This window comes from Paenarthrobacter nicotinovorans, from assembly GCF_007670255.1.
GTDB classification, from domain to species: Bacteria; Actinomycetota; Actinomycetes; order Actinomycetales; family Micrococcaceae; genus Arthrobacter; species Arthrobacter nicotinovorans_B.
In genome coordinates this window covers 169,747-400,432 of sequence record NZ_SZVS01000002.1, presented here as the reverse complement: position 1 = coordinate 400,432, position 230,686 = coordinate 169,747, and the positions used below count along the sequence as shown (strand labels likewise).

Genomic DNA, 230,686 nt, shown 5'->3' with positions numbered 1-230,686 from the left:
CTCAGCGAGGATCTGGTCAAGGTAGTCAACCTGCGCAGTGGTGCGCGGGTAACCGTCCAAGAGGAAGCCATTTTCGACATCGCTCTGGCTCAGGCGGTCGCGAACCATGTTGTTCGTGACGCTGTCCGGAACAAAGTCGCCGGCATCCATGTACTTCTTTGCTTCAATGCCCAAAGGGGTTTCGCCCTTTACGTTGGCACGGAAGATGTCGCCCGTGGAGATGGCGACTACGCCGAGGCGCTCGGAAATCCGCTCAGCCTGTGTACCCTTACCCGAACCGGGAGGTCCAATGATCAGCATTCTCGTCATCGCAAAAGCCCTTCGTAGTGACGTTGTTGTAGCTGCGCATCAATCTGCTTGACGGTCTCCAGGCCAACACCCACCATGATCAGGATTGACGTGCCACCGAACGGGAAGTTCTGGTTGGCATTGATCAGGACGAGTGCAACCAGCGGAATCAACGCCACGAAGCCCAGGTAGAGGGCTCCAGGCAAAGTAATCCTGGAGAGCACGTACTGCAGGTAGTCCGCGGTCGGTTTACCCGCCCGGATGCCCGGAATGAACCCGCCGTACTTCTTCATGTTGTCCGACACTTCTTCAGGGTTGAAGGTGATGGCCACATAGAAGTAGGTGAAGAACACAATCATGGCGAAGTAAAGCGCCATGTAAATGGGATGGTCGCCACGGGTGAGGTTGTTGTTGATCCACTCAACCCATGGAGCCATCTGCTCTCCTGGCTTCGGCTGGTTGAACTGCGAAATCAAGCCGGGCAGGTAGAGCATGGAGGAAGCGAAGATGACAGGCACGACGCCGGCCATGTTCACCTTGATGGGGATGTAGGTACTGGTACCGCCAACAGTGCGGCGGCCGATCATGCGCTTGGCGTACTGCACCGGAACACGGCGCTGCGACTGCTCAACGAAGACCACGAGGGCCACGGTGAGAAGGCCGATCGCCAAAACGATGAAGAAGGTGCCCGGGCCCTTGGTCTCCCAGATGGAGCCCAGCGAGCGGGGGAAGCCGGCGGCGATGGAGGTGAAGATCAGCAGGGACATGCCGTTGCCGACACCGCGCTCGGTGACGAGCTCACCCATCCACATGATCAGGCCGGTGCCGGCCGTCAGCGTAATGATGATCAGGAGGGTGGTGATGATGCTCTCATCGGGGATGATCGGCAGGTTACAGCCGGGAAGCAGCTGCCCGGACCGCGCCAGGGACACCAAAGTGGTGGCGTTCAGCAGGCCAAGGGCGATGGTGAGGTACCGGGTGTACTGCGTCAGCTTGGACTGTCCCGAGGAACCCTCTTCGTAGAGCTGCTGGAACCGGGGAATAACCACCCGGAGCAACTGCACGATGATGCTCGCCGTGATGTAGGGCATGATGCCCAGGGCAAAGATCGAGACCTGCAGCAACGCGCCGCCGCTGAACAAGTTCACCAACTGGTAAATGCCCTGCGAGGTGTCACCGTTGTTCAAGCATTGCTGGACATTCTGGTAGTTCACACCAGGCGAGGGGATGAAAGCTCCCAAGCGGAAGATTGTGATGATTCCCAGCGTGAACAACAACTTGCGTCGCAAATCAGGCGTCCGAAACGCCCGGCCGAATGCGCTTAGCAAGCGTCCTCCTGAGTAGAAAGTACAAGGATGTGGTCGGGCTCAATGAAACCCAACAACCGAGTCTAACTGCTTGTGACGCCGTCGTAATAATCGAGAGTCCACAACCACGAAAAAAAACCCGGTATCCGGGGCCTAAGCCCCGCATACCGGGATTCTTTATGACAGCGGGCTGATGCCCCACACGCCCTTAGAGGGTGGTGGTGGATCCGCCTGCTGCAGCGATCTTTTCCGAAGCGCTGGAAGAGAAGGCGTGCGCCGTGACATCGACCTTGACGGTGATGTCGCCGGTGCCGAGCACCTTCACGGGCTGGTTCTTGCGAACGGCGCCCTTTTCAACCAGGGATTCAACGGTGACAGTGCCACCTTCCGGGAAGAGCTCGTTGAGCTTCTCCAGGTTGACAACCTGGAACTCAACCCGGAACGGGTTCTTGAAGCCGCGCAGCTTCGGCAGGCGCATGTGCAGCGGCAGCTGGCCGCCGGCAAAGCCAGCCTTTACCTGGTAGCGGGCCTTCGTACCCTTGGTACCGCGACCAGCGGTCTTACCCTTGGAGCCTTCACCACGACCAACACGGGTCTTGGCGGTCTTGGCACCCGGGGCGGGACGCAGGTGGTGGACCTTCAGAGCGTTCTGCTTCTCAGCAGTCTCTGCGGCGGTCTGGTTCTCTGCCATTACTTCGCCTCCTCTACATTCACGAGGTGCGGAACCGTGTTCAGGTAACCGACGGTCACGGCGTCAGCGGTACGGACAACGGTGTGTCCGATGCGCTTCAGGCCGAGGGACCGAAGGGTAGCGATCTGGTTCTGCTTGGCGCCGATGACGCCCTTGATCTGGGTGATCTCCAACTTGGCGTCGGAGGGAGTCAGGTTCTTAGCCATGACTAAACACCTGCCTTCTGGTTCTGGAGCGCGCGCACCAGAGCAGCAGGAGCAACCTCGTCCAGCGGCAGGCCACGACGGGCAGCCACGGAAGCGGGCTCTTCGAGCTGCTTCAGAGCGTCAACGGTCGCGTGAACGATGTTGATCGCGTTGGAAGAACCGAGCGACTTGGAGAGGATGTCGTGGATACCCACGCACTCCAATACCGCGCGGACCGGACCACCGGCGATAACACCGGTACCGGCGGAAGCCGGACGCAGCAGGACAACGCCTGCAGCAGCCTCACCCTGCACGCGGTGCGGGATGGTGTTGCCAACGCGGGGAACGCGGAAGAAGGACTTCTTGGCCTCTTCTACGCCCTTTGCGATAGCCGCGGGAACTTCCTTGGCCTTGCCGTAGCCAACGCCGACCAGACCGTTGCCGTCACCGACGACGACCAGAGCGGTGAAGCTGAAGCGACGACCACCCTTGACCACCTTGGCAACGCGGTTGATGGTGACAACGCGCTCTACGAACTGGCTCTTCTCGGCTTCACGACCGCCGTCGCGGCCACCACGGCCACCACGGTCGCCGCGGCCCTGGCCACGGTCGCCACGCTCGCCACGACGTCCGCCGCGGCGGTCATCGGTAGCGGGTGCGGTCTCAGTTGCTTCAGCAGCTACAGCTTCAGTCACCTGAATGTCCTTTTCGTTATTTTCAACGGTCACAGTGCCAGCCCACCTTCGCGAGCACCGTCAGCGACGGCGGCGATGCGGCCGTGGTACTTGTTACCGCCACGGTCGAAGACAACAGCCTCGACGCCTGCAGCCTTTGCGCGCTCTGCGACGAGCTCGCCAACGCGCTTGGCCTTGGCCGTCTTGTCTGCGTCAAGTGCGCGAAGGTCAGCTTCCAACGTGGAAGCGTAAGCCACGGTTACACCCTTGCTGTCATCGACAACCTGGACGAAGATGTGGCGTGCCGAACGGTTGACGACCAGACGGGGACGTACAGCCGTGCCGCTGATGCGCTTGCGGATACGAAGCTGGCGACGGTTGCGTGCAGCCGACTTGCTCTTGTTCGTACGCTTCTTGTTAATTGCGATGGCCATGGTTTACTTACCAGCCTTTCCGACCTTGCGGCGGATGACTTCGCCGGCGTAACGGACACCCTTGCCCTTGTAGGGGTCGGGCTTGCGCAGCTTGCGAATGTTGGCAGCAACCTCGCCGACCTGCTGCTTGTTGATACCCGCAACAGAGAGCTTGGTCGGACCCTCTACTACGAAGGTGATGCCTTCGGGTGCAGAGACGTTGACCGGGTGGCTGAAGCCCAGAGCGAACTCCAGGTCAGAACCCTTGGCCTGAACGCGGTAACCGGTACCAACGATTTCAAGCTTCTTCTCGTAGCCCTCGGTAACGCCCTGGATCATGTTGGCGATCAGGGTGCGGGTCAGGCCGTGCAGCGAACGCGAGTTGCGCTCGTCGTTCGGGCGGGTGACCGTGAGAGTGTTCTCTTCCAGGGAGACCTCGATCGGGCTGGCAACAGTGTGGCTCAGCTCGCCCTTGGAACCCTTGACGCTGATGACGGAGCCATCGAGCTTGACCTCAACTCCGGCAGGAACGGTGATGGGGAGACGTCCAATACGTGACATTATTCTCTTCCTTTCCCGTTACCAGACGTACGCGAGGACTTCGCCGCCCACGCCCTTCTTACCGGCCTGCTTGTCAGTCAGGAGGCCGGAAGAGGTGGACAGGATTGCGATACCCAGGCCACCCAGCACGTGAGGCAGGTTGGTGGACTTCGCGTAAACGCGGAGACCCGGCTTGGAGATGCGGCGGACGCCAGCGATGGAACGCTCGCGGTTCGGACCGAACTTCAGGTCGATGGTCAGCTTCTTGCCAACCTCTGCGTCCTCTTCCTTCCAGCCGGCAATGAAGCCTTCAGCCTTGAGGATGTCGGCAACGCGTGCCTTCAGTTTGCTGTACGGCATGGACACGGAGTCGTGGTATGCCGAGTTTGCATTGCGCAGACGCGTGAGCATGTCTGCGACAGGATCTGTCATAGTCATTTGGGCTATAGCCCTTCCTCGTACCGGTTTCCGCTGCGCGTGTTCTTACGAACCTGCGCGGACGGACCTGTCACGTAGTTAGTTTTCGGTCTTGAACGGGAAACCAAGCGCCTTGAGCAGCGCGCGGCCTTCGTCGTCGGTCTTGGCGGTGGTTACAACCGTGATGTCCATACCGCGAACGCGGTCGATGGAGTCCTGGTCGATTTCGTGGAACATAACCTGCTCGGTCAGACCGAAGGTGTAGTTGCCATTACCGTCGAACTGCTTGCCGTTGAGGCCGCGGAAGTCACGGATACGCGGCAGGGCCAGCGAAACCAGACGATCCACGAATTCCCACATGCGGTCGCCACGCAGAGTTGCGTGTGCACCGATCGGCATGCCTTCGCGCAGCTTGAACTGTGCGATCGACTTGCGGGCCTTGGTTACCTGCGGCTTCTGGCCGGTGATCAGGGTGAGGTCGCGGACAGCGCCGTCGATCAGCTTGGAGTCCTTGGCGGCATCTCCAACACCCATGTTCACTACAACCTTCACCAGGCGGGGAACCTGGTTCACGTTCGCGTAGTTGAATTCGTCCTGCAGCGACTTCTTGATGGTCTCTGCGTACTTCGTCTTCAGACGCGGAACGATCTTCACTGGAGTCTCGAGAGTCTCAGTCATTAGATGTCCTTCCCGGTGGCCTTGGACACGCGGATGCGAACGGTCTTGGTACGGCCGTCCTTCTCAACGGTGTCGAGACGGAAACCAACGCGGGTCGGCTTCTTGGTCGACGGGTCTACCAGAGCAACGTTGGAGACGTGGATCGGGGCTTCAACAACCTCGATGCCGCCGGTCTTGGTGCCGCGCTGCGACTGTCCAACCTTGGTGTGCTTGGTGACGCGGTTGATTCCCTCTACCAGCACGCGGTTGGTGTCGGGGAATACGCGCAGGACCTTGCCCTGCTTGCCGCGGTCGCCGCCGCGTTCCTGCTTGGCGCCGGTGATGACCTGAACGAGGTCACCCTTCTTGATCTTAGCCATGGACTAGAGCACCTCCGGGGCCAGCGAAACGATCTTCATGAACTTCTTGTCGCGAAGTTCACGACCAACCGGGCCGAAGATACGGGTACCGCGGGGGTCACCGTCGTTCTTCAGGATCACAGCTGCGTTCTCGTCAAACTTGATGTAGGAACCATCCGCACGGCGGCGTTCCTTCTTGGTACGAACGATGACGGCCTTGACGACGTCACCCTTCTTTACGTTTCCGCCAGGGATAGCGTCCTTGACGGTGGCGACGATGACGTCACCGATGCCTGCGTAGCGACGGCCGGATCCACCGAGAACGCGAATGGTAAGGATTTCCTTAGCACCCGTGTTGTCGGCGACCTTCAGTCGCGACTCCTGCTGAATCAATTTCTACTCCTTGCGTCGCGCCGGTTCTCAGACCGAAATCATGCATACGGAATGAGCCTTGCGGAACGGTTGATCGGGGTGTCTCTTGACCTGCCTGGATTTTGCCAGAACAGGCCTAAACGCCCGTGCCACGAGCATCAGCTTCCCTTGCAGAAAACTCTGCGCGGGGCAGTATGCAGCGGCACGATTGTTTACGAGGTGGTTGACGACGCACTAATGGCGCCATACAAACTCAATATCCTAGCACGTTTTGAGCCCTCGACCGAAACGGGCAGGAACGCGGAAAGGTCCGCATTCCGTAGGGAATGCGGACCTTTCCAGTGAATCCAAGCCGGGCGGGCCCGGCGTCGGATTTACTTGGCCTTTTCGAGGATCTCCACCAGGCGGAACCGCTTGGTAGCGGACAGCGGGCGGGTCTCGGCGATCAGAACGAGGTCGCCGATGCCGGCGGTGTTCTGCTCGTCGTGAGCCTTGATCTTCGAGGTGCGGCGAATAACCTTGCCGTACAGAGCGTGCTTCACGCGGTCTTCAACCTCGACAACGATGGTCTTTTCCATCTTGTCGGAGACAACGTAGCCGCGACGCGTCTTACGGTAACCGCGCTGTTCAGCGCTGGCTGCTGCTTCCGTCACGTTTTCCTTCTCGCTCACTTGGCGTCCTCTCCAGCTTCAACCTCGGCCTTTTCAGCCTTGGCAGCCTTCTTGGACTTCTTTTCTTCCTTGGCTTCCACAACCGGTGCGGCAACCTCGGCACGAATGCCCAGCTCGCGCTCACGGAGAACGGTGTAGATGCGTGCGATGTCCTTCTTTACCGCGCGCAGGCGACCGTGGTTCTCCAGCTGTCCGGTGGCGGACTGGAAACGCAGGTTGAACAGCTCTTCCTTGGACTTGCGGAGTTCTTCAACGAGACGCTCGTTGTCGAAACCGTCCAGCTGTGCGGGTGCGAGATCCTTCGACCCTACTGCCATTTCTATTCACCACCTTCGCGACGCACAATGCGTGCCTTCAACGGCAGCTTGTGGATTGCCAGGCGCAGGGCCTCGCGAGCTACCTCTTCATTGACACCGGAGAGTTCGAAGAGAACCCGGCCCGGCTTGACGTTTGCGACCCACCATTCCGGAGAACCCTTACCGGAACCCATACGGGTTTCAGCAGGCTTCTTCGTCAGCGGACGGTCCGGGTAGATGTTGATCCAGACCTTACCGCCACGCTTGATGTGGCGGGTCATCGCGATACGAGCGGACTCGATCTGACGGTTCGTAACGTATGCCGGGCTCAGGGCCTGGATACCGAACTCACCGAAGCTGACCTTGGTGCCGCCCGTAGCAGCGCCGGAACGACCCGGGTGGTGCTGCTTACGGTGCTTGACTCGACGTGGGATAAGCATTTAAGCCTGTCCTCCTTCTGCTGCCGGAGCAGCAGCTTCAGCGGCCGGTGCTTCAACGGCAGCAGGTGCTGCCTCAGCTGCCGGACGGTCGTTACGACGACGGCGGTCGCCACCCGGGCGGCCCGGACGGTCTCCTGCACGGCCACGGGACGGAGCAGCAGCTGCCTGCTGGGCCAGTTCCTTGGCGGTTACGTCACCCTTGTAGATCCAGACCTTCACACCGATGCGGCCGAAGGTGGTCTTGGCTTCGTAGAAGCCGTAGTCGATGTTCGCGCGGAGGGTGTGCAGGGGCACACGGCCTTCGCGGTAGAACTCCGAGCGGGACATTTCTGCGCCACCCAGACGGCCCGAGCAAGCAACACGGATGCCCTTGGCACCTGCGCGCTGTGCGGACTGCATTGCCTTCTTCATCGCACGGCGGAAAGCCACGCGGGAAGTCAGCTGCTCAGCGATGCCCTGGGCAACAAGCTGTGCTTCCATCTCGGGGTTCTTGACCTCGAGGATGTTCAGCTGGACCTGCTTGCCGGTGAGCTTTTCGAGCTCGCCGCGGATGCGGTCTGCTTCGGCGCCGCGGCGGCCGATAACGATACCCGGGCGTGCCGTGTGGATGTCCACGCGGACACGGTCACGGGTGCGCTCGATCTCGACCTTGGCGATGCCGGCGCGCTCCATGCCCGTGGACATGAGCTGGCGGATCTTGATGTCCTCGCGGACGAAGTCCTTGTAGCGCTGTCCGGGCTTGGTGCTGTCAGCGAACCAGTGCGAAACGTGGTCGGTGGTGATGCCGAGTCGGAACCCGTGCGGGTTTACTTTCTGTCCCACTTAGCGAGCCTCCTCTTTCTCCGGGGTTGCCACGACCAAAGTGATGTGGCTGGTCCGCTTCCTGATGCGGTAGGCGCGGCCCTGGGCACGCGGCTGGAACCGCTTCATGGTCGGGCCTTCGTCAACGAATGCTTCGCTGATGAACAGGTCGCTGTCGTCGAATGCAACGCCGTCACGGTCCGCGAGGACACGTGCGTTGGCCATTGCCGACTGAAGTACCTTGAATACCGGCTCCGAAGCTGCCTGCGGGGCAAACTTCAGAATTGCCAGAGCCTCATTCGCTTGCTTGCCACGAACAAGGTTGACGACGCGCCGGGCCTTCATAGGCGTTACGCGGATGTGACGCGCAATAGCCTTGGCTTCCATTGCTTTCCTTCTCTCGTCTAAGACGTAAAGTCAGGCGCCTTAGCGGCGCTTGCCCTTACGGTCGTCCTTAACATGGCCGCGGAATGTCCGCGTGGGAGCGAATTCGCCGAGCTTGTGCCCGACCATCGACTCAGTGACAAACACCGGGATGTGCTTGCGTCCGTCGTGTACGGCGATCGTGTGCCCGAGCATGTCGGGGATGATCATCGAACGACGGGACCAGGTCTTGATGACGTTCTTGGTGCCCTTATCGTTTTCCCGTGCGACCTTCACAAAGAGGTGCTGGTCAACGAAAGGACCTTTTTTCAGGCTGCGTGGCATGTCTCCAGGCTCCTATCGCTTGTTCTTGCCAGTACGGCGGCGACGAACAATAAGCTTGTCGCTCTCTTTGTTCGGACGGCGGGTACGGCCCTCGGGCTTGCCGTTCGGGTTAACCGGGTGACGTCCACCGGAAGTCTTACCTTCACCACCACCGTGCGGGTGGTCAACCGGGTTCATGGCTACACCACGGACGGTCGGGCGAACGCCCTTCCAGCGCATACGGCCGGCCTTGCCCCAGTTGATGTTCGACTGCTCGGCGTTGCCGACCTCGCCGACGGTTGCGCGGCAGCGCACGTCAACGTTGCGGATTTCACCGGAGGGCAGACGCAGCTGGGCGAAACGGCCTTCCTTTGCGACGAGCTGTACCGAGGCACCTGCGGAACGGGCCATCTTGGCGCCGCCACCCGGACGCAGTTCAACTGCGTGGATTACGGTACCAACCGGGATGTTGCGCAGCGGCAGGTTGTTGCCCGGCTTGATGTCAGCGTCGGGGCCAGCCTCGACGAAGTCACCCTGGGACAGCTTGTTGGGGGCGATGATGTAACGCTTGGTGCCATCAACGTAGTGCAGGAGAGCGATACGTGCCGTACGGTTCGGATCGTACTCAATTTCGGCTACGCGGGCGTTGATGCCGTCCTTGTCGTGACGACGGAAGTCGATCAGACGGTACTGGCGCTTGTGCCCACCACCCTTGTGACGGGTGGTGATCTTACCGGTGTTGTTACGGCCGCCGGTCTTGTGCAGCGGACGCAGCAACGACTTTTCCGGAGTCGATCGCGTGATTTCAGCAAAGTCGGCTACGCTCGAGCCGCGGCGGCCCGGGGTAGTCGGCTTGTATTTACGGATTCCCATAATTTATTTCCTCGTTAAAGTGGTCTCCGCTACGCGAGCGGACCGCCGAAGATGTCGATTGTGCCTTCTTTGAGGGTGACAATCGCACGCTTGGTGCTCTTGCGCTGTCCCCAGCCGAATTTGGTGCGCTTGCGCTTACCGGCACGGTTGATGGTGTTGATCGAGTCAACTTTGACCGAGAAGATCTTCTCAACGGCCAGCTTGATCTCGGTCTTGTTCGAGCGAGGGTCCACCAGGAAGGTGTACTTGCCTTCGTCGATCAGACCGTAGCTCTTTTCCGAAACGACGGGTGCAAGCACGACGTCGCGCGGATCCTTGATGGTGGTTACGCTCACTTGGAGGCCTCCTCGTTCTTTGCCTTGTCAGCGACGAACGCCTCGAAAGCAGCCTTGGTGAAGACCACGTCGTCGGAGATGAGCACGTCGTAGGTGTTCAGCTGGTCTGCGTACAGAACGTGAACATCCTGGAGGTTGCGCACGGACAGTGCAGCAACATCGTTGGCGCGCTCGATAACGACGAGCAGGTTCTTGCGCTCGGTGACGGAGCGCAGCGAAGCCAGTGCGTCCTTGGCGGACGGCTTGGTGCCGGCGACCAGTTCAGCGATGACGTGGATGCGGCCGTTGCGGGCGCGGTCAGAGAGGGCACCGCGGAGAGCAGCAGCCTTCATCTTCTTGGGGGTGCGCTGGGTGTAGTCGCGCGGGGTGGGACCGTGGACGATGCCACCGCCGGTCATGTGAGGAGCACGGATGGAACCCTGACGGGCGCGGCCGGTGCCCTTCTGCTTGAACGGCTTGCGACCTGCACCGGAAACCTCAGCGCGGGTCTTCGTCTTGTGGGTACCCTGGCGTGCAGCAGCGAGCTGTGCGACGACGACCTGGTGCAGCAGCGGCACGTTGGTCTGGACGTCGAAGATCTCTGCAGGCAGGTCTACCTTGACAGTGCTAGTCATTGAACTAGGCTCCCTTCACGGCGGAACGTACGAGTACGACCTGGCCGCGGGCGCCGGGGACGGCACCCTTGATAAGGAGCAGCGACTTCTCAACGTCAACAGCGTGAACCGTGAGGTTCAGCGTGGTGTGACGCTCGGCGCCCATGCGGCCGGCCATTTTCAGGCCCTTGAAGACGCGGCTCGGGGTGGATGCGCCACCGATGGAGCCAGGCTTACGGTGGTTCTTGTGGGCACCGTGGGAGGCGCCAACACCGGAGAAGCCGTGACGCTTCATAACACCGGCGAAGCCCTTACCCTTGGAGGTGCCGACGACGTCGATCTTCTGGCCGGCTTCGAAGATCTCAACAGAGAGCTCCTGGCCCAGCTCGTAGGATGCGGCGTCTGCGGTACGCAGTTCGACGACGTGGCGGCGAGGGGTAACGCCAGCCTTTTCAAAGTGACCAGCCAGCGGCTTGGTGACCTTGCGGGGGTCGATCTGGCCGTAGCCGATCTGGACGGCGACATAGCCATCGACGTCTGCGTTGCGCAGCTGCGTGATGACGTTGGAGTCAGCCTGGACGACAGTTACCGGGATGAGCTTGTTGTTCTCGTCCCAGACCTGGGTCATGCCGAGCTTCGTGCCCAGCAGGCCCTTTACGTTACGGGTTGCGGTCATAGTCTCTCAGCACCTCCCTAGAGCTTGATTTCGATGTTCACGTCTGCAGGCAGGTCGAGACGCATAAGCGAGTCAACGGCCTTCGGCGTGGGGTCGATGATGTCGATCAGACGCTTGTGAGTACGCATTTCGAAGTGCTCACGGCTGTCCTTGTACTTGTGAGGAGAGCGAATAACGCAGTAAACGTTCTTCTCCGTGGGCAGCGGCACCGGGCCGACTACCGTTGCGCCTGCGCGCGTGACCGTCTCAACGATCTTCCGCGCTGAAACATCAATGACCTCGTGGTCATATGACTTCAGCCGGATGCGGATTTTTTGTCCCGCCATGTCGCCTGACTCTCTTTCAGCTAGTGCTGCTCTAGTTAGGGCTGCTCTGTTTACTTACCTGTTGATGTGGCCGCCGAGGCGTTTGAGGTATTACCACCACACGCCGCACAAGCTGAATCCGGAAATTCCGGGTTCCTCAACCTGCCGGCGCACCGACCCCCGCGGTCGGGCGTGTCGCGATTTCCACGCAGACTCGACCGCATTCCATGGGGTTCAGGGTTATGTTTGGGCTTCAACCTGGACCCTGACACCCGGCATTATCCGGATCGGGACACGAAGAAGCACTTGAACAACTCATCCAGTATGGCGGAAATCCGGAGCAAAGGCCAATCGGGCCCGGAATGTCCATTGCCCGGCCCCCGCCAAGTGGGGATGATGGTGGCATGTCCGTCCGGGATTCAGGCTCAGTGGAAGATCTCGCTGCACGCTTGCGGCCGGGTTTCACGCTGGGCGTCGCAGCGGCCGCCTTCCAGATCGAAGGTTCCCTCACGGCCGACGGCCGCGGCCCCTCCGGTTGGGATGCGTTCGCGGAAAAGCCAGGAGCAATAGTCGACGGCGGCTCCCCCGCGGTCGCGTGCGACCACTACAACCGCGCCGACGAGGACATCGCCCTGATGCAGGAGCTGGGCGTGGACTCCTACCGCCTCTCGCTTTCCTGGCCACGCATCCAGCCGGATGGCCAAGGTGCCGTCAACCAGCGGGGCCTGGACTTCTACGACCGCCTGCTGGACAAGCTCCTGGCGGCGGGCATCTCCCCCATGGTCACTCTTTACCACTGGGATACCCCGCTCCCCCTTGAGCATGCGGGCGGCTGGATGAACCGGGACACCTCCCAGCGGCTCGCAGACTATGCCGCGATTGCCGCCCGTCACTTCGGGGACCGCGTCGAGCACTGGGTCACGGTGAACGAACCCGTTTCAGTGACCCTGCAAGGCTACGCACTTGGGGCCCACGCCCCTGGCCGCCAACTCCTGTTTGACTGCCTCCCTGCCGCACATCACCAGTTGTTGGGCCATGGGCTGGCCGTCAAGGCCCTCAGGGCAGAAGGTGTCAAAGGACAGATCGGGCTGTCCAACATGCACTCCCCGGTGCGGCCAGCGAGCAGCCGCCTGTCGGACCGACTGATGGCCGAGGCACTGGACATGATACTGAACCGCATCTACGCCGATGCAGTCCTCTTGGGCCAATACCCCAAGCCGTCACTTCCTCTGTGGCCCTGGTTCCGCTCCCTGGGTCCGGTACTCGACGGCGATCTTGAGACCATCAGCCAGCCCCTGGATTTCTATGGACTGAATTACTACTACCCCATCAAAGTGGCTTCCGGACGCGGGCCTGCCGAGATACCCACAGGGCAGGCAGAAGAGATGGGCAACGTTCCGTTCCACCTGGCTGCCTACCAGGAATACGAAACCACAGGCTTCGGCTGGCCCGAGGCACCTGAGCAGCTCGCCACGGTGCTCCAGGAAATGAACGAGCGGTATGGCTCTGCCCTGCCCCCTGTGTACATCACGGAGGGCGGCGCCAGCTTTCCGGAGCCGGCCCACGTGGACGGGGCCATCCAGGACACCAACCGCATCACCTATCTGGCTGAGCACTTGGGACACGCCGTCACGGCAGCCGGCCCGGGCGGCGTGGCGGAAGGGGTGGATCTGCGCGGCTACTACGTCTGGACCCTGCTGGACAACTTTGAGTGGGCCGCGGGCTACTCGCAGCGGTTCGGCCTGGTCCATGTGGACTTCGAGACGTTGGAGCGGACCCCGAAGGAGTCGTTCTACTGGTTCCGCGCTTTGGCCCATGCACGACGACACGGGATGTAGCGCAGGCAGGTTAAATTGCTGCTCTGGTTGGCCGGATCGTCTGGCTGACACAGGAAGCTACTGGTTCTTGTTCGCCCGGCGGATGCGCTTGGCCCTGTCGATCTCTTGCCGGAAGTTCTTGCGTCCCCACAGCACCGCACCACCAACACCAGCTATGACTGCCAGGAAAATCAGGAATTCCATGCCGCGCTCCTCTCCTTGAACTGCCAGCCTATCGGATGCCGCCGTGGCCCTGCGAGGCCGCAGGCTGGTCCGCGCCCCCACTACCGGACGGATCTGCGGGACCGGGCGGCTTGCGGTTCAAGCGCCAGACCGCGAGGACGATAAGTGCCACCGCAACCAGCGCCAGCATCGCGAAGGCGTAGCTGCGGAGGGCCCACATGATGCTCAGCACCACGCCGCCGGCACCCCAAACCACCGGCAGGCGATCAGCTACGACAAGACCCGCCGCAAGCAGCAGCACGTGGGCCACCAGAACATACAGTTGCTGCGCCGTTGTACCGCCAAAGATGGTCGCGAGCGATGTAAACGACAGTATCCCTGCTCCCAGGCATAGCCGCCACAGGCCGTCCCTGCGCTGAACCTTGATGTAGCGCAGCCCTGCCATAACAGCAGCTGCTGCCACGTACCACTGCATTGTCCAGAACCAGTCCGGCCTGGCCCCGTCCACGAACAGGACCGCCCGTTGCAGTGCGGCAACGGAGGCCAACGCCGCCACTTCGCCGGCAAGCCATTTGCCCTGTGGAACCTCAGCCACCACCAGCACGCCCAGCGCGGACACGAGCCCGAAAGCGGCCAAGGATGTTTCATCACGCCCCATTCCGACAACGGCCGACAACGCGAGAGCCACAGCCGCCGTGGCAGCCAGGGCCCACTGCCGCCAGAGTTCGCCTCGGATGGCCGGGCCACCAAACACCTTCACGGCGTAAAGGAGCACAGCGGAGCCCGCGGCACCCACAAGCCAAGGGGCATAGGCCGTCCAGACGCCGGGCGGCAGGCCCTCCAGCAAGCCCCCGACGGCGGGTACCGCACCAAGCAGCAGGGACGGAGCCGCCGATGCGTACAGGGCAGGCACGCGTTCCAGGTGCGAGGCCGCAAACAGGACGAGGGCAAGAACAAGGGCGGACAAACCGCTGAGTCCAGGGGAAACAGCCAGGGCCAACAGTCCTCCGGTGACCACCATGGCCAGCGAGGAAACCAACCAGAACCAGCGCGCAAGGATGTCCACTCCTGCAGTCCCGACCGGTCGGGCTGCGATCATGGCCCGGCCGACAACAAGCGCCAGAGCCAGTCCCAGCAAAACCACGGGAACCTGGGACTTGTCCAATAGGGGCTGATAGAGCCAGGTGGCCGGCGGGAAGCGCAGCGCCGGACCTGCTGCCAGCACTCCCCCGATGACCGCAACGACCCCAAGGTATGCGCAGAGAATCCCGGGCAAACCCCTCGCACCCAACAAACGCGAAGCCAAAGCAGCACACGCCGGGACGATGACCAAGCCGAGCAGGACCACCCAACGGCCACCGCCGTCGTAATCCCCGACGGCCAAGTAGGCCAGCGGCAGGAGGAGTTGGGCACCCAACGTTGCCACGAAGGTGCCACCCTGGAAAGCGATGTCCACGCTGAACGAGCGCAGGAGCAACGTCACTCCGTGCTGCACCAACAGGACCACAGCCAAGGCGATGGTCGCGGCGGTCGTTGAATCCGAGGAGTCGAAGACCACCAATCCCGTGAAAGCCGTGAGCAGTACGCGGACCCCGATCAGGTACCCGCCGCGAAGAACCCGGTCCCGAACCGTCCATGCCATGAAAGCGCCATAAGCGGCGAAGATGCCCAACAGAACTTCGACGTCCCGGACATTACCGATCCGAAGGAGAAGAAGAAGCGTGCACGCTATTGGGGCGAAGAGCCACGCGCCAGGGTGGCGGCGCAGGACCACACCGCACAGAATCGCGGCAAGGGCGGTCGCCGCTGCGGCAAGGCCGGGTTGCCAGCTGTTGTGCAGGAAAGGGTGAACCGCCCAGCCGCCCGTTGTGAGGACAATCGTGGCAGCGGCCATCACTCCCAGCACCGCGGCGGCGTCGATCATCGACTCCGCCGGGAACCGGCGCCGGCTGGATCCGCGCAAGGGCAGCGCCAATTGCAGGGCAGCTGCAAACACGAGCACCAAGGGGACCGTCGGCAGCTCGCCCGCCAGGAGGACACGCCAACCATGCTCTGTTGCATCGGCGTAGGCTGATGCCGCCAGGAGGGTGCCTGCCGCGCGAGCCACCCACCAATACAGCTGCCGACGGAAGGAATGGGCAAGCCTCAGGGCAGTTGCGCAGAAGTAGGCGACGGCGACCACAAGAACCAGGTTTCCCAAGCCCACCGAAACGGTCGCCACCGCCAGGGTTCCCGTCAGCAAGGCAGTCGACGGAGCCAGGATTTCACCCACGGACAGGTTCCATGGAGTCGGTCCGTGTTGCACAGTGCGGGCACCGCGGAACAACAACATCCCCGATGCCACCCCCGCACCCAGGACCCACAGCAGCGCCATGGCGACGAGCGTGCGGCCTGGGGTGTCATCAAATACCGGCAGCATGAGGAGTCCCGCCATTGCAGCTGCGCCGAACCCCGCAACGGAAGACTGCGGCGCCAGAACCCGGGTTCCGCTGCGTGCCAGCACCGCATTCACCAACTGCTGCACCGCTGCCGCGGCCACGAACGCCACCACTGAGAAGGCCACCCTGTCCGGGCTGCCTTCGAACAAGGCAGCCACGGCGGCCGGAGCAGCGATCGTCAGGGCGATCCGTCCGACAAGGACAAGCTGCCGGCGATAGTCCGTCCTGACCATCGCCAGCAAGAACCAGAACACCGCAGCAGAGCCCACGAGCACCGTGACAGGCCAGGCACCCAGCAATCCACTGAGCGCCAAGGCCGCTCCAAGGACAGCCGCAGGGGCAAACTCCGCACCGCGGCGCAGCTTCCAGCCCAACACCATCGCAGTCAGCATGGTCACTGCCAACGGAAGGTGGACAGGCACGTCAAATGTGCCCAACCCCAGCACAACCGTCAGGACGGCTGAGGAAAGCAACTGCAGAGCCAAGCATGACAAAGCATCGTTCCACCAGAGGCGGGGAGCAAACCTCGCACCGGCGAAGGCCATCCCCATGGCTTGGACACCCAGGCAGATAACCACGGCAAAGAGCACTGTGCTGATATCGGAAGAGATATCCCAGACCAGGCCCGTGAGAGCCAGCGTTAAGGCAAGCCGCGCAGCATAGACATGCTGGACCCTATAGCGCGCCCGCGGGATGGCACCCATGACGGCGAAGTAGCTGCCGCACATCAGCATGACCAGCGCGTACTCCCCCTTTGCCAGAAGGTGCGGAGTCAGCGTTACGGCCAACCCAACCAGTGGAACCACATACGGGTGCAGCATCATCAACGGGCGGACGTACAAAGGTGGCATCCAGCGTGGCCGCAGCAATGCTGCCAGCGTGAGGAGTATGGCAACTCCGATCAGCGCCGTGAAATACCAGACCAACGCCCCGCCAAGGACGGAGACACCAGACCACGCGGTGGAAACTACGAAGCTGAGCGACAGGAAGGCCAGGACCTTGTTGTCCAGCTTTACCGCCGTGTAGGCATACACAGCGGTTCCCAATAGTGACGTGACCAGCCACGCGGCGGGCCCGCTGTGGAGCGCAAAGTTGTACATTGCCAGCCCGGTGACCGGAATGAGAGCGAGTCCTGTTCCCACGAATGCCGTGGCAGCGGCCCGCAAGCGCGGGACCTTGGCATGAATGATCAGTCCGGACACATAGAACAGGGCCGTGATGAACCAGATCCCCACGAAACGCAACAGCTCCGGGAGGCTGGTCCCTACGAACAATGCCCCCGCGGCAACCAGCAGGAGGCTGGCGACGTAGAGGGTGATATTGATGTTCTGCTGGTCCCGCTTGGCCTTGCGTGCTGCCACCTCCGCCGGTGACTCCCGTGTGACGGGTGGACCCTGCACGGGAATACCGACTGTGGCGGGCGGAAGCGGGGCGGACGGGAGCGGAGCGGATGGGAGCGGAGCCGGCGGTAGTGGGGCTGGCCGTGCAGGTGTTGGCTGAACGGGAGCCGGGCGCATGGGAGCCGGGCGGGCCCACTGCGTCGGGTGTGGCTGCGTCGGCGGTGGGACACTCCCCTGGCGCTTGGCCTCCGCGTCCCGCCACCCGGCCATATGCCCCGCCAGGAAACCCGCATGGTAGGACTGCGGATCCAGGGTTCCAGAGCCTTCTGCGTTCCTGAGCGGAGTTTTGCGGCCCTGCCTGCGGCCCAGGGCGTTACTGACAACTGCAGTTATGGCAAGCAGCATCACAATCAGCAGGGCGTTCACGGCAACTCCTCGGGGCTACTGGCAGTCGGGCATCAGCCAGCTAGAAAGCAAAACAACGCGGGGTCACTTATGGCCCATAAAGGGTCTCCCAAAGGGCCATAAGTGACCCCGCGTTGCGTTTTTATCCATTCGATAGATAAATGATAGCAAAGAAGAACCCCACCGCAGAAGCGATGGGGTTCTTCCGAGCAATCTACCGGCTATGCCGGGAAATCACCGATCTACAAGCAATGACTACTTGATGATCTTGGTGACACGTCCCGAACCAACGGTGCGGCCGCCTTCACGGATAGCGAAGCCGAGGCCCTCTTCCATAGCGATCGGCTGGATGAGCGCAACGGTCATCTCAGTGTTGTCGCCAGGCATAACCATTTCCGTGCCTTCCGGCAGGGTGATAACGCCGGTTACGTCCGTGGTACGGAAGTAGAACTGCGGGCGGTAGTTGGAGTAGAACGGGTTGTGACGTCCGCCTTCGTCCTTGGACAGGATGTAGACGTTTGCCTCGAAGTCGGTGTGCGGGGTGATGGAACCCGGCTTGACGACAACCTGGCCACGCTCGACATCGTCGCGCTTCAGACCACGGAGCAGGAGGCCACAGTTCTCGCCGGCCCATGCTTCGTCGAGCTGCTTGTGGAACATCTCGATACCGGTAACCGTGGTCTTCTGGACCGGGCGGATGCCGACGATCTCGACCTCGGAGTTGATGGCGAGGGTTCCACGCTCGGCGCGGCCCGTAACAACGGTGCCACGACCGGTGATCGTGAAGACGTCTTCGATCGGCATCAGGAACGGCTTGTCGCGGTCACGTACGGGGTCCGGAACGGACTCGTCGACAGCTGCCATCAGGTCCTGAACGGACTTGACCCAAACCGGGTCGCCTTCCAGAGCCTTGAGGCCGGAAACGCGAACAACCGGAGCCTCATCGCCATCGAAGCCCTGCGAGCTCAGGAGCTCACGAACTTCCATTTCGACGAGGTCGAGGAGTTCTTCGTCATCAACCATGTCGGACTTGTTCAGTGCGACCAGCAGGTAGGGAACACCAACCTGGCGGGCGAGCAGAACGTGCTCACGGGTCTGAGCCATCGGACCATCGGTTGCGGCAACCACGAGGATTGCGCCGTCCATCTGGGCAGCACCGGTGATCATGTTCTTGATGTAGTCAGCGTGACCCGGGGCGTCTACGTGTGCGTAGTGGCGCTTCTCGGTCTGGTACTCCACGTGGGAGATGTTGATGGTAATACCGCGCTGGCGCTCTTCCGGAGCGGAGTCGATCGACGCGAAGTCGCGCTGCTCGTTGAGATCCGGGTACTGGTCGTACAGCACCTTGGAAATGGCGGCAGTCAGCGTCGTCTTACCGTGGTCAACGTGACCAATGGTGCCGATGTTGACGTGCGGCTTAGTCCGCTCGAACTTTGCCTTTGCCACAGGTTCCTCCTAGAACGATTTCAAGTGAAGTGCTCCTCGGCCGCGCTTTTCGCGGCAGAAACTTTAGCAAGTCTACTTGGGGGCTTGGTTTTGATGAAATTGCAGATTCAGGAACCAATGATAGTTCCTCGAGTCTGTTTGCGCAGGGGCCGGGCTGCAGCTCTCGCCACAGCCCCGCCTCATGCGCTTAGATGCCTTCCCGATACCGGAATTGCATCCGTTACCGGGAGATTACTCGCCGCGGGTTTTCTGGATGATCTCGTCGGCTACTGCCTTCGGGACCTCCGCGTAGCTGTTGAACGTCATGGAGTACACAGCGCGACCCTGGGTCTTGGACCGCAGGTCACCGATGTAGCCGAACATGCCGGACAGCGGAACGTGTGCACGGATAACCTTCACACCTGCTGCGTCTTCCATGGACTGCATCTGGCCACGGCGGGCGTTCAGGTCACCAATAACATCACCCATGTATTCCTCAGGTGTGCGGACCTCAACATCCATCAGCGGTTCAAGCAGAACAGGGTTCGCCTTGCGTGCAGCTTCCTTGAAAGCCATACGGCCGGCGATCTTGAACGCCATTTCCGAGGAGTCAACATCGTGGGACGCGCCGTCGATCAGCGTGGCCTTGATGCCGACAACCGGGTAACCGGCCAGGACGCCGTCGTTCAGTGCATCCTGGATACCGGCGTCGACAGACGGGATGTATTCGCGCGGAACGCGGCCACCAGTGACCTTGTTCTCGAACTCGTACAGCTCGCCCGAAGCGGTGTCCATCGGTTCGATCGCAATCTGGATCTTTGCGAACTGACCCGAACCACCGGTCTGCTTCTTGTGCGTGTAGTCATGACGCTCGACTGCGCGCTTGATGGTTTCGCGGTAAGCAACCTGCGGCTTGCCGACGTTTGCCTCGACCTTGAATTCGCGGCGCATGCGGTCCACCAGGATGTCCAGGTGGAGCTCGCCCATGCCGGCGATGATGGTCTGGCCCGTGTCTTCGTTGAGGGAGACCTGGAAGGTCGGGTCCTCAGCGGAGAGCTTCTGGATGGCCGTGGAGAGCTTCTCCTGGTCACCCTTGGTGTTGGGCTCGATGGCAACCGAGATCACGGGCTCCGGGAAGCTCATGGACTCGAGGACGATCTGGTTGTTGGCATCGCACAGGGTGTCGCCCGTGGTGGTGTCCTTCAGACCGATGGCTGCGTAGATGTGGCCGGCGGTAGCGCCCTCAACGGGCATTTCCTTGTTGGCGTGCATCTGGAACAGCTTGCCGATACGTTCCTTCTTGCCCTTGGTGGAGTTGACCACCTGGGCGCCGGCCTCAACGTGACCGGAGTACACGCGGACGAACGTCAGCTGACCGAAGAACGGGTGCGCAGCAATCTTGAAGGCGAGGGCCGAGAACGGCTCGTCAGCAGAAGGCTTACGGGTGAGTTCCTTCTCTTCGTCGCGGGGATCGTGACCGATCATCGGCGGGACGTCGAGCGGGTTCGGCAGGAAGTCGACAACAGCGTCAAGCATCGGCTGGACACCGCGGTTCTTGAAGGCAGAGCCACAGAACACGGGGTACAGCTCGGAGTTGATGGTCATCTTGCGGATGCCGGCCTTGAGTTCCTCAAGGGTGAGTTCTTCACCTTCGAGGTACTTCTCCATGAGTTCTTCGGAAGCCTCGGCCACAGTCTCAACGAGCTGTGCACGGTACTCCTCGGCCTTGGCCTGGAGGTCCGCCGGGATTTCCTGCACTTCGTAGGAAGCGCCCATGGTGACGTCACCCTTTGCGTCGCCAGGCCAAACCAGGGCGCGCATTTCGAGGAGGTCAACCACACCGATGAAGTCGTTCTCGGCACCGATCGGCAGCTGCATGACCAGCGGCTTGGCACCAAGGCGGGAAATGATGGTGTCTACGGTGAAGTAGAAGTCGGCACCCAGCTTGTCCATCTTGTTGACGAAGCAGATACGCGGAACGTTGTACTTGTCAGCCTGGCGCCAAACAGTCTCGGACTGCGGCTCCACGCCTTCCTTGCCGTCGAACACTGCGACTGCGCCGTCGAGGACGCGCAGGGAGCGCTCAACCTCGACCGTGAAGTCCACGTGGCCCGGGGTGTCGATGATGTTGATCTGGTTCTGGTTCCAGAAGCAAGTCACGGCGGCAGACGTGATAGTGATGCCGCGTTCCTTTTCCTGTTCCATCCAGTCGGTCGTCGAGGCGCCGTCGTGCGTCTCGCCGATCTTGTGGTTCACACCCGTGTAGAACAGGATGCGCTCGGTAGTGGTGGTCTTGCCGGCATCGATGTGGGCCATGATGCCGATATTGCGGACCTTGTTAAGGTCGGTAAGCACGTCCTGTGCCACGGGGTCTCCCTTTCGGATGGACTACACGTCCGCCGCCGGCTCGGTGGAGCCGGCGGCGTTCGGGAAGTTTTACCAGCGGTAGTGTGCGAAGGCCTTGTTCGACTCGGCCATCTTGTGGGTGTCTTCGCGACGCTTGACAGCGGCACCGAGACCGTTCGAGGCATCCAGGATTTCGTTCTGGAGGCGCTCGGTCATGGTCTTCTCCCGGCGGGCCTTGGAGTAGCCCACGAGCCAACGCAGAGCGAGGGCGGTGGAGCGGCCCGGCTTGACCTCAACCGGAACCTGGTAGGTGGCGCCACCAACGCGGCGTGAACGCACCTCGAGGGAAGGCTTGACGTTGTCCATGGCCTTCTTGAGGGCGGCAACGGGGTCGCCGCCGGACTTGGCACGTGCACCTTCGAGGGCGCCGTAAACGATGCGCTCTGCGGTGGACTTCTTGCCGTCAACCAGAACCTTGTTGATCAGCTGCGTGACCAACGGGGAGCCGTAAACGGGATCGGAAACTAGCGGCCGCTTCGGGGCCGGACCCTTGCGAGGCATATTACTTCTTCTCCATCTTTGCGCCGTAACGGCTGCGGGCCTGCTTGCGGTTCTTGACACCCTGGGTGTCGAGTGCGCCACGGACAATCTTGTAGCGGACACCCGGGAGGTCCTTCACACGACCACCACGAACGAGCACGATGGAGTGCTCCTGGAGGTTGTGGCCAACACCGGGGATGTAAGCGGTAACTTCCACGCCACCGTTGAGGCGCACACGTGCCACCTTACGAAGGGCCGAGTTCGGCTTCTTGGGGGTGGTGGTGTAAACGCGGGTGCAAACACCGCGACGCATCGGGCTGCCCTTCAGCGCGGGAGCCTTGGTCTTGGAGACCTTCGGCGTGCGGCCCTTGCGGACCAGCTGGTTAATCGTAGGCACTTTCGTGTTCTCCGTTGTTTGATCTCTGCCCCCACACACGGGCGCCAGCCTGTGTAAACGTGGGAACTTTGGCGTTGCTCGTGCAGCCGGCCGAAAACTCCGGTAGGCGTGCAAAAGTGCGGCATTCGTTGCGCATGTTGCCCGCAACCCGGAAACAGGCTCCACCCAGCACCATGAGAACAAAACCAAAATGATGCTGCGGCGGCCTTCATCCACTGCCACACAGAACAATTACCAAAAGTCTAGCACGGCTTGATCTGGAGCCTTAATCGGGTGTATGGAGGACGACGGCGGAAGGCAGCTGCCGCCGTCGTCCTCCTCCCCCGGCGACCCGGGACGCATCCTGCCGTTAACGAACCGGGCCCCGCACCCACAAAGGAGTACGGGACCCGGTTGTCACTGACGTGACTACTGCCGAACGGATCAGCGGAAGTCGTTGCCGAGATCGTAGTCATCCAGCGGGATGGCGTGGAACTCGGGAGCGCCGTCGCCACCCAGGGCGTCATAGGAGAAGTCGGTGAAAGCGCTGGGGCCCGTGAACAGGCTTGCCTTTGCTTCTTCCGTCGGCTCCACAGTGACTTCCGTGTAGCGGGGCAAGCCCGTACCAGCCGGGATGAGCTTACCGATGATGACGTTTTCCTTCAGGCCGAGCAGAGGATCGCTCTTGCCTTCCATGGCCGCCTGCGTCAGGACGCGGGTGGTCTCCTGGAAGGAAGCGGCCGACAGCCAGGACTCGGTAGCCAAGGAAGCCTTGGTGATACCCATGAGTTCCGGACGGCCGGAAGCCGGTGCCTTGCCCTCGGATACGACGCGACGGTTCTCGTCCTCAAAGCGGGCGCGCTCTGCCAGCTCACCGGGGAGCAGGTCGGAGTCGCCGGACTCGATGACGGTCACGCGGCGCAGCATCTGGCGGACGATAACCTCGACGTGCTTGTCATGGATACCAATACCCTGGCTGCGGTACACACCCTGCACTTCGTCCACGAGGAACTTCTGTGCCGCACGCGGCCCCATGATGCGCAGAACCTGCTTCGGGTCCACCGGACCGTTGATCAGCTTCTGGCCGACGCTGACGTGCTCGCCATCTTCGATGAGAAGGCGTGAACGGCGCAGTACCGGGTAGGCGATCTCTTCGGAACCATCGTCCGGAGTGATCACCAGGCGCATCTGGCGCTCGGACTCTTCGATGGTGATGCGGCCGGCTGCTTCAGCAATCGGTGCGACACCCTTCGGAGTACGGGCTTCGAAGAGCTCCTGGATACGGGGCAGACCCTGGGTGATGTCGTCGCCACCACCGGCAGAAACAGCACCACCGGTGTGGAACGTACGCATGGTCAGCTGGGTACCGGGCTCACCGATGGACTGTGCGGCGATGATGCCCACGGCCTCGCCGATGTCCACGGTCTTGCCGGTGGCCAGCGAACGGCCGTAGCACAGTGCACAGGTGCCGACCTTGGACTCACAGGTGAGTACGGAGCGGACCTTGACCTCGGTAATGCCTGCAGCCAGCAGCTGGTCGATGACGACGTCGCCGCAGTCGGTACCGGCCGGAGCCAGGACGTTGCCCTGGGCATCGACGACGTCGACAGCCAGCGTACGTGCGTAGGCGCTGTTCTCGACGTTCTCGTCCAGGACGAGCTCACCGTTGGAATCCGGCACGGCGATCGGGGTGACCAGACCGCGCTCGGTGCCACAGTCCTCTTCACGGACGATGACGTCCTGCGAAACGTCCACCAGACGACGGGTCAGGTAACCCGAGTTGGCGGTACGCAGGGCGGTGTCGGCCAGACCCTTACGGGCACCGTGCGTGGCGATGAAGTATTCCAGCACCGACAGGCCCTCACGGTAGGAGGACTTGATCGGACGCGGGATGATCTCACCCTTCGGGTTGGCCACAAGACCACGGATACCCGCGATCTGGCGGACCTGCATCCAGTTACCACGTGCACCGGAGGACACCATGCGGTTGATGGTGTTCATCGGGGACAGGCTGTCGCGCATCGCCTGGGCGATCTCGTTGGTTGCCTTGTTCCAGATCTCGATCAGTTCCTGGCGACGCTCGTCGTCGTCGATCAGGCCCTTGTCGTACTGGCCCTGGATCTTGGCGGCCATGCCCTCGTAACCGGCAAGGATGCCCGGCTTGGAGGACGGAACCTCGATGTCCGAGATGGCAACCGTGACACCCGAACGGGTGGCCCAGTAGAAGCCGGCGTCCTTCAAGTTGTCCAGCGTTGCCGCCGTAACAACCTTCGGGTAGCGCTCTGCGAGGTCGTTGACGATCCGGGACAGTTCGCCCTTGTCCGCAACAGCCTCAACCCAGGGGTAGTCCTCAGGCAGGGTCTGGTTGAAGATGACCTGGCCGAGGGAGGTTTCGACGAGAGCCGGCTGACCGGGCTCCCAACCTTCCGGGGCTTCCCAACCCGCGAACGGCACGAAGTCGTCCAGGCGGATCTTGACCTGGGAGTTCAGGTGCAGCTCACGGGCGTCGTACGCCATGATCGCTTCCGAAACCGAGGAGAAGATGCGGCCTTCGCCGGCGGAACCGACGCGCTTGGTGGTCAGGTGGTACAGACCGATGATCATATCCTGCGAAGGCAGGGTCACCGGACGGCCATCGGACGGCTTCAGGATGTTGTTCGAGGACAGCATCAGGATGCGTGCTTCGGCCTGGGCTTCCGGGCTCAGCGGCAGGTGGACTGCCATCTGGTCGCCATCGAAGTCAGCGTTGAAGGCGCCACAAACCAGCGGGTGAAGCTGGATTGCCTTGCCTTCCACAAGCTGCGGTTCGAAGGCCTGGATGCCGAGGCGGTGCAGGGTAGGTGCACGGTTGAGCAGCACCGGGTGTTCGGTGATGATCTCTTCCAGCACGTCCCAGACCTGCGGACGGTAGCGCTCGACCATGCGCTTTGCCGACTTGATGTTCTGGGCGTGGTTGAGGTCAACCAGGCGCTTCATCACGAACGGCTTGAAGAGCTCCAGGGCCATCTGCTTGGGCAGACCACACTGGTGCAGCTTCAGCTGCGGGCCGACAACGATGACCGAACGGCCGGAGTAGTCAACGCGCTTGCCGAGCAGGTTCTGGCGGAAACGACCCTGCTTGCCCTTGAGCATGTCGCTCAGGGACTTCAGCGGACGGTTGCCCGGACCGGTGACGGGGCGGCCACGACGACCGTTGTCGAAGAGGCTGTCAACAGCTTCCTGAAGCATGCGCTTCTCGTTGTTGACGATGATCTCCGGAGCACCGAGGTCAAGCAGGCGCTTGAGGCGGTTGTTGCGGTTGATCACACGACGGTAGAGGTCGTTGAGGTCGGAGGTCGCGAAGCGGCCACCATCGAGCTGGACCATCGGGCGCAGTTCCGGCGGGATCACCGGGACGGCGTCGAGGACCATGCCCAGCGGGCTGTTGTTGGTGGTCAGGAATGCGTTGACAACCTTCAGGCGCTTCAGGGCACGCGTCTTGCGCTGGCCCTTGCCGTTCTGGATGGTGTCGCGCAGGGCCTCGGCCTCAGCCTGCATGTCGAAGGTTTCGAGGCGCTTCTTGATGGCCTCGGCACCCATGGAGCCCTCGAAGTACAGACCGTAGCGGTCGCGCAGTTCGCGGTAAAGGCCTTCGTCACCTTCAAGGTCAGCGACCTTGAGGTTCTTGAAGCGGTCCCAGACCTGCTCGAGGCGCTCGATGTCGGCGTCGGCACGCTTGCGGACGTTCGCCATCTGGCGGTCTGCGGAGTCGCGGGCCTTCTTCTTGTCGGCAGCCTTGGCACCTTCGCCTTCAAGACGGGCAAGCTCGTCTTCAAGGTCGCGGGCGATCGTGGCGATGTCGCTGTCGCGGTTGTCGATCATCTGCTTCTTCTCGAGGTCGTGCTCAACCTGGAGGTTCGGCAGTTCGGCGTGACGGCTTTCGGTGTCAACGCTGGTGATCATGTAGGCAGCGAAGTAGATGACCTTCTCAAGGTCCTTCGGTGCCAGGTCCAAAAGGTAGCCCAAGCGCGAAGGAACGCCCTTGAAGTACCAGATGTGGGTTACAGGCGCAGCCAGCTCGATGTGGCCCATGCGCTCACGGCGCACCTTGGCGCGGGTGACTTCAACGCCACAACGCTCGCAAATGATGCCCTTGAAGCGCACGCGCTTGTACTTGCCGCAGTAGCATTCCCAGTCGCGGGACGGGCCGAAGATCTTCTCGCAGAAGAGGCCGTCCTTCTCGGGCTTGAGCGTGCGGTAGTTGATGGTTTCCGGCTTCTTGACCTCACCGTAAGACCAGCCACGGATGTCTTCCGCGGTGGCGAGGCCGATCTGCATGAGGCCGAAGGAGGATTCGCTGGACATATGGTCCCTGTTCTCTCTTGTTCTCTAAATTCTGAAGTCTTGGTTACGGGAAGAGGGAGCTGATCCGGCGGACAGTGGTTGAGCACCGCCCGCCGGAACCGCTGCTAGACCTCTTCTACGGAACTGGGCTCTGCGCGGGACAGATCGATACCCAGTTCTTCCGCAGCCGTGAAGACTGCGTCATCAGAGTCACGCATCTCGATGGTGGTTCCGTCCGTGGAAAGAACTTCCACGTTCAGGCACAACGACTGCATTTCCTTGATCAAGACCTTGAAGGACTCGGGAACGCCAGGCTCAGGGATGTTTTCGCCCTTGACGATGGCTTCGTAGACCTTCACACGACCATGGATGTCATCGGACTTGATCGTGAGGAGTTCCTGAAGCGTGTAGGCGGCACCGTAGGCTTCGAGCGCCCACACTTCCATTTCACCGAAGCGCTGGCCACCGAACTGTGCCTTACCACCCAGCGGCTGCTGCGTGATCATGGAGTACGGGCCGGTGGAGCGGGCGTGGATCTTGTCGTCCACCAGGTGGTGGAGCTTCAGGATGTACATGTAACCGACGGAGATAGGGTCCGGGAACGGCTCGCCGGAGCGGCCGTCGAACAGACGGGTCTTGCCGGAGGAGTCGATCAGGCGGTCGCCATCGCGGGTCACGTTGGTGGAGTCAAGCAGGCCGGTGATTTCTTCTTCACGGGCGCCATCGAACACCGGGGTGGCAACGGTGGTCTGGCCGGTTTCACGGGGCAGGTTCGGGAGGTTCTTGACCCACTCCGGCTCGCCTTCGATCTTCCAACCGGTCTTGGCAACCCAACCGAGGTGGGTTTCCAGAACCTGGCCAACGTTCATTCGACCCGGAACACCAAGCGGGTTCAGGACGATGTCCACCGGGGTACCGTCTGCAAGGAAGGGCATGTCCTCGACCGGAAGGATCTTGGAGATAACACCCTTGTTGCCGTGACGGCCGGCGAGCTTGTCGCCGTCGGTGATCTTGCGCTTGGCTGCAACGTAGACGCGGACCAGCTGGTTCACGCCCGGGGGCAGTTCGTCGTCGTTGTCGCGGTCGAAGACGCGCACGCCGATGACCGTACCGGACTCGCCGTGGGGCACCTTCAGGGAGGTGTCGCGGACTTCGCGGGACTTCTCACCGAAGATGGCGCGCAGAAGGCGTTCTTCCGGGGTCAGTTCGGTTTCACCCTTGGGGGTGACCTTGCCTACCAGGATGTCGCCTGCTTCAACCTCGGCACCGATGTGGATGATGCCGCGCTCGTCCAGGCCTGCCAGGACTTCCTCGGACACGTTGGGGATGTCACGGGTGATTTCCTCGGCACCAAGCTTGGTGTCGCGGGCATCGATTTCGTGCTCCTCGATGTGGATGGAGGAAAGAACGTCCTCGGCAACAATGCGCTGCGAAAGGATGATGGCGTCCTCGAAGTTGTGGCCTTCCCATGACATGAATGCCACGAGCAGGTTCTTTCCGAGGGCGAGCTCACCCTGGTCCGTTGCGGGACCGTCAGCGATGATGCCGCCAACCTCCAGGCGCTGGCCTTCGTTGACCAGGACACGGTGGTTGTAGCAGTTGCCCTGGTTGGAACGGGCGAACTTGTTGATGCGGTAGTTGGTCTCGGTACCGTCGTCGTTGATCATGACAACGAGCTCGGCGGAAACCTCGGTGACCACACCTGCCTTCTTCGCGATGACAACGTCACCGGCGTCGACGGCTGCTGCGCGCTCCATGCCGGTGCCCACGAAAGGAGCCTCGGAACGGACCAGCGGCACGGCCTGGCGCTGCATGTTGGCACCCATGAGTGCACGGTTGGCATCGTCATGCTCGAGGAACGGGATCAGTGCCGTTGCAACGGACACCATCTGGCGCGGGGAAACGTCCATGAACTGGACATCTGCAGCGGGCACCAGAACGGGCTCGCCTCCACCACCACGGGCACGGACAAGGACGGTCTCCTCGGAGAACTTCTTGTCAGCATCCAGCGGAGCGTTGGCCTGTGCGATAAGGACCTCGGCTTCGTCATCTGCCGTCAGGTATTCGACGTCGTCGGAGACAACACCGTTGGACACCTTGCGGTACGGGGTCTCGATGAAGCCGAACGGGTTGATGCGGCCGTAGGAAGCCAGCGAACCGATCAGACCGATGTTCGGACCTTCAGGGGTTTCGATGGGGCACATACGTCCGTAGTGGGACGGGTGAACGTCTCGAACTTCCATGCCTGCGCGGTCACGGGACAGACCACCCGGGCCAAGTGCCGACAGGCGGCGCTTGTGGGTCAGACCCGAGAGCGGGTTGTTCTGGTCCATGAACTGGGACAGCTGGGACGTTCCGAAGAACTCCTTGATCGCTGCCACAACGGGACGGATGTTGATCAGCGTCTGCGGCGTAATGGCCTCGACGTCCTGCGTGGTCATGCGTTCGCGGACGACGCGTTCCATGCGGGACAGACCGGTGCGGACCTGGTTCTCGATCAGTTCGCCCACGGCGCGGATGCGACGGTTGCCGAAGTGGTCGATGTCATCGATGTCGACGCGGAGCTCGTGGTCTTCGCCGTCGCGCTTGCCCATGATGGTCTTCTCGCCGGCGTGGAGCGCAACGAGGAACTTGATCATGGCAACGATGTCTTCAACGTGCAGGACCGATGCTTCCTTGTCACCAAGGGAGCGGTCGATGCCAAGCTTGCGGTTGATCTTGTAACGGCCAACCTTGGCCAGATCGTAGCGCTTGGGGTTGAAGTACAGGTTGTCCAGCAGGGACTGGGCAGCCTCGACTGTGGGCGGCTCGCCCGGACGCAGCTTGCGGTAGATGTCCAGAAGCGCGTCTTCGCGGGTCTCGGTGGCGTCCTTCTCCAGCGTCGCGCGCATGGAGTCGTACTGGCCGAACTCTTCCAGGATCTGGCCTTCGGTCCAGCCGAGGGCCTTCAGGAGAACCGTTACCGACTGCTTGCGCTTGCGGTCGAGGCGGACACCGACCTGGTCGCGCTTGTCGATTTCGAGCTCGAACCAAGCACCACGGGATGGGATGATCTTCGCGGTGAAGATGTCCTTGTCACTGGTCTTGTCAGCGGCGCGCTCGAAGTAGGCACCCGGGGAACGGACCAGCTGGGAGACAACAACACGCTCGGTGCCGTTGACGACGAACGTACCCTTCTCAGTCATGAGGGGGAAGTCGCCCATGAACACGGTCTGCTGCTTGATTTCGCCCGTGTTGTTGTTCATGAACTCGGCCTTGACGTACAGCGGGGCCGAGTAGGTGGCGTCACGGTCTTTGCATTCGGCCATGGTGTACTTCGGATCAGCGAACTCCGGCTCGGAGAAGCTCAGGGACATGGTGCCCTGGAAGTCCTCGATAGGGGAGATCTCTTCGAAGATGTCGGCAAGTCCGGAGGTGGTGGCGACGCTGAGGTCGCCCTCCTCGACAGCCTTCGCTACCCGCGCCTGCCAGCGTTCGTTTCCGACGAGCCAGTCAAAGCTGTCCGTCTGCAGGGCGAGAAGATTCGGAACATCAAGTGGTTCGTGAATCTTTGCGAATGAGAGGCGACGGGTGGCACCATCGGTGCTTGCCGTGTTAGCGGTTTCGTTATTAGAGGTGCTCGAGGCGACCAAGAGGGATCCTTCCACAGACCTTCAGGCGTTTTCAGATCTCCCCCGTTTGCATTCCGCAGAGTGCTCTGCAGGATACTTAATCCGGTTCCGCTATATGACCCGGACCCAGCCCGTCCATGGCTGTGCACGTTGAGTAACGGCACGTCAATGGCGCAGCTGAGAGGTAAAGCCCACCGCTATATGAAGGCTGAAGGTTAACAGGGAAGACGCAAATATCTACAATACGGCAAAGCAGCCTTCCTGTCTACCCCAGATTGTCCGTGATTGCAAGCACCGTTGCCGCAGGCACCCAAGCGAGGAAGCCCGCACCGGACGGAATGACCAAAGCTCCCCCGCCGTTTAATGGTTAGGCTGGCGCACACACCGCGATAGCCTTGCTACACCACTCCCGGACCGGAAGAGAGACCATGAGCAACTCCGCCGACGACAACGATGTCGTCATTCTTGCCGCTTCCCGCACTCCGCAGGGCCGCCTCAACGGACAATTGGCGGGCCTGACCGCCGTCGAACTCGGTGCTCACGCCATTGGCGCCGCGTTGTCGGCAAGCGGGGTGAAAGCCGAACAAGTCGATGCCGTCATCATGGGGCAGGTCCTCCAGGCCGGCGCCGGACAGAACCCGGCGCGCCAGAGTGCAATCGCTGCGGGCGTGGGCTGGAACATCCCCGCTGTGACCATCAACAAGGTCTGCCTCTCCGGCCTGACCGCAGTCATCGACGCTGCCCGTTTGATCCGCAGCGGAGATGCCACCGTGGTGGTGGCCGGCGGCCAGGAATCGATGACCCGCGCCCCGCACCTGTTGCCGGGATCCCGCCAAGGCTGGACCTACGGATCCATCCAGGCCCTGGACGTTGCCGCCCATGACGGCCTTACGGACGCTTTCGACGGGCAGTCCATGGGTTTGTCCACGGAAACCAAGAACGTCACCCTCGGCATCGACCGCAAGGCCCAGGACGAAGTAGCGGCGGCTTCGCACCAGCGCGCCGCTGCGGCGATCGCCGACGGAATTTTCGACGTCGAAATCGCCCCCGTGCAGGTCAAGCAGCGCAAGGGGGACCCGCTGGTCCTCAGCACCGACGAAGGCGTCCGCCCGAACACCACGGTGGAGACCCTCGCGCCGTTGAAGGCTGCTTTCGCAACGGACGGCACCATCACCGCGGGCAACTCTTCTCCCCTGTCCGACGGCGCCTCCGCACTTGTTCTGACGAGCCGCCGCTTCGCCCGCGACAACGGGTTGAGTTATCTGGCGGTGGTGGGAAAGCCGGGCCAAGTCGCCGGACCGGACAACTCGCTGCACTCCCAGCCTTCCAACGCGATCTCGCAGGCGTTGAAGCGCGCCGGATGGACTGTCGAGGATCTGGACTTCATCGAGATCAACGAAGCATTCGGCTCCGTTGCCGTGCAGTCGCTCAAGGACCTGAACTATCCGCTGGAGAAGTGCAACGTCCACGGCGGTGCCATCGCGTTGGGGCATCCCATCGGAGCTTCCGGCGCCCGGCTCGCGCTGCACGCCGCCCACGAACTCAACCGCCGGGGCACGGGCAAAGCCGCGGTTTCCCTATGCGGTGGCGGGGGCCAGGGCGAAGCTCTCCTGCTGTACCGCGACTGATGGCGGGCAATGTGGCCGACGGGGCCGAACGTTTCCTCGCTGATGCCGCCGCGCGCGGGCTGGACGTCGACGTAGTCGAGCGTCCGGCTGCGCGCAGCCTGGAAGAGGCGGCCGGCATCCTGGGCATTTCGCCTGCGGACATTGTGAAGTCCTTGGTGGTGAAGCACCGTGACGGGACGTTCTTGTTCGCACTGATTCCGGGTGACCGCCAAATCTCCTGGCCCAAATTGCGGGCGCTGGTGGGCGTGAACAAGTTGTCTCTCCCGCCCGCGGACGTGGCCTTGGATGCCACCGGATATGAACGCGGGACCATCACTCCGCTGGGCAGCACGACGGCGTGGCCGGTCTATGCCGACGCCAGCATTATGGGCCGACGCATCTCCATGGGCGCAGGGGCTCACGGGCGCAGTGCCTTCGTCGATGCAGACGCCTTGACCGCAGCCCTGGGCGCCGTGGTGGCGGACATCAGCGACCCGTCTTAAAGCAACGCGGGGTCACTTATGGCCCATAATCCCCTCCGGGATGGGCCATAAGTGACCCCGCGTTGCTGTTAAACGCAGGAAGCCCCGCCCGTTCCTTTGATTGGAACGAGCGGGGCTTCCACAAGCAAGACGAGTTACTTGAGGGTAACCGTTGCGCCAGCTTCTTCGAGCTGAGCCTTTGCCTTCTCGGCAGCTTCCTTGTTGGCGCCTTCGAGAACAGCCTTCGGTGCGCTGTCAACCAGGTCCTTGGCTTCCTTGAGGCCGAGGGAGGTGATGGCGCGAACTTCCTTGATCACTGCGATCTTCTTGTCGCCAGCAGATTCGAGGATGACGTCGAAGTCGGTCTTCTCTTCAGCAGCTTCAGCGGCACCGCCGGCAGCGGGGCCAGCAACTGCAACAGCAGCAGCCGTAACTTCGAAGGTCTCTTCGAAGAGCTTGACGAACTCGGAGAGCTCGATGATGGTCAGTTCCTTGAAAGCTTCAATGAGCTCTTCGTTGCTGAGCTTCGCCATGGTGGCGTCCTTCCATTAGGTGGCACACGTCCGGATCATGCCGCTCCGTGCACCGGAGTTTGTTTGGGGGGAGAACTTAGTTCTCTTCGGTTGCAGCTTCGGCAGCGGCCGGTGCTTCTTCAGCAGCCGGAGCTTCCTCGGTTGCAGCCTCTTCAGCCGGGGCTTCTTCAGCGGCCGGTGCAGGTGCGCCGCCCTCTTCTTCAAGCTTGAGGCGCAGAGCGTCGATGATGCGTGCAGCAGCAGATGCGGGAGCCTTGAGGACACCAGCAACGCGTGCGAGCTGCAGTTCGCGGGACTCGAGGGCTGCCAGTGCGGCAACTCCTGCTGCGTCCAATGCCTTGCCTTCGAAGACGCCGGTCTTGATAACCAGCTGCTTGTTGGCCTTGGCAAAGTCCGTCAGGCTCTTGGCAGCAGCAACAGCGTCACCCTTGATGAAGGCGATTGCAGTAGGGCCGGCGAGCTGATCGTTGAATGCTTCAACTCCAGCTTCCTTGGCTGCAATGGCGCTCAGGGTGTTCTTGACGACCGAGAACTTGGTGTCCTGGCCGAGCGCAACACGCAGTTCCTTGAGCTGTGCAACAGTGAGCCCGCGGTATTCGGTCAGGACAGCCGCGTTCGATTCCTTGAAATCGTTGGTGATCTCCGCAACGGCGGAGACCTTGCTAGGCGTTGTCATAACCCTCCTTCCGGGGAATAAAGCCGGTCTTCCGGGTCCCCGCTCACGAGAGCTAAAAACTAAAAACGCCCCGCGCAGATGCACGGGGCTTGGCTCAACACAGATGTACCGTGGAGACTTGCTTCGTTCACCTGCGCCGGCCGCCCTATGTTCAGGGTCCTTCGTCAAGGAATTCACTTGGTTCTCAGGGGCGTAGCTGCAGAATTGAGCTGTGCTCGAAAGAGTGGATTCCCATCAACCGACGGTCTTTGGTACTTCAAGGTTACGGGACAGCCTTCAGCAAACCAAATCGAGGCTGCCTACTCAGACACCGTTGGTCCCTTGTCCCGGCCCGGAAGCTCCTTTTGCCACAATCCGGTGACGCCCGCCGTCGTAAATCCCAGCTGCTTGTTCACTGTCAGCAGGTAGCGGTTTTCCGGTGCGTTCCAGGTGTAGATCACGCGGGCGTCAGGAAATTGCTCGCTGAGCCTTTCCATGTTGGCCACCTTGATAAGCAAGCCCAGCTTGTTTCCGCGGTGCTCCTGGAGGACCAGGGTGTCGTCCTGGAACACGACGTCCTGGCGGTGCGCCAGCACACTGATGGTGGTCAGGCCCACCAGCTTGCCGCTGTCCACATGCTCGACGGCGGTGACCACCGTGCGTCGTCCCTGCGCCAAGGCAGCGTCCTCGGTTTCCCGCAGAACCGCGGTGTCGAAAACCATTCCGCTTGCTTCAACCTCGGGAGCGTCATCCTCGGCATCGTCGCGGACAACCTCGCCGGCTGCATTCTCCAACGCGGCAACCGCTTCCAGCCAGGGCTCGGGGCAACGGTCGGTCCAGTGGTGGAGGACGTAGCGGCCGGCGTTGGCTTCCTCCGCCTCGAGCTGGAGGTCGGCCACGAGCTGGGAATCCAAGGGCAGGATGCAGGAACTGAACTGTTCAATGTGCTGGAGGGTGTAGCCGGCCTTCTTGGCGAAATCCGTCTCACGGCTGCTGACGGGGACGAAGCCTGCACCGCTGCCGGGAATCATCTGATCCTCGGGCACCTCCGTCAGCGACGTTGCCGGGTGGTTGGTGTCCACCAGGACCATGGTCCTGCCCTCGGCGCGGGCCAACTGTTCGGCTGCCTCCAGCAACTGCCTTCCGACTCCCTGTCCTTGGTACTCAGGAAGGATGTCCAGGGTGAATTCGGCCAGATCCATGTTGTCCGCCAGGGGCAGGGCGATGTCCACCACTCCCACGATGACGCCATCGACCTTGGCCACCAGGATGATCTGGCGTTCATAGGGATCCGAAAATTCCAGCAGCTTTTCCAAGGGGGTGTAGGCGAGGTCATCGCTCCCCCATGTTTCCATGCGCACCCGGCGCCCGACTTCCACGGCGTCCAGGAAATCGGCTGCCTCGGGGCTTTCCAGCGAGTCAGGCACCCACAGCTGCGCGACCTGAACGGTACCCGCCTCTTCTACAGTCATCCCAGCCGTTTCTGCCATTCGCCTTCAAAGCCGGACGGCTTGAATCCAAGGGCGATATTTATGGCCAGCATATGCTGGTTTTCGACGGCGTTCCATGTCATCACCGACGTGGCGTCCGGCCAGAGTTCTTTCGCGCGGCGCAGATTGTCCACTTTCACGAGCATCCCCAGACGGTGTCCGCGGTGCCCCGGCGCCACCAAGGTGTCTTCCTGGTAGATCACCGACGGCGCCTCTTCCCGGTGGGTCAGGACCGTATAGGCAGCCAACTCTCCTGTGTCATCCCGGCGGGCAACGCACACTGACGTGTCCACGCTGCCCGCACGCCACGTGGATTCCTCCTGGCGGACCCGTGCGGCGTCCCATTCCTCGCCTTCCCATCCCAAACCGGCAAGGGGAACCTCGGTGCTCATGAGGCTCTTGAGGCGGGCGAAGGACTCAACAAGGTGGTCTGGACAGCGCTCCCGCCAGCCGAGGACGCTGTAGCCGTCCGAACTCTTCAGCGTGTCCGCCTCAAGGTCCCGGAGCAGCGTCTCGGGAACGGGAAAGGCCAACGTGCTGTTCGTTTCCACCTGTTCAAGCGAATACCCGTGACGAAGCGCGAAACTTGTTGACGCTGCGGCCAACGGCACGCCGCCCGAACCGGATTTCGCCTGCAGCAACTCAACGCCGGCCTCCACAGGAGCTATCGGCTCGCCACAATAGGCGTCGAAGGAAACCCTCCCCCGCCTGACAGCCTGCTCCTCCACAATGGCCAGTATTCGCGAACCAAAGCCGCGCCGCCGGAAGCCGGCGTCAACCAGCACGTCCACACCCGCCGTCGTCGTATTTTCACTAAGGGGAAGCGTGAGCGTGCCGCTGCCAACTACGGCACCGTCCAGGCGGGCCAGGAACACCTGGCGTTCCTCGTAGTCATTGCCCTGCCAGAACTGGATGGCCTCGGCGAGCGTGGCACAGCGGTCGAGGTTGCCCCACAGTTCAAGTGCGTGGGCCCTCTGCAGCTGATGAAAGGCAAGGAAGTCGGCGGCATCCGCTGAGTCAGGACCCGCCGGGACACGGATCCGCTCCACGCTCAGCCCGGCAGTCACGGAAGTGTTCGACGACGTCACGAACCACAGCCTACGGCCCGCCCCTGCCTGCGAACAGGCCAGCACACGAAAAAGGACCGCCCGGCAAAGCCGGACGGTCCTTTTCAGGGCAGTGCTCTGCGAAGCTTACGCTTCGGTGAGAACCTTGGTGACGTTCGGGTCAACGGTGATGCCCGGGCCGAACGTGGTGGCAACGGTAGCCTTCTGGATGTAGCGGCCCTTGGAAGCGGACGGCTTCAAACGAAGCACCTCTTCCAGTGCAGCTGCGTAGTTCTCAGCCAGCTTGGTGGCGTCGAAGGACACCTTGCCGATGATGAAGTGAAGGTTGGAGTGCTTGTCGACGCGGAAGTCGATCTTGCCACCCTTGATGTCGTTGACAGCCTTGGTGACATCCGGGGTAACCGTGCCGGTCTTGGGGTTCGGCATGAGGTTACGCGGGCCGAGGACCTTACCGAGGCGGCCAACCTTGCCCATGAGGTCAGGGGTGGCAACGGCTGCGTCGAAGTCGGTCCAGCCGCCTGCGATCTTTTCGATCAGGTCATCGGAACCAACGAAGTCGGCGCCGGCTGCGATTGCTGCCTCGGCCTTGTCACCGGTTGCGAAAACCAGGACACGGGCAGTCTTGCCGGTGCCGTGGGGGAGGTTGACCGTGCCGCGGACCATCTGGTCAGCCTTGCGGGGGTCAACGCCGAGGCGGAAAGCGACCTCAACCGTTGCGTCGAACTTGGACGGGTTGATTTCCTTTGCCAGGCTGATGGCCTCGAACGGGGCGTAGACCTTGTCTGCCTCGATCTTGGCTACGGCTGCCTCATATGCTTTGCTGCGCTTTGCCATGCTGCTTGTTTCTCCTTGTGCAGTTGTGGTCTGCGGACCGCGCTGGGCCCTGCCACAGTCGTGGATCCGGCAAGGATCCTGCGACATTTCAATGTTTCAGGTGCCGGTTGCCCGGCGGGTGAAGGCCTCAATCGGCCCTCGGGCGGTATTAGCCCTCTACGGTGATACCCATGGAGCGGGCGGTACCGGCGATGATCTTGGCAGCAGCCGCGACATCGTTGGCGTTGAGGTCTTCCATCTTGGTGGTGGCGATTTCCTCAACCTGTGCCTGGGTCAGCTTCGCAACCTTGACGGTGTGCGGGGTGGCCGAACCCTTGGCAACGCCTGCAGCCTTCTTGATGAGCTCTGCGGCCGGCGGGGTCTTGGTGATGAAGGTGAAGGAACGGTCTTCGTAGACCGTGATTTCCACCGGGATAACGTTTCCGCGCTGGGATTCCGTTGCAGCGTTGTACGCCTTGCAGAATTCCATGATGTTGACACCGTGCTGGCCAAGCGCAGGACCGATCGGCGGAGCCGGGTTAGCGGCACCTGCCTGGATCTGCAGCTTGATGAGGCCGGTGACCTTCTTCTTGGGAGCCAATGTAGGGTCCTTCTCTCAATAGCTTCCTGGGGCACAGGAGCGCGTCCCAGGTTGGTGGCCGCCATGGCGAGGCGGCCGGCCGCTTCCGTACCGCTAAGCAGGCGGCAGGTAGCGAAATCTTGGAATCAGCTAGATCTTGGTGACCTGGTTGAATGCGAGCGTCACCGGGGTTTCGCGCTCGAAGATCGAGACCAGAACCACCAGGGTCTGGGACTCGGGCTTGATCTCGGAGATCGTTGCCGGCAAGGTCTCGAACGGACCTTCCTTGACGATGACCGACTCGCCGACCTCGAAGTCGACGGCCACGGGAGCCTGGTTCTGCTTGTTGACCGGCTTGCCCTGCTCTGCCTGCTCTTCTTCGAAGACCGGGGCGAGCATGGAGAAGACCTCGTCAAGGCGCAGCGGAACCGGGTTGTGGGCGTTGCCCACGAAGCCGGTGACACCGGGAGTGTGACGGACGGCGCCCCAGGAGGCGTCGGTCAAGTCCATGCGGACCAGCACGTAACCGGGAATGCGAACGCGGTTGATGACCTTGCGCTGCGCGTTCTTGATCTCGACGACCTCTTCCATCGGCACCTGGATCTCGAAGATGTAATCTTCCATGTCCAGGGTCTGGATGCGGGTCTCAAGGTTGGCCTTGACGCGGTTTTCGTAACCGGCGTAGGAGTGGATGACGTACCAGTCACCTTCCTGGCGGCGCAGCTTGGCCTTGAATTCCTCGGCAGGATCAGCCGGCGCTGCAGCAGCAGCGGCGGCGAGCTGATCGCCGTCGGACTCTTCATCAGACTCTTCGTCAACGTCCGCCTCGAAGTCCTCTTCGGAATCGTCGGCGTCGACGTCGGCAGATTCGGGCGCAGCGGAATCAACCTCGGACTCTTCTGCGGCCTCAGCCGCAGTGCCCTCGGATTCTTCCAGCTCAGTCTCGTTTACCTCGAGCTCCTGCTCAGACACTTGGTCTCCTGCTTCCTCATTGCCTAACATGCCTATTTAAATGGCTCAATTCCGCAAACCCCGCGAAATTCCCGGAGTATCAAGGAATTCCACACAGTTTGCGGACAGATCCGCTTAGCGGTCCGTGGCGCCTGACCCACCGAAGACCCAGCTGACTCCCGTGCCGAAGGCGAGGTCCAACAGGGTGACAATGACCATCATGATGACCACGAACACCAGCACCACGAGCGTGTAATTGATCAGTTCCTTGCGGGTGGGTGCAACGACCTTCTTCAGTTCGCCGATGATCTGGCGTACGAAGAGTGCAATACGGGCGAAGAAGCCGCGTTCGGCTTTCTTGGCGGGACGGCCCTTCGAGCTGCTGGCAGCTGTTTCGGTCACCTGGTCCTCACTCACCTTGCAAAGTCGTTGACCCGACTCTGATCAGAGCCATGGTTGCTGCGCGTGTTCCGGCGTTTCCGCCGGAACAGCTTGCGCAGGGCAGACAGGACTCGAACCTGCAACCTGCGGTTTTGGAGACCGCTGCGCTACCAATTGCGCCACTACCCTATGGATCGAATCCATGTTTCAGGCCGCACTTCAGCCTGCGATGCTTTTCAACACCGGTGAACCAGTCTACGCAAGAAATTCGCGATAGTCGAACCGGCTCGATTCCGGGGCTCCCACTCCCCTTTTACGCCTGTGACCAGCACCATCAGTCACAAAGCCGGGTGGGCGCGCGGGAGCTCCGCAGAACAGCATAAGGTAGTTTACGTCGAATCCCATCATCCAGCCCACGAGCTGCCTGCGAAGAACGGTACATAGATGTCTGCCGGAACAACTGCCGCCCGCATTTCACAGCGAATCTCCGCCATTGCCGAGTCCGCCACCCTTGCCGTTGACGCCAAGGCCAAGGCACTGAAGGCCGCGGGTCGTCCCGTGATTGGTTTCGGTGCCGGCGAACCCGACTTCCCCACCCCCGACTACATCGTCCAGGCCGCCATTGAGGCAGCCGGCCAGCCGAAGTACCACCGCTATTCCCCTGCGGGCGGTCTGCCGGAACTGAAGAAGGCCATCGCCGAGAAGACCCTGCGTGACTCGGGCTACAAAGTTGATCCTTCCCAGGTCCTGGTGACCAACGGCGGCAAGCAGGCCGTCTACAACACCTTCGCCACGCTGGTGGATCCGGGCGACGAGGTCATCATTCCCACCCCGTTCTGGACCACTTACCCGGAGGCCATCCGCCTCGCAGGTGGCGTTCCCGTCGAGGTTTTCGCCGGACCCGAGCAGGGCTACCTGGTTACTGTGGACCAGCTTGAAGCAGCAGTAACGGACAAGACCAAGATCCTGCTGTTCGTCTCCCCCTCCAACCCCACGGGCGCTGTGTACAGCCCGGAGCAGGTTGCCGAGATTGGCAAGTGGGCCGCGGCCAAGGGCCTGTGGGTAGTTACCGACGAGATCTACGAGCACCTGACCTACGACGGCGTCGAGTTCACCTCCATCGCCACGGCAGCCCCGGAGCTTGGGGACAAGGTTGTCATCCTCAACGGTGTCGCCAAGACCTACGCCATGACGGGCTGGCGCGTGGGATGGATGATCGGCCCGGCCGACGTCATCAAGGCGGCCACCAACCTGCAGTCGCACGCGACTTCGAACGTCTCCAACATCATGCAGGTTGCTGCCGCCGCTGCCCTCACCGGCCCGCTGACCGCCGTCGACGAAATGAAGGTTGCCTTCGACCGCCGCCGCAAGGCGATTGTCGCCGGACTCAACGCGATTGACGGTGTTGAATGCCCGACGCCGACCGGCGCCTTCTACGTGTACGCGGACGTCCGCGGACTGCTGGGCAAGGAATTCGAGACCTCCAATGGTCCCGTCCGACCGACCACTTCAGCTGAACTCGCGGCCCTGATCCTCGATGAGGTTGAGGTAGCTGTCGTTCCGGGCGAGGCGTTTGGACCCTCCGGCTATGTGCGGCTTTCCTACGCACTCGGCGACGACGACCTTGCCGAAGGCGTCCGCCGGCTGCAGGAATTCCTGGGCAAGGCCAAGTAGCGCCTTCACTTTTGGCGGCAAACAGCCCCCAGCCAACCGAGACAGGTTGGCTGGGGGCTGACTTGTTCTTCAAACCCGTGAGCAATCCTCACCCGGAAGCGACGCCGTCAGCCATGCGCCGCCGTCGGGCGTCCGCCCCAACCACGCGGGATGTGAGCGAGCGTCCGGCTCAAGCACGCGGGATGTGAGCGAGCGTCCGGCTCAAGCACGCGGGATGTGAGCGAGGGTCAGAGGAGGCGGCGCTCGGCCGCCCACTTGGTCAGTTCATGCCGGCTGGAGAGCTGGAGCTTCCGGAGGACGGCTGACACATGTGTTTCCACGGTCTTGATGGAGATGAAGAGCTCCTTGGCAACTTCCTTGTAGCTGTAGCCCCGTGCGATGAGCCGCATGACCTCGAGTTCCCGGGCGGACAGCTTGTCCAGTTCGTCGTCTGCGATGTCCGCAGGGGCGGTGCCAAAGGCGTCCAGGACGAACCCCGCGAGCCGGGGCGAGAAGACGGCATCGCCATCGGCCACGCGGATGACGGCATCGGAAATTTCCTTGCCCGAGATGGTCTTGGTGACGTAGCCGCGGGCACCGGCCCGGATCACCGAAACCACGTCCTCTGCGGCGTCGGAAACACTCAAGGCCAGGAAGCTGGTACTCCCCAGAAGGGCGGCGGACCCCGCGATGACCTCGCGGCCGCCGCCACCCAGCCCACCGGGAAGGTGGACGTCCAGGAGCACTACTTCCGGTCGGGTCCCGGCGATCACGGCAATGGCTTGCTCCACCGTCCCCGCCTCCCCGACCACATCCATGCGCTCATCAAGATCGGCTTTCAGGCCCGAGCGGAAGATGGTGTGGTCATCCACGATCACCACACGCACACGACGCCCCGTACCAGCATTGGGATTCATGGTCATTGTTTCGTCTCTCCGTTCCGGACTTCAGTGCCCCGGGCCTCGCCGTTCCGGCCTTCACCCATGTCTGGATTTGCTGATGGCAGGGCGAGCCGGACCTCTGTCCCATCGCTGCTGCTGTTGATCACCGCTGTGCCGCCGTGCCTCTTCATGCGTCCAATCATCGATTCCTTCACGCCCAGCCTGTCATCCGGGATGGCCTCTAGCGCGAAGCCAGGGCCCCGGTCCTTGATAAAGATCTCCGTGCCACTGTCGGTGCACTCTAGATAGACCGAAACGGCGCCCCCGCCGTGTCGTGCGGCGTTGAGCATTGCCTCCCGGGCCGCCTGGACAAGGGCCTCGTGACGCTCAGTCATCTCCGTGTCGCCGACGCTGACCACCTCGACGGCGTGGCCATGGGCGTCTTCCACGTCCGCGGCCACGGCCTTGACGCGTTCAGCCAGCAGGCCTGGTTCCTTGGCGGGATCGCTGAAGAGCCATGCCCGCAGTTCCCGTTCCTGGGCCCTTGCCAAGCGGATGACGTCCTGTTCGGAGCCGGCCCGGCGTTGGATAAGCGCCAACGTCTGGAGCACGGAGTCGTGCAGGTGTGCCGCGATCTCCGCACGCTCGGTTTCGCGGACGCGCCCGGCACGCTCCGTTTCCAGGTCCTTCCAAAACTTGAGTCCCCATGGCAGCAGCACCAAGGCAACACCACCAAGGACTGCAACGGAGGCCAACAGCGCCAGCCATGTCTGCTCCCACGAGCCGGAGCCGGACACCATGACCAGGACGCCGGCCACCACCAGGGCCAGGCCCGCCGCCAAGCGCACCCAGCCTCCGGCCTGATCGGCCTTGGTCTTGTCCACCAGCCCGGCCCTGCGCGTTTCATCGAGCTGCATCCAGGCGATCGCGGCACCCCCCAGGATCGCAGCTGCCGGAATCAGCGTGCCCAGCGGGACATCCACGCCAAACTGGCGGGCGATCAGGATTGCCGCCACCAAGAGCAGGGCCGCCCCGAGCAGGATTTCCTTGCCGTACTGGATTTTGCGGAAAGAGAACCAGGAAGCCAAGGAGCTGCCATCCCACGCTGCCCCGGACGCGCCCGGGTCATCCGTCGCGGATGCCCCTGGCTCCGGGTTGGTGCCGGCGGTGCCGCTGCCAGCTGCACTGCCGGCTGCCTGGCCGCTGGCCACCGGTGCACTTGGCACCGCCGGTGACGTTCCGGCGTCGTACATCTGTTGCTGGCGGACCGGCCCGACGCCGGCAGCCGGCACGGGCGGCAGGCTCACGGCAGGAGCAATAGGCGACGCCGGCCGTCGGGCATTGCGTTTGGCGGCCTCGTCCGCGGTGGGAACCATGGTCCACAGCCACGCGTAGAAAGCCAGGCCCGCTCCGCCCGCGAAACTGGCCAGAACCATCCCGAGCCGCACATATTTGACCGGCCACCCCAAGTGATCGGCCAATCCGCTGCAGACGCCCGCGATCATGCGGTCGCTGCTGCGGACCAGCGGGGGGCGTTCGATGGCGGTTGTCATGTACCAATCCAAGCACGGATCAGGGTTCCCCGAACCGGATTCCGGCAGGGTCAGGGGGCCTCTCAGGGATCATTCAGGGTATCCCCCAGTAGAGGGTCGACGGGGCGGCACGGCAGGATCGAAGTATGAACGCGAACAGCATGAACCCAGAGGAACCCGGAACGCCTGGCGCCGCTGGCGCCACCGGCTCCAGCGCCACGAACGGTGCATCCGCCGGAGCTCCCGGCACTTCTTCGGACCAGCCCTCCGCCGGAGGATCCGCCGGGGCTGGTCCGGCAGCCGGAAGCTACGCGCCAAGCGGCGAAGCGCCCCAAGGTTCCCAGCAGAACTTCTTCGACTGGACCCGTAACCTGGGCATCCGGCGTGGACCTGACCGCTGGATCGGCGGGGTGGCCAGTGGAATTGCCCACAGGTTCGGCATCGATCCGCTGATCGTCCGCGGCATCTTCATCGTGCTTGCACTTTTCGCCGGCATCGGGGTCCTGCTGTACGGCGTCGCATGGGCGCTCCTGCCTGAGCCTGATGGACGCATCCATGTTCAAGAGGCGGCCGCCGGCCGTTGGTCAGGCGGCATGACAGGTGCCTTAATCACGACCATCATCGGCTTCCCGAGCTTGGGCCGGGGATTCTGGGGATGGGGTGGGAACGGGCTTCCCGGAGTGTTCTGGACTCTGTTCTGGATAGCCGGCGTCAGCTACCTCGTCTATGTCCTGGTTCAGCGGAACAAGGGCGCGAAAGCATCCCAGTCCACAGGCCCACAGAACTACACGGCCACCTACTCAGCCACGCCCACGGCGGGCACCAACACCGGAGTTCCCGTGTACGGTGCTTCCGTGCCGACGGGCGCTTCGGGTGCCTCCGTGCCGGCGGGCGCTTCCGTGCCGACGGGCCAGCGCAGCGGGGCTACCGGCGCGGGCGGGTACGGTGCGAACGCTTACGGCGCTTCTGGCTACGGCGCAGGGCCCACCCCTCCTTCGGGGCCGCGTCCTCCCTACGGTTCCACTCCCCCGCAAGAGTGGGCCCCGAAACCGACCGCCCCCAAGCGCAAGGGACCTGGCGCAGCCATGATCGCGGTGTCCGCAGGTGCGGCGCTGCTGGCAGGCGGCACCCTGAAAGCGCTCGACGCCGGACACGTCATTGATCTGGGCACCTCGGCCAACGCTGTGGTGTGGGCAACGGGCGCTGCCGTCCTGGGCCTGGGAATCGTGGTCGCCGGACTTCGAGGACGGACCTCAGGTTTCCTCGGGTTCCTTGCCATAGTTGCCCTGATGATTGGCGGCATCTTCAACGTGGCTCCCCGCAACGGCGACCGCTTCACGTTCCATGACGTAAATTGGGCACCCACCAGCGTTGAACAGGCGCGACAAGGCATAGACGTGACCGGAGCCCAAGGCACCGTCGACCTCAGCGACATCACTACGACACCGCCCTTGATCACAGAGGTTCTGGTGCCCGTCGACGCCACCGCGAGCAACGTCACCGTCATCATCCCGGACAACGTCCCTGTGGAGGTCAAGGCGGATATGACCTTCGGCAACCTGAATGAACGCGGAAGCGACCGTGGGGGTCGGCTGAAGGACGACCGCACCCTCTACAACACCGGGAAACCCGGGGCCAACCTGGTGGTCCAGATCGACGGCACCTTCAGCAACGTGACCATCAAGGAAGGAAACTGACATGAGCATGAACGAGCCGGCTAAGGAATCCGGGTCCTCCCCCACCGAGCCATTGCCCAAAGGCACCCGTCCCACTGAAGCCCTGCCAAAGCCCGCGCTGCGCGAGATCCCGCTGACCCCAGTGCTGGAGCCAAGCTTCCGGGCAGAACGTACCGAAGAGGACGAACCCCGGCAGGCCCGCATCGGCACAGTGGTGTGGGGGCTGATCGTGGTCGCGTTGGCAGCGCTGATCATCATTTCCACCCTTGGCTGGGTGACCCTGAACGGGACGTATGTCCTCATAGGCCTGATGATCGGAGCCGGGGCCGCCCTGGTGGTAGGTGGGCTCCTTTCGACACGCAAGGGTTCCTCCAGGTCCAAGAACCCCGCTGCGTGAGCGCCGGATCCACGTGACAAAGCAACCGCGACAAGGAAGTGTGTAGGCATGGACAAGTTCTTCAGCATCGTCAGGGGCCTCGGCCTGAAGCGCGGACCACAACGCTGGCTGGGTGGCGTTTGCGGGGGCATCGCCGCCAAACTCAAGGTGGATGTGGCTTACGTCCGGGTGGCATTCCTGCTTTTCTGCCTGCTTCCCGGGCCCGCAGTGGTGGTGTACATCCTCGCTTGGCTCATCCTGCCGGACCAGAGCAACAAGATCGCCCTCGAATCCTTCCTCAGCCAACGGTCCCGGTAACTACCGGGCACAGAAGGCGCTCCGCCAAACGGCGGGGCGCTTTTTGCTGGTTTCGGCCATGTTTCCACTACCGCACACCTGGGCTAAAAAGTAACCATTTGTGTCCCACCCCACATGCACGTCTACAATCGTGGGGAGCTCAGCGTGGCGCTCTTGCACGTATTCCTCCAAGCCATGAGTGAGCAAACATGAAAATTGGCATTCTTACCAGCGGTGGCGACTGCCCCGGACTCAACGCAGTGATCCGGGGAGCAGTCCTCAAAGGCATTGCCATCCACGGCCAGGAATTCGTAGGCTTCCGTGACGGCTGGCGCGGCGTCGTCGAGGGCGACATCATCGACATCCCCCGCACCATGGTCCGCGGTATCGCCAAGCAGGGTGGAACCATCCTGGGAACCTCCCGGACCAACCCGTTCGAAAACGGTGGAGGCCCGGAGGTCATCAAGGCCCACATGGAACGCCTGGGGATTGACGCCATCATTGCCATCGGTGGTGAGGGAACCCTGGCTGCGGCCAAGCGCCTCACTGATGCCGGCTTGAAGATCGTTGGCGTGCCCAAGACCGTGGACAACGACCTCGACGCCACTGACTACACTTTCGGCTTCGACACCGCGGTCCAGATTGCCACTGAGGCCATCGACCGCCTGCGCACCACCGGTGAATCCCACCACCGCTGCATGATTGCCGAGGTCATGGGACGCCACGTGGGCTGGATCGCCCTCCACGCAGGCATGGCCGCCGGCGCCCACGCCATCTTGATCCCGGAGCAGAAAGCCAGCATCGAACAGATCGCCGAGTGGGTCCAGGAGGCCCACGACCGTGGCCGTGCACCGCTGGTGGTTGTTGCCGAAGGGTTCGTCCCGGACCACCTGGAATCCCCGCACTCAGAGCGCGGCCTGGATACCTTCGGCCGGCCCCGCCTGGGTGGAATCGCCGACCAGTTGGCACCCGAGATCGAGGCCCGCACGGGCATTGAAACCCGCGCCACCATCCTCGGACACATCCAGCGCGGCGGCGTTCCGACTGCCTACGACCGCGTTCTCGCGACCCGACTCGGCATGGCCGCCATCGACTCCGTGGTCGAAGGCCGCTGGGGAACCATGGTGGCCCTCAAGGGCACGGACATCTCCCACGTAGGCTTCGAGGAAGCCCTGGGCAAGCTCAAGACCGTGCCGCAGCACCGTTACGACGAAGCGTCCGTATTGTTCGGCTAGGCTGAATCCATGACTCTGGAGCCCACGTCCGCTGCCATCATCCAGCTGGCGTGGGCTCGCCATTTAGGTTTCGACGACGACGCTTTCGCCGGCGCTGCTGCCGCCCTCACCTCTGGCGGGACTGCTCCGGGCGCCCCCACCAGCAGGATGACCCGGGTTGATGACTCAGCGCGGGCACTGGTTTTCCTGCGCTTGTTTGGCGTCTCGGCCTTGGTGGGCCCGCAGTGGGCATTGGACGCCGCCAAAGACGTCCCTGATACCGAACTCGCCCAGCATGTCACGCTGCTGACCCTCACCCGCTCGCACGGCGGGCACGGACTCGGATCGTCGGCACTGTTCTTCGCCGATGACCTGCCCCTGCAGCAGCCCTCCGAGGACCTCACGGTCTCACACGGCAACCCCGAGGCCATCACCTTGGAGGGGCTATGCCCGCCGGATGACGTGAATGAAGTGGGCCTTCAAGGTCTCGAACACCGTTTCACCATCATGCATCCGGAAGAGGAACAGCCCACCCCGGTGGCCTGTGGAGCTTATGGGGAGTGGGAGGGCATCCTTGCCAACATGGGAGTGCTGGTGGCTCCCCCGTGGCGCAGGCGCGGAATCGGAACCCTGGCTGCCTCCATCGCCGCCCACGAAGCACTTGCCGCCGGGCTGACCCTTCAATGGAAGGCCGACGTCAGCAATACAGGAGCACTCGCGATGGCCCGCAGCCTTGGCTTCGCAACGGGCGGGCTCCACGCGAGCGTACTCCTGGGCTGACTCCCCCGCCTCTGGGCTAGTGCTGCGCTTGGGTGTTGGCTTCTTGCGGGGTGGTTCCTTCGACGGCGGCTGCCTCGGTTTGGGCGGCCGGTTTGGCGCCCCAGCCCGATACTGCCTTCGGCTTACCGAAGAACAGGGCGACGACGGCGGCCAGCAGGATCGCGAAGGCGGGCAACAGGATGGACTGGCTCATCGCCGTCGAGAATCCCGCGTGCAGGAACTCCGGCAGGGTGCCGCCCATCGAGACCTCGCCGACGGGCGCTCCGGCAGGTGCTGCCGGGAGCTCGGCTGCCAGGCGCGACTGGATCAACGCGGCGATTGCGGCTGAGCCGAGTACTGCACCGATCTGGCGGGTGGTGTTGAAGACGCCGGATCCAGCGCCGGCCTGGCGCGGTTCCAGGTTGCGGGTAGTCGCATTGGACACCGGTCCCCAAATGAAGGCGTTGGCAACACCCTGCAGTGCGCTGGGCAGCAGGAACATCCAGATGGGCGTGTCCGGGCCCAGCAAGGAAGCCGTCCAGAACAGTGCCCCGGAGAGGCAGACCAGGCCGAACGCGGCGAACCAGCGGGGGTTGGCGCGGTCGATCAGCTTGCCCACGAACGGGGCCAGCGCACCGGAGATGACTGCCATCGGGATCATGAGCAGTGCCGACTGCGTGGGCGTCAGGCCCCGGACTGTCTGGTAATAGAAGATGGTGGGCAACGGGAACGCCGTCACGGTGAAACCAACGGCCATGATGGTGGCGTTGCCAAGGGAGAAGTTCCGCTCTTTGAACAGGCCCAGCGGAAGCAGTGGCTCGCCGCCACGACGCTCCAGGATCCACTGCCACAGGACAAAGACCACAAGGACTGCCAGACCCGTGATGATCAGGCCCCAGACCGAGATGAACCCGTTGACGGTGCCCCACTTGTAGGTCTGGCCTTCCTGGATTCCGAAGACCAGCAGGAACATGCCCACGGCAGAAAGGACTACGCCCAGAATGTCGAAAGAGTGGCTGTGCGTGGTCAGCTTGGGAACGAACCGGGTCACCAGGATGAAGGCTACGAGTCCGATGGGAACGTTGACGAAGAAGATCCACTCCCAGCCGAGGCTGTCCACCAACACGCCGCCCAGGATCGGGCCGACCAGGACGGCCATGCCTGCCGTGGCGCCCCAAAGCCCCATGGCGGCGCCTCGGCGGTCCGGCGGGAAGATCCGGGTGATGACTGCCATGGTTTGCGGAGTCATCATGGCCGCGCCGAAGCCCTGCACGGCCCTGGCGGCGATCAACATGGTCACATCGCCGGAGAGTCCGCACCACAGGGATGCCAGGGTGAAGACGACCAGGCCGATGAGGTACAGGTTTTTGGGGCCGAAGCGGTCACCCAGCCTGCCGGTGATGAGAAGGGGCACTGCGTAGGCCAGCAAGTAGGCGCTGGTTACCCAGATGACGGCGTTGATGTCAGTGTTCAGGCCCTCCATGATCCGCGGGTTCGCGACCGACACGATGGTGGTGTCGATAAGGATCATGAAGAAGCCAACCACGAGTGACCACAGCGCGGGCCATGGCTTAGCTATGTTTTCCAAGGGGTTCCTTCGGCTTGTGTGAAAGTTCGGTCGGGGCAGGGCGGGGTTCGTCCCAAGGCAGCTGCCCGGTGCCCAACTCCTCCAGGAGTTCGCGGATCCACGCGATCTCGGTTCGAAGCATGGCTTGTTGGTAGGTGATGTCGATCCAGTACTTGCGCTCGAGGCCCTTGGCGGTGACGGCCTCCTGCGCGCGGAGCAGGAAGTCGAGATCGGCACTCAAGGCAACCACCCGCTCTTCCAGGAGGCCGGTCACCACACCCGCCGGAAGGTGGTGGGCTTCGGCTATGGCATGGGGAAAGACGGGGTACTCGTTGACGGGCGTGGCCAGCATGGCTTGCAGCCGCGAATCCAAGGCCGCATGTCCAGCCGGGGTGATCCGGTAGGTGGTCCGCTCGGGCCGCTTACCTTCCCGGCCGGTCCCGGTCGCTTCCACGAGTCCGCCCTCCTCGAGCCGGCCCACGGCGTGGTACAGCGTACCGGGACGCACTTTGACCAGCCGGTCCTCATGGCGGGCCATTAGTACTTGGTACATCTCGTAGGGATGCATCGGCTGTTCGGCGAGAAGAGCCAACGAGGCGACGCCCAGCGGCGTCAACCCGGCACTTTTGGCCATAGCCATCCCCTTCCACGTGATGTTATTCCACAACAACTATTCCACGTGGAATATCTGGGCGCAAGTAACCCCGGCTGTATCAACAGCCGGGGTTACGTGACGGGATGGCTCAAGCCGGACAAATCAGCCGAGCAGTGACAGGATTTCGGTCCGGGCGAACATCGTGGCGGCGTCCCGGGCGCTGGGCGTCCCGGCGTCGGGATCCGCTCCCGCGTCCAGCAACGCCCTGGCGACCCCCACGTATCCCTTGAAAACGGCACCGGCAAGCGGTGTCTGTCCCCGGTCATTGGCGGCGTTGACATCGGCGCCGTGGTGAATGATCAGCTGCACGGCATCCTCGTGCCCATGGTAGGCCGCGAGCATGAGCAGCGAGTCGCCCGCAGCGTTGGTGAGGGTGGCCGGGGCTCCGGCGTTCAAATAGCTTCGGAGCAGCCCGGCGTCGCCTTCGCGTGCGGCGTCGAACAGTGCGTGGGCCAAGGCCAAGGTCTCATCATCCGGGCCGGTCCCGGCGTTCGTGGCATCGGCACCATCAGTGTGGCTCATCGGTGGGGTCCCTTCAGGAATCCGGTCTGGCGCCCGACCACCTGGCCGGCGTCGGGGGCGACGATCACTTCCTGGGCTGCGACGTAGGGCTCATCGCCGTCCATCACGGTCAAGGTCTCCTCCGCCGAAACGGAGCGCTTGATCACGGCCAAGGCCACAGGTCCCATCTCGAAGTGCTGCGCCACCGATGTCAGAGTACCGACCTTGCGTTCCCCGGCAAAGACAACACTGCCCACCGCCGGCAAGGTGTGCTGGGAACCGTCGAGTTGCAGGAATACCAGCCGACGGGGCGGGTGCCCGAGGTTGTGCACGCGCGCTATGGTTTCCTGGCCCTTGTAGCAGCCCTTGTTGAGGTGGACCGAGGTCCGGATCAGGTCCAGTTCATGTGGGATGGTCTTGTCGTCGGTTTCCGCTCCGAGGCGAGGACGCCAGGCCGCGATCCGAAGGGCGTCCGCTGCCATCGCGCCGGCCAGCGGCAGGCCTTCGACGGCGGCCTCAAGTTCCGCTGCAGGGACCAGGTATTCGAACCAGGGACGTTCAAGGCCCGGATGCGACTCCTCCGGAACCAAGCTGTACGAGTACCCACCGGGCGACACCCGCGGCCACGGATCTTCCCATACGAGGCGGCCGGCAAAGCGATCCACTGGCTTGGTGGAACCAACCACGGCCCATTCCCCGCTGACATTGGCGATCTCCACGCGCAGCATGAACTTCATCTTGTTCAGCCATTCCGCGAGGGGTTCCGCTTCCGCCGCTTCGACGATAAGCCAGGTTGTACCGCCGTCGTCAATAACCCGCGCATCGAATTCGATGCGGCCCTGGACGCTGAGCAGCAGCAGCTCGCTGGCGACGTTCGGCTGCAGGTTTGTCAGCTGCTGCGAGGACAGGGTGTTGAGCCAGCTGAGACGGTCGGGTCCGGACACCGTGACCACGCCACGGTGCGAAAGATCCACGACGGCGGTGCCTGCCGCCAAGGCGCGCTGCTCGCGCAACGGTTCGCCGTAGTGGGCAGCGACGCCGGCATCCAGGCCGGTGTCTTCGACTGCGCCGGGGCGCGACAACAGAGGGCTCTTGTAAGTCATATCCAGTAGAAGTCCTAGCGGCTTTGAGGTATTCCAGACCGGGGTAATCCGGTTCAGCGGTATTCCGGGTTGTCGAAGTCGAACCGGGTGCCGGCTTTCCATTCCTCCGGCAGGTTGCCGTAGGCGGGAATGCCGCCCGCATCCCTCAGGAGCTTGGCCATGTGGAGCAGGTTCCAGGTCATGAAAGTGGTGTTCCTGTTAGTAAAATCACTCTCCGGTCCGCCCGATCCTTCATCCAAATAGCTGGGTCCGGGGCCTACGGGACCGATCCAGCCTGCGTCTGCCTGCGGCGGGATGGTGAACCCGATGTGCTGGAGGCTGTACAAGACGTTCATGGAACAGTGCTTGATGCCGTCCTCGTTGCCCGTGATCAGGCAGCCGCCTACCTTCGGATAGAACGCCCACTGGCCCTTGCTGTTGAGCTCGCCGGAGTGGGCGTACAGGCGCTCGATGAGTTTCTTCGTTTGGGACGAGTTGTCGCCCAACCAGATGGGGCCGGCAACCACCACGATGTCCGCGTCTTGGACCGCGGGATAGAGGTCCGGCCACTCGTCCGTCTTCCACCCATGCTCACGCATGTCCGGGTAGACACCGCTGGCGATGTCATGGTCCACCGTCCGTACAAGGCGGGTGGTGACACCTTGTTTCTCCATGATGTCCCGGCTGATCCGGATCAGGCCGTCGGTGTTGCTCAGCTGCGGGGATGGCTTCAGCGTGCCGTTGAAAAAGAGGGCCTTGAGACCCTCGTAGCCCGTCGGTTTATCGTTCACTTTCTGCTCCTTTTGCCGTTGCTTCATGGAACGTACGGTGAACCCCGAGGGTCAGGAAACCTGGGTTACGAGACCTTGTGCAGGAACGCCGATGCGTGGGCTTCGAGGGTCTTGCCGTTGGCTGCGACATCCCAGCGCCACAGGAGGTTGCCGTCCACCAAACCGAAGATCCGGGTGGCTGCAGTGTATTCCTTGGAGTGGCTCCCGCGCATCACCATGTCAGTGCTCAGTTGGATCTGGGGACCCTTGATCTGGCCGTAGTAGAGCTCGGTGATGCCACCGGGGTGGGCGATCGATACTGAGATGTCGAAGCCGCCGTCCTTGTTGCGGCGTTCTTCGACTTCGTCGGCCGTCTTGAGCACCGGAACGATGTCGGCAGGAATCAGCCCGGGGCCGCCGTCGCCTTCCTCAAGCTTGCGCTCCAGCGCCCAGAAGCCGGTCTCCACCGTCAACGGGCGCAACTTTGCGCCAGCGTCGTCGCTGATCCAGGTTTCGGCCCGGTACTGCAAGTACGGCAGACCGTTGTGGGTGAAGGAAACGTGCTGGACGAAGTGTTCGGAATCCTCGTCGCCGCTGCCGAGCCGACCACGGCCCTCCCACTCACCAATGAGCCAGGAAAGGGGGACGAGTTCGGGCGTCAGGTCTGTGGGGATTTCAATAGGCACAACAGTTACCTCGGTTGGGCTGCAGAGACAGAAGGTTTACTTCTGGCCCTTGAAAAGGCGGTAGACGACGAATCCTGCGAACCACGCCATGGCGACGCTGGCAAGGCCCAGGAGAACGAGGAAGAAGATTTCAAATGCGAGTACAGACATGATGCCATCCTAACCGTTAGTAGATGAGTAGTTTGTCTATGAAGTACACCAAGGCGCCTACGGCCCAGACCGGGGCGACTCCCATGCCCACCGCGGCGGGCAGATTGAGCCTGCCCCGCCGAAGAGTGGTCATGCGCCGGAAGCACACCAGCACCGAACCCACGACCACGCCTACCAGGGCGGCGGGCAGGACTGCGATGTCGGAGAAAACGAGTCCCGCCAGCGGACCCATGAGGCCCGCCATGACCACACCAAGCGGAGCCACGATGCGATCGGGCCAACGGATGATGCCCACCAGAAGGGCAACAGCCGCGCTCAAGCCCGCCACCAGGACCATTTCCCTGACACCGTTGAACCGGGCGCTGGCTATCCAGCCTGCACCGAGGCAGTTCAACAACACACCGGCACTGCAGCCCAGGGTCGATTCCAGGCGCTGGGCCTGGCCCGTACCCCTGACGAGTTGGACAACGAACACGGCCATCACGCCCAGGGCAACAAAAGCCGGCGTCCCCTCAAGGAAGCCGGGGGCCGGAAAGTAGGCGGCCGCTACTGCCGAGCCCGCACCGGAGAACGCGATGACAGCTGCCAGGGTCTTCTTGGCCGGGACTCCCAGGAAGTGAGGCCAGCCGATGCCCACCGCCGCCGAGGCCGCGATGCCCACCCCCACCATGACTTCCCGGGAAATGAAGGTGCCGGCCACGATGGCCGCGAGCGCCACGAGTCCAAATACCCCGATACTCCAAGACTTCACTGTGTGCTCGACCTCAATCCGATGCGCCCTCTACGGCCTCTCGACAATCCTGCCCTATACCTGCCCAATATGTCGTAATTGCCCTGCCTGCCCGTCACGAATCCCTGTGTCGCAGGGCACTGATGGGTATACTCAGACTTCAACAGCGCACTGTCCTGGCCTCCATCCCGTCACAACGGGCAAGGGCCGGAAGGCGCTGGGACCGGCCGGTGGAACTCCGGCTTCGACGCCCGATGATGCGCGTACAGCCCATTGGAGGAACTATGTCGCACATCCTGCTCCTGACGAACAGCACCGGGTCATCGGTGGACATTCTGCCTGCCTTGGAGTTGTTGAACCACCGTGTGCACATCCTCCCGGCAGAACCGACCGCCTTGCTCGAAACCGACCCCACGGACATCGTTTTCCTGGATGCCCGCAAGGACCTGGTGGGAGCCCGCTCGTTGACCCAACTGCTCAAGGCCACAGGGCTGAGCGCTCCCCTGATGCTGATCCTCACGGAAGGCGGCATGGCTGCCGTTTCTTCAGCCTGGGCCGTGGACGACATCGTGCTCGACTCCGCCGGACCGGCCGAGGTGGAAGCCCGCATCAGGCTTGCCATGGCGCGTGCCGTCCCCGGCGAAGAGGAGACCCAAACGGAGATCCGGGCTGCCGGCGTCGTTATCGACGAAGCCAGCTATACCGCACGGGTCAGCGGCCAGCCCCTGAACCTGACGTTCAAGGAGTTCGAACTCCTCAAGTACCTTGCTCAGCACCCTGGCCGCGTGTTTACCCGCCAACAGTTGCTGACCGAAGTGTGGGGTTATGACTACTACGGCGGCACGCGGACGGTGGATGTCCATATCCGTCGACTTCGCGCCAAGCTGGGCGTGGACCACGAAAACCTCATCAGCACGGTCCGCAACGTCGGATACAGGCTTACGCTGGTGCGGTTGCCCGACGACGAACTCTCCGAAGCCTGAGACACAGATTCAACAGCAAAGGCCGGGATCCCCACGGATCCCGGCCTTTACTTTGCTGCAATGGTGGAGGACATACGGGTCGAACGTATCGAGGCCACCCCACTGGTGGATCCCCCCTGTACCCGGCCGAAGCCGAATGAGATAACGACACTACAGCCGTTGGGCCGGGACTTCAAATCACCGGGACAGCCCGGGGCGTATAGCCTTGCATCATGAGTCAAGCGCATCCGGAAAACTGGCCCGTACTGATCATCAAAGGCGCTGTGGACGGCGAACTCCTCCACGACTTCAAGAGCCTCACCGCCGCGGCCGAGGAGTCGGACGGCAACCCGCCCCTGTCCGAGCAGACCATGGTCATGCTGCGGGGAGCCGACGCGGGAGACCACTCGGTGCTGTCCTTCGCGCTGTATGCCCCGGACGAGGACTCGGATCCGGCGACCGCCGAAGACCTGGCGGGAATCGCCGTCGTCGTTGAAGCTCAGGACGGAAGCGGCGTGCTGGAGCTGGCCGTCCACCCCAGCTACCGCAACCGGGGCGTGGCCGGGCGGCTTCTGGACGCCCTTCAGCAGCAACGCGGCCTTGACGGGCTGAGCGCATGGTCTCACGGCAACCACGAGGCCGCCGCCCAACTGGCCACCCGGTACGGTTACGGTCCGATGCGGGAGTTGCGGAAGATGAGGCTGATGTCCTCGACGTCCGCATTGCCCGACGCCGGCCTCCCGGACGGAGTTTCGATCCGCGCCTTCGTGCCGGGCGAGGACGAGCAGGCCTGGTTGGCCGCCAACCGCGCCGCCTTTGCCCACCACCCGGAGCAGGGAGCCCTGACCCTCGCAGACCTTGAGGCACGCAAGGCCGAAGACTGGTTTGACCCCGAAGGTTTCCTCCTGGCGGTCAATGACGCCGGTGAACTCCTGGGATTCCACTGGACGAAAGTGCACCCCCGGCAAGGAACGCACCCGGAAATCGGTGAAGTCTACGTGGTGGGCGTGACCCCGGCTGCGCAGGGTTTGGGGCTCGGCAAGGCACTCACCGTAGCCGGAATCAGGCATCTCCAGGACAAAGGTCTCCACGCGGTGATGCTGTACGTCGACGCCGACAATCAGGCTGCCGTGGCCCTATACCAGAAACTCGGCTTCGTCCGCTGGGACACCGATGTGATGTACGGTCCGTTGACGAAAAAATAACCAGCTGGGATCGTCGCGGGGAAAGGCGGCGGCTCTATGGATTCGCATACCGCGATTGCTTGTAATGTGGGAGACAAACCCAGTCCTGAGCTTAGGAGAGCCCCATGCAGCCGGACCCCGTCGGCATCGCCGGATCCACCTCTAAGGGGGCCACACTGCCCTCACGCTTCGGATCGTCGGAAGTACCGGCCTCGCGGGCCACCCAGGACCGCATCGACATCCCCGAATTTGCGCCAAGCCTGGAGCCGGAAGGCGACATCTCCCCGGACCGCTTCCTTGACCGCGAGCTCAGCTGGCTTGCCTTCAACTCCCGCGTGCTGGAACTGGCCGAGGATCCCGATCTGTTCCTGCTGGAACGGGTCAACTTCCTCTCGATCTTCGCTTCCAACCTGGACGAGTTCTTCATGGTTCGCGTGGCCGGGCTCAAGCGGCGTATCGCAACCGGGCTTGCGGTGCCCTCGCCCGCCGGTCTCAGCCCCATCGAGGTGCTCGAACAGATCAGTGAAGAGGCCCACAAGCTGCAGGAACGCCATGCCCGCGTCTTTGCCGAGCAGATCCGTCCGGCCTTGGCGTACGAACACATCCACCTCATGCACTGGGATGAGCTAGATGACGACGCCCGCCACCGGATCAGCGCCATGTTCCAGGAGAAGGTCTTCCCCATCCTGACTCCCCTGGCGGTGGACCCGGCCCACCCGTTCCCCTACATTTCAGGGCTTTCGCTGAACCTGGCAGTGATTGTCAGCAACCCAATCAGCGACAAGGAACTCTTCGCCCGCGTCAAGGTTCCGGACCAGCTGCCCCGCCTCATCTCCGTGGACGGACCCCGCGCAGGCGCCATTCCGGGCCGTGTTGCCAGGTTCATCGCGCTGGAAGAAGTCATCGCTGTCCACCTGGACAAGCTCTTCCCGGGCATGGAAGTCCTGGAGCACCACACTTTCCGCGTCACCCGCAACGAGGACCTCGAAGTCGAAGAGGACGACGCCGAGAACCTCCTGCAGGCCCTGGAGAAGGAATTGCTGCGCCGCCGTTTCGGTCCTCCCGTGCGCCTGGAAGTGACCACGGACATCAACCCGAACATCAAGGCCCTGCTCATCCGGGAACTCGGTGTCGAAGAGTCCGAGGTCTACTCCGTGCCCGCGCCGCTGGACCTTCGTGGCTTGTCCGCGATCAGCAGCATTGACCGCGCCGACCTCCACTACCCGAAGCACGTTCCGCACACCTCTCGTTACCTCAACGAGTCCGAGACCTCCAAGGCTGCCAACGTCTTCGCGGCGATGCGGCGCAGGGACATCCTGCTCCACCACCCCTATGACTCCTTCTCGACCTCCGTGCAGGCTTTCCTTGAGCAGGCCGCGGCCGATCCCAAGGTCCAGGCCATCAAGCAGACCCTGTACCGGACCTCGGGCGACTCCCCGATCGTGGATGCCTTGATTGACGCCGCGGAGGCCGGCAAGCAGGTCCTGGCCCTCGTGGAAATCAAGGCACGCTTTGACGAGCAAGCGAACATCTCATGGGCCCGGAAGCTGGAACAGGCAGGCGTCCACGTGGTGTACGGCATCGTTGGCCTCAAAACCCACTGCAAGCTGTCCCTGGTGGTGCGCCAGGAAGTTGATGGCCTGCGACGCTACTGCCACATTGGCACCGGTAACTACCACCCACGGACCGCCCGTTACTACGAAGACCTTGGCTTGCTAACCGCCAACGAACAGGTGGGCGAGGACCTTTCCAAGCTTTTCAACCAGTTGTCCGGCTATGCCCCGAAGTCCACCTTCAAGAGGCTCCTTGTGGCGCCGCGCTCGGTTCGTGCGGGCCTGGTGGACCGGATTGAAACCGAGATCCGCAACGCCCGTGCCGGCATTCCCGGCCTGGTGCAGATCAAGGTCAACTCCATGGTTGACGAGGCCATCATCGACGCCCTCTACCGTGCTTCGCAGGCAGGGGTAAAGGTGGACGTAGTGGTGCGCGGCATCTGCTCCCTCCGCCCGGGCGTTCCCGGCCTGAGCGAGAACATCACCGTCAGGTCGATCCTGGGCCGCTTCCTTGAACACTCACGCGTGTTTGCCTTCGGCAATGGCGGTGACCCTGTGGTGTACATCGGTTCGGCCGACATGATGCACCGCAACCTGGATCGCCGTGTGGAGGCCCTGGTGCAGCTCGCCAGCAAGGAGGACATCACGACGGTCATGGACCTGATGCGCCGCTATGTAGACGACGGAACGGCCAGCTGGCACCTGGACAACCAGGGACACTGGACCAGGCACCACCTGGATGAGAACGGCAAGCCGCTTCTGGACATGCAGTCGTGGTTGCTGGAGTCGCGTTCACGCCAGCGCGCATCGGCACGTAGGTAAGGACCGAGTTGAACAGCGATACTCCCGTGGAGGATCAAACAGACCACCCCGGCGAGCCGGTTGCCGTTGTGGCTGCCGGCGCCATTCCCTGGCGCGTCAACAAGGGCGCCTTGGAGGTTCTGTTGATCCACCGGCCCCGCTACGACGATTGGTCGTGGCCCAAAGGAAAGCTCGACGCCGGCGAAACAGTTCCTGAGTGCGCCGCGCGTGAGGTGTGGGAAGAGATAGGACTCCGCGCACCGTTGGGCATTCCCCTGCCCGCCATTCACTACCACGTATCCGCCGGCCTGAAAGTGGTCCAGTACTGGGCTGCCAAGGTCAACGGCGAACCTCTGCGTCCCGACGGCAAGGAAGTGGACAGCGTGATGTGGTGCAGCCCGGACCGGGCCGCATCCTTCCTCAGCAACCCCACGGATGTGAAGCCTTTGGAGTATCTGGAGAAGGCCCACGTCCGCGGCGAGTTGGACACGTGGCCCCTGATTTTGATCCGTCATGCGAAAGCCAAGCCGAGGTCCTCGTGGACGAAGGCGGAGGGTGACCGTCCTTTGGCGGCCACGGGCCAGCGGCAGGCCGTTGCCGTGCAGCGCCTGCTCAATGTCTGGAAGCCGCAGCGGTTGGTCTCCAGTCCCTGGGCACGCTGCGTCGCAACCATCGCACCCTATGCGAAAGCTTCCGGTGCCAAGGTCAAACTGGTGGAGGCCCTGACCGAACACCACCACCAGCGCTCCCCCAAAAAGACTGCCGCCGCCATCGAGGCGTTGTTCGACAAGCAGCTTCCCGTCGCGGTGTGTACGCACCGGCCGGCCCTGCCCACTGCCTTGAAGCAGCTGGGGCAGCATATGCCGCAGAACCTGCGCGCTGCCCTGCCGGCGGCGGACCCTTACCTTTCGCCCGGCGAGGTTGTTGTGTGCCAGGTGGCGCGGGGATCCGAGCGGAAGATCGTCTCCGTGGAGCAGGTCAAGCCTTTCGACGACTAGGGCCGCATGGTTGACCCCCGGGTCTTTGTATCAAATACTTGACACATTGATTCGAAGACTTGGGGGGTCTTACATTGTCTTTCTACTTGCCGCCGCTCCTGCTCCTTGGACCTCTGGTTGGCGCCGTGCTCGTCTACCTTTTCCTCAGGGTGCAGGTCTGGTCCAGGCCCGATGCCAAGTCCGTGGAATCGCATGGGCTCTGGGTCGGCATCATCGGCTGGATGGCCAGTTCCCTGCAAGGGGCCATGAGTACCGGCATTCTCAAGGCGAACCCCTCAGCATCGGCGTCGAACGCACCCACTGCTCCGGATCAGATATTCACGGCCCTCGCTTGGCCCGTCCTTGCGGCCTTGACCGTTCATGCCTTGGGCCAGTGGAGCTACCCAGGCCCCAAGGCAGCCCGCCGGTACGCTGAACTAACAGTCCGCAGGATCCGCGACTTCCTGCCTCGAAAACTCACCTTCTGGACGGCCGGCATATTCGTCTACGCGGCCGTAGGCATAGGCTCGATTGCAGCACTTCCCGCCTACGCTCCAGTAGCTCCCGACACGACTCCCAGGCAGCTCCCGGACTACAACACCGGCTACGTTGGGCAGGGCCAGGACGGCCGGATCGCGGGTTCGGAAGTGGCCGGCTGGCTCGGTGGGGCCCTGCTGGTACTCGCGGTGGGTACGTGGCTGGTCCTGGTGCTCATTGCACGGCGCCGCCAACTGGAAACCCTCAGCAGCGAGGACAACCTCATCCTCCGGGCCATCGCGGCCAACCGCCTCCTGCGAACCGTATCCACCATTGCTGCGGGTTTGGCGGCCATCGCCGGCAACTACGCCGCCCTTCCCGCGCCGGGCGCCACGTGGCAGTCGTCGTGGTTCAACGCCCTGGGAGCAGTAAACATGGCCGTTCTGCTGGTCATGTGGTGGTGGAAGGTGCCCGTTCTTCCGTCCCTCCACGCCGCCCGGAAATTCACCAGTGGCGCCGCTCTTCGCGCCGATCCCCGCACGCACGGCGCAGCGAAACTCAGTGTGTCCCTTGGTGCCGTCCTTGGAGTCGCCGGCGTCTTGCCTCTCCTGGCTTTGGTGTTCTGGTTCGGTTTCTTCCCCATACAAGGCCAAGACTCCCTTGGTCCAGTAATCGTCGTCTCCGTGACGGCCGCACTGGTCCTGCTCACCATTGCCGCGGGCGAGCTGCTGATCGCCCGCAATTACGGGGTTCCCGACGAACCCCCGGCTTGGCCGCGGCAGGCAGTATCGAAGGGGCTGCTCACCTTCGCCATCATTTCGGCTGCCGTATTTGTCGTGACCATCGTCATGACCGCCACTGCCCAGGCACTCCTGGTCGGGTCACCTACATGGCCGGCCTACCTCGCCCTCACGTTTGGGGTTGGGCTGGTGGGTGCCGCAGCGATCCTGGCCACGCGCCGTCGTCGTGGTCTTCCCGAACCCGGGGAAAACCGCGGACTTGATGCCGCGCTGCGTGCCATCACGATGTTCAGGATCGTCCGGACGCTGGCAGCCTTCTTCCTGGCCCAATCCGCGGTGATGCTGCTTGGCAGCGCCGAGGCCTGGGGAACGCTCTTCCCGGCGTTCAATCAACTGGGACCGAGTCCTGTGTACATGGCAGGAGTCGTCCTTGCGGTTGCGGCCATCGCCGTCGCGGTGACGCCGGTCCGGAGCCTTTTCCGTGCCATCCCCCGCAGCAAGCCCGCTCCGACTGCGGAACGCGCCCAGTGACCGCCGGGATCACCATCGACCTCGCGGACCCCGTCCCGCCCTACGAACAGATCCGTAGACAGCTCAGCTCCCTGATCGCCGTCGGGGTCCTGGCACCCGGAAGCCGCCTGCCCACGGTGCGGAGCCTTGCGGCGGACCTCGGGATCGCGGCGGGTACGGTAGCGCGGGCGTACAAAGAACTTGAGCAGTCCGGACTGATTGAATCACGACGCCGGAACGGGACTGTCGTCGTCGGGCCGCCTGCCGTGCCAAACGGCACCGCAGGGGCAGACGCGGAGGTGATTGCCGCCGTCGACGGCTTAATCCGGACGGCGCGGCGCGCGGGTGTGGGTGACGAAACGCTCGTGGATCTGCTTAGAGGCCAGCTTGCCCGAACAAGTAAGCTTGAGCCGTGAGCATCCCCACCCCGTATGAAGACCTCCTGCGCGACGTCATGGCCAACGGCACGCACAAATCCGACCGTACCGGCACGGGAACGCGCAGCGTGTTCGGACGCCAGTTGAGGTTCGATCTCGCCGAAAGCTTCCCGCTCATCACCACCAAGCGGGTCCATTTCAAGTCCGTCGCAGTGGAGCTGCTGTGGTTCCTGCGCGGGGACTCGAACGTGAAGTGGATGCAGGACCAGGGCGTGTCCATCTGGGACGAATGGGCAGATGCGGACGGCGAGCTCGGTCCCGTTTACGGTGTCCAGTGGCGCAGCTGGCCCACCCCGGATGGCGGCCACATCGACCAGATCTCCGAGGTCATGAAGAGCCTCGCCGCAAACCCCGATTCCCGGCGGCACATTGTCTCCGCGTGGAACGTCTCCGAACTCAAGGACATGGCCCTGCCGCCGTGCCACGCGTTCTTCCAGTTCTACGTGGCCGATGGCAAGCTGTCCTGCCAGCTGTACCAGCGCTCGGCCGATACCTTCCTGGGCGTCCCGTTCAACATTGCCTCCTACGCGCTCCTGACGCTCATGGTGGCGCAGCAGCTGGGTCTGGAACCCGGCGAATTCGTGTGGACCGGCGGCGATGTGCACGTTTACGACAACCACGTGGAGCAGGTGAGCGAGCAGCTCAGCCGCGAGCCGTACGAGTACCCGCAGTTGAAGCTCCTGCGCAAGCCCGACTCGATCTTTGACTACACGCTCGACGACTTCGAAGTGGTCAACTATCGCCACCACCCCACCATCAAGGCGCCGATCGCGGTATGAGCGACTCTTCCTCCGCCCCGGACCAGCTCCCCGGCGTCATCTTCACCCGGGAAACCGCTGCCAAGATGACCGGCATCGGCATGATCTGGGCCCAAACCACGTCCGGTGTCATCGGCAAGGACGGCACCATGCCGTGGCAGTTGCCCGAAGACATGAAGCACTTCAGCCAGATCACCACCGGACACCCGGTCATCATGGGCCGTCGGACCTGGGAATCCTTCCCCGCAAAGTACCGTCCCCTCCCGGGCCGGACCAACATCGTGGTGACCCGCAATGAAAAGTGGGCTGAGAGTCCGGAGGCGCAGGGCGCCGTCGTCGTTTCTTCACTGGAGGAGGCACTGCTGGAATCCCAGTTTGCGCCGGGCGGCCAGAAGGTCTGGATCGTCGGCGGCGGGGAGATATACCGCCAGTCCATGGGCATCGCCAACATTGCAGTCATCACCATCATCGACACCGACGTCGAAGGTGACACCTATGCACCCGAACTCGGCGATGACTGGACCTTCGACACCGTAGCGCCCGCCGAAGGCTGGCTCACCTCCAAGAACGGCACCAACTACCGGTTCACCACGTGGCGCCGGAACGAAAGCTAGGAAAGCCCACATGCTGAAAAAACCCGAAACCCTCTTCGTGCTGGGCTACATGCTGCTGCCGCTGTTCGCACTGCTCTCGGCCATTGTTGGGCTGACCATGATTCTTGGCGGCAACAAGATCGTGGGCATCATCGTCCTGGTTGTTGTCACGCAGGTGTTCACGTTTGGTGCATTCTTTGCCCTGCGCAAGCGGAAGGCCGCTTTGCTGCAGGAGCACGAGGCACTGCAAGGACCCGACGCCGGCCTCTAGGCTCGCGGCCGAGAGCCCACTTTCATGACCCCACCAGAGCGCCGTCGCAGACACCGACAGGGATACTACGCACGGCAGATCGAGGCCGAGGCCGAACGCCAAGGCCTGACAGTTGAAGAGTATGGGGTCTACAAAGGGGACGTCGGCAGTGCCGTCAAACCCATCAACTCAGCGGGTGGACTTCTCTTTCTCAGCATCCTCATCACGTTGATCATGGCGGTGGTAGGCGTGTTGATGGTGAAGCTTTTTGTCGATGGCACCGAAGAAATCAATTGGGTACAGATTGTCTTTACCATCGTCGTCGGCCTCTGGCTCGTCCCCACTGCCTGGTTCCTGTATTTCAAGGAACGCAAAGCCTCGCGCCTTCGGAAGCAGAACTGCAAAACCATCGAACTGCCAACCCGGCGTAACACTCCCCGCGACTGAGTCCGCTCAATCGCTGTGGCGAGTGCCGGCGTCGTGCTTTGGGTGCGTGACGTAACCAACAGCGGCAGTCTGCTCCAAAAGTTTAGACTTGGAGAATGACTACAGCAGCTAATCCGTCCGTAGGACTGGTCGGTTGGCGTGGCATGGTCGGCTCCGTCCTGATGCAGCGCATGCAGGAAGAGAACGACTTCGCCAACATCAACCCGGTATTTTTCTCCACCTCGAACGCAGGAGGTGCCGCCCCGTCCTTCGCTGATGGGGCCGGCAAGCTCGAGGATGCGTTCGATATTGAGACGCTTGCCAAGCTGCCGATTATTGTCACCGCCCAGGGCGGCGATTACACCAAGCAGGTCCACAGCGAACTCCGCAGCCGCGGCTGGGACGGCCTCTGGATCGACGCTGCCTCCACCCTGCGCATGAACGACGACTCGATCATCGTGCTGGACCCCATCAACCGCGACGTCATCGACGCCGGGCTGTCCGGCGGTGTGAAGGACTTCATCGGCGGAAACTGTACGGTTTCCTGCATGTTGATGGGCCTTGGCGGCCTCTTCAAGAACAACCTCGTCGAGTGGGGTACGTCCATGACGTACCAGGCCGCTTCCGGCGGCGGCGCGCGCCACATGCGCGAACTCCTGAACCAGTTCGGAACCCTGAACAACGAGGTCAGCAGCGAACTCGAGGATCCGGCATCGGCCATCCTGGAGATCGACCGCAAGGTCCTCGCCACGCAGCGCACCGGCGTTGACGCCACCCAGTTCGGAGTTCCGTTGGCCGGTTCCCTGATTCCTTGGATCGACGCCGACCTCGGCAACGGCCAGTCCAAGGAAGAATGGAAGGCCGGGGTCGAGACCAACAAGATCCTTGGCACGTCCAAGGGAACCCCGGGCAAGGAACACATCGCCATGGACGGGCTCTGTGTCCGCATCGGTGCCATGCGTTCGCACTCGCAGGCTCTGACGCTGAAGCTTCGCGAAGACCTGTCCGTCACGGAGATCGAGAACCTCCTGGCCAAGGACAACGAGTGGGCCAAGGTTGTGCCCAACACCAAGGAAGCCTCCATGGCGGACCTGACCCCGGTTGCAGCTTCCGGCACCCTGGACATCCCTGTTGGCCGTATCCGCAAGCTCGAGATGGGTCCGGAGTACATCAGTGCCTTTACCGTGGGCGACCAGCTCCTGTGGGGTGCGGCCGAACCGCTGCGCCGCATGCTCAACATTGTGACGGGCAAGCTCTAACCCAGGCATTATCACGTCCCTAACCCGCTGTTCCGTTGCTGCCCTGCAACGGAACAGCGGGTTTTCGACGTTCTGGCCTCGACAAGGCAGTCTTCACTTGCCGCTCCACTTCCCACGGCCTGCCGAGATCCTGCCACTCGATTCGGATAACGTCCCAGCCCAAGGCTTTGAGTGCTTTCTCACGTCTCCGTTCCTGAAAAACCACCTCGTCAGTGGGCGCATAGTCGAAGTACTTGGTGCGGCCGTCGAACTCGAGAATGACTTTGCTGTCGGGCCATCCGAAGTCTCCGCGGTAGCGACCGATGGGAGTATCGACTTCGAGCTGAAGCACGGCTTCCGGGATTCCCAGCCTCTCCAAAAGAGCACGCGTCCGGGTCTCGCCCACGGATTCGGAACGGCCATCCATTGCGTCCAGCACCCGCCGCAAGCGTCGAGCGCCTCTGGTGATCCGGCCCCCGTCCACATAAGCCTGAATCAACACCGGATCCGCCCCTCTACGAAGGGCTTGGTCTGCGACCACCAGTGCCCGTTCGAATTCCAGGGTCCGGGCACAATCGACGACAGTGCGCTCCAGGCTCGACACTCTGGCGCGTCGCCCCCAAGGCGTCAGGATCTCAACAATCTCGGCAGCTTCCAGCGCTCCACCATGTGCCTGTACATCCTCCCCGGAACTTGCCTGGGACGGCGAGAACGGCGTGGTGACGTGCACCAGGGGCCCACCATCCCACGGTGCGCATCCATGCAGGCGCGCGGCACTGGCATGGCTGTAGAGACTGGCCGAGCGCGAACTAAGCTGGTGTGCTTGGATTCTCAGCAGGTCCTGCTCCCAGGGAGGTCGGCGACGCCAGTCTGAGCTTCGGGCGTATGCGCCCCGTCTTACCCGAATAAGCTTGCCGGAGCGCACACCCGCTGTCAGCACGCGGTCGCCCAAGACTTTTCCTGCGAGTTCCGACGTAACAGCAATGGTGCTGTCAGGCCAATTGGCGGCTATCAGTGCATCCAGTTTTCGCGATTGCATGCATTCATCGTGAGTTGATCCAGGGATGTCAGGACATCCCTTTTCCGCCGTATGTGGACAAGTGCTGCATCAAACCACGCCGGTGCGGAGACGGCCCTTGGCGCGCAGCCCCCCTAATAACGTCGCGGACCCGCACCAACGTCGTTGGGCTACAACGTAAAAGCGGGCCGACAACGACTTTGACCCGCAGCGGCGGATCAGCCGGCCATGAACTTCAGATACGCACGGCCCTGGGCCTGGAAGGAACGCTCCGCCGCCGGACCCAACGTCCCCGCGAACGGCTCAGGCTCGACGCCGACGTTCTTGCCACTCACAGTCCTGCTCCACGTCCCGATAACCTCGCCCCCGGAGACGATGATCCGCTTGAATACCCCGTTCTTTCCAGGCACCACGAGCTCGGCGAATTCAGGATCCAGGACCAAGCTGCGGTCCTGGTAGCCCAGCAGGTACTCGTCGAACCCGGGCAGAGCCAGCAACGAGCGCGAGCCGGGAACGCCGTCGTCGAGTATTGCCGCTGACTCGGGCGAAAGCCAATAGCCGGCACCGCCAATCTGCAGCTCAACCAGGCGGTCCCGGACCGCATCGAGGGCGGCGCGGGCCTCCGTCAGGGGAATCTGGCTCCACCAGGAGAAATCCTTCACCGTCGCCGGCCCCCGGCTCCTGACGTACCGGAAGAGCAACTCGGCGATGCCTTCCTCACGGCCAAGGTCGCGGGACTCCGGGATCCATTCATCCAACGGTACGAAGAGTTGCTGCACCCCGACCTTCCCGTTGGAAACCGCCATCGGCCCTTGAACGAGCCACGCGCGTTGACAGAGGCTCCCAAGCAGATGGATGCCGCGCTGCGCCTTGGTGGGCTGGCCGGCTTCCTCGAAAGCCTGGAAAAGCTGCTCCCGGGTCGCACCCGGCGCGCCCTCCGCCCTGAGGACTTCGGTGGTCTTGAAAGCAATGTCCCGGCAGTGGGCGATGTCGTCGGGGGTGATGGAGAGCTCGCGGTGGCGCCCCGCCACGGCGTTCATCAGCCGTCCACTGGTGATACCCAAAATCCAGCGGAGGTCCTCAGGGGCCAGCAGATGCAAGGTGCCCCGCATCGGCCACGATCGGACCACCGTCCCGGCGTCGAGCGCGGCGCGCACATCCGAGGCCGCGATCCCGGGCACACGCTGGCCTACCGCCCATAATGCCGAGCCGAGATCCTGCGCCTGCATGGCCGTCATCCAGCGGACGGCCTCGGGAACAGTGGAAAAACCGCCACCCAACAAGCCTTGGCTGGCGAGCCGCAATCGGCCCAGGACGCGCGGAGTAAGGGGTGCAGGCATGCTTCATCCTAAAAGCAGCAACAAGCACAGGGAACCTTGCCGCGCCTCCCAGCCGTCACCCAGCAGCGGCTCCTAGGATGGTTCCATGCTTTTTGGTGATCTTGCTCCGCTCGTGCGGCCGCTGAGCCGGTGGTTGGCTACCGCCGGCTGGTTCTGCACGCTGGTCGGGCTTGGTGCCGGGCTGATAGTTGCGGTCGGAACCGGCGTCAGCCTCTCCCCCTCCATGCAAGCCATCCAGACCATCAGCTTGGTGTCGACTGCTGCCGCGGCGTTGCTGATAGGAACCGCAGCGGCCAGCCAGCCCCTCTCGGATCGCCACGATGATGCCCCCGAGCCCTGGTACTACCCTGCAGCCGCAGCGCAAGTGCGCAGCTTCCTGTTGGGGGCCATAGTGTTGCTCCTGGGGCTGGTTGGCTTCGCCACCGCAGGCTTGTTCATGCCCAGTGGGCCGTCGCCGCAGAGCATCGCCTTCAGCCAGATCTTTTTGTTGGGATCGGTCAGCTGCGGGCTCACCTTCCTGCTGCTGAACAAGGTGCTCCCCATCGCCGAACGCCGGACCCGCTAAGCGCAGGCGCTGTTGGCTACAGGCTGACGCCGATCAGCAGAGGCTCCGGGTGCAGCTCAATACCAAAACGTTCGACGACGCCGGCCCTCACCTCACGCGCGATGGCCACCATGTCCGCAGCCGACGCCGAGCCCCTGTTGGTAATGGCAAGGGTGTGCTTGGTGGACAGGGAAGCACGGCCGCCCGAAACGCTGGACTCCTCCAGGCCGAAGCCCTTCCCGAAGCCGGCTTGGTCGATCAACCATGCAGCAGAGAGTTTCACCAAGCCGTCCGATCCAGCAGGGTACTTCGGAGCATTCTCCGGGAGTTCCTCGGCGCGCCCGGCGGGGACGATGGGGTTGGTGAAGAAGGATCCCGTGGAGAACGTGTCGCGGTCGGCGGCATCGAGGACCATGCCCTTGGATGCCCGGAGCCGGAGAACTTCACGGCGGACATCGTTGGAGTAGGCACGCTTTCCAACCTCGACACCCAGGGCCCGCGCCAACTCGGCGTAGCGGATCGGGGCACTCATGCGGCCCAGCGGCAGCTGGAATTCCACTGTCAGCACCACGTACCGCGGGGATCCTTCAACAGTGGTTTGCTTCAGGATCGAATCCCGGTAGCCGAACTTCAACTCCGAATTGGTGAAGGTCTGGACGGCGTTGCGCTCCCTGTCCCAGGTCCGCACTGCGGCAATGGTTTGGGAAACGTCTGCTCCGTAGGCTCCCACGTTTTGCACCGGGGTTGCGCCCGTGGCGCCCGGAATGCCGGAGAGAGCTTCCAGGCCCGACCACGCATGCAGCACGGAGTACTCCACCAACGCATCCCAGTTGTGGCCCGCCTGGACCACCACGGAGACACCTCCGCAGCTGTCCTCGGAGTTCACGGTGAAACCCTCGGAAGCGATCTTCAGGACGGTACCCGGGTAGCCGTCATCGGAGATCAGCAGGTTGGACCCTCCACCGATGATCAGGAGTTTCTCCCCCGCAGCATCTGCCGAGCGGACGGCCTCGATGATTTCTGCTTCGGTGCGGGCTTCGACATAGTTCCCTGCGGGGCCGCCGACGGCAGCTGTGGTCAATTCTGAAAGAAGCATCTGGGTCACCAATCAAGCCTAACGGGATTCGCTGGACTCCACGGACGCTGCTTTCTGCTTGCCGGCCAGCGGCGCCAGGAAGAAGCTGACCACCAGCAGGAGCAGGGGCGCCAGCAGGGAGTGGAGGATGCCGAAATGCTCGGCCAGCAGTCCGAGGAGGGGCGGCCCGCACAGGAACGCGCCGTATCCAATGGTCGACACCACGGAGACGCGGGCGGCTGCATGGACGGGATCATCCGCCGCGGCGGACATGCCGACCGGGAAGCCCAGCGAAGCACCAAGGCCCCACACCGCCAACGCCACGAAGGCAAGCCAAGGAACCGGGGAAAATACGAAAAGTGCAAGACCCACGACGGCGGTGGCGGAGCACCAGCGCATCACCCGTACGCGCCCGAACCGGTCGAGCACGACAGTTCCGGTGAACCGGCCAACAGTCATGAACGTGACAAACACGCCATAACCCACAGCGCCCGCCGCGTCGCTTTGCCCGTGCCCATCGGCCAGCGCCAAAGCCACCCAGTCTCCCGCAGCGCCTTCTGCCAAGGCCAACCCAAGGACCAAGACCCCGATCAGAAGGGTACGGCGGTCGCGCCAGGCGAGGGCGACAAGCCGCTTGTTGTCCAGCGGTGGGGCGGTCTCTGCCTCGGCCCCGGAGCCGGAGGCCACGGAAGGCTGGACGCTGACAATGGGCAGAGGTCCCGTAGACGGGTCCTGGAAGGTGTCCGTCTCACGGGGCTTGTAAGGTGCGGCAGCGGGGGCAGACTTTTCCGCACGGAACCAGAAACTTGCTGTGACAACCGAGGACGCAACCACTACGCCCACCACCAGGAAGTGCCAGAAGACAGGCATGTCCACTGCGGCTGCCCATGCTCCGAAACCTGCTGCGGCTACGGTTCCAAGGCTGAAGGCCCCGTGCAAGTGCGGCATGATGTGCCGTTCCAGCCCGCGTTCGAGTGCCGCACCTTCCACGTTGGACGCCGTGTTCCAGCTCGCAGTACCCAGCCCCAGGACAACCAGGCCTGCGGCAACAATGAGCGGGCTGGCAGCGATCGAGGTGCCGATGCCCACGATGACCAGGCCCGTGCCGACCATGCAACTGCCGATCCTCGTGGTCAGTTTGGGGCCAAGCCGCAGCACGATGAGCCCCGAAGCCGAAATCGAGATAAAGGACGCAACAGTCATGCACATCAGCAACAGGCCGATGCCACCCGGGGTCAGGTCCAGGCCATCACGGATCGCCGGCAGCCGGGACACCCAGGTGGCAAAGGCGACCCCGCTGGCGGCGTAGGAAGCAAGAACAGCGACGCGCCACCGCAACATTTCCGTCGCAGTGGCACGCCGCTGTGCGTCGTTTGCTTGGCTCAAGAGACCTTCACAACCGCCTGCGACTTCATGAGTACTTTCTGTCCGGCAGCCACCACGGTGAGGTCGATCCGGGCGGTGCGGGCATCGGCGTCGAGCGCTCCCACCACGCCGGTGACATCGATAACAGCGCCTGCTTCATCGGTGCCGGTGGTGTCGGTGACTACTACGGGCTTGGTGAAGCGGGTCTGGTAGTCGACGACGGCGGCTGGGTCGCCTGCCCAGTCGCTCACCAGCTGCACGGCCGCACCCATGGTGAACATGCCGTGGGCGATGACGCCCGGGAGTTCCACGGACGTTGCGAAGGACTCGTTCCAGTGGATGGGGTTGAAGTCGCCGGAAGCTCCTGCGTACTTCACAAGGTCCTGGCGGGTGACGTCAATGCTGCGCGTGCCAATTTCCTGGCCCACGCTCAGTTCTTCGAATGAGTGGCTCATGGTTACTGTCCCTCTCCGCGGACCAGGATGGACGAGGTTGTGGTGGCGACTTTTTCGCCTGCCTCCGTGGAAATCTCGGAGCGCGTGGTGATCATGGCTCCCCCGCCCATGGCCCGGACGCCGTCGACGTGGAGTTCGGCCACCAGGCGGTCCCCGGCAACGATGGCGCGGTGGTGGGTGAACCGCTGATCGGCGTGGACCACGCGGGAAAAGTCGATGCCCGACTCAGGGTCTTCAACCAGTTGGGCATCAGCGCGCTGGGCAATGATGATGGCGAACGTCGGGGGTGCTACGAGGTCGCTGTGGCCGAGGGCTTTGGCTGCCTCAACATCGAAGTGCGCCGGGTTGCTGGCCTTCACGGCCTTGGCGAACTCGCGGATTTTTTCACGGCCGACGTCGTATACCTCTGCGGCAGGGTAGCTTCGGCCCTGCAGGTCCGGATTGATACTCATGCACCAACCCTATCGGGCACCGGCCTTGCAGGAAGAGCGGAACTCCCGGCTGCCTATTTCTTGTAGCTCTTGCGGATCTTCTGGCCCCGAACCACCAGTCCTGTGACGTGAAGGATCAGTCCGACGCCGATCACGGGCAAGGACGCCACTGCCAGCGCCTGGTTGCCGGTGGTGTTCCCAAGGATGGACAGGATGAGTCCGACGGCGATCAGCCCCATGGCGCTGAAGACCAGCACTTTATAGGCGGTTGAGGCGGTGGCCCAGAATTGTTCAAGCACCGTCCAAGTCTACCGGGGCGCTAGAACAACGAATCCTGCAGTGCCGGGATCTCCGTGGTGTGGGGCCCGAATTCGATGCGTCGCCCTTTCAGGGCGCTGAGGTCGGCCACGAAAGTACCTTCCACTTCATTGCCCCCGGCGTCGGGCAAGCCCGCCAAGGCGATGGCCCCCGACAGTGAGTGGACCCGCAAACCGTGCCCGCCGCCGTCGAACGCTGTCGGGTACGGATGGCGGATGGCGCCGGACGGCCGGGCGCTGCACAGCTGGTGGGCCAACTCAGGCCGCTCCCACTCCTCCTCCACAACGGTGAACCCCGTCATGGCCAGACCCGACAGCAATTCACGCACGTCGGCGGCATGCTTCCGGTTGATGGCCTGGAGTTCGACGCCGGCACGCGGCTCCACGAGCGATGCCGCCTTTGCTGCCGAACGGACCTGCTGGGCGAGGCCAAGGTCCCGGCTTACGAGGTCCTCGAGCACGCGGACCACACGGCCGTCTTCAGCGCGCGAAACATAAGAAGCGTGGACTGCGCCCTGCTCCGCCAGGCGATTCCATTTGCGCCGGGCCGAAGCAGTACCAACTTTGCTGGCACCGTTGGCGAAAGTGGCCACGTAGAGCCAGTGCGGCTGCATGAGATAGGACCGGAGCCCAGGTGGCACGGAGCCGCCGCGGTGGAAGTCGTGCATGAGCCGGGAGTCGTCCCGTGCGAAGCAGGCTCCGCACTGTTTGCCACGTTCGGCAGGAGAACCGCCAGGACAGGGAACATGTGTCCTCTCGCCCGGACCATGTACCTTGACGTGGCCAAGGCACCACAAACCGGGCATAACACGCAGGCCCAGGGATGAACCCTGGGCCAACGCAACATCACTGAATTCCCCATCCGGGGTGTGGAGCCGCAATGCCGGGGATGATGAGTCCCACGCGACTCCGTGGACCAGCACGGGGCCCCTTACAGGGAAGGCTGGACCCCGAAGGCCACGGCGAGCTTCATGATCTTCTCAGCACGGCCCAGTCGCGGCAGGTCGGAGCCGTCGCGGATGACGCGGCCGTTGGCTTCGAAGTCGTTCATGAAGTCGGTAGCCCAGGCGACGTCGGAAGGCGTGGGGCTGATGACCTCGTTGATAACCGTGGTCTGGTCGATGGCCAGGCACAGCTTGCCGGTCATGCCCATGGTCACGGTGATGCCCGTCTGCTCGCGCAGGATCGGGTGGTTGGTGCCGACGGTGGGTCCATCGATGGGTCCCGGGAGGTTGCCTACGCGGCTGGCGACAACCAGCTTGGCCCGCGGGTACGCCATGGCTTCAGGCGTTGCGGCCATGCCGGTGTCGCGGCGGAAGTCACCGGAACCGAAGGCCAGGCGGAAGGCACCCTGTGCGCGGGCGATGTGGTTCGCTTCCTCAATGCCGAGGGCTGATTCCACCAAAGCAACCACGGGAGTCTTGCCGTCCATGCGGTGGTACGACTCAGTGACCTGGTCAGCGGATTCGGTCTTGGCGAGCATGACGCCCAGGAGCCCCGGGGTACCGCGCAGGCCGGCGAGGTCATCGGCCCAGAAATCGCTGGTGGCGTCGTTGATACGGACCCAGGCTTGGCCGCCGCCGGCGAGCCAGTTCACGACGTTTTCGCGGGCAGCGTCCTTCTGGGACGGGTCAACGGCGTCTTCGATGTCCAGGATGATGGCGTCAGCACGCGAAGCCGCAGATTCGTCAAAAAGCTCCGTCTTCATGGCATTCACGAGAAGCCAGGAACGGGCGATATCGGCGGGAATATTGCGGGTGGGCCGAATGGATTCGGCGGCGATGCTAGACGTCATGTATCTACCGTATCCGCCCTGCCGCCCGCAAGGCCAAGAATTCGCGTTCCTTGTGAGGATCAATACGAACTAAACGCCATATGACTGTGGAGTCCCGCAGTATGAAGGCCCGACGGCGGTACACGCCAGTCATGAACGGCCCACCTGACGCTGTTGTTCACGCGGCTCAACACTGCGTCTTTGAGTCGCCCGGTTGCCGGGAATGGCTCAGGATTTCGTCCCGTTTCGGGCTGTTTCGCAGCGTTTCCGGGCGTTACCGCGCTACTTCCCAGCCGCCGTCGTCATGGGCTTTCATCGTTCCCAAGCCGTTGCACAGCTCGCCGAGTACTTGCCGCAGCGGATCACCCCAACCCACTCCAATCCATCGAAAGTAGCTCCCATGAAACTGCATCTGCCCCTCCTGAGCGTCGCGGCCGCCGTCGTACTAGCGCTGACGGTGAGCGGCTGCGGCGGTGCAGCCGAAGCCGGACAAAGCGGTCAGCCAGGCAACGAGGTCAAAGAACTTCGGTACCAAGGCTCAGCCAACAACGTGACCTTCCCCGAACTGGCAGCGGACCTCGGCTACCTGGGCGACCTGAAGCTGAACTGGGTGGGAAACACCACCAGCGGCCCGCAGGACATCCAGTCCGCAGCCACCAACCAGACGGACTTCGGCGGCGCCTTCTCCGGCGCGGTGGTGAAGCTGATCGAGGCCGGAGCCCCGGTGAAGGGCGTCGTGAACTATTACGGTTCGGACGAGTTGACCTTCAGCGGCTACTACGTCAAGGCAGAGAGCGACATCAAAGGTCCCAAGGACCTGATCGGCAAGAAGATCGCCGTCAACACCTTGGGCGCCCACCATGAGGCTGTCATCAACACCTGGCTGACCAAGAACGGCCTGAGCCAGGACGAGATCAAGCAGGTCCAGCTGGTTCCCTTGGCTCCCAACGACACCGAGGAAGCGATCCGCCGCGGCCAGGTGGATGCCGGAACGCTCGGCGGGGTCCTGCAGGACCGCGCCGTTGAAGCCGGCGGACTGCGCTCCCTGTTCAGCGACGTCCAGCTGTTCGGCAACTTCGCAGGCGGACAGATCGTGCTCCGCAACGACTTCATCGAGAAGAACCCGAACACCACCCGCACCTTCACTACCGGCGTTGCCAAGGCCATCAAGTGGGCAGCTGAAACACCGCGTGATGAGGTCATAGCCCGCTTCACCAAGATCATCGAAAGCCGTGGCCGCAACGAGAGCACGGCCAACCTGAAGTTCTGGAAGAGCCCTGGCGTACCGGACGCGGGCGTGATCCAGGACAAGGACTTCACGCGGTGGGAAGCCTGGCTGAACTCGGCCGGAATCGTCAAGGACAAGCTGACCGCGTCCAAGTACTACACCAACGACTTCAACGATCTCGCGAAGAAGGGATGACCATGACAGCGAAGATCAGCCTCAGGAATGTCACCAAAAAGTTCACGGTCCGGGCTACCAAGTCCACCCCCGCCACGACGCTGACTGCAATCGACTCCCTCAGCCTGGATGTCCGCGACGGCGAATTCCTCACCTTGGTGGGGCCCAGTGGTTCGGGGAAGACGACGCTCCTGGACCTGCTTGCCGGGCTTTCCACGCCCACCTCCGGCGAGGTATTGGTGGACGGCAAGCCGGTAACAGGACCTGGCAAAGACCGGGCCGTGGTTTTCCAGCAGTACGCCTTGTTCCCCTGGCGGACGGCTTCGGCCAACGTCTCCATCGGACTTGAGGGTGTGGGCGCGGACGGCAAAAAGCTGAACCGCCGCGAGCGCGCCGCGAAAGCCAAGGAGTACCTGGCGCTGGTAGGCCTCGCGGGCTTCGAGGACCGCTACCCGCACGAGCTCTCGGGCGGCATGAAGCAGCGCGTCGCCATCGCCCGCAGCCTGGCGTACGAGCCCGATGTGCTGCTGATGGACGAGCCGTTTGCGGCCTTGGATGCCCAGACCCGTGAGCAGTTGCAGGACGAGCTCCTCAGGATCTGGAAGGCCACCGGCAAGACCATCGTCTTCATCACGCACGGCATCGACGAAGCCGTGTACTTGGGCCAGCGCGTTGCGGTCTTGAGCGCACGTCCGGGCCGCCTCAAGGAAATCGTGGATATCGACATTCCGGACCGTGACGGCGAGGAGGACATCCGCTCCAATCCTGCCTTCGTGGAGCACCGCCACCAGGTGTGGACCCTGCTTCACGACGAAGTCCGCCGGGCACAGGACGCCGGACACCGCAAGATCCTCCCGGACGGCAGTGCCCCGGACGAACCAGCAACCATCCCTGAAAGGAGCGCGGCCTGATGACCACCACCCTCGCACAGGCAGAAACCGCCGCGTCCGCACCCCAGCGGACAACCGCCGTCGAGCCTTCCGTTTCACAAGTACCCACGGCGGAACGTACGACGCCGGCCCCTGGCCTGGTGCGCCGGGTCGCCTCGGCTGTGGGTTCGGGCGTGTGGAAGTCCGCCGCCATCCTTGCCTTCCTGCTGCTGTGGGAGCTCGGGCCGACGTACTTGGCCAGCCCCTCCACCCGGGTATTCCTTCCGCCGCTGCATGAAGTGCTTCTGGCATGGGGCAAGCTGTTCGAAGCCGGAACCATCCAAGGCCACATCGCGGCGAGCCTGACCCGTTCGGTGGCCGGTTTCGGGGCGGCCCTGGTGGCTGGTGTATCACTGGGCTTGCTGATTGCCTGGTACGGACGGCTGAACTCGGTCCTGAACCCGCTGCTGGAACTCTTCCGCAACACCGCCGCCCTTGCCCTGCTTCCGGTCTTCACGCTGCTGCTGGGTATCGGTGAGGAATCCAAGATCAGCATCGTGGCGTACGCTGCGTTCTTCCCGGTGCTGCTCAATACGATCGCCGGCGTGAAGACCGTGGATCCGTTGCTGATCCGGGCCGCGCGTTCGCTGGGCCTGAACAGCTTCCGACTGTTCCAGAAGGTCATCCTGCCCTCGGCGGTGCCGACCATTTTCACCGGCATCCGCATGGCGGGCACCGCGTCCATCCTGGTGTTGATCGCAGCCGAAATGGTCGGCGCCAAAGCCGGACTCGGTTATCTGATCGTGAACGCGCAGAGCAGCTTCCTTATCCCGGACATGTACGCGGGCATCCTCACGGTCTCCCTGCTCGGGCTTGGCGTGAACTTCCTGCTGGTCGGCCTTGAGCGGCACTTCTCCCGCTGGCGGACCGCCGTTGGTTCTGCCGCTTCCTAAGTTTTACCCGTGGCGATCCAGCCACACCCATCACTGAAAGAAAAGGAAAAACAATGACTGTCATTACCGAAACCAAGCTCCAATTCGCCAAGCTGGGCTCCCGCATCGGCGCCGAGATCCGCGGCCTGGACATCAGCGGCGACCTGAGCGAAGACACTGTTGCCCAGATCCGTGCAGCGCTCAACGAACACAAGGCACTGGTATTCCGTGAGGCCAACATCCTCACGGACGAAGCCCAAGTGAAGTTCGCTTCACACTTCGGCCCCTTGACCAAGGCGCACCCCACCGTGGCATCGGTGGAGGGCGAAGAGAATGTCCTGCCGGTGGACAGCGAGAACGGTTCGGCCAACAACTGGCACACGGACGTCACCTTCGTGGTGAACCCGCCCCAGGCTTCCACTCTGCGCAGCATCGACCTGCCTGCTTACGGTGGCGAGACCTTGATCGCTTCTTCGGCCGGCGCCTACCAGGACCTTCCGGAGGAGTTGCGGAACTTCGCGGACACCCTGTGGGCCATCCACACCAACGACTACGACTACTCCGTTCCCAAGAACCTGGAGCACGCCAACGCCGAGGAACGCCGCAAGGAGTTCACCCGCTTGAAGTTCGAGACCGCCCACCCGGTGGTCCGCGTCCACCCGCTGACCGGCGAGCGCGGGCTCTTCATCGGCGGCTTTGCGCAGCGGCTTCGGATTGTGGGGCTTTCCAACACCGAGTCGAAGGACATCATCCGCTTGCTGCAGGCCTACGTGACCCGTCCGGAGAACGTGGTCCGGGTGAACTGGGAACCCAACCAGGTGGTGCTGTTCGACAACCGCATTACCCAGCACTACGCTCCGGACAACTACGACAGCCAGCCGCGCAAGCTCAACCGCGTGACGATCGCCGGCGACATCCCCGTGGGCATCGACGGCAAGCAGAGCCAGGCCATCCAGGGTGATTCCAGCACCTACTCCGTGGTGGCTGAACTGTCCTAGGGGGTCTTATGTGTTGCTGTTGTAACCCAGCTGAGTCGCAGTAGATGTCGTTTTGAGCCTTGATGACGACAAGAACTGCGACTCAGTTGGGTTTAAGGGATGTTGCTTCCCCGGGCCGCCATCCACAGGCCGTACCACTCTGCCCGGGACATCTGCGCGGCCACGTCTGCAGCGTCGGCGCAGGCGCCGATGCGTGAAAGGTTGGTGGTGCCGACCACCGGCGATATCCGGGCAGGGTGCTTCATGAGCCAGCCCAGCAGGACGGCTTCCACCGTGGTGTGCTTCTCCGCAGCAAGTCGCTGGAGCATCGCGGCAGTCGCCGTCTCCGCGTCCGATTGCGCGCCCGCACCTGTGTACCGCCCTTGGGCCAAGGAGCCGTACGCCTGAAGCTCGATCCCCTTGTCCATGCAGTGCTCAAGTGTCCCGTGCGGGAAGCCGGATCCAGCGCTTTCCGGATGGTTGACCAGCACAGTGCTCTCGAGCCAATCCCGCTTGAGCAGGCTCATCTCCAGTTGGTTCGCCACGACCTGCGTTTCCAGGCGGTCCTGGAGGTAGGCAATCTGGGCGCCGGACATGTTGGACACACCCAGTTGCCGCACCTTGCCTTCGGCCATCAACTGCCCGACGGCGTCAGCCACCTCGCGCGCGTCCATCAGGGGATCGGGCCGGTGCAGGAGCAGCACGTCAACGTACTCCGTTTGGAGCCGCTTCAAGCTCTCGTTGACCCGTTCGAGGATGGCTTCGCGGCTAAGGTCGTAGTGCGTCTGCAGTCCCCGCTCCCCCAGCCTGATCCCGCATTTGGTCTGCAGCTGGATCTTCTCCCGCAGGCCGTGCGAACGGACGAGGACCTCACCAAAGACGGCCTCTGATTTACCGCTGCGGTAGATGTCGGCGTGGTCGAAAAGCCCGATGCCGATACCCCGCGCCGATTCAATCACTGCAGCGGCCTGGTCGATTTCCGCGGCCCCGTAGGAGGTGCCGTCCCAGGAACCGCCCAGTCCCATGCAGCCGTAGATGAGGCGTCCCCGCCCGTTCGCATTGTTCACTTGTTGTCTTTCCCGTGCGCTTAGGCTTCGCGGACAATCCAGGCGGTGGTATCGGCCGGAAGCTTGCCGTCCTCCAGGGGACCGCTGCTGACGACGACGGTCCCCGCCGGAAGCTGGAACGCTTCTGCGCCGAAGTTAGTCACCGTTTCCCAGCCGCCCGGGCGGCTGAAGTGCAGTACCTCGGGGTTGCCCGTTTCCACCCACTCGAGTTCTTCTTCGGTTTGAAGTTCACTGCGAAGACGCAGGGCCTGGCGGTAGAGCTCAAGGGTTGAGCCTTCAATGCCTTCCTGCGTGGACACGGCGTAGTCCTTGAACCAGGCAGGCTGGGGCAAGTGTGCGGTGCCGGCGCCGAAGCCGAAGGATGGGCCCTCCGGAGTCCACGGCAGCGGGACGCGGCAGCCATCACGGCCGATTTCCACACCCTTGTTGCGGAAGAACGACGGGTCCTGCCGTTCGGAGTCAGGAATCTCGGTGACTTCGCGCAGCCCGAGCTCTTCACCCTGGTACAGGTAGGCCGAACCGGGAAGTGCGAGCAGAAGCAAGGAAGCCGCCCGTGCCCGCTTGAGGCCAAGTTCGATGTCCAGCTCTTCAGCGGGAGCACCTGCGAGCAACCAGCCCTTGCCGTCCTGGCCCTTGGGCTCGGCACCGGTGATGTCCTGGGCTGCGTTGGTTCCCTGCGCGACGGAACCACCCTTCGGCAGCCCGTAGCGGGTGGCGTGCCGGACGACGTCGTGGTTGGAAAAGACCCACGTGGAGGAGGCTCCGGACTCCTTGGCGTGCACCAGGTTGTCCGTGATGATCTTCTTGAAGGATGCGGCGTCAAAGTCCGACTGCAGCAGGTCGAAGTTGAAGGCCTGGCCCAGGCCCTCGGGGCTGGCGTAACGCGCGCGGCGTGACTCGTGGACCCAGGCTTCGGCGACGGCCGTCCGGGGCGGGTTGTATTCGTTGAAGAGTTTGCGCCACTCCGCGTAGACCTCGTGGACTTCGTCCCGGTCCCAGAAGGGGTGGGAGCCGTCGATGAAACCGTCGGTTCCGTGGGCCTTCTTCAGGAGGTCTTCCTTCATGGGCATCGGCTCGGACAGGTCCTTCGCCATGCCGTGGGCAACGTCGATGCGGAAGCCGTCCACGCCTCGGTCGGACCAGAAGCGCAGGGTCTTCAGGAAGTCTTCGCGGATCTCCGGGTTCTCCCAGTTAAAGTCCGGCTGCTCCTTGGCGAAGATGTGCATGTACCACTGGCCGGGGGTGCCGTCCGGTTCCGTGATGCGCTCCCAGATGGGTCCGCCGAACACGGAGTCCCAGTCCGACGGCGGTACTTCGCCGTTTTCGCCCTTGCCGTCACGGAAGATGTAGCGATCCCGTGCGGCCGAGCCCTTCGGCGATGCGAGTGCTTCCTTGAACCACTCGTGGCGGTCGGAGGAGTGGTTGGGGACGATGTCCACTACGAGCTTGATGCCGGCGGCGTGCAGGGCTGCGGCCATCTCGTCAAAGTCTTCGAGCGTTCCGAGCTTGGGGTCCACGTTCCGGTAGTCATCGACGTCGTAGCCGCCGTCGGCGAGCGCGGAGGGGTAGAACGGGCTCAGCCACACGGCATCGACGCCGAGTTCCTGCAGGTAGGGAACCTTGGCCGTGATGCCTTTGATGTCACCGAGGCCATCACCGTTCGCGTCGTAGAAGCTGCGGGGGTAGATCTGGTACACGGCAGCTTGGCGCCACCAGTTGGGGTCGGCCATGCGGTCGGAGTGGGACAGGTTTGCCTTGGTGGCGGAGGTGCTCACGAAACTCCTTTGATTTAGATTCTAAATTTAGTTCCCGAACCAGTATGTGACGGCTGGCACGGGAGGTCAACAGCACTTCCGGGGTCAGCCCTTCACAGCGCCCTGGGTAACCCCCGCCATGACCCACCTCTGCGTGAACAGGTAGGCAACGATAGCCGGGGCCATGGCCATCAAGTAAGAGGCGAAGGAGACGTGGTAGTTGTTGCTGAACTGCGTCTGGAACAGGCTCTGCCGCACGGGAAGGGTCTGGAGCGCGGGATCGGAAATGATCAGCGAAGGCATCATGAAGTCGTTCCAGGCATAGAGGAAGGCGAAGATACCCACCGTTGCGCTCATGGGAGCCAGCAAGGGGAAGATCAGTTTCCAGAAGGTCTGCCAGGTGGTGGCTCCGTCGATCCTGGCGCTTTCTTCCAGCTCCATGGGGATGGAGCGCAGGAACGCGGTGAAGAGAAGCACGCTGAAGCTCAGTTGGAACATCGTGGCCAGCAGGATCACACCGAAGGGATTGTCCAGGCCCAGCCGCCCGGTCAGTTGGATCTGCGGCAAGGCCACTACCGGGAACGGGATGAACATCGCCGCGAGCAGGTAGAAGAACGAATACCGGAACAGGCGCCTGTCCCAGTTGCGGACAATCGCATACGAGGCGAAGGCTGCAAGGACGATCGTGGCAACCACGGTCCCGGCGGTAACCAGCAAGGACATCGCCGCCCCCACGGGGAAGTTGGTCAGCGTCCAGGCCTGGATGAAACCGTCGAGGCTGAAGGGAGCCGGCAAGGAGAAGGCATTGCCGTCCACGGCCTGCCCCTGCGTCTTGAACGCCATGGAGACGGTGACATACAAGGGCAACAGCACAGTCACTGCGCACAGGACAAGGACGGTGGTCGCGGACCAGTTGATCCGCTCCGGCTTTTCGGGTGAGCGCCGGGCACCCGCAGAGGTGGCCTTGGTGGCGTGTTCAGAGTCGAGGGTGGCTTGTGTGCTCATCAGAGGGCATTCCGTCCGCGGGTCAGGGATAGCTGTACAAGGGAAATGGCAATGGCTACCAGGAAGAAGATCGTGGCGTTGGCCATCTGGTAGGCATAGTCTCCGCCGTTGAAACCGGTAATGACCGTCATGGCGATGCTTCGCGTGGAGGTACCCGGTCCGCCGTTGGTCAGACCCACGATGATGTCGTAGGCGTTGAGGAAACCCTTGAACCCGAGGATGACGTTGATGACCACATAGCCGGCAACCAGCGGCAGCGTGATTTTGAGAAGCTGTTGTGCCTTGCTCGCACCGTCAAGGTCAGCTGCCTCATAGACGTCCCCCGGTACCGCGACGAGGCCCGCGATGTAGATGAGCAGGGATCCAGGAACTGCCTGCCATGCAGTGACCAGCACGATCGCGATCCACGCCAGGTCGGGGTTGGCCAGGAGGCTCCCCTCCAGCCAGGGGATTCCTGCGGAAGCGCCGAACGCCGGCAGGGAGTTCGAAAAGAGGAAGTTGAACACGTAGGCGATGATGATGCCGGAGACAACCATCGGGATCACGAAGATGGTCCGCAGCGCAGACTTCATCCGGATGCGGGAGGTCAAGCCGACGGCCAGCAGGAAAGCGATCACGTTCACCGCGATGACTGTGACAATCGAGAAGCCGAACGTGAACAAGTAGCTCTGCAGGATGGCGGGGTCACTGAAGAGGGCGATGTAGTTGGTCAGCCCGACGAACTCCCAGTCTCCGATGCCAATGGAGTCCGTAAAGCTGAAAAAGATTCCGATGACTCCCGGGACTGTGATGGCCAAGGTGAAAAGGACAAGGCTCGGCAGGAGGAAAAGGTAGAAGATGGGTTCAACCCGTTTCCCCTTGCGCTGCCGCGGGGCCGACGCCGGGCCCCGGCCGCTGCCAGGGATTCCCTGGTCTTCTGATGTTTGGGACGTTGCGATGATGGACATTTTTCTGGCTCCCTGTCTCTGCGCTACTGGCGGAAGGCCAGGCGTGCCCAGTCTGCGTCGAGTGTGCGGAGGGTGGATGTGGGGTCGGCACCAAACACGAGCGCCTGCGTGTAGTTCATGATGGGGATTGTTTTGGGAACCAGTACGGATGGCCCTTGGTACACCTGGGCGTTGTTGTAGTACTTGGCCATACCCTCCACCCGGGGGTCGGGCACTCCGCTTGCATCCTTGGTGGGAGTGAATCCCAGCTGCGAAGCGTTGTACGCCTCGATCACGTCCGGCCTGTAGAGGTACTCGAGGAATTCATGGGCCGCGTCCTTGTGTTTGGACGCCTCCGGAATCCAGGCGGCAAGGTCCACGTTCACCCGCACGCGCAGGTCTTCCGGATTTTCCGTCATCGGCAGCGGAAACGTTCCGAGCTGCAGGTTCGGAGCGGTCTTGGCAACCTCGCTGAAGGCCCAGGGGCCTTGAAGGTACATCGCTGCCTTGCCCTGCGAAAACGCGAGGTTTCCGTCTCCGTATGCGCGGCTGGCGGCGTCCTTGTTGACGTAGTTCTTTGCCAGCGTCAGCATCTTGTCCACGGGCTGGTCGAAGTCCTTTTGGAATGACGCTTGGGATTCGGGCCCCACGGCGGTCCCTTCGGATTCCAGCTTGTCGAAAAAGCCCAGAGTATCCAGCTGGCCACCCACGGAGTAGTCGAACCATCCCTGGGCGATGGTCCAATCATCTTTCCAGGTTGCATAGAACGGCGTCACTCCGGCTGCTTTGAGCTTGTCGCACGCAGCGATCAGTTCGCTCCAGGTACGTGGAACCTCGATGTTGTTGGCGGCGAAGATCTCCTTGTTGTAGATCACCGAGGAGGCCATGATCGAGTACGGCAAGGCGCTGGTCCGACCCGGATAGGAACCGTACTGGTCCATCAGCGGCTGGAGGTCTTCGCGGATGCGCGAAGCGGCCCCTGTTTCAGACAAGTCGCTCAGGACTCCTCGCTGGACAAACCGCGAGGTTTCCATGTTGTAGTTGGCCAGGGCGATGTCCGGCGGGTTGCCGCGGACGAAGCTCGCAGACACCACGTCCACGCCGGAGGTGTCCAACACGACTTCCGTATGGTCCTGCGATGCGTTGTAGTCGGCGACCAGCTTTGTCATGAAGCCGATCGCCTCCCGCTTGCTGAAGGTGAAGCGGATGGTCTCTTTCCCCTGATCCCCGGAGCATCCCGAGAGCAGTCCCGCAAGCAATGCCAATCCGAGACCCATTGCTGCCATGCGTTTCTTGCGTGTCACTTTCACAGACACGTAGTCCTTTCGTCGTGCGGCCCCTCTGCCGCATGCGTCGGATGATGGCGCGCTACATCACCCAGGAATTTAGATAGGAAATAAATTTATTATCTGCGACAAGTATTCTGTGAGCGCCGCCACACGGTCAAGTCGGCGGGCGTAACAGGGCGAAGTTTAAATTTATGTACTAAATTTAGAGCGGCCGATGAGTCCTTCCATCGCCTCGCCTTAAAGTTGGGAGCACTGCATGATGAGCGGAACCGCGCCGTCCACACAGTTGGTACGCAGGCTCAACGCCGGAGCCATGCTCAAAGCCATGCGCGGAGCAGGGGTCGTCACAGGCACGGAGTTGATGACCATGACGGGTTTGTCCCGGGCCACTGTCATCTCCATCTGTGATGAATTGGTCCGGCTCGGCTGGCTGCAGGAGCTCGAGAACCAGCGTGGCGCGGGCGACTACATCAAGGGCAGGCCCGCACGCAGGTTTGTTTTTGACGACGGCGCTGCGAGCGTTCTGGGAATCGATATCGGCGTCAACAAGATCACCACAATCGTCGCCGACATGGCCGGGACCCCGCTGTCCCAGGTCACCAGGCCCTTCCGGACCTATAACGTCTCAGCAGCCGAACGGGCCGACGTCCTGGACAAGATTGCCGCCGAGGCACTCGAGAAAGCGGGTGTTCCCGCCGACTCCGTGCTGGCGGTATCGGTCGGCGTCGCAGCACCCGTCAACCGGGAAGGCGAAGTCCTCACCGTCCAGGAGTTCTGGAAGTCCTTCGACGTCCGCCGGATTGTCTCGGAACGGCACGGCTGGCACGTGCTGCTGGAAAACGACGCCAACCTCGCGGCCCTTGCCGAACGCTGGCGGGGCACGGCCAAGGGCGTGGGCAACCTGGTGGTCATGCTGGCCGGCGACCGGCTGGGCTCGGGCATCCTCGAATCGGGGCGCCTGCTGCACGGTCATCTGGGCGGGTTCGGCGAACTGGGGTTCCTCAACAACGTCGAAGGCGTGGGGAGCACCTACGGCATTGCATACGAAGCCACAGCGGCAGGCCGGGAAGCCTTGAAGACGCAGACAGCCACAAAGCTGCGGGCACTCTGCGGCGGGAATCCCGATGCCCTGACCGCAGAGATGGTCTTCACCGCCGCCGCAGAAGGTGACGCTGCCTCAAAGAAGGCATTGGAGAGCGTCTCCCTCCGCATGGCGAAGGTAATTGGCGCCATCAGCACACTGGTCAATCCCGAACTCGTGGTGATCGCCGGAGGAGTCGCCGCTTCAGCCGAAGTGCTGCTGCCAGGCATCGCCAAACACCTTCCGGAGTTCACCTTCACTCCCCCGAGGCTGGCGACCTCCATTGTGGGCGACGGAATAGTTTCCCTCGGAGCCATCCGGCATGCCTTGGACTACGTCGAGGAACACGCGCTGGACCTCTCCCCCTCCTCGCGGCCCAACCGGGCGTCCTGAGCCTGCCCCAAGCGCCAACTACTCCGGCATGGACATGGTCCGCAGGTCCAGCTGGCGCAGGACCCGGTCCGCCACCTCGGGATCGGTCCCCGGCTCATTCCGGGCCTGGACCACTTCCATCCGGGCCGCATCCAGGGCGATGGTCTGGACAGTGATGGCCAGTTCCCGGCCCCGCTCGCGTTTCTCCTTGGCAGACTCGTTCTTCAGGGTGCCATCGAGCAGCTCGGCGTGCAGCCGGCGCATCTTCTCCTTCACCAGCGCCACCTTCTCCGGAGGAAGCTCCTTCATCAGGTCGTGGTCCTTCAGGGCAGCAACCGCCGCCGTCTGTGCCCGCTTGGCCAGCAGGCGCGCAGCATCCTTTTCATGCGAGCCGTCCTCGGTAGCGTCCAGTACCCGCATCAACCACGGCAGGGTCAGCCCCGGAAGAACCAGGGTGGCCAGCAGCACGGCGCAGGAAATGACCAGGATCTCGTGCCGCGCAGGGAAGTCGCTGCCATCCGGCAACGTCAACGGAAGCGCCAAGGCCAGCGCCAGCGTGGCAAGGCCCCTCATTCCGCACCATGTCAGGATGAGCACCTCTTTGGGTGAGGTGGGCTGCAGAAGGTTGCGCCGCCGTCGGGCCGTCAAGGCAAGCAGCCCAAGCCACAGGTACCGCACCACGAACACCAGGACACAGATCACCACGGCCATGCCGACCATGCCGAAAATGGCAGTGCCTTCGTCCCGGATCACCTGCCGGATCTCCAGCCCCACCAGGCCGAAGGCCAGGCCCGTGGCGAGCAACTCCACCACGTCCCAGAACGCCGTCCGCGTCACGCGCTCCGCTGCGTCCTGCGGTCGGGCGTGGCGCTGCAGTTCCAAGGCAGTAACGACGACGGCGACCACGCCGGAGGCGTGCAGCTCTTCGGCGAGGATGTAGGCAGCAAAAGGAACCACCAGGGTGACTGCGCTGCGTGCCACCATGGACGTGACCAGCTTGGTAATGAATTTGGTCAGCCAACCCATCGCGATGCCGATCACGACGGCCAGCGCCGCACCCAGCACGAACTGGGGGATGACCTCGGGGCCTACTTCCTTGCCGGACATGGTGGCTGCGACGGCAGCCTGGAAGATCACGATGGCAGCGGCGTCGTTGAAGAGGCCTTCACTTTGAAGAACGGTGATGAGCCGGCGTGGCATATGCACACGGCCTGCCACGGACTCCACGGCTACGGGATCCGGCGGCGCCACCATGGCCCCCAAGGCGATTGCAGCGGGGATACCAATGCTTGGAATCATCAACCAGGCGGCCCCGGCCACCGCGGCGGTGGTCACCACCACCAAGGCGACAGCCATCAGCAGCAACGTCCGCCAACGGACACGGAAAACCGCCCAGGAACTCTTCTGGGCCGTGGCGAAGAGCAACGGCGGAAGGAAGATCGGCAGGATCAGTTCCGGCGAAATCTCGAACTCGGGAAAGCCGGGAATGAACGTGAGGGCAACCGCCAGCAGCAGCATGAGCACCGGATACGGCAGGCGGAGCCGGTCCCCCAGACCGACGGCGAATACTGTTGCAAGCAGCAACCCGACTATGAGCGCCAGCTGATCCATGTTCCTGCTTCCCCAGATGTTGTACGGCCCCTTCCCCGGCCGGACCGGAAAAGTTCCCTACAAACATATCCCGGGGCACGGACACTTCCCCGCGAGCGCGTGGCTCAGCGGCGCCTTCACTCCTTGGTCAGGGCGTCCACCACGTCCTCGGTACCGTCCTTGAACGGGAGGGTCTTGCCGATGGTCTCCGGCAGCTCCAGGACGGCGGCAGCCACCAGGGCAACGTTGGCCCGGGACGTCTGCGTGCCGTCATCGGGGTTTTCCGGATGCAGTTCGATCAACCCCGTGGCCGGCTCATCGGTCAGGCTGCCGGGTCCCAGGACTGTCCAGTTAAGGTCCGTGCCGCGCAGATAGTCATCGGCCGCAGCCTTGGACTCCGCGTAAGCGAAGAAGGGGTGGTCTTCCGGGACACCGTGCTCCTTGGAAGCACCAATGTAGGACACCATGACGTATCTCTTCACACCCGACTCCGCCGCAGCCTCCATGGAACGGATGGCAGCGTCCCGGTCCACGGCATAGGTCCTTGCGGGGTTGCCCCCGCCGGCCCCTGCGGACCAGACCACGGCATCGTGGCCCTGCAGCGCCTGGGCGAGTTCCGCCGTCGTCGAATGTTCAACGTCCAGCACCTCAGCGGAGGCCCCCGTTCCCGTGACATCCGCCACATGGTCGGGATTTCGGATGAAGGACGTGACGTCGTGACCTTCACCACTAAGAATCCGGGACAGATGCAGGGCCACTTTCCCGTGGCCGCCAATAATCGCGATTCGGCTCATGGACCCATTCTGTCCCAGAAAACAAAAAACCCCGCAGACAATATCTGCGGGGTCTTGCTCTGTAGCGGTGGGGAGGCTCGATCTCCCGACCTCACGATTATGAGTCGTGCGCTCTAACCAACTGAGCTACACCGCCACGGATGAGAAAAGCCTGCGTCAGCCGGTCAAACCGCCTTGACGCAGGCCCTCATCCAGAGCCCCCCACCGGAATCGATCCGGTGACCTCGTTCTTACCAAGAACGCGCTCTACCACTGAGCTAGGGGGGCAACGAGTAAATACTCTACCGGACGTTTTCAGAAGCTACAAATCGGCGAATCCAAAGGGAAAAATGGCCTCGACACAATTTGCAAAACAGCTGTTTACCTGATCTACAAACGGAGAAAATCAGGGCAGCCGAAGCACCTGTCCGGGGTAGATCTGATCCGGGTTGGGCACGGTATCTGCGTTCGTGGCGATCAAGGCACCGAGGTCCACACCGAACTGCGCGGCAATGCCACTCATGGTGTCCCCTTGCTCCACGACTACTTCAGTGACACGCGGTGCCACGGGCCCGGGCTGGCCCGTTGCTGCAGCTGCCTCTACAGCCGCCTCCTGGGCCTGTGACTGGATTTCCGGGGCGTCAGGATCCAAGCCCTCCTGCGACGCTTCCTCGGCGGCTGCGGCGTCTGCTGCGGCCTGTTGCCGCGCCGCTTGTGCCGCGGCAGCTTCGGCCGCGGACGTGTCCGCCGCTGAAACCTCGACGGCGGCAGCATCCTCTGCGGCCTGGGTCACCGCGGTGTGGTCCTCCACCGGCTCCGTCGCACCGCTTGCCCGCGCACCGCCGTCGTCGTGCTGTGCGCCCTTGTCTCCAAAGCCAAGGTTCTTCTTCACGTTATCCAGCAAACCCATGGAGCACCCTCCCTTGTTCTGTGGCCAGTCGGCCGGCACCTTGATCGTACGGCGGGTCGACGGCACATGTAACCCCGTTAACGCCGCAAGGGGCCGGCTCGAAAGCCGGCCCCTTGACGGGAACTACTTAGTGTTTACCACCTGGCGCTGTTTACCACTTGCCCTTGCGGTTGAAGTCGCGGTTGCTGCCTTCGCCGCCCGTGCGGGGCTTGCGGGCACCATCACCGTGGCCGCCGTAGCGCGAGCCGCTGGCCTGGCCACGATCGCGGTCGCCGTAGCTGCCCGAGGTGCGCTCGGCGCGGTCGCTGTAGGAGCGGCCACCACGGTCAGCGGAAGAACGCTCGCCATCGGACTTGCGGAACTCCTTCTTGAATCCGCCGTTGCCCTTGAAGTTGCCGCCACCGCGGTTGTCGCGGTCGCCGTAGCCGCCGCGCTCCCGGTTGGGCCTGCGGCCGTTGTCCAGCTCAAGGTGGATCAGCTCGCCGCCGATGCGGGTACGGGACAGTGCACGCAACTGCTCGGGGCTCAGGTCCGCCGGGAGCTCCACCAGGGAGTGGTCCGAGCGGATATCGATGCCGCCGATCTGTGCGGAGGAGATACCGCCTTCGTTGGCAATGGCCCCCACGATGGAACCCGGCATGACGCGCTGGCGGCGTCCGACGGCGATCCGGTAGGTGGCGTTGCCCTCGGTGAGCGGACGGGTCGGGCCACGGGAACCGAAGCCGTCCTTGGAGCGCTCACGCTTCTGGTACTCGGGAGCTGCGGGCAGTTCCTTGACCAGCAGGGGCTGTCCGCCCTGGGCCATGACGGCAAGAGCGGCGGCGATCTCGGCAGCCGGAACCTTGTGCTCTTCCTCGTAGGAGGCAATGAGATCGCGGAACAAGGCCACGTCCTCGGACTCAAGGGTCTCCGTGATGCGCTCGGCGAACTTGCCAAGACGCAGCGAGTTGACGGTCTCGGCCGTGGGAAGGTGCATCTGCTCCACCGTCTGGCGGGTGGCCTTCTCGATGGCACGGAGCAAGTACTTCTCGCGCGGCGTCATGAACAGCACGGCGTCACCGTTGCGGCCTGCACGGCCGGTCCGGCCGATGCGGTGCACGTAGGACTCGGTGTCGTGCGGAATGTCGTAGTTGATCACGTGGCTGATGCGCTCAACGTCAAGACCGCGGGCGGCGACGTCGGTGGCCACGAGGATATCAATGCGGCCTTCCTTGAGTGCGTCCACGGTGCGTTCACGCTGCTGCTGCGGGATGTCACCGTTGATGGCTGCCGCCTGGAAGCCACGGGACTTCAGCTTGTCGGCGAGGTCCTCGGTAGCCATCTTGGTCCGCACGAAGGCGATAACGCCGTCGAACTCTTCAACCTCGAGGATGCGGGTCAGGGCATCCAGCTTGTGGGGGCCCATGACCTGGAGGTAACGCTGGCGGATGTTGGTGCCCGTGGAGGTCTTGGACTTCACGGAAATCTCGGCAGGGTTGTTCAGGTACTGCTTGGACATGCGGCGGATCTGGCCGGGCATGGTGGCAGAGAACAAAGCGACCTGGCGGTCTTCCGGCGTCTGCTGGAAGATCTGCTCAACGTCGTCGGCGAAGCCCATGCGGAGCATTTCGTCAGCTTCGTCAAGCACCAGGTACTGGAGCTCGGAAAGGTCCAGGGAACCCTTGGCGATGTGGTCGATGACACGACCAGGGGTGCCGACAACAACCTGGGCACCGCGGCGAAGGCCAGCGAGCTGGGGGCCGTAGGCGGAGCCACCGTAGACAGGCAGCACGGTGAAGTCGTCAATGTGCTTGGCGTAGGACGTGAAGGCCTCGGCAACCTGGAGCGCCAGTTCACGCGTCGGAGCCAGGACCAGAGCCTGGGTCTTGCGGGACGGGCCGTTGAGGTCGTGGAGTTCGGCCAGGCGGGACAGCGCGGGAACAGCGAATGCCGCGGTCTTGCCGGTACCGGTCTGGGCCAGGCCAACGACGTCGCGACCCTCAAGGAGCAGCGGAATGGTTGCGGCCTGGATGGGCGACGGCTTTTCGTAGCCGACATCCTGCAGTGCGGCCAGGACGCGGCCGTCAATGCCGAGTTCGGCGAAACGGACGCCTTCTTCTTCGCCGTCCTTGGAGGCGGCGTCAGTTGAGGCGGGGGCCGCAGTTTCAGCTGCGGCATTCTCGACGGCGGCAGCGGCGGCAGCCGGTGCTTCAGCTTCGACAGTTTCAGCGTTCCGGGCGTCGAAGTCTTCGTTGAGATTTTCGGTCATAGGGAGAAATTCCTCATCCATAGGGCAGTCGGCGCGACCCGGTTGGGCTGGCCGCAGTACTTGTCGCGAAAACAGGAAATGGTGCCCTGCTTCCGCAAGAAGTCCGGCGCTGTCGCAATCCCATGGCAGGACTTCCCGCTGCATCTCTTGGCTGCTATCCCAGCAGTCTGTACAGCGTTTTCTTTAGCCGGCTCTCCCTATGAAAATGCCCGCACACAATTGCGGGCCCCAACACTTACCAGTCCTGCCTCAAGAATTGGGCAGGATAAAGGGAATTCCGGAGTGGGGGATGTTTCAAGTGTAGGGCACGCGGCATCCTCACCGCGAGTTAAGACCCCGTGACCACCGGGTGAGCTTGTTCACATCCTTGCCCGGGGCTGCTAGAGTCCGCTCCTTCGAAGCACTTTGTCGAACTCACGGTGGTAATCCTCTTGCAGGCGGATCTCCCCGTCCGCTTCGGCATCAAGCAGGATCTGCACCAGCTCCGGGGTGGGCTCACTGAACCACTGGCCCACGGTAATGCCGTGCTTGGGCACGAAGGTGCGGTGGATGTGGTCGCCGGCCGAGATACTTCCCGTCTTGATCACGCGCAGGTAAGAACCAACCCGCCCGGCGTCGGTAAAGCGCTTGACCCATTTGGGCTCCCCGAGCACGCGTTGAAACGTGGCGCAAGGGGTCCGGGGAGAGGTCACCTCAAGTTCGACGTCGAGGCCGATCTTCCACCGCTCGCCGATCACGGCACCTGTGGGGTCAATGCCTGCCACACGCAGGTTCTCTCCGAAGGTGCCTGCCGGAATGTCCCTCTGCAGCTCGCCGGACCAGTAATCGGCGTCTTCCTGCGAATAAGCGTAGACGGCTTGGTCTTCCCCGCCGTGGTGCACCCTGCTGGCCTGCACATCCCCGTGGATTCCCAGCTTGTGGACCTTGACCGGTCCTTCGACGGGCCTTTTGTCAATGGCGGTAACGCCCACGCTTCCCACGGGGTCGGGAAGCAATTGGTGGACGCGGCACACGGCAAGGACGGAAGCGGTGTTCATGGGCACCAGTCTACGGACGGACCGGCCAGCGGCTAAGGATCAAAACGGTAGCCCATCCCCGCTTCCGTATGCAGATGGCGCGGCTCCGCTGGATCACGCTCCAACTTCCGCCGCAACTGGGCAATGTAAACCCGCAGGTACTGGGTTTCCTTGGCATAGGCCTGCCCCCAGACCTGCGTGAGGATCTGCTGTTGGCTGACCAGCTTGCCCTTGTTCCGGACCAGCAACTCCAGGATGTTCCATTCGGTGGGCGTCAGCCGGACCTCGGTCCCGTCCTTCACGATCTTTTTCCCGGCGAGATCAACAATGAAGTCGGCGGTTGCCAGCGTGGGTTCTTCCCCTCCGGCCACCACGCGGCGTGAGGCCACCCGCAGCCGCGCAAGCAGCTCATCCAAACCGAAAGGCTTGGTCACGTAGTCGTCCGCACCGGCGTCGAGCGCCTCCACCTTGTCCTCCGAAGCATGGCGGGCGGACAAGACAATGATGGGCATGCTGCTCCAGCCGCGGATGCGGCGGATGATCTCCACGCCGTCGATGTCCGGAAGGCCCAGGTCCAGCACCACGATGTTGACCGGGTGCTTCGCGGCCGCGTTCAGGGCGTCGGCACCGTTTCCCACGGTCAGGGCCTGGTACCCATGGGCCTGGAGGGTGACCTGCATGGCCCGGGCGATGCGGGCCTCGTCTTCAACGATCAGAACCAGCGTCACAGCGGGTCACCGGTCCACAACGGCAAGGTGACCACCATGGTCAAGCCTCCACCCGGCGTCGGCTCCGCTGCGAGGCGGCCACCCATGGCCTCGGTGAATCCCTTCGCCACGGCCAGTCCCAACCCGACTCCGCCACCTGCCCCTGTCCCACCGGCAGTTGAGGCAGTGGACGAATCACCAAACCGCTGGAACGGCTGGAACATGGTGAGGACCTCCTCATGGCCGACGCCCTTGCCGTGGTCCGTGATCCGCAGTTCGCTGGCCGGCTGCTCCCCCACGGTGATGCCTTCGCCCGCCCTGGCTGTCAGCACGACATCCGAATCCGGGGCGTACTTCATGGCATTTTCAACGATATTGGCCACGACCCTTTCGAGCATCCCCGCGTCCGCCTGTACGGGAGGCAGGTTGGGCGGCAATTCGTTGCGCAGGCGCTCGTGCGGAACGCCCCGTAAAGCATCCGGGAGGACGTCCGCCCACACGATCCCGCTCAACAACGGGTTTACGGCGTCGGCGGTGATCCGGGACATGTCCAGGAGGTTGTCCACCAAGTGGTCCAGGCGGTCCGCATAATCCTCGATGGTTTCCAACAGCTCCCGCTCAACGTCCGGGGGAAAGCTCACGTCCTCCTGCCGAAGACTGCTGACAGCCAGCTTGATTCCTGCCAAGGGTGTCCTCAAATCGTGGGAAACCGCCCGAAGAATCGACGTGCGCATTTTGTTCCCCTCCGACAACCTCAGATTGTCACGCCTGCTCTTTACCAGCTGTTGCCGCTCCCTGACAGCCACCACGAACGCGCCGAAAGCCACCAGCATCCGCTGGTGGTGGGGCGACAACGGACCGCCGCGGAGCAGCAGCGTGTAGTGCGGATCGACGACGGCGGCGTGGTCGGCGGCGGCATGCGTCACCGGCGGATTCAGGCCGGCGGTGGCGAGGACCCGCCATTCAGGGGGCTCACCGTGGGTGGTGGTCCCTGTGCCTGTGGAACCCAGGAGGGTCACTGCGTCCATGCCGAGGTTGCCACGGACCTTCTCAAGGAACGTCTCAAGGCTGCCATCCGAACTCAGGATGCGAAGGGCAAGTTCACTGAGCGCAGTGGCCTCCGCGCCGGACCTCGCCGCTTCCTGTGCCCTCCGGCTGGCCAGGCCCACCGCCAACGCCACTCCGCAAGCCACCGCGAGGAAAACCACCAGGGTAAACAAGGTGGTGGGATCGGCGATGGACAACGATCCCACCGGGTCTGCCGAGAAATAGTTCAGCAGGAAACTTCCCAGCACGGCCGCAACCACCGCAGGCCACAAACCACCAATGGCGGCCACCGCCACGGCCACGGCAAGCTGAAGAAGCATGATCATGGAAAAGTTGCGGAAATTGAGGACCGTAACGGTCAGTTCCACCGCCGGCGGGAGCAGAAGCGCCAAGACCAGCCCTGCCGTGACCCGGCCGCGGCCAATGCCGCGCACCGTCGGAAACTTCAGCAGGGCGCCTTCATCACCGTTGCCGTGAGCCTCAGTTGCCGCCATGGCTACATCCTTGCACGGTTCCCGCGATGGGCACTTCTCCCCATATGCCGCGGGGATAAGTGCCTGCAGAGGGTGCAAGGACTAGGCTTGCTCTGAGCATTCTGGTCCGGCGGGGCGCCGGGCACACCACGGTCTATCCAGGGGGATATACATGGACCCGAAAGACAGCCCTGACGCGGCCGGCAACAATGGCAGCGGTGGGGACAACAACGACGGCTTGAACGCGGCCAACAACGCGCCCAAACCACCTCCATGGCAGGTACCCAAACCTGAGCTCCATCCCGAGTTGTTCACCCCGGTCGAGGACGGCCCCACGGGAAGCGGCAAACGGTCCAAGAACAAGAAGACCACTGGCGCACCCGTGGGAGCTCCCGCGGCTGGTAACACGGCAGGACAGGCTGGGCCGGGACAGCCCCTGCCCGTCGTTGACCCGTTTGAGCGTGAACGCGAACGTGAAGCCGCTGCCGCAGCGAAGAAAAAGAAGCGTTCCCAGCGCCGCACCATCGTGGTGGGGCTGGGCGTGACGGCCCTCCTGGCCGGAACGATCACCGCCATCGTGGCCTCCAACGAACAAGAGGCCGACTACGCCCAGGTCTGTTTCAACGAGGAAACCGGCGAGCGCGTGGACGACGACCAGTGCAACAACAGCAGTTCGGCAGGGCGGAGCTCCGGCGTTTATGCCTGGTACTTCTACTCGCGCGGCGCCAGCGTGCCCGCCGTCGGCCAGAACCGCAGCTCGTATCCCAGCGCTACGAAGACCGTCCCCCAGGGAGCCAAGACTTCCACGGGATACAGCACCAAGGGCGGCACGGTCAGTCGCGGTGGCTTCGGCAGCAGTTCCAAAAGCGGCGGAAGCTCGGGAGGCTAGGCGTGCGGCGACTGTCCTCCGTGCCTCGGCCGGACTGGAAGCAGAAGATCGAAGAGCAGGGCCTGGTTTTTTCGACCACCACCATGCCCGACGGCCGGAAGATCGAATACTGGAACGAATCGGCCTACTACGAGTTCACCATGGACGAGGTGGAGAAACTCGAGGAGACCGCCGAAGGCATGCACCTCATGTGTCTGGAGGCGGCGAAGTATCTTGCCACCGGGGCCATGGGCGACATCGGGATTGGGCGCCAGGCACTAGAACTGGCTGCAGAGTCGCTGCAGGCCGGGGACATGGACATCTACGGCCGTTTCGACTTCATCTATGACGGCGCCGGCGGCCCGGCCAAAATGCTGGAGTACAACGCCGATACCCCTACTGGTCTGATCGAGGCCTCGGTGGCTCAATGGTTCTGGTTGCAGGATGTTTTTCCGGAAAAGGACCAGTGGAACGGCATCCATGAGGCGTTGATCCGGCAGTGGCAAAAACTGCAGTACCGGACCGGAATGAGCACCCTGCACGTCGCCCACTCCGAAGCCGAGGAATCCGGCGAGGACTGGATGACGGCCGCCTACATGCGGGACGTGGCCAGCCAGGGCGGCTGGACCACCATCGGCATCAACATGTCGGACATCGGCTGGGATCCCAACCTGAATCGGTTCGTGGACCTGGACAACTTCATGATCAGCACCATGTTCAAGCTGTACCCCTGGGAATTGATGATGAAGGAGCCTTTCGGCCACCGTCTTCTGCAGCGTGCACACAATCCCCGCTGGGTGGAACCGGCCTGGAAGATGCTGCTGTCCAACAAGGCCCTCCTGGCTGCACTCTGGCATCTCTACCCCAACCACGAGAACCTGCTGCCCGCCTACCTCGGCGATCCCGGACCGCTGAAGGAATGGGTGGCCAAGCCCCTGCACGGCCGCGAAGGCGACAACATCCGCATCCACGCCCCCGGCATCGATATCTCGCAGCCCGGAGGCTACGGCCGCGAAGGCTGGTGCTACCAGCAGTACCACCCGCTTCCCGACTTTGACGGAAACCACCCCGTCCTCGGGCTCTGGGTGGTGGACGGCGAATCAGTCGGCTGCGGCATCCGCGAATCGGATGGCCCCATCACGGACTACTTCTGCCGCTTCGTCCCCAACACCATCGACGCCCCCGCGCCCGTCGCGCCCCCTGCTACTTCCTATGGAGCTGCACTATGAGCACTGAAACCTCGACGCCGGGTGGCGGCCCAGCGGGCGGCGACCGTACCGCCGTCGTACCTCCCAAAGGGCTCCACGCCGGAATCCTGGACCTCGGCGACTCCGTCATGCTGGGGCTTGCATCCACTGCACCGGTCTATTCGCTGGCGGCGACCCTGGGGCTCATCGTTGCCGTCAACGGGAACTACACGCCGCTCATTCTTGTGCTGGGATTCATTCCTGTCCTGTTCATTGCCTACGCGTTCCGCGAGCTCAACAGCGCCATGCCGGACTGTGGAACCACGTTCTTCTGGGCACGCAAAGCGTTCGGGCCGTGGGCGGGCTGGCTGGGCGGCTGGGGCGTGGCCCTGGCTGGGATCGTGGTCCTGGCAAACCTTGCCCAGATCGCTGGAAAGTACCTTTGGCTGCTGATTGGCGATGGCTCCCTGGCGGAGAATAAATGGCTGGTGACCGCCACGGGCGTACTGTTCATCGTGTTCATGACCTACGTCAACCATCGAGGCATCAGGTTGGGTGAACACGTCCAGCGGACATTGACGTACATCCAGTACATTTCCCTGGGCATTTTTGCCGTGGCAATTATCTTCCGGATCGCAGGCGGTGCTCCCGAGGGGCAGGCCTTCGACTTTGAGTGGTTCAATCCTGCGGGCGCTTTTGCCGACCCGGGAGCAGTGGTCCACGGCGCCCTGCTGGCCCTGTTCATCTACTGGGGCTGGGACACCTGCCTGGCGCTGAATGAAGAAACCGAAAACCCGGCCAAAACCCCGGGCCGTGGTGCCGTTATCTCCGCCTCAGTGCTGGTGGCAATCTACGTGTCCGTGGCCCTGCTGGTGATGATGTACGCCACGATCGGAACCGATGGTATCGGCCTCGGTAATGAGGCCAACCAGGACGATGTCTTCCTGGCAATGAAGGATGTTGTTCTCGGTCCGTGGGGATGGCTGATTGTGGTGGCGGTGCTGGCCTCTGTCCTCTCCTCCACCCAGACCACCATCCTTCCGACGGCCCGCGGCACCCTGTCCATGGGTGTCCATGGCGCCCTTCCCCCGCGCTTCGGAAAGGTCCATGAGCGATTCATGACGCCGGGGTTCTCAACCCAGGTGATGGGGGCCGTGGCGGTGGTCTACTACGTGGCCATGAGCTTCCTCAGCGAGAACCTGCTCTCGGACTCCATCAGTGCCATCAGCCTGTTCATCGCGTTCTACTATGCGCTCACCGGGTTCTCTTGTGTCTGGTACTTCCGTGCGACCCTGCGGGATTCCGCCCGCAACCTCTGGTTCCGCGGCATCCTGCCGTTCCTGGGAGCCTTGTCCCTGACGGCGGCGTTCTTCATCTCCGCGGTGCAGATGTGGGATCCGTCCTACGGCGATACGCAGATCTTCGGCATCGGTGGCGCGTTTGTCAGTGGCGTGCTGCTGCTGGCCCTGGGCGTGGTCCTGGCTGTCGTATGCCGCTTCGCCCCTTCCACCCGCGGCTACTTCACGGGTGAACGGGCCGACGCCGGCGTGGTTCGCGGCGAGTAGGCCGGGTTGCCGTTTCCTGCGGCCCCGGCTTAGGACCTCGCTTAGGAGCGGGCAGCCCACTGGCGCAGGCGGGTAGGAACGTCCGGCACTTCTTCGGTGCGGATGGAGTTCCTGCGCAGGGCTGCCAACCAGGAGAGGAGGATGGCCGCCGCGCAGAAAACACCGGCGCTGGAGGCCATGATCCACAGACCGGGCGTCTGGACATCCAGGTTGGCTGCGCCGAGTGCGGTACCAATGGTCTTCGGGGAGAAGAAAAACACCAGCGTGGAGACGGTAAGAACGATCCCCATCACCGTCCGTTGGGTCTTCAGACGCGCCGGGGTGTCCTTGATGGTCCAAGCGAACGCCGGCAGGACCACGGCCATCCAGACCCAGTGGTGGGACCAGGAAACCGGGCTGACGAGCAGCATGGCCAGTGCCGTCGTCGAAATGGCAACAACGCGGGCGCCCTGGGCGCTGGCGGCCCTGATGAGAACGGCAGCCAAAACCAGCGTCAACAGGCTCAATGCAATCCAAGGGAGCGTCACGGCGTCCTGAGGGACTCCGAAGTGCAACAATGCACCCTTGATGGAGAGGTTGTCCACGTAGCCGGCTCCGCCGATGCGGGACGTGTCGGGAAGGATTTCCAGCCAGAATTTCAGGGATTCCGACGGGCGCAGCAACCACGCAAACAGGATTGTGGATACGAAGCCCACGGACATATTCGCCAGCCCACGCCAGTCCTTGCGCATCAGGAAATACAGGCCGAACACCAAGGGCGTCAGCTTGATGCCGGCGGCAACGCCAACAAGGAAGCCGCTTCCCCGGAACCTCCTGCGCTTGGACACGCCGCCGAGCAGGTCCACCACCATCAGGCCCATCAGCAGAATATTGATCTGGCCGAAGGCCAACGTCTCTCGCCACGGTCCCAGTAAAAGGATTGCCAGGAACAACGCCGCAGCTGTCCAACAGCTCCTCGCCGAGGAAAGTGCGCTCCGCAGGTCCGGTTTGGATGACCAGTAACGGACAATCGTGACAGCCACCCACGCTGCCACCACCACACCGACGCCGTTGAACACGTTGAGCGCCAAGGATTGGGGCAGGCGGGCCGACAACCCGAACACCAGCGCGGCAAACGGTGGGTACGTGAACGGCAGGTGCGGCCCTCCGGCCGATGCCACTGTGGGGCCATAGAGGTCCGACGGCGAGGAGCCTGCTTGGTTCAGGATGCTCCCACCGAACCAGTAGACGCTGAAGTCCAGGCCCTGCTTGGCCCAGTCCGCGAGCAACATCCACACCGGCAAAGCCACTACGGCCACAGGCAGCAGGCGCAGGAGCAACGGCGAGGCCTGGGCCGTTGTGTTCGGCCGCGCGGCGTCCGTTCCGGTCCGTAAATCGACGTCGGGCAGTGCCATCCAAAATCCCCCAAGTAAGCAAAGTCGCACGGGGGAAGTGTGCCGCCCCCGCATCCCATACTACTGAAGGGCCTTCCGAGGCCCTGCGGCCCGGCTGGTCCGCAGGGTCCGGCACTCCCCCTAGGATGCTGGAATGAGCGATTCAACGACGAACACCTCCGACGTCCTGGCCCTGGATTCCCTTCTTTCCGACGACGAACTCGCCGTCCGCGACAAAGTCCGCGATTACACCACCCAAAGGATCCGTCCGAATATTTCCCGCTGGTACGAGGACGCGGTCTTTCCCCGGGAGATCGCCCCGGAACTTGGCGAGCTGGGCGTCCTCGGCATGCACCTGGAGGGTTACGGCTGCCCCGGCCGGACCGCCGTCGAATATGGCCTGGCGGCGATGGAGCTGGAAGCCGGCGATTCAGGCATCCGGACCTTTGTTTCGGTGCAGGGTTCGCTCGCCATGACCGCCATTCATCGTTGGGGATCGGAGGCACAGAAGGAGGAGTGGCTTCCACGGATGGCTGCCGGTGAGCTGATCGGCTGCTTCGCTTTGACTGAACCTACGGCTGGCTCGGACCCTTCCTCCATGACCACGACCGCCCGGCAGACCAGCGATGGATGGGTGCTGGATGGAGCCAAGCGCTGGATCGGCCTCGCCTCGATCGCGGACATCATGGTGGTGTGGGCCCGGACGGACGACGGAATCAGGGGCTTCCTGGTCCCCGCCGGTGCCCAGGGCGTCACCGCCACGCCCATTGAGCCAAAGCTTTCAATGCGCGCCTCGGTCCAGTGCGATGTAACGTTCGACGCCGTTCGGCTGGCTCCGGAGGCGATCCTCCCGGGTGCCATGGGTCTTCGCGGCCCATTTTCCTGCCTGAACGAGGCACGCTACGGGATCGCCTGGGGTGCCATGGGAGCGGCCCGCGATTCCTACGAAGCCGCCCTTTCCTACGCGGGTGAACGCTTGCAGTTCGGACGTCCCTTGGCCGGTTACCAGCTAACGCAGGAGAAGCTGGTCAACATGCTCCTGGAGATCCAGAAGGGCACCTTGCTGGCCCTCCACCTGGGCCGGCTGAAGGACGCCGGGCACCTCCAGCCACAGCAGATTTCGCTGGGCAAGCTCAACAATGTCCGCGAAGCCATCAAGATCGCCCGCGAGGCCCGGACCATCCTGGGCGGCAACGGCGTCACGCTGGACTACTCACCGCTGCGGCACGCGAACAACCTGGAGTCGGTGCGCACCTACGAGGGAACCGACGAGGTCCACACCCTGATCCTGGGCCAGCACATCACGGGTCTGTCGGCCTTCCGCGGCTAACCCACCCCAACTAGGGGACAGCAAACGTCGCTACGGGGGCTCAATGGGACGTTTGCTGTCCCCTGGTTGGGTCCGGGAGGATCACCAACTTGAGGAACCCACTCAGGCCCTTGGTTACGTCGACCCGGTCCGGGGCAAGGAGCCACTGGGTTTGGAGGCCGTCCCAAAGAGCCACCAGCGATGTTGCTGCTTCCTCGGGATCGACGCCGGGCCGCAGCCTGCCGTCTGCTGCAAGCTCGCCGAAACGACGGGCATAGCTTGCCCGCAATCGCTCGAAGCGTGCGGTGAAGTAGTCCCTGCCGGGATGCTCATCCGTGACTGATTCCGCACACAGGACCGTGTAGAGCTCGATCACCCCGGGGATGTTCTCGTTGTACAGCGCCGTCCGGATGACCGAGTCCGCCAAGCCCTCTTCCATGTCATCAGGGAAGGCTCCGCCGGTGATCTCGTCACGCCGTTCCAGGACCGACATCAGGAGGTCGCGCTTGGACGGGAAGTAGTGCAGGAGGCTGGTCTGGCTCATGCCCGCACGGTCAGCGACTTCCTGCAACGATCCCCCGCGGTATCCCCGCGCGGCAAACACCGCGTGGGCTGCATCCAGGATCGTCTGGCGCCGTTCCTCGGATTTCGCGTAAGGGCCACGCCTCGCTGCCCGGCCCGCATCCTTTGTGGTCATGGCTAGCCAGTGTACGTGGAACGTCATTGCCTTGAAATTCGAGTAGTCACTCGATTTTTCTGTTACCGTGGTCACAATCGACGCGCCGCACACGCTTTCCGGGTGCGCTGCAGCGTCAACCCGACACAAAGAGGTGAAGGCTCATGACCGGTTTCAGTCGAAGACAACTCCTGGCAGCAGGCCTGGGAACAGCCGCCATGGGCCTGCTTTCCGGCTGCGCCACCCCGGGAACCCACTCCGTCAACGCCGCACCGACCATCCCCGCCGCCAACGGTCCCGTGCGGCTCACCTACTGGGCGTGGCTGAAGGACTTCCAGAATGTTGCCGACGTGTGGAACGCTGCCAACCCCGACGTCCAAGTGGACGTGGTGTGGATCCCTGGCGGCAACGCGGGCGGGTACCAAAAGCTGTACTCAGCACTGGCAGCCGGGGGCGGGCCGGATCTGGCCCAGGTGGAACTGCGGTCGATCCCGGAGTTCATGCTGGTGAACGGGCTGGTGGATGTCTCCCGGTACGGAGCCAACGACCATCAGCACCTGTACGATCCCACCCTCTGGAAGCAGGTCAGCTACACGGGCGGAGTCTACGGAATCCCCCAGGACTCGGGTCCGATGGCCATGTTCCATCAACCGGCCCTCCTGGACAAAGTGGGCGGAACTCCACCTAAAACGTGGGAGGAATGGGCGGGGCTGGCCCGCGAGCTTCGTTCCGTGGACACGTACCTGGACTGCTTCCCGATCAGCGACGCCTCCCCTTTCGCTTCCTTTGCCGGACAGGCAGGCGCTGCCTGGCTCCGGCCCGAGGAAGACGGCTGGGTCATCAACATGACGGACGACGCGACGCTCAACACTGCCCGCTTCTTCGATAAAGCGATCGACGACGACCTCGTCACCACCGCCTACGGTGCCTTCTCCCCCGGCTGGTTCGCCGCGGCGGGCAAAGGTGGCATTGCCTCCACCATCACCGGAAGCTGGGGTGATGCCCTGGTGCAGGGCGTCGCCGGTTCCGAAGGAAAATGGCGCGTTTCCCCTATGCCAACTTGGGGTGCCACCGGCTTCGGTTCCAGCTACCTCGGCGGATCCACCGCTGCGGTCCTGGCCAACAGCAAGCATCCCAAGGAAGCAGTGGACTTCGCAGTCTGGCTGACTACCTCGAAAGAGGGAATCGACTCCGAAATCAAGAACAGCGGCATCGGATGGTCTCCCAATCCTGGCTTCATTGGCACGGACCGCCAACAGCCATCGGCGTTCTTCGGGGGTCAAAACTACAACCAGGAGGTCTTCGTTCCGGCCGCACAGCAGCAAAACCCTGAATGGTCCTGGTGGCCGGTGACCCAGCAGTCCTTCAACATCCTCAGTGACGGGTTCCGCAAGAAGGCCTTCGGTACGTCCTTGGTGGACTCCATTGCAGCCTCGGAGCAGCAGATCATCACCGTTTTCAAGAACAAGGGCCTAACCATCCGAAAGGAAACGGCATGACGACCACCCGCACTGCAACCACCGCGCAACGTCCCGTCGCGGCGGCCGGCCGCGCCAAGAGGACAGGCGCCGCGGCACGGGCACCCTGGCTCCTGCTCGCACCTTTTCTGGCACTCTTCGTCCTGACGTTCCTGCTTCCCATTGTTGTGGCCCTGCTGTCCAGCTTCACCAAAGTGACCCGGAGCGGACTCTTCGGAGAGGCGGGTGTTAGCAGCGAATTCGCCGGGTTCGGCAACTACGCACAGGCCCTTGCCGACGGCAGCTTCGTAGCGTCAATCGGCCGGATGCTGTTGTTCGGCATCGTTCAGGTTCCGGTCATGATCGTCCTTTGCACCGTCCTTGCCCTGATGTTGGAATCGGCCTCCGCCAAGTGGCCGGGATTCTTCCGGGCAGCCTATTTCATGCCCTACGGCGTCCCCGGAGTGATCGCCACCATCCTGTGGTCCTTCCTCTACGTCCCCGGCCTCAGTCCCCTCTTCGACGCTGCCAAGCTCGTAGGACTGACCCCCGATTTCCTGGGTGCCAACAGCGTGCTGTGGTCCATCGCCAACATTGTCACCTGGAGCTACACCGGGTACAACATGCTCATCATCGTGGCGCAGCTGAAGGCCATCCCGGTGGAACTGTACGAGGCGGCAAAAGTCGATGGGGCTTCGACGTGGCGGGTGGCCCGGAGCATCCAGCTCCCCCTGATCCGTCCCGCCCTCATGCTCACCACAGTGTTCTCCATTATCGGAACGCTGCAGTTGTTCGCCGAAGCGCAGGTCCTCAAGACCGTGGCCCCCGCCATCGACAGCCAGTACACGCCGAACCTCAGCGCCTACACGACGGCCTTTGCCTACAACGACTACAACGTTGCGGCCGCCCAGTCGGTCATCATCGCCGTGGCTGCGTTCGCCCTTTCCTTCGCCTTCCTCGCACTCACGAACAGGAAGTCATCATGACCGCGACAGCTACCAAACCCTCCACCACCGCACGAAGCCAACAACCCGCAGGCCAAGACCGATCAGCCGGACGACGGCGGTCCTCCTCCATCGTCGTCACCGCCCTTCTGGTGGTGGTAGCGCTCTACTTCCTGATCCCCGTCTACTGGGTCCTGGTGGCCTCCACCAAATCCACTGCCGATCTGTTCTCCACCAACGGATTCCTCTTCGCTCCGACGTTCTCGCTTTGGGAAAACCTGGGCCGGGTCCTCAGCTATGATCAAGGCATTTTCGGCCGCTGGTTCCTGAACTCGGCCATCTACGCCGGTGTTGGGGCACTCCTGGCCACGTACTTTGCTGCGGCAGGCGGTTATGCCCTGGCCAAGTACGAGTTCAAAGGACGCAACCTGGTGTTCGGTACCATCCTGGGCGGTGTGCTCGTTCCGGGAACGGCCACTGCCCTGCCGCTCTTCCTGCTGTTCAGCCAAATGGGCCTTGCCAACACGTACTGGAGCGTCCTGCTGCCATCGCTGGTCTCCCCTTTTGGGCTGTTCCTTTGCCGGATCTATGCGCAGGCCACTGTGGACACTTCGCTGATCGAAGCGGCAAGGATCGACGGCGCCGGTGAGTTGCGGATCTTCCACACGATTGGGCTCAAGGTCCTGACGCCGGCCCTGGTAACCGTATTCCTTTTCCAGCTGGTGGGCATTTGGAACAACTACTTCCTGCCGTTGGTCATGTTGTCCGATTCCGAGCTCTACCCCATCACTCTTGGCTTGAACAACTGGCTCAGCCAAGTGGACCGTTTGCCCGAATTCTATGAACTGACCACAGGCGGAGTGCTGCTCTCCATCATTCCCCTCAGCATCGCCATGATTGTCCTGCAGCGCTTCTGGCGCGGAGGACTGACAGAAGGAGCCGTGAAGTAAATGAACGCCCCAGCAGTAACCGGCTACATCACAGATACCGGCCCCGGAACGGGCAACCGCCTCCCGGCCAGATCGTGGCTGCATTCGGATGCTCCTGCCCTCTCCTTGAATGGCCAGTGGCGCTTCCGCCTTCTGCCCGGCGCTCCCGGCACACCCGGGGGACGCGGAGTGCTGCCTGCCGGAGAAGCGGTTGAGGGCGTGGCCGAAGAGTCCCTGGACGACTCCGGCTGGGACTGGATCCCTGTCCCAGCCCACTGGGTGCTGGAAGGGGACGGCGCCTACGGCCGCCCCATCTACACCAACGTCCAGTTCCCCTTTCCCATCGAAGCACCGCACGTCCCTGACCAGAACCCCACCGGCGACTACCGTCGCACCTTCGAGCTCCCGGAGGACTGGAACCTCACTGACAGGACAGCCCTCCGTTTCGATGGCGTGGAGTCCCGCTACAAGGTGTGGCTCAACGGAACCGAAATCGGCGTGGGCACCGGCAGCAGGCTGGCGCAGGAATTTGACGTCACGGAAGCACTCCGGCCGGGCACCAACGTCCTGGCCGTCCGGGTCCACCAGTGGTCGGCGTCCAGCTACGTCGAAGACCAGGACCAGTGGTGGATGCCCGGAATTTTCCGTGATGTCACGCTCCAGGCACGCCCCGGGAAGGGACTCGACGACGTCTGGTTGCGGACGTCCTACACGGCCGGCTCCGGCGCCATCGAGCCCGAGGTCACGGCATCGGCGGCCGCCTACCCCATTCGCCTGTCGGTCCCTGAACTGGACGTCGACGTCGTCTGGGACTCCCCGGCCGACGTCGCCCCGGTGGCGATCACCGGCGTCGAACCTTGGTCTGCTGAGGTGCCGCGCCTCTACAACGCGAGCGTCGCAAGCCAAGGCGAGACCATCTCCCTGCGCCTCGGGTTCCGCACGGTGGAGATCAAGGGCGACCAGTTCCTGGTCAATGGTCGGCGGGTGGTCTTCCACGGCGTGAACCGCCACGAGACACATCCCGATCGCGGGCGGGTGTTCAACGAGGACTTCGCCCGCGAGGACCTGGCCCTGATGAAGCGGTTCAACGTGAACGCGATCCGCACCAGCCACTATCCGCCGCACCCCCGATTGCTGGACATCGCCGACGAACTGGGCTTCTGGGTGATCCTGGAGTGCGACCTGGAGACCCACGGTTTCGAGCGGCACGGCTGGGTGGGCAACCCCAGTGACGACCCCGCCTGGCGCGAAGCGTACGTGGACCGCATGGAACGGACCGTGGAACGGGACAAGAACCACCCCTCCATCATCATGTGGTCCCTCGGCAACGAGTCCGGTACCGGCGCCAACCTGGCTGCGATGTCCGCCTGGACCCATGCCCGCGACACCGGCCGCCCCGTCCACTACGAGGGCGACTACACCGGCGCCTACACGGACGTCTACTCACGGATGTACTCCTCCGTGCCTGAAACCGAAGCGATCGGCCGCGACGATTCGCGCTCACTGCTGCTGGGTTGCTCCGCCGCGGAATCGGCCCGGCAGCGCACCAAGCCGTTCATCCTGTGCGAGTACGTGCACGCCATGGGCAACGGCCCCGGCGCAATCGACCAATACGAGGACCTTGTGGACCGGTACCCGAAGCTGCATGGTGGCTTCGTCTGGGAATGGCGGGACCACGGAATCCGCACCACCACCGCCGATGGCACGGAGTTCTTCGCCTACGGCGGGGACTTCGGCGAGGTGGTCCACGACGGCAACTTCGTCATGGACGGCATGGTGCTTTCGGACTCCACGCCCAGCCCGGGACTTTTCGAGTACAAGCAGGTCGTGGCACCGATCCGCTTGGGCTTCTCCACCGAAACGCACGACGGCGGTGCCCGCCACTTCATCACGGTCGCCAACCTGCGGCACACGGCTGACGCGTCCGACGTCGTGCTTCGCTGGCGTCTTGAGCGTGACGGGGAGCCGGGCGCTTCTGGAGAGTTCGACGTCACCGATTCCAATGGTGCGCCACTGGCCGCAGGTCGGACCGCCATCATGGAACTTCCCCGGCTGGCCATCGCAGAAACGGGCGAACAGTGGCTGACCGTGGAGGCAGTGCTCGGAAAGGACACAGCCTGGGCGACGACTGGCCACGTGATCTCCGTGGCGCAGCTGGCGCTGTCAGGGCCGAGGACACCTGTCACCCCGCCCCGGCCGCAGCCTGCGGCTTATCGGCGTTCCGAGGACGTGGCTCCCAGCGTGACGCTTGGCCCGGCGGTCTTTGATCACGGCCGCCTGGTGTCCCTGGCGGGGCTTCCGGTCTCCGGTCCGCGGCTGGAGTTGTGGCGTGCCCCCACGGATAACGACGCCGGTGCGGGGCGCGGCAGTTACGACCTCGCCGATCCGTGGCTCAACAATGGCGACGGTGTTCCGGCTCCTTCCATGGAAAGCATCTGGCGTGCTGCCGGCCTGGACCGGCTCACGGGCCGGGTGGAAAGCATGTTCTCCAGCGACGACGGGGTTTCTGTCCGAACCCGGTACGCCGCCGCCGACACCGCGTGCTGGGTGTCGGTGGAGGAAAACTGGCAACTGGCCGATGGCGGGCTGTCGCTACGGGTGGAGATCGTTCCGGGCTCAGGTTGGGACATCATCTGGCCGCGGGTGGGAATCCGCTTCGACCTGCCCGGCTCCGTGGACGGGGCCGCCTGGTTCGGAACCGGCCCCCGTGAGTCGTACCCGGACAGCATGCGCGCCGCGTTGGTTGGACGTTATTCCGCCGGTATCGACGATTTGTCCGTGCGTTACGCCAAGCCCCAGGAATCCGGCCACAGGAGTGCGGTCAGATCACTGGACCTGCACAACAGCGGTGCTCCCTGGCTCCAGTTCCAGGCGGTGCCGGACTCCCGCGATCGCCTCCCGGGCTTTGCGCTTGCCCGGCACACAGCGCAGGAGATTTCCGCAGCCGCCCACCCGCACGAGCTCCCCGAGAGCCAGGGCAGCTACCTGTACCTGGACGCGGCCCAGCATGGACTGGGGTCCAGGGCTTGCGGGCCGGATGTGTGGCCGGACTTCGCTTTGCGTCCGGAGGCCCGAACCCTGACGTTCCGGATCACCGAAGCGGGCTAGCCCCTCCCCGTTGTGGGGCCCGCTCTGCCTGCTATTCCTGCCGGATGGCACGCAGAGCAGGCCTCGCAGGCGGATCAGGCCACGGCTACGGGCTCCTTCTTTGCCGCGTCTTTACGGATCGTGGCGCTGATGACTGCCGCCACCGTGCACATCGCTGCTGCACCCAACCACGCGTAGTTGTAGTGTCCCGTGGCGTCGCGGATGAATCCCGCAGCCAAAGCGGCGGCTGCGGCCCCGAGCTGGTGGGCGGCGAACACCCAGCCAAACACCACCGAACCATCGGCCCCGAACACAGAACGGCAAATGGCCGCGGTGGGCGGCACCGTCGCCACCCAGTCAAGGCCGTACACCACCACGAAAATGATCATGCTCGGTTCGACGGACGAGCCCAGCAGCAGCGGCAGCACCAGCAGGCCAATCCCCCGGAATTGGTAATAGACGGCCAGCAAGACCTTGGGGTTGAAGCGGTCGGTCAGCCAGCCCGAGGCGATGGTTCCCACGATGTCAAAAATCCCGACGACGGCCAGCAGACCAGCCGCCGTGGTTTCGGGCATGCCGTGGTCGTGTGCCGAAGGGATGAAGTGCGTGCCGATGAGCCCGTTGGTGGTGGCTCCACAGATCGCGAAGCCCGCAGCCAAGGCCCAAAAGGTGCGGACTTTGGCTGCACGCTTGAGAACCTGCAGGGCACGGACTGCCGCGTTGGCAGAGTCTTTGGGAACCACAACGTCCGGAGTGCCGGCCGCCGCAGCGGTGGTCCCGGCGTCGGCGACCTGCCCCTCAGGTTCCTGCGCACCATAAGGCAACACCCCGACGTCGGCAGGTGAGTTCCGCAGCCACCGCAGCACCAGCGGCACCACGGCGAGCGCACCGGCCGCTATGAGCAGCGAGGCGCCGCGCCAGCCCGGGTTCTGCGCCAAGACCGCGATGAACGGAAGGAAGACCAACTGACCGGCCGCACTTCCCGCGGTGAGAATGCCAATCACCAGGCCACGACTCTTGGCAAACCACGTGTTGGCGATGGTGGCGGCGAAAACCAAGGCCATGGACCCGGTTCCCAAACCAATCAGCACTCCCCACGTGAGAAGGATCTGCCAGGACTGGTTCACCAGGACTGTCAAAGCCGAACCAAGCCCGATCATGCACAGGGCCAGCGCTGTCACTTTGCGGATGCCGAAGCGCTCCATGAGGGCAGCAGCAAAAGGTGCCGTCAGCCCGAAGAGGACCAGGTTGATGCTGACCGCCAGGGACAACACAGTGGTGGACCAGCCGAATTCCTGCTGCAACGGGACCATCAGCACGCCGGGGGCCGCCCGGAAACCTGCGGCGCCCACCAGCGCGAGGAAAGCCACAGCCGCCACGATCCAAGCAGGGTGCAGACGGCGCTTTCCGGGCTCACGCTTTCCGGAGGGACGCTTTCCGGAGGGGGCGTGCGGCGAGCCGGCGGGTGTCCCTGTGACGTCGGGAGCGGTCATGCGGGAATCTCCGTCTCTGCTGTGCTGGTCGGATCTGCTGTGCTGGTCGGATCTGCTGTGCTGGCTGGATCGGCCGTGCTGGCTCGCTGTGGTGCCACGGCCAAGGGCACCGGCTGTTTGTTGCGCTTGAAGCTGTGCCAGCTGGTGTTCGCGGCGGTAAGTGCCGTGCCGCAGTGGGTGCACGTATCCGCCGAGGACGTGGCGTGCCCACAGTCGGTATGGATGACCCGCATGTGGGAGATCTCGTTCGGCGCGTCCAGGTGCTTTTCTGCCCAGATGATGATCGCGTTCAGGACAGGCAACGCTTCCTCACCTTTGACGGTGAGCACATATTCCTGTCGGGTCCGGCCGCCGTCCTGGTAGGGGCGTTGGGCCAGCAGTCCGGCCTCGAGCAACCACCCCAGACGCTTGCTCAGTACGTTGTCCGCCACCTCGAGCCGTTGCTTGATGGCGTCGAATCGGCCGTTGCCAAGGAAGATTTCCCGGAGCACCAGGCTTCCCCAAGGATCCCCAAGGACGTCAAGGCCGCGGGCAAGGCTGCACGAGCGGGCAGACCAGTCGGAACGAAGAGGCATGCGCCCTAAACTAGCTGACTTTTCTAAAGAAAGCCATAATCCAGTACGACACGAACTTCCGGGTTGGGCGGGGTTCACCGGCGGTTCACCTGCCGTGCCTACGCTTGCCGGGTCAACTCTGACCACGAAAGGCACCCAGAATGTCCTCGAACAACCCTGACATGGTGAAACGTTCAACCGAATCTGCCGGGCTTTCCCGTCGCGGCTTCCTCGGCACGGCGGCTGCAGCGACGGCGCTTGCGGCAGCCGGCTCGCTCCTTCCTCCTTCGGTACAGGCGGCCATGGCCAAGCCAACCCCTCCCGGAAGCCTGCAGTCCATCAAGCATGTGATCGTGCTGATGCAGGAAAACCGCTCCTTCGACCACTACTTCGGATCGCTGCGCGGAGTGCGCGGCTACGGTGACCATTCCGTCACCCGGTTGCCCAACGGCAAGTCCATGTTCGAACAGCCCCGCGCAACGGGCGAGACGGTGCTGCCCTTCTCCCTGCGCAAGGCCGCCGAACTAGCTGGACGGCCCGGTTCCGACATCCAATACCTCGGAGACCTGGATCATTCCTTCAAGGGCACCACCACGGCGTGGAACAACGGCTGGTGCGACAAATGGATTCCGGCCAAGAGCGCCTCCACCATGACGTTCTACGAGCGCCAGGACATTCCGCTCCAATACGAGCTCGCGGACACCTTCACCATCTGCGATGCCTATCACTGCTCCGTGAACGGCTCCACCAATCCCAACCGCAACTACCTGTGGAGCGGCACCACCGGCAACGAGCCAGGCAGCAGCAGCCGGGCAGTCACCAACGCGGCCTATGGTTACGATCACGGAGGCTACGACTGGACCACCTACCCGGAACGTCTGGAACAGGCCGGGGTCTCGTGGAAGATCTACCAGGACTGGGACAACTTCACTGACAACGCTGTCGAATACTTCCAGACCTTCAAGGCGATTGGCCGGAAGATGCTGGCCTCGGTTGAGGGCACATTGCGAACCACCGAGGAGTTCTACGACAACCTTGCCGGCAAGCCCGCGGCGGAGCAGGAACGCCTCCTGGCCCAGTTGGAACAGGGACGGGCCAAGCTGACGGACGCTGAGCGGTCACTCTTCGACAAGGCCATGTGGCGTGGCCGTCCTGACACGCTCTTGGAACGCCTCAATGCCGACATCACCGGAGGAACCCTGCCGCAGGTCAGCTGGCTGGTCCCGTCCGCTGCCGACTCCGAGCACCCGGGGGCTTCGACGCCGGTGGGCAGCGCAAACTTCGTCTACCGCCTCTTGGATACGGTCGCCAGCAACCCGGACACCTGGGACAGCACCGCGATTTTCCTGAACTTCGACGAAAACGATGGCTACTTCGACCACGTTCCCCCGCCCGTACAACCGCGGCCGAACTCGGGTGAATCACCGGACTGGACCACGGCCAGGCCCATCGGACTGGGCCCGCGGGTACCCATGACCGTGGTCTCGCCATGGACGGTGGGCGGCTACGTGAGCTCAGAAGTCTTCGACCACACCTCCGTACTGCGCTTCCTGGAACGCTGGACCGGCGTAGGGGAACCCAACATTTCGGCCTGGCGCAGGCAGGTGTGTGGTGACCTGACGGGCGTCTTCAACTTCAGCACCCCGGGCACTCCCCCTGTCCTGGACCACCCGGGACCCGTGCCCGCCAAAATCAGCAGGTGGCGGCCCACCCCGCCGGCTGTCCAAGTGGCACCGATCCAGGAAAGCGGCTCGCGTCCGGCCCGCCCGCTCCCCTACAGGCCTAAGGTGTCCGCGGTCGCAGCGCCGGGGAAGCTCACTCTGGCCCTGACGAACACGGGCAGCAGGTCAACGCATTTTGCCATCTACGGTTATGCCGGCGAGCTCGCAGAACCACGGCACGTGGACGTGCTCGGGAACGACGCCGTAGAGCTGGTACCCGCCTCGGGTGCGTTCGACGTCGTCGTCACCGGTCCCAACCGCTTCCAGTACGAACTGAAAGGCACGACGGCGGGCACCGCGTCCGGCGTCGACGTTACGGTTAACGGCCGCCGCGGCAATAAGGCCGTGGAACTGGAAGTCCGCAACAACGGCGGGGCTGCCGTGACGCTGGCCGTGAAGTCATTGCAGTACGCTCCCGGTGCCGAAACTGTGAAACTCAAGGCCGGACAATCGAAGAAGATCGGCTGGGAAACGGTCAGCGGCTGGTACGACGTTGAAGTCACTTCCCCTGAGGACCCGACGTTTCGTCGCAGGCTGACAGGTCGCGACGAAGACGGTCGGGAAGGCATCTCCGGCTAAGCGCCCGCCGGATGGTCCTTGGTGGTTGCACCAAGGACCAGGCCGGTCCGGGAAGGGCGGTAAGCCAGGGCCCAATAGACCATCATGGCAATGGCGCAGACCACTCCAAGGCTGGAAACCATGAGTTGCCACTGGGTCTGCGGGTCCTTGCCCCATTCCGCGGCGCCAGCCCAAACAGCCAGGTTCTTGGGTGTCATGTAGAACGCAACCGTGGAGCACACCACGATCACCCAGCCCGCAGTGCGCATCCGCCCATTGCGGGAAGGAACCCGGTGCATCGCAAACGCCATGCTGGGCAACGCAACGGCAACCCATACCCAGTGGTGGGACCAGGAGACCGGGCTGATCAGGAGCATCAGGATGGCCGTGGCAGATACCGCAATAAAATTCTCGTCCACAGCCACGGCCCAGGTGATGATGAGCCCAGCCACGATCGCGAGCCCCAGCGACAGGACCATCCACACCACATTGGTGGCTGACGAGTCCGGCATGCCAAAGTGCAGGAGCAGGCCCTTGACCGAGAGGTTGTCCACGTAGGCAGGCCCGCCGATGCGGCCCGTGTCCGGAAGGATCTTGGTCCAGAAGTCCAGTGACGCCTGCGGCAAGAGGGCCCAAGCCACGGCAATGGAGCCAAAGAACCCGGCCGCCATCCACCCCAGGGCTTTGAAATCGCGGCGAACCAGGAAGTACAAGCCAAAGGCAAGAGGAGTGAGCTTCACCCCGGCTGCCAGGCCGATCAGCAAACCTGCCGGCCAGCGGATGGCAGCGGCGCGGACTTTCCCGTAGAGCGCGAAATCAGCCAGGATCACGCCCATCAAAATGATGTTGATCTGCCCGAAAACGAACGTGTCGCGCCATGGTCCCAGCAGCAGGATGGCCCCTGTTCCCACCAGCGCCGTGGTCCTGAAACGGTAATCGGCAAAGGCTTCACGCCAGGTCTTCAGGCCGAAGTAGTGCCTGGCCAACCAAGCGGCTACGGTTGCGGCGCCGCCCAGGGCCACGAGAATGAACACCATGCTTCCGGCGAAGAACCCCAACGCCGCCAACCCCGTGAAAAGCAAGGCGGCAAAAGGAGGGTACGTGAATGGCAGGCCGTCACGGACGGCGTACAGGTCGCCGCCTTCCAGGACTTTGCCCCCGCCGTAGTAGTACACCTCAAAGTCATTGAGCGCCGGCTGGTAGTTCGCGTACAGGTAGCACACGGCCACCACCAGGGTCAGGGCACCCGCCACGGTGAGCAGCCAGCCGCGTGCGGTGGTGTTGGCCACCGTTTGTGAAGGAGAGGCCGCCATGTCAGCCGTTGGTGATCTTGGCGAAAGCCTGTTCAAGGTCGGCAATCAGGTCCTCGGCTTCCTCGATGCCGCACGAGAGGCGCAAAAGGTTGACCGGGACGGCCAGCTCGGTGCCCTTCACAGAAGCATGGGTCATCTCCGAGGGGTAGTTCATGAGGGACTCGATCCCGCCCAGGGATTCGGCAAGAGTGAACACCGAGGTGTTTTCCGCAACGGTCCTTGCCGCGGCCTCTCCACCTTTGAACTGCACCGAGACCATGCCGCCGAATTTCTTCATCTGCTTCGCGGCAAGGTCGTGGCCCGGGTGGTCCGGGAGCCCCGGGTAGAGCACGGCCTCAACCTCCGGACGCGTCAGCAGCCACTCGGCCACGGCTTGGCCGTTCTCGCTGTGGCGGTCCATTCGCACGCCCAAGGTCTTCAAGCCACGGGTGGTCAGGAACGCGTCCATCGGACCGGACACGGCGCCGACGGCGAACTGGATGAAACCGATCTTCTCGGCCAGTTCAGCATCCTTCACCACAATGGCGCCACCCACCACATCCGAGTGGCCTCCGATGTACTTGGTAGTGGAGTGAACCACGACATCGGCACCCAGGGCGAGCGGGGTCTGCAAGTAGGGAGACGCGAAGGTGTTGTCGACGACGAGGAGGGCACCGGCGTCGTGCGCTACAGCGGCGAGCGCCGCGATGTCGGTGATCTTCATCATCGGGTTGGACGGCGTCTCAACCCACACCAGGCGGGTCTTGTTCGCGGCGACAGCGGCAGCCACGGCGTCAAGATCCGACATGTCCACAGGCGTGTTGCCAATGCCCCACTCACCCAGCACACGGTTGATCAGGCGGTAGGTTCCACCGTAGGCGTCATTGCCCAACACGATGTGGTCGCCGGGACGGGCAACCGCACGGATCAACGAGTCTTCGGCGGCCAGGCCGGATCCGAAGGAGAACGCCGCCGTACCACCTTCCAGGGCGGCAAGCTGCTCCTGCAAGGCATCCCGGGTGGGATTGCCGCCGCGGCCGTACTCATATCCCGAGCGCAAACCACCGATGCCGTCCTGGGCATAGGTGGTGCTGAAGTGCAGCGGTGGGACCACAGCTCCGGTGCGTGGCTCGAATTCCTGGCCGGCGTGGACGGCTCGCGTGTTGAAACCGGCCTTGTTGTTGGCGGACATGGAAGCTCCTCTTTGTTCGATCAACGGTTGGTCAGCGCAGGCTAGTTGCTGAGGTAAGCCAGGAGGTCGTGGCGGGTCAGGATGCCTACCGGGGCTCCCGCGAAGGTCACCATCACGGTATCGACGTCGGACAGCAGCTCACGCGCGGCGGAAATGGTCTCCAAGGAGCCGATCACAGGGAGGCGTTCCCCCATGTGTTCGGCGATCTTGTCCGTGAGCTTTGCATCGCCGCGGAACAGCTTGCTGGTGAGGCTGCGCTCGTCGACGGCGCCCAGGACTTCACCCATCACAACGGGAGGTTCCTGCGAGAGGACCGGGATGTGCGAGACACCGAACTCGTTCATGATGTTGATGACGTCGCGGACGGACTCGTTGGGATGGATGTGCACCAGGTCCGGCAGCTCGCCCGTCTTGGACTTGAGCACTTCTCCCACGGAAGCCTCTTCGCCCCCGGACAGGAAGCCATAGGAGCGCATCCACTGGTCGTTGAAGATCTTGGCGAGGTATCCGCGACCGGAGTCAGGGAGGATCACCACCACCACGGCGGATTCGTCCAGGTCCTTCGCAGCCTGTAGCGCCGCCACCACAGCCATGCCGGAAGAACCGCCAACGAGCAAGCCCTCTTCCCTTGCCAGGCGGCGGGTCATGGCAAAGGAATCGGCGTCCGAGACAGCGATGACGTGGTCCGGGACGTCACGATCATAGTTGGCGGGCCACATGTCCTCGCCGACGCCTTCGACGAAGTACGGCCGGCCGGTTCCGCCCGAGTAGACCGAACCTTCGGGGTCCGCACCGATGACCTTGACGCGGCCGCCGTCGGACTCCGGCCGTTCAGCCGAAACCTGCTTGAGGTACCGGCCGGTGCCGGTGATCGTCCCGCCCGTACCGGCGCCGATGACGACGTGGGTGACGCGACCGTCCGTGTCGTTCCAGATCTCCGGGCCGGTGGACTCGAAGTGGCTGCCGGGGGCGGCCGGATTGGAGAACTGGTCCGGCTTGAAAGCGTCCGGAATCTCGCGGACCAGTCGGTCGGAGACGCCGTAGTAGCTTTGCGGGCTGTCGGGAGCCACGGAGGTAGGGGTCACCACGACCTCGGCGCCGTACGCCTTCAGGACGGCGCGCTTGTCCTCACCCACCTTGTCCGGGACTACGAAGATGCACCTGTAGCCCTTCTGTTGGGCCACCAGTGCCAGACCAACTCCCGTGTTGCCCGACGTCGGCTCAACGATGGTGCCACCGGGCTTGAGCCGACCGTCTTTTTCAGCGTCTTCGATCATTTTCACCGCGATGCGGTCCTTGATCGATCCACCGGGGTTGATGTATTCGAGCTTCACCAGGACTGTGGCCCTGATCCCCTCAGTAACGTGGTTGAGTTTGATGAGGGGCGTATTGCCGATGAGGTCCAACACGGACTGGGCGTACTTCATAGGTACAAAGTTACCGCCTGCCCGCATTGGGACCGGACCGGACGGTCAGCTCCCCGCTGACGGATCCGTCTGCCACAGCCCCAGGATGTTGCCTTCGGTGTCCTTGAAGTAGGCGTACCACCCCATGGTTGGCACGGCGTCCTTGCCCTGCACCACTGAACCACCGGCCTGTTCAACCTGGGCGAGGGCAGCATCGACGTCTGTCACGTCGATGGTGATGATGGGGGTCTTGAGGTTGTCCGTCCGGGGGAACAACGCACCGTTGATGGCTCCGGGTTCTTTCGGCGCACCGGTTTGGTCGTCCGATTCGGTGGTCAGGGCGATGGTGTAGTCCATGCCCTGCATCGGGCTGAGGTTCCAGCCGAACGTGTTTTGGTAGAAGGCGTTGGCCCTCTCGGTGTCATCGGTTGGAATCTCGAAATGCACTATTGCAGCCATGGCATGCGCTCCTTGTTCCTGCGTTTGTTTCTGCGTTTGTTCCTGGGTTTGGGCGCGGCCCACCCGCGCCACACCACGGAGTCTAGCCGCGGGCACCGGCGTCGGTAAGGGCTTCGCGGAGCAAATTGTCAGCCCGGCGTGGGACCATTAAGAACATGACCATTGCAGAAGCCCCTCCGCTTGTCGCGGCCGCGGCGGACGCATCCATCAGGTGGCATCCGGGCAGTTCCTTCCGCCTGGACCAGACCATGTTTCCGCTGATGCGCGGCAACGCTGACCCGTCGTTCGCGGCGCATGCGAGTGGTTATTGGATGGCTTTCACCGCCCCTTCCGGTCCGGTGACCCTTCGCCTTTTGGGCGGAGGCCTGGGTCCTGATTCGTTCGTGGACGCACAGGCCTGGGGGCCGGGCGCCGCGGACGCCGTGGCAGGAGTGCCACGGTTGCTGGGCGCCGATGACGACTGGTCCGCTTTCGATGACCCGGCTTTCCACGCCACGCTTCCGCGCCGCGTCACAGAATCACGACGCCGGAACCTGGCTGTGCGCCTGCCCTGCACCGGGCGGGTGGTTGACTCACTGGTGCCCACCATTTTGGAGCAAAAGGTCACCACATTGGAGGCCCGTCGGGGCTACAGGTACTTGATGTATCGCTATGGCACCAAGGCTCCGGGCCGGGTGGCACCCCAAGGTCTCCTCGTCCCACCCACCGCCCGGCAATGGCTGGCCATTCCTTCCTGGGAGTGGCACAAGGCAGGGGTTGGACCACAGCGTTCGGCGACGGTCATGCGGGCGCTGCAATCCGCCGTCGCACTTGAACGCTTGGCGGCTCTGGACTCGGTACAGGCCGGCGCCAAGCTGCAGACGATCCCCGGAATCGGTGTCTGGACCGCAGCGGAGGTTGTCCAGCGTACCCATGGTTGCCCCGATTCAATCTCCGTTGGCGACTACCACTTGGCGTCCTACGTGGGCTATGCCTTGACCGGGCAGAAAACGGACGATGCCGGCATGATCGAGCTGCTCGAGCCTTGGCGCGGACAGAGGCAACGGCTGGTCCGGATGCTTTACCTGAGCGGCTTCCGCAAACCCACCTTCGGCCCCCGAATGACAGTGCAGGACCACCGCCACCACTAGAAGCAACGCGTTGCTTTTACAAGTGGAGCCGGGACACGGCTTCCTGGCGCATGTCGACTTTGCGGACTTTCCCGGAGACGGTCATCGGGAAGCTCTCACGGACGTCGATATAGCGGGGAATCTTGTAATGCGCCAGTTTGCCCCGGCAGTACTTAGCGAGGCCATCGGCTGTCAGTGGCCCGGCGCCGGGCTTGAGGATGATGCACGCCATGAGCTCCTCGCCGTACTTGGCATCCGGAACGCCGATCACCTGAACGTCCTGGATGGAAGGGTGCAGGTAGAGAAATTCCTCGATCTCGCGCGGATAGATGTTCTCCCCGCCGCGGATCACCATGTCCTTGATGCGGCCTTCGATCACGAGGTAGCCGTCTTCATCCATGCGGGCCAGGTCCCCGGTGTGCATCCACCCTTCAGCGTCGATGGCCTCGGCGGTCTTGTCGGGCTGGCCCCAGTACCCCTGCATCACGGCGTACCCACGGGTGCAGAGCTCGCCGATCACACCGCGCTCCACCACCTCCCCGGACCCCGGATCCACAATCCTGCTCTCCAAATGCGGCATGGTCCGGCCCACTGTTGACGTCCGCTGCTCCAGGGTGTCCCCGGCCCGCGTCATGGTGGACACGGGTGAGGTCTCGGTCATCCCGTAGCAGATGGCCACGTCCACCATGTGCATCTCGTCGATCACCCGTCGCATCACCTCGATGGGACACAGTGAACCCGCCATCACACCGGTGCGCAGTGTAGAGAGGTCATAGGAACCGAAATCCTCCAGCGCCAGCTCTGCGATGAACATCGTCGGCACCCCGTACAGCGAGGTCCCACCGAAGTCCTGTACCGCTTCCAGCGCCGCCGATGGGTTGAAACCCCGGCCCGGAATGATCGTGGCGGCCCCGAAGCTGAGCGCGTTCAGGTTCCCGATCACCATGCCGAAGCAGTGGTAGAAAGGCACCGGTATCACCACGCGGTCATGCTCCGTGTAACCCAGCAGCCGCCCGATGGAGTGCCCGTTGTTAAGGATGTTGTGGTGCGTCAGCGTCGCACCCTTCGGAAATCCAGTGGTCCCCGAGGTGTATTGCAGATTGATGGGATCGTGCGGGTCCAGTTCCGCCATGCGCTCACGCAGCGCTGAAAGCCCGACGCCGTCGGCCCGGGTCAGCAGCTCGGCATAGCTCAGTTCGTGGCCGGCTTCCGGCACCCCCGCCGTCAGTCCGGCCGCCGGATCGCCGGGCAGGAAGACGATCTCCTTGAGCTCGGGGCAGGTGTTGGCCGCTTCCCTGGCCATGCCGACGTAATCGCTGTTCTTGTCCTTGGGCGCAGTAACCAACATCCGCATGCCGTTCTGTTTCACCACGAATTCGAGTTCATGGCTCCGGTACGCGGGATTCACGTTGACCAGCACTGCCCCGACTTTCGCAGTGGCGTACTGCAGGATGGTCCACTCGGCACAGTTGGGACTCCAGATGCCGATCCTCTCCCCCGTTGCCACGCCCACGGCCAGCAGCGCGCGGGCGAGGCGATCGACGTCGTCGTTCAGCTTTTGGTAGCTCCAGCGGCGGGCTTCACCGCCCGGCGAGGCGGCGGCCTCGATGAGCGCGTCACGCAAAGGAAACTGGGCGGCGATGCGCTCAAAATTGGCGCCAATGGTCTCTTCGAGCAACGGGACGTCGGTGTCTCCGGCAGTGTAGGACAACATGACGGAACGCTACCAAGCCCTGCCGCGCAACAGAACCGTAACCACCGCCAAGGCTGCCGTGTCCTGCCGGTAGGGTTGGACCCATGAGTGCACCCATTGACCTGAAGGCCACGTTCATCCCCAACGAAGGCGAGTTCTTCCGCGTGAAGCTCGCGCTGGAAATCGCCATTGACGAGGTAGTCAACGAGCCCGGCTGCATCCGGTATGAACTGACCGAAGCCACAGAAGAAAAGCTCGTCCTCACCGAACGCTGGGAATCCGAGGAACTGCTGGAGAAGCACTCCAAGGGTGTCGCGGTGCAGGACCTGAACGAGTCCCTCAGCGCTTTGCTGGCCGAGCCTGTGCAGCTGGAACGTCTTTAGTTCGCCGCTGGTTCGCCAGTTCGCCTTAAACCATCGAGGTCGCCGGAAATTTCCGGCGACCTCGATGCATTTCCAGCGATTTCGCCGGATAGGGTCTAGTTTTCCTGCGCCTCGGCACGGGCCTTGGCAACATGGGCGTGGACTTCTTCCATGTCCAGTCCCTTCACGGCCTCAATGACCTGTTCAAGCTGCTGGGCGTTCAGGGCGCCGGGCTGCGAGAAGACGAGCACCTTTTCGCGGAAGGCCATCAGCGTGGGGATGGACGTGATCCCGGCTTCCGCTGCGAGCTGCTGCTCGGCTTCGGTGTCCACCTTGGCGAAGAACACGTCGGAGTGCTTTTCCGACGCCGCTCCATACGTGGGCGCGAACTGCCGGCAGGGGCCGCACCATGCGGCCCAGAAATCCACGAGGACAATATCGTTCTCCTCGATGGTCGATGCGAACTGTTCACCAGTGATGTCAACTGTAGCCATACTTCCACCGTACGCGTCCCTGCCCGGTAAGTCCCGTGGAAGGGTGCCCTGTTCGCTTCCCGCGTCACCGGGAATAAAAGCCCGGTCCCACGCTCGGGAGGCTCTTGATTCGGGCTGAACAGGTGTTTAACGTATTAAACATGCGTTCAACCGCAGACGATCTAACTACCCGGGCACGCATCCGTGACGCCGCCATCGGGCTCTTTGGTCGTGAGGGATTCGCCCGTGCGACTGTACGTTCCGTCGCAGCCGAGGCCGGAGTCAGTCCAGGGCTTGTCATCCACCATTTCGGCAGCAAAGCAGGTTTGCGGGATGCCTGCGATGAGCATGTCCTTTCCCAAACAGCCACGCAGGGACGGGAGAAAACGGATCCGGGCTCCACAGGCAGACTCATCCAGGATTACCTGAACAATCCGCACGACTACGCCAATGAGATCGCCTATATCCGCCAGTCCCTCAGTGACGAGTCGGATGCCGCTGACGCCTTCTTCGACGGGGTTGTCAGCCAAACGGAGGACATCATCCACACGGGCATCCAGGCCGGCACTATCCGGGTCTTCGAGAATGTCCGGGCCATCGCCGTCGTTATTGCCTCCAACAGCCTGTCCGTGCTCATGCTGGGCCGCCACGTCTCCCGGGCGCTGGGCACCCCGGTAGCCGAACCGCACGGCATCGGCCCGGAGTTATTGCGGCGTCTGACGCTGCCCGCGCTCGACATTTACACCCACGGTTTCTACACGGACTCGCGGTTCCTGAACGCAGCCCGCGAAGCACTGGAAAACAACAACAACGGAAGGGAGCATGCCCCGTGACCCAAGCAATCGTCGTCAAGGGGTTGCGCAAAAAGTTCGGACAGCGCGAGGTTCTGCACGGGTTGGATTTCGCCGTGGAGTCAGGGACCGTCTTCGGTGTGATCGGGCCGAACGGGGCGGGTAAGACCACCACCATGCGCTGCCTGCTGGACATCATCCGGCCCAGTGCCGGTTCCATCTCCATCCTCGGGCAGGATCCCAGGCGGTCAGGGCCCGAATTGCGACGCCGGATCGGGTATTTGCCCGGGGAGCTGCACTTGGAGAACCGCACCACAGGCCGCCTGATGCTGGAACATTTCGCCGCCATCAGCGGGCCGGTGGACCAGCGGCACGTCAACGATCTCGCCGATCGGCTGCAGCTGGACTTGGACCGCCAGACCCGCAAACTGTCCAAGGGCAACAAGCAAAAACTCGGGCTGCTGCAGGCTTTCATGCACAAACCCGAACTCCTCATTTTGGACGAACCCACCAGCGGCTTGGATCCCCTGGTCCAGCAGGTCTTCCACGCCATGGTCCGCGAAGCAGTGGACGACGGAGCCACAGTGTTCCTCAGTTCGCATGTGCTGAGCGAAGTCCAGCAGGCCGCGGACGCCGTCGCCATCCTTCGCGACGGCGGAATCGTCACGGTTTCCACGGTGGAGGCCCTCCGGACAGCAGCGGTAAGGCAGCTTCGCTTCAACAGCACCGGAACAGAAGCGCACGACGTCGGTGCGCTGCTGGCCAGGGTGCCGGGCGTCGCCAATGTGGCGGTCCGGGAGCTGACGCCCGATGGGCACGCCGCGGGGACGGTAGAAGCCACGGCGACACTCTCCGGCCACGTCCAGCCCCTGGTCCAGGAGCTGGCCAAGCTGAACCTGACGGACCTGGTGTTGGAGGAGCCGGATCTGGAGGAAGCCGTCCTGACGCTTTACACGGGCGACAAAAGCCCTTCCTCCCATGAAGAATCACGGCACAGAGCCCTAAAGCAACCGGAAGGAGCCCACCATGCCTAGGCCACTGCCGCTGTTCACGAAGGCACTGACGGATTCGTGGCGTTCCACTCTCGCGTGGGCTGTGGGTCTGACGGGTGCCATCATGCTGTACCTGCCCCTGTATCCCTCCATCGGCGGCAGCTCCCAGATGCAACAAATGATCGATGCCCTCCCCCAAGGCATGACCAAGGCCTTGAACTACGATCAAATCGCGACCGGTCCCGGCTACACCCAGGCCACGTTGTTCGGGCTCATTGGGTTCCTGCTGATGTCCATGGCATCCGTGGGTTGGGGCGCGGCCGCAGTGGGCGGCGACGAGGAGTCCGGGCTCCTGGAGCTGACCTTGGCCCATAGCGTGACGCGCGTACAGATCGTGCTGGAGCGGGCCTTGGCGCTGATCGTTCGTATCGCGATCCTCACTGCCCTTGTCTTCGTGCTGGTGCTGGTACTCAACGGGCCCGCCCAACTAAATATCGACGTCGGACATCTTGCCGGCGCGGTGCTGCTGTTTGCTGCCTTGGCCCTGCTGAGCGGCACCGCAGCGTTGTTTGTCGGTGCCCTGAGTGGACGGAAGGTGTACGGAGTCGCGGCCGGCGCTGCCGTTGCGGTCCTCGGCTACGTTTTCAACGCCGTGGGACGGCAAAGCCCCAACGTGGACTGGCTGCTGAATCTCTCCCCGTATCACTGGGCCTATGGCAATTCACCTGTTGCCAGTGGGGCCGACTGGGGCGCGGTGACCGGGCTGTACGCCATATCGGTTGCCCTTATTGCCCTGGGAGCCTTCGCCCTGCAGCGTCGGGATGTTGGAGTCTAGCTCCACACGTGAGGCGCGGGACGGCGGGCCCCAGGCAGTCCGTTGTTCTCGCGCCACTCGTGGATCCATTCGGGCAGTTCAAGGTCGGCCGGCGGCGCACCAAACTCGGCGATGATCTCTTCCTGGGACACCGGCTTGCCTTTGGCAACCAGGCGCGTGGCGATGTAGGCGCGTGCGTAGATCTCTCCGTCCACCACCATGCGCTGCTCGAAGTAGATGGCTTTCGTGTCCAGGCCGATGATGCGGGTTTCAACGGTGTAGCGCTGCCACAGTTGCAAGGACTTCCGGAAGGCGATGGTCTCCCCTGCTGCAACAGGGCTCCAGCCCCGCTTACGCATTTTGCCCCAGACCCCGCTGCGCACCATAAGGTCGAAGCGCCCGAGATCCATCAGGGAGAAGTACATGCCGTTGTTGACGTGCATGGCGATGTCAATATCCGTGGGCAGCACACGCAAAGGCAGCGAGGATTCTTCCCAGACGCCCAAGGGCGAGCGCTTGGCGGACGTGAACAGCAGCATGAGGGTACGTAGAAGCAGGTGCATGGCAGCTATGTTACCCGCGGGTAACATTCCGCGGAAGGTGCAGCCCGTAATGTCGAACGCCCCTCCGACGGCTGCGTCCAGAGCAGTGTTCGGCCGCCCCGGCCACTTTTATGTCCAACGATTGCACTAACGTTTACCGCAGGTTCACGAAAGACGTGCACAATATCTGGAACTCGTATTGGAAGAACACATCAGGGGGATCCCTTTGAGTACGCTGCAAACCACCCGGCCCCACGGCGACGTCTGGCCCGAACTCCAGCGCCACCAAGTGGTAGTGCTCCAGGATGCCCGCGGGAACCGGATTGAGGGAACCCTGGACGGCATGACCGATGACCGCAGCACCCTGTGGATCCAGCTTAAGGGTGGGCTCGGACGCCAGTTGATCCACCACCTGGACGGCTACTGGCTGGAAACGACTGCTTGATCCTCCTGCCGCAGGGCCGGCCTGTGGCTAGGATTCCCGTATGACTCAAGCGCGATACCGGGACCTCGTCGAATGGCCGCTGATGGCCACGGCATTGATTTTCCTTACCGCCTACGCCTGGCAGGTCATCGGTCGCGTCGATGGACCCACGGCGACCCCCTTGGAAGTGATTCTCTGGATTACGTGGGGAATTTTCGCCGTGGACTACTTCATCAACCTTTGGCTCGCCGAAGACCGCATGCGATGGTTCCTCTGGAATCTCCATGAACTCCTGATCGTGGTGCTTCCCTTCTTCCGGCCGTTGCGGCTGCTGCGCCTGGTCACCCTGCTCTCAGTGCTGCAGCGGACCGTAGGCGAAACCCTCCGTGGACGCGTAGCAACCTACGTCGCCGGAGCGGCAGCCATGCTCATCCTCGTTGGAGCGCTCGCCGTCCTTGACGTCGAACAGGGCGCCCCCGACGCCAAGATCCTGACCTTCGGAGACGCAGCCTGGTGGGCCGTTACCACCATCACCACCGTGGGCTACGGCGACTTGTATCCGGTAACACCCATCGGCAGGGTGGTGGCCGCAGCCCTTATGATGAGCGGCATCGCAGTACTGGGTATCGTCACTGCTTCCATCGCCTCCTGGCTGGTGCAGCGGATCGAGGAGAATGCCGAAGGCGTGGCGGCCGCGGCCGGCGAAAAGGTGGCGGCAGCCGAGGAACCCGTGCGGGCCGAAGTGGCTGATCTGGTCAAGGAGATCGCGGCCTTGCGGCTGGAAATCGCCGAGCTCCGGAAAATCTCCGAGCGGCAGTAACCAAAAAGCCACCCCGTCCGGGACAACCCGCAGACACAAAAAATCCCCGGAACCAGTGGTTCCGGGGATTTTTCCTGGGTGGCAGATGAGGGATTCGAACCCCCGTAGGCAGTGCCAGCTGATTTACAGTCAGCCCCCTTTGGCCGCTCGGGTAATCTGCCGAACTTCAAAAGAAGATCACTTCCGGAAGACCATTTCTTTCGATCCGGTAACCGAAGGCAGAGACAACCTTACAGAACTTCCGCCCAAGAATCTAATCGAGGTCAGAGGCCCTGAATTTCGGCGTATTTCAGGCTTCTCCGAGGATACGATCCGCCAGTTTGGCCTCGAACTTCTCGGCCTGCTCGGCGGTGATCTGGTTCAGCTGCACGGCCCGCTGGAGATCTGCGTGGACGCCATCCATGCGCGATGTGGCGTCGGGGACCGGGCTTAGCACGATCGAGGCCGCCACCGCCGCCGCAGCTACTGCACTGGCAGCAGCCGCAGCAGCCGTTCCAATGGAACCTGCTGCTGCTGAGGCGGACTTGCTGATGGACTGGACGGCCTTGGTGCTCACGCTGATCCTCCGGACGAAGTGTCTTCCAACTGGTACAACTCTGGGCCGCATTCCTCGGTTCCCACCCTGCGTGTGCTGTGAGCGAACTGTGAAAGCCCTGCACGGCCCCAACTGCGGGCTTCCGTACTAGGCTGGATGCCAGAACCCAACCCGCCCTCACAGGGCCCCCAACCTAAGGAGAGTCATGGCAGGCGAATCCACATTCGACGTCGTCAGCAAGGTAGACAAGCAAGAGGTCGCCAACGCACTGAACCAGTCCCAGAAGGAAATCGCGCAGCGGTACGACTTCAAGGGCGTCGGCGCAGAGATCGACTTCAGCGGCGAGAAGATCCTCATGAAGGCCAACTCGGAGGACCGTGTCCTTGCAGTCCTGGACGTCTTCCAGTCCAAGCTCATCAAGCGCGGCATCTCCCTGAAGTCCCTGGACCAGGGCGAGCCCTACCCTTCGGGCAAGGAGTTCCGCCTGGAGTGCAGCATCAAGGAGGGCATCGCCCAGGACATCGCCAAGAAGATCAACAAGATCATCCGCGATGAAGCCCCCAAGTCCGTCAAGTCCCAGATCCAGGGCGACGAACTCCGCGTGACCTCCAAGTCGCGCGACGACCTTCAGGAGACCATGGCCATCCTCAAGAAGTTCGAAGAGGCCGACCTCCAGTTCGTGAACTTCCGCAGCTAACGGCGCTTTGGCCGCGTGATTGCTGGGCGCCCGCGTCCGAAGTCCGCACAGAGTCCGCAGAATCACCGAGGACCGCAGCGATCAGCCTTGATCCTGCGGTCCTCGTTTTATCCACAGCTGTGATTTTCCTCACAGAGAGTCCTCTTGAGAGAGAATGTCGTTAGCGTTGGATGAACAGGGGAGAAATCGCATACGGAAGGGAAGCCTTGAGCGCGCAAATCCACCCCCGAGCAAGCTTGTTGACTGGCAGGCAATCGCGTCGGACGGTCAAGAAGTCCATATTTGCGCGCCGGCGTACGGAAGCGTTTCAGCAGCGCTCTGAGCGCTTGGCCGCCTACATCAATTCCCCGAAAGGCGTTGAGGCGGCTCTTGCTAAGCCCGCCACCGTGATTTACACCCGCAAAAAGCACTAATGGCGGAGTGGCTGGAAGCCGATCGCAAACATCAACCGCTCCTGCAGAAGTTCACTTGTATAGCAAAGGCTGAAGTCGGACCAGGGACGTGGCACAAAAAGCAGAAAGACCGGCCATGGGCGCGCCGCGTAGAGGCCGCTATCCGCGGGCTCAGGCTACCACTGAAGGCGCCGCACCGGGCTGAAATTCTCTTGGATGTAGAGGCCGCGAGGATCAACGCGTTTGTGGCTTTCCGTAGCGAACCGATCAACGCCACCCAGCATCAGTTCCTCGCCTTGTTCCTGGCCCGTCACCTGGACTGCGCCAAGAACAACACGGGCACCGAAGCACTCAAGCACTTCGTCGACACGTGTCTCGAGATGGCAGATGGCATGCCCAAAGTGGAGCTCGTCGTATTCTCAGGTCAAGCGCATAAGCTGAATACCCCGGTTCACGCCTTACTGCAGCACCAGGGCTGGGAGCCCGAGGAAGAAGACGAAGAGGATCCAGACTTGGTCTGGTGGCGCTATCGTGTCCAGCTTGCTCCGCCGATCTGATCCGCCAGAGGCACCACAACCCAACTTCGAGCAGCATCGCATCCCGGCCCGATGCCCGTATCTACAGCGACTGTCGTAAATTACGGCACGATTAGTTTGCGTAATAGCCGCCGGGCAGTATTCTTCTTCCTTAGGCGAGCCTAAGTACGGCTCCCTTAGCGAAAGAACACTCCGACATGACCGCCAACTTCCTGATCGGCCTGCGCGAAGGCCTCGAGGCCTCCCTGATCGTGGTCCTGCTGATGGCTTATCTCATCAAGACCGGGCGGCGGCACCTCATTCCGCGCCTCTGGGCAGGGGTGGGCGCAGCCATTGCCATCTCCTTCGGCTTCGGCGCCCTGCTGACTTTCGGCCCGCGGGGCCTGACGTTCGAGGCGCAGGAAGCCATTGGCGGCGGACTGTCAATCGTTGCCGTGGCCTTGGTGACGTGGATGGTCTTCTGGATGGCCCGCACCGCGCGCAGCCTCGGCGGCGAACTCCGCTCGCAGGTGGACAAAGCGGCCGACGGCGCCGCCTGGGGCCTTGCGCTCGTGGCGGCACTGGCCGTGGGCCGCGAAGGACTCGAAACCGCGCTGTTCATCTGGGCTGCAGCCCAAGCCACGGGAGAAACCACCCTGCCGCTCCTCGGGGCTCTGCTCGGACTGGTGGCCGCCGCCGGCTTGGGCTATCTGCTGCACCGGGGAGTCCTCAAGGTGAACCTGGGCCGCTTCTTCACCTGGACCGGCGTAGGCCTGATCATCATCGCGGGCGGAGTGCTGGCCTATGGGGTCCATGACCTACAGGAAGCCGGCATCCTCCCGGGCCTCCACAACCTGGCCTTCGACGTCTCAGCCGCCATCCCGCCGTCGTCCTGGTATGGCACGCTGCTCAAAGGCACCCTGAACTTCTCCCCCGCGACCACGTGGCTGGAAGCGGCAGCCTGGCTGCTGTATGTGGCCCCGGTGCTGTTCCTGTACATCCGGGCCAACCGTTCGTCCCGGCCGAAGGCCACCAGCGCCGTCCCGGCTCCGGCCATCGCTGCCCAGTCCTAAGACACCCTGCCTGGTCCCACCCGGACCCTCCCCTCACGCGCCACCGATAGACAAAGGATTCCCCATGCCCGCTTCACCCAAGCTCCGCAGAACACTTGCCGTGATTGGCGCCGCAGCAGCAGTGCCGCTGGTCCTCTCAGCGTGCACTGACAACGCGAAGACCACGGCCGCAACGGACGGTCCCATCCAGGTCAGCAGCACGGCCAACGAGTGCAAGGTGTCCACCACCTCCGCATCGAGCGGCAATCTCACCTTCGCGGTGAAGAACGAGGGCACCGAAGTCACCGAGTTCTACTTGCTGGCCGAAGACGGGCTGCGGATCATCGGCGAAGTGGAGAACATCGGCCCGGGAATCTCCCGCAACCTGGTAGTCACCGCTCCCGCCGGTAAATACACCACGGCGTGCAAGCCCGGCATGCAAGGCGACGGCATCCGTGCCTCCTTCGAGGTCAAGGAATCCGGCAACAAGCCCAGCGTGGACGCCGATCTGCAGAAACTGGTGGACACTGGAACCCAGCAGTACGCCGCCTACGTCAAGGATCAGACCGAACAGCTTGTCACCGGCACCAAGGCCTTCGCAGAAGCCTTCGCCGCCGGTGATGCAGCCAAGGCCCGCGAGCTCTACGCGGCCACCCGCATGCACTGGGAACGGATCGAACCCGTGGCGGAGTCCTTCGGCGACCTCGACCCCAAGCTGGATGCCCGCGAAGCAGACCTTGAGCCCGGCCAGGAATGGACCGGCTGGCACCGCGCAGAAAAGGACCTCTTCCCGCCTGCAGGCTACACAGCGATGACCGCCGCGGAGCGCACCGCCATCTCCACGCAACTCGTTGCCGACACCGAAGACCTCGCCACACGCACCCGCACCGTGGAACTAACGGCGGACAAACTAGGCAACGGCGCCAAGGAACTCCTGGACGAGGTTGCCACCGGCAAGGTCACGGGCGAAGAAGAGATCTGGTCCCACACCGACCTCTGGGACTTCCAGGCCAACGTTGACGGCGCCCGCATCGCATTCGAAAGCCTGAAGCCGGCCCTGGAACAGAAGGACGCAGAGCTCTCCAAGTCCCTGGATGAAAAGTTCACTGCGCTGCAGGCCGAATTGAAGAAGCACGCAAAGGGCGATGGCTTCGCCTTCTACAACGAGCTCAGCCCGGAGCAGGTGCAGGCCCTGGCATCGCTGGTCGACTCGCTGGGTGAGCCCCTCTCCAAGCTCACCTCAGCCGTGGTGCTGTGAGCGGCTGCCCTTTCGGCCACACGGGTGAGCCGGCCGACGTCGGGCGTTCCGGTGAGCCGGCCGACGTCGTAAAGTCCCAAAAGGCGTCCGACGGCGGTACGGCGGCTGCCGCTGCTACCGGCGCTGCACGGATGTCGCGCCGGGGCCTACTCTCCCTCGCTGGCGTGGGCGGCGCCGGAGCTGTGGCAGGACTCGCCGCAGGCTTCCTGGGTCATGACGCGGTGGCGACGGCGGCATCACCCTCAGTGCCTGCCGCCGGGGACGCCGTGGTTCCGTTCTTTGGCGATCACCAGGCGGGCATCACGACGCCTGCCCAGGACCGTCTGCACATGGCCGCGTTCGATGTGACCACCGAGGACCGCAAGGAACTGATCAAGCTCCTCAAGGACTGGACCGCAGCGGCCCAGGCGATGACTGCCGGCAATCCAACCGGCAAGACCGGCGCCGTCGATGGCCCGTACGACGCCCCGCCAGAAGACACCGGCGAGGCCTTGGATCTGGCAGCTTCCAAGCTGACCCTGACGTTTGGCTTTGGCGCAGGCTTGTTTGAGAAGGATGGCAAAGTCCGGTTCGGTCTGGAAGGGCGGCGTCCGACCGCCCTGATCGACCTTCCCCACTTCCCAGGCGATGACCTGCAGCCGGGCCGCACTGGCGGTGACCTCGTGGTCCAGGCCTGCGCGGATGATCCACAGGTGGCCGTCCACGCAATCCGCAACCTGGCGAGGATCGGATTCGGAAAGGTCCGGGTACGGTGGTCGCAGCTCGGGTTCGGCCGCACTTCCTCGACCTCCCGCGCCCAGGTGACGCCCCGCAACCTGTTCGGTTTCAAGGACGGCACCAACAACCTCAAAGTCGAGGACAACGCCCTCCTCGACGAGCACGTCTGGGTGGCGGGCGGTGGCCCCGCGGCCGAGCAGTGGATGGCCGGTGGCAGTTACCTGGTGGCGCGCCGAATCCAGATGCACATTGAAATCTGGGACCGTACCTCGCTGCGGGAGCAGGAAGGGCTGATCGGACGCACCAAGGGCGCGGGGGCTCCCCTGTCGGGAGGAGACGAGTTCAGCACGCCGGACTTTGCCATGGCCGGACGCAATGGCGAGCCGTTGATCCCCATGGATTCACACATACGCCTGGCACATCCGGACCAGAACAACGGCGTCCGCATGCTGCGCCGCGGCTACAACTTCACCGACGGCTCGGACGGACTCGGGCACTTGGATGCCGGCCTGTTCTTCATCGCGTTCGTCAAGGATCCGCGAACCCACTATGTCCCCATGCAGCTGGCCTTGGCCAAGGGCGACACCTTGTCCGTGGAGTACCTCAAGCACACAGGGTCCGGCCTCTTCGCCGTGCCACCGGGCGTGCAGCAGGGCGGGTACATCGGCGAAGGGCTGTTCAGCTAAAGCCCTCTTCCGTTGCGGGCCCGCTTTTCCGTCGTTGGCCAACAACGGATCTGCGGGTCCACAACGTGTTGCGTCCCTAGGAGAGCGGCCGCCCCGCCATCCTTTCCAGCCGGCTGATCCGTTCCTTCATGGGCGGGTGGGTGGAGAACATGCGCCGCATGCCGCCGCCCCTGAAAGGGTTGGCGATCATGAGGTGCGAGGCATTGACCAAGCGCTGGTCCTGGGGAAGTGGCAACTGGCTCACCCCGGACTCGATCTTGCGCAGGGCCGAGGCCAATGCCAGGGGATCGCCAGTGAGCTCGGCACCGTCCTCATCCGCGTCGAACTCGCGGGTGCGGGAGATCGCCATCTGGATGAGTGAGGCCGCAAAGGGTGCCAGCAGCGCCATGGCGATCGTCGCAAGGGGGTTTGCGTTGCGCCGGTCGCCACCGCCAAAGATCAGGAGCATTTGGCCAACCGAGGTGATCACGCCGGCCACGGCAGCAGCCACCGAGGACGTGAGGATGTCGCGGTTGTACACGTGCATCAGCTCATGGCCCAGCACACCCCGGAGTTCCCGTGCGTCCAGAAGGTGCAGGATTCCCTCCGTGCAGCACACGGCGGCGTTCTTCGGATTGCGACCGGTAGCGAAGGCGTTGGGCGTCATGGTAGGTGACAGGTAGATCCGCGGCATGGGCTTGTTGGCCCGGACGGACAGCTCCCGGACGATCTGGTACAGCTGCGGCGCTTGGGCCTCGGTCACGGGGTATGCGGCCATGGAGCGGATGGCGATTTTGTCGCTGTTCCAGTAGCCATAGGCAGTTGTACCGACGCCGATCAAGGCCATGATCCATATGGGGGCGGTGCTGCGGGTTCCTGAGGCGATGATGGCACCCAAACCCAACAACACCGCCCACAGCACGCCGAACAGCGCCGCGGTTTTGAGTCCATTGTTGTGTTTGTGCACGTTTCCTTCGTCCTCTTTCTTCGCCTCTTGCGGGGGTTCTTTAGCTTAAACGTCGACGTCGTCCGCCCTGTTCCGGCGCCTACGGCACCGGCGTCTAAGGCAACGGCGGTTACGGCACCGGGTGCTTCGAATCGTAGGCGACGAACCCGGGTTGGATGCGCGAGGCCAGCCACGCCAGCACGATGCACAGAACGCCGCCAAGCAGCAGCACGCCGCCCTCGCTGAGGAACTTCGTCACTCCACCGGCAAGCATGTCCCCCACCCGTGGCCCGCCCGCGACCACCACAATGAACACCCCTTGCAGCCGCCCGCGCAAATGGTCGGGAGTGGCGGCCTGGAGGATGGTGGTACGGAAGACAGCACTCACGGAATCGGAAATGCCGGCGAGCGCACAGCAGAGCGCCGCCGGTATCAGCCAGGGTGTGGTTCCGTTGCGTCCGGAGTCTCCAGCCAGGAGCACCACCAGGCCAAAGCCGGCAATCGAGGCACCCCAGCCCATGACCGACCACACGACGGCACTGCCCTGCCGGCGTACCCTGCCCAACGGCCCTGAGAACAGGCCGGCAAGGAACGCCCCCACTGCCGTGGACGCAAGCAGCACGCCGACAGTGGTTTCGCCTCCCCCGATCATCACAGCACCAATAGCCGGCATCAGCGCCCTGGGTTGTGCGCAGATCATGGCGATCAGGTCGATCACGAAGGTCATGCGGACATTCGGCCGCCCGCCCAGGAAGCGGAACCCCTCCACCACTGAACGGAACCCCGGCCGTACAGCGTCCTTGGAGGGTGGCAGTGGCGGGAGCTTGAAGAGCCCCCACAGCGCAAAGGTAAAGCTGATGACGTCGATGGTGTAGGTCCACCCGAAGCCGATGGTGGCCACGAGCACGCCGGCCAACAGGGGTCCCGCGGTCATCGAAAGACCGAATGTCAGCATGTTCAGGGCATTGGCAGCCGGCAGCAGGTCCTTGCGGACCAGGAGCGGAATAATCGCGCTTCTTGCCGGACCGTTGATGCCCTGCGCGCCGCTTTGGATGGCCACCAGCGCGTAGAGCACCCAGATATTGCCAATCTCCAGCCATGCCTGCAAAGCCAGCCCGGCCGTGGTCAACCAAAGGACCAGGGAGGCAATCAGGGCCACTTTCCGCCGATCGTAGGCATCGGAGATGGAGCCGCCGTAGAGACCTGCAATCACCAACGGAACCAGCGCGAAGATGCCAAGCAGTCCTACGTAAAGGCTTTCCTGGGTCAGCCGGTAGACCTCCAGGCTGACGGCCACGAGGGTCAGTTGGGTCCCGATGGCAGCGACGGATGCCCCCAGCCAGAGCCGGCGAAAAGCAGGACTCTCCCTGAGCGGAGTGATGTCTGCCAGTAGTTTTGCCACCGTCCAACCCTAACCAGCCCCGGGGCTTGGTAGGCTCACCCCGGGGAAGGAGTTGACATGGTCATGTCGCGACGTTTGCTGTACCGTTCGGACTTTTGGGAGATCGCCCGGCCACGCCACCCCCTCACTGCCGGACACGTAGTGATCCGATTGTCCGATCCCTCCATCGACTTCGCGCTCCCGTCAGCAGCGGACTGGCTGCTCTGCCACCAGCTGGCGCGGACAGCCCTTGCGAAGGTTCTCGGAGCCAGTCAGTGCGCCGTCATGTTCGCCTACCAGTGGCACCCCTTGGGAGCCGGGCTGGGTGAACCGGTGGCTGAGTCCTCAACGCCGACGTTCCACCTTTTCGGTCGTTGGGCTGGGGAAACCACGACGCCGGGACAGCAGCTTTCGCTGCCTGCCCACCGTCGGGCGGTGCTGCCGGAGTCCGGCCTCGAGGTGACCGACAAAGTGATACGCGAGGCCCTCCGGAGCGAGCGACCCACAGCGGACCGGACCGTCGAACATGCGGCGGAGGCCGCCGTCGTACCTCTCCTTGAACCGACCCCAATGGTGCGAACTGTTGCGGCGGGACCCCGCCACACGGTGCTCGAACCCGTGGGAGGTGCCGCGTCGATCCGTGAATTCAGGCCGGCTGATCTCCTCGCCGTCGCCGCGTCGCTGCGTGCATTACCGCTGTCCGCCGGCATCAGCGGCTTCAGTTGTCTGGCGCTCGAATCACCAGCACCGCAGACACCGCTGCGGATCCACGCGCTGGGTAGGTCCGCGGCGGAAGACGTGAATCCGCTCCTGGAATTATTACGTTCACCGGAAGTTAGCCTCGCCTTATTGTGAACTTATCAAAATAAGTGTTTGAATGGATGCATGACGGATCACACAGCTGAGCAGCAAGCATGGGCGGCGGCCCTGCATGCCCATGGCCGCCGTGTGACCAAACAGCGGCTTGCAGTGCTCGCCGCGGTCCAGCACCATCCGCATTCCCCGGCAGAAGGCATCCTTGCCGCTGCCCGCGAAGAACTTCCCGAACTGACGGCGCAGTCTGTTTATGTGGTTCTCAGCGACCTCACGGACCTGCAGATGCTGCGCCGCTTCGAGCCCCCGCACTCCCCGGCGCTCTATGAAACCCGGGTTGGCGACAACCACCACCACGCCGTCTGCATCAGCTGCGGCAAGGTGGAGGACGTGGACTGCGCAGTGGGACACGCACCGTGCCTCACTCCGCACTGGAATGAAAATTCCAAGCCCATGACCATCCAGATCGCAGACGTCCTCTATCAGGGCATCTGCCAGGATTGCCAGGCCAAACAACAGCTTCCCGTACTACCTTCCGTAACCCAGAAATAAGAAAAAGGAGAATGATGACCGCGAACATCTCGACCACACAGTCGGGTGCCCCTGTCACTTCCGACGCGCACTCCAAGTCCGTCGGCGCTGACGGTGCCATCATCCTGACCGACCACTACCTGGTGGAAAAGCTCGCACAGTTCAACCGCGAGCGCGTCCCGGAGCGTGTTGTGCACGCAAAGGGTGGCGGCGCTTTCGGTACGTTCAAGACCACTTCCGACGTTTCCGCCTACACCAAGGCAGCTTTCCTTCAGCCGGGCGCCGAGACGGACATGCTGATCCGTTTCTCCTCCGTTGCAGGCGAGAACGGTTCTCCCGACACGTGGCGCGATCCCCGCGGTTTCGCCGTGAAGTTCTACACCTCCGAGGGCAACTACGACCTCGTGGGCAACAACACCCCGGTGTTCTTCATCCGCGACGGCATCAAGTTCCCGGACTTCATCCACTCCCAGAAGCGCCTCCCGGGTACCCACCTGCGCGACGCTGACATGCAGTGGGACTTCTGGACCCTCTCCCCCGAGTCCGCACACCAGGTCACCTGGCTCATGGGCGACCGCGGCCTGCCGGCTTCCTGGCGTGAAATGCAGGGCTACGGCTCGCACACCTACCAGTGGATCAACGCTGCCGGCGAGCGTTTCTGGGTCAAGTACCACTTCAAGTCCAACCAGGGCGTCAACTCCATCACCGGTGAGCAGGCTGAAGCACTGGCCGGTTCGGATGCAGACTTCTACATCCGCGACCTCTCCGAGAACATCGAAGCCGGCAACTTCCCCTCGTGGGAACTGCACGTCCAGGTCATGCCTTACGAGGACGCCAAGACGTACCGCTTCAACCCGTTCGACCTCACCAAGGTGTGGCCGCACTCTGACTACCCGCTGATCCACGTGGGCACCATGGAGCTGAACAAGAACCCGGAGAACTACTTCGCGCAGATCGAGCAGGCCACCTTCGCGCCGTCGAACTTCGTGCCGGGCATCGCTGCTTCCCCGGACAAGATGCTGCAGGCCCGCATCTTCTCCTACGCCGACGCACACCGTTACCGCGTGGGTACCAACCACGCCCAGATCCCGGTGAACCAGCCGAAGAACCAGGTCAACAACTACAGCCAGGATGGCCAGGGACGTTACCTGTTCAACTCCCCGTCCACCCCGGTCTACGCACCGAACTCGGTCGGTGGCCCCGCAGCAGTCGAGCCGGCTTCCCCCGCCGGTGGCTGGGAGAACGACGGCGAGCTCACCCTCTCCGCGCACACCCTGCACGCTGAGGATGACGACTTCGGCCAGGCCGGTACCCTGTACCGCGAGGTCTACGACGAGGCCGCCAAGGCACGCTTCCTCGAAACCATCACCGGTGCCGTGGGCGGCGTGAAGAACGCCGACATCAAGGAACGCGCCATCCAGTACTGGACCAACGTTGACGCCGAACTCGGCGCCAAGCTGCGCGCCAACCTCGGCGCTGGCCAGACCACGTCCGACGCTGAAGCAGCCAACAAGCTCTAAGCGTTCGGCTTTCAGAACACCCCGCTGCGGATCCATCCGCGGCGGGGTGTTCTTTTGCTTTTCCACATAGCCGCTTCTTTCCACATAGCAGGCTCTACCTATGGCTGATCAGTCCTGGGGATTCATAGGATCCCTTCATGGACACATTCACAGGCATTCAGACAGCCGCTTTCCGCTTCTACGAGGACCTTGAAGAGAACAACAACCGTGAGTGGTGGCTGGAGCATAAAAGCACGTACGACGCCGAGGTCAGGGAGCCGCTGACAGCTCTCCTTGCGGAGTTGGAGCCCAGGTTCGGGCCGGCAAAGATCTTCCGCCCCAACCGGGACATCAGGTTCTCCCAGGACAAGTCGCCGTATAAGACCGCGCAGGGCGCCTTTGCTGCCACCCGGGAAGGCGTTGGCTACTACGTGCAGATCAGCGCCGACGGGCTCCTCATTGGCGGCGGTTACCATTCCCACACGCCGGCGCAGCTTGCCCGCTTCCGGGCAGCAGTGGATGCTCCGGAGAGTGGTCAGGAGCTGCAAAAGATCATCGACGCCGTAGCGGAAGCAGGGTTCGCGATTGAGGGCGAGAAGTTGAAGACCATTCCCCGCGGTTTCGACAAGGACCATCCGAGGGCGGAGTTGCTCAAGCACAAGTCACTCTCGGCCGGGGTGGCGGTGGGGCAGCCGGAATGGTTGTCCACTGCTGCGGCCAAGGACGAAATCGCTGCCCGCTGGGAGGTGCTGAGGCCTTTGGTGCAATGGGTCGGCGAGCACGCGGCACCGTAAGGATGTTGACGGCCCCGGGACGCAGAAACGCCCGGAAACCAGTGGTTCCCGGGCGTCTCCGTGATGGAAAAGCAGGTAGCTGTCTGACAAGCTGCGTCCCGCATCAACGTGCAGGCGGACGCAATCAGACCTTGGAGAGGTCGTCCTCGTCGCCGTCGGTCTGTCGGCTTTCCGTGCGGCCATCGACGGAGGCCTTGGCGGAAGCGAACTTCTCGTTGAGCCTGGAGTGCCGCTGGCCGTAGGCGAAGTAGATCGCCATGCCGATGACCAGCCAGATCGCAAAGAAGATCCAGGTTTCCACGGCCAGGTTGGTCATGAGGTAAAGGCACAACACTGCCGAGACCCAGGGCAGAACCTTGCCGAACGGAACGCGGAAGGCAGGCTTGAGGTCGGGACGCTTCTTGCGGAGCACCAGGATACCCAGGCTGACCATCACGAAGGCCGAAAGCGTTCCGATGTTGATCATTTCCTCAAGGAGGTCCACCTTGGTTACGCCGGCGACGATGGCAACTGCGGCACCACAGATGATCTGCAAGCGGGCCGGGGTAGCCCGCTTGTCGCTCGTCTTGGACAAGGAGCGGGGCAACAGTCCATCGCGGCTCATGGCCAGGACCACGCGGGACAGGCCCATGAGGAGCACCATGATCACGGTCGTCAGGCCTACCAGGGAGCCGAAGGCGATGACCTTGGCTGCGTCGGTGTTGCCCACGGCCTCGAATGCGGTGGTCAGCGTCGGGTTCTTGACCTCAGCCAATTGGGTGTAGGAAACCATGCCGGTCAGGGCGAGCGAGACCAGGATGTAGAGCAAGGTGACCAGGGCCAGGCCACCGAAGATGCCGCGGGGCAGTGTCTTCTGCGGGTTCTTGACCTCTTCGGCGGAGGTGGCCACCACGTCAAAGCCGATGAAGGCGAAGAACACCAGTGCAGCGCCGGCGAAGATTCCGAGGGTTCCGTACTGCGCAGGAGCGGCACCGGTCAGGAAGCCGAAGAACGACTGCTTCATGACGTCGGCCGCACCGTTTCCGGCCGTAGGCTCGGAGGCCGGGACAAACGGCGTGTAGTTGGAGAACTTCACGTAGCTGAAGCCCACCACGATCACGAACAGCACGACAGCGATCTTGATCATGGTGAAGACGTTGCCCACGCGGGCGGACAGCTTTGTCCCCAGCACCAGTAGCACCGTAAAGATTGCGACGATCAGGAAGGCGCCCCAGTAGAGGTCGATGCCGAACACGCTGACGGAGGGCGGCATCTCCACTCCCATCAAACCGAACACGGTACTGAGGTAGATGCCCCAGTACTTCGCGATCACGGCAGCAGCAGTGAAGAGTTCAAGAATGAGGTTCCAGCCGATGATCCAGGCCAGGACCTCGCCCATCGTGGCGTACGTGAAGACGTAGGCGGAACCCGCCACGGGGATGGCGGTCGCGAACTCGGCGTAGCACATGATGGCCAGAGCACAGGTGACAGCGGCGATGGCGAAGGAAATGGTGACGGCGGGGCCGGCAAAGTTGGCGGCAGCCTTGGCGCCCACCGAGAAGATACCGGCGCCGACGGCAACCGCGACGCCCATGATCATGAGGTCCCAGGTACTCAGACTGCGCTTGAGCTTGCGACCGGGTTCGTCGGAATCGGCGATCGACTGCTCAATCGACTTGGTCCTGAAAATGTTCATAAAAATGCCACATTCTGGAGGGGGGTGGTATAGGACTCATCAAGAATAGTGTCCGGCCAATGGACGGCCATATTTATCCCAAATAGTGAGACGCTCCCCGTAGACCTGTGACAGTTGAGGCTGGTGTGACGCGGCCGAGTTGCCCGCATCACACCAGCCTCATGCCCGACTTCATGTAGCTAAACGCCAGGTACGTCCCAATCCATCAGTGTTGACCGGATCAGGAAGCGCTTGCCCTCGGGTGCCTCAACTGAGAAACCGCTCCCCCGCCCTGAAACAACATCCACTGTCAGATGGGTGTGCGACCAATAGTTGAACTGTTCCCGGGACATCCAGAACTCCAGCGGCTGTGGCTCCGAGGCTGTGCCAAGTTCGAACCGGCCCAGAAGGACATCCGAATCGCCGGTCAGGAACTCCCCCGCCGGATAACACATGGGTGCGGAGCCATCGCAGCAGCCACCGGATTGATGGAACATCAACGGGCCGTGCTGCGCCCACAACGTGCGGAGAAGATCCACGGACGCCGCGGTGAGCGCCACCCGGGAGAAATCCTCTCCGGGCAGCGTCACCGCAGCTTCCAATGCAGAGCTGGTCATCAGAACTTCAGAACCACTCGGCCGTCGATCTTTGCGTGTTTCATTTCGTCGAACACCGCGTTGACCTCGGACAACTCCCGGGTGGAGACCGTTGGCTTGATCTTCCCCTGGGCATAGAACTCCAGTGCTTCTTCAAGGTCCTGCCTGGTGCCCACAATCGAACCCCGGACCGTGAGGCCCTTGAGGACAATCTCGAAGATCGGCGCCGGAAAATCCCCTGGGGGAAGGCCATTGAAGACGATCGTCCCGCCGCGCCGGGCCATGCCGATGGCCTGACCGAAGGCCGAGGGGTGTACGGCCGTCACCAGCACCCCATGGCAGCCGCCGGTTTCCCGTTGGATCACCTCGGCGGGATCCTCATGCAACGCGTTGACCGTCAGCTCGGCACCGTGTTCTTTTGCCAGCGCCAGCTTGTCGTCGGCGATGTCCACAGCGGCAACACGCAAGCCCATCGCCACGGCATACTGAACCGCGATATGTCCCAGGCCGCCGATGCCGGAAATGGTGACCCACTGTCCCGGCTTGGCCTCGGTCATCTTGAGACCCTTGTACACCGTCACACCGGCACAGAGGACCGGAGCAACCTCCACGGGGTCCGAGCCTTCCGGGATGCGGGCTGCAAAGCGTGTGTCCACCAGCATGTACTCACCGAAAGAGCCATCCACGCTGTAGCCGCCGTTCTGCTGGGACTCGCACAGTGTTTCCCATCCGGTCCTGCAGTACTGGCAGTCTCCGCAGGCAGACCACAGCCAGGCGTTGCCCAGGAGATCACCGACGGCAACGTCAGTAACCCCTTCGCCCAAAGCCACTACTTCGCCCACTCCTTCGTGCCCTGGAATGAACGGTGGCGTGGGTTTGACGGGCCAGTCGCCTTCGGCGGCGTGCAAATCCGTATGACATACCCCCGACGTCAGGAGGCGGACCAGCGCTTGGCCGGGACCCGGCGTCGGGCGTTCAACCTCCTTGACCGTGAGGTCGGTTCCAAACTCCGTGACTACTGCTGCTTGCATCGTGTTCGACATTGACGATCTCCTTTGATCCCTGCGAATAGTTGGAGTTTTTGTACAGCTAATGCCCTTAAGAAGGCTCCATAAGGGCATTTGCTGTACAAAACTCCTAGAAGAAGCCGAGCTTGTTCTCGTTGTAGCTGACCAGGAGGTTCTTGGTCTGCTGGTAGTGGTCCAGCATCATGGCGTGGTTTTCACGGCCAATGCCTGAGGACTTGTAGCCACCGAAGGCGGCACCTGCCGGGTAGGCGTGGTAGTTGTTGACCCACACGCGGCCGGCCTGGATTTCCCGGCCTGCGCGGTAGGCGACATTTCCGTTGCGCGACCAGACGCCGGCACCCAGTCCATAGAGGGTGTCGTTCGCGATGCCGATGGCGTCGTTGTAGTCGCTGAACTTGGTGACGGACACTACCGGGCCAAAGATCTCCTCCTGGAAGATCCGCATCCTGTTGTGTCCCTCGAAGATGGTGGGCTGGACGTAGTAGCCGCCAGCCAGGTCACCGGAGAGCTCGGCCCGGGCACCACCGGTAAGGACCTTGGCGCCCTCCTGCTTTCCAATGTCGATATAGGACAGGATTTTCTCCAGTTGGTCGTTGGAGGCCTGTGCACCGATCTGGGTTTCCGTATCCAGCGGGTTGCCCTGGATGATCTTGTTGGTCCGGGCCACGACGTCGGCCATGAAGGAGTCGTAGATGCCTTCCTGGACCAGCGCGCGGGACGGGCAAGTGCAGACTTCGCCCTGGTTGAACGCGAAGAGCGTGAAGCCCTCCTGTGCCTTGTCGTAGAAGGCGTCGTTCTGGGCGGCGACGTCGTCGAAGAAGATGTTCGGGCTCTTGCCGCCAAGCTCCAAGGTGACGGGGATGAGGTTGTTGGAAGCGTACTGGCTGATCAACCGGCCAGTGGTGGTCTCACCCGTGAAAGCGATCTTGCGGATGCGCGGGCTGGAAGCCAGCGGCTTGCCTGCCTCGACGCCGAATCCGTTGACCACGTTGACGACGCCGGCCGGCAGGAGATCACTGATCAGTTCCATGAGGACCAGGATGGACGTCGGCGTCTGCTCTGCAGGCTTGAGGACAACCGCGTTTCCGGCCGCGAGTGCCGGCGCCAATTTCCAGACGGCCATGAGGATGGGGAAGTTCCAGGGGATGATCTGGCCGACAACGCCCAGCGGCTCCTTGAAGTGGTAAGCCGTGGTGTCCTCATCCAATTGTGAGAGTCCGCCTTCCTGGGCGCGGACGGCCGAGGCGAAGTAGCGGAAGTGGTCGGCTGCCAGCGGGATGTCGGCGTTGAGGGTCTCGCGGACCGGCTTTCCGTTGTCCCAGGTCTCTGCGACGGCCAGAAGTTCAACGTTCTCGTCGATGCGGTCGGCGATCTTGTTCAGGATCGCGGCGCGTTCGGTGGCGGAGGTCTTTCCCCAGGATGGCGCGACTTTGTGGGCTGCGTCCAGCGCGAGCTCGATGTCCTCCGAGGTTCCCCGGGCAACTTCGCAGAAGGCCTTGCCTGTTACTGGGGTGATGTTCTCAAAGTAGGCGCCCTTGACCGGGGCGACCCATTCGCCGCCGATCCAGTTCTCGTAACGGTCCTTGAAGGTGACCTTCGAACCCTCGGCACCCGGCTGTGCGTAAACGGTCATTGCTAGCTCCTTTGCTGCGAATCACTGTGGCTCTCGCCATTGATCCGAGCCTAGGAGCCGGGAGGTTGCAGCTACGTTGCAACAGTGTGAGTCAGCTCACGCCTGCAGTTCCCTGTCGATCCGCTCAAGGTCGGCCACCACCGCGGCGCGCTTGGGTGAGCGGGGCGGCAGCAGCTTCAGGACCGCAAGGCGGAGGTCGACGTCGTACTTCGCCTCCGGCAGTTCCGCGTACTTGAGCAGCGAATCGACGCTGCCGTCGCTCAGCAGCGCCTCCCGCAACAGATGCGAGACCCGCTCGCGCAACTGCACGACGCCGGGCGCCTCCGACCGCGGCAAAAGCGCACCTTTGTAGATTTCCAAGGCTATGCGGTGGGCGCCGCGCTGCAGGCAACTCAGGACCTGGCCGGAATCGGGAAGCAACTCGACGGGCAGCCGGTACGGCCGCGACTCGGGCACAGCGTCAGGGCTGAGTTCCTGGATGACCTTGCGGAGGCGGACCATCTCGGCGCGGAGAGTCACGGACGATCCCTCGCCGGGGTAAAGCTCTGCGCACAGATCATCAGCGCTCAACCCATCCGGATGGTTGCCCAGAATGGCCAGGATCTCGCTGTGGCGCGCTGACAAGGAGACTGTCCGGCCATCGATGCTCAGCAGCGCCTGGTCGCGCCCCAGAAGCTGGAGGCTGTTGCGGTACAAAGCCTGGCCGCCCGTGGCGGCTGCACTCCGGCGTCGTGGTTTGTCGCGGACTGCCGCGGCGAGCTGCAAGCGTTCGATGCGCAACTGTGCCTGGGCGGCAGCGACCGTTGCTTCCACGAGCGAGAGCGTGTGCGGTGCGACGGCGGTTTCGGTCCCGGTGATGTCCACGACGCCCAACACTGCGCCGGAGTCGGGATCGTGGAAGGGAACCGCGGTGCAGCTCCAGGGATGGACGGACCGCTTGAAATGCTCGGCCCCGGAGATCTGGATGCTGCGGTCAAGGGCCAAGGCCGTGCCCGGAGCGCTGGTGCCCACGGAGGCTTCGGACCAGTCGGCGCCGGCGACGAACATCATGCCTTCGGCGCGACGCTGCATGACGGGGTCGCCGTCCACCCACAAAAGCCGCCCGACGTCGTCGCCTACGGCCACCAGCAGCCCGCTGTCATGGCTCGGCTGGACCAGCAGCTTCTTGATCACGGGCATGATGGTGGCCAAAGGGTGCTGCCGCCTGTACTCCTCGAGCTCATCGCGGTCCATGGCCAGGGGCGCTTCGGGTACGTCGGGGTTGGCCTTCAAGTTGGCCGAACGTTGCCACGACTCATGGACGAGGCGCCTGATTCCGGCGATCTCATCGGCGGTTCCGGCGCGCCACGCCTCCAAATGTTCGTGGCCGGCCAGGGCGCGCTTCTGCAGCAGCTCCGCGGCGTCATTGCCGGGAACCACCGGATGGATTGGATTCCTCACTCGAACTCCCCTGGGTCCTGTGCGTTATGGCCTCGCGTGGTGGGCAACGCGTGTGGTGGGCAGCACAGTACCGACGAGTCTAGTTCGCCGGATGGAGTTTTTGTACAGCGAATGACCCTAAGGCGCCCGAATAAGCGCAATAGCTGTACAAAACTCCGGAGGTCAGGGGCGGGAGATGCGGATCATTTCCTCGCGCGGGACAACCTTGATGCGCTCGCGGACCACGCCGTTCCCGTCTTCGGAGGCGGCGGAGGCTTCCGACCATTCAGCACCGAGGGCAGCTTCGTGTGCGTCCAGCCGGTTCCAGCCTTCCCACGTGGTGTATTCGATGCCGCGTTCTTCCAGGAGGTCGATGATGGCCTGCGGGTCCGGGTTTTCGGCCGGGGGCAGGTTCAAACGGTCCTCGAGGAGGCAGCCGATGGTTTCCAGTGCATCGCCCTTGGTGTGCCCGATCAACCCCACCGGTCCGCGCTTGATCCAGCCGGTGGCGTAGATTCCCGGCACGGGTTCCCCGTCGGCACCCAGGACGCGGCCGCCGTCGTTCGGAATGACGCCGCGGCGGGCGTCGTACGGCAGCTCCTCCAGCGGCGAGCCGTGGTAGCCGATGGCCCGGTAGACCGACTGGACCGGGTATTCGAGGAACTCCCCGGTTCCCTTGACGTTGCCGGTGCCGTCCAGTTCCATCCGCTCAAACTTCATCGCCGCAACCTTGCCCGGGGTCTCGGGTGAGTCGAGGATCTCCACGGGGCTGTGCAGGAAGTGCAGGTGCAGGCGGCGGGACGAGGGCTGCTCGGCTTCAGCATGCTCCTCCACCAGCCAGTTGGTCATGGTGTTGACCATGGTCTTGATCTGGTTGTTGGTCCGGATTGCCTCGTCCGAGGCCTCGTCGAATTCGAAATCCTCCGGGTACAGGACGATGTCCACGTCCTTGCAGTGCGAGAGTTCGCGCAGTTCCAAGGGCGTGAACTTGACCTGGGCAGGCCCGCGACGCCCGAAAACGTGGACGTCGGTCACGGGCGAGCTCTTCAACCCTTGGTACACGTTGTCCGGAATCTCTGTGACAAGCAGTTCCTCCGGGTGCTTGACCAACATGCGCGCAACGTCCAAGGCGACGTTGCCATTGCCGATCACCGCGATTTCCTTGGCGTCCAGCGGCCAATCGCGGGGCACGTCCGGGTGTCCGTCGTACCAGGAGACAAAGTCCGCGCCGCCAAAGGAGCCTTCCAGCCCAATGCCGGGAATGTTCAGGTCTGCGTCCTTGATGGCTCCGGTGGAGAAGATCACGGCGTCATAGAAAGCGCGGAAGTCGTGAAGGGTCAGGTCCCTGCCGTAGGTCACGTTGCCCAGGAAGCGGATGTCCCCGCGGTCCAGAACCTTGTGCAAGGCGTTCACGATGCCCTTAATGCGGGGATGGTCCGGCGCTACACCGTATCGAATCAACCCGTAGGGCGCGGGGTACGCCTCGAAGAGGTCGATGCTCACTTCCACGTGCCCGTCTTTGACTTCGTTGGACTTGGTGAGGATGTCCGCGGCATAGACACCGGCAGGACCCGCGCCCACAATGGCGACGCGAAGCGGACGATTGGTTGCGGCTGAGTCTGACACCGTGAGCCCTTCCGAAGCAGTGAGCCACGCCGCTGTTGGTGGCGCGCGCAGATTTCAATTCTAGGTGTCGGCCCCACACCGGGCCGCTTATATGGCAGGAGTCACAAAAATACCCAAAGATTGCGGAATATTGCGGGGAAGGCCGGTGTTGGCCCCAGTGTGTCGACTCCGGATCAGATCATCTCAGGCTCCCCTTCAAACCAGCCAACGACGGCGGTAGCCGGGAGCGGAGGCGACGGAACCAGCGGTGTAACCAAGCGAGGCACCGGGGGCGCCGGCAAGCCCGTGCGGAGCGAGTCGACGGCGGGAATCCTGTTCGGCATCGGCGCTTACGGGCTGTGGGGCCTGCTCCCCCTGTACTTCTTCATCCTGATGCCTGCGGGTGCGATCGAAATCGTGGCCAACCGCGTTGTCTGGTCCTTGATCTTCTGCGCACTGCTGATCACCATCACCCGGTCCTGGCGGATTTTCGGCGCCGCGCTGAAGGACCGCAGCGTCTTCGGTCCCTTGGCCTTGGCTGCCGTCCTCATCGCCATCAACTGGCTCACGTACACCTTCGGCGTCACCACCGGCCACGCCGTGGAAACCTCGCTGGGATACTTCATCAACCCCTTGGTCTCGGTCCTTTTGGGCGTCTTTGTCCTCAAGGAGAAGCTGCGCCCCCTGCAGTGGACAGCGGTGGGCATCGGGTTCGTGGCGGTCGGCGTCCTGACGTTCTCCTACGGGCAACTCCCGTGGATCGCCCTGATCCTGGCCTTCAGCTTTGGCCTTTACGGCTTTGTGAAGAAGCGGGTGGGCCCCAAGGTCGATGCCCTCACGAGCCTCAGTGTCGAAACAATGGTGCTGGCTCCCTTCGCAGCGATCACCATGGTGGTCCTGGGTGTTGCGGGGGCTGAAACCCTCACGACCATGGGCGCCGGACACTTCTGGCTGATGGTGGCCTCGGGCGTCATCACCGCTGTTCCGCTGCTCTTCTTCGGCGCTTCCGCACGCCGCCTGCCGATGACCACCATCGGCCTGCTCCAGTACTTTGCCCCGATCCTCCAGTTCGTTGTGGCACTGCTTGTGTTCCACGAAACCATGACCGCTGCCCGCTGGATCGGCTTCTGCGTGGTCTGGCTGGCCCTGGTCCTGTTGACGATCGACATGCTGCGGACCACCAGGAAGCACTCGGCGCTGAAGAAGCAGGCGCGGCTGTCCGCCGTCGAGGCCTGAACCCCTCGCCTGAAACCCGCGCGAAGTCGCGGGAACGCTGCCAAAACCCCCGGAACTTTCCGGCGGATTCGCAGCCTTCCCACGATTTCGACGCCGGGCCCTAGTCGAGCACGTCCGGGTTTGGTTCCTTTTCGCGGCCGGAGGGGTCGACGGCACGGGTTTCCAGGGCGAAAACCAGCGGTCCAAAGGCTGCAAGTGACCCTGCGGCCGCTGACCCTCCACCTGGCACCCCTCCACCAGGCATCCCTGATCCTGAAGCAGCGTCCGCAGCCGGGCCGGCCGCAAGCTCCACCTCCACCACGGACTCGGCCAGCCTCTTGAATGGATATCCGCCGGAGCCCGCCGGAGCCGCGGACCCCAGCACACTGCCCGGGCCTTCCTCCAAGTCCTGCCCGGAAATGGAGCCTGAACCCAGCAAGCGCAGCCCGGCCAGTTCCTGCCCGCCGGGCACCTCTATGCGCACCCTTTCCGACGCCGGAATCCGCGTCACGACTGCGTACACCTGTCCCGTGTCCCCATCCTGGGTGTAGTAGCCCCAACCGGGATATTTCCAATCCTCTGCATAGCCGCACCCGTAAATAGCTTCCCCGTTCACGGCGAGCCACTCCCCCACCCGCGAGGCAATCTCCACCTCTTCCGGAGCCATGGAGCCGTCGCCGCGGGGTCCGAAGTTGAGCAGGAAGTTGCCGCCCAAGGACGTGCAGTGGGCCATCATGTCCACCACGTCCCAGGGGTGTTTGAGCGTCGACTGCGCCCAGGGGCCTTGGTGGTATCCCCAACTGGCCTGCGGAATGGTCATGCAGGCTTCCCAGTCGCGGGAAGCCACAGCAACATCCCATGGGCCGGGCAACCTGCGCTCATAGCCGCTCTCGTAGTCGCCCATCAACTGGCCATTGGAATCGACGTGCCGGGACCCGAAATCATCGGCTCTCAGGCGACTGTTGACCACCACGCCGGGAAGGCGCTCCTTCAGCATCCGTTCAACTTCCCAGGTCCACCACCCGTTGGCCTTCACGGATTCGTCCCAGGTGCCGTCAAACCAGAATCCCTTCACACCGGGGTAACGGTCCGCCAGTTCTTCCAACTGTTTCATCGCGAAGTCCAGGTAGCGGGCAAAAGCCGCCCGATCGCCGTCGTTCTCCACCGTGAAGCGCCAGTCCGGGTGCCGCCAGTCGAGCACTGAATAGTAGAAGTTGACGTCGATCCCGCGTGCTTCATAGGCGGCCACCAATTCACCCAGAACGTCCCGGCCCGACGGCGTGTTTCCCATGTGGAAGTCCGTGTGGGCGCTCGGCCACAGGCAAAAGCCGTCGTGATGCTTGGTGGTGATGGTCATGTAGCGGGCACCGAGAGCCACGGCCGTGTCAGCCCACCGGTCGGCGTCGAAATCCGCCAGTGTGAAGTCGTTGGCGAGCGCCTCCCATCGTTGTTGGGGGATCTTCGCTACACGCGGCAGGAACTCGGCCGCGAATTCGACGTCCTTCCCTTCCCACCTCCCGGCCGGCAGCGAGTAGAGGCCCCAATGGATGAACTGACCCACCCGGTGGCTCCGGAACCGACGCATGGCAGCGTCGTCCCTCCGCCCTTGCCCGGACGCGCCGTATTTAAGGTCAATCACTTTCCCACCTGCCCGTCCCATGGAACGAAAGTACGCAGGTCGAACGACTCCGACGCACCTGAAGCCCACGTGAGCGAGACTTCCGTACCGGAAACAACGACGGCGGCAGCCGCCTCGAGCGCTTCAGGCGCCGGAGCCGGGCCTCGGGTGAGCGTGTGCAGCGCGACGTGGACCGTTTCGACAACCGCGCGTTGGGCCGACAGGCTTGGCACTGCGGAGTGCTCACCCATGGCACTGGCACCCGTGTAATGTGCGGTATCGGTCTTTTGCCAGCCGTGCAGGGCTGTTACAGCGGCAAAGACATCGCCGTTGCTGACCCACGCAGTGTCCAGCGTGGTTCCCGCATGCACCCGGGACGCTCCCGCGACCGCATGCCCGCCTTCACGCACGGAAAACTCCGCCGGCCCGGTGACGAGATGGCAGCGAACCTCATGGATACCGTCCACCACGGACACCGTAGTGACCGCGGTTCCGGGCAGCGCTTTACCGTACAGCTGTGGGACGTGGACCGAGCCGCTGACCGGTCCCTGCGTGCGGGTGGCACGCAGGGCGCAACGCCGGCTCGCCACGCCGTCAGAGCCCAACAACGCCAAGTGCCCGTCGATGTTTTCCTCCCAAGCCAAACCCGTTCCTGGCGCGGTGTGGGTGGAGTAGGAGAACTTGGCGTAGTGCGGATCATCGGGGTCCGTGCCGCCGTCAACAGGCAAGCCGCAATGATCGCTGCCGTGGTTGCTGAGCCGGACCAACCCGCCATCGCTGCTCATTGTCCATCCGACATCAGGCAAAGAACGTACGACAACGGGCCCATCCGTGGGTTGCGGCTCCTCCATGTCCTGCCACACCCTGTGCTCCGGTGGGAGAGCCAAACCCAGGAAGCCAATACCGGCCAGATACGGGGATCCAAACCCGCTGTATGCCTGGCAGGATCCCAGGTGTTCGTCATACCAGCCCAGGGTCGGCGGCCCGTCCACTCCGACGCCCTTCGCGGTAAAGTTCGCCAGCACACCGGACGCCAAGCGCCGGGTAGCCCCCGGCGTCAGCGGATTCACTCCCGAGATTTCCGCACACCATATGGCGGCCAGGACTGCAGTGCGGTACGCCAAGGATCGCCCGAAGTGCAGCACGGCTCCATCACTGGCAAACATGAGGCTCTGGGTGCCCACGAACTCCCGCAGCCGCTCCAGATGACGCTGCCCCTCAGGAGTGCCCTCCCTGCCGGTCATCGTGTACCAAGCCCACAAATAGGGGTGGATTGCCCACGCATTGTAGTAATCGATGGCGTGCTCCGGCCCGTCCGTATACCAGCCATCACCCAGATACCAGGACTCCACCCGGGCCACATTCCGCGCCCCCGTGCAGCCGGAGACGTCCTCGCCCACCGATCGCAGGAAACCCTCGGCCATTGCAGGGAAAAGCTGCCAATTGTTCCCCCACACCTCAAGCCGGGCGTGGTGCCGCAGCCAGTCGGCCACCTGCTTCTTCTCCCCCTCAGCCAGGGGCTCCCACAGCCACTCCCTGGCAACGTGCAACGAGAACGCGATGTTCGCGGCCTCCACAATAGAGTTGGTCACCCCCAGCAACGGGGACTTGCAGGTGACACCCAAGGGCCAACGTTCGGAACCTTCAGGGTCGGTGCCGGCCAGCAGCGCTTCCCGGTACCACGCCGCCAGCCCCAACCGATCCTGTCCACGGGCCCCGGCAATGCGGGGCGCCGCCATCAGCAGGCTCCGGCCTATGGTTTCCATGCCTTCCCGGCGCTCGCCGTCGCGTGTTACCCGGCCCGGGAGTCTCGGACTTGTTTTGAGGGGGCTGGAATAAGTCCGGATATGTTCCAACCAATGATCGGCCGTGGCTTCCCAGTGGCTGCGGGTCCAGCCGGTGAACGGGGAAAGAGCGGTCTGTGGTTCGGGAAGCCAGGGTTGGGTCACCGGTAGGGGCTGGTTTACCTGGAGGGGCTGAGTCACGGTGTTGGATCCTTGGGGTTGTTCCGCTGCTTACTTGGCCAGGGCTGATTCGTATTCGCCGCGGATGGTGTCGCCGCCGTTCTTCTTCCAGTCCGCCACGGCACTCATGAGCGCGTCCATGGTCCCGCGTCCAGCGATGACAGCCGTGGCGGCGTCCGAAACGGGCTGGCCCAGCTTCGCACCCTTGCTGGCGTTGGTCGGGCTGAACAAGGTGCCGCACGGGTCCTCGACCCCGAGCGGAATGAGCTTGGAATAGGCGTTGTGCATGACATCCACGATGTCCTTGTTGCTGGGGTCGTACACCACTTGCTGGGGTGCCGCGAGGTACTTCCACGGCACGGCGTTATCCAGCAAGGCCCGCTCGGTCACCACGGGGTTGCCGTTGGCATCGAGGGTGTAGTCCGCCCCTTCTGCCCCGTAGTTGAGCAGCAAGTATTCTTCGCTGCCAAATGGTGCCGCGAGGAAATTGGCTACGGCCAGAACTTCCTTGAGCTTGGCTTCGTCCGCCTTTTTCAGCATCACGGTGCCGAAGGTAATGTTGTCCAGCCAGGTCTGGGCCTTGCCGCCGTCGTGGCCCACGGGGATGAACGGGACGGCCTTGTTGGCCTTGTTCGCCGCGGGGACGCTGCGCCCGTAGCCCGTGGGCCCAATGTAGGCGGGCAGTCCGTCATAGATCATGGCCACCTTGCCGGAGATGAACGAGTTCACCATCTGGGACTTGGTCCACCCTTCAGAGCCCGGGACATACATCCCGTCCTTGTAGAGCTTGGCTGCGAATTCGATCGCGGCCATGTATTCGTCGGTCTCGAACGCCCGGGTGAGTTTGCCGCCGTCGTTCTTCCAGACGTTCGGCGTGCGGAACATGTGGTGGAGCATCGTGAGACCGAACTTGGTGCTGCCCAGCGCCCATTGGTTCTTGGCAGGATTGGTCAGTTCCTTGGCCACCCTGTAGAAATCGTCCTTGTCCTTGATGTCCTCGGTGGATTTGACTCCGACATTCTCCAGCAGCGTCTGGTTGACGAATCCGGAGCCGCCAGTGAGGTTGCGCGGGATGGGCAGGGAGTACAGCTTGCCGGCCTGTACTGTCTGCTTCCAGAAAACCTCCGGGATGGCGGCGAGGTTGGGATAGTCCTTGACCTTGTCGCCACCAAGCAGCGGCGTCAGGTCCGCGCATTTGGCCTGCAGGAATTCCACGATGTTGGGCACCGCGGCACCGTCGTTCAACATGAGGTCCGGCAGCTCGCCCCCGGCAATGATCGTGTTGAACTTGGTGGCGTAGTCGTCCGAGGAGACAGAGGTGATCTCCACCTGTCCGCCCAGGCGGGCTTCAATGGCCTGCCAGGCGGGATTGTCTGCACGCGCGTTGGGTGCAGTGCCAAACAGGTTGGTAATGGCTGTGATCTTGCCACCGCTCAGGGGTGCTTTCTCCACGCTCCGGAACGGCGTCGGGTACTTGTAAAAGGCAGCCGGGACGCCTTCAGCCGTGCCTGCGATGTCTGCAGCGGCCGCTTTGAGCGGCATATGCGTGGGAAGCAAAGCCTCGCTGGCGTTGGAGGCGACGTTGGTGGTGCGCTGCCCGCAACCGGCCAAGGCCCCGCCGCTGAACAGTGCAAGGGCGCCGATGCCCGCCACGGAAAGGAAGCTCCGGCGGCTGGGGCCGGGAGTCGGGACTGCGTTCATGGGATTCCCTTTCGAGAGTAGAGAGTTTGCTTAGCCTTTGATGGCGCCGGTAAGAACGCCCTTGGTGAAGTACCGCTGGAGGAACGGGAAGACGATTACGATCGGGATCAGCGAAATCACGACGACGGCCATCTGGATCGCCTGCGACGGCACCGCGATCTCGGCTACTGCGGAGTCGCCCATGGGTTGGCCGAGCAACACGTACTGGCGCAGGATCATGGACAGCGGCCATTTGTCGTCGTTCAGGTAGAGCATGGCGTTGAAGAAGGCGTTCCAGTAGCCCACCGCGTAAAAAAGCCCGACGACGGCCAGCACGCCTCGTGACAACGGCAACACCATCTGGACCAGGATCCGGAAGTCGCCGGCCCCATCGATCTTGGCGGCTTCGAACAGCTCGTTGGGCAGGTTCATGAAGAAGGACCGGACCACCACCAGGTTGAAGGCGCTCATCAGCGTGGGCAGGACCAAGGCTGCGTAATTGTCCAGCAGCCCCAGTTCCTTGACCATGAGGAAGCTGGGAATGATGCCGGGGCTGAAAAGCATGGTGAACAGAGCGGTCATGAGGAAGAAGCGGCCGCCCACAAGGTCACGACGGGTAAGGCCGTACGCCATGGCTACAGTGACCACCAAAGACAATGCAGTGCCAACGGTGGTGATGAGCAAGGAGCGGACCAGGGCATCGGTCACTACGCCACCGGCGAAGATCGTTTGGTAGGCGGCGAACGTGGGTTCCTTGGGAAACAAGACCAGGCCGTTGTTGTTGGCGATCTCGCTCTGACTGGAAAGACTCGTCGCCAGTACGGCCAGCAACGGGTACAGCGCCAGGAAGCAGATCACCACCAGGGCGATGGCTTTGGATACCTGGACCATCGGCTTGGGCTTTTCCATCCAGACAGGACGGGTGTCCTTTTTCACCGAACGGCTCCCACGACGGCCCATGCCTGCTACCAGCGTGCTACTTGGATTTGCCATTGGAATAGACACCTTCCTGTCCGAAGAGATGGGCCAGTTTGTTCGCGCCGAGCACCAGGATCAGCCCAACGATTCCCTTGACGAGCCCCACCGCGGCCGCAGGACCCCACTGGCCGTCCTGGATGCCGTGGAAGTAGACGTAGGTGTCCAGCACCTCGCCGGCGCCGGGGCCCACATTGTCGCGTTGCAGGACGATCTGTTCGAAGCCCACTGAGAGGATGCTGCCGAGGTTGAGGATGAGCAGCAGGATGATCACCGGCATGATGCCCGGGATGGTGATGTGCCATAGCCGGTGCCGGGCGTTCGCCCCGTCCACGGCCGCGGCCTCGTAGAGCTCCTGGTCTACGTTCATCAGCGCGGCAAGGAAGATGATGGTCCCCCAGCCTGCGTCCTTCCAGATGGATTGGATGGTCACCAGGAAGGGGAAGAACCCGGGCGTGGTCATGGCGTCGAAGCGAGGGAGTCCCAGGTTTTCCAGAAGGTGCGGAACGGCACCCGTGGCACCGAGGACCTCCGAGAAGACGGCCACAATGATCACCCAGCCGATGAAGTGGGGCAGATACACCACACTCTGCACGAACTTCCGGATCTTGTTGGACACGATGCTGTTCAGCAGCAGGGCCAGGCAGATGGGAACCGGGAAGAACAGGGCCAGCTGGAGCCCGGTGATCACCAGGGTGTTCCGGAGGGCTTCCCAAAAGGCGCCGTCCTGGAACATGGCCGCGAAATTGTCCAGCCCCACCCACACGCTGTCCACGAAACCGAGGTAGGGCTTGTAGTCGAGGAACGCGATGATGTTGCCGGCGAGCGGGATGTAGTGGAACACCACGAAGTACAGGAAGCCCGGTGCGATCAGCAGCAACATCACTTTGTCGCGTCGGATACGTGCCATCAGGGTTCTCTTGCGACTCGGTCCCGCGTCGGGTCCCGCAGGAGGGCGGATACGACGGCGGCCTTCCGCCGCCGTCACCGGCCCGCCGACGTCGTGCGTCGCCTGGGGCGTCAGTGTTTGACTGTTGCTGCTCATGTATTTCCTCTGTCTGCGCCAGTGGACGGCGGATGTGGAGTGGCCCGGCGCTGTAGAGCAACCATCGGCTGAAATAGTAAGCGTTTACTATGGGAGACAAGCTACCTATAGAAATAATGTGATGTCAACAACACTTCCTTTGTCATAGCAGGCAAGGGAGGGTGGGATTGACAGTCTTTCAGTACCACCCCTACGCTGACTCAAAATAGCAAGCGCTTTCTATAAATTTTCCCTACCACCAATGGACGGAAACCCGCAGTGACCACCAATCTCCAGCACGCCGGCCCCATGAAGGCTGCTTTCGTGATGGGCAGGAACAATCTGTCCGCCCTGTTCAGCACCCAGGACCTTGCCCGGCTGCGCGGGATGGTCACGCTGCTCGGTTCCGAACCCGTTGCCAATTTCTCCGAGCCGGGTGCCTTCGGGTTGCTCGAAGATGCCGAGCTCCTCATAACTGGTTGGGGCGCTCCCGTCATCGACGGCTGGGTCCTGGACCGGTTGCCGCGGCTGCGCACCATCGTCCACGCGGCCGGAACGGTCAAGACGTTCCTGTCCCCGGAGGTCCATGAGCGCGGAATACAGGTGTCGTCCTCGGCTGCGGCCAATGCGGTGCCGGTGGCCGAGTTCACGTTTGCGGCAATCATCATGGGCCTCAAAAGAGCCCGGCGATTCAGCGAACAGCTGCGCACCACCGGCGCATCCCGCAACTCTGCCGGATTCCCCGCCATCGGAACCAACGGCGTAACCATCGGGCTGGTTGGCGCCTCACGCGTGGGACGCCTGGTCATCGGGCTCCTGAAGAACCTCGACGCACGGGTCCTGGTCTACGACCCCTACCTTGACGCCGTCGAGGCTACTGCGCTGGGTGTCGAATCCGTCGGCCTGGCCCAGCTCTGCATGCTGTCCGACGTCGTCAGCGTCCATGCGCCGGACATTGCCGAAACGCGTGGCATCATCGGGGCGAAGGAGCTCGGCCTGATGAAGGACGGCACCTTGGTCATCAACACCGCCCGGGGCGTCTTGATCGACGCAGCCTCGCTGACCCGGGAACTCGTTTCGGGGCGGCTCGATGCCTACCTCGACGTCACCGACCCCGAGCCCCTTCCCGCCGGATCGGTGCTGCACACCCTGCCCAATGTGGTCCTGACACCGCACATCGCAGGAGCCTTGGGAAACGAAATCCACCGTCTGGGCAGCCAAGCGGTCATGGAAGTTCGCCGATTGACCGAGGGCTTGCCCTTGGCTTATCCGGTTTTGGCCGCGGATCTTGCAAGAATCGCCTAGTGACCGAGAAAAACTCCCCCACAGATTCCGCCATTGCCCGCAGCGGCAGCGGCGCCACGATTGCCGACGTCGCGCAGGCGGCGGGGGTGTCAGTAGCTACAGTTTCCAGGGCCTTGAGCGGCAACTATCCCGTGGCAAAAGCCACGCGGGAACGGATTCTTCGTTCCGTTACGGACCTGGGTTACGTGGCCAACGCCCATGCACGTGCTCTGGCCGGCGCCACCACCCGGACAGTGGGAATCATCATCAACGACGTCGCTGATCCCTTCTTCGCCTACATCGCCCGCGGCGTGGAACGGCAGGCGAGTGCCGAGGGACGGTTGTGCCTGATCACCGCTACCCACGGCGACAAAGAGCGTGAGCTTGCCCTGGTGGACCTCATGCGGGAGCAGCGCACCGACGCCGTCATCGTGGTGGGTGGGGCATCCGACGACCCGCGGTACCGGAAGCAGATGGCCGACCGTGCGCGTGCGCTTGCAGCGGCGGGATCTTCACTGGTCCTTTGCGGCAGGCCGTCCCTGGGGACGGGAGTGCCCACCAAGATGGTCACCTACGACAACGAAGGAGGCGCCTTCGCGATCACCGACTACCTCATCTCCCAGGGCCACCGCAGGATCCTTTACGTGGGCGGCCCCCGCGATTTTTCCACCACCGCGTCCCGGCTGGCAGGGTTCTACCGGGCCCTGGACGCCCGCGGCATCGAGCGGGACCCGGCGCTGGTCCACGAGGGCGCGTTCGGCCGTGGTTTCGGGTACAGCAGGATGCGGGAATTGCTTGACCAGAATTTGGACTTCACCGCCGTTTTCGGAGCGAACGACCTCGTGGCCGCCGGCATCCTGGAAGCACTCGAGGAACGCGGAATCAAGGTTCCACAAGACATTTCCGTGGTTGGCTACGACGACGTTCCCGTCGCCAGCGAGCTGCGTCCGCGGCTCACCACAGTTCGCGTACCGCTCGAAGAACTGGGGCGCGAGGCCGTCCGTTTGGCTCTGGCCCAGTCACCGCACGACGCCGGCGCCTCCTCTGACAACACCCTCACCGTTGGTACGCACATCGTCATCCGGGACTCGGTTTCGCCTCTCCACAAGTTCTGAGCACTTCTGTTCATTTCCGTTGAAGGGCCAGGGAACCGGAAATAGGGTTGCGGAAACTTCCGCCGCCATATCCCCACGCCACAACAGTTTTGAACGGAGCAGTTTTGAACGTCATTGGATCGCCCATGAGCCGCAGGACCCTTTTCCGCACAGCAGGTGCCGCAGCCCTCGCAGGGGCGCTTCTCGCCCAGGCGGGGCCCTCTTTTGCAGCGGATGGCCTGCCCGAGCTCATTGCACGACGACGGCAAGTGCTCACCGGTGGCCGCAGCGCAGCTGACATTCCGGAACTTGCCGGACAACTCGATGGCATGGGCGCCACCACGGAAAAGTGGTGGTCATCCATGGACAAAGCGCCAGTGCGGACCTCCCTCTGGAGCGACCTCCCGCTGACGGGCATCGGACAGTCCGCCACTGCGACCAGTAACCTGGGCCTGCACTTCAACCGCCTTTATGACATGGCATTGGGCTACGCCGTGGCCGGCACCCCGTACGCGGGGAATCCCCAGCTGGCCGCCGACATTGTTGCTGGCTTGAAGCTCCTCAACGACACTGCCTACAAACCCGGGATGCGCGCAGCGGGCAACTGGTGGTTCTGGGAAATCGGCGTGCCCCGCAAGACAGTGGACATCCTGACCCTGGTGCATGCCGAAGTACCGGAAGCCCTCCGGTCATCCCTGCTCGCGGCGGTCCGCTGGTTCGCCCCAAACCCGAATTGGCGTGGTCGTGCTACATCCCTGGCGGAGACCGGCGCCAACCGCGTGGACAAATCCCTGGCCTGCTGCATGCGCGGCATCCTGGACAACAACACAGAGGAGATCGCCTTGGGTCGTGACGCCCTGAGCGATACCGTCCGTGGCGGCACCAACAGCGTTTTTACCTACGTCACCAGCGGCGACGGCTTCTATACGGACGGCTCGTTCGTTCAGCACAGCTACCTGCCCTACGCCGGGACTTATGGTGTGGTGGCGCTGGCGGGAATCGCCGAAATCATCGCCATGCTCGGTGGAAGCACATGGGCCATCAACGATCCCAGGCAGTCAGTGCTCCTGGACGCCGTGGAGAACACGTACGCCCCGTTCGTCTGGGACGGCAGAATCATGGATACCGTCCGCGGGCGGGCTGTCTCGCGGCAACGTGAACCCGACTACGTCAGCGGCTTCGGCTTGATCTCGGCTGTGCTCCTGTTGGCTCCCGGATGCGAGGAGCCCTACCGCTCCCGTTTCCTGGCGTTGGCGAAGGGGTGGCTGGAACGCTGTGCCGACCAGAAGCTCGTGGGCCACCCCACACAGAGCCTGGCCAAGTCCCTGCTGTCCTTGGCCGTTCTCTCCAATGCCTCCGTGACAGCCTCTCCGGCCCCGGTGTACAGCCGAATGTTCGCTGACCAGGACCGCCTGGTGCACCACCGGCCACAGTGGGGCTGCACAGTGAACCTCTCCTCCAAACGCATTGGCCGCTACGAATGGGGCAACAGCGAAAACAACCTCGGCTGGTACCAGGGCGACGGCATGACCTTCGTGTACACCCGTCAGGACCCCTCACAGTTCAGTGCGGACTTCTGGCCCACAGTGGACCCCTATGCCCTTCCCGGAACCACCGTCAATGACGAGGCCCGTGCCAGCGGAGCGGGCGGAGCCGGCACCGGAATCCCCCGCGCTTACCAGGCCTTCGCCGGAGGGCTGACTGTCGATGGCCGCTGGGGCGTGGTCGGCATGGACCACCTCAACCACAACAAGACGCTATCCGGGCGGAAATCGTGGTTCTTCCTTGACGATGCCGTGGTGTGCCTTGGATCAGCCATCACCGGGACGGGCGGCGCCGCCGTGCAGACCACGATCGAGAACAGGTCCTTCGCCGTGGGTTCAGTACCTGCGTTGAGAACAGATTCCCGCAACCGCAGCATGGCTCCGGGCGATGCTCCCGTCGCGCTTAAGCGTTCCCTTCATATCGAGGGGCACGGAGGTTACGTCTTCCTGGACTCCCCGGGTGTTTCGGGCACGCCCGAGGTTGCCGTGGTGCGCCGGACCGGCAGCTGGTACGACATCAACTCCGGGGCAGACACCGGAGGGAGCGCAGATCCTGTGACCCGGGACTTTGTCACAGTGACCCATCGCCACGGCCACGATCCGGCCGGCTCAGGTTATGCGTACATGGTGCTGCCCGCTGCAACGCACGATGCCACGTTCTCGCAGTCGGCCAATCCTTCAGTGAAGGTGCTGGCCAACTCGGCGGTTGCCCAAGTACTGGGCGTGGATAAGGACGCCCTGGTGTTGGCCAACTTCTTCGCACCAGGCAGCGCGGCGGGCTTCACGGTCTCCGGTCCGTGCACCCTTGCCACCCACCAGAGCAACGGGAAGCTCACGGTGTCCGTGGCAGATCCCTCGCGCACTCAAAGCAGCCTCCGGATCACGGTTCCCGGCACCTGGACCACGATGATCAGTGCCGACGAAGGCGCAACCCTGATCGGCGGCAACACCATCGAAGTCCAGCTCGACGGACACGGCCACCAGAAGAACCTGACGCTCGGCACCTAGGCGGGCGCCGCCGTCGAGCACTCACTGGAACCTACGCCCCCAACTTCGACGCCGAGTTCGCGGGAACGCTGCGAGATCGCGCGCAAAGCTCCCGCGAACTGGGCGGGTTCCCGCGAACTCGCGGCGGCGTGCCAAGGCAAAAAAGAGGCGGGTCGGGGGAATTGAACCCCCGGCCCGCCTCTGTGCGTGAAGCGTGAAACTTACGCGTTGGCCTTGATGGCCTTTGCCAGGACCTCGAGGCCGTCGATCAGCAGTTCGTCGCTGATGACCAGCGGCGGGAGCAGGCGGATGACGTTGCCGTAGGTGCCACAGGTCAGGATGATGACACCTTCCTGGAGGCAGGCGGCTGCAACGGCCTTGGTGAGCTCGGCGTTCGGTTCCTTCGAGCCGGCCTGGACCAGTTCGATGGCGAGCATGGCGCCACGGCCACGGACGTCGCCAACGACCGAAACTTCAGAGGCCAGTTCGCGGAGCTTGCCCAGGGCGAGTTCTTCAATGTGGCGTGCGCGGCCGTTGAGGTCGTGCTGTTCCATGGTGTCGATCGCGGCAAGCGCTGCTGCACAGGCAACCGGGTTGCCACCGTAGGTGCCGCCGAGGCCGCCCGGGTGAACGGCGTCGAGCAGGTCGGCGCGGCCGGTAATAGCGGACAGCGGCATGCCGCCGGCGATGCCCTTGGCCATGGTGATGATGTCCGGGACAACACCTTCGTGATCGACGGCGAACCACTCACCGGTGCGGCAGAAGCCGGACTGGACCTCGTCGGCGATGAAGACGATGCCCTTTTCCTTGGCCCACGCGGACAGCGCCGGCAGGAAGCCCTCGGCCGGAACGATGAAGCCACCTTCACCCTGGATGGGTTCGATGATGATCGCGGCAACCTGGTCGCCACCGATCTGCTTCTCGATGGCGGTGATGGCGCGCTTGGCTGCCTCGGCACCGGTGATTTCCGGGTTCTCTTCGCGGAACGGGTAGCTCATGGGCATGCGGTAGACCTCGGGCGCGAACGGGCCGAAGTTGGTCTTGTACGGCATGGCCTTGGCGGTGAGTGCCATGGTCAGGTTGGTGCGGCCGTGGTAGGCGTGGTCGAAAGCTACGACGGCGTCGCGGCCGGTGGCCAGGCGGGCAACCTTGATGGCGTTTTCCACGGCTTCGGCGCCGGAGTTGAACAGCACGGTGCGCTTGGCGTGGTCGCCCGGGGTGAGGCGGTTCAGCTGCTCGGCAACTGCAACGTAGCCCTCGTACGGGGTCACCATGAAGCAGGTGTGGGTGAAGTGCGCGGCAGCTTCCTGGACAGCTGCGACGACGGCGGGGTCGGAGGCGCCGACACTGGTCACGGCGATGCCGGAGCCGAGGTCGATGAAGGAGTTGCCGTCGACGTCGCGGATGATGCCGCCGTCGGCGTCTTCTACGTAGACGGGAACGCCCGAGGCGACGCCGGCAGCAACGACGGCGGAGCGGCGCTCAGCCAGTGCCTGCGACTTGGGGCCGGGGAAGGCGCCGTTGATGTTGCGCTTCTGCTCGATGCGGTACGAGAGTTCGTTCGCGGTGGTGGTCATGAGGGGTTTGCCTTTCTAAAAAACGGGGAAATTCTTATGCGACAGCGCTATGCATCCAGTGCAGACATCACGTGCTTGATGCGCGTGTAGTCCTCGACGCCGTACATGGAGAGGTCCTTGCCGTAGCCGGACTGCTTGAAGCCGCCGTGCGGCATCTCTGCCGTGAGGAGGATGTGGGTGTTGATCCAGACCGCACCGAAGTCCAGGTCGCGGCTCATGCGCATGGCCGTGCCGTGGTCGGTGGTCCACACGCTGGACGCCAGGGCGTATTCGACGTCGTTGGCCAACTCGAGCGCTTCTTCTTCAGTGCTGAACTTCTGCACGGTGATGACCGGGCCGAAGGTTTCCTTCTGCACGATGTCATCGGTCTGCTTGGCACCGGTGATGATGGTGGGCTCGAAGAAGAAGCCCTTCTCGCCCGCGCGGTGTCCGCCGGTGACGATCTTGCAGTTCGCCGGGAGGCTCTCCACCACTGAGGTCACTGCGTTGAAGTGGTTGATGTTGTTCAGCGGGCCGAAGTAGTTGTCTTCGTCATTCTGCGAACCGGTCTGCAGGGTTTTGGTGTGTTCCACCATGGCTGCCACGACGTCGTCGTGCACCGAATCCTCGATGAGCACCCGGGTGATGGCGGTGCAGTCCTGTCCGGCGTTGAAGAAGGCGAACTCGGCAATGGCGGCGGCGCTCTTCTTGATGTCGGCGTCCTTGAACACGATCGCGGGAGCCTTGCCGCCAAGTTCCAGGTGGGCACGCTTGAGGCCCTTGGCTGCGCCGCTTGCAACAGCGATGCCTGCACGGACGGAACCGGTGATGGACACCAGTCCGGGGACCTTGTGGTCAACCATCATGGCGCCGGTCTCGCCGGTACCCAGGACAACGTTGAGCACACCGGCGGGGAAGATTTCTCCGGCCAGGCGGGCCAGGACCAGGGTGGATTCGGGGGTGGTGTCCGAGGGCTTGAGGACAACGGTGTTGCCTGCGGCCAGGGCGGGACCGATCTTCCAGATGGCCATGAGGAACGGGTAGTTCCACGGGGCAACCTGGGCTACGACGCCGATGGGTTCGCGGCGCACGTAGGAGGTGTGGCCCTCGAAGTATTCGCCGGCGGACTTGCCTTCGAGCAGGCGTGCGGCGCCGGCGAAGAAGCGGAGCTGGTCTGCACCAGCAGCGACTTCCTCGGAGGCGATGAGCGAACGGACCTGGCCGGTGTTGCGGTGCTGTGCCTCAACGAGTTCGTCGCTGTGGGCCTCGACGGCGTCGGCGAGCTTGAGGAGCATGAGCTGGCGCTGGCCCGGGGTGGCTTTCTTCCACGACTTGAAGGCCTCGCTTGCTGCGGACATGGCTGCGTCCACATCGGCCTGCACCGAAATGGGAGACTTGGCGACGATTTCCCCGGTGGCGGGGTTCACGATGTCCAGCAGACCCGTACCTGCCGGCGTGACGAATTCGCCATTGATGAAGTTCTGCAAGGTTTGAACCACGGTGTGCAACCCTCTTTCGGTGTCTGGGCATGGGTTTTAGCTGATCAGAGCCTATGCCAGGGAGGTGGTCCAAGGAATAGTCAGCTGCACACACAAGGCCACCGCGCTTAGTGCGCTTGACCAGCACCGGGTTACGCTTTAACCATGGCCCTGTCCCTTGCTTCGCTCGTCGCTGTCCCGTCCTTGAAACTCCGGCAGGCCGGCCTTGCCGAGACCACCTGGAACCAGGACATCAGCTGGGTCGCGGTGACCGAGCTGGAAGATCCGCAGCGCTTCCTCAGCGGCGGTGAATTGGTGCTGACCACGGGCCTGCGGCTCAAGAGCGCGGCCGACCAGCGGCGCTTCGTCCGCCAGGTCCAGCGGGCAGGCGCCGTGGGGATTGGCTTCGGCATAGGCCTCACGCACGAGTCCGTTCCCGAAGCACTCATCGCGGAGGCGAACCGGTGGGGGCTCCCCCTGGTGGAAGTCCCGTACGAGATCCCCTTCATCGCCATCGGAAAGCTCGTGGCAGAGTCCCACTCCGCCGACCATTATTCCAACCTGGAACGCCTCCTGGCCGGCCACCAGATCCTGGCCCGCGCACTCCTCACAGGCGGTGGCCTGGCCGAACTCCTCAAACAGCTCGGCAGCATGCTGCGCACGGACGTCGTTCTCACGCAGTTCAGCGCCCAGCTCTACAACAGCGTTCCCGGGAAACCGGCTCCTAATGCTGACGGCTGGGCCTCCTATCCGATTCCCACCGGCCGCAGGGATGCCTGCACGCTCTGGCTCCGCCAACCGTTCATTGACTCGGGAATCGTCAGCTATGCGCAGAACCTCATCAGCGTCGAGCTCAACAACATGGTCAAGCAGCGGCAGGCCCAGCGCGCCATGGCCGGCCAGGTGTTGGACGACGTCATCCACGGCACGCTGGAAACCATCGAGGCGGCCCGGCGTTTGGCAGGGGTCGGCATCAACAGCACCCGGAAGAACGTGGTGCTGGTTGCTGAATCCACGGCACACCACAAGCAACTGGTCAGCATCTCGCTGCCCCAGGCGCTGGAAGGTGGCGTGAGCGCCGTCGTCGGGAAGGATTTGGTCACCGTCATCAACGACGACGGCAGCTCGGCCACCGCCCTTGCCAAGAGCCTGAGCGACCACCTCCAGGAGGCCGGCATCCATGCCGTGATCGGCATCGGCGGCGCCTACACCAAGCCGAACGGCCTGCGCTGGAGCTACTTCGAAGCGCGCGACGCCGTGGCGCACGGCTTGCCCGTCAACGAGCCTGAGCGGCTCAGCCTGACTTCCTTGCTACTCGCGAGCGAGGACGTGCCCCTGGCGGACATGGCGAGCGAGTCGCTTACTCCCCTGCGCAAGTTCGACGCCGCCCATGGAGCCGAACTCGTTGCCACGTTGGAGAGCTACCTGAACCACAACGGCTCCGTGGCGGCTGTGGCCGAGGCCTTGACGCTGCACAGGAACACGGTGCGCTACCGGCTGGCCCAGATCACCGAGCTCACGGGCTACGACCCCTCCCAAACCCAGGACCGCGTGCAACTGTGGCTGGCGTTGGCGGTCCAGCGCCTGGGGTCGCGCAACCCGCGGTAAAAGCGCACGACGGCGGCACGCGGCTGGGCGTCTCACTCGCCAGGGAGCGGCGGACCATGGGCTGACCGGAGAGATTCGCCACAAAAGTGTAGACATTAGACGTCAAACGTCTAACCTTTAGATATGGCTACGACGACTCCACTCACGACGACAGGAAACATCCCTACGATCTCCCCCGCCGGTGCTGCCCCGAGCGCAGCGAACACCGGCGCCAAGGCATCCAAGTCCCGTGTCGTCGTCGTGGTTGGCGTCATCGCCGTCGTCCTCATTGGCCTGAACCTGCGCGCCGGGATCACCAGCGCGGCCGCCCTGTTCCATGAGCTGCAGCAGTTCCTCGGTTATGGCGCCTTGGTGGCCTCGATCCTGCCGTCCATTCCCTTGCTGTGCTTCGCGGTTGCCGGTCTTGGGACTTCCTGGCTGACGCGCCGGGTGGGCGTCGAGAAGGCCATCTTCATCGCGCTGGCACTCCTGGCAGCCGGCCTCTTGGTCCGCGGCGTTCCCGCGACCGGCGCACTCCTGGGCGGCACCGTCCTGGCCATGTCCGGGTTGGCGGTGTGCAACGTCGCCATGCCATCGCTCATCCGCGAGCACTACTCGGACCGCACCTCCATGATGACCGGCGTCTACACCTTCACGATGTCCGGCGGCGCCACGTTCGCCGCGGCCGTCAGCGTGCCTCTCGCGCAGCAGCTCGGCTCGCCGTCCATGGGCCTGGCTGCGTGGGGCCTTCTGGGCGTCGCTGCCCTGCTCGGCTTCCTCCCGGTTGTCCTCCACAGCCACCGCAACTCGGCCAAGACAGACCGTCCCCGGGTTTCCATGTGGCCGCTCCTGAAGACCCGTCTGGGCCTCCTGATCACCGCGATCTTCACGTTCCAGGCCTTCCTGGCCTATGCCGTCATGAGCTGGTTCGCCTACATCCTTACCTCCCAGGGGCTCAGCGCTTCCGAAAGCGGCCTGCAGTTCGGCGTGATGCAGTTGGTCTCGGTTGCGGCGGGCATGATCCTGCTGACGATCGGGTCCCGCCCCGGCATGCTGCGCCCCGCTTTGTACCTTGCCAGCAGCTCCACGCTGGTGGCCATCGGCACCATGCTCTGGTTGCCGACGTCGTTAGCCGTGGTTCCTGCCATTCTGTTCGGCTTCGGCCTGGGCATCTTCCCGCTGGTGCTGGTGATCATCAGCCGGAGCGGAGGCTCGACGGCAGAAACCACCGCGCTCTCCACCATCGCCCAATCGCTGGGATACTTGATTGCGGCAATCGGTCCCTTTGGCATGGGACTGCTCCACAGCGCCACCGGTGGCTGGGTGCTGCCCTTGAGCCTGCTGTCCATCGTGGCCGTGGCGCTCATGGTCACCTGCCACCTGCTCACCAGCAAGCGCACAGCATCGAAGACCCAACCGAGGACAGCATGACCCTGACCCCTTCGCATCGCCCGGTCCTTGCCGAGGAGATCACCGCAAAGCTGCGGGACATGATCAAGACCGGCGAGTGGCCGCTGCAGGAACGTATCCCTGCAGAGCCTGAGCTCATGGCCACCTTGGGTGTTTCGCGCGGAACGCTGCGGGAAGCCATCAAGGCCCTGGCCCACTCCGGGATGTTGGAAGTACGCCGCGGCGACGGCACCTATGTCCGGGCCAACAGCGAGATCTCCGGCGCAGCCCAGCGCATGTACAAGGAGCACACCCAGGAACACATCGTCGAGGTAAGGTTGGGTCTCGATACCCAAGCTGCCCGGCTGGCAACAAAGCACGCCACGGCTCAGGACATCGCCGAGATGCGCCGCCTCCTGGCACTGCGCCACGATGCCTGGCTCGCCCAGGACTACCCCACCTGGGCCACTGCGGACTGGGAATTCCACGAACGGGTTGCCTTGGCCTCCGGCAACCCCCTGTTGCACCAGCTCTACGTTTCCTTTGGGGGCGTCTTCCACAACGATCTCCTCCGCCAGCAGCGCACGGACGGCTTCAACGGCATCCCGCGCGAAGGCCACGACGAACTCGTTGATGCCTTGGAAGCCCACAACCCTGAGGCCGCCGTTTCCAGCGTGTACCGGAACCTGGACTTCTGCGCGGACAAGACGCCGCTGCAGTTCTGAGAAGGACGTTGCGTGCCCGCTATTCCGTTGTTGCCCAACAACGGAACAGCGGGCTTTCGACGTCCTAGGGAGTCAATCCAATTCCCGCAGCGGCAGCATCCTTGAACCGGGCATCGATGAGCACCACGTCGTGCCCCGCACGGTCCAACAAACTCGCGGCAACGCTGGCCCGGTAGCCCGTGGCGCAATGTACCCAGATCCTGCTTTCGGGCAGTTCGGTCATCCGGCCAAGAAGTTCATATACGGGCACATTGACGGCATCCTGCACATGTGAAGCCTCGAACTCATCAGGCCTTCGGACATCCAGCACCACATCGTTCTGAGCACGCTCCTTCAGGAGCAAACCCCAGTCGCCGTGAGGGTAACTGGACCGCGAGGCTCCCGGCGCCAACGTTTCGGGTGAGTGCCCGACGGCGGTATCCGGACTTTCGACGCCGATCCTCGCCAGGTCCCGGATCGCCTTTTCCACGTCATCGTGTGATCCGAGGAGCGTGAGTGGCTGGTTCCAAGGGATCACCCAGCCAAGATAGCTGGTGAAGTTGGAACCATTCCCGTACTCAAAGGCCACGCTGCCCCGCAGATGGTCCTCCGCGAAAGCTACCCGATGCCGGAGGTCCACCACCCACTCTCCCGCGTGCAGCCGACGCGCCAGTTCGGCGGGCTCCACGGATTCCGGAACATCCAGGTTCACCGGCGCCGGACCTGCGGCGTTCAGCGGGCTCATGTGGGCGTAGTACGCGGGGTAGGCGGTGATGTTCTTCAACAATTCCGCCACAAAGTGCTCTTCGCTCGGGTCGGTGAGGGCGTGGTTGGTCTCAGCCTGCTCGGCCAACGTGGACGAATCCTGGTGGCTCGCCGGCCCGATGGAACAGAACGATCCGAAGCCGTGCGTCGGGTAGAGCGCGGCTTCCGGGGTTGCAGCGGCAACGAGTTTCCGCACTGAGGAGTACTGGGCGTGGGCCAACGTTTCTGTGTCGCCCGGAGCGACCAGGTCCGTCCGTCCAACCGAGCCGTACAGCAGGCTGCCGCCGGAAAACACGGCCTCCGTGCCGCCGTCGTCCGCTGCGTCGCGCACCACGTACGCCAGGTGGGTGTGGGTATGTCCGGGAGTTGCGACCACCCGCACCGACAGGCGTCCCACTGAGAACACATCCCCGTCCGCCACCGGTGTCCGCGCAAACGAGACGTGGTCCGCAGCGTTGACCACATACGAGGCACCGTGTTTCTGCGCGAGAGCCAGGCCACCGGTGACGTAGTCGTTGTGGAGGTGGGTCTCAGCCACGTGGCTAATCCGGACACCCGCGGCAGTGGCCGCCGCTTCGACGCGGTCGATGTCGCGCTGGGGGTCGATCACCAACGCCACGGAGCCGTCGTGGACCAGGTAGCTGCGGTCCCCCAGCTGGGGTGTCTCGATCACGACGACGTCCATACCCCCACCTTAAAACAACGCGGGGTCACTTATGGCCCATCCGGAGGCTCCGGACCGGCCATAAGTGACCCCGCGTTGGTCTTAGACCTGGGCGGATACACCGTCGCGGGAGATGTTCACCATGTCCTCGCGCGGTACAACCTTGATGCGCTCACGGGTCACCTCAACGCCGTGCGAACCGCCGGCTTCGGTGGCCGCTGCGCCGAGGGCGAGCTCGTGGGCGTCCAGCGCCAGCCAGCCTTCCCAGCTGGTGAACTTCACGCCGCGGGCGTCGAGCAGATCCACGACGGCCTCTGCCGCGGGAACCTCGGCGACCGGCAGGTTTTCGCGGTCCTCCAGCAGGTACGTGACGGTTTCCAGGGCATCGCCCTTGGTGTGGCCGATGAGGCCGACGGGCCCACGCTTGATCCAGCCCGTGGCGTAGAGGCCGGGAACGTGCTGGCCGTCGGCATCCAGGACGCGGCCGCCGTCGTTGGTCACGACGCCCTTCTTGTGGTCGAACTCGACGTCCGGCAGGGCCGAACCGAAGTAACCGATAGCGCGGTACACGGCCTGCACCGGGTAGTCGATGAACTCGCCGGTGCCGCGAGCGTTGCCCGTGCCGTCCAGTTCGGTGCGCTCGAACTTGATGCCGGCAACCTTGCCCGGAGTCTCTGCGGAGTCCACGATTTCCACGGGGCTGTGCAGGAAGTGCAGGTGCAGGCGGCGGGAAGCCGTGAGCTCGGAGAGGTCCTCGGGCTGCTCGGCGATCCAGTTGGTGAGCGTGCCAACCATGGTCTTGGTCTGGTTGTTGGTCTGCACCTGGCGGTCGGACTCTTCGTCGAACTCGAAGTCCTCGGCGTAGAGGATGATGTCGACGTCCTTGGAGTGCGAGAGTTCGCGGAGCTCCAGCGGGGTGAACTTGACCTGTGCCGGGCCGCGGCGGCCAAAGACGTGAACGTCGGTGACCGGGGAGTTCTTCAGGCCGGCGTAGACGTTGTCCGGGATTTCGGTGACCAGGAGGTCATCGGCGTGCTTGGACAGGACGCGGGCGACGTCGAGCGCCACGTTGCCGTTGCCGAGCACCGCGATTTCCTTGGCGTCCAGCGGCCATTCGCGGGGAACGTCCGGGTGGCCGTCGTACCAGGAGACGAAGTCGGCGCCGCCGAAGGAACCCTCAAGCTCGATGCCGGGGATGTTCAGGTCGGCGTCCTTGATGGCGCCGGTAGCGAAGATCACGGCGTCATAGTGCTTGCGGAGGTCCTCGATGGAGATGTCCGTGCCGTAGTCCACGTTGCCGAAGAAGCGGATGTCGCCGCGGTCCAGGACCTTGTGCAGGGCGTTCACGATGCCCTTGATGCGGGGGTGGTCCGGGGCAACGCCGTAACGGATCAGGCCGTACGGCGCCGGGTAGCGGTCAAAGAGGTCAATGCTGACATTGAGTTCGCCGCTCTTGACGGCTTCGCTCTTGGTCAGGATGTCTGCAGCGTACACGCCAGCCGGGCCGGAGCCGATGACGGCGACGCGGAGCGGACGGTCCGCAGAACCTACGGGGGTGCTAATTGACACGGCTGTGTTCCTTCTTCGTTTCAGTTGATGCGGACGCGGGGACGGTTGGGGGTAATGGTGCTGTAGTCAGCGGTCTTGAAGTGCTCCGGCGCAAAGGGGCTCACACGGACAACATCGCCGATCACAATGACCGCCGGATTGGCCACACCGACGGCTTCCGCTTGGTCCGCGATGCTTCCCAAGGTGCCGATGGTTACGCGCTGATCCGGCAAATACCCGTTCTCTACGATACCTACTGGAGTATCCAAAGGCAGACCCGAGCCTGCCAGAGCAGCCGCGGAATCACGCAATTGGGCCACGCCCATGAGCAACACCACAGTGTGATCGGGCCGTGCCGGGACTTCGGACAGCTCCTCATGGCCGGTGACCACACTGAAGCCCTTGGCCAAGCCACGGTGGGTCACCGGGATGCCGGCGGCCGCGGGAACCGAGATCGCCGACGTCACGCCGGAGACCACTTCAACCTCGACGCCGTTCTGCCGGCAGAATTCTGCTTCCTCGCCGCCGCGGCCCAGGACATAGGGGTCGCCGCCTTTGAGGCGGACCACCCGGTTGCCCTTGAGGGCCTCCTCCACGAGGATGCGGTTGATCTCCAACTGCGGGACGGGGTGGTGGCCCGGGGTCTTGCCGACCTCGATCACGCGGACGTCGGGAGCCAGCTCTTTGAGCAGCTCACGCGGACCAAGACGGTCAGCGACCACGACGTCGGCCTGGCCCAGCAAGCGACGGCCGCGGACTGTGATGAGTCCCGAGTCGCCGGGACCACCGCCCACCAAAGCAACGGAACCAATGGAACGCGTGCTGTCCGCCTTCCGGTGCCGGCGCAGCGGCAGATCACCGGACTCCAGGGCAGTAGCAACAGCGTTCCGCAAGGCCATGGCGCGGCGCGGGTCTCCCCCGGCGTTGATGGCGATCTTTACGTCATCGACCACAGCGACAGCGGGAGTCCAGGCGGCTGAGGCCTCGTGGTCGGAAGCATTGACGCACCAGATGCGCTGCGCCTCGGCGTCGGCAGCTACCTGGGTGTCCACAGCGGAAGTGCCGGTAGCGGTCTGAACGAACCAGACGCCGTCGAGGTCCGACGTGCGGTACTCCCGGGGCTCCCAGCTGAGGAGCCCGGACGCCGCCTGCGAACGAAGTATTTCGGTGGCAACGGGAGCGACCACGGTGACCTTTGCACCGGCGTCGAGCAGTCCCTTGGCGCGACGCTGCGCGACGGGTCCACCGCCCACAACCAGCACCGGGCGGCCGAGCAGCCTCAGCGCAGTGGGGTAAATGTCCTGTATTGCCATGAAAAAACTGTAGGGCGGCGCCGTAATATGCTTCAAAGGACCAGACACAACCAGTAACGCTGGGTAATCCAGCGTCACAAAAGGTTTCACGACAATGAGCTGGTTAGAAGACCGACCAGCCCGTGCGTGTGGTGAATTCATCCAACGCGGCGACGCCTGCCACGGAGTTTCCGGAACGGCCGAGGCCGGGACTCCACACGCTGATGGCGCACTTGTTCGGGACCACGGCAACGATCCCGCCGCCCACACCGCTCTTGCCCGGCAAGCCCACCCGGTACGCGAACTCCCCGGCGGCGTCGTAGGTTCCGCAGGTGAGCATCACCGCGTTGATCCTCTTTGTCTGCGCCGGTGACAACAGGAGGCTTCCATCGGCTCCCAAGCCGTTGGAGGCCAGGAACCGGGTAGCGAGCGCCAAGTCCTCGCATGTCATGGCCAAGGCGCATTGCTTGGCATAGGAATCCAGGACGTCCTCCACGGGGTTTTCAAGGTTGCCGCAGCTGGCCAGGAAGTGCGCCAAGGAGGCATTGCGGTGGCTGTTGTCCAACTCCGATGAGGCCACCCGGTGGTCGGTATCGATGCTCGTGTTGCTGCTTTCCTGCCGCATCAGATCCCGGACAGCGTGCGCGGCGTTGCCCGTCAGGCTCAGGAGCCTGTCCGTCACCACGATCGCGCCGGCGTTGATGAAGGGGTTCCGGGGAATCCCGTCCTCGCTCTCCAGCTGGACCAATGAATTGAAGGGGTTGCCCGAGGGCTCGCGGAAGACACGCTTCCAGATGTGGTCCCCGTCGGAAGCCAGCACCAAGGCGAGGGCGAACACTTTGGAGATGCTTTGGACGGAGAACTCGACGTGGGCGTCACCGGCTGAGAACAACTCACCGTCCTTGGTGACCAGCGATATCCCGAACTGATATGGATCCACTGCCCCGAGCTGGGGGATGTAGTCGGCCACATTTCCTTGGCCCACATGCGGTTCGACTGCTCCAACGATGTCCTCGAGGAGATTCTGAATGTCCATTGTTACCTTTACTGGCTTCGTCAGCCCCCTCCTCATTGAAGGGGCTTACACGTGCACCCGCTGCGTTCCCACGGTGTTCCCGAAGTGTTCCCGCAGCGAGGCACAGCCAATAAGAGTACCGGCGTTTCAGGACCTCCGTGGACGCCGGCCGGAGGGGTTACACAGCGCGGCTGGCGCTCCATCCGAAGGACGGGGCGATGTGCTGTGCCACGTTGCCCAGGAGCTTGGCGTTGTAATCGACGCCGAGCTGGTTGGGCACAGTGAGCAGCACCGTATCCGCGGACTGGACAGCTGCATCCTTCGCCAGCTCTTCTGCCAACTGGTCCGGTTCCCCGATGTAGCTCTTGCCGAAACGGGACAACGCGCCGTCGAGAATTCCCACCTGGTCCTGGCTGTCCGCTTGGGCGCGAAGGCCGAAGTAGTGGTTGTCGACGTCGTCCACGATCGGGATTACGCTGCGGCTGACCGAAACCCTCGGCTCGAAGTCATGGCCGGCAGCTGCCCAGGCTTCGCGGAACATCCGGATCTGCTCGGCCTGGAGTTCGTCAAAAGGCACACCGGTATCTTCGGTGAGGAGCGTCGAGCTCATGAGGTTCATGCCCTGCTCGGCCGCCCACACCGCCGTCTTACGGGTGCCGGCGCCCCACCAGATCCGTTGTGGAAGTCCTGGCGATTGGGGCTGGATCGGGAGCAAACCTGTGGCGCCACCGGAGTAGTGCGGATCCGCCTCCGCCACGCCGTGCCCTGCAATGGCTTTGCGGAACAGCGCAGTGTGGCGGCGGGCCATATCGCCCCCGTCTTCGCCATCGGCCGGAACGTAACCGAAATTGGCGGCGCCATTCCGTGCGGGCTCGGGTGAACCACGGCTCACGCCGAGTTGCAGCCTGCCGTCACTGATGAGGTCGGTGGCCGCGGCTTCCTCTGCCATGTAGAGGGGGTTTTCGTAACGCATGTCGATCACGCCGGTACCCATCTCGATCCGACTGGTCCGGGCTGCGATGGCGCTCAGGAGCGGGAACGGTGATGCCTGCTGGCGCGCGAAGTGATGCACACGGAAGAAGGCTCCATCGACACCCAGTTCCTCCGCTGCGACAGCGAGTTCGATCCCCTGTTTCAGGGCCTCGCCGGCTGTGGGTACCAGGGAGCCCGGGACGCGGGCCCAGTGGCCGAAGGACAGGAAGCCGATCCGTTTGTTGTGCATGCCCGTCACAACACCGGTGAATGCCAACGCATTCCTCAACCAGCCCGTCGATAGTGCATGGCAACGGCACCGTTGCCCAGTGGCTCCGCGGATACCAACTCCAGGCGCCGGGTACTGGGCAAGCCATCTTGGTACAGGGTGGGTCCGTGACCGGTGATCATGGGATGGATCAGGAACTTGTACTCGTCAACGAGGTCCATCCTGTCCAACTCCGTGGCAAGTTTCCCGCTGCCTACCAGCACTCCAGCAGGGGTTCTGTCCTTGAGTTTCTGGACGGCCGTGCGGAGGTCGCCAGTCAGATGGTGGCTGTTGGTCCAGGGGAAGGCACTTCTCGACGCCGAGACGACGTACTTGGGCTTGGTCTCAAGCGTCACCGCCCAGTCCTTGAGGGATTGCGGGGCATCGGTCTCGCCACTGGCTACGCCAGGCCAGTAGCTCTCCATCATTTCATAGGTAGTGCGACCCCAGAGCATCGCGCCACTCTCTTCCAGGAGCCGGGTGAAGTGGGCATGCGTCTCGTCGTCGGCGATGCCCTCGCGGTGGTCGACGCAACCATCCAGGGTGAGGTTAATGCTGAACGTTAGGAGGCCCATTTGGCGATTCTAGGCGTTCGGCGGGGAATGCACAGCGGATAAACCAACATCAGGTGCGAAACCGCGATGCTGCACTGCACAGGGGATACCCTCCCGGGGTATGCTGCTGTTGTCCGTGACGTGCAGGAGGTGGTGGAGAAACGTGAACAGCGTGACGGTCCTGCGGTTTGTCGCCACCATTCGACGGCGGGTCCCGCTCCTGCTGCTGGTGGCTGCTGTGATCGCGGGCATCTTCGGAATGCACGTCGTCAACGGTTCCCACAGTGCGCACTCGACCAGCGCGTTAACTGTCGCGGCACAGCACGAGCACGGATCCCAGCACCTCCAGACATCCTCGCCTGCCGACGCCGATCAGTGCACGGCAGGCAGTTGCTCCTGCGCGCAGTCGGGCAACGCGAACTGCACCCCTTCGCACCAGACAGGCTCCTTGGCGGCGCCGCCTCCAGGTGACGCCGTAGTCGTCATTGCCACGGCCTCGACTCCCCGGGACCCCAGTCCGTCCTGGTCCTACCAACCAGCCCCACCCACCCCCGGGCAACTGAGCATCAGCAGGACGTAAGCAGCTGAATGGGTCGCCGTACGGCTACCCGTCCACACCCCGGGCCATGGCCTGGGGAACACATCTGCTTACCCTTGGCGGTCGACCAACGGGCCGCCCGAAATTGGCAAAGGACCAATCACTGATGAACAAAGCACGCTTTATTGTTGCCGGAACCGCTCTTGCAGGCCTGATTGCGCTGACGGGATGCGCGTCCAATTCCGGCTCCGATTCGATGCCGGGCATGGATCACGGCCAGTCACCGGCTTCGACCGCGACTACCAGCCCTTCCGTGGCCAGCACCGCGTCAGACCACAATGCGGCGGACACCATGTTCGCCCAGATGATGATTCCGCACCACGCCCAGGCCATCGAGATGTCGGACGCGATCCTGGACAAGAAAGATATTCCGTCCGCGGTAACTGCCTTGGCGGTTCAGATCAAAGGGGCCCAAGCACCCGAAATCGAGAGAATGACGGCATGGCTGAAGGGCTGGAGTGAGCCCGTGATGGGGTCCTCCGCGCATAGCGGACACGGCATGGACGGCATGGTGAGCGACACTGAGCTGCAGAAACTCAAAGGCGCCCAAGGCGCGGAAGCAGCCAAGCTCTACCTCACCCAGATGATCGCGCATCACGAAGGTGCCGTGACCATGGCCAAAACCGAGATCAGCCAAGGCAAGTCTCCCGAGGCGGTGCAGCTGGCCAAGGACATCGTGGCCGCGCAGGAGAAGGAGATCCAGGACATGAAGGCCCTGCTGGCCGGTCTCTAACACGCGGTTCCGTAAACGCCCGACGGCGGGAGGCCGCCGTCGGGCGTTCCGTGCGCTGGTTCCCGCACCACGTAGCGCCGATCGCCTCTATAACCGCTGGTGCAATTGGCGTGAAAGGGCGCGGAGCTGGTGCGGATGAGGTGCAACCGGCGGAAACGGGCGCGCCTCTGCCCTGCCACCCCCACCTCATCCCCCGCACTAAGGGGTTAGCGGCTGCTGCCTGCCAGCAAGCCACGGCGCTGGAGCAGGCGCTTTTCGATCGGGCCAAAGACCAGCAGTTCGATCAGGATGCCCACGAAGAGGATCAGGAGGATCGCGGACATAACCACCGTCATGTCCGCGAGAATCCGCCCTTGGTCCAGGAGTGAGCCAAGGCCGAAGCCGATTGTGCCGCCCACTGCGATGATTTCAGCGGCCATGAGGGAGCGCCAGGAGAAGGCCCAACCCTGCTTCAAGCCGCTGATGTAGCCGGGCAGGGCCGCGGGAAGGACGATCTGCAGGGCCATCTGCAACCGGTTCGCGCCCAGAACGGTTCCAACGCTGCGGAACTGCGGCGGGATCTGGTCCACCCCTGAGATCAAGCCGTTGATGATGGACGGGATCGCGCCCATGAAAACCACGAAGTAAACCGTGGCATCTGTCAGTCCGAACCAGATGATCGCAGCAGGTACCCAAGCGACCGACGGGAGGACCTGCAGACCCGAGATCAATGGCCCGAATGCGCGACGCAAGGGGGCGACCTGTGCCAAAAGCAAACCGATGGGGGTGGCAATGACGACAGAAATGAGGAAGCCGACCACCCCGCGTTGCAGCGAGGTCCATACTGCTTCCTGGAGCTTGCCCTCACCCCACAGCGTCAGGAATTGGTTGAACACATCCACGGGACCGGGGACGAGGTCGCGCCGCTTGAATCCCAGTGAGACGTAGAACTGCCAGGCGAGAACGAGGACAACCAGGGCCACCACGGGAAGCAACACACGCTTCCACTCAATGCCGCCTCTGCGCCGCGTGTCCGACTGCAGGTTGTCCAGCCCCGCTTCAAGGTCGCGAAGTTCGGAGGGGTTGCCTTTGATGGACGGCGAGGTGATGTGGTTCTGGTCGCTCACGGGGAGGGTCCGCTCTTCGGTGGTCTGGTTACTTGGCATGGCGGCGGATCTCCTCGCGAAGTCGTCGGGTGATGACGCCGGTCAGCTCCCCTGCACGGCCGGCATCGGTGCGGTGTTCTTCAGTGACTTCCCATTCGGCCACAACCCGGCCGGGGCGCGAGGACAGCAGCAGAACGCGTTGGCCCAGGCGCACGGCTTCGCGGACGTTATGGGTGACGAAGATGATGGTGCGCCCTGTTTCCTTCCAGATCCGCTCCAGCTCGTCGTGCAGAAGGTCGCGGGTGATGGCGTCGAGCGCCGCGAACGGCTCGTCCATCAGCAGTACTTGCCGGTCCTGGGCCAGCGAACGGGCGAGGGCCACGCGTTGGCGCATGCCGCCGGACAGCTCGTGTGGACGCTTGTCGCCGGCTCCTCCAAGATGCACGAGCTCCAGCAGCTCGGTTGCCCGCGCACGTCGGCTCGCCTTGCTGCTCGACTTGTCGGCCAGCTGAAGGGCCAGTTCGATGTTGCCTCGTGCGGTCAGCCACGGAAACAGGGCTGAGTCCTGGAACATGAATGCCGCGCCGTCGCTGGGGACTTCCAGAGCGCCCGACGTCGGCTGCTCAAGTCCGGCGATGATGTTCAGCAGGGTGGACTTGCCGCAGCCGGACGCACCGAGGAGGGCGACAAACTCGCCCTGCCCGATCGTGGCGTTGACGTCGTCCAGGACGGGAGCCCCGTCGCCGAAGCGTTTGCCCAGGTTCTCCAGTACAACTGGCATGGTCCCGTCCTTCGTTTGTTGTTCGTCAAGCTGGTACTGCCTGAGCCGTATCCGGGGTCCGGATGCGGCCAAAGGCCGGCCCGCCCCGCGAGGGGGCGGACCAGCCTGTTACTGCTTAGTCCTGGCCAAGTCCGGCGGCGGAGGTCTTCTTGCCCTCCACCTCGTTCAGGGCGCGGAGGTCGAAGATGCCATTGATGTCGGCGGTCTTGGTGGTGCCGGCGTCAACACCGTCCTGGAGGAGCTTCTTGTAGGTTCCGGCCAGGGGGTCGGTGGTGAACTTGATGTTCTGCAGAGCCCGGTCAATGACGTTGGCCGGGAGCGGCTTGCCTGCGGTGTCCTTCAGGACTGCATTGATGGTGGAAGCCTTGTCGGCGGCAGAAGCGGAGTTCAGCCAGTTCACGGATTCGACGTGGCCCTTCAGCAGAGCCTTGACGGTCTCCGGGTGTTCAGCTGCGAACTTCTTGTTCACGATCAGGATGGTGGTGGTGAAGTCACCCTTGTCCCACAGGTCCTTCTCGTCCACCAGGACCTTCGCGCCGGCTTCCAGCACCAGGCGGGAGGCCCAGGGCTCAGGCAACCACGCGCCGTCGAGCTTTCCGTCTTGGAAGAGCTTCAGGGTCTGGGCGTTTTCGGTCGGGTTGATGTTGACGTCGCCGCTGCCGTCAGGGTTGGTCTTGTAACCCTGGTGGCCGAGCCAGGCGCGCAGTGCCACGTCCTGGGTACCGCCGAGCTGCGGCGAAGCGAGCACTTTGCCCTTGAGGTCGGCTGCGGAGTTGATCTCCGGCTTGACTACCAGCTGGGCACCACCGGAAGCTGCGCCGGCGATGATGCTGATGGATTCGCCGTTGCTCTTGACGAAGGAGTTGATGGCCGGGTTCGGGCCGATGTACGTGGCGTCGATGGCCCCGGCGTTCAGGGCTTCGATCGCGGCGGGGCCGGCGTTGAAGATCTGGGTGCTGAGCTTGGTGTCGCCGAGTTCCTTGGCGATGAAGCCCTTGCTGGTGCCGACCAGGGCCGGGCCGTGGGTGACGTTGCTGAAGTAGCCCAGCTTGAGCTCGGCTGCCGGGGAGGTGTTGGCGGCCGGTGCTGCCTGGCTGTTGTTGTTGTTCGAGACGACGGAGGCTACGGCTGCGCCTGCGCCGATCAGCAGGACCAGGCCGACGGCCAGTCCGATCTCGAGGGCGCGGCGGCGCTTGGGCTTGGCTGGGGTCTGGCCCGCGACGATGCGGGTGGTGCCGGAATCAGATCCGGGCTTGGGTGACTCGGGAGTGTTCGACATGGGGGTCCTTAGGAGATTTTTGGGATGCGAAGCGGGGCGAAGATCAGGCCCCTAACATCGCCCATCGAGGGCAAGGAAGGACCGTTCCGGAGTGGTCATGAGTTCACAGTAGGGACTGTCATATTTCGGCTTCAATCCCGTGGAAATCAAGGTTCATGAAGGGTCACTTGGCGTCATATTGGCCGAAAGGGCTTCAATGTCCTTCGGATTCGTGCGGCAGCAGCCGCCCAGCAAACGGGCCCCACGGCCAAGCCACTCCCCCGCGTTCCCGGCCAGGGTTTCTGCAGACAACCCGTTGCCGGCCGGTCCCCACGTCTTGGTCACGGCGTCATACGTCTCCCCCGAATTCGGGTACGCCACGAGTGGCTTGTTGGAGGACTTAGCGAAGTTGCCCAGCGCCCCGGTCACCAGTTCCAGCGGCACACAGTTGACCCCGACGGCGGCCACGCGCGGTTCCGCGCTGAGCAGCGCGGCCACGTCCGCGAGGGGCGTTCCGTCACTGATGTGGGCGCTGTCCCGCAGCGTGAACGTAAACCAGGATTCGACGTCGAACTCCGCCACGAGCGCCAACAGTGCCTCCGCTTCGGCGTACGACGGCAGCGTCTCACAGGCCAGGAAGTCCGCTCCGGCCTCCACCAGCGCGGCAGTGCGGGGCCGGTGGAAATCCCGGAATTCCGCGGCAGAAAGCGTGTAATCACCGCGGTACTCTGAGCCGTCGGCAAGGTAGGCGCCATAGGGTCCCACCGAGCCGGCCACCAGCAAGGGCCCTGAACCGGGGTTGGCCGCGACGTACTCCTGCCGTGCCTCATCGGCCAAGCGGACACTCAGCGCAACCAGCTCCAGCGACTCCTCCTCGGACAAACCCCGCCGTGCGAAACCATGCGGCGTCGCCTGGTAGCTGGCGGTGATGGCGACGGAGGCTCCGGCGTCGAAGTAGTCGCGGTGGACCTGCTTGATCAACTCCGGCTGCTCCAGCAGGACCTTGGCAGACCAGAGCGCGTCCTCAAGGTCGCAACCGTGGGCTTCCAATTCCGTGGCCAGCGCTCCGTCCAGGACCAGGTCCTTGCCGGCGTCCAGGAGGGTGCTGAGCGTGGTGTTGCGGGGCATATGGCCTTCCCAAAAAGAAACCGCGACTTGTTCGAACATCACGCTCCACAAAGGGAGGGGCAGCGAACAAGCCGCGGTTTTGTTGCTGTCTGTGTCCTTAGATGACGTAACGTTCGTCTTCGTGGTCACCGGGGTGGTCCTTGACCAGACCCGCGGCCAAGGTATTGCCGTCAATGGGGTCAATCACCAGGAAGGCACCCGTGCGGCGGTGGTGCAGGTAGTTCTCCAACGGCAGGGCCGCGGCGAGCCGGAGCTGGGCGTTTCCGATGTCGTTGAGCTCCAGCGTTGACGTCGGCTCCACGGCAAACGTGGCCAGGTCCAGCTTGCCTGTGACGTTGCGGACCAAAGCCTGGACCGTGCGCGTTCCGTGCTTCACCAGGACCTTCTGGCCTTCGCGCAGGGGCTTCGGCGACAACCAGGCCAGCGATGCGTACAGGTCAGCCGAGCTTTCGCGAACGGTTCCGGCCGCGGCGATGGTGTCCCCACGGGCGATGTCGATCTCGTCAGCCAAACGGATGGCCACGGACTGCGGCGCAGCGGCCTCTTCCAAGGACTGGCCCGCGAAGTCGATGCCCACCACGGTGGTGACGCGCGGTTCGTGGCCCGGGCTGATGACGGACACTTCGTCACCGACCTTCACGGAGCCTTCGGTGATCTGCCCGGCGTAGGCCCGGTAGTCACGGTAGGCCTCCACATCGAGTCCGGCAGCCACGGCATCAGGGGCCAGGGCACCTTGCGGACGGATGACCAGCTGGACCGGGAATCGGAAGCTTTCCAGTTCAGCTTCGAGTTCATCGGCAGCCGGGAGGGTTTCGAGGACCTCCAGCAACGCCGGTCCCGTGTACCAGGGAGTGCGCTCGGAACGGTCCACCACGTTGTCCCCATCCAGCGCGGAAACGGGGACCACCAAGAGGTCAGCGACCCCATCGGAACCCAGGCCCAGCTCGCGGGCCACCTTCTGCACATCGGCCTCGATGTCGCGGAAAACCTGCTCGCTGAAGTCCACCAGGTCGATCTTGTTCACAGCGACGATCACGTGGGCCACGCGCAGCAGCTGCAGCACGGACAGGTGGCGGCGGGTCTGCTCCAGCACACCCTTGCGGGCGTCGATCAGTACGACGACGGCATCCGCCGTGGACGCGCCCGTCACCGTGTTCTTGGTGTATTGAACGTGGCCGGGGCAGTCCGCGAGGATGAAGCTGCGGCGGTCGGTCGCGAAGTAGCGGTAGGCAACGTCGATGGTGATGCCCTGTTCGCGCTCGGCACGCAGGCCGTCGGTCAGCAGGGCGAGGTCGATGCCGCCCTTGTCGCCGCCGAAGCCTCGGTCCGCCGAGGTGCGGGCAACGGCGTCGAGCTGGTCGGCCAGGATCGCCTTGGAATCGTGAAGGAGGCGGCCCACCAAAGTGGACTTGCCGTCGTCGACCGATCCAGCGGTTGCGAAACGGAAAAGGGTGGTGGGCAGGGCTGTCTCCAGCCCGGCAGCCAATGTTTCGGTGCTCATTTAGAAGTAGCCGTCCTTCTTGCGGTCTTCCATGGCTGCCTCGGAGATGCGGTCATCTGCGCGGGTGGCGCCACGTTCGGTCAGGGTGGAGGCAGCGACTTCAACTACGACGTCGGCCACGGTGCGTGCGTCGGACTCGACGGCACCTGTGCAGGACATGTCGCCCACAGTCCGGTAACGGACCAGCTTGGTGATGACGTCCTCGTGGGGCAGCGGCTGGGAAACTTCGCCCACTGCACGCCACATGCCGTCACGGGCGAAGACTTCACGCTCGTGGGCGTAGTACAGGCTGGGAAGCTCGATGTTCTCGCGCTCGATGTAGCGCCAGATGTCCAGCTCGGTCCAGTTGCTGATGGGGAACGCACGCACGTGCTGGCCCACGGTGTGGCGGCCGTTGTACAGGTTCCACAGCTCGGGACGCTGGTTGCGCGGATCCCACTGGCCGAACTCGTCGCGGAGACTCAGGATGCGTTCCTTGGCGCGGGCCTTGTCCTCGTCGCGACGACCACCGCCGAACACGGCGTCGAACTTGTTCTTCTGGATCGCGTCCAGCAGCGGAACCGTCTGCAGCGGGTTGCGGGTGCCATCTGCGCGTTCGGCCAGTTCGCCGCGGTCGATGAATTCCTGGACGGAACCGACAACCAGCTTCAAACCGAGGCGCTCAACGGTGCGGTCGCGGAAATCGATGACCTCGGGGAAGTTGTGCCCGGTGTCCACGTGCAGGACGGGGAAAGGCACCTTGCCCGGCCAGAATGCCTTGGTAGCCAGGTGCAGCATCACCACGGAGTCCTTGCCGCCGGAGAACAGCAGCGCAGGCTTCTCGAATTCGGCAACTACCTCACGGATGATGTGAATAGCCTCGGACTCAAGGGTGTCCAAGCTGCTCAGGCGCTCGACCGAGGGGGCGTCTACTGCCGCTGCAACTTCCACCGTGGACTCCTCTGTTGTGTACGTGCTCATGTGTGTAGTCCGCATTCTGTCTTGTCGGATCCTGCCCAGCGGCCGGCTCGGGGGTCTTCGCCCGGGGCCACTTTGCGGGTGCAGGGCTGGCATCCAATGGACGGGTAGCCCTGGCTCAGGAGGGGGTTGACGGGGAGGATATTGTCCTCGGAGTACTCCAGCAGCTGATCGAAGGACCAGTCCACCATCGGGTTCACCTTGACCAGGCCGAAGCTCTCATCCCAAGTGACCACCGGGGTGTTCGTGCGGGTGGGGGCTTCGTCGCGGCGGACGCCGGTGAACCATACTTCGTAGCCCGCCAAGGAGCGGCGCAACGGCTGGACCTTGCGGAGGGCGCAGCACTGGGCAGCGTCCCGGGCGAACAGGTCCTTGCCCAACAGGCGGTCCTGCTGCTCCACCGTGTTTTCCGGGAGGACATCCACCACGTTCACGCGCAGGTTTGCAGCTACTTCGTTGCGGGTGTCGTGCGTTTCCTTGAAGTGGTAGCCGGTTTCCAGGAACAGAACGTCGACGCCGGGAAGCTGGTCCGCCACCAAGGCCGGCAGCACGGCGTCGGCCATGGAGCAGGCAACGGTCACCGCGGGCAGCTCGAAGTTGCGCGCAACCCAGGCAATGGCTTCCTGCGCAGTCGCGTTCCAACCAAGCTCCGCGGCACCGGCTTCAGCCAATGCTTTGAGTTCTTCGTGGGACCGCAACGTGCGGACAGCCGGAAGCGTCTGGGGATCTGTCATTGGAGGTCTCCTTCATCTGCGGAGTGTGCCCACTCAGCGAAGGTCTGGCCCTCGGCGCCGACGGCGACGAACTTGCGGACCACGCGCTCCACATAATCGGGCAGGTCTTCCACCGTGACCTTCAGGCCGCGGACGGTACGTCCCAAACCAGCTTCCTCGCGCTCGTTGTTGGCCAGCCCGCCACCAAGGTGGACCTGGAAACCCGGGGTGGGGTCGCCGTCGGGCGTTGGCAGCATCATGCCCTTCAGGCCGATGTCGGCCGTCTGGATACGGGCGCAGGAGTTCGGGCAGCCGTTGATGTGCAGGGACAGTGCCGAGGGCAACTGCTTGGTCTCCACGAGGTCGGCCAGGCGGCGTTCCAGTTCAGCGATGGCGGTTGCAGCCGTGACCTTTGTTTCCACGATGGCCAGCTTGCAGAACTCGATGCCCGTGCAGGCGATGGTGCCTCGGCGGAACACGGACGGCCGGGCGGACAGACCCAGGGTGTCCAGTTCTGCGATCAGCGGTTCCACCTGCTCCTTGGCGACGTCCAGGATGACGAGCTTCTGGTGCGGGGTGGTCCGCAGCCGGTAGCTGCCGTGCTGCTCCAGGGTGTCCGCGAGCTTCACGAGTGCCTCGCCCGAGGTACGGCCAACCGTCGGCGCAACACCGATGAAGAACTTGCCGTCCTTCTGTTCGTGAACACCGATGTGGTCGCCGGGGGCGCTGGGCTTCGGAGCGGCGGGACCATCTGGAAGCTTGAAGCCGAGGTATTCGTCCTCGAGGATCTGGCGGAACTTGGCAGGACCCCAGTCGTTCATCAGGAACTTGAGGCGGGCCTTGGTGCGCATGCGGCGGTAGCCGTAGTCACGGAAGATGCTGGTGACACCCAGCCACACCTCAGCGGCAACATCGGCCGAGACAAAGACACCAAGGCGTTCGGCGAGGCGGGGGTTGGTGGACAATCCGCCGCCGACCCAGAGGTCGTACCCAGCGCCGAGTTCGGGGTGGACAACGCCAACCAGGGCAAAGTCGTTGATTTCGTGCACCACGTCCTGGGACGGGTGGCCCGTAATGGCCGTCTTGTATTTACGCGGCAGGTTGGCCAGCTCGGGGTCGCCGATGAAACGATCGGCAAGTTCGTGGATGAGCGGCGTGGGATCGATGATCTCGTCCTTGGCGATGCCCGCAACCGGGGAGCCAAGGATGACGCGCGGCACGTCGCCGCACGCTTCTGTGGTGGACAGGCCAATGCCCTCCAGGCGGCGCCAGATCTCGGGCACGTCCTCCACGCGGATCCAGTGCAGCTGGATGTTCTGGCGGTCGGTCAGGTCGGCTGAGCCGCGGGCAAAGTCCACGGAAATCTGGCCGATGACGCGCAACTGCTCGGTGGTGAGCGCACCGCCGTCGATACGCACGCGCAACATGAAGTACTTGTCTTCGAGCTCGTGCGGTTCAAGCGTGGCGGTCTTGCCGCCGTCGATCCCGGGTTTGCGCTGCGTGTAGAGGCCCCACCAGCGGAAACGGCCGTGCAGGTCCGTGCCGTCGATGGAGTCGAAGCCTTCTTTTGAGTAGACAGACTCAATGCGCTCACGGACGTTCAGCCCGTTGTCTTCCTGCTTCCAGGTCTCGTTGGCGTTGAGGGGCGTGGTGCCGTCGACCTTCCACTGGCCGTGGGGCTTGGCCGCCGGACGGGTGCGTGCTGGGCGCGAAGGGACTGCGGCGTCAGCGGACGCACCGGCTACAGCTGTATCTGTCATACATCGACTGTAGGTCTGGCCAGATTTGGCCAGCAAAGGTCTGGAAATGTTGAGTCACCTAGGGAAACATTTCGTCACGAACACGCCGACGGCCTTGTTCCGGGGCGCTGGATATGCAGGTCCCGAAAGCCCCGATTTCCTTGCAAACAAAGGTTAGGAGAGGCTTTCCAACACCGCGTCGTAACGCTCCAGTGCAATCTCCGCCAGAACCGTCGAAGGAAGTAATGGAGCGGCAACGACGTCCGCCCCGGCCTTCGCGAGCTGGTCATGGAAGTAGCCGGTAGCCAGCAGGTAGGAGGCGACAAAAACGCGACCACCGCTTCCGGCGAGCTCCGCACGCAAGGAGGCGACGCCGTCGGGCACTGTCGGCTGGGCGCTGGCGCCATAGGCGACCCGCACCTTGTTCGGCAGCAGCTCGGCGAGCAAACGCGCCTGCTCTTCCGAATCAACCGACCCGTCCGGCAGCGAGGATCCAGCGGCAGCCAGCAGGACGCCGTCGTTCTCCTGCAGCCCGGCGTTGCGCAAGTGCGTGGCCAACAGCTCCGCCAGCCGCGGATCCGGACCAAGCGGCCTGGCGGCCACCACTTCGGGCCGGCTTTTGATCGCCTTGGGTACGTCCACCTTGATATGGAAGCCGGTGGAGAGCAAAAGCGGTACGACGACGGCGGCAGTCCCCTCGGGCAGGCCCTCCACCACTCCGCCCAGCTCGGGCTCCTGCACGTCCACGTAGGCCTCCAGGACCTGAAGCCCGGGACGGAGTTCCTCGATTTCGGCCATGACCTGGCGGATGGCTGCCTGCCCCTCGGCGTTGCGGGTTCCGTGGGCACAGGCGATCAAAACGGGGCTGTTCATGGGAGCTAGCGTAACGTTGAGCCAGCACCTGTTGTGAAGCACGTTAAGAAAGAACCAGTCCCCTTGATTTCCTTTGACATTGTTCTTCTCTGGCTTGACCTCATCGGTGTGTTCTTTTTTGCCGTCTCGGGGTCCTTGCTGGCTGCCCGGAAGCAGTTCGACTTTGTTGGTTCCATCCTGTTGGCGTCCATCGCAGCACTTGGTGGCGGTGTGATCCGCGACATCGTCATCAACGCCGGGCCACCCATTGCCTTCACAAATCCGGCGTATCTGGCACCTCCACTGCTCGCGGCGATGCTGGTCTACTACCTGTTCTCGTCGGTGCAGCGCTTCACCTCCCTGTTGACGCTGTTCGACGCCGGCGGCCTGGCCTTGTTCTGCATCACCGGAACCCTGAAGGCAATCAGTGCCGGCATGAACCCCTTTGCTGCGATCCTGCTGGACGTCACCACGGGCGTTGGCGGCGGATTGCTGCGGGACATCACGGCTAACGAAATCCCTACCTTGTTCAACAACCGCGATATCTATGCGCTTCCGGCCTTTGTCGGAGCGGGGCTGACCACATTGATGTGGCACCTCGGGCTCTTCAGTGGGCTGACGGCCTGTGTCATCGCCGGGGTTGTTTTCGCGTTCCGGGTTACGGCCTGGCGACGCAGCTGGTATGTGCCGTTGGCGGTCCGCGGATGGCACCGTGCCGGGACGGGCGGAGGCGCAATTTCGGGTGCCCGGGATTAGCTAGGATAAGAGCATGACTGACATGTTCCTCGAGAAGTTCCGCGCGCTGGTCCCAAAGTATCTCGAGGATGAATGGCAGGAAGAAGACGGCCTCACGCCGGACGAACTGGACGACGCCCTCGCTGAACACTCCTTCACCATCCCGCTGGTCCTGCGCGAGTTCTACCTTGCCATCGGCGGTTGCGAGGACCTCATGGAGGCCTACCACTACTTCTGGGACCCCGAAGAACTCGAAGTCGATGACGAAGGCTTCCTCATGTTCCTGGAGGATGAGGACGAACAGTTCACCTGGGGTTTCCGCACTGCCGACCTCAACATCCCGGACCCCATCGTGTGGCGCCGCAACAACGCCCGCGGCCAGTGGAAGAGCGAGGAAGGTACGTTCTCCGAGTTCGTGTTCGACATGTTTGAGTGGGCGTTCAACGACGAAGACTAGGTTTTCCTAGTTATCCAGCCCCCGCGCAGCCGTTTGGTTGTGCGGGGGCTGTTTTTGTGTGGCGCCCCGTACCGCCGCGACCCACATTCGGCTGCTGGCCATCGCGCCACGCCGTTTCCCGGGGGTCCTGGCCTCCTTCTGCTCGCAAAGTTGGTGGTGGCGGCACGGCTTTGGGCCCATGATTACGACGGCGGCGGGCCGGCTATGTAGCGGAAGGGCCCGTAGCGGCCGGTCTCCCTGTTCCGAAGTACGGCCAGTACCTCGTCCACCATTTTCTGTGGCCGATATACGACGTCTTCGTAGTAGTAATGCAGGCTCATGAACCCGCTTCTTAGGGCCGCATTGCTTCGGTACCAATCCTTCTTCACCTGCTTTGGCTTGAAGTGTGTCCCGCCGTCGAGTTCAACAATCACGCAGTCCTCGATCATGACCAGTGATTCCAGCTCCGGCAAACATCTCATGGCATGCAGCAGAACATCTCCAACACCCGCCACCGGCAGATAGGGGTGACCCGGGTGTATGCACTGACCGTGGTGGACCACACGGTGCCGGGCCAACCCTGTTCCGCAGCTGAGATGCAAGTCCTTATCGCTATTAAGGGTCCACAACCGATAGAAGCGAGCGGCGGAAACGCAGGTCAACTTTCCATTGGCACGAAACGCCGCTACGACGTCCGGCGCTGCCTTCCGTGAAACGTACACGCCGCGATGGAGCCTGAAGACAGCCCCGCCGCTGATGGCTTTGGCCAAGTCCCGACGTGTAAAGCCCGCTGCATATAGTGATTTCGCAGTCGCGGCCCCGTCACGGCTGCCGAGGAATTCAACGATGTCCATGGGGAAATAGTCCAACCGGGACTGTTCACCTGGTTGGCGGGAGTGGGTCTATGTGGAAAACCGTCCGCGCCTCCCCCACCCACTTCGCCGCAACACGAGGCCCCAACACGCCCCAGTTCCGGCGCGTCACCCGCTCCTCAGCATCAATGCGAGTGCCGACGGCACAGGATGAACCTGTAAATCACACCACCAGAAACGAAAATCCGTTGACGTGAAGAGTTGCCAATTTGACAGGATTGTCATAAGCTATTCACTGATCCACTAAATGCCTCCGGTGGGTCTGATGCGAACGGAGATTGTGGCCCCGGTTCGGTGCAGCGTATGACTCGTAACGTTGCCGCGGACCGGGGCCATTCCGGTTTAAGCGCCCTGTGAGCCAAGTGCCGCGTGCCCCCACCACCCACTTTGACCCCCCAGTAGGCAGGACACGCCGCAAAACCGTGCCCACCAGTCCGGATAACCGCCCAAAGTTGGTCGCGGCGGCCCAAGCTCGATTGAAACGGCACAACCCCAGACGCACAAAAAAGGCAGGCGCCCGGCCCATGAAGGTCCGGACGCCTGCCAACAAACAGTAACTAGCTGCTGCGGTCCACCACGGCGTGGGCAAAGTTGGTCAGGGAGTCCTTCACGACACCCTCGGGCAACGGGGCCAAGGCCGCGACAGCCTCGGCTGACCACTGGCGGGCGATCTTCCAGGACTCGCTGGTGACAGGGTGCTCACGCAGGCCGGCCACGGCCTCAGCCAGCGCCGGGTCGGAGGAGAGGTCGCCGTCGATCAGTTCAAGGAGGGCAGCTGCGGAGCTGTCCCCGGCGGCAGCGTCACGGCGCAGCAACAGAACCGGCAGGGTGGGGACGCCTTCGCGGAGGTCGGTGCCCGGGGACTTGCCGGACTTCACCTTTACACCGGTGACATCAATGACGTCGTCGGCCAGCTGGAAGGCGACGCCAACCTTTTCGCCGTACTCAACCAGCACGTCCTCGTATTCCGGAGCAGCGCCGGCGAAGATCGCACCGAGCTGGCCGGAAGCTGCAACCAAGGATCCGGTCTTGTCGGCAATCACCGAAAGGTAGTGCTCCACGGGATCTTCATCTTCGCGCGGCCCCACGGTTTCGTGCAGCTGGCCCAGGCAAAGCCGCTCAAAGGTGCGGGCCTGGATGCCGAGAGCCCGGGATCCAAGCTCGGAAACCAGGATGGAAGCCCGGGCAAAGATGAGGTCACCCGTCAGGATGGCCACTGAGTTGCCCCAGACTTCGTGGGCAGTGGGAGCTCCACGGCGGAACGGCGCGGAGTCCATGACGTCGTCGTGGTAGAGCGTGGCAAGGTGCGTCAGCTCAACGACAACGGCTGCCTGGACAACCTCGGGACGTGAGGCGTCGCCCAGGTGCGCGCACAGCAAAGTCAGCAGCGGGCGGATGCGCTTGCCCCCGGCTTCCACCAGGTGCCGCGACGTCGCGTCAGCCAGAGGGTCCGAGTTGGAGATTGCTTCGCGAAGCTTCTTCTCCACGCGCGCAAGGTTGTTGGTGATGGCCGGGCCAAGCTCGGCGTCGCCCGCGATGGCAGCAAAACCTGCGGGCAGCTGGAGCCCCGTTGCAATGGCCGTGGTGTTCAGGGAAGGCTCGTTGGAGTCCGGCAAGCCGTGCCCGGCATGCGTCCAGCTGTGTTCGGCAGAGTTCGTCACGGGTTAACCCTAACTAGTTGTTGCGGAAACCGCGGTGTCGGAGCCTGCCTGCGTCAGGGCACGGGCAGAGGAAGTGTTGGACGTTGCCGGAACCAGCATCTCAAGGACCCGGATCACGCGGTCTTCGAAGCCCTTCGCGGACGGGTCGGTCAGGTTGGCGAGCATGCGCACCACAAAGCGCATCAGGACGGGAATGGGCATGCCTGTCCGCAGCGCAAGCTTCATCACTGCAGGCTTCCCAATCAGCGTCGCAAACATCCGTCCCAGCGTGAAGTGCGAGCCCCACTGGTCCCGCACGTAGTCCGCGTACCGCGAAAGGTGGGCATCGGCGTCGTGCGTGGACCAAGCCGCAGAAGCGGAACGGGACGAACAATCAATCAGGAACTCAGCCGCGAACCGGGCCGACTCCATCGCGTAGGAGATGCCCTCACCGTTGAAGGGGGACACCATGCCGCCGGCGTCGCCGAGCAGAAGCAGCCCGGGCGAATAATGCGGCGTGCGGTTGAAGCCCATGGGCAGGGCCGCGCCACGGATCTCCCCCACCTGGTTTTCCGGGGTGAAGCCCCACTCGGAGGGCATGCCGGCGGTCCATTCGCGCAGGACCTGCTTGTAGTCGAGCTTGCCGAATTCCTTGGAGGAGTTCAGGATGCCCAGGCCCACGTTGGATGTGCCGTCGCCGACGCCGAACACCCAGCCGTAACCGGGCAGCGGCTTGCCGGATTTGCCGGGCAGTTCCAGCCAGCCCTCCATCCAATCGTCCTCATGGCGGGGCGACGTGAAGTAGGTGCGCACGGCGACGCCCAGCGGCCGGTCGTCACGCTTGTGCATGCCCAGCGACACGGCGGTTCGCGTCGAGTTACCGTCCGCGGCGAGTACGACGTCGGCATGGAAGTCGCGCTGTTCGCCCGTCTTGCGTCCGGACTCGTCAAGGAGCGCCGCGCGGGCACCGATGACCCGGCCGGCGTCGTTGGTCAGCGCCGAGGTGACGCTGTGGTGTTCCAGCACCACGGCGCCGGCAGCCTGGGCGTGACGGGCAAGGTCCTCGTCGAAGCCCAGGCGGGTGCGGATCAGGCCGTAGGTGGGAAAGTCCGCGACCTCGGGCCAGGGCAGTTCGATGGTGCGGCCGCCGGCAATGAGGCGAAGGCCCTTGTTGCGCCGCCACCCCTCGTCAACGGCGTGGGGCAGGCCGAGCTTCTGGATCTCGCGGACGGCGCGCGGAGTGAGTCCATCTCCGCAGACCTTCTCACGGGGAAACGACGTCTTTTCCAGCACGGTGACGTCGATGCCCGCTTGGGCGAGGTAATACGCGGCCGTGGACCCGGCAGGGCCCGCGCCAACAATCAGTACTTTCACGTCGTCCTAAGTCAGGCAGTACGGAGCTAGCCGGCCTGTCGGCGCGGTTTGATCTGGCGGCGCAGCTTGGCCACGGGAACACTTTCGCGGTGCTCGGCAGGCTTCTGTGCGCGGTGCACGGCTACGATCCCGCCGCTGAGGTTGCGGTAGGTGATGTCCGTCCATCCGGCGTCGGCGAGCCACTGCGCCAGGTGGTCCTGGTCCGGCCATGCGCGGATGGACTCGGCGAGGTACACATAGGCGTCCGGGTTGGAGGAGACCTTGGTGGCGATGGCCGGGAGGGCGCGCATCAGGTACTCGGTGTACAGGTTGCGCCACAGGGGAACCACGGGGTGGGAGAACTCGGCGATGACCAGCCGGCCGCCGGGCTTGGTGACGCGCAGCATTTCCTCCAGGGCCTTGCGGGGTTCCACGACGTTGCGCAGGCCGAAGGAGATGGTGGAGGCATCAAAGCTGTTGTCCGCGAACGGCAGGTTGGTGGCATCCCCTGCGATGAAATGGATGTCGGGGCGGCGGCGCTTGCCCACTTTGAGCATGCCCAGGGAGAAGTCGCAGGCCACAACATCCACGCCCGCGTCGGCGTAGGGCTCGCTGGATGTTCCCGTGCCGGCGGCGAGGTCCAGGACTTTCTGGCCCTTCTTCACATCCATGGCGTCCACCACGATCCGGCGCCAACGCCGGGTCTGTCCCATGGACAGGACGTCATTGACGACGTCGTATTTTGGGGCGACATCATCAAACATCGTCGCAACTTCGTCCGGACGCTTTTCCAAGGATGCTCGGTTCACCCAGTAATTGTCTCAGACATTCCGCAGACTTTGCTGCGCTGTAGAAGTCGGCTCAGGTTCTGCTCCCGCGCGGGAGTACTGTTGTTCCATCATGACGAGCACGCTCCGCACCTTGACAGTCCCCCTCGATGTTGGATCATCCCCCGGGGGGCTGCCGTCGTTTCTGGTGCGGGACGACGTTCTTTGCTGGTCGCGGCGCGAAGCCGGCCTGGTGGGCTACGGCGAACTGACCCGTTTCAATGCCACCGGCCCCGAGCGTTTCCTCGAGGCCGACATCTGGTGGCGGCACCTCATTCTTGAGGCAGAAATCACTGATCATGTGGAACTCCCGGGCACCGGTCCCGTGGCATTTGGCTCCTTCGCTTTCTCCAAGACGTCCCCTCACGTCTCCCGCCTGATCCTCCCGGAACTGGTCATCGGCATCCGCGACGGCCGCGCCTGGGCCACCCAGTTGACGTTCGACGGCGACCCCCTCACCGAAGCGGGCGTCCTCGCCAGCGTGGACCGCTGGCTTTCGGGCAGCAACGGTGAGGAGTCCACCCAAGGAGGGTCCGACGTCGGGCCGTCACCTGAAGCTGTTGCCGCCGATGGTTCGGCCGGTTACCTCAGCCATGGTTCGCTCAGCGAAGCCAACTGGATGAAGGCGGTGGCCGATGGCGTCGAGGAGATCCGCGCGGGCAAGCTGGAGAAGCTGGTATTGGCGCGCGACGTCGTTGCCACCCTGCCGGCCGGCGTCAACGCGGCGGAGGTTCTTCGCCAGCTGGCCGCGAGGTACCGCGAATGCTGGACGTACGGCGTTGACGGCTTGGTTGGCGCGACGCCCGAAATGCTGATCCAGGTGGAGGGCCGGACCGCGCAGGCCCGGGTCCTCGCCGGAACGTTGGACCGTCGGGATGCTGACGGCATGGACGGCTCCCCCATGGAATACGCCGAGCGGGTTTTGGCCGGCTCGGACAAGCAACGGCACGAACATGAGATCGCCATTGATTCGTTGACCCGCCAGCTGGCTCCTTTTTCCGAGGCGATGAACTCCCACAGCGAGCCGTTCATTCTCGAGTTGCCCAATGTGTGGCACTTGGCCTCGGATGTGAAGGCCGAGCTGGCCGATATTGAGGGTCACGTGCCCACCTGCCTGGCATTGATCAACGCGCTGCATCCCACCGCCGCCGTCTGCGGAACTCCCACCCTGGTGGCCGGTGCCTTGATCCGGAAACTCGAGCACCTCGACCGCGGACCGTACGCCGGCCCCGTGGGGTGGCTCGATGCCGCAGGCAACGGAGAGTGGGGCATTGCCTTGCGCGGAGCGGTCATCGAAGATGCCAACACCGTGCGCCTCTACGCGGGGTGCGGAATCGTCGAGGGTTCGCAGCCGGAGGCGGAATTGGCCGAGACCTGGGCCAAGTTCCGGCCGATGCTGGAGGCGTTGGGCATCAAGCGCTGAATCTGGGATTCCAGACAGAGCTTCTGTTGCGGTGGTTGATAAGCGCGTAAACTGGTTATCTAATAGTGAAACTTCGTTTCCTGTGATGCACATCTCATGTTCGGGGCTACACTAAAACCGACTCAGTTCAGCATCCACCGCAACAAAAGGTAAAACACATGCAGATCTCCCGTTCGGTTCTGTCCGGCACCAAGATTGCCGCCGTGCTCGCAGCCGGCGCATTGGCCCTCACCGCCTGTGGTGGTTCCTCCACCCCCGCGGCCTCCGATGGCTCGGGCCTGAAGCTCATCAACGCCGGCAAGCTGACTGTATGCTCGGATGTCCCCTACGAGCCCTTCGAATTCCAGAAGGACGGCAAGATTGTCGGCTTCGACATGGACATCGCTGCAGAGATTGCCAAGGACATCAAGGCAGAACTCAACGTGGTGGACAGCTCCTTCGAGGCCATCGAGACCGGCACCGCACTGACCGGCTGCGACGTCTCCATCTCCTCGATCTCCATCACGGACGTCCGCAAGAACGTCATGGACTTCTCCAACCCGTACCTGGACGATGACCTGACCCTCGTGGCCACCTCCTCCTCGGGCATCAACAACATCGACGGTGCCAAGGGCAAGAAGGTCGGCGTCCAGCAGGCGACCACGGGTGCCCAGTACGCCAAGGACAAGGGCATCGACGCGCAGCAGTTCGAGGACTCCGGCTTGCTGGTCCAGGCCCTCAAGGCCGGCACCATCGACGCCGCCATCGGCAACCAGTCCGTTCTTGGCTACGCCATCAAGGACGATTCGAACCTGAAGCGCGTTGAGGACTACGCGACGGGTGAGAAGCTGGGCATCGCCATCAAGAAGGGCAACACCGCCATGGCAGACGCCGTGAACGGCACCCTGAAGCGCATCACTGACGACGGCTCCCTGAAGAAGTTCCAGACCACCTGGTTCGGCGAAGCCACCAAGTAGTCCGAGCCCCGGCTCTCCCGAGATCCACGCAGGCGGGCCCCGAAACGATACGTTGTTTCGGGGCCCGGCTGCGCAACATGAATGTGAGAACACCATGGCAATGACTGCACGTCAACGAGCCAAAGTCAGTTTGTACGTCCAGGCGGGCATCTTCGTTGTGGTCCTGGCCGCAGTGATCCTTGCCGTGGACTGGAAGACGATCGGTAACAGCGTCTTCAATTTCGCCAAGATCGGCCCGATGTTCCCGGACATTTTCCTGGTGGGCCTCAAGAACACCCTCATCTACACAGCGCTGGCCTTCGTGGTGGGCTTGTCCGGCGGCCTCCTGCTCGCGTTGATGAAGCTCTCCTCCTTCCCGCTGTACCGCTGGATCGCCACCGGCTACATCGAGTTCTTCCGTGGCGTCCCTGCCCTACTGGTCTTCATTGCCTTCGGCTACGGTGTCCCGCTGGCCTTCGGTGTCCAGTGGGACGTCAACGTGGTGGTCATGGTTTCGTTGGGCATGGTGGCTTCGGCCTACATCGCTGAAACCCTCCGCGCAGGCCTGCAGGCCGTGCCCAAGGGACAGATGGAAGCAGCCCGTTCGCTGGGCATGCCGCACTGGCGGGCGATGGTTTCGATCGTCATTCCGCAGGCGTTCAAGATCGTCCTTCCCCCGCTGACCAACGAGATCATCCTGCTCACCAAGGACTCCTCGCTGATCTACGTCCTGGGCCTTACGGCTTCCCAGTACGAGCTCACCAAGTTCGGCCGTGACGGCATCTCGAGCCTCGGTGCAGGACTTACCCCCTTGCTCGTGGCTGGTGCTTTCTACTTGGTCATCACCATCCCGTTGAGCCTCCTTGCAAGGAAGTTCGAAAGCCGCTCCGCGCGGACCAAGCGATAGGCAGGACAGTCATGAACAACTCCACTGGGAGCACGGCCGCCGTTCGCGCCGCCGGCGTCGACATCAAGGACCTCCGCAAGTCCTACGGCAGCAACGAGGTCCTCAAGGGCATTTCACTGACCGTGGAACCGGGCCAGGTAGTCTGCCTGATCGGCCCGTCGGGCTCCGGCAAGTCCACCCTCCTGCGCTGCGTCAATCTGCTGGAACACCCCAACGCCGGCACCATCAACGTTGGCGAATTCGAGGCCACCGATCCCGACGTCGACCTCAACAAGATGCGCCAAAGCGTCGGAATGGTTTTCCAGCACTTCAACCTGTTCCCGCACCTGAGCGTGCTGGACAACTGCACCATCTCGCAGATGAAGGTGCTCAAGCGGTCCAAGTCCGAAGCCGGCGAGGTAGCACGCCACAATCTGGAACGCGTCGGCCTGGGACACTTGGCGGACCGTTTCCCGGACCAGCTCTCCGGTGGCCAGCAGCAGCGCGTGGCCATCGCGCGGGCGCTGTCCATGGACCCCAAGCTCATGCTTTTCGATGAGCCCACCTCCGCGCTGGACCCTGAAACCGTGGGCGACGTCCTCGCCGTCATGCGGAAGCTGGCCCAGGAAGGTATGACCATGCTGGTGGTCACCCACGAAATGGGCTTCGCCCGGGAAGTGGCCGACCGCGTCGTCTTCATGGATGCCGGCGTTGTCGTGGAGGAAGGCCCGGCCGAGCAGGTCATCAGCGCCCCCACCCAGCCCCGTACCAAGGAATTCCTGCGCCGCGTCCTTGACCCGACGCACATCAGCGTCGAGGAAGCGTAAGTCTTCCGGCTCGACGAGAGGCGGGCGGCACCCCACAAGGGTGCCGCCCGCCTTCCGTTTCCCACGCTCTCTCACATCCCCCCCGGCTTACCCCCGACGCTCGCTCACATCCCGGCGGAAAATGGTTCAACCGGCTGTCAAAACCTGGCCAACGGCCGCGCTGATCGCTTCCTTGATCCGGGCATGAAGTCCACGCAGCCCTGCCCGGTCCACGCGCACTTCCACAATGGTGCGGCCCTTCAGCGGCGCCCTAAGTGCGTCGGCGAGTTCCGCCGTCGTACTTACCGCTTGGTGCCCGACGCCGTACGCCGCCGCGAGTGCCGCAATGTCCACTGAGTGCGGCGTGCCAAAGAAGCGTTCGACGGCGGTGCCGTACGCGCCCGAGTCTTCCACCGCGCCGTGTTCGAGAAGGCTGAAGATAGCTCCCCCGGAGTCGTTGAGCACCACGATGCGGAGATCCGGGGTTGGTTCGCCATGGCCCAGGAGCAGTCCACCGGCGTCGTGCAGGAAGGTGACATCGCCCAGCAGGACGGTAGTTTCGCGTCCGCTGCCCAGTGCGATTCCCGTGGCCGTGGCGATGGTGCCATCGATGCCGGCGAGGCCGCGGTTGGCGTAGACGGTGGCGATGGGTTCGTGGTGCGGTTGGCCGGCGAGGTCGACGTCCCGGATGCCGTTGGAGGAGCCCAGCACCAGTCCCCCGCGCGAATGTTCCCACACGGCTGCGCCCACGGAGGGACCGTTTGCCGCGCGCTCCCCCGCGAGGACTCCGTCCAGGGCGTGTTGGGCAGCGGCCCCGGCAAGAAGCCAGGAATCCAGCCATTCCGCGGATCCACGGCCTGCAAAATCCGCCAGTTCCGGGAGCGTCTCCACGGGTGTTTCCCGGCGGCGACCGGCCTCATACCAAGCGACCGGCACGGGCTGGTAGATCGCGGATTCCACGGATTCGCGGGCCAGAAGTGCTGCAACAGGGCGTGACAGCGTGGCCCGCCCGAAGAGGACCACGCGTTCGATTCGGTTTGGCGAATCCGGGCCAAAGTGCTCCAGCAACACCCTGTATGGGCCCACGGCGTTGGGTCCGAAGCGTGCATTCGAGGACGGTTCCGCCAGCAACGGAAGGCCGTGCGCGCGGGCAAAGGCTTCGGCTACGGGACCGGCGTCGTGGCCTGCGAGGACCACGGTACGTCTCTCGGGGAGGTCGCTGGGTGCTGCCGGAAGGTCCAAAGCCTGGGGGCCGGCGTCGTAATGAAACACGCCGTGTCCTTGTGCGTCCGGCAGGGCGTCTCCCGCCCCGGGGATCAGCGGATCGCGGAACGCCAGGTTCACTTGGACGGGCCCGGGCGGAGTATCCTCGAGCGCGCCCGTGGCGGCGTAAAGTGCGGTGGCCACGGCTTTCTGCGGATTCTCCCCCGCGGCGACGTCGACGGCGAAGCGAACGTGCTCGCCGAAAAGGTCCAGTTGGATGGTGGTCTGGTTCGCCCCGGTACCGTGGAGTTCTTCGGGGCGGTCCGCCGAAATGACGACTACCGGAACGGCCGAATGGTTTGCTTCCATCACAGCGGGCAGCAGGTTTCCCACCGCCGTGCCGGAGGTCGTCAGGACGGCGACGGGAGCCTCCGAGGAGAGAGCCAGGCCGAGCGCCGTGAATCCCGCGTCGCGTTCGTCGATCCGGACGTGGAGCCGGATCCGGCCGGCTGCTTCCGCTTCAGCGAGCGCATACGCCATCGGTGCGGACCGCGAACCCGGCGCCACCACGGCGTGCCGCACGCCGCCGTCGAGCAGTGCAGTTACGGCGATCCGGGCGGCGGCGACGGATGTCAGAGAGTCCTGGGAAGTCACCGTTCCAGTCTATGGGTGCCCGTCACTTCCCAACGCTCGCTCACATCCCCCACCTTCCGGCCAACCCTCACGCACATCCCCCCACCTTCCGGCCAACCCTCACGCACATCCCCGCTGTCACGGCTCTTCGACGTCGATCACGACCTCGTTGTGGCGAAGGAACCATGGTTTGAAGGGAGGATCGAAACGTGCGAACCGCGGAGCCCCTACAGGCGACAGGCCAGCCAACCGGAGGGCCTCAAGCAGCGCAACACTATGACGTTGAAACGCTGTAGCTGATCCACTCCCAGAGAACCGGGCGACAGCCGTCAAGGACCCTGGTACCTCGCGGATTTTGACCCTGGGTTCGTCAGGGACAGGGGCGCTATCTACTGTCACTCCAGGCGGCAGGACGAAAGCCACGACGTAGTCTTCGTCTTCGCCTCTCGGGATAGGACCGCTCAGCAGAACGGGCGCCGTCATGACCATTTCCTCGGATGATGCGTTCTCTTGCAGAACGGGCGCGGTCATTGACAGCTTCTGCCGGGCCTTGTTACTGCCGCTGATGTAGTTGAAGAGGGAGCGGAAGGCCTCGTTTGCCGCGCGATCAAACGCGGCATGCACTTGCACCTCCGCGAGAACATGCGCCGGATACCGGCGCAGTTCGAAGTGAGGATAGCGCTTGACCAGATCATACGGCTGCTGTTCAGTCATGGTGGGATTGACCCTACGCCGGTGTCGCGCCGCCCGCCAGAGTCCGGGAACGTGAGCGAGCGTCAAGCCCAAACACGCGGAACGTGAGCGAGCGTCAAGCCCAAACACGCGGAACGTGAGCGAGCATCAGGCCCAAACGCGCGGAATGTGAGCGAGCGTCCAGCCCAAACACCGGGAATGTGAGCGAGCGTCACGCCCAAACACCGGGGATGTGAGCGAGCGTCAGGAGCGCAGAAGCGCTCCCCTATCTCCACGAGATAAGGGAGCGCTTCTGCGGATCAGTTACTTACGGAACACCTGCACGATGGACGGGCGGGGTGCCCGCACCGCGCCAGGCGCAGGAGTAGCTCCGGCAGGCACGTAATCCGGGAAGTACGAGTGGGGCGCGTCGAACGTGCCTTCTTCGCCCGGGTGCTGGACGGCGACGAACACCGTGCGCTCCTCATCGTGGACGATCGGACCACAGGTCTCGGCATCGCGGGGAACAGCCAGGAACTGTTCCACTTTGCCGCGCTCCGGGCCTTCGAGGGTGACCTTGAACAGACCATCGTTGTAACCGATGGTTGACGGAGCACCGTCCGTGGAGATCCAGAGGTTGCCCACGGAGTCGAAAGCCACGTTGTCCGGGCAGGAAATCGGCGAGACCTTGTCGGCCGGGAACCCCGAGAAGTACGTGGAGCTGTTCTTGGACGGGTCGCCTGCAACCAGCAGGAGGGTCCAGTTGAACTTGGTCCCGGTCTGGCCCGGGGCCTCGGTGATTTCCACGATGTGGCCGTCCCGGTTCAGAGTGCGCGGGTTGACCTCCGTCGCGCCTTCCTTGCCGGCCTTGCCACGGTCAGAGTTGTTGGTGCAGGCCACGTAGATCTTGCCGGTGAGCAGGCTGGGCTGGACGTCTTCGCACCGGTCCATCTTGGTAGGGCCAACCTTGTCGGCGGCCAGACGGGTGTAGACAAGAACTTCAGCCACGGACATCCCCGGAACGGCGGACGCTCCGCCAACCACCAGGGGCAGCCACTCGCCCGAACCGTCAAATGCTCCGTCGGCGGGAAGCTTGCCGCTGCCGTCGATCTCGGCGGCAGGCGAGTCGCCAGTGAAGCGGGCAACGTACAGGTCACCTTCGGAGAGCAGGCTCATGTTGTTCTTGCGAGCTGCCTTGGAGTCGCCGGGCTTGTACTTGCCCTTGGAGACGAACTTATAAAGGTAATCGAAGCGCTCGTCGTCACCCATGTAGGCCACAACGCGGCCATCCGGGGCAAGAATGACGTTGGCGCCCTCGTGCTTGAAACGCCCCATGGCGGAGTGTTTCTTGGGTGTGGAAGTGGGGTCGAACGGATCGACTTCCACGATCCAGCCAAAGCGGTTGCTTTCGTTGGCGTATCCGGAGTTGCGGGTATCGAAGCGGGGTTCGTCGAGCTCCCACTGGCGGGTGGTCGGCTTCGACGAGAGACCGTAGCGCTTGTCTGCGTCGCTGGTTCCGGGAGCGGCAAAGTATCCGTTGAAGTTTTCCTCACCGGAAAGGATGGTGCCCCAAGGAGTGGTGCCACCCGAGCAGTTGCCCAAGGTCCCCTTGATCCAGCGGCCCGCGGGGTCATCGATGGTCTTGACCAAGTTGGTGCCTGCAGCCGGACCGGTCAGTTCATAGACCGTGTCGGTGAGGAAACGCCGGTTCAGGGCAGCACCTTGGACGTAGCTCCACGGCTTGTTCTTGTTTTTGCGCTCCAGCTCTACAACTGCAAGGCCATGTGCGGCGCGGCCAATGGCGCGTGCTTCGGCTGCATCGAAGCCAACCGGCAGCATGATGTTCTCGTTGGTGTACTCGTGGTTGGTGAAGAGCACGGCACGGCGATCCTTGGAATCGGGGATCGGCAGGATGTCGGTGTAGTCGTTGTTGTAGCCGAACTGGCGTGCCTGGGCAGCGGCCGTCTGCTTGGTGATGTCGAACGCGGGCGAGTCCGCAAACAGCGGGTCACCCCAGCGGATGATGGGGTTCCAGTCGAAGCCTTCAGGAACGGTGAAGGCATCGACGGCGGCGTCAACAGGCTTGATGGCCGTGAACTGGAGCTTGGACTTGTCGAAGCCCTTCTTTGCAGCGTCAGACAGTCCGTTACCGGCATCGGCGACGGCGGAATCGGTACCGGTAACGGCACCTCCAAGAACGACGGCGAGCGCACCTGCCGCGCCCAGGCCCAGGGCCGCGCGGCGGGACATCGCCGTGGAGGCAATATCGCGGAAGTAGCCGTTGGTGCTGGTGTTGCAGACATCGCCTGCGCAGGCGTTGTCGCACTTGAGCGCACACGTCACTGCACTGCGCTTGCCCTTGGTGTGGCCGAGCATGGGCAGCAGCGGGAACTTGCGGCCGGTGGTTTCAGACATGGGGGACCTTCCAGAGTGTGTACGAGGATCCCGACGAGCCTTTCAGCGCAATCCAACGCTGAGAGGTCTGCCCGGTTAAGACCCGGTGAACAACCCGTGCTGGTCCGTGGCCAAGACGGCGTGGACGCGCCGGAGCCGGTCCAGCCACCAATCCCGGCGTTCCCCGGAGGCCGCGAACTGCTCCAGCAGCCCGGCGTCGGCGCTGACCTCCCGCAACCGGATGGCGCCGTCGTCGGCTACCAGCGGATCCCGGGTGATGTCCGATGCAAAGAGCGAAACTGTGCCCAGGCCGCAAGCGTATGGCAACGCGGGAAGCGCGGCCGCGAGCGCAAGGCCTCCACGGATACCCACGGAGGTGTCCAAGGCGGAACTGACGACGGCGGGCAGCCCGGATTGTTCGACGATGGCCAAGGCCCGCCGCACTCCTCCGAGGGGCGCCACCTTGACCACGATGAGGTCGGCGGCTCCAGCGCGTGCCACGCGCAAGGGGTCATCTTCCTTGCGCACACTCTCATCTGCGGCAATGCGGACAGGGGTCGCTGTGGAAGATACCCGCCGCCGCACCTCAGCCAATCCATCAATGGTGGGAACAGGTTGTTCGGCGTATTCAAGCCCGTATGGAGCGAGCGCCCCGAGTGCTTCAACGGCCTGCTCCACATCCCAGCCACCGTTGGCGTCGACCCTGATCGCGGCCTCAGGAAGGGCCCGTCGGACGGCTGCCACTCGCGCGAGGTCATCGGACAGCTGTTGTCCCTTTTCAGCGACTTTGATTTTGACAGCATCCACGCGCCCGAACCTGCCCAGGACGTCGGGAACGCGATCAGCAGAAACTGCCGGCACCGTCGCATTAACCGGAACCTCGGCGCGCAGAGGTTCCGGGAACCCCAGCCAGCCCGCCTCCAAGGCGGCCGCCAACCAGCGGGAGGATTCGTCGTCGTCGTATTCCGGGAACGGACAGAATTCTCCCCACCCCAGCGGCCCGCGCAACAGGAGAGTCTCGCGCTCCATGATGCCCCGGAACTTCACGCGCATAGGCAACGAGACCACGTAAGCGGAATCAAGGAGTTCTTCAAGCTCAGGGAGGCGTTCAGGCATAGTGCCACTGTACCGGCGGCCTTTGACGCCCCTGCGAAGGGAAGTGCCCTATGTGGAAAACTACTCCGACCAGTATTTGCGCACTTCGTCCCGTGCCCGGGCCAGAGGCCCGGCAGGCACGAGTAGGGAGCCCTCCGGCAACCCCGCATCATCCCACTTTGCAACGATCTGCAGGTCACCTTCGGCAGGCAACGGCCACAACCAGTACTGGGCAGCTCCCTGGGCCTGCTCGGAACTCGCGCTGCTCCCACCGCCTTCCTGCTGCACCAGGACAGGCCCCGGAGTGTCGAGTGGGCCTTCCACCATGGAAGGATCCCCGGCGAAGGCTTTCCGACCGTCGGGCAGCGCTACGCCAAACAGGATTCCCGGTAACCCGGGTCGCTCAAAGCCGCGCTCCATCACTTCCCGCCACCCTGAATCGGACTCTTCGGAGCGCCGCACGGACCACACAAGATCCAGAATGCACCCCGCGGAAAAGACCTCGACCGCTTTCAAAGCCACCACCGCGTTGGGGCCTCGGAGCACAAAACCGCCGGAAGGCACCATGCCCGGCAGTTCGTCCGACGGCGGCCCGGACCATTCCGGCCGGCCCGGCTGCGGTTCACGTAGCCCGGCGGGGGCCTCGGGGAGGTCGTCGAAGAAGCTCATGCTCCATCCATACACCGCCACACAAGCTCTGGGGAAGGTCACCTGACAACCGAGAGGCAGCAACCGCGATATTCTCGAAGTCACAACACGATGTGGGGGAAAACATGAGTCAAGCAATGCCCGGTTCAACAACGCCTCCCGGTTGGTACCCGGACCCGTCATTCCCTCAGCGGATGCGGTGGTGGGACGGTGTGCAGTGGACACCGCATCTGGCGCCAGCCACGGCGCAGACCATGCCTGTCCAGCGCGTTCTCATCAGCAACCAGACGCCGGTGTACAACCCTTTCATTTGGGCTATCACGTTGCTCCCGCTGGTCACGCTCCTCCTGATGCTCTTCTGGCAGCCGGAGTTCCGCCTCATTACAACGCGCCAAGGGACAACCACCGTAGACCCGACGTCGATCTACTCTCCGGGTTATTTTCTGCTCCAGGGCATAGGCTTCGTTACCTACGGGTTGTCGGTTTTCTTCGCGTTTCTCGATCGTCAGCGCCTGGCGAATTCGGGAGTGATCCGCCCGTTCCACTGGGCCTGGTGCTTCCTGAGCCCCATGGTTTACGTCATTGGCCGGACCGTCATCGTCCGAAAGGTAGCCCTGGGCCGTGGCCTCGCCCCAATCTGGGCCATGATCGGAACAATTATTGTGTCCTTCATAGTGGTCGGCATATGGATGGCCAATTTCATGTCACAGATCTATTCGCAGCTTGGCTACTCCGTGAACGCCTAACGCCCAGGGAACTCAATGACTGACGCCTCAGCGCCGGGCCCGCCGCCGAAGCCCAACACGACGCCGACACCTGGCTGGTATGCCGACGCTGCGGATCCACGGTACTACCGTTGGTGGGACGGCACGGCCTGGACCCAACATGTAGGGCCACCCGCTTCGCCGTTACTGAACCAGCGACCACCCATCAGCGCGCAGACCTCGGTCTACAACGCCTTCGTCTGGGTATTCACCGGGCTGCCGTTGCTTCCAGCGGTGCTCGTCCTGGCGTGGAACCCACAGGTCCGTTTCGTGACATCGTCCACAGGCGATCCCGTCCCTGATCCGTCGTCTCTCTTGGACCTCGGCTACTTCCTGACCATTGGGTCCTTGGCGTTTGTCTACGTGGCCTCGGTTGTCCTGGCGTTCTTCGACTACCGGAGCCTGCGAAGCAAAGGAGTGGTTCGGCCATTTCACTGGGCCTGGGCCCTTATGTACATGGGCAGCGTGGTTTACATGATTGGCCGGACAGTGGTGGTCAACAAGGTCGCCCCCGGACGTGGGTGGTGGCCAATGGCTGTACTGATTGCAGGGTGGTTGCTCTACATGGTCCTGGCCAGCCTCAAAAGCATGGAGTTGATGCGCTCCGTCTTCTCGGGCATGGGCTACGCTGCCTAGCCGCCTCCACCCCGCCCTCACACGCGTTAGGTAGACTGCTGACTAAGCGCCAGGAGAGGAAGCCGATGAACCGCAAGGCCACCGCATTGGACGTCGCCAAGAGGGCCGGCGTGTCCCGAAGTGCGGTCTCACTGGTCCTCAATGGGCGCGGCGACGGAAACGTGGCCAAGGAGAGCCAGGACCGCATCCGCTTGGCAGCGCAGGAATTGAACTACTCCCCGAACGCCATCGCCCTTAGCCTGCGGAACCAGCGGTCCCGCGTCATTGGCATCGTCTCTGACGCCGTTGTGGTGAGCCCTTTCGACGGCAACATCATCGGCGGCGCGGACGACGTCGCGCGCAGCCGTGGCTTCGTCACCGTTGTCATGGACACGGAAAGCGATGCCGCCCGCGACGCCAGTGCCATCGAAACCCTCCTGGACCGGCAGGTTGATGGCCTCATGTATGTGACCGTGGGCTTGAAGCCGATCGAGATCCCCCAGGGCATGCTCCGCGTCCCGTCAGTGCTGGCCAACTGCTACGACGAACGCCCCGAACCCCGGCTTCACCACGTCATCCCGGACGAAATCGCCGGCGGCCGCGAAGCCACAGAACACCTCTTGCAACTGGGCCACCGGGACATTGCCCTTGTAGCCGGCGCCGGTGAAGATCCTGCCGCTCCTCTCCGCGTGAAGGGTTTCAAGGACGCCTTTGACCGCGCCGGGGTCAGCGTCAGGGAAGACCGGATTACACACGCAGGCTGGGACATCAACGACGGCTTCACCTGGGCCATGCGCCTGCTCGACGACGTGGGCCCCGGCGATCGGCCAACCGCCATCATGTGCGCGAACGACCGCCTGGCCATAGGCGTCGCGCTGGCGGCGTCCCGCCTGGGCCTCAGTATCCCGGGAGACCTCTCCATCATGGGCTACGACGACGAACACCGCATCGCCAGCACCATGGTCCCCGCCCTCACCACCATGGCCCTGCCGTTGCGCGAGATCGGCCAGGCGGCCATGGCAGCACTCTTGGGCACCATTGAGGGCACAGAAAGTACGACGGCGGCCCCCACCGTCGAGACGCTCGTCCCCTGCCGCTTGGTGGTGCGGGAGTCGACGGGCCCAGCACCTCGCTGAGCCCATCGTTGCGAGGCCCACTCAGCGGGGCAGTGCCAACTCCCACACCTCGGCAGTCGCGCCATCGGGAAGGGTAAGCGTCCACGATTCCCCGGGCGCGGGGTAAGCCCGGACGGTGGTGGCCACTGAACCGGAACGGTACACCTCCACCAGCGAGGCATCGATAAAGATCCGAAGCTCCTCCCCCGCGAGAAGTTCACCTGCATAGACCACCTGGGAACCGGCGCCCAGTTCCAGGGAAACAGCGCCGGAACCGGACACCAGCACCTCGGCAAACCCCGGAACCACCACTGATCCGCTGGCCCCGGAAGCCACTGAAGCGCCCCGGTAAGCCCCGATCTCCGGCGCAGGAGCAACTGCCAGCGCACCGTCAACCACAGAGAGAAGGCGGGGATGCGTCAAAACACCCGACCATCCGGCGTCGTCAATTTCTTCCTGCGTGCGGCCACGGCGGCCGTCGCGTCCGGGGCCTTCGTTGGCCCAACCGAACAGCAAAGCCGAAGCAGAAGAACCATAAGAAAGCTGCACGATCTGCGGTGCGTAGAAGTCGCGGCCAAGGTCGGACTTCCCGCCCGAGACGGGATCAAACACGGGCAGCCCGGTCTCGGGATCGGCCGATAGTGAGCCGATCAGGTGCCCCACACCGTTGGCGTGCTCGTGGTCGTCGCCGGAGAGCCACAGCGAGAACATCATGACCCATGTGGAGCCGCCGGAGGCTACCGGCACCTCCACCAACTGCGGGCACTCCCAAATCTCGGCCGGCGTGTGCTCGGCTGCGACAGAGTTGGCCGTGGTGAGCCAGATCCCTTGGTACTTCCAGTCGTCCAGGGAATCCACCGTGTACAGCAGCAAGGCGGCGCGCCCGTCGGCCAAGCCGGCGCCCTGCATGGCGTAGCGGGATCCGTTGAAGTGGAAGATGAAGGGATCGCGAACAGCGGTCACCAGAGGATCGGAGGGCATGGAGGCGGCGACGTGTCCGTCCTGCTCCCACGTCACCAGGTCGGAGGACCCCCTCGCGATCACTACCTGCGAGTGGCCACCGTGGTCCTGCACGCCGGAGTAGGCGGCAGTTGGTACGCCGTTATCGGAGGTCACCACGCCCGTCCAGCACCCGGCAGAGTCCGGCCCGCCTGCCTGGGGAACAAGTGCCACCGGGTGTTCTTCCCAGCGGACCAGGTCCGGGGAGCTCACATGGCCCCACTGGATCTGGTGATGCCGGGCGGACAACGGGTTGTACTGGAAGAACACGTGGTAGCGGCCGTCGATGAAGCTGACGCCGTTGGGATCGTTGATCCAGCCCTGCGCCGGACGTGGGTGGAACCTCGGGAAGGCAGGGTCCGGGTGCGTCGAGGCAGCCAACAGGGAGTCAGAGAGTACAAGGTCCGTCAACGGAACCCCTTTCAGAGTGAAGAAGAAACTACTTGCCCGTGCCTGCGGTGAGCCCGTCCTGCAGCGCACGCTGACCGAACATGAACACCACCAGCGCGGGAATCATGGAGAGGACAACGCCGGCAAGGACCACGGAGATGCTTCCTGTACCCAGGTTGCCCTGAAGGGAAACCAAGCCCAGCGGCAGCGTGAAGTTCTGCTCCGAGATGGTCATGATGAGCGGCCTGAAGAACTCGTTCCAGTGGAAGTTGAACGCCAGGATGCCCACGATTGCCAGGCCCGGCATGGCCAGCGGCGCATACACGGAACGGAACGTACGCCACGGCGAGGCGCCGTCGATGGCGGCCGCTTCAGCGAGCTCACCCGGCAACCCCAGGAAGTACTGGCGCATCAGGAAGGTGCCGAACGCCGTCGGAATGGCCGGAATGATCAGCGCGAGCAGCGTGTCCGACAATCCAACGCCGCGGATCAGCATGAAGACAGGCACGATCGTCACCTGCGCCGGCACCATCATGGTGGCCAGGACGATGGAGAACAGCGCCCCCCGCCCACGGAAGCGAAGGTGGGCGAAAGCATATCCGGCCAGTGCTGCGGTGATCATCTGACCCACCGCGATCAGCCCGGTCACCAGCGCACTGTTCAACACCAGCGCCACGATGTTGAGCTGTTTGAACACCTGCTCGTAGGAGGTGAGGTCCGGATTGAGCGGCAGGAAGGCGGGCGGCAGCTGGAAGGATTCCGACGGCGGACGCAGCGAGGTGGACAGCGTCCACAACACCGGGCCCAGGACAAAGACGGACGCGATCAGCAAGACGATGACGCGCGCGGCCACTGACCAGTCGCGCTTCTTCCGGGTGACTACGGGCGCCGTGGTGGTGACACGTTCTTGGATGGTGGTCATGGCGGGCCTTACTGGTAGAAGACGAATCGTTTGCTGAGCCGGAACTGAAGGGCGGTGATCCCCATGATGATGAGCGTCAGGATCACGCCGATCGCGGAGGCCTGGCCGAATTCGAGGCGCTGGAACGCGGACTCGAAAATCACCATGACGGCGGTTCGTGTCGAGTCGCCGGGCCCGCCGCGGGTAAGGACGTAGGGCTGGTCGAACACCTGCAATGCGTTGATGATGGCCATCACCGAGGCCACCAGGGTGGTGGGGCTCAGCAGCGGCAGGGTGACGTACCAGTGCTTGCGCCAACCCGTCGCTCCGTCGATGGATGCGGCCTCGTAGGTCTCCACCGGAATCGACGCGAGTCCGCCGATGAACAGCAGGAACGAGAACCCGAAGTTTTGCCACACGTACACAAGAATGACGACGGCGGCGGACCCACCTGGCGTTGTCAGCCACGGAACCGCCGGGATGCCGACGATGGACAACAACCAGTTCACGACGCCGAACTGCTCGTTGAAGAGGTATCGCATGAAGATCGATACCGATGCGGCGGACAGGATCAGCGGGAAGAAGAAGGCCGAACGGAAGAACACCCTCAGCCATGACGGGAGCTTCTCCTGCACCATGATCGCCAGGCCCAAGGCCAGTCCGAGCTGCAGCGCCACGGCCACAATCACGAACACGATGGTGTTCAGGAACGAAACCCGAACGGTCGGATCCTGGACTACCTCGGCGAAATTGTCGAAGCCCACGAACGTCGGCGCCGAGATGATGTCCCAGCGGAAAAAGGCGAGCGCGATCGAGGCCACAATGGGCAGCAACGTGAAGATGCCCATGCCCGCGATGGTTGGTGCGAGGAAGGCCCACGGAAGCCAGCGCTGTTGTACACGGCCCCGCTTGGAATCCTGCGGGGATTTGTGGCCGGCTTGCCTTCCTGTCCGGGCGGGCGCACTGGTGGTTGTGCTCATGGCTGCCTCCTCAAGGCCAGTTCAAGGTCACGCTGCATGGAGTTGAGCGCGTCCTTGAGTTGGCGCTCGTCACCGCTGACAGCCAGGCTTACGTTTTTCATCAGGGCGGTCTCGACGGCGGCCTGCTGGGGTGGCGCCGGTATGGGACCTGTGGTGGGGAAACGGTCCAGGGTGTCGTAGAAGACCTTCCAATGCCGGGGCCCTGTTCCCGCGTAGAGCTGCTCGTTCACCATGGAGCGGCGGGCGGGTGTCGTGTTCGGCGTCGGGAACACGATCCGCATGGCCTCAAGGCTGGAGCTGAATTTCACCCATTCCCAGGCGGCGTCCTTGTCCTTGGCCGTCTTCATGATCGCGTAGCCTGCGGTGCCGAACTGGTGCCGTTGGGACCGCCACTTGGGGAAGAACTGGACATCGAATCCGTCCTCAGTCATCCCCGCCTCATGGAGGCCTTGGACCCAATAGCCGCCGGCCGGCGTCGTACCTATGCGGTTGGAGGCGAAGAGGCCGATCAGCGAGCTTCCGCCGCCTTCCTCGGGACGGACGCCGAGCCCGTCTTTGACGAGTCCGCGGAGGTAGTCGAATGATTCGAAAACCCGGGGATCGTCTGCGTTGGGTTCGAGCCACTGGTAGCCGCCCGAGCGGAGGCCGCGGGAGGGGTCATTGGCATAGAAGCCGTCCCACAACCATTCGCCGCCGCCGGATTTGGTTTCCTTGAGGAAGCTCGTGTCGTTGGCGTAGAGCCACGGGACCACTCCACCGAAGAGCCTGTTGGTCCAGTAGTACGGCGTGAAGTCCTTGGGGTTCGCCTTCTTCATGGCGGCGAGGGTCGCCCGGAAGTCGGTGTGGGTCCAGTCGTCCGCGGGCCGGTCAAGGCCGGCCTGCCGGAGCGCCGTTGTGTTGTAGTACATGTTGGCGGCGTTCCAGTCGATGGGAAGCTGGAACAGGCTGCCTTTGTACATAAAGGCTTCCACCAGGCTCGGGTGGACATCGGCGAAGTACTCCTTCATATGGTCGGCATCGCGACGGAGGTACTCGTCCAACGGGTGGGCAAGCTTCTCGGCGAAAAGCTGGGCTCCTTCCGTTGCCACGTACACGACGTCCGGCGGCGTGCCTGCGGCCACCATTGTGAGGATCTTGGTGAAGAAGTCTTTCCAGTCCACGGCCTGGATGGCCTGGACCTTGACCTTGATCTCCGGGTGGACCTTGGCGAAGGCGTCGATGACCTTCTGGCGGGCTGCGGCATCTGCGGCGGTACCCATGATGGCGATGCTGAGGCTGTTGTCGCCCCGGCCCGGGATATCGGCGCCGGTCAACCGCGGCCACGACGCCGCTGTGAGTCCGACGATTCCGGCGCCGAGGGCTGTGAGGGCACTTCTACGTGTGAATTCGCGCAAAGCCCCATTGGTTCCCGACATGTCATTTTCCTTCCCTAACACGTGTTAGGAACAGTATGCCCGGCACCTAACACGTGTCAAGTGTCACAGAATTGTTGCTTGCGCCTCACTGGACCCCGCCACGCGAGATCCGGGTTCACATGAGGCGTCCAGCGAATTGTGGCAGTCTAGTCAGAATGAGTTCCCAGCAATTCCGCACCAGCGGGAGGCCGAGCAAACGGCCGCTTGAAGCACGCGCCGCAGGCAGTGGCACAGGTTTTCTCTTTTGCTTGGCCACCATCGCCAGCATCGTGGGCCTCGCGGCAACGTACTACTTCTTTGTGCGCACCACGGCCGGCCAGTTCATCGACGAGTCGGCATTGGTCGAAGCCACCGCCCTCAGCGGAACGGCAGGCCGCGCCTCCACCGAGTTCCTCGACATGCTCCCCATGCTTTCCCTGGCGATTGCCACCGTCATGGTGCTCTTCGTGACCGTCGCCCGGCGCCGCTGGAGGGCTGCGGGAATCGCCGTGGCCGCCTGCGTCGCCGCCAACCTGGCCACGCAGATCCTCAAGTTCTTCATCCCGGACCGGCCCGACCGCGGCGTGCAGACCTTGGAACTGAACTCACTGCCTTCAGGTCACACCACCCTTGCCGCCTCCGCCGCGGCAGCTGTGTTCCTCATGGTCTCCCCTCGTTGGCGTCCCCTGGCCGGCTTCCTCGGAAGCACGTTCGCCGTAGCCACCGGCGTCTCCACCCTCATCAACCAGTGGCACCGCCCGGCCGACGTCATTGCCGCCTTCCTGGTGGTGGGCGCCATTATGCTCCCCGCCGGCTGGCTTGTCCTGCGAACCGGAGGCAACTGGAACGTGTGGAAGGGATACGGCGAGCACTGGGCCGCCTCCCGGATCTGGGTGTGGCTTACGGTTGCCGCTTTGCTTGTCGCTTTAATGATCGCCGGCTACTCACTGCTTCAGGTGATGCCCGGACTCAGCGCCGACAGTACCATCGACTACTTCTGGGCAGGCACAGCCTTCATAGCCATCGCTGGATACCTTTCAGCGCTTGGCGGCACATGGCTGTTCGGCCTGGCGGCCCGCAAGAACTAGAGGCTCGACGGCGGCGCACCGCCGCCAGCTTCAGCCCTCCGTTGCGTCGCTGCGCACCCGGCGGGCCTGCTCGCGGATGAAGGCGCGGTCCTCATCCGTCAGCACGGTGGCGCCATGGATATCCACGGCACTGTCATCGCCGGTCTGTCCCTTGATGATGGTCGTCACCGTCCGCGGCACCATCACGCTGCCGGGATTGTCGATGAGCCATTGCTGCGTTTCGGGTGAAAGCTGATTCCAAAATTCCCTGATGTGCATAGTGATCAGCGCTGCCGTTCTTGATTTGGTGGGATAGGGCGGGGACCCTCAATGCACTGCCTCAAACTCGGGAAATTGGCCGGGTCCTCCCCACTAGGCTACGACGGGAAAGGCCGATCCTGACCCGCCGGCGTCCAAGGTTTCCGTGGATTACGTCGACGAATCTTTCCCGGTGCGGTACAGTTACTCCATTCGATGGATAAACAGTGGCCAACTGCAGGAGCTCCCATGTCTTCCACACTGAAAGCCGAGCTGCACGGCGGCGCCCCAACGGTCCCGGCCTCACGTGACCTTGTTGTGGACTTGATCCGGGTAGCCTGCATGTTCGCCGTTGTCGCAGTCCACCTGCTCATGATGGGGATCAACGTGGACGACTCCGGAATCGGCGTGGACAACCCGCTGACTTCCCTCAGCTGGTTCGCCCAGGGCACATGGTTTGGCCAGATCATGCCGCTTTTCTTCGTTGTGGGCGGTTTCGCGTCTCTGACATCATGGCGCAGCCTGCGCCGGAAGGGCGGCGACGCCGGTGATTACCTGCGGAACCGGGTGCTGCGGCTGGTTCGCCCAACGGTCGCCTTGTACGCGTTCCTCGCCGTTGCGTTGTGGAGTGCGACGGCGGCGGGCGTCCCGGGCGATCTGCTCGCCGTGATCGCCGCGGGTGCCGGAGTTCAATTGTGGTTCCTTGCTGCTTACCTGATCTGCCAGGCAATGGTGCCAACTATGGCGAAACTCCACGAGGCCGCACCCTACCGGACCATCGCCGCGCTGGCCGCGGGCGCCGTCGTCGTGGATGTTTTCCGCTTGGCTTTGGAGCACAATCCCTGGGGCTTCGACTCAAACCCGATCGGACTGCTGAACATGGTGTTCGTATGGGGGCTGCTGCAGCAGCTGGGGTTCTTCTACGCCGACGGGTTCTTTGATCGGATTGCGCGGTGGCAGCTGGTTCTAGCTGCAGCTGGTTGCTATGCGTCGCTGGTGCTGTTGACGCATGCGGGACCGTACCCGGTGGACATGCTGACCAGCCAAAACCCGCCCATGTTTCCCCTGATCCTGGTGGGCCTGGCCCATGTGCTGCTGGTGAAGGCCTTCTACCCTGTTCTGCAGCGGTGCGTGCAGCTTGGCTGGGTCCAGAAGGTGATGTACGTGGTAGGCAGCCGGGCCATGACCATCTATCTGTGGCACTTGCCGCTGATCATCGCGATGTTCGGGATTGCGCTGCTGCTGCACCTGCCCTTCCCCGAACCGGCAAGCTTTGACTGGTGGGTCAGCAGGCCCCTCTTCTACGTGGCGGCGTGGGCTTTGGTGTTGCTGGTCTCCATACCCTTGGTCCGTCTTGAGCTCGCAAGCACTGCGCTGGCCCCGGGTGCGTCGCGGCCTTCGATGTGGAGGATCGTGGTTGCAACTGCGTTGGCCATCATTCCGCCGTTCGTGGTGATGCGCACGGCTCTTGGCGCAGTCAACGCTACGTGGGGGTTGGTCCTGCTGGTGCTCGCGGTGGTGCTGGTGACCGGCAAAGTGCCCGGCCGGGCGTGGAAGCGTCCCGCTTCTGCTGAGCGCGTGCTTTCCTGACCTCTTTTCAACGGCTCACAGCCATGAAACAACCTGATGGGGGTGATTTGTGGCTGTTGCGGCTTGAGAGTGGGTCGGGAAGCCACGCGCCTCAGTAGTTGCGGCGGTGCTTCAAGCGCGGAATGGCGACGGCGAACACCGCTGCCGCTGCGAAGCCCAGCACGCCTGTGGCCCAGATACCGGCGGAGAGGGAGACGGCAGCCGTGAGCCCTGACAGCAACACCGGTCCCCCGGTGGCGCCAGAGTCCGCAATGAAGCGCCAGATGCCCAGGAAGTGACTCCGCCCGTTGTCCGGCGAGAAGTCAGCGCCCAATGTCATGATCAGTCCGGAACTGATTCCGTTGCCGAAACCAATCAACAACGCCACCAAGAGCAAGGGGACGAAGCCTGCGGTGAATGGAATCAGGATCAGCGCCGATCCCATGATCACCGTGGATGGTATGGCCACCCATTGCCGCCCCTTCCTGTCCATGAGCTTTCCCGCCGGGTAGAAGACCAGCATGTCGATTGCCCCCGACAAGCCGTACAGCAGTGAAGCGTGGGTGGCGTCGAGACCCAGGTGATCGGCCCACAGCGGGATAACGACCTGCCGTGAAGCACGCAATGCACTCAGCAGCAGGATGCCGAAACCGACACTCAGGAACACCCCTGCATGCGATACCGCGACGCTCCGCAGCGTCGACGCCGGAGGGCGCGGACCGCCGTCGGACGTCTCGGGCGCAACCAAATCCGGGATGGTGAGCGACAAAGCAGCAGCCGCCATCATCCCTGCGAAACCTACCCAGTACGCTCCGCTGATTCCCGCGAACTGCATCACTCCGGCACCGATGAACGGTCCAATGAAGATGCCGATCCTGGTGACGCCGCCTAACGTAGACAAGGCGCGCGCCCGGAAGATGACCGGTACGGCCTCTGTGAGGAACTTCTGCCGGGCAAGGTTGAAGACGCTGGCAGACATGCCCACCAACGTCATGGATGCGGCCAACAGCCACAGTCCGTGGTCGAGCTGCGGGGCAAAAGCGGCTGCGCCAAGCGCCATGGCACCCAAGGCGCCGGCGCCGACGATTGACCATCGTTCGCCGAACTTCTCGGTGATGATCGATGCTGGAATGTTGAAGAACCACGAACCCAGTCCGATGAGCGTCACGATCAACGCCGAAACAGCCACGGATGCGCCCAAGTCCCTTGCCGAAAGCGCAATGACCGGAAGGACCGCCCCTTCACCGATACAGAACAGCAGTGCCGGCCCAAAAGCGGGGAGGGCAACACTGCGGAGGCTGAAGTTCGTGTCTGCTTGGGTGGTGGTCATCCCTTTCATCCTAGGACTTGAGGAAGTGCGCCGTTGCCTTTCGTGGTCAGGCGCGCACCCGTACGTGGGCTGGCCCGCACGCGTACGCGCCAGGCGCACCCTTTCGTGGGCTGGTTCGCGCCCTTACGCGCCCGACGCACCAGGGGTTACTGGGGCGATCGGGGGCAACGGGTGCATGGGTCTGACGCGCGGTTGTTGCGGCTCCGGAGACCGGAGCCGCAACAACTGGATGCGAAGCGGATTTACCGCTCAGCCCTAGCGACGGCTGGCTGCTGCCTTCCGACGACCAAGGGCGGTCAGTACCAGGCCCATGAGGAGCATTGCTCCTGCCCAGAGTACGAAGCTGTTGTTCAGACCAGTTGCAGCCAAGGTCTTGGCGCTTCCGACGGCGGTGGAGGCTGCCGCGGTCACGGAACCTTGGGTAGTAACCAGTGAGTGAACACTGCCCGCGGTCTGGATGGTTCCGCCGGTGAGGCTTCCGTTAGTAGCGCCACTGTTCGTTGCGCCACCCGTTACGGCGCCACCGATGGGCTCATCAACACCGGTTTCTCCACCGGTCGAGGGGCTTCCGGTGATCGGGGTCTCGGTCGGAGGCGTAACTACCGGCGGGGTGACAACGGGAGGCGTAACTACCGGCGGGGTGACAACAGGAGGCGTAACTACCGGAGGGGTGACAACAGGAGGGGTTACGTTGCCGGTAGAACCGCCACCGATGCCTACCGAGGTCGAGCCAATGGTGACAGGAGCGGTGATCGGAACGATCAGCTGTGTACCTGAAAGGAGTCCGTCAGAGCCGGAAGTGCTGGCACCCGGAGTGGTACCGGTTGAGCCACCGGTGGAGCCGGTCGAACCCGACGTAGCCGAGGAATCACCCAACACACCAGCACCGATCGAACCAACGCTCACCGGAGCAGTAATCGGAGCAACAACCTGGGTCCCCGAACCAATGCCGTCAGAACCGGAAGTGGAAGCCCCGGATGAAGCAGGCGCCGTGCCACCGGAAGTGCCGGTCGAACCGGACGTAGCCGAGGAATCACCCAACACACCAGCACCGACCGAACCAACGCTCACCGGCGCAGTAATCGGAGCAACAACCTGCGTCCCCGAACCAATGCCGTCAGAACCGGAAGTGGAAGCACCCGATGAAGCAGGAGCCGTGCCGCCGGACGTACCGGTCGAACCCGAGGTAGCCGAGGAATCCCCCAACACCCCAGCACCGACCGAACCAACGTTCACCGGCGCAGTAATCGGAGCAACAACCTGCGTCCCCGAAGCAACGCCATCAGAACCGGAAGTGGAAGCACCCGATGAAGCAGGAGCCGTGCCGCCGGACGTACCGGTCGAACGCGCTGTAGCCGAGGAATCACCCAGGACGCCCACCGACGTCGAACCAACCGTGATGGGAACCGTCACCGGTGCCACAACTTGGGTTCCCGAGGCGATACCGTCGCCGCCGCCTGTTGTGGCTGTCGGCGTCGAACTTGTTGACCCAGCGGGGGCGGCAGGTGTGGCTGAGCTCGTCGCAGTGGAGCCCCCCAGCAGACCCACTGACGACGAGCCCAGGCTTACGGGCACCGTGACCGGAGCGACAACTTGTGTTCCGGAGCCGATGCCGTTGGAACCGGTGGTGGTGGCGGGCGCTGAACCCGTAGCGGCAGCGGGTGCTGCCGAACTGGTTGCTGCCGAGTCCCCTACCAGGCCCAAAGAAGTTGCGCCGAGGCTGACTGGTGCTGTTACTGGCGCCACCACCTGCGTGCCGGAAAGGAGTCCGTCGCTGCCGCTGGTGGTATCTGCGGCGTTTGCCGCGGTGGCGCTGAGGACAATCATGCCCCCTGCAAAGCAGGTGCCGATCAGGCACTTGCGAATGGTCGTGTTCATGGTGTGTTTCTCCTGAAGATCTAGTTTCCGGAGACGTCCAATCACGGATCGTCTGTCGAGCCGTCTGCCGCTAAAGCTGGTGCAGCAAGGCGGGGAACTAGTCAGGAGATGAGCCGGGGTCGAATGAGACCGGCTTTGGATGTTGTTCATCGCTGGCCGTTGCGAGGCCAGGAAGTGCGTCAGCGGGAATGATCAGTGCGTCGTGAAGAAATGCTGCCGCCGGGTTTGGCGGCCCGTTGGAGGACCCGCCGGAACCACTGCCGGCAAGGCCGGACGGGAGGGCGTCGAAGTCGCCCGGCAGCCCGGACGGGGCCGCAGGATCGGCAACAGGGGAGGATCCGCCAAGCACCGCTGTGATGCCTGTGGGCCCGAAGTTCCGCGTGTTTGCCAGCCACGACGCGTCCACCGAGAGCCCTGCCTCAGAGGACTGTTCGGCTTGAACAGCCAGGCTGCCGGTGGGCTCCGGAGAACTTACGACGCCGGCTGATGGCTCGGTGCCCGCGTCCGGTGAGGCCGGAGCTACTGAAGCATCCGCGCCAGGAATGCCAGGCAGATCGGAATCAGGGACCGTAACCGGAGGCACCACAACAGGTGGAATCGTGATGGGCGGAACCACTGTGTCCAGGGGCGGCAGGACGGTGTCCACGACGCCCACAATGGGTTCCACAACCGGGTTGACTGCGTCCGTCACCGGCTCCAACCGCACCGGTTCCACGAGGGAGTTCACCGGCGGAACCACTACGTTGACGATTTGGTCCACAGGATCGGTGACAGGTGTCACCACGGTGTTCACGATGGTTCCCGCTGTGTTTGCGGGGAGAATTTGGTTGGCTACCGGGACGGCGCCCACTGCATCATCCACCGCGCCGGCCACGTGCTGAACCACGGGAGTGACTGCGGGGACGGGAACGTTGACCTGATCAGCCGGCAGCAACCCTTTGACAGTGGCCGGGAGAGGAACGTTGGGCACCGGGACGGTGATGGAACTGGACGATGTGACACTGTCCAAAAGGTTCTTGTCCGAGCCTGTGTTCGCGTCGGCGGCTGTGGCTGAGAGTGCCATCCAGATTGCGGTGCCTGCGCCCGCGACCATGACAGAGCGGAGAATGCTGGCAGCACGCGGGAAAACGCGTGAACCCCTCATCTCGACACCCCCAGGTAGTCGCGAACCAATGGTCGAATTCATCCTAAGACGGTCTTACGCCATTAGTCCATGCCTGGGAGTAAACAAGATGACAAATTTGTAAGGAACCTTGTTACGAGGGGTAGGAACCCGTCTCGCTCGGGCCGAAGTCCGCCGTTCCCAAGGAGGTGCGGCCATGGGCGTTGGTTTCCTGGAGCCTCTTGATGAACCAACGCGACTGTTCCGGGCCGTACGGAAGCACGGGAATGGCCTTGGTTGCGTCAGAGGGCATGTCACGGATGGACTGGGTTGCCTGGCGAACCGCGGTGCTCATGGTGTGGGCCATGGTCTTGACGAACTCGTCGCTGACATGTTTTCCGTGGCCCGGGACCAGGAACTCATAACGGTGACGCAGGGCGGAAATGTGCCGCAGGGCATCAGCCCACTCTTCCGGGAAGGAATCCTCGAATGAAGGATGCGCTCCCTGTTCGACGAGGTCACCAACGTAAAGGGTGGTGCTGGTTCCTACCAGCAGGTCGCCGTCCGTGTGGGCACGTCCCAGGTAGAAGAGCGTTGCAGTGATGCCCCCAAGGTCAACCAGAACAGGTTGGTCGCGGACCAGCGCATTCGGGACGACGATCTCGACGGCGTCGCCCTCCCCCGCTGCCATCTCGGGTTCGTTGGTGGCCACGAAGCGTCGCTGGTTGTCGGCGTCGCGTTCGATAGTGGCCGCACAGTTGGCGTGCGCCCAAAACTCGGTAACGCCGTCGTCAGCGAAGACTGCGTTACCGAAGAAGTGGTCGTAATGCGCGTGGGTGTTCACGACAACCAGCGGCAGCTGGGTTTTTTCACGCACCGCAGCAAGGATCTCGCGGCCCTGGCGCGGGCCGCAGCCGGTGTCGATGACCATGGCGAGCTCAGAGCCCACCACCAGCCCGGTGTTGAGTAACGATCCCTCGGTTTCCAAGACGTAGTTGTCCGGTCCAAGTTCCAGCCAAGCTGACAATGCGTTCTCCGTATCCACTGCAATCCGGCGATGTTCAGGCCTCTACTCTACCCACGGAAAGCTGGGAGAGCGCGGAATGAACCGAGCCGTTGGTACAGGGATTTAGAGAATGGCCGTCATGACGTTCCAGCCTGCGCCTACCTGCGCGGAGTACAGCCACCAGCCTGCGCCGTTGCCTGCGTACAAGATCAGGTCACCGCCCGTGGTGCGGCCGAGAACGTCAACCTTGCCGTCGCCGTCGAAATCGCCGGGAGCTTCGAGGGCGTTGAAGATGTTCCAGCCCGAACCGATCTGGCTGGTACCAAGCCACCCACCCGAGCCGTTGCCGGGGTAGAGCAGAAGTGCGCCGGAGCCATTGCGGGCAATGACGTCAGCTTTGCCGTCACCGTTGAAATCCCCGACGCCGTCGATGGCGGTCATGACATTCCAGCCGGCGCCGATCTGACGCGGCTGCAGCCAACCGCCAGTGCCGTTGCCCGGGTAGAGCCAGAGCACGCCGTTGCCATCGCGGGCGATGATGTCAGCTGTCGCGTCGCCGTTGAAGTCGCCCGGCGCCTTGATGGAGGTCATGACGTTCCAGCCGGCACCGATCTGACGGGCACCCAGCAGACCACCGAATCCGTTACCGGGGTAGAGCCAGAGCACGCCGTTGCCATCGCGGGCGATGACATCTGCATAGCCGTCGCCGTTGAAGTCACCCGGCGCCTCGATGGAAGTCATGCCGTTCCAGCCCACACCGATCTGGGTGCGGGCGCCCTTCCATCCTCCGTAGCCGTTGCCGCGGTACAGCCACAGTGCCCCACTGCCATCGCGTGCAATAACGTCGCTTGTGCCGTCACCGTTGAAGTCGGTGAGCTTCTTGTTCGGCGCTATGGCGGGAGCCGTCCCGCCGAACTTCTTCAGTGCCGCCGTCGCATCCACCAGGCCCGCGCCGCAACCGACGGAGCAGCCTCCAGGCAATGGCCGCGCCGTTTCCTTGAGCTGCTGCTCCACCTGGGCAGGGGTAACTGCGCCGCCTTGCGCGGACATGAGAAGCGCTGCAACACCGGCCACATGGGGAGCGGCCATGGACGACCCCTCCATCCAGGCGAAAGCAGGCTCACCAGGAGTTGTTGTCCCGTAGTTCAGCGTGGACAGAATGCCACGGCTGACGTCCACGGACATGTCGCCGCCGGGCGCCGTGATGTCCACGGTGGGGCCGTAGTTGGAGTACGAGGCCCGGGCTCCAGTTTTGTCGCTGGCTCCCACGGCAATCACGTTCTGGCAGTTTGCGGGACTCGCGTCAGCTGCTGGAACGTTGGAGTTTCCGGCAGAGGCCACAACCACGGCGCCTGCGTTGTAGGCAGTATTGATGGCGTTCTGGTACGTGGCGGAGCACACTGCGGTGCCGCCAAAGCTAAGGTTGATCACCTTGGCCGGGTTGGGGTTCACGGGAACATCAGTAACCACGCCACCTGCCGCCCAAATGATGGAATCTGCGATGTCCGATGTGTACCCGCCACAGACGCCGAGGGCCCGGACCGGAAGGATCTTGGCGCTTGGAGCAACGCCGGAGATGCCGATTTTGTTGTTCCCCAGCGCTGCCACGATTCCAGCCACGTGGGTTCCGTGCCAGGAAGAGTTCATGGCAGGACTGCCGGCTTCACACTCTTCCGCGGGTACCCAGTCACCCTGGTCGGTGGGATCGGGGTCCCGGCCGTTTCCATCACGAGCATCTGCAGCACTGGAAATCATGTCGTAGCCGGGCAGCACGTTGGCGTTGAGTTCCGGGTGGCTGGTGATGCCGGTGTCCACCACCGCAACCACTACGCCTTCGCCATGGTTGTAGTCCCAGGCTCCGGGAGTGCGGATGCCGGAAAGGTTGTCCCACAGGTTCCACTGCTCCAAGTACCCGTAGTCCTGCGAATGCGAGGTCGGGCGCATGATGGCGTCGGGCTCTGCGTAGGCCACGTTGGGATCTGCACGGAGGGTTTCAACGAAGGCCTGGGCTTCAGATCCCGAGAGTGCTTCGTCGAGCTTGATGACGTGGCCGCCGGTGGCATTCTCGCGGGAACTCTTGGCGGCGACACCCAGCTTGGTAGCTGCATGATCCGCTGCGTTCTCGGCCTTCACTGCGGCTGTTTGGGCGGCGCTGTCCCGAATGCCCACAATGAATTGGTCCGTGGGGACGTCGGCGGCGGGCTTGAGGACCTTCGGGGTGCTCGGAATGATGTCGATCTTATCGGCTGCGGCAGGCTGAACGGCCAAGCCAGCGCCAATTAGAAGAGTGGTCATGGCTATGCCAACGGCTCTTACAGGGCGGAGTCGGGGATTTTTCACTGGGGCATCCTAGGGAAAATCGCGGGCAGCCTTGAACGGCTGATCGCGGGCAACTGGAGACCACCAGCTGACCCCCAGAGAATTGTAAGCGGACTATCGGCTCTCTGGTGTAAATGGAGCGATTGTGACGGGGTACAGTGCGGCCCGGAAGCATGAGCTTCCGGGCCGCACTGTTGCCACAGACTAAGCGTCAGGCGTTAGCTGTGACGCGATGCTGCCCTGCGGCGAGCGAGGATCATCAGGACGATACCGAAGGCCAAGAGTGCCGCAGCTGCCGCAACGAAGGGAGCAACCTGGGTTCCCGTGTAGGCCAGACCGCTGCCGGAGCCACCGGTTTTCGATGAATCGCCTGCCGGAGCGTCCGTTGTAGGAACGGAAATTACCGGAGCACCCGTTGTCGGTGCGCCTGATTCCCTCGGCTCCGGGGTATCGGAGTGGCTCGGCCGTGGGGTTTCCGAGTGGCTAGGCCGTGGCGTTTCCGAGTGGCTCGGCCGTGGGGTCTGAGTCGGGGTATCCGTCGGCGACGGGCTCGGCGTCGGCGTCTCAGTCGGAGTATCCGTCGGCGACGGAGACGGCGTCGGCGACTCAGTCGGAGTATCCGTCGGCGACGGAGTCGGCGTCGGGGTATCCGTCGGCGACGGAGTCGGCGTCGGGGTATCCGTCGGCGACGGGCTCGGAGTCGGCGTCTCAGTCGGAGTATCCGTCGGCGACGGAGACGGCGTCGGAGTATCCGTCGGCGACGGAGTCGGCGTCGGCGTCGGCGTTAGGCCGTAGTTGATCTGGGCAGATGCTGAGATCGTCTGAGCCTCGGCGCGGGCAAACACGGCAAACACTTGGCAATTGTCGTCACCGTTGCTGTACCAGTTCAAGCTGTCTTCCGTCACCGGCAGAACCGAGAGGTCAACAGAGACTGTTCCAGCAGCCTGGCTGGTTGTGCAAAGGTCTACGTCCACCGAGGATCCGGCTGAGGAGGGAGTGCTGACCGTCAGGACATCTCCGTTCAAAACGGCGTCAGACTCTCCGGGGCACAGCACAAAGGTACCGTTGGTCGCGGAGAGCTGGATTGGTGTCTCTGCGATGTTTGTGGTCACAGTGATCCTGCTTTCCTGCCCGACGACCTGCGACTGGGAAACCGGCGTGACACTGATTTGCGGCACTGACGGCTGGGAAAGGAAAGCGAACGTCTCGTTGATCTTGTCAGGACTCAGACCAGCATTGTCACAGATGGTAATGCTCGTGCCGGTCAGATACTCGTAGTCCTTGACGCACCAAGCCAGGCGCTGCAACCTGTATCGATCAGCGGAATCGGCGTCCGGCCTAACAAATTTATTGGTGACACCATCGTTGTACTGATAGCCGTTCTGAACAACGTAGGCGAATACACGCCGCTGGAAATCGGTCATATCGGCATTTTTCTCAGGATCATCGTCCAGAGGGCGACCGTCGAAGCACGAGTGCAAGATGACGTCAGTACAGAACATCCAAGCACTAACCGGGCCACCGCCTACGGGACCCCCCTCTGCTTCGGTTTCGTAACGCGTACCGCAAAGAGGCGGAAGAGTGGTGAGACCCTCCGGCCCCTCGCCCTGGTAATTGTAAAGCGGGACTACCAGCCCGTTGTTGTAATTGTCCAGATTCGTTCCGTTGACCGTGGTGTCGGGGGAAGGTTCACTAAACGTAGTCCCCGGACACAGTGGTGCCTCAAAAGTAGTTGCAGCCGCTGAGGGTGTCGATGCCACGGCGGCTGGCGATATTGCAAACTGTGCAGCGAACACCCCCGCTGCCAATGTCGTGGTCGCGGCAAGGGCCCCGACGAATCGCTTAAGCATTTTGTTCCTTCATCGAATGAGTTGCGAGACGAATGGAAAGGCATCAAGAGCTGATCACTCCGGGCTGTGTCCGGTCAGCCGGGTTCGTCGCCTGATGCGCAACCACTTATGAAGTAGTAGTCGGCTCCTAAAACGTGACGTGAAAGCGAGTCATAGTGAGCAAGCTCACGGCAGGGGAAGCCTCGGATGCGAAGGGCTGCGTCGAAGAAGCAGGCACTGCTGGTGAGAACTAATTAACACTCAGGCTATTGACCGAGGCCGATCACACCTCTAAAGTTCTGATATATGAGTCGTATGTCACATTTTTGATGCGCCCGGGTTCGAGGCGCTGATCTCAATGGGTCTCGCAGGAGTGCCGGGCATCAAAACGTGGCTCCGGCGTCGCGGGCCCAGCGCGGCAATCCGCTGGCATCGAGCCAGCCGGCCTCGTCCACTGGTCGCTAAGGTCTGCGACTGTCCGCACGTCTAGAAAACGGCGCTCTGGTGCCGTCAGCGTTTTTCGCTGAAGCCAGAAGGGAACACACCTCCATGATCCACCCGACCAAGACGACGGCCGCCGTCGACGCCCCCGTACCAAAAGAGACCAGCTCCACATTCAAACGCCGCTTCATGTTTCGGCTGGTCGCTGTCTTCATCGGCGGTATGTTCCTCGATGGCTACATCCTCGGAATCATCGGCCCCGTCACTGGACTCATGCGCTCAGATCTCCAGCTCGACGCACTGTCCCTGGGTTTGATCGCTGCAGGACCGCTGGTTGGCATCTTCGTCGGGTCCCCGATTGCCGGGTGGGCGGCTGACAAGTTCGGACGTAAGCCCATGTTCCTCGTGGACATGGGCCTGTTCCTGGCCGCCTCAGCTGCCCAGTTCTTCGTAACCTCCGGAGACGGCGCCGTAATCCAGCTGGCCATCATCCGGTTCTTCATGGGCGTCGCAATCGGCGGCGAGTACTCGATCGGCGGACCGCTGCTGTCAGAGTTCTCCCCTCCCAAACTCCGCGGGCGACTGCTCGGGCTGACTCTGATCGCTTGGTACGTCGGCTTCATGATGGCGTTCATCATCGGCACGCTCCTGCACGACGCCGGCGCCCCGTGGCGCATCGTCATCGGCACGAGCACTGTACTCGCAGCCGTCCTGTTCGTCGCGCGTATCGGCCTCCCCGAATCGCCGAGCTGGCTCATTACAAAGGGCCGGCGCGACGAAGCACTGGCGATCGCACGCAAGTACGTCGAATCACCGCAAATGCATGACAGCATCACCGAAGAGATCAACCTGAGGATGCTCCAGGAGGCCCAGGCGGCGCAGAGCCGGAGCACCATCAAGAATGCGTCCTTCTCAATGCTGTTCTCCAAGCAATACTGGAAGACCACCCTCTTCACCGCAGGTTTCTGGTTCTGCGCAGTCACCCCCTACTTCGCAATCGCAACGTTCGCCGACGAAGTACTCAACCAATTCGGCTTCGGTGGAGGCTGGGCTGGCGGCGTCGGCCTGTCCGCACTCGCGGCTGCTGGTGTTGTCACCACTGTTCTACTGATCGACAGGCTCGGCCGCCGGATCCTCACCGTCCCGGGGCAGTGGCTCTGTGCGGGAATCCTGCTGGTCATCGGAGTCTGGGCGGACGCACCGGCCATCCTGGTTCTGGCGCTGTTCCTGGCCTTCTCCTTCTTCAACGCCGGCTACACCACGATGACCCAGGTCTATCCGGCCGAGGTCTTCCCCGGTCACCTGCGCGGCATCGGCATGGGCTTCGCCGCGGCCTTCAGCCGCATCGGAGCCGCGCTCGGCACCTTCGCCCTGCCGTGGGCGATCGCCAACATCGGCATGGGTCCCAGCATGGTGGTGGCCGCCGTCGTCGCATTCCTCGGCGCAATCCTCTCGCAATGGCTCGCTCCCGAGACCAAGGGGCGCACGCTCGCCGAGATCTCGGCAGACTTCAAGCACTGAGGAACTTATAGGAGAAGGACCCCGACTGTTCAAGTCGGGGTCCTTCTCGGCGTTTAAGCGCGGGATGTGAGCGAGCGTTGGGTTCAAGCCCGGGGGATGTGAGAGAGGGTCGGGGCTACATGTCTGCGAGGGCGCCGCCGGGGTTTTCGATGGCGTCGGCGATGTAGCGGAGGAAGCCCGCGGCGGTTTCGCCGTCGCACACGCGGTGGTCGAACGCCAGCGTCAGCTCGGTCACCTTGCGGACGGCCAGCTCGCCGTTGACTACCCAGGGCTTGTCGATGATCCGGCCTACTCCGAGCATCGCGACCTCGGGATAGTTGATGATCGCCGCGGAACCGTCGACGCCGAACACGCCATAGTTGTTCAGCGTGAAGGTGCCGGAGGCCAGTTCCGTCGGGGTCGCCTTTCCGTCACGTGCGACGGCGGTGAGTCGCCGGATCTCGGCGTCCAGTTCGCGGGCACTCATCGTGTGCGCGTTCCGTACGGACGGGACCACGAGTCCGCGGTCGGTCTGGGCGGCGAAACCGAGGTTGATTCCGTCGAAGCCCACGATCTCCTGCGAGCCATCGGCAGCGGTCTCAAAGCGCGTGTTCAAGGCCGGGTACTTTTTTAACCCAGCCGTGACAAAACGAGCAATGAAGGCCAGCAGACCGGGGGTATCGTGCGGCGCGCGCTTCTTCAGTTCGGCACGCATCTCCAGCAACGCCGTGGCATCGACGTCCACCCAAACGGTCGCTTCGGGGATTTCCGAGCGGCTCTTCGTCATGTTCGCAGCCACGGCCTTGCGCACTCCACGAACAGGCGTCCGCGCCGACACCGCCAGGCCGGTCCGGCCATCAACGGAGCCCTCGCCAGCGGAGGCGGCAGCCGCAACAGCAGGAGCCGGAGCCGTAGCAGCCGGAGCCTCCGGCGCAGAAATCGCAGCTTCGACGTCCCGGCGCATGATCAGCCCACTGGCACCCGAACCCTCGATCGAGTCCAGCGAAACACCGTGGTCGCGCGCCATCTTCCGCAGCAGCGGGGAAATGACAGCGCTGAGCTTACCCGGGATACGCGTCCCGGCCACAGCGGGCTCAAACGACACCTCAGGAACAGCGGCAGGCTCGACGACGGCGACACTCGTCTTCCGCGGTCGGGTCCGGCCACCCGTGGCTCCCCCAGGCGTGCCGTAACCGATGAGCACGTTCCCCGAGCCAGCCTTCTCCTCGGTCCGATACGTCTCAGCAGCTGCGGAAACCTCGGCCGAGGCCGGAATACCAGTAGACACAGCATCATCGGCAGCCGCCGGAGCAGCAGCAGCCGGCGCGCCAGTCCCAGCAGCCGAGCCAGCAACCGGACCCGAACCCGACCCCGCACCAACGCGAGCAATCGAGATCAGCGGCTTGCCGACGTCGAGCGTTTGGCCTGCCTCCCCGTGCAGTTCGGCGACGGTGCCGGCGTAAGGCGAGGGCACCTCAACCATGGACTTGGCGGTCTCGACTTCGGCGATGGGCTGGTCGACCTTGACCTGGTCCCCCACGGCCACTAGCCAGTTCACGAGTTCGGCTTCGGTGAGTCCTTCGCCGAGGTCGGGCAGACGGAATACCTGCAGATCTGAGCTCATGGTTAGTCCTCCCACTGAAGGTCGTCGACGGCGTCGAGGATGCGGTCGACGCTTGGCAAGTAGTAGTGCTCCAACTTGGGAGACGGGAACGGGACGTCGAAGCCGGTCACGCGGCGGATGGGCGCGGCCAGGTAGTGGAACGCGCGTTCCTGGACGCGCGCCACGATTTCGGAGGACACGGACGCGAAGCCGTGGGCCTCGGCGATCACGACGGCGCGTCCCGTCTTGCGTACGGACGCGCAGACGGTTTCGTCGTCGAAGGGGACGATGGTGCGGACGTCGATGACCTCGAGCGAGCGGCCCTCCTCAGCGGCGGCAGCTGCGGCTGCGAGCGCCGTGGGAACGGACGGGCCGTAGGCGATGAGCGTCGCGTCCGTGCCGGGACGGGCGACAGCCGCGCGGCCCTCGGTGGAGGTCCCGGCGTCGTGCTCTGCCCGCAAGGCACCCAAGTCCACCTGGTCCTTGGACCAATAGAGCTTCTTGGGTTCCATGAACATCACGGGGTCATCGGAGTCGATGGCTTCGCGGAGCATGCGGTAACCGTCGGCGACGGTGGCCGGGGTGTAGACCTTCAGGCCGGCGGTGTGGGCGTAGTAGGACTCGGAGGAGTCGCAGTGGTGCTCCACTCCCCCGATGCCGCCGGCGTAGGGAACACGGATGACCATGGGCATTTTGAGCTTGCCCTTGGTGCGGTTGTGCATCTTGGCGACGTGGCTGACGATCTGTTCGAAGGCCGGGTAGGCGAAGGCGTCGAACTGCATTTCGATGACGGGCCGCATGCCGTTGATGGCCATGCCCACGGCCATGCCCACGATGCCGGACTCGGCCAGCGGGGTGTCGAAGCAGCGCTGTTCACCGAATTCGGCCATGAGGCCGTCGGTGATGCGGAAGACTCCGCCGAGGATGCCGACGTCTTCGCCGAAGACCAGGACTGAAGAGTCGGCGCGCATGGCGTCGGCCATCGCCGTGTTGAGTGCCTTGGCCATGGTGAGGCTCTGCGGGCCGCTCGCCTCGGCGGTCGCTGCGGCTGAGGCGGCGGCGCTGGCGGTGGCGGCGCTGACGTTTCCGTTCACGGACGTGGTGATGGTCATTTTGCACCCTCCTCGCGGGCGAGTTCGTCAGCCAGCAGCTCAGACTGTTCTTTCAACTGCGGGGTTTGCTTGTCGAAGACGTACTTAAAGAGGTCCAGCGGCTGCACCGGCACGTCCTCGCCGAGGCCTTCGCGGAGCTGGGTGGCAACGTCTTCCGCGTGCTCAGCGATGCGCGAGGATGCTGCGTCATCCAACAGGCCCTTGTCCGTCAGGTAGGCCTTCATGCGGGTCAGCGGATCCTTGGCCTGCCACTCGGCAACTTCGCTGTCCGGGCGATAGCGCGTGGCGTCGTCGGCGTTGGTGTGGGCCTGCATGCGGTAGGTGTGGGCCTCGATCAGCAGCGGTCCCGAGCCTTCGCGCGCCAGCTTCACAGCGCGGTCCATGACGGCGAGCAACGCGACGAGGTCGTTGCCGTCCACGCGCTCACCGGCCATGCCGTAGCCGACAGCCTTGTGGGCGAGCGACGGCGCCACGGACTGGTGGCTCAGCGGGACCGAGATGGCGTACTTGTTGTTCTGCACGAAGAAGATGACGGGCAGGTGGAAGACGGCGGCGAAGTTCAGTGCCTCGTGGAAATCGCCTTCGCTGGTGGCACCGTCGCCGCACATGGCCATTACTACGGTGTCTTCGCCGCGCAGCTTCGCGGCATGGGCGACGCCGACGGCGTGCAGCAGCTGGGTGGTGAGCGGGGTGCACTGGATGCCGACGTTGTGCTCTTTGGGGTCGTATCCTCCGTGCCAGTCGCCGCGGAAGATGGTCATCACTTCCACCGGGTCCACGCCGCGGGTCATGACGGCAACGGCATCACGGTAGGTGGGGAACAGCCAGTCGCCTTCCTTGAGGCACATGGCAGCTGCCACCTGGCAGGCTTCCTGGCCGTGGCTTGAGGGGTAGACGGCCATGCGGCCCTGCCGGACCAGCGCTGAGTTCTGGTCGTTGACGCGGCGTCCGACGACGAGCTGCTCGTAAGCGGCCATCAGTTCAGCATCGCTGGGCGTGGGGTACTCGTGGCCGGGTTCGGTGCCTTGCTCGTCGTGCGGGCGGAGGGTGCCGTCCGGGTTCACCATTTGGATCTGGTGCCGGGCGGGGAGCATGTAGTCCTCAACGCTGATGCCGAATTTTGTCCGAACGTCAGCAGCCTGGTCCTCTACAGCCGTTTCGGGCGCAGAGTGGTCTGCGTGGATCGTCATTGGTCCGTCCTTCTCTAGCCACTATGTGCTTCCAGTATGTTCCCCGGCGAAGTTTCGTATCCAGCTTTCGGCCAAATCATGGAAGCCCTTGCCTGAACTGGGTATTCTGAAAGACAGATTGTATTTGTGAGCTGGGTTACGCGCCTGTGCCGTAGACGAATTGGAGCGTGCTTTGAGTGAGACGGAGGCGGAGCAGACCGCCGTACCGCTGGACAGTGTGGACCGGGACATCATCCGTGAGCTCACCACCGACGGGCGCATGTCCATCACCCAGGTTGCGGAGAACGTGCACATCAGCCGCGCGCACGCCTATACCCGGATTGCCCGGCTCACCGGCGAGGGCGTGCTGACCAAGTTCACAGCCCTGGTGGATCCCATCAAAGCCGGCCTTCGCTCCTCCGCGTACGTGACGTTGAAAGTCCAGCAACATTCGTGGCGTGAGCTGAAGGAGCAACTGCGGGCCATCCCGGAGATCCATCACATTGCCCTGGTAGGCGGTGACTTCGACGTCATCCTCCTGGTCCGCGCCACCGACAACATCCATCTGCGCCGCGTGATCTTCGACCAGCTGCAGTCCATGGAGGGCATCCTGGATACGCAGACGTTCCTGGTATTCGAAGACGTCGATACCCGGTGACGTTTCGACGCAAGGTTGCCTGGACTCTTATTGCCGGTGTGCTCGCCGGGCTGCTGTGGCTGATCGGGGCCTACCAGCTGTTCCACAACCCGCCCCACGCCACTCCCCAACGGACCGACGCCATTGTGGTGTTGGGCGGGATGAGCGACGAGCGGCTCCCGGTGGGTTTGTCCTTGAGGGAGCAGTTGGACATTCCGGACCTGGTGGTGGTCACCACGGGCCTGCCCGCCAACGCCGGTTCGGATGAGTAATGCCAAACGCACGACGGCGACGCCCACCTTGACTGCTTCCGTCCGGATCCGCTGAACACCCGTGGTGAAGCTGCCCGCCTCAGGGAGCTGGCAGCGGAGCGCGGGTGGAAATCGGTGACTGTGGTGACGTCCGACTATCACGTGCTCAGGGCCGGGACTTTGATGAAGCAATGCATCGCTGCCGACGTGCAGATGGTGGGCACCGAACCGCAGCTCTCCCCTGTCGGTTGGCTGTGGCGTTTCGTGGTGGAAACCGGAGGGCTTTTTGATGTCTGGATTCGCCCGGAATGCTAAGGGTTCTGGTGAATTTCCGGGGTTTTTGAGCGGTTAGGATTGCACTAGTTTCTGGTGCCTTCGGGCCGGTCTTTATGGGGGTAATACGTGCACACCATCATGCCTATTTTTGGGACGCGGCCGGAAGCCATCAAAATGGCGCCGATAGTGCGCGCATTGATGGAGTCGGAGCTGTTCGAGTGCGTGGTAACGGTTACCGGACAACACCGTGAAATGCTGGATCAGGTCAACGAGCTCTTTGGGATCACCCCGGACCACGACCTCAACATTCTTCAGCCTGGCCAATCCCTGACGGACATCATGACCCGCACGATGAGCGGGCTCGACACTTTGTTTTCTTCCGTCCGGCCGGACGCGGTGATTGTCCAGGGCGACACCACTACCTCTACCGCCGGCGCCATCGCTGCTTTCTATCACGGTATTCCGGTGGTCCACGTAGAGGCCGGACTCCGCAGCGGGAACCTGCTCTCCCCCTTCCCCGAGGAAGCCAACCGCAAGATCACCAGCCAGATCGCCTCCCTCCACCTGGCACCGACCACCACCAGCCGGGCGAACCTGCTGGCCGAGGGCGTTATCGCTGCGGACATCGTGGTTACGGGCAATTCGGTGATCGACGCGTTGCTGACCACGGTGGATAAGCAGGTGCCGTTCTCTGATCCTGCACTGGAGTCTCTTGCTTCCAGTGGGCGACGTATCTTGCTGGTGACGACGCACCGCCGCGAGAACCAAGGCGATGCGATGCGCGGTGTTGGTCGGGCCCTTGCACGGATTGCCGACGCCGAACCCGAGCTGACGATCGTCCTGCCGGCGCACAAGAACCCCGTGGTCCGCGAGGCGGTGCTTCCTGCTTTGTCCGGTAAGCCGAATGTCCTGGTCACGGAGCCCTTGGCCTACGGCGAGTTCACGCGGATGCTCTCCCTCGCCCATGTTGTCCTGACCGACTCGGGTGGAGTTCAGGAAGAAGCACCGAGCCTGGGCAAGCCCGTCCTGGTGATGCGCGACAACACCGAGCGCCCCGAAGCCGTGGAAGCCGGGACCGTGGCGCTGATCGGCACGGACGAAGAGCGGATCGTAGCCGAGGTGAGCCGGCTGCTTCACGATGAGTTGCACTTTGAGGCCATGGCGAACGCGGTGAACCCGTATGGAGATGGGCTCGCTGCGGAGCGCACTATTGCCGCTATTGCTGAGCTGCTGGGTGTGGGCAGGCGCGTGGAGGAGTTTGGGATGGAGCGGGTGGGTTAGGAGGGTCCGTTGAGCTCGCGCACGAGAGACCATCGGGCCCGGCACTAAAGTAGGTAGCCTTATCTTCACGTAAGATACCCATTGATATCTGTCATTTATGGGGGAAGCATGACTCAGACTGCGCATAAGGTTCTACCTGCCCAAAGGAAGTCGAAGACGACTACCACCTTTCGGCCAGACGTACAGGGGCTGAGGGCTCTAGCTGTTCTTGCAGTCGTTGCCGACCACATGTTGGGTTACCCGGTCGGTGGATTCGTGGGCGTAGACATATTCTTCGTCATCTCTGGTTTCCTAATTACGGGACTCTTGTTACGAGAACACGAGAGTCGGGGAAGCATCTCTTTCGCTGACTTTTACCGACGCCGTGTCCGCCGCATCGTTCCGGTGGCTATCATCGTCCTCGCGACGACAGTTGCGTGTTCGTGGCTGGTCTTCTCCCGAGGACGGGCCCAAGACGTAACAGAGGACGCCCTCTGGTCTCTGGTGTTCGGGACAAATTGGCACCTCGCGGCAATCGGCACTGACTATATGCATGCCGGGGGTCCCGTCTCACCACTTCAACACTTTTGGTCCTTGGCGGTTGAAGAGCAATTCTATGTCGTCTGGCCGTGGGTGATTGTCATAGTCCTTGGGTTCATCGTGGAAAGAATGAGGTTGAGACCCAATAGGGCGCGATTCGTCCTCGGTACAGTCGTCGCCGCGATAATTGGAACGACTTTTGCTTTCTCGATCTGGGAAAGTTCTGCAAATCCCACCGTCGCGTACTTTTCGACGGCGTCACGGGCCTGGGAGCTTGGGATTGGCTCGCTTCTAGCGATAGCTGCTCCCGTGATTGCTAACCTTTCACTGCGAATAAGACTAATCCTGGGCTACGCCGGCCTTGCCGGACTGGCTTGGAGCCTGCTCTTCATCACATCGTCAATGCCGTTTCCTGGACCTTGGGCTTCGGTTCCTGTCCTGGCGACCGCACTGGTCATAATCTCTGGCACCGGCGGCCAACACCGTCTCATGTACCCACTCACTAATCCCGTCAGCCGTTACGTCGGAGACATCTCGTATTCGCTGTACCTTTGGCATTTCCCAGTAATCATCGTTTTATCTGCCCTTTTGCCAAAAACGGACTTTCTCGACTGGGCACTCATGCTCCTCCTCATGCTGGCTCTTTCAGTTGCGTCGTACCACTTCATCGAGGATCCAATCCGCAGGTCCGCATGGCTTGAGCCGCGACGGCGCGCCTCCAAGCCTCGCTTAGCCGACCTGTTCGACCAGAAGTCCGTTTATGCAGCTGTAGGGGTACTCGCGCTAGTTACTGCACTCGTCGTGACACTGGCCTGGTTCAGACCTCCAGCCGTCGATTCGTTTGATTTCCAGTCCACCAACACAGCTCAGTCCGGCCCCGCAGCCGCGGGAAAGGATGCCAGTCCTCCGTCTAGCCCTCTCGAAAAACTCCAAGCCGAACTAGCGGCCGCCAACGTCGCCCAGGCCTGGCCAGTACTGGTTCCCAGCATTGACGAATTGGACGGAAAATTCGTACCCGAATGGGTGGAAGATAAGTGCCTCAACGTTAGCGAGGACAACATACATAACTGCCTATATGGCGAACCATCGGCGCCACGGACTGCTGTCCTCTTGGGGGATTCAGTTTCTATCAGTTGGATGCCCGGGCTCCGCGAGTCCATTGGAAAGCAAGGATGGAAGATACAAAGCTTGACAATGGGCCAGTGTCCAGCAGTTGAGATTCCAGTCACCCGTTCCAGCAACGCCGAGGGCTTTACAGAAGCCTGCCTAGCCCATCAAAGGTGGGCAATGTCAAAAATTAAAGAAATGAATCCCGATCTGATCATTGTCAATAGTGCATTGAACACGACCACTAGGGTGGTCGGCGCTACCACCAACCCGAATCTCGTCGAGGAGTGGACGAAGGCTACTGTTTCCAAACTTCGCGAGTTGGCCAGCGCAGCCAGCGGCAAGATAGTCCTTCTTTCGGTCGCGATGCAGGGAGAAAATCTCCTTGAATGCGCCACCAAAGTAAGCCGACCCGCCGCTTGCAATGGAACAAATAAAGAATACTTAAAAATGCTCGCTGCGGAGGAGAAGGCTGCGGCCACCGTCCCAAGCGTAAAGTTCGTATCGACGGAAAAGTGGTTTTGCGTCGCAGAAAAACAATGTCCCGCCTTCGCCGGTACGACGCCGATCTTTGTCGATGGCTCGCACATAACGCCCGCCTACTCAGTCAAGCTTGCTCCGGTGCTCGGACCAGCAGTTCTGGGAGAAGACTAGGATGTTGACTCGAGCAGCGCCCTCGGCCAGGCACGACCCCTGACGTGACTTCATCCGCAACTCAGCGCCGGCCTGTACCAGTAAGATGGGAAGATGGGATTAAGGGTGGGCCAAACAGCGGATAGCAAATACTTAAAAAAGGAATCCCTCGGAGCTGTCTCAATAGCAAGCCAAATAGGCTCTTACACCATGGCTGACACTGCCTGCCTTTTTCTTATATTGGCCGCATTCACCTCAACCTGGGGAGGGCTAACTTACGGATCGTTACAACCTGTGGACATATTCCTCGTTGGCGCGATATTGAGCTTATTAGTTCATTCCGTCTTTGGTCGGCTCCATGTTAGAAGCTCATGGTGGATAACAGTTGGAGCCCTGACCATCTTTATCGTGGGAATACTGCATGTCGCATTCCCCATAGATGAGGCCTATAAAGCTGGACGCTTCGTCCTTGTGACGTTCCTTCAAGATCCCACCTCACAACAGGCCGAGGGGTGGGTTCGTGGCGCTCAATGGCTAGTCGCCATGGCCGGCATTCCTATTCTTGCGTGCACACTTGCTGGACGAAATCCGTCGATCGTCGGCCGCGTTGCGTTAGCCTGGACAGCTGGAGCTGCGGTCTCTGGGGCGGTAGCTATCTCCGATTTCTTACACATTACTAGCGTCAGCAATGCACTTCTGGGGTATGTAAATGCGACCGGACGAAGCTCGGGGCTAACGGCGCACCCCAATACTCTAGGCGTGTCCTGTGCAATGGCGATGTCGATAGCCGTCTACTATATAGCAAGGCGGCGATTACTAGGCTTGGCAATGTTTGTATCGCTTGCTGGAGGCGTCATTGCGTCCGGCTCGAGAGCCGCTCAGGTTGCTGTGGTACTTTCTCTTGTATTCACGCTGGCGTGCTCAGCAAAGACCCGCCGCCGGGTTCTTCCGGTACTTCTTGGAGCGTCTGCGGTGGGCATAATTATTGCCTTCCTTTCCGGTCCGGCAGCGCTGCCAGACCTTGGAGGAATTGTACGGTTCACGGACGCAAGCGCTGAAGTAAGCGATGCCGGACGGGCCCTTGTCCTCCAACAAGGAATTCACGATTTTCAATACTCCCCGATCATAGGGGTCGGCCTGGAATACGCCACCAGCGCTCACAACATTTACATTCAGATGGCAGCCGCTGGTGGAGTGCTATTAGTCTGTGGACTTCTGGCCTACTTTATTGGCGCCATAACGGTAGGCTGGCGCGTTCGGACAGTGCACCCTCTCAGTGTCCATATCTTGGCTGCACTTATTGTATGGCTCAGCGCAGGCATAGCTTCAAACCAGCTAACTGACAGATTCCTGTACTTTCCGGTAGCTTGCCTTGCGGCATTACCCTACATGTTGCCGAGGAGCTCCGAGGCGTAGGACGGCGATTGGATGTGCATGGCGTCCTTCGACGACGCCAGTAGTTGACCCCGGCCTATGACGGCATAACCGTGGTCGTGGAGAGCACTAGTCGAAGACGCCGCTAACCGCTGCCTCCACCCTCGACTCCCGCTCAAGTTGTCTATGTCGTCCTGTGACCTGTGACCTGTGACCTGTGACCCACCTATGGGAGTGCGCGGCGCTTCGAACTACTTGAAGACATGAAGTTAGATGACACCACCAGGCCTCAGCGTGGAGGGCTTGTATGTGACGGCATGGCACACGGAACAAAATATCCGAAAGCCTAAAACCAGTCGTGGTTGGTCAGAGAACTTAGACGCACCCAGACCTCACTCGCACCGCTCTGGCAGTAAGACTAAGTTCTACGATGAGTGTCGACCGTCGGCTTCCGCACTCCCTTAGAGTGCTCGCGAGTACGCTGCAGGTCCGAAACCATGCCTTCTTAGGACCTGAAAACAGCAAACTCGAAGCTAATTCAACCTGTCGACCGGGAATTTCCGAGGCTCCCGAGGGATGTCTACAGAAGGACTGGCTGCTCGCCCTTCATTGGAAACGACTTGTGAATTCCCGCGCTTGTTCGAAAACGAAGATTGGTCGCTATCCAGATTGTAATAACCGTACGCGTACGCATCAGGCCCCTTTGCAGGAAGGCGATTCAGCACTATGCCTAGGAGATTTGCACCCACCATGCCAAGAGCCCGCAGGGACTTTTCCACTTCTTGGCGTCGCGCCTTCTGGGAACTTACGACAAGAACGACTCCTCCAACGTGCTGAGACAGTACCGCCGCGTCTGTTACAGGTAAAAGTGGAGGTGCATCTATAATCACGGCGTCAAAAGCGTTCTCCAGCTCGGCTATGAGATGCTTCATCTCAACAGATCCTAAGAGTTCGCTTGGGTTGGGTGGAATTTGACCGGAAGTCAGCACGAACAGGCTGTCATTCCCCCACGGCTGCAATGCCCCACTCAAATCGATAGAGCCGACCAGAACTGACGTCAGTCCTACGTTTCTTTCCAGGCCCAGATATTCATTAACTGTCGGACGCCGCAGGTCAGCATCCACCAGACATACTGACTGTCCAGCCTGAGCGAGAGCGAGGGCCAGATTCGTTGCTGTCGTGCTCTTGCCTTCGCTTGGCACGGAGGATGTGACAAGAACGGTCTTGGCCTG

At 63.2% G+C, this 230,686-nt stretch carries 212 protein-coding genes and 4 tRNA genes (2 of these 216 running past the window's edge); 78 read left to right on the top strand and 138 right to left on the bottom strand.

What is annotated here, in order from left to right; genetic code table 11:
* The 22 genes from FDP28_RS04705 to rpsJ form a co-directional block, all read right to left on the bottom strand.
* A protein-coding gene (locus FDP28_RS04705; protein ID WP_174754477.1) for an adenylate kinase crosses the window boundary here: on the bottom strand, positions 1-300 show its 5' portion. 270 nt of this gene lie to the left of the window's left edge; only the first 300 of its 570 coding nucleotides appear in the window; it begins with the start codon at positions 298-300; the stop codon falls past the left edge of the window.
* A 5-nt stretch (positions 301-305) separates the two neighbouring features.
* Entirely contained in the window at positions 306-1,616 is a 1,311-nt protein-coding gene (gene secY / locus FDP28_RS04700; protein ID WP_144659427.1) for a preprotein translocase subunit SecY, read from the bottom strand.
* Between the two features lie 187 nt (positions 1,617-1,803).
* Entirely contained in the window at positions 1,804-2,286 is a 483-nt protein-coding gene (gene rplO, locus FDP28_RS04695; RefSeq protein ID WP_144659426.1) for a 50S ribosomal protein L15, read from the bottom strand.
* On the bottom strand, positions 2,286-2,492 hold the full coding sequence (gene rpmD / locus FDP28_RS04690) for a 50S ribosomal protein L30 (protein WP_144659425.1): 207 nt from the start codon (positions 2,490-2,492) through the stop codon (positions 2,286-2,288). The genes rplO and rpmD overlap by 1 nt, the downstream gene beginning before the upstream one ends.
* A 2-nt stretch (positions 2,493-2,494) precedes the next feature.
* Complete coding sequence (rpsE, locus tag FDP28_RS04685) at positions 2,495-3,166, bottom strand: 30S ribosomal protein S5 (protein WP_186313505.1); 672 nt, start codon at positions 3,164-3,166, stop codon at positions 2,495-2,497.
* 29 nt (positions 3,167-3,195) lie between these two features.
* Entirely contained in the window at positions 3,196-3,579 is a 384-nt protein-coding gene (gene rplR / locus FDP28_RS04680; protein WP_144659423.1) for a 50S ribosomal protein L18, read from the bottom strand.
* A gap of 3 nt (positions 3,580-3,582) precedes the next feature.
* A complete protein-coding gene (gene rplF, locus FDP28_RS04675) occupies positions 3,583-4,119 on the bottom strand; it encodes a 50S ribosomal protein L6 (protein WP_144659422.1) in 537 nt (178 codons plus the stop codon).
* Between the two features lie 18 nt (positions 4,120-4,137).
* The gene (rpsH, locus tag FDP28_RS04670; protein ID WP_003803767.1) at positions 4,138-4,536 is read right to left on the bottom strand and encodes a 30S ribosomal protein S8; all 399 of its coding nucleotides are present in this window, start codon (positions 4,534-4,536) and stop codon (positions 4,138-4,140) included.
* A 78-nt stretch (positions 4,537-4,614) separates the two neighbouring features.
* Complete coding sequence (rplE, locus tag FDP28_RS04665) at positions 4,615-5,193, bottom strand: 50S ribosomal protein L5 (RefSeq protein ID WP_144659421.1); 579 nt, start codon at positions 5,191-5,193, stop codon at positions 4,615-4,617.
* Positions 5,193-5,552, bottom strand: coding sequence for a 50S ribosomal protein L24 (gene rplX / locus FDP28_RS04660; RefSeq protein ID WP_144659420.1), 360 nt, complete (start codon positions 5,550-5,552; stop codon positions 5,193-5,195). Before rplX ends, rplE begins: the two co-directional genes overlap by 1 nt.
* Before the next feature lie 3 nt (positions 5,553-5,555).
* Positions 5,556-5,924, bottom strand: a complete 369-nt coding sequence (gene rplN / locus FDP28_RS04655; protein WP_003803789.1) for a 50S ribosomal protein L14 — start codon at positions 5,922-5,924, stop codon at positions 5,556-5,558.
* 353 nt (positions 5,925-6,277) lie between these two features.
* On the bottom strand, positions 6,278-6,574 hold the full coding sequence (gene rpsQ / locus FDP28_RS04650; protein WP_144659419.1) for a 30S ribosomal protein S17: 297 nt from the start codon (positions 6,572-6,574) through the stop codon (positions 6,278-6,280).
* Positions 6,571-6,891 (bottom strand): 50S ribosomal protein L29, encoded by a 321-nt coding sequence (rpmC, locus tag FDP28_RS04645; protein ID WP_014922387.1) that lies wholly within the window; start codon positions 6,889-6,891, stop codon positions 6,571-6,573. The genes rpsQ and rpmC overlap by 4 nt, the downstream gene beginning before the upstream one ends.
* A gap of 2 nt (positions 6,892-6,893) precedes the next feature.
* A complete protein-coding gene (gene rplP / locus FDP28_RS04640; RefSeq protein WP_076801229.1) occupies positions 6,894-7,310 on the bottom strand; it encodes a 50S ribosomal protein L16 in 417 nt (138 codons plus the stop codon).
* Positions 7,311-8,132, bottom strand: a complete 822-nt coding sequence (gene rpsC / locus FDP28_RS04635) for a 30S ribosomal protein S3 (RefSeq protein WP_011775589.1) — start codon at positions 8,130-8,132, stop codon at positions 7,311-7,313.
* Positions 8,133-8,498, bottom strand: coding sequence for a 50S ribosomal protein L22 (gene rplV / locus FDP28_RS04630; RefSeq protein ID WP_018776683.1), 366 nt, complete (start codon positions 8,496-8,498; stop codon positions 8,133-8,135).
* Positions 8,499-8,537: 39 nt separating this feature from the next.
* Complete coding sequence (gene rpsS / locus FDP28_RS04625; RefSeq protein WP_011775591.1) at positions 8,538-8,819, bottom strand: 30S ribosomal protein S19; 282 nt, start codon at positions 8,817-8,819, stop codon at positions 8,538-8,540.
* Between the two features lie 12 nt (positions 8,820-8,831).
* The gene (gene rplB / locus FDP28_RS04620; RefSeq protein ID WP_021472409.1) at positions 8,832-9,671 is read right to left on the bottom strand and encodes a 50S ribosomal protein L2; all 840 of its coding nucleotides are present in this window, start codon (positions 9,669-9,671) and stop codon (positions 8,832-8,834) included.
* 29 nt (positions 9,672-9,700) lie between these two features.
* Positions 9,701-10,006 (bottom strand): 50S ribosomal protein L23, encoded by a 306-nt coding sequence (gene rplW, locus FDP28_RS04615; protein WP_011775593.1) that lies wholly within the window; start codon positions 10,004-10,006, stop codon positions 9,701-9,703.
* Positions 10,003-10,620 carry a 50S ribosomal protein L4 gene (rplD, locus tag FDP28_RS04610; protein ID WP_144659418.1) on the bottom strand — a complete coding sequence of 206 codons (618 nt, stop codon included), beginning with the start codon at positions 10,618-10,620 and terminating at the stop codon, positions 10,003-10,005. The genes rplW and rplD overlap by 4 nt, the downstream gene beginning before the upstream one ends.
* A gap of 4 nt (positions 10,621-10,624) precedes the next feature.
* Positions 10,625-11,275, bottom strand: a complete 651-nt coding sequence (gene rplC / locus FDP28_RS04605) for a 50S ribosomal protein L3 (RefSeq protein ID WP_144659417.1) — start codon at positions 11,273-11,275, stop codon at positions 10,625-10,627.
* Positions 11,276-11,292: 17 nt separating this feature from the next.
* Positions 11,293-11,601 carry a 30S ribosomal protein S10 gene (rpsJ, locus tag FDP28_RS04600; protein ID WP_003803825.1) on the bottom strand — a complete coding sequence of 103 codons (309 nt, stop codon included), beginning with the start codon at positions 11,599-11,601 and terminating at the stop codon, positions 11,293-11,295.
* A gap of 383 nt (positions 11,602-11,984) precedes the next feature.
* Here rpsJ and FDP28_RS04595 point away from each other — a divergent pair, with 383 nt between their 5' ends.
* Positions 11,985-13,418 carry a GH1 family beta-glucosidase gene (locus FDP28_RS04595; RefSeq protein WP_144659416.1) on the top strand — a complete coding sequence of 478 codons (1,434 nt, stop codon included), beginning with the start codon at positions 11,985-11,987 and terminating at the stop codon, positions 13,416-13,418.
* 57 nt (positions 13,419-13,475) lie between these two features.
* Here FDP28_RS04595 and FDP28_RS20740 read toward each other — a convergent pair whose 3' ends face one another.
* From FDP28_RS20740 to rpoB, 8 genes are all read right to left on the bottom strand, one after another.
* Complete coding sequence (locus FDP28_RS20740) at positions 13,476-13,601, bottom strand: hypothetical protein (RefSeq protein WP_260842332.1); 126 nt, start codon at positions 13,599-13,601, stop codon at positions 13,476-13,478.
* Between the two features lie 28 nt (positions 13,602-13,629).
* On the bottom strand, positions 13,630-17,418 hold the full coding sequence (locus FDP28_RS04590) for a hypothetical protein (RefSeq protein WP_313955640.1): 3,789 nt from the start codon (positions 17,416-17,418) through the stop codon (positions 13,630-13,632).
* 600 nt (positions 17,419-18,018) lie between these two features.
* Positions 18,019-19,209 (bottom strand): elongation factor Tu, encoded by a 1,191-nt coding sequence (tuf, locus tag FDP28_RS04585; RefSeq protein WP_144659414.1) that lies wholly within the window; start codon positions 19,207-19,209, stop codon positions 18,019-18,021.
* A 231-nt stretch (positions 19,210-19,440) separates the two neighbouring features.
* Positions 19,441-21,555: an elongation factor G gene (fusA, locus tag FDP28_RS04580; protein ID WP_144659413.1), complete on the bottom strand. Its 2,115-nt coding sequence runs from the start codon at positions 21,553-21,555 to the stop codon at positions 19,441-19,443.
* Between the two features lie 69 nt (positions 21,556-21,624).
* Positions 21,625-22,095, bottom strand: a complete 471-nt coding sequence (gene rpsG, locus FDP28_RS04575) for a 30S ribosomal protein S7 (RefSeq protein WP_003803829.1) — start codon at positions 22,093-22,095, stop codon at positions 21,625-21,627.
* A gap of 1 nt (position 22,096) precedes the next feature.
* The gene (gene rpsL / locus FDP28_RS04570) at positions 22,097-22,471 is read right to left on the bottom strand and encodes a 30S ribosomal protein S12 (protein WP_009358312.1); all 375 of its coding nucleotides are present in this window, start codon (positions 22,469-22,471) and stop codon (positions 22,097-22,099) included.
* A 423-nt stretch (positions 22,472-22,894) separates the two neighbouring features.
* A complete protein-coding gene (locus FDP28_RS04565) occupies positions 22,895-26,794 on the bottom strand; it encodes a DNA-directed RNA polymerase subunit beta' (protein WP_144659412.1) in 3,900 nt (1,299 codons plus the stop codon).
* A 104-nt stretch (positions 26,795-26,898) separates the two neighbouring features.
* Positions 26,899-30,405, bottom strand: coding sequence for a DNA-directed RNA polymerase subunit beta (rpoB, locus tag FDP28_RS04560; RefSeq protein ID WP_144659411.1), 3,507 nt, complete (start codon positions 30,403-30,405; stop codon positions 26,899-26,901).
* Between the two features lie 407 nt (positions 30,406-30,812).
* Here rpoB and FDP28_RS04555 point away from each other — a divergent pair, with 407 nt between their 5' ends.
* Both FDP28_RS04555 and FDP28_RS04550 read left to right on the top strand, forming a co-directional pair.
* Complete coding sequence (locus tag FDP28_RS04555) at positions 30,813-32,012, top strand: acetyl-CoA C-acetyltransferase (RefSeq protein ID WP_144659410.1); 1,200 nt, start codon at positions 30,813-30,815, stop codon at positions 32,010-32,012.
* Positions 32,012-32,494: an aminoacyl-tRNA deacylase gene (locus FDP28_RS04550; RefSeq protein WP_144659409.1), complete on the top strand. Its 483-nt coding sequence runs from the start codon at positions 32,012-32,014 to the stop codon at positions 32,492-32,494. The genes FDP28_RS04555 and FDP28_RS04550 overlap by 1 nt, the downstream gene beginning before the upstream one ends.
* Positions 32,495-32,628: 134 nt before the next feature.
* Here the strand turns inward: FDP28_RS04550 and rplL are convergent, their stop codons facing one another.
* From rplL to FDP28_RS04505, 9 genes are all read right to left on the bottom strand, one after another.
* Entirely contained in the window at positions 32,629-33,006 is a 378-nt protein-coding gene (gene rplL / locus FDP28_RS04545; RefSeq protein WP_144659408.1) for a 50S ribosomal protein L7/L12, read from the bottom strand.
* A 76-nt stretch (positions 33,007-33,082) separates the two neighbouring features.
* A complete protein-coding gene (rplJ, locus tag FDP28_RS04540) occupies positions 33,083-33,682 on the bottom strand; it encodes a 50S ribosomal protein L10 (RefSeq protein ID WP_144659407.1) in 600 nt (199 codons plus the stop codon).
* 299 nt (positions 33,683-33,981) lie between these two features.
* The gene (locus FDP28_RS04535; RefSeq protein WP_144659406.1) at positions 33,982-35,151 is read right to left on the bottom strand and encodes a GNAT family N-acetyltransferase; all 1,170 of its coding nucleotides are present in this window, start codon (positions 35,149-35,151) and stop codon (positions 33,982-33,984) included.
* On the bottom strand, positions 35,130-36,239 hold the full coding sequence (locus FDP28_RS04530) for a GNAT family N-acetyltransferase (protein ID WP_144659405.1): 1,110 nt from the start codon (positions 36,237-36,239) through the stop codon (positions 35,130-35,132). The genes FDP28_RS04535 and FDP28_RS04530 overlap by 22 nt, the downstream gene beginning before the upstream one ends.
* A gap of 105 nt (positions 36,240-36,344) precedes the next feature.
* Positions 36,345-37,052, bottom strand: coding sequence for a 50S ribosomal protein L1 (gene rplA / locus FDP28_RS04525; protein WP_144659404.1), 708 nt, complete (start codon positions 37,050-37,052; stop codon positions 36,345-36,347).
* A 148-nt stretch (positions 37,053-37,200) separates the two neighbouring features.
* Complete coding sequence (rplK, locus tag FDP28_RS04520; protein ID WP_144659403.1) at positions 37,201-37,632, bottom strand: 50S ribosomal protein L11; 432 nt, start codon at positions 37,630-37,632, stop codon at positions 37,201-37,203.
* Positions 37,633-37,761: 129 nt separating this feature from the next.
* Complete coding sequence (nusG, locus tag FDP28_RS04515) at positions 37,762-38,583, bottom strand: transcription termination/antitermination protein NusG (protein WP_144659402.1); 822 nt, start codon at positions 38,581-38,583, stop codon at positions 37,762-37,764.
* A 114-nt stretch (positions 38,584-38,697) separates the two neighbouring features.
* The gene (gene secE / locus FDP28_RS04510) at positions 38,698-38,979 is read right to left on the bottom strand and encodes a preprotein translocase subunit SecE (protein ID WP_144659401.1); all 282 of its coding nucleotides are present in this window, start codon (positions 38,977-38,979) and stop codon (positions 38,698-38,700) included.
* Between the two features lie 80 nt (positions 38,980-39,059).
* Positions 39,060-39,132, bottom strand: a tRNA-Trp gene (locus FDP28_RS04505).
* A gap of 255 nt (positions 39,133-39,387) precedes the next feature.
* Here FDP28_RS04505 and FDP28_RS04500 point away from each other — a divergent pair.
* Entirely contained in the window at positions 39,388-40,617 is a 1,230-nt protein-coding gene (locus FDP28_RS04500) for a pyridoxal phosphate-dependent aminotransferase (protein WP_144659400.1), read from the top strand.
* 227 nt (positions 40,618-40,844) lie between these two features.
* Here the strand turns inward: FDP28_RS04500 and FDP28_RS04495 are convergent, their stop codons facing one another.
* Both FDP28_RS04495 and FDP28_RS04490 read right to left on the bottom strand, forming a co-directional pair.
* Entirely contained in the window at positions 40,845-41,519 is a 675-nt protein-coding gene (locus FDP28_RS04495; RefSeq protein ID WP_144659399.1) for a LuxR C-terminal-related transcriptional regulator, read from the bottom strand.
* Positions 41,516-43,030: an ATP-binding protein gene (locus tag FDP28_RS04490; RefSeq protein ID WP_144659398.1), complete on the bottom strand. Its 1,515-nt coding sequence runs from the start codon at positions 43,028-43,030 to the stop codon at positions 41,516-41,518. The genes FDP28_RS04495 and FDP28_RS04490 overlap by 4 nt, the downstream gene beginning before the upstream one ends.
* Positions 43,031-43,155: 125 nt before the next feature.
* Here FDP28_RS04490 and FDP28_RS04485 point away from each other — a divergent pair, with 125 nt between their 5' ends.
* The 5 genes from FDP28_RS04485 (at position 43,156) to FDP28_RS04465 (ending at position 47,352) form a co-directional block, all read left to right on the top strand.
* The gene (locus FDP28_RS04485; RefSeq protein WP_186313504.1) at positions 43,156-44,706 is read left to right on the top strand and encodes a PspC domain-containing protein; all 1,551 of its coding nucleotides are present in this window, start codon (positions 43,156-43,158) and stop codon (positions 44,704-44,706) included.
* 1 nt (position 44,707) lies between these two features.
* Positions 44,708-45,082, top strand: coding sequence for a hypothetical protein (locus FDP28_RS04480; RefSeq protein WP_144659397.1), 375 nt, complete (start codon positions 44,708-44,710; stop codon positions 45,080-45,082).
* 48 nt (positions 45,083-45,130) lie between these two features.
* Positions 45,131-45,379 (top strand): PspC domain-containing protein, encoded by a 249-nt coding sequence (locus tag FDP28_RS04475; protein ID WP_144659396.1) that lies wholly within the window; start codon positions 45,131-45,133, stop codon positions 45,377-45,379.
* A 188-nt stretch (positions 45,380-45,567) separates the two neighbouring features.
* The gene (locus FDP28_RS04470; RefSeq protein WP_144659395.1) at positions 45,568-46,593 is read left to right on the top strand and encodes an ATP-dependent 6-phosphofructokinase; all 1,026 of its coding nucleotides are present in this window, start codon (positions 45,568-45,570) and stop codon (positions 46,591-46,593) included.
* Positions 46,594-46,602: 9 nt separating this feature from the next.
* The gene (locus tag FDP28_RS04465) at positions 46,603-47,352 is read left to right on the top strand and encodes a GNAT family N-acetyltransferase (RefSeq protein WP_144659394.1); all 750 of its coding nucleotides are present in this window, start codon (positions 46,603-46,605) and stop codon (positions 47,350-47,352) included.
* A gap of 16 nt (positions 47,353-47,368) precedes the next feature.
* Here the strand turns inward: FDP28_RS04465 and FDP28_RS04460 are convergent, their stop codons facing one another.
* The 7 genes from FDP28_RS04460 to FDP28_RS04430 all read right to left on the bottom strand — a co-directional run bounded on the left by FDP28_RS04460 (position 47,369) and on the right by FDP28_RS04430 (position 53,493).
* Positions 47,369-48,919: a DHA2 family efflux MFS transporter permease subunit gene (locus FDP28_RS04460; RefSeq protein WP_144659393.1), complete on the bottom strand. Its 1,551-nt coding sequence runs from the start codon at positions 48,917-48,919 to the stop codon at positions 47,369-47,371.
* Positions 48,903-49,532 (bottom strand): PadR family transcriptional regulator, encoded by a 630-nt coding sequence (locus FDP28_RS04455; protein ID WP_144659392.1) that lies wholly within the window; start codon positions 49,530-49,532, stop codon positions 48,903-48,905. The genes FDP28_RS04460 and FDP28_RS04455 overlap by 17 nt, the downstream gene beginning before the upstream one ends.
* Positions 49,533-49,655: 123 nt before the next feature.
* Positions 49,656-50,075: an ankyrin repeat domain-containing protein gene (locus FDP28_RS04450; RefSeq protein WP_144659391.1), complete on the bottom strand. Its 420-nt coding sequence runs from the start codon at positions 50,073-50,075 to the stop codon at positions 49,656-49,658.
* On the bottom strand, positions 50,072-51,157 hold the full coding sequence (gene ygfZ, locus FDP28_RS04445) for a CAF17-like 4Fe-4S cluster assembly/insertion protein YgfZ (protein ID WP_144659390.1): 1,086 nt from the start codon (positions 51,155-51,157) through the stop codon (positions 50,072-50,074). The genes FDP28_RS04450 and ygfZ overlap by 4 nt, the downstream gene beginning before the upstream one ends.
* A 53-nt stretch (positions 51,158-51,210) precedes the next feature.
* Complete coding sequence (locus FDP28_RS04440; RefSeq protein ID WP_260842330.1) at positions 51,211-51,927, bottom strand: flavodoxin family protein; 717 nt, start codon at positions 51,925-51,927, stop codon at positions 51,211-51,213.
* 65 nt (positions 51,928-51,992) lie between these two features.
* Positions 51,993-52,592 carry a nitrobindin family protein gene (locus tag FDP28_RS04435; RefSeq protein ID WP_018776715.1) on the bottom strand — a complete coding sequence of 200 codons (600 nt, stop codon included), beginning with the start codon at positions 52,590-52,592 and terminating at the stop codon, positions 51,993-51,995.
* A gap of 166 nt (positions 52,593-52,758) precedes the next feature.
* Positions 52,759-53,493, bottom strand: coding sequence for a permease (locus tag FDP28_RS04430; RefSeq protein ID WP_144659388.1), 735 nt, complete (start codon positions 53,491-53,493; stop codon positions 52,759-52,761).
* Between the two features lie 263 nt (positions 53,494-53,756).
* On the opposite strand from FDP28_RS04430, the gene FDP28_RS04425 reads away from it, so the two are divergent.
* The 11 genes from FDP28_RS04425 to asd all read left to right on the top strand — a co-directional run bounded on the left by FDP28_RS04425 (position 53,757) and on the right by asd (position 64,399).
* Positions 53,757-54,455, top strand: a complete 699-nt coding sequence (locus FDP28_RS04425) for a winged helix-turn-helix transcriptional regulator (protein ID WP_018776718.1) — start codon at positions 53,757-53,759, stop codon at positions 54,453-54,455.
* 212 nt (positions 54,456-54,667) lie between these two features.
* Positions 54,668-55,639 (top strand): mycothiol synthase, encoded by a 972-nt coding sequence (mshD, locus tag FDP28_RS04420; RefSeq protein WP_144659387.1) that lies wholly within the window; start codon positions 54,668-54,670, stop codon positions 55,637-55,639.
* 104 nt (positions 55,640-55,743) lie between these two features.
* Entirely contained in the window at positions 55,744-57,993 is a 2,250-nt protein-coding gene (locus tag FDP28_RS04415; protein WP_144659386.1) for an RNA degradosome polyphosphate kinase, read from the top strand.
* 8 nt (positions 57,994-58,001) lie between these two features.
* Positions 58,002-58,970, top strand: a complete 969-nt coding sequence (locus FDP28_RS04410) for an NUDIX hydrolase (protein ID WP_144659385.1) — start codon at positions 58,002-58,004, stop codon at positions 58,968-58,970.
* A gap of 74 nt (positions 58,971-59,044) precedes the next feature.
* A complete protein-coding gene (locus FDP28_RS04405) occupies positions 59,045-60,697 on the top strand; it encodes a hypothetical protein (protein WP_144659384.1) in 1,653 nt (550 codons plus the stop codon).
* Positions 60,694-61,092, top strand: a complete 399-nt coding sequence (locus FDP28_RS04400) for a GntR family transcriptional regulator (RefSeq protein WP_144659383.1) — start codon at positions 60,694-60,696, stop codon at positions 61,090-61,092. Before FDP28_RS04405 ends, FDP28_RS04400 begins: the two co-directional genes overlap by 4 nt.
* Positions 61,089-61,892 carry a thymidylate synthase gene (locus FDP28_RS04395; protein WP_144659382.1) on the top strand — a complete coding sequence of 268 codons (804 nt, stop codon included), beginning with the start codon at positions 61,089-61,091 and terminating at the stop codon, positions 61,890-61,892. Before FDP28_RS04400 ends, FDP28_RS04395 begins: the two co-directional genes overlap by 4 nt.
* Positions 61,889-62,485: a dihydrofolate reductase gene (locus FDP28_RS04390; protein WP_144659381.1), complete on the top strand. Its 597-nt coding sequence runs from the start codon at positions 61,889-61,891 to the stop codon at positions 62,483-62,485. The genes FDP28_RS04395 and FDP28_RS04390 overlap by 4 nt, the downstream gene beginning before the upstream one ends.
* Before the next feature lie 10 nt (positions 62,486-62,495).
* Positions 62,496-62,735, top strand: a complete 240-nt coding sequence (locus tag FDP28_RS04385) for an NF038396 family protein (protein ID WP_144659380.1) — start codon at positions 62,496-62,498, stop codon at positions 62,733-62,735.
* Between the two features lie 24 nt (positions 62,736-62,759).
* The gene (locus tag FDP28_RS04380; protein ID WP_144659379.1) at positions 62,760-63,161 is read left to right on the top strand and encodes a hypothetical protein; all 402 of its coding nucleotides are present in this window, start codon (positions 62,760-62,762) and stop codon (positions 63,159-63,161) included.
* Positions 63,162-63,256: 95 nt separating this feature from the next.
* Entirely contained in the window at positions 63,257-64,399 is a 1,143-nt protein-coding gene (gene asd / locus FDP28_RS04375; RefSeq protein WP_144659378.1) for an aspartate-semialdehyde dehydrogenase, read from the top strand.
* A gap of 19 nt (positions 64,400-64,418) precedes the next feature.
* On the opposite strand, the gene FDP28_RS04370 is transcribed toward asd, so the two are convergent.
* The gene (locus tag FDP28_RS04370) at positions 64,419-65,108 is read right to left on the bottom strand and encodes an endonuclease domain-containing protein (protein ID WP_260842329.1); all 690 of its coding nucleotides are present in this window, start codon (positions 65,106-65,108) and stop codon (positions 64,419-64,421) included.
* A 506-nt stretch (positions 65,109-65,614) separates the two neighbouring features.
* Positions 65,615-66,736 carry a winged helix DNA-binding domain-containing protein gene (locus FDP28_RS04365; protein WP_144659376.1) on the bottom strand — a complete coding sequence of 374 codons (1,122 nt, stop codon included), beginning with the start codon at positions 66,734-66,736 and terminating at the stop codon, positions 65,615-65,617.
* Positions 66,737-66,821: 85 nt separating this feature from the next.
* Between FDP28_RS04365 and FDP28_RS04360 the strand changes: the two genes are divergently transcribed.
* Positions 66,822-67,301 carry a hypothetical protein gene (locus FDP28_RS04360; RefSeq protein ID WP_144659375.1) on the top strand — a complete coding sequence of 160 codons (480 nt, stop codon included), beginning with the start codon at positions 66,822-66,824 and terminating at the stop codon, positions 67,299-67,301.
* Between the two features lie 16 nt (positions 67,302-67,317).
* Here the strand turns inward: FDP28_RS04360 and FDP28_RS04355 are convergent, their stop codons facing one another.
* The 7 genes from FDP28_RS04355 to FDP28_RS04325 are packed head-to-tail and all read right to left on the bottom strand — an operon-like array spanning position 67,318 to position 72,718.
* Complete coding sequence (locus FDP28_RS04355; RefSeq protein ID WP_144659374.1) at positions 67,318-68,385, bottom strand: UDP-N-acetylmuramate dehydrogenase; 1,068 nt, start codon at positions 68,383-68,385, stop codon at positions 67,318-67,320.
* Positions 68,386-68,394: 9 nt separating this feature from the next.
* Positions 68,395-69,696 carry an MFS transporter gene (locus FDP28_RS04350; protein ID WP_144659684.1) on the bottom strand — a complete coding sequence of 434 codons (1,302 nt, stop codon included), beginning with the start codon at positions 69,694-69,696 and terminating at the stop codon, positions 68,395-68,397.
* A gap of 41 nt (positions 69,697-69,737) precedes the next feature.
* On the bottom strand, positions 69,738-70,175 hold the full coding sequence (locus FDP28_RS04345) for a MaoC family dehydratase (RefSeq protein WP_144659373.1): 438 nt from the start codon (positions 70,173-70,175) through the stop codon (positions 69,738-69,740).
* Between the two features lie 2 nt (positions 70,176-70,177).
* Positions 70,178-70,627: a MaoC family dehydratase N-terminal domain-containing protein gene (locus tag FDP28_RS04340; protein ID WP_144659372.1), complete on the bottom strand. Its 450-nt coding sequence runs from the start codon at positions 70,625-70,627 to the stop codon at positions 70,178-70,180.
* A 53-nt stretch (positions 70,628-70,680) separates the two neighbouring features.
* A complete protein-coding gene (locus FDP28_RS04335) occupies positions 70,681-70,905 on the bottom strand; it encodes a DUF3188 domain-containing protein (RefSeq protein ID WP_144659371.1) in 225 nt (74 codons plus the stop codon).
* Positions 70,906-70,925: 20 nt separating this feature from the next.
* Positions 70,926-71,846: a DUF2797 domain-containing protein gene (locus FDP28_RS04330; RefSeq protein ID WP_144659370.1), complete on the bottom strand. Its 921-nt coding sequence runs from the start codon at positions 71,844-71,846 to the stop codon at positions 70,926-70,928.
* A gap of 8 nt (positions 71,847-71,854) precedes the next feature.
* Positions 71,855-72,718: an HpcH/HpaI aldolase/citrate lyase family protein gene (locus tag FDP28_RS04325; RefSeq protein WP_144659369.1), complete on the bottom strand. Its 864-nt coding sequence runs from the start codon at positions 72,716-72,718 to the stop codon at positions 71,855-71,857.
* 379 nt (positions 72,719-73,097) lie between these two features.
* Here FDP28_RS04325 and FDP28_RS04320 point away from each other — a divergent pair, with 379 nt between their 5' ends.
* The 4 genes from FDP28_RS04320 to FDP28_RS04305 are packed head-to-tail and all read left to right on the top strand — an operon-like array spanning position 73,098 to position 76,898.
* Complete coding sequence (locus FDP28_RS04320; RefSeq protein WP_186313503.1) at positions 73,098-74,120, top strand: ABC transporter substrate-binding protein; 1,023 nt, start codon at positions 73,098-73,100, stop codon at positions 74,118-74,120.
* Between the two features lie 2 nt (positions 74,121-74,122).
* Positions 74,123-75,010, top strand: coding sequence for an ABC transporter ATP-binding protein (locus FDP28_RS04315; RefSeq protein ID WP_144659368.1), 888 nt, complete (start codon positions 74,123-74,125; stop codon positions 75,008-75,010).
* The gene (locus tag FDP28_RS04310) at positions 75,010-75,921 is read left to right on the top strand and encodes an ABC transporter permease (RefSeq protein WP_144659367.1); all 912 of its coding nucleotides are present in this window, start codon (positions 75,010-75,012) and stop codon (positions 75,919-75,921) included. Before FDP28_RS04315 ends, FDP28_RS04310 begins: the two co-directional genes overlap by 1 nt.
* A 53-nt stretch (positions 75,922-75,974) precedes the next feature.
* Complete coding sequence (locus tag FDP28_RS04305; RefSeq protein ID WP_144659366.1) at positions 75,975-76,898, top strand: TauD/TfdA dioxygenase family protein; 924 nt, start codon at positions 75,975-75,977, stop codon at positions 76,896-76,898.
* A 92-nt stretch (positions 76,899-76,990) separates the two neighbouring features.
* Here the strand turns inward: FDP28_RS04305 and FDP28_RS04300 are convergent, their stop codons facing one another.
* From FDP28_RS04300 to FDP28_RS04280, 5 genes are all read right to left on the bottom strand, one after another.
* On the bottom strand, positions 76,991-77,944 hold the full coding sequence (locus FDP28_RS04300) for an aldo/keto reductase (protein WP_260842328.1): 954 nt from the start codon (positions 77,942-77,944) through the stop codon (positions 76,991-76,993).
* Positions 77,945-77,964: 20 nt separating this feature from the next.
* Positions 77,965-79,719, bottom strand: coding sequence for a glycoside hydrolase family 13 protein (locus tag FDP28_RS04295; protein WP_144659365.1), 1,755 nt, complete (start codon positions 79,717-79,719; stop codon positions 77,965-77,967).
* Between the two features lie 84 nt (positions 79,720-79,803).
* On the bottom strand, positions 79,804-80,703 hold the full coding sequence (locus FDP28_RS04290; RefSeq protein WP_144659364.1) for a carbohydrate ABC transporter permease: 900 nt from the start codon (positions 80,701-80,703) through the stop codon (positions 79,804-79,806).
* Complete coding sequence (locus tag FDP28_RS04285; RefSeq protein ID WP_144659363.1) at positions 80,703-81,650, bottom strand: carbohydrate ABC transporter permease; 948 nt, start codon at positions 81,648-81,650, stop codon at positions 80,703-80,705. The genes FDP28_RS04290 and FDP28_RS04285 overlap by 1 nt, the downstream gene beginning before the upstream one ends.
* 23 nt (positions 81,651-81,673) lie before the next feature.
* On the bottom strand, positions 81,674-82,906 hold the full coding sequence (locus tag FDP28_RS04280; protein WP_260842347.1) for an ABC transporter substrate-binding protein: 1,233 nt from the start codon (positions 82,904-82,906) through the stop codon (positions 81,674-81,676).
* Between the two features lie 268 nt (positions 82,907-83,174).
* Between FDP28_RS04280 and FDP28_RS04275 the strand changes: the two genes are divergently transcribed.
* A complete protein-coding gene (locus FDP28_RS04275; RefSeq protein ID WP_144659361.1) occupies positions 83,175-84,392 on the top strand; it encodes an ROK family protein in 1,218 nt (405 codons plus the stop codon).
* A gap of 18 nt (positions 84,393-84,410) precedes the next feature.
* Here the strand turns inward: FDP28_RS04275 and FDP28_RS04270 are convergent, their stop codons facing one another.
* The 9 genes from FDP28_RS04270 to FDP28_RS04230 all read right to left on the bottom strand — a co-directional run bounded on the left by FDP28_RS04270 (position 84,411) and on the right by FDP28_RS04230 (position 93,156).
* Positions 84,411-85,982, bottom strand: coding sequence for a Na+/H+ antiporter (locus FDP28_RS04270; RefSeq protein ID WP_144659360.1), 1,572 nt, complete (start codon positions 85,980-85,982; stop codon positions 84,411-84,413).
* Between the two features lie 116 nt (positions 85,983-86,098).
* Complete coding sequence (locus FDP28_RS04265; RefSeq protein ID WP_144659359.1) at positions 86,099-86,755, bottom strand: NAD(P)-binding oxidoreductase; 657 nt, start codon at positions 86,753-86,755, stop codon at positions 86,099-86,101.
* A 62-nt stretch (positions 86,756-86,817) separates the two neighbouring features.
* Positions 86,818-86,891, bottom strand: a tRNA-Met gene (locus FDP28_RS04260).
* Positions 86,892-86,950: 59 nt separating this feature from the next.
* Positions 86,951-87,022, bottom strand: a tRNA-Thr gene (locus FDP28_RS04255).
* Positions 87,023-87,140: 118 nt separating this feature from the next.
* Positions 87,141-87,644 (bottom strand): LysM peptidoglycan-binding domain-containing protein, encoded by a 504-nt coding sequence (locus FDP28_RS04250; protein ID WP_144659358.1) that lies wholly within the window; start codon positions 87,642-87,644, stop codon positions 87,141-87,143.
* 151 nt (positions 87,645-87,795) lie between these two features.
* Entirely contained in the window at positions 87,796-89,892 is a 2,097-nt protein-coding gene (locus FDP28_RS04245; RefSeq protein ID WP_144659357.1) for a DEAD/DEAH box helicase, read from the bottom strand.
* Between the two features lie 380 nt (positions 89,893-90,272).
* The gene (locus FDP28_RS04240; protein WP_144659356.1) at positions 90,273-90,929 is read right to left on the bottom strand and encodes an MOSC domain-containing protein; all 657 of its coding nucleotides are present in this window, start codon (positions 90,927-90,929) and stop codon (positions 90,273-90,275) included.
* Positions 90,930-90,961: 32 nt separating this feature from the next.
* The gene (locus FDP28_RS04235) at positions 90,962-91,636 is read right to left on the bottom strand and encodes a response regulator (protein WP_144659355.1); all 675 of its coding nucleotides are present in this window, start codon (positions 91,634-91,636) and stop codon (positions 90,962-90,964) included.
* On the bottom strand, positions 91,633-93,156 hold the full coding sequence (locus FDP28_RS04230) for a sensor histidine kinase (protein ID WP_144659354.1): 1,524 nt from the start codon (positions 93,154-93,156) through the stop codon (positions 91,633-91,635). Before FDP28_RS04230 ends, FDP28_RS04235 begins: the two co-directional genes overlap by 4 nt.
* Before the next feature lie 151 nt (positions 93,157-93,307).
* On the opposite strand from FDP28_RS04230, the gene FDP28_RS04225 reads away from it, so the two are divergent.
* From FDP28_RS04225 to FDP28_RS04215, 3 genes are read left to right on the top strand one after another with little or no spacing between them, the layout of a single operon-like run.
* Positions 93,308-94,024 carry a Tat pathway signal protein gene (locus tag FDP28_RS04225; RefSeq protein ID WP_144659353.1) on the top strand — a complete coding sequence of 239 codons (717 nt, stop codon included), beginning with the start codon at positions 93,308-93,310 and terminating at the stop codon, positions 94,022-94,024.
* A gap of 2 nt (positions 94,025-94,026) precedes the next feature.
* The gene (locus tag FDP28_RS04220; protein WP_144659352.1) at positions 94,027-95,232 is read left to right on the top strand and encodes a glutathionylspermidine synthase family protein; all 1,206 of its coding nucleotides are present in this window, start codon (positions 94,027-94,029) and stop codon (positions 95,230-95,232) included.
* Positions 95,229-96,755 (top strand): APC family permease, encoded by a 1,527-nt coding sequence (locus FDP28_RS04215; protein WP_144659351.1) that lies wholly within the window; start codon positions 95,229-95,231, stop codon positions 96,753-96,755. Before FDP28_RS04220 ends, FDP28_RS04215 begins: the two co-directional genes overlap by 4 nt.
* 41 nt (positions 96,756-96,796) lie before the next feature.
* Here the strand turns inward: FDP28_RS04215 and FDP28_RS04210 are convergent, their stop codons facing one another.
* Positions 96,797-98,149: a glycosyltransferase 87 family protein gene (locus FDP28_RS04210; RefSeq protein WP_260842326.1), complete on the bottom strand. Its 1,353-nt coding sequence runs from the start codon at positions 98,147-98,149 to the stop codon at positions 96,797-96,799.
* Between the two features lie 133 nt (positions 98,150-98,282).
* Here FDP28_RS04210 and FDP28_RS04205 point away from each other — a divergent pair, with 133 nt between their 5' ends.
* Positions 98,283-99,458, top strand: coding sequence for an acyl-CoA dehydrogenase family protein (locus FDP28_RS04205; protein WP_144659350.1), 1,176 nt, complete (start codon positions 98,283-98,285; stop codon positions 99,456-99,458).
* A gap of 40 nt (positions 99,459-99,498) precedes the next feature.
* On the opposite strand, the gene FDP28_RS04200 is transcribed toward FDP28_RS04205, so the two are convergent.
* A complete protein-coding gene (locus FDP28_RS04200; protein WP_186313502.1) occupies positions 99,499-100,134 on the bottom strand; it encodes a TetR/AcrR family transcriptional regulator in 636 nt (211 codons plus the stop codon).
* A 143-nt stretch (positions 100,135-100,277) separates the two neighbouring features.
* Here FDP28_RS04200 and FDP28_RS04195 point away from each other — a divergent pair, with 143 nt between their 5' ends.
* The 4 genes from FDP28_RS04195 to FDP28_RS04180 are packed head-to-tail and all read left to right on the top strand — an operon-like array spanning position 100,278 to position 106,551.
* Positions 100,278-101,612, top strand: coding sequence for an ABC transporter substrate-binding protein (locus FDP28_RS04195; protein WP_144659349.1), 1,335 nt, complete (start codon positions 100,278-100,280; stop codon positions 101,610-101,612).
* The gene (locus FDP28_RS04190; RefSeq protein WP_144659348.1) at positions 101,609-102,556 is read left to right on the top strand and encodes a carbohydrate ABC transporter permease; all 948 of its coding nucleotides are present in this window, start codon (positions 101,609-101,611) and stop codon (positions 102,554-102,556) included. Before FDP28_RS04195 ends, FDP28_RS04190 begins: the two co-directional genes overlap by 4 nt.
* The gene (locus FDP28_RS04185; protein WP_144659347.1) at positions 102,553-103,464 is read left to right on the top strand and encodes a carbohydrate ABC transporter permease; all 912 of its coding nucleotides are present in this window, start codon (positions 102,553-102,555) and stop codon (positions 103,462-103,464) included. The genes FDP28_RS04190 and FDP28_RS04185 overlap by 4 nt, the downstream gene beginning before the upstream one ends.
* Positions 103,465-106,551, top strand: coding sequence for a glycoside hydrolase family 2 TIM barrel-domain containing protein (locus tag FDP28_RS04180; RefSeq protein ID WP_186313501.1), 3,087 nt, complete (start codon positions 103,465-103,467; stop codon positions 106,549-106,551). It abuts the gene before it with no gap.
* 74 nt (positions 106,552-106,625) lie between these two features.
* Here FDP28_RS04180 and FDP28_RS04175 read toward each other — a convergent pair whose 3' ends face one another.
* Complete coding sequence (locus FDP28_RS04175; RefSeq protein ID WP_144659346.1) at positions 106,626-108,023, bottom strand: MFS transporter; 1,398 nt, start codon at positions 108,021-108,023, stop codon at positions 106,626-106,628.
* Positions 108,020-108,598, bottom strand: a complete 579-nt coding sequence (locus tag FDP28_RS04170) for a winged helix-turn-helix transcriptional regulator (RefSeq protein ID WP_144659345.1) — start codon at positions 108,596-108,598, stop codon at positions 108,020-108,022. Before FDP28_RS04170 ends, FDP28_RS04175 begins: the two co-directional genes overlap by 4 nt.
* Positions 108,599-108,738: 140 nt before the next feature.
* Here FDP28_RS04170 and FDP28_RS04165 point away from each other — a divergent pair, with 140 nt between their 5' ends.
* Positions 108,739-110,877: a phosphocholine-specific phospholipase C gene (locus FDP28_RS04165; protein ID WP_144659344.1), complete on the top strand. Its 2,139-nt coding sequence runs from the start codon at positions 108,739-108,741 to the stop codon at positions 110,875-110,877.
* On the opposite strand, the gene FDP28_RS04160 is transcribed toward FDP28_RS04165, so the two are convergent.
* The 4 genes from FDP28_RS04160 to FDP28_RS04145 are packed head-to-tail and all read right to left on the bottom strand — an operon-like array spanning position 110,874 to position 115,205.
* Complete coding sequence (locus tag FDP28_RS04160) at positions 110,874-112,169, bottom strand: glycosyltransferase 87 family protein (RefSeq protein WP_144659343.1); 1,296 nt, start codon at positions 112,167-112,169, stop codon at positions 110,874-110,876. The genes FDP28_RS04165 and FDP28_RS04160 overlap by 4 nt on opposite strands.
* 1 nt (position 112,170) lies before the next feature.
* Positions 112,171-113,340, bottom strand: coding sequence for a cystathionine gamma-synthase (locus FDP28_RS04155; RefSeq protein WP_144659342.1), 1,170 nt, complete (start codon positions 113,338-113,340; stop codon positions 112,171-112,173).
* Positions 113,341-113,381: 41 nt separating this feature from the next.
* Positions 113,382-114,767 carry a cystathionine beta-synthase gene (locus FDP28_RS04150; protein WP_144659341.1) on the bottom strand — a complete coding sequence of 462 codons (1,386 nt, stop codon included), beginning with the start codon at positions 114,765-114,767 and terminating at the stop codon, positions 113,382-113,384.
* A 45-nt stretch (positions 114,768-114,812) separates the two neighbouring features.
* Positions 114,813-115,205, bottom strand: coding sequence for a VOC family protein (locus FDP28_RS04145; RefSeq protein ID WP_144659340.1), 393 nt, complete (start codon positions 115,203-115,205; stop codon positions 114,813-114,815).
* Between the two features lie 155 nt (positions 115,206-115,360).
* On the opposite strand from FDP28_RS04145, the gene FDP28_RS04140 reads away from it, so the two are divergent.
* On the top strand, positions 115,361-116,335 hold the full coding sequence (locus FDP28_RS04140) for a DNA-3-methyladenine glycosylase family protein (protein ID WP_144659339.1): 975 nt from the start codon (positions 115,361-115,363) through the stop codon (positions 116,333-116,335).
* Positions 116,336-116,351: 16 nt separating this feature from the next.
* Here FDP28_RS04140 and FDP28_RS04135 read toward each other — a convergent pair whose 3' ends face one another.
* Complete coding sequence (locus FDP28_RS04135) at positions 116,352-118,028, bottom strand: AMP-binding protein (RefSeq protein ID WP_144659338.1); 1,677 nt, start codon at positions 118,026-118,028, stop codon at positions 116,352-116,354.
* Between the two features lie 83 nt (positions 118,029-118,111).
* On the opposite strand from FDP28_RS04135, the gene FDP28_RS04130 reads away from it, so the two are divergent.
* The gene (locus tag FDP28_RS04130) at positions 118,112-118,390 is read left to right on the top strand and encodes a putative quinol monooxygenase (RefSeq protein WP_144659337.1); all 279 of its coding nucleotides are present in this window, start codon (positions 118,112-118,114) and stop codon (positions 118,388-118,390) included.
* A gap of 95 nt (positions 118,391-118,485) precedes the next feature.
* On the opposite strand, the gene trxA is transcribed toward FDP28_RS04130, so the two are convergent.
* Complete coding sequence (gene trxA, locus FDP28_RS04125) at positions 118,486-118,863, bottom strand: thioredoxin (protein ID WP_144659336.1); 378 nt, start codon at positions 118,861-118,863, stop codon at positions 118,486-118,488.
* Positions 118,864-119,003: 140 nt separating this feature from the next.
* Here trxA and FDP28_RS04120 point away from each other — a divergent pair, with 140 nt between their 5' ends.
* The 3 genes from FDP28_RS04120 to FDP28_RS04110 are packed head-to-tail and all read left to right on the top strand — an operon-like array spanning position 119,004 to position 121,460.
* Positions 119,004-119,675 (top strand): TetR/AcrR family transcriptional regulator, encoded by a 672-nt coding sequence (locus tag FDP28_RS04120; RefSeq protein WP_144659335.1) that lies wholly within the window; start codon positions 119,004-119,006, stop codon positions 119,673-119,675.
* Complete coding sequence (locus tag FDP28_RS04115) at positions 119,672-120,667, top strand: ABC transporter ATP-binding protein (protein WP_144659334.1); 996 nt, start codon at positions 119,672-119,674, stop codon at positions 120,665-120,667. The genes FDP28_RS04120 and FDP28_RS04115 overlap by 4 nt, the downstream gene beginning before the upstream one ends.
* Positions 120,660-121,460 (top strand): ABC transporter permease subunit, encoded by an 801-nt coding sequence (locus tag FDP28_RS04110; protein WP_144659333.1) that lies wholly within the window; start codon positions 120,660-120,662, stop codon positions 121,458-121,460. Before FDP28_RS04115 ends, FDP28_RS04110 begins: the two co-directional genes overlap by 8 nt.
* Here FDP28_RS04110 and FDP28_RS04105 read toward each other — a convergent pair.
* On the bottom strand, positions 121,457-122,002 hold the full coding sequence (locus FDP28_RS04105; protein ID WP_144659332.1) for an acyl-CoA thioesterase: 546 nt from the start codon (positions 122,000-122,002) through the stop codon (positions 121,457-121,459). The genes FDP28_RS04110 and FDP28_RS04105 overlap by 4 nt on opposite strands.
* Before the next feature lie 205 nt (positions 122,003-122,207).
* Between FDP28_RS04105 and FDP28_RS04100 the strand changes: the two genes are divergently transcribed.
* Positions 122,208-122,426, top strand: coding sequence for a hypothetical protein (locus tag FDP28_RS04100; RefSeq protein WP_144659331.1), 219 nt, complete (start codon positions 122,208-122,210; stop codon positions 122,424-122,426).
* A gap of 40 nt (positions 122,427-122,466) precedes the next feature.
* Positions 122,467-123,225 (top strand): potassium channel family protein, encoded by a 759-nt coding sequence (locus FDP28_RS04095; RefSeq protein WP_144659330.1) that lies wholly within the window; start codon positions 122,467-122,469, stop codon positions 123,223-123,225.
* Between the two features lie 79 nt (positions 123,226-123,304).
* Here FDP28_RS04095 and FDP28_RS04090 read toward each other — a convergent pair.
* Positions 123,305-123,386, bottom strand: a tRNA-Tyr gene (locus FDP28_RS04090).
* 128 nt (positions 123,387-123,514) lie between these two features.
* Positions 123,515-123,781, bottom strand: a complete 267-nt coding sequence (locus FDP28_RS04085; RefSeq protein ID WP_144659329.1) for a hypothetical protein — start codon at positions 123,779-123,781, stop codon at positions 123,515-123,517.
* Positions 123,782-123,965: 184 nt separating this feature from the next.
* On the opposite strand from FDP28_RS04085, the gene FDP28_RS04080 reads away from it, so the two are divergent.
* From FDP28_RS04080 to efeB, 5 genes are all read left to right on the top strand, one after another.
* Positions 123,966-124,457, top strand: coding sequence for a YajQ family cyclic di-GMP-binding protein (locus tag FDP28_RS04080; RefSeq protein ID WP_144659328.1), 492 nt, complete (start codon positions 123,966-123,968; stop codon positions 124,455-124,457).
* Positions 124,458-124,869: 412 nt separating this feature from the next.
* Positions 124,870-125,406, top strand: coding sequence for a hypothetical protein (locus tag FDP28_RS04075; protein WP_144659327.1), 537 nt, complete (start codon positions 124,870-124,872; stop codon positions 125,404-125,406).
* A 176-nt stretch (positions 125,407-125,582) separates the two neighbouring features.
* Positions 125,583-126,437: an iron uptake transporter permease EfeU gene (efeU, locus tag FDP28_RS04070; RefSeq protein WP_144659326.1), complete on the top strand. Its 855-nt coding sequence runs from the start codon at positions 125,583-125,585 to the stop codon at positions 126,435-126,437.
* Between the two features lie 64 nt (positions 126,438-126,501).
* Positions 126,502-127,674, top strand: a complete 1,173-nt coding sequence (gene efeO, locus FDP28_RS04065) for an iron uptake system protein EfeO (protein WP_144659325.1) — start codon at positions 126,502-126,504, stop codon at positions 127,672-127,674.
* Complete coding sequence (gene efeB, locus FDP28_RS04060) at positions 127,671-129,077, top strand: iron uptake transporter deferrochelatase/peroxidase subunit (RefSeq protein WP_144659324.1); 1,407 nt, start codon at positions 127,671-127,673, stop codon at positions 129,075-129,077. Before efeO ends, efeB begins: the two co-directional genes overlap by 4 nt.
* 76 nt (positions 129,078-129,153) lie before the next feature.
* Here the strand turns inward: efeB and htpX are convergent, their stop codons facing one another.
* Both htpX and FDP28_RS04050 read right to left on the bottom strand, forming a co-directional pair.
* Positions 129,154-130,023: a zinc metalloprotease HtpX gene (htpX, locus tag FDP28_RS04055; RefSeq protein ID WP_144659323.1), complete on the bottom strand. Its 870-nt coding sequence runs from the start codon at positions 130,021-130,023 to the stop codon at positions 129,154-129,156.
* A gap of 109 nt (positions 130,024-130,132) precedes the next feature.
* On the bottom strand, positions 130,133-131,404 hold the full coding sequence (locus tag FDP28_RS04050) for an MFS transporter (protein ID WP_144659322.1): 1,272 nt from the start codon (positions 131,402-131,404) through the stop codon (positions 130,133-130,135).
* A 57-nt stretch (positions 131,405-131,461) separates the two neighbouring features.
* On the opposite strand from FDP28_RS04050, the gene FDP28_RS04045 reads away from it, so the two are divergent.
* The 4 genes from FDP28_RS04045 (at position 131,462) to FDP28_RS04030 (ending at position 135,020) form a co-directional block, all read left to right on the top strand.
* A complete protein-coding gene (locus FDP28_RS04045) occupies positions 131,462-132,238 on the top strand; it encodes a hypothetical protein (RefSeq protein ID WP_144659321.1) in 777 nt (258 codons plus the stop codon).
* A gap of 30 nt (positions 132,239-132,268) precedes the next feature.
* Positions 132,269-132,748, top strand: coding sequence for a Fur family transcriptional regulator (locus FDP28_RS04040; RefSeq protein WP_144659320.1), 480 nt, complete (start codon positions 132,269-132,271; stop codon positions 132,746-132,748).
* A gap of 14 nt (positions 132,749-132,762) precedes the next feature.
* Positions 132,763-134,247: a catalase gene (locus FDP28_RS04035; protein WP_144659319.1), complete on the top strand. Its 1,485-nt coding sequence runs from the start codon at positions 132,763-132,765 to the stop codon at positions 134,245-134,247.
* 137 nt (positions 134,248-134,384) lie between these two features.
* Positions 134,385-135,020, top strand: coding sequence for a DUF2461 domain-containing protein (locus FDP28_RS04030; RefSeq protein ID WP_144659318.1), 636 nt, complete (start codon positions 134,385-134,387; stop codon positions 135,018-135,020).
* 124 nt (positions 135,021-135,144) lie between these two features.
* Here FDP28_RS04030 and FDP28_RS04025 read toward each other — a convergent pair whose 3' ends face one another.
* The 6 genes from FDP28_RS04025 to FDP28_RS04000 form a co-directional block, all read right to left on the bottom strand.
* The gene (locus tag FDP28_RS04025; protein WP_144659317.1) at positions 135,145-136,695 is read right to left on the bottom strand and encodes an amino acid permease; all 1,551 of its coding nucleotides are present in this window, start codon (positions 136,693-136,695) and stop codon (positions 135,145-135,147) included.
* Between the two features lie 179 nt (positions 136,696-136,874).
* Positions 136,875-137,291, bottom strand: a complete 417-nt coding sequence (locus tag FDP28_RS04020) for a DUF779 domain-containing protein (RefSeq protein WP_144659316.1) — start codon at positions 137,289-137,291, stop codon at positions 136,875-136,877.
* On the bottom strand, positions 137,291-138,313 hold the full coding sequence (adhP, locus tag FDP28_RS04015) for an alcohol dehydrogenase AdhP (protein ID WP_186313500.1): 1,023 nt from the start codon (positions 138,311-138,313) through the stop codon (positions 137,291-137,293). The genes FDP28_RS04020 and adhP overlap by 1 nt, the downstream gene beginning before the upstream one ends.
* A gap of 94 nt (positions 138,314-138,407) precedes the next feature.
* Complete coding sequence (gene exaC / locus FDP28_RS04010) at positions 138,408-139,931, bottom strand: acetaldehyde dehydrogenase ExaC (RefSeq protein ID WP_144659315.1); 1,524 nt, start codon at positions 139,929-139,931, stop codon at positions 138,408-138,410.
* A 96-nt stretch (positions 139,932-140,027) separates the two neighbouring features.
* On the bottom strand, positions 140,028-141,371 hold the full coding sequence (locus FDP28_RS04005) for a helix-turn-helix domain-containing protein (RefSeq protein WP_144659314.1): 1,344 nt from the start codon (positions 141,369-141,371) through the stop codon (positions 140,028-140,030).
* Between the two features lie 162 nt (positions 141,372-141,533).
* On the bottom strand, positions 141,534-142,976 hold the full coding sequence (locus tag FDP28_RS04000) for an FAD-dependent oxidoreductase (protein ID WP_144659313.1): 1,443 nt from the start codon (positions 142,974-142,976) through the stop codon (positions 141,534-141,536).
* A gap of 120 nt (positions 142,977-143,096) precedes the next feature.
* Here FDP28_RS04000 and rarD point away from each other — a divergent pair, with 120 nt between their 5' ends.
* A complete protein-coding gene (gene rarD / locus FDP28_RS03995; protein ID WP_144659312.1) occupies positions 143,097-144,191 on the top strand; it encodes an EamA family transporter RarD in 1,095 nt (364 codons plus the stop codon).
* A gap of 100 nt (positions 144,192-144,291) precedes the next feature.
* Here rarD and FDP28_RS03990 read toward each other — a convergent pair whose 3' ends face one another.
* From FDP28_RS03990 to FDP28_RS03970, 5 genes are all read right to left on the bottom strand, one after another.
* Positions 144,292-145,809, bottom strand: a complete 1,518-nt coding sequence (locus FDP28_RS03990) for an alpha-L-fucosidase (protein ID WP_260842324.1) — start codon at positions 145,807-145,809, stop codon at positions 144,292-144,294.
* Entirely contained in the window at positions 145,806-147,737 is a 1,932-nt protein-coding gene (locus tag FDP28_RS03985; RefSeq protein WP_260842346.1) for a DUF2264 domain-containing protein, read from the bottom strand. Before FDP28_RS03985 ends, FDP28_RS03990 begins: the two co-directional genes overlap by 4 nt.
* 66 nt (positions 147,738-147,803) lie before the next feature.
* Complete coding sequence (locus tag FDP28_RS03980) at positions 147,804-149,453, bottom strand: extracellular solute-binding protein (RefSeq protein ID WP_144659310.1); 1,650 nt, start codon at positions 149,451-149,453, stop codon at positions 147,804-147,806.
* 30 nt (positions 149,454-149,483) lie between these two features.
* Entirely contained in the window at positions 149,484-150,425 is a 942-nt protein-coding gene (locus tag FDP28_RS03975; protein ID WP_144659309.1) for a carbohydrate ABC transporter permease, read from the bottom strand.
* A complete protein-coding gene (locus FDP28_RS03970) occupies positions 150,409-151,452 on the bottom strand; it encodes an ABC transporter permease (protein WP_144659308.1) in 1,044 nt (347 codons plus the stop codon). Before FDP28_RS03970 ends, FDP28_RS03975 begins: the two co-directional genes overlap by 17 nt.
* Before the next feature lie 258 nt (positions 151,453-151,710).
* Here FDP28_RS03970 and FDP28_RS03965 point away from each other — a divergent pair, with 258 nt between their 5' ends.
* The 3 genes from FDP28_RS03965 to FDP28_RS03955 all read left to right on the top strand — a co-directional run bounded on the left by FDP28_RS03965 (position 151,711) and on the right by FDP28_RS03955 (position 156,361).
* Complete coding sequence (locus tag FDP28_RS03965; RefSeq protein ID WP_260842323.1) at positions 151,711-152,736, top strand: hydroxyacid dehydrogenase; 1,026 nt, start codon at positions 151,711-151,713, stop codon at positions 152,734-152,736.
* On the top strand, positions 152,736-153,830 hold the full coding sequence (locus tag FDP28_RS03960; protein WP_144659307.1) for a LacI family DNA-binding transcriptional regulator: 1,095 nt from the start codon (positions 152,736-152,738) through the stop codon (positions 153,828-153,830). Before FDP28_RS03965 ends, FDP28_RS03960 begins: the two co-directional genes overlap by 1 nt.
* Positions 153,831-153,955: 125 nt before the next feature.
* Complete coding sequence (locus FDP28_RS03955) at positions 153,956-156,361, top strand: polysaccharide lyase 8 family protein (protein ID WP_144659306.1); 2,406 nt, start codon at positions 153,956-153,958, stop codon at positions 156,359-156,361.
* Between the two features lie 200 nt (positions 156,362-156,561).
* Here the strand turns inward: FDP28_RS03955 and gabT are convergent, their stop codons facing one another.
* Together gabT and FDP28_RS03945 are read right to left on the bottom strand one after the other, a co-directional pair.
* Entirely contained in the window at positions 156,562-157,917 is a 1,356-nt protein-coding gene (gene gabT / locus FDP28_RS03950; protein ID WP_144659305.1) for a 4-aminobutyrate--2-oxoglutarate transaminase, read from the bottom strand.
* A 47-nt stretch (positions 157,918-157,964) separates the two neighbouring features.
* Positions 157,965-159,395, bottom strand: a complete 1,431-nt coding sequence (locus FDP28_RS03945) for a gamma-aminobutyraldehyde dehydrogenase (RefSeq protein ID WP_144659304.1) — start codon at positions 159,393-159,395, stop codon at positions 157,965-157,967.
* Between the two features lie 144 nt (positions 159,396-159,539).
* Here FDP28_RS03945 and FDP28_RS03940 point away from each other — a divergent pair, with 144 nt between their 5' ends.
* From FDP28_RS03940 to FDP28_RS03930, 3 genes are all read left to right on the top strand, one after another.
* Positions 159,540-160,982 (top strand): PucR family transcriptional regulator, encoded by a 1,443-nt coding sequence (locus tag FDP28_RS03940; protein WP_144659303.1) that lies wholly within the window; start codon positions 159,540-159,542, stop codon positions 160,980-160,982.
* Positions 160,983-161,105: 123 nt separating this feature from the next.
* The gene (locus FDP28_RS03935; RefSeq protein ID WP_144659302.1) at positions 161,106-162,392 is read left to right on the top strand and encodes an MFS transporter; all 1,287 of its coding nucleotides are present in this window, start codon (positions 161,106-161,108) and stop codon (positions 162,390-162,392) included.
* A complete protein-coding gene (locus FDP28_RS03930) occupies positions 162,389-163,075 on the top strand; it encodes a FadR/GntR family transcriptional regulator (RefSeq protein WP_144659301.1) in 687 nt (228 codons plus the stop codon). The genes FDP28_RS03935 and FDP28_RS03930 overlap by 4 nt, the downstream gene beginning before the upstream one ends.
* A 64-nt stretch (positions 163,076-163,139) precedes the next feature.
* On the opposite strand, the gene FDP28_RS03925 is transcribed toward FDP28_RS03930, so the two are convergent.
* The 6 genes from FDP28_RS03925 to FDP28_RS03900 form a co-directional block, all read right to left on the bottom strand.
* A complete protein-coding gene (locus tag FDP28_RS03925; protein ID WP_144659300.1) occupies positions 163,140-164,504 on the bottom strand; it encodes an MBL fold metallo-hydrolase in 1,365 nt (454 codons plus the stop codon).
* A gap of 81 nt (positions 164,505-164,585) precedes the next feature.
* On the bottom strand, positions 164,586-166,052 hold the full coding sequence (locus tag FDP28_RS03920; protein ID WP_144659299.1) for an FAD-dependent oxidoreductase: 1,467 nt from the start codon (positions 166,050-166,052) through the stop codon (positions 164,586-164,588).
* 20 nt (positions 166,053-166,072) lie between these two features.
* Positions 166,073-167,344 (bottom strand): uroporphyrinogen-III C-methyltransferase, encoded by a 1,272-nt coding sequence (cobA, locus tag FDP28_RS03915; RefSeq protein ID WP_144659298.1) that lies wholly within the window; start codon positions 167,342-167,344, stop codon positions 166,073-166,075.
* A 103-nt stretch (positions 167,345-167,447) separates the two neighbouring features.
* A complete protein-coding gene (locus tag FDP28_RS03910) occupies positions 167,448-168,359 on the bottom strand; it encodes a glutaminase (protein WP_144659297.1) in 912 nt (303 codons plus the stop codon).
* A 157-nt stretch (positions 168,360-168,516) separates the two neighbouring features.
* Positions 168,517-169,560: an LLM class flavin-dependent oxidoreductase gene (locus tag FDP28_RS03905; protein WP_144659676.1), complete on the bottom strand. Its 1,044-nt coding sequence runs from the start codon at positions 169,558-169,560 to the stop codon at positions 168,517-168,519.
* Positions 169,561-169,595: 35 nt separating this feature from the next.
* Complete coding sequence (locus tag FDP28_RS03900; protein ID WP_144659296.1) at positions 169,596-170,153, bottom strand: dihydrofolate reductase family protein; 558 nt, start codon at positions 170,151-170,153, stop codon at positions 169,596-169,598.
* A 142-nt stretch (positions 170,154-170,295) separates the two neighbouring features.
* Here FDP28_RS03900 and FDP28_RS03895 point away from each other — a divergent pair, with 142 nt between their 5' ends.
* Both FDP28_RS03895 and FDP28_RS03890 read left to right on the top strand, forming a co-directional pair.
* Entirely contained in the window at positions 170,296-170,712 is a 417-nt protein-coding gene (locus FDP28_RS03895) for a DUF6153 family protein (RefSeq protein WP_260842322.1), read from the top strand.
* Positions 170,713-170,836: 124 nt separating this feature from the next.
* Positions 170,837-171,463, top strand: coding sequence for a DUF305 domain-containing protein (locus FDP28_RS03890; RefSeq protein WP_144659295.1), 627 nt, complete (start codon positions 170,837-170,839; stop codon positions 171,461-171,463).
* A gap of 206 nt (positions 171,464-171,669) precedes the next feature.
* Here FDP28_RS03890 and FDP28_RS03885 read toward each other — a convergent pair whose 3' ends face one another.
* From FDP28_RS03885 to FDP28_RS03845, 9 genes are all read right to left on the bottom strand, one after another.
* Entirely contained in the window at positions 171,670-172,608 is a 939-nt protein-coding gene (locus FDP28_RS03885) for an ABC transporter permease (protein ID WP_144659294.1), read from the bottom strand.
* Complete coding sequence (locus FDP28_RS03880; RefSeq protein ID WP_144659293.1) at positions 172,598-173,329, bottom strand: ABC transporter ATP-binding protein; 732 nt, start codon at positions 173,327-173,329, stop codon at positions 172,598-172,600. Before FDP28_RS03880 ends, FDP28_RS03885 begins: the two co-directional genes overlap by 11 nt.
* A gap of 115 nt (positions 173,330-173,444) precedes the next feature.
* On the bottom strand, positions 173,445-174,608 hold the full coding sequence (locus FDP28_RS03875; RefSeq protein ID WP_144659292.1) for an ABC transporter substrate-binding protein: 1,164 nt from the start codon (positions 174,606-174,608) through the stop codon (positions 173,445-173,447).
* A 153-nt stretch (positions 174,609-174,761) separates the two neighbouring features.
* A complete protein-coding gene (gene mmuM, locus FDP28_RS03870; protein WP_144659291.1) occupies positions 174,762-175,715 on the bottom strand; it encodes a homocysteine S-methyltransferase in 954 nt (317 codons plus the stop codon).
* Between the two features lie 97 nt (positions 175,716-175,812).
* Positions 175,813-177,216: a sulfate adenylyltransferase subunit 1 gene (locus FDP28_RS03865; protein WP_144659290.1), complete on the bottom strand. Its 1,404-nt coding sequence runs from the start codon at positions 177,214-177,216 to the stop codon at positions 175,813-175,815.
* Positions 177,217-178,176, bottom strand: coding sequence for a sulfate adenylyltransferase subunit CysD (cysD, locus tag FDP28_RS03860; RefSeq protein ID WP_144659289.1), 960 nt, complete (start codon positions 178,174-178,176; stop codon positions 177,217-177,219). It lies immediately after the preceding gene.
* Positions 178,173-178,907: a phosphoadenylyl-sulfate reductase gene (locus tag FDP28_RS03855; protein WP_144659288.1), complete on the bottom strand. Its 735-nt coding sequence runs from the start codon at positions 178,905-178,907 to the stop codon at positions 178,173-178,175. Before FDP28_RS03855 ends, cysD begins: the two co-directional genes overlap by 4 nt.
* Positions 178,904-180,646, bottom strand: a complete 1,743-nt coding sequence (locus FDP28_RS03850; protein ID WP_144659287.1) for a nitrite/sulfite reductase — start codon at positions 180,644-180,646, stop codon at positions 178,904-178,906. The genes FDP28_RS03855 and FDP28_RS03850 overlap by 4 nt, the downstream gene beginning before the upstream one ends.
* Before the next feature lie 153 nt (positions 180,647-180,799).
* Complete coding sequence (locus tag FDP28_RS03845; RefSeq protein ID WP_186313499.1) at positions 180,800-181,498, bottom strand: sirohydrochlorin chelatase; 699 nt, start codon at positions 181,496-181,498, stop codon at positions 180,800-180,802.
* Positions 181,499-181,561: 63 nt separating this feature from the next.
* On the opposite strand from FDP28_RS03845, the gene FDP28_RS03840 reads away from it, so the two are divergent.
* Positions 181,562-182,233, top strand: a complete 672-nt coding sequence (locus tag FDP28_RS03840; RefSeq protein WP_144659285.1) for a trimeric intracellular cation channel family protein — start codon at positions 181,562-181,564, stop codon at positions 182,231-182,233.
* A 13-nt stretch (positions 182,234-182,246) separates the two neighbouring features.
* On the top strand, positions 182,247-182,669 hold the full coding sequence (locus FDP28_RS03835; RefSeq protein ID WP_144659284.1) for an SMI1/KNR4 family protein: 423 nt from the start codon (positions 182,247-182,249) through the stop codon (positions 182,667-182,669).
* Positions 182,670-182,851: 182 nt separating this feature from the next.
* On the opposite strand, the gene FDP28_RS03830 is transcribed toward FDP28_RS03835, so the two are convergent.
* The 4 genes from FDP28_RS03830 to FDP28_RS03815 form a co-directional block, all read right to left on the bottom strand.
* A complete protein-coding gene (locus FDP28_RS03830) occupies positions 182,852-183,502 on the bottom strand; it encodes a DUF559 domain-containing protein (RefSeq protein WP_144659283.1) in 651 nt (216 codons plus the stop codon).
* A 575-nt stretch (positions 183,503-184,077) separates the two neighbouring features.
* Positions 184,078-185,181, bottom strand: coding sequence for a polyprenyl synthetase family protein (locus FDP28_RS03825; RefSeq protein ID WP_144659282.1), 1,104 nt, complete (start codon positions 185,179-185,181; stop codon positions 184,078-184,080).
* A gap of 9 nt (positions 185,182-185,190) precedes the next feature.
* A complete protein-coding gene (locus FDP28_RS03820; RefSeq protein ID WP_144659281.1) occupies positions 185,191-186,534 on the bottom strand; it encodes a geranylgeranyl reductase family protein in 1,344 nt (447 codons plus the stop codon).
* 26 nt (positions 186,535-186,560) lie between these two features.
* Complete coding sequence (locus FDP28_RS03815) at positions 186,561-187,322, bottom strand: demethylmenaquinone methyltransferase (RefSeq protein ID WP_144659280.1); 762 nt, start codon at positions 187,320-187,322, stop codon at positions 186,561-186,563.
* A 91-nt stretch (positions 187,323-187,413) separates the two neighbouring features.
* Between FDP28_RS03815 and FDP28_RS03810 the strand changes: the two genes are divergently transcribed.
* The 4 genes from FDP28_RS03810 to FDP28_RS03795 all read left to right on the top strand — a co-directional run bounded on the left by FDP28_RS03810 (position 187,414) and on the right by FDP28_RS03795 (position 191,411).
* Positions 187,414-188,763, top strand: a complete 1,350-nt coding sequence (locus FDP28_RS03810; RefSeq protein WP_144659279.1) for an isochorismate synthase — start codon at positions 187,414-187,416, stop codon at positions 188,761-188,763.
* Positions 188,764-188,921: 158 nt separating this feature from the next.
* The gene (locus FDP28_RS03805; protein WP_018776840.1) at positions 188,922-189,719 is read left to right on the top strand and encodes an ABC transporter substrate-binding protein; all 798 of its coding nucleotides are present in this window, start codon (positions 188,922-188,924) and stop codon (positions 189,717-189,719) included.
* A 94-nt stretch (positions 189,720-189,813) separates the two neighbouring features.
* Positions 189,814-190,605 (top strand): amino acid ABC transporter permease, encoded by a 792-nt coding sequence (locus tag FDP28_RS03800; protein WP_144659278.1) that lies wholly within the window; start codon positions 189,814-189,816, stop codon positions 190,603-190,605.
* Positions 190,606-190,616: 11 nt separating this feature from the next.
* The gene (locus FDP28_RS03795) at positions 190,617-191,411 is read left to right on the top strand and encodes an amino acid ABC transporter ATP-binding protein (RefSeq protein ID WP_144659277.1); all 795 of its coding nucleotides are present in this window, start codon (positions 190,617-190,619) and stop codon (positions 191,409-191,411) included.
* Between the two features lie 126 nt (positions 191,412-191,537).
* On the opposite strand, the gene menD is transcribed toward FDP28_RS03795, so the two are convergent.
* The 5 genes from menD to FDP28_RS03770 form a co-directional block, all read right to left on the bottom strand.
* On the bottom strand, positions 191,538-193,247 hold the full coding sequence (gene menD / locus FDP28_RS03790) for a 2-succinyl-5-enolpyruvyl-6-hydroxy-3-cyclohexene-1-carboxylic-acid synthase (protein ID WP_144659276.1): 1,710 nt from the start codon (positions 193,245-193,247) through the stop codon (positions 191,538-191,540).
* 117 nt (positions 193,248-193,364) lie between these two features.
* Entirely contained in the window at positions 193,365-193,940 is a 576-nt protein-coding gene (locus FDP28_RS03785) for an SOUL family heme-binding protein (protein ID WP_144659275.1), read from the bottom strand.
* 282 nt (positions 193,941-194,222) lie between these two features.
* Complete coding sequence (locus tag FDP28_RS03780; RefSeq protein WP_144659274.1) at positions 194,223-196,313, bottom strand: PhoX family protein; 2,091 nt, start codon at positions 196,311-196,313, stop codon at positions 194,223-194,225.
* Between the two features lie 75 nt (positions 196,314-196,388).
* Positions 196,389-197,408, bottom strand: coding sequence for an o-succinylbenzoate synthase (locus FDP28_RS03775; protein WP_144659273.1), 1,020 nt, complete (start codon positions 197,406-197,408; stop codon positions 196,389-196,391).
* A gap of 60 nt (positions 197,409-197,468) precedes the next feature.
* Positions 197,469-198,056, bottom strand: coding sequence for a hypothetical protein (locus tag FDP28_RS03770; protein WP_144659272.1), 588 nt, complete (start codon positions 198,054-198,056; stop codon positions 197,469-197,471).
* A gap of 104 nt (positions 198,057-198,160) precedes the next feature.
* Here FDP28_RS03770 and FDP28_RS03765 point away from each other — a divergent pair, with 104 nt between their 5' ends.
* From FDP28_RS03765 to FDP28_RS03755, 3 genes are all read left to right on the top strand, one after another.
* The gene (locus FDP28_RS03765) at positions 198,161-198,781 is read left to right on the top strand and encodes a DUF2510 domain-containing protein (RefSeq protein ID WP_144659271.1); all 621 of its coding nucleotides are present in this window, start codon (positions 198,161-198,163) and stop codon (positions 198,779-198,781) included.
* 15 nt (positions 198,782-198,796) lie between these two features.
* Complete coding sequence (locus tag FDP28_RS03760; RefSeq protein WP_144659270.1) at positions 198,797-199,435, top strand: DUF2510 domain-containing protein; 639 nt, start codon at positions 198,797-198,799, stop codon at positions 199,433-199,435.
* 65 nt (positions 199,436-199,500) lie between these two features.
* Positions 199,501-200,550, top strand: coding sequence for a LacI family DNA-binding transcriptional regulator (locus FDP28_RS03755; RefSeq protein ID WP_144659269.1), 1,050 nt, complete (start codon positions 199,501-199,503; stop codon positions 200,548-200,550).
* 21 nt (positions 200,551-200,571) lie between these two features.
* On the opposite strand, the gene FDP28_RS03750 is transcribed toward FDP28_RS03755, so the two are convergent.
* From FDP28_RS03750 to FDP28_RS03735, 4 genes are read right to left on the bottom strand one after another with little or no spacing between them, the layout of a single operon-like run.
* Entirely contained in the window at positions 200,572-201,939 is a 1,368-nt protein-coding gene (locus FDP28_RS03750) for a glycoside hydrolase family 32 protein (RefSeq protein ID WP_144659268.1), read from the bottom strand.
* A 28-nt stretch (positions 201,940-201,967) separates the two neighbouring features.
* A complete protein-coding gene (locus FDP28_RS03745; RefSeq protein WP_144659267.1) occupies positions 201,968-202,840 on the bottom strand; it encodes a carbohydrate ABC transporter permease in 873 nt (290 codons plus the stop codon).
* A gap of 8 nt (positions 202,841-202,848) precedes the next feature.
* Entirely contained in the window at positions 202,849-203,799 is a 951-nt protein-coding gene (locus FDP28_RS03740) for a carbohydrate ABC transporter permease (protein ID WP_144659266.1), read from the bottom strand.
* On the bottom strand, positions 203,796-205,214 hold the full coding sequence (locus FDP28_RS03735) for an ABC transporter substrate-binding protein (RefSeq protein ID WP_144659265.1): 1,419 nt from the start codon (positions 205,212-205,214) through the stop codon (positions 203,796-203,798). Before FDP28_RS03735 ends, FDP28_RS03740 begins: the two co-directional genes overlap by 4 nt.
* 53 nt (positions 205,215-205,267) lie before the next feature.
* On the opposite strand from FDP28_RS03735, the gene FDP28_RS03730 reads away from it, so the two are divergent.
* Positions 205,268-206,281 carry a phosphatase PAP2 family protein gene (locus FDP28_RS03730; RefSeq protein ID WP_144659264.1) on the top strand — a complete coding sequence of 338 codons (1,014 nt, stop codon included), beginning with the start codon at positions 205,268-205,270 and terminating at the stop codon, positions 206,279-206,281.
* A 30-nt stretch (positions 206,282-206,311) separates the two neighbouring features.
* Here the strand turns inward: FDP28_RS03730 and FDP28_RS03725 are convergent, their stop codons facing one another.
* Positions 206,312-206,539 (bottom strand): hypothetical protein, encoded by a 228-nt coding sequence (locus FDP28_RS03725; protein ID WP_144659263.1) that lies wholly within the window; start codon positions 206,537-206,539, stop codon positions 206,312-206,314.
* Positions 206,540-206,767: 228 nt separating this feature from the next.
* On the opposite strand from FDP28_RS03725, the gene FDP28_RS03720 reads away from it, so the two are divergent.
* Positions 206,768-208,108, top strand: a complete 1,341-nt coding sequence (locus FDP28_RS03720) for an acyltransferase family protein (protein WP_144659262.1) — start codon at positions 206,768-206,770, stop codon at positions 208,106-208,108.
* A gap of 91 nt (positions 208,109-208,199) precedes the next feature.
* Here FDP28_RS03720 and FDP28_RS03715 read toward each other — a convergent pair whose 3' ends face one another.
* The 6 genes from FDP28_RS03715 to FDP28_RS20480 all read right to left on the bottom strand — a co-directional run bounded on the left by FDP28_RS03715 (position 208,200) and on the right by FDP28_RS20480 (position 217,146).
* Complete coding sequence (locus FDP28_RS03715; RefSeq protein WP_144659261.1) at positions 208,200-209,417, bottom strand: MFS transporter; 1,218 nt, start codon at positions 209,415-209,417, stop codon at positions 208,200-208,202.
* Positions 209,418-209,672: 255 nt separating this feature from the next.
* Positions 209,673-211,295 (bottom strand): cell wall anchor protein, encoded by a 1,623-nt coding sequence (locus tag FDP28_RS03710; protein ID WP_144659260.1) that lies wholly within the window; start codon positions 211,293-211,295, stop codon positions 209,673-209,675.
* A 97-nt stretch (positions 211,296-211,392) separates the two neighbouring features.
* Positions 211,393-212,439, bottom strand: a complete 1,047-nt coding sequence (locus FDP28_RS03705) for a hypothetical protein (RefSeq protein ID WP_144659259.1) — start codon at positions 212,437-212,439, stop codon at positions 211,393-211,395.
* Positions 212,440-212,551: 112 nt separating this feature from the next.
* Complete coding sequence (locus FDP28_RS03700; protein WP_260842321.1) at positions 212,552-213,424, bottom strand: MBL fold metallo-hydrolase; 873 nt, start codon at positions 213,422-213,424, stop codon at positions 212,552-212,554.
* Positions 213,425-213,526: 102 nt separating this feature from the next.
* Positions 213,527-215,698, bottom strand: a complete 2,172-nt coding sequence (locus FDP28_RS03695; protein WP_144659257.1) for a S8 family serine peptidase — start codon at positions 215,696-215,698, stop codon at positions 213,527-213,529.
* A 242-nt stretch (positions 215,699-215,940) separates the two neighbouring features.
* Positions 215,941-217,146, bottom strand: coding sequence for a hypothetical protein (locus FDP28_RS20480; RefSeq protein ID WP_186313498.1), 1,206 nt, complete (start codon positions 217,144-217,146; stop codon positions 215,941-215,943).
* Positions 217,147-218,100: 954 nt separating this feature from the next.
* On the opposite strand from FDP28_RS20480, the gene FDP28_RS03685 reads away from it, so the two are divergent.
* Positions 218,101-219,513, top strand: coding sequence for an MFS transporter (locus FDP28_RS03685; RefSeq protein WP_144659256.1), 1,413 nt, complete (start codon positions 218,101-218,103; stop codon positions 219,511-219,513).
* A gap of 115 nt (positions 219,514-219,628) precedes the next feature.
* On the opposite strand, the gene FDP28_RS03680 is transcribed toward FDP28_RS03685, so the two are convergent.
* Genes FDP28_RS03680 through pdhA form a run of 3 tightly spaced genes read right to left on the bottom strand, consistent with a single transcriptional unit; the run spans position 219,629 to position 223,397 of the window.
* Entirely contained in the window at positions 219,629-221,116 is a 1,488-nt protein-coding gene (locus tag FDP28_RS03680; protein WP_144659255.1) for a dihydrolipoamide acetyltransferase family protein, read from the bottom strand.
* 2 nt (positions 221,117-221,118) lie between these two features.
* Positions 221,119-222,207 carry an alpha-ketoacid dehydrogenase subunit beta gene (locus FDP28_RS03675; protein ID WP_144659254.1) on the bottom strand — a complete coding sequence of 363 codons (1,089 nt, stop codon included), beginning with the start codon at positions 222,205-222,207 and terminating at the stop codon, positions 221,119-221,121.
* Positions 222,204-223,397, bottom strand: coding sequence for a pyruvate dehydrogenase (acetyl-transferring) E1 component subunit alpha (gene pdhA, locus FDP28_RS03670; RefSeq protein ID WP_144659253.1), 1,194 nt, complete (start codon positions 223,395-223,397; stop codon positions 222,204-222,206). The genes FDP28_RS03675 and pdhA overlap by 4 nt, the downstream gene beginning before the upstream one ends.
* 172 nt (positions 223,398-223,569) lie before the next feature.
* On the opposite strand from pdhA, the gene FDP28_RS03665 reads away from it, so the two are divergent.
* The 6 genes from FDP28_RS03665 (at position 223,570) to FDP28_RS03645 (ending at position 229,496) form a co-directional block, all read left to right on the top strand.
* Positions 223,570-224,034 (top strand): Lrp/AsnC family transcriptional regulator, encoded by a 465-nt coding sequence (locus FDP28_RS03665; RefSeq protein ID WP_144659252.1) that lies wholly within the window; start codon positions 223,570-223,572, stop codon positions 224,032-224,034.
* On the top strand, positions 224,031-224,285 hold the full coding sequence (locus tag FDP28_RS20735; protein ID WP_260842320.1) for a hypothetical protein: 255 nt from the start codon (positions 224,031-224,033) through the stop codon (positions 224,283-224,285). Before FDP28_RS03665 ends, FDP28_RS20735 begins: the two co-directional genes overlap by 4 nt.
* A gap of 51 nt (positions 224,286-224,336) precedes the next feature.
* On the top strand, positions 224,337-224,579 hold the full coding sequence (locus FDP28_RS20730; RefSeq protein ID WP_260842345.1) for an ElyC/SanA/YdcF family protein: 243 nt from the start codon (positions 224,337-224,339) through the stop codon (positions 224,577-224,579).
* Positions 224,580-224,678: 99 nt separating this feature from the next.
* On the top strand, positions 224,679-225,821 hold the full coding sequence (gene wecB, locus FDP28_RS03655) for a non-hydrolyzing UDP-N-acetylglucosamine 2-epimerase (RefSeq protein ID WP_397320914.1): 1,143 nt from the start codon (positions 224,679-224,681) through the stop codon (positions 225,819-225,821).
* Positions 225,822-225,929: 108 nt separating this feature from the next.
* The gene (locus FDP28_RS03650; RefSeq protein WP_144659250.1) at positions 225,930-228,101 is read left to right on the top strand and encodes an acyltransferase family protein; all 2,172 of its coding nucleotides are present in this window, start codon (positions 225,930-225,932) and stop codon (positions 228,099-228,101) included.
* 189 nt (positions 228,102-228,290) lie between these two features.
* Positions 228,291-229,496, top strand: a complete 1,206-nt coding sequence (locus tag FDP28_RS03645) for an O-antigen ligase family protein (protein ID WP_186313497.1) — start codon at positions 228,291-228,293, stop codon at positions 229,494-229,496.
* A gap of 491 nt (positions 229,497-229,987) precedes the next feature.
* On the opposite strand, the gene FDP28_RS03640 is transcribed toward FDP28_RS03645, so the two are convergent.
* Positions 229,988-230,686: the final stretch of a tyrosine-protein kinase domain-containing protein gene (locus FDP28_RS03640; protein ID WP_144659248.1), read on the bottom strand. 777 nt of this gene lie beyond the right edge of the window; the window shows 699 of its 1,476 coding nt (coding positions 778-1,476); its start codon lies off the right edge, out of view; it ends in the stop codon at positions 229,988-229,990.

Bases quoted from the DNA above. Each gene is read 5' to 3' on its own strand.
- rplO (WP_144659426.1), bottom strand. From the start codon at position 2,286: ATGGCAGAGAACCAGACCGCCGCAGAGACTGCTGAGAAGCAGAACGCT.
- rpmD (WP_144659425.1), bottom strand. From the start codon at position 2,492: ATGGCTAAGAACCTGACTCCCTCCGACGCCAAGTTGGAGATCACCCAG.
- rplR (WP_144659423.1), bottom strand. From the start codon at position 3,579: ATGGCCATCGCAATTAACAAGAAGCGTACGAACAAGAGCAAGTCGGCT.
- rplF (WP_144659422.1), bottom strand. From the start codon at position 4,119: ATGTCACGTATTGGACGTCTCCCCATCACCGTTCCTGCCGGAGTTGAG.
- rpsH (WP_003803767.1), bottom strand. From the start codon at position 4,536: ATGACTATGACAGATCCTGTCGCAGACATGCTCACGCGTCTGCGCAAT.
- rplE (WP_144659421.1), bottom strand. From the start codon at position 5,193: ATGACTGAGACTCTCGAGACTCCAGTGAAGATCGTTCCGCGTCTGAAG.
- rplX (WP_144659420.1), bottom strand. From the start codon at position 5,552: ATGGCTAAGATCAAGAAGGGTGACCTCGTTCAGGTCATCACCGGCGCC.
- rpmC (WP_014922387.1), bottom strand. From the start codon at position 6,891: ATGGCAGTAGGGTCGAAGGATCTCGCACCCGCACAGCTGGACGGTTTC.
- rplP (WP_076801229.1), bottom strand. From the start codon at position 7,310: ATGCTTATCCCACGTCGAGTCAAGCACCGTAAGCAGCACCACCCGGGT.
- rplV (WP_018776683.1), bottom strand. From the start codon at position 8,498: ATGGAAGCCAAGGCTATTGCGCGTCACATCCGCGTAACGCCTATGAAG.
- rpsS (WP_011775591.1), bottom strand. From the start codon at position 8,819: ATGCCACGCAGCCTGAAAAAAGGTCCTTTCGTTGACCAGCACCTCTTT.
- rplB (WP_021472409.1), bottom strand. From the start codon at position 9,671: ATGGGAATCCGTAAATACAAGCCGACTACCCCGGGCCGCCGCGGCTCG.
- rplD (WP_144659418.1), bottom strand. From the start codon at position 10,620: ATGACTAGCACTGTCAAGGTAGACCTGCCTGCAGAGATCTTCGACGTC.
- rplC (WP_144659417.1), bottom strand. From the start codon at position 11,275: ATGACCGCAACCCGTAACGTAAAGGGCCTGCTGGGCACGAAGCTCGGC.
- rpsJ (WP_003803825.1), bottom strand. From the start codon at position 11,601: ATGGCGGGACAAAAAATCCGCATCCGGCTGAAGTCATATGACCACGAG.
- FDP28_RS04595 (WP_144659416.1), top strand. From the start codon at position 11,985: ATGTCCGTCCGGGATTCAGGCTCAGTGGAAGATCTCGCTGCACGCTTG.
- FDP28_RS20740 (WP_260842332.1), bottom strand. From the start codon at position 13,601: ATGGAATTCCTGATTTTCCTGGCAGTCATAGCTGGTGTTGGTGGTGCG.
- rpsG (WP_003803829.1), bottom strand. From the start codon at position 22,095: ATGCCTCGCAAGGGTCCGGCCCCGAAGCGGCCGCTAGTTTCCGATCCC.
- FDP28_RS04565 (WP_144659412.1), bottom strand. From the start codon at position 26,794: ATGTCCAGCGAATCCTCCTTCGGCCTCATGCAGATCGGCCTCGCCACC.
- FDP28_RS04555 (WP_144659410.1), top strand. From the start codon at position 30,813: ATGAGCAACTCCGCCGACGACAACGATGTCGTCATTCTTGCCGCTTCC.
- FDP28_RS04550 (WP_144659409.1), top strand. From the start codon at position 32,012: ATGGCGGGCAATGTGGCCGACGGGGCCGAACGTTTCCTCGCTGATGCC.
- rplL (WP_144659408.1), bottom strand. From the start codon at position 33,006: ATGGCGAAGCTCAGCAACGAAGAGCTCATTGAAGCTTTCAAGGAACTG.
- rplJ (WP_144659407.1), bottom strand. From the start codon at position 33,682: ATGACAACGCCTAGCAAGGTCTCCGCCGTTGCGGAGATCACCAACGAT.
- FDP28_RS04535 (WP_144659406.1), bottom strand. From the start codon at position 35,151: ATGGCAGAAACGGCTGGGATGACTGTAGAAGAGGCGGGTACCGTTCAG.
- rplA (WP_144659404.1), bottom strand. From the start codon at position 37,052: ATGGCAAAGCGCAGCAAAGCATATGAGGCAGCCGTAGCCAAGATCGAG.
- FDP28_RS04500 (WP_144659400.1), top strand. From the start codon at position 39,388: ATGTCTGCCGGAACAACTGCCGCCCGCATTTCACAGCGAATCTCCGCC.
- FDP28_RS04495 (WP_144659399.1), bottom strand. From the start codon at position 41,519: ATGACCATGAATCCCAATGCTGGTACGGGGCGTCGTGTGCGTGTGGTG.
- FDP28_RS04490 (WP_144659398.1), bottom strand. From the start codon at position 43,030: ATGACAACCGCCATCGAACGCCCCCCGCTGGTCCGCAGCAGCGACCGC.
- FDP28_RS04485 (WP_186313504.1), top strand. From the start codon at position 43,156: ATGAACGCGAACAGCATGAACCCAGAGGAACCCGGAACGCCTGGCGCC.
- FDP28_RS04480 (WP_144659397.1), top strand. From the start codon at position 44,708: ATGAGCATGAACGAGCCGGCTAAGGAATCCGGGTCCTCCCCCACCGAG.
- FDP28_RS04475 (WP_144659396.1), top strand. From the start codon at position 45,131: ATGGACAAGTTCTTCAGCATCGTCAGGGGCCTCGGCCTGAAGCGCGGA.
- FDP28_RS04470 (WP_144659395.1), top strand. From the start codon at position 45,568: ATGAAAATTGGCATTCTTACCAGCGGTGGCGACTGCCCCGGACTCAAC.
- FDP28_RS04465 (WP_144659394.1), top strand. From the start codon at position 46,603: ATGACTCTGGAGCCCACGTCCGCTGCCATCATCCAGCTGGCGTGGGCT.
- FDP28_RS04455 (WP_144659392.1), bottom strand. From the start codon at position 49,532: ATGGCCAAAAGTGCCGGGTTGACGCCGCTGGGCGTCGCCTCGTTGGCT.
- FDP28_RS04450 (WP_144659391.1), bottom strand. From the start codon at position 50,075: ATGAGCCACACTGATGGTGCCGATGCCACGAACGCCGGGACCGGCCCG.
- ygfZ (WP_144659390.1), bottom strand. From the start codon at position 51,157: ATGACTTACAAGAGCCCTCTGTTGTCGCGCCCCGGCGCAGTCGAAGAC.
- FDP28_RS04425 (WP_018776718.1), top strand. From the start codon at position 53,757: ATGTCGCACATCCTGCTCCTGACGAACAGCACCGGGTCATCGGTGGAC.
- mshD (WP_144659387.1), top strand. From the start codon at position 54,668: ATGAGTCAAGCGCATCCGGAAAACTGGCCCGTACTGATCATCAAAGGC.
- FDP28_RS04415 (WP_144659386.1), top strand. From the start codon at position 55,744: ATGCAGCCGGACCCCGTCGGCATCGCCGGATCCACCTCTAAGGGGGCC.
- FDP28_RS04390 (WP_144659381.1), top strand. From the start codon at position 61,889: ATGAGCGACTCTTCCTCCGCCCCGGACCAGCTCCCCGGCGTCATCTTC.
- FDP28_RS04385 (WP_144659380.1), top strand. From the start codon at position 62,496: ATGCTGAAAAAACCCGAAACCCTCTTCGTGCTGGGCTACATGCTGCTG.
- FDP28_RS04380 (WP_144659379.1), top strand. From the start codon at position 62,760: ATGACCCCACCAGAGCGCCGTCGCAGACACCGACAGGGATACTACGCA.
- asd (WP_144659378.1), top strand. From the start codon at position 63,257: ATGACTACAGCAGCTAATCCGTCCGTAGGACTGGTCGGTTGGCGTGGC.
- FDP28_RS04365 (WP_144659376.1), bottom strand. From the start codon at position 66,736: ATGCCTGCACCCCTTACTCCGCGCGTCCTGGGCCGATTGCGGCTCGCC.
- FDP28_RS04360 (WP_144659375.1), top strand. From the start codon at position 66,822: ATGCTTTTTGGTGATCTTGCTCCGCTCGTGCGGCCGCTGAGCCGGTGG.
- FDP28_RS04350 (WP_144659684.1), bottom strand. From the start codon at position 69,696: ATGTTGCGGTGGCGCGTCGCTGTTCTTGCTTCCTACGCCGCCAGCGGG.
- FDP28_RS04345 (WP_144659373.1), bottom strand. From the start codon at position 70,175: ATGAGCCACTCATTCGAAGAACTGAGCGTGGGCCAGGAAATTGGCACG.
- FDP28_RS04340 (WP_144659372.1), bottom strand. From the start codon at position 70,627: ATGAGTATCAATCCGGACCTGCAGGGCCGAAGCTACCCTGCCGCAGAG.
- FDP28_RS04325 (WP_144659369.1), bottom strand. From the start codon at position 72,718: ATGACGTCTAGCATCGCCGCCGAATCCATTCGGCCCACCCGCAATATT.
- FDP28_RS04320 (WP_186313503.1), top strand. From the start codon at position 73,098: ATGAAACTGCATCTGCCCCTCCTGAGCGTCGCGGCCGCCGTCGTACTA.
- FDP28_RS04315 (WP_144659368.1), top strand. From the start codon at position 74,123: ATGACAGCGAAGATCAGCCTCAGGAATGTCACCAAAAAGTTCACGGTC.
- FDP28_RS04310 (WP_144659367.1), top strand. From the start codon at position 75,010: ATGACCACCACCCTCGCACAGGCAGAAACCGCCGCGTCCGCACCCCAG.
- FDP28_RS04305 (WP_144659366.1), top strand. From the start codon at position 75,975: ATGACTGTCATTACCGAAACCAAGCTCCAATTCGCCAAGCTGGGCTCC.
- FDP28_RS04290 (WP_144659364.1), bottom strand. From the start codon at position 80,703: ATGAGCACACAAGCCACCCTCGACTCTGAACACGCCACCAAGGCCACC.
- FDP28_RS04285 (WP_144659363.1), bottom strand. From the start codon at position 81,650: ATGTCCATCATCGCAACGTCCCAAACATCAGAAGACCAGGGAATCCCT.
- FDP28_RS04280 (WP_260842347.1), bottom strand. From the start codon at position 82,906: ATGGGTCTCGGATTGGCATTGCTTGCGGGACTGCTCTCGGGATGCTCC.
- FDP28_RS04275 (WP_144659361.1), top strand. From the start codon at position 83,175: ATGATGAGCGGAACCGCGCCGTCCACACAGTTGGTACGCAGGCTCAAC.
- FDP28_RS04270 (WP_144659360.1), bottom strand. From the start codon at position 85,982: ATGGATCAGCTGGCGCTCATAGTCGGGTTGCTGCTTGCAACAGTATTC.
- FDP28_RS04265 (WP_144659359.1), bottom strand. From the start codon at position 86,755: ATGAGCCGAATCGCGATTATTGGCGGCCACGGGAAAGTGGCCCTGCAT.
- FDP28_RS04250 (WP_144659358.1), bottom strand. From the start codon at position 87,644: ATGGGTTTGCTGGATAACGTGAAGAAGAACCTTGGCTTTGGAGACAAG.
- FDP28_RS04245 (WP_144659357.1), bottom strand. From the start codon at position 89,892: ATGACCGAAAATCTCAACGAAGACTTCGACGCCCGGAACGCTGAAACT.
- FDP28_RS04240 (WP_144659356.1), bottom strand. From the start codon at position 90,929: ATGAACACCGCTTCCGTCCTTGCCGTGTGCCGCGTCCACCAATTGCTT.
- FDP28_RS04230 (WP_144659354.1), bottom strand. From the start codon at position 93,156: ATGGCGGCAACTGAGGCTCACGGCAACGGTGATGAAGGCGCCCTGCTG.
- FDP28_RS04225 (WP_144659353.1), top strand. From the start codon at position 93,308: ATGGACCCGAAAGACAGCCCTGACGCGGCCGGCAACAATGGCAGCGGT.
- FDP28_RS04215 (WP_144659351.1), top strand. From the start codon at position 95,229: ATGAGCACTGAAACCTCGACGCCGGGTGGCGGCCCAGCGGGCGGCGAC.
- FDP28_RS04210 (WP_260842326.1), bottom strand. From the start codon at position 98,149: ATGGCACTGCCCGACGTCGATTTACGGACCGGAACGGACGCCGCGCGG.
- FDP28_RS04205 (WP_144659350.1), top strand. From the start codon at position 98,283: ATGAGCGATTCAACGACGAACACCTCCGACGTCCTGGCCCTGGATTCC.
- FDP28_RS04200 (WP_186313502.1), bottom strand. From the start codon at position 100,134: ATGACCACAAAGGATGCGGGCCGGGCAGCGAGGCGTGGCCCTTACGCG.
- FDP28_RS04195 (WP_144659349.1), top strand. From the start codon at position 100,278: ATGACCGGTTTCAGTCGAAGACAACTCCTGGCAGCAGGCCTGGGAACA.
- FDP28_RS04190 (WP_144659348.1), top strand. From the start codon at position 101,609: ATGACGACCACCCGCACTGCAACCACCGCGCAACGTCCCGTCGCGGCG.
- FDP28_RS04185 (WP_144659347.1), top strand. From the start codon at position 102,553: ATGACCGCGACAGCTACCAAACCCTCCACCACCGCACGAAGCCAACAA.
- FDP28_RS04180 (WP_186313501.1), top strand. From the start codon at position 103,465: ATGAACGCCCCAGCAGTAACCGGCTACATCACAGATACCGGCCCCGGA.
- FDP28_RS04175 (WP_144659346.1), bottom strand. From the start codon at position 108,023: ATGACCGCTCCCGACGTCACAGGGACACCCGCCGGCTCGCCGCACGCC.
- FDP28_RS04170 (WP_144659345.1), bottom strand. From the start codon at position 108,598: ATGCCTCTTCGTTCCGACTGGTCTGCCCGCTCGTGCAGCCTTGCCCGC.
- FDP28_RS04165 (WP_144659344.1), top strand. From the start codon at position 108,739: ATGTCCTCGAACAACCCTGACATGGTGAAACGTTCAACCGAATCTGCC.
- FDP28_RS04160 (WP_144659343.1), bottom strand. From the start codon at position 112,169: ATGGCGGCCTCTCCTTCACAAACGGTGGCCAACACCACCGCACGCGGC.
- FDP28_RS04155 (WP_144659342.1), bottom strand. From the start codon at position 113,340: ATGTCCGCCAACAACAAGGCCGGTTTCAACACGCGAGCCGTCCACGCC.
- FDP28_RS04150 (WP_144659341.1), bottom strand. From the start codon at position 114,767: ATGAAGTACGCCCAGTCCGTGTTGGACCTCATCGGCAATACGCCCCTC.
- FDP28_RS04145 (WP_144659340.1), bottom strand. From the start codon at position 115,205: ATGGCTGCAATAGTGCATTTCGAGATTCCAACCGATGACACCGAGAGG.
- FDP28_RS04140 (WP_144659339.1), top strand. From the start codon at position 115,361: ATGACCATTGCAGAAGCCCCTCCGCTTGTCGCGGCCGCGGCGGACGCA.
- FDP28_RS04135 (WP_144659338.1), bottom strand. From the start codon at position 118,028: ATGTTGTCCTACACTGCCGGAGACACCGACGTCCCGTTGCTCGAAGAG.
- FDP28_RS04130 (WP_144659337.1), top strand. From the start codon at position 118,112: ATGAGTGCACCCATTGACCTGAAGGCCACGTTCATCCCCAACGAAGGC.
- trxA (WP_144659336.1), bottom strand. From the start codon at position 118,863: ATGGCTACAGTTGACATCACTGGTGAACAGTTCGCATCGACCATCGAG.
- FDP28_RS04120 (WP_144659335.1), top strand. From the start codon at position 119,004: ATGCGTTCAACCGCAGACGATCTAACTACCCGGGCACGCATCCGTGAC.
- FDP28_RS04110 (WP_144659333.1), top strand. From the start codon at position 120,660: ATGCCTAGGCCACTGCCGCTGTTCACGAAGGCACTGACGGATTCGTGG.
- FDP28_RS04105 (WP_144659332.1), bottom strand. From the start codon at position 122,002: ATGCACCTGCTTCTACGTACCCTCATGCTGCTGTTCACGTCCGCCAAG.
- FDP28_RS04095 (WP_144659330.1), top strand. From the start codon at position 122,467: ATGACTCAAGCGCGATACCGGGACCTCGTCGAATGGCCGCTGATGGCC.
- FDP28_RS04080 (WP_144659328.1), top strand. From the start codon at position 123,966: ATGGCAGGCGAATCCACATTCGACGTCGTCAGCAAGGTAGACAAGCAA.
- FDP28_RS04075 (WP_144659327.1), top strand. From the start codon at position 124,870: ATGGCGGAGTGGCTGGAAGCCGATCGCAAACATCAACCGCTCCTGCAG.
- efeU (WP_144659326.1), top strand. From the start codon at position 125,583: ATGACCGCCAACTTCCTGATCGGCCTGCGCGAAGGCCTCGAGGCCTCC.
- efeO (WP_144659325.1), top strand. From the start codon at position 126,502: ATGCCCGCTTCACCCAAGCTCCGCAGAACACTTGCCGTGATTGGCGCC.
- FDP28_RS04045 (WP_144659321.1), top strand. From the start codon at position 131,462: ATGGTCATGTCGCGACGTTTGCTGTACCGTTCGGACTTTTGGGAGATC.
- FDP28_RS04040 (WP_144659320.1), top strand. From the start codon at position 132,269: ATGACGGATCACACAGCTGAGCAGCAAGCATGGGCGGCGGCCCTGCAT.
- FDP28_RS04035 (WP_144659319.1), top strand. From the start codon at position 132,763: ATGACCGCGAACATCTCGACCACACAGTCGGGTGCCCCTGTCACTTCC.
- FDP28_RS04030 (WP_144659318.1), top strand. From the start codon at position 134,385: ATGGACACATTCACAGGCATTCAGACAGCCGCTTTCCGCTTCTACGAG.
- FDP28_RS04025 (WP_144659317.1), bottom strand. From the start codon at position 136,695: ATGAACATTTTCAGGACCAAGTCGATTGAGCAGTCGATCGCCGATTCC.
- FDP28_RS04020 (WP_144659316.1), bottom strand. From the start codon at position 137,291: ATGACCAGCTCTGCATTGGAAGCTGCGGTGACGCTGCCCGGAGAGGAT.
- adhP (WP_186313500.1), bottom strand. From the start codon at position 138,313: ATGTCGAACACGATGCAAGCAGCAGTAGTCACGGAGTTTGGAACCGAC.
- exaC (WP_144659315.1), bottom strand. From the start codon at position 139,931: ATGACCGTTTACGCACAGCCGGGTGCCGAGGGTTCGAAGGTCACCTTC.
- FDP28_RS03980 (WP_144659310.1), bottom strand. From the start codon at position 149,453: ATGAACGCAGTCCCGACTCCCGGCCCCAGCCGCCGGAGCTTCCTTTCC.
- FDP28_RS03975 (WP_144659309.1), bottom strand. From the start codon at position 150,425: ATGGCAAATCCAAGTAGCACGCTGGTAGCAGGCATGGGCCGTCGTGGG.
- FDP28_RS03970 (WP_144659308.1), bottom strand. From the start codon at position 151,452: ATGAGCAGCAACAGTCAAACACTGACGCCCCAGGCGACGCACGACGTC.
- FDP28_RS03955 (WP_144659306.1), top strand. From the start codon at position 153,956: ATGAGCCGCAGGACCCTTTTCCGCACAGCAGGTGCCGCAGCCCTCGCA.
- gabT (WP_144659305.1), bottom strand. From the start codon at position 157,917: ATGACCACCACCGCGAACGAACTCTCGTACCGCATCGAGCAGAAGCGC.
- FDP28_RS03940 (WP_144659303.1), top strand. From the start codon at position 159,540: ATGGCCCTGTCCCTTGCTTCGCTCGTCGCTGTCCCGTCCTTGAAACTC.
- FDP28_RS03935 (WP_144659302.1), top strand. From the start codon at position 161,106: ATGGCTACGACGACTCCACTCACGACGACAGGAAACATCCCTACGATC.
- FDP28_RS03930 (WP_144659301.1), top strand. From the start codon at position 162,389: ATGACCCTGACCCCTTCGCATCGCCCGGTCCTTGCCGAGGAGATCACC.
- FDP28_RS03925 (WP_144659300.1), bottom strand. From the start codon at position 164,504: ATGGACGTCGTCGTGATCGAGACACCCCAGCTGGGGGACCGCAGCTAC.
- cobA (WP_144659298.1), bottom strand. From the start codon at position 167,344: ATGGCAATACAGGACATTTACCCCACTGCGCTGAGGCTGCTCGGCCGC.
- FDP28_RS03910 (WP_144659297.1), bottom strand. From the start codon at position 168,359: ATGGACATTCAGAATCTCCTCGAGGACATCGTTGGAGCAGTCGAACCG.
- FDP28_RS03905 (WP_144659676.1), bottom strand. From the start codon at position 169,560: ATGCACAACAAACGGATCGGCTTCCTGTCCTTCGGCCACTGGGCCCGC.
- FDP28_RS03900 (WP_144659296.1), bottom strand. From the start codon at position 170,153: ATGGGCCTCCTAACGTTCAGCATTAACCTCACCCTGGATGGTTGCGTC.
- FDP28_RS03890 (WP_144659295.1), top strand. From the start codon at position 170,837: ATGAACAAAGCACGCTTTATTGTTGCCGGAACCGCTCTTGCAGGCCTG.
- FDP28_RS03885 (WP_144659294.1), bottom strand. From the start codon at position 172,608: ATGCCAAGTAACCAGACCACCGAAGAGCGGACCCTCCCCGTGAGCGAC.
- FDP28_RS03880 (WP_144659293.1), bottom strand. From the start codon at position 173,329: ATGCCAGTTGTACTGGAGAACCTGGGCAAACGCTTCGGCGACGGGGCT.
- FDP28_RS03875 (WP_144659292.1), bottom strand. From the start codon at position 174,608: ATGTCGAACACTCCCGAGTCACCCAAGCCCGGATCTGATTCCGGCACC.
- mmuM (WP_144659291.1), bottom strand. From the start codon at position 175,715: ATGCCCCGCAACACCACGCTCAGCACCCTCCTGGACGCCGGCAAGGAC.
- FDP28_RS03865 (WP_144659290.1), bottom strand. From the start codon at position 177,216: ATGAGCACCGAAACATTGGCTGCCGGGCTGGAGACAGCCCTGCCCACC.
- cysD (WP_144659289.1), bottom strand. From the start codon at position 178,176: ATGAGCACGTACACAACAGAGGAGTCCACGGTGGAAGTTGCAGCGGCA.
- FDP28_RS03855 (WP_144659288.1), bottom strand. From the start codon at position 178,907: ATGACAGATCCCCAGACGCTTCCGGCTGTCCGCACGTTGCGGTCCCAC.
- FDP28_RS03850 (WP_144659287.1), bottom strand. From the start codon at position 180,646: ATGACAGATACAGCTGTAGCCGGTGCGTCCGCTGACGCCGCAGTCCCT.
- FDP28_RS03845 (WP_186313499.1), bottom strand. From the start codon at position 181,498: ATGAACAGCCCCGTTTTGATCGCCTGTGCCCACGGAACCCGCAACGCC.
- FDP28_RS03835 (WP_144659284.1), top strand. From the start codon at position 182,247: ATGACTGACATGTTCCTCGAGAAGTTCCGCGCGCTGGTCCCAAAGTAT.
- FDP28_RS03830 (WP_144659283.1), bottom strand. From the start codon at position 183,502: ATGGACATCGTTGAATTCCTCGGCAGCCGTGACGGGGCCGCGACTGCG.
- FDP28_RS03810 (WP_144659279.1), top strand. From the start codon at position 187,414: ATGACGAGCACGCTCCGCACCTTGACAGTCCCCCTCGATGTTGGATCA.
- FDP28_RS03805 (WP_018776840.1), top strand. From the start codon at position 188,922: ATGCAGATCTCCCGTTCGGTTCTGTCCGGCACCAAGATTGCCGCCGTG.
- FDP28_RS03800 (WP_144659278.1), top strand. From the start codon at position 189,814: ATGGCAATGACTGCACGTCAACGAGCCAAAGTCAGTTTGTACGTCCAG.
- FDP28_RS03795 (WP_144659277.1), top strand. From the start codon at position 190,617: ATGAACAACTCCACTGGGAGCACGGCCGCCGTTCGCGCCGCCGGCGTC.
- FDP28_RS03785 (WP_144659275.1), bottom strand. From the start codon at position 193,940: ATGACTGAACAGCAGCCGTATGATCTGGTCAAGCGCTATCCTCACTTC.
- FDP28_RS03780 (WP_144659274.1), bottom strand. From the start codon at position 196,313: ATGTCTGAAACCACCGGCCGCAAGTTCCCGCTGCTGCCCATGCTCGGC.
- FDP28_RS03775 (WP_144659273.1), bottom strand. From the start codon at position 197,408: ATGCCTGAACGCCTCCCTGAGCTTGAAGAACTCCTTGATTCCGCTTAC.
- FDP28_RS03770 (WP_144659272.1), bottom strand. From the start codon at position 198,056: ATGAGCTTCTTCGACGACCTCCCCGAGGCCCCCGCCGGGCTACGTGAA.
- FDP28_RS03765 (WP_144659271.1), top strand. From the start codon at position 198,161: ATGAGTCAAGCAATGCCCGGTTCAACAACGCCTCCCGGTTGGTACCCG.
- FDP28_RS03760 (WP_144659270.1), top strand. From the start codon at position 198,797: ATGACTGACGCCTCAGCGCCGGGCCCGCCGCCGAAGCCCAACACGACG.
- FDP28_RS03755 (WP_144659269.1), top strand. From the start codon at position 199,501: ATGAACCGCAAGGCCACCGCATTGGACGTCGCCAAGAGGGCCGGCGTG.
- FDP28_RS03745 (WP_144659267.1), bottom strand. From the start codon at position 202,840: ATGACCACCATCCAAGAACGTGTCACCACCACGGCGCCCGTAGTCACC.
- FDP28_RS03740 (WP_144659266.1), bottom strand. From the start codon at position 203,799: ATGAGCACAACCACCAGTGCGCCCGCCCGGACAGGAAGGCAAGCCGGC.
- FDP28_RS03735 (WP_144659265.1), bottom strand. From the start codon at position 205,214: ATGTCGGGAACCAATGGGGCTTTGCGCGAATTCACACGTAGAAGTGCC.
- FDP28_RS03725 (WP_144659263.1), bottom strand. From the start codon at position 206,539: ATGCACATCAGGGAATTTTGGAATCAGCTTTCACCCGAAACGCAGCAA.
- FDP28_RS03720 (WP_144659262.1), top strand. From the start codon at position 206,768: ATGTCTTCCACACTGAAAGCCGAGCTGCACGGCGGCGCCCCAACGGTC.
- FDP28_RS03715 (WP_144659261.1), bottom strand. From the start codon at position 209,417: ATGACCACCACCCAAGCAGACACGAACTTCAGCCTCCGCAGTGTTGCC.
- FDP28_RS03710 (WP_144659260.1), bottom strand. From the start codon at position 211,295: ATGAACACGACCATTCGCAAGTGCCTGATCGGCACCTGCTTTGCAGGG.
- FDP28_RS03705 (WP_144659259.1), bottom strand. From the start codon at position 212,439: ATGAGGGGTTCACGCGTTTTCCCGCGTGCTGCCAGCATTCTCCGCTCT.
- FDP28_RS03695 (WP_144659257.1), bottom strand. From the start codon at position 215,698: ATGACCACTCTTCTAATTGGCGCTGGCTTGGCCGTTCAGCCTGCCGCA.
- FDP28_RS20480 (WP_186313498.1), bottom strand. From the start codon at position 217,146: ATGACCGATTTCCAGCGGCGTGTATTCGCCTACGTTGTTCAGAACGGC.
- FDP28_RS03685 (WP_144659256.1), top strand. From the start codon at position 218,101: ATGATCCACCCGACCAAGACGACGGCCGCCGTCGACGCCCCCGTACCA.
- FDP28_RS03680 (WP_144659255.1), bottom strand. From the start codon at position 221,116: ATGAGCTCAGATCTGCAGGTATTCCGTCTGCCCGACCTCGGCGAAGGA.
- FDP28_RS03675 (WP_144659254.1), bottom strand. From the start codon at position 222,207: ATGACCATCACCACGTCCGTGAACGGAAACGTCAGCGCCGCCACCGCC.
- pdhA (WP_144659253.1), bottom strand. From the start codon at position 223,397: ATGACGATCCACGCAGACCACTCTGCGCCCGAAACGGCTGTAGAGGAC.
- wecB (WP_397320914.1), top strand. From the start codon at position 224,679: ATGCCTATTTTTGGGACGCGGCCGGAAGCCATCAAAATGGCGCCGATA.
- FDP28_RS03650 (WP_144659250.1), top strand. From the start codon at position 225,930: ATGACTCAGACTGCGCATAAGGTTCTACCTGCCCAAAGGAAGTCGAAG.
- FDP28_RS03645 (WP_186313497.1), top strand. From the start codon at position 228,291: ATGGCTGACACTGCCTGCCTTTTTCTTATATTGGCCGCATTCACCTCA.